Origin of the sequence: Guptibacillus hwajinpoensis (assembly GCF_020524165.1) — a bacterium.
Lineage (GTDB): Bacteria > Bacillota > Bacilli > Bacillales > Guptibacillaceae > Guptibacillus > Guptibacillus hwajinpoensis_D.
In genome coordinates this window covers 172,122-402,022 of record NZ_JAIVKU010000005.1, presented here as the reverse complement: position 1 = coordinate 402,022, position 229,901 = coordinate 172,122, and the positions used below count along the sequence as shown (strand labels likewise).

253 protein-coding genes, 1 other RNA gene and 1 riboswitch (1 of these 255 only partly in view) are annotated in these 229,901 nt (G+C 40.5%); of the genes, 167 read left to right on the top strand and 87 right to left on the bottom strand.

Annotation, left to right across the window (positions count from 1 at the left end):
- Nucleotides 1-152, top strand: partial view of a hypothetical protein gene (locus tag LC090_RS15100; protein ID WP_226658857.1) — the 3' portion only. 121 nt of this gene lie to the left of the window's left edge; the window shows 152 of its 273 coding nt (coding positions 122-273); its start codon lies beyond the left edge, outside the window; the stop codon is at nt 150-152.
- 40 nt (nt 153-192) lie between these two features.
- Here LC090_RS15100 and LC090_RS15095 read toward each other — a convergent pair whose 3' ends face one another.
- From LC090_RS15095 to LC090_RS15080, 4 genes are all read right to left on the bottom strand, one after another.
- Entirely contained in the window at nt 193-816 is a 624-nt protein-coding gene (locus LC090_RS15095; RefSeq protein WP_226658856.1) for a sterol desaturase family protein, read from the bottom strand.
- A gap of 1 nt (nt 817) precedes the next feature.
- Nucleotides 818-1,504 (bottom strand): GntR family transcriptional regulator, encoded by a 687-nt coding sequence (locus LC090_RS15090; protein ID WP_226658855.1) that lies wholly within the window; start codon nt 1,502-1,504, stop codon nt 818-820.
- Nucleotides 1,505-1,773: 269 nt separating this feature from the next.
- Nucleotides 1,774-2,052 (bottom strand): DUF5344 family protein, encoded by a 279-nt coding sequence (locus tag LC090_RS15085; protein WP_226658854.1) that lies wholly within the window; start codon nt 2,050-2,052, stop codon nt 1,774-1,776.
- Complete coding sequence (locus LC090_RS15080; RefSeq protein ID WP_226658853.1) at nt 2,049-2,417, bottom strand: YwqH-like family protein; 369 nt, start codon at nt 2,415-2,417, stop codon at nt 2,049-2,051. Before LC090_RS15080 ends, LC090_RS15085 begins: the two co-directional genes overlap by 4 nt.
- 421 nt (nt 2,418-2,838) lie before the next feature.
- Between LC090_RS15080 and LC090_RS15075 the strand changes: the two genes are divergently transcribed.
- Complete coding sequence (locus tag LC090_RS15075; protein WP_226658852.1) at nt 2,839-3,108, top strand: hypothetical protein; 270 nt, start codon at nt 2,839-2,841, stop codon at nt 3,106-3,108.
- A gap of 60 nt (nt 3,109-3,168) precedes the next feature.
- Here LC090_RS15075 and LC090_RS15070 read toward each other — a convergent pair whose 3' ends face one another.
- Nucleotides 3,169-4,140, bottom strand: coding sequence for a hypothetical protein (locus LC090_RS15070; protein WP_226658851.1), 972 nt, complete (start codon nt 4,138-4,140; stop codon nt 3,169-3,171).
- Between the two features lie 390 nt (nt 4,141-4,530).
- Here LC090_RS15070 and LC090_RS15065 point away from each other — a divergent pair, with 390 nt between their 5' ends.
- The 5 genes from LC090_RS15065 to LC090_RS15045 all read left to right on the top strand — a co-directional run bounded on the left by LC090_RS15065 (nt 4,531) and on the right by LC090_RS15045 (nt 8,278).
- Complete coding sequence (locus tag LC090_RS15065) at nt 4,531-5,055, top strand: competence protein ComK (protein WP_226658850.1); 525 nt, start codon at nt 4,531-4,533, stop codon at nt 5,053-5,055.
- Nucleotides 5,056-5,140: 85 nt separating this feature from the next.
- Complete coding sequence (locus tag LC090_RS15060; protein WP_226658849.1) at nt 5,141-6,208, top strand: hypothetical protein; 1,068 nt, start codon at nt 5,141-5,143, stop codon at nt 6,206-6,208.
- A 352-nt stretch (nt 6,209-6,560) separates the two neighbouring features.
- A complete protein-coding gene (locus LC090_RS15055; protein WP_226658848.1) occupies nt 6,561-7,391 on the top strand; it encodes a DUF2785 domain-containing protein in 831 nt (276 codons plus the stop codon).
- A 61-nt stretch (nt 7,392-7,452) separates the two neighbouring features.
- Nucleotides 7,453-7,971, top strand: coding sequence for a GNAT family N-acetyltransferase (locus LC090_RS15050; protein ID WP_226658847.1), 519 nt, complete (start codon nt 7,453-7,455; stop codon nt 7,969-7,971).
- A gap of 19 nt (nt 7,972-7,990) precedes the next feature.
- The gene (locus tag LC090_RS15045; protein WP_226658846.1) at nt 7,991-8,278 is read left to right on the top strand and encodes a hypothetical protein; all 288 of its coding nucleotides are present in this window, start codon (nt 7,991-7,993) and stop codon (nt 8,276-8,278) included.
- Nucleotides 8,279-8,321: 43 nt separating this feature from the next.
- Here the strand turns inward: LC090_RS15045 and LC090_RS15040 are convergent, their stop codons facing one another.
- The 5 genes from LC090_RS15040 to LC090_RS15020 form a co-directional block, all read right to left on the bottom strand.
- Nucleotides 8,322-8,864, bottom strand: coding sequence for a hypothetical protein (locus LC090_RS15040; RefSeq protein WP_226658845.1), 543 nt, complete (start codon nt 8,862-8,864; stop codon nt 8,322-8,324).
- A gap of 712 nt (nt 8,865-9,576) precedes the next feature.
- Nucleotides 9,577-9,927 carry a hypothetical protein gene (locus LC090_RS15035; RefSeq protein ID WP_226658844.1) on the bottom strand — a complete coding sequence of 117 codons (351 nt, stop codon included), beginning with the start codon at nt 9,925-9,927 and terminating at the stop codon, nt 9,577-9,579.
- Nucleotides 9,928-10,053: 126 nt separating this feature from the next.
- Complete coding sequence (locus tag LC090_RS15030; protein WP_226658843.1) at nt 10,054-10,917, bottom strand: LysR family transcriptional regulator; 864 nt, start codon at nt 10,915-10,917, stop codon at nt 10,054-10,056.
- Between the two features lie 35 nt (nt 10,918-10,952).
- Nucleotides 10,953-11,234 (bottom strand): putative quinol monooxygenase, encoded by a 282-nt coding sequence (locus tag LC090_RS15025; protein ID WP_226658842.1) that lies wholly within the window; start codon nt 11,232-11,234, stop codon nt 10,953-10,955.
- 67 nt (nt 11,235-11,301) lie between these two features.
- Entirely contained in the window at nt 11,302-11,970 is a 669-nt protein-coding gene (locus LC090_RS15020; RefSeq protein WP_226658841.1) for a type 1 glutamine amidotransferase domain-containing protein, read from the bottom strand.
- 274 nt (nt 11,971-12,244) lie between these two features.
- On the opposite strand from LC090_RS15020, the gene LC090_RS15015 reads away from it, so the two are divergent.
- Complete coding sequence (locus LC090_RS15015; RefSeq protein ID WP_226658840.1) at nt 12,245-12,427, top strand: hypothetical protein; 183 nt, start codon at nt 12,245-12,247, stop codon at nt 12,425-12,427.
- 151 nt (nt 12,428-12,578) lie between these two features.
- Nucleotides 12,579-13,100: a GNAT family N-acetyltransferase gene (locus tag LC090_RS15010; RefSeq protein WP_226658839.1), complete on the top strand. Its 522-nt coding sequence runs from the start codon at nt 12,579-12,581 to the stop codon at nt 13,098-13,100.
- Nucleotides 13,101-13,204: 104 nt separating this feature from the next.
- On the opposite strand, the gene LC090_RS15005 is transcribed toward LC090_RS15010, so the two are convergent.
- The 3 genes from LC090_RS15005 to LC090_RS14995 form a co-directional block, all read right to left on the bottom strand.
- A complete protein-coding gene (locus LC090_RS15005; protein WP_226658838.1) occupies nt 13,205-13,555 on the bottom strand; it encodes a hypothetical protein in 351 nt (116 codons plus the stop codon).
- A gap of 89 nt (nt 13,556-13,644) precedes the next feature.
- On the bottom strand, nt 13,645-13,941 hold the full coding sequence (locus LC090_RS15000; RefSeq protein ID WP_226658837.1) for a DMT family transporter: 297 nt from the start codon (nt 13,939-13,941) through the stop codon (nt 13,645-13,647).
- Nucleotides 13,938-14,288, bottom strand: coding sequence for a DMT family transporter (locus tag LC090_RS14995; RefSeq protein ID WP_226658836.1), 351 nt, complete (start codon nt 14,286-14,288; stop codon nt 13,938-13,940). Before LC090_RS14995 ends, LC090_RS15000 begins: the two co-directional genes overlap by 4 nt.
- Nucleotides 14,289-14,429: 141 nt before the next feature.
- On the opposite strand from LC090_RS14995, the gene LC090_RS14990 reads away from it, so the two are divergent.
- A complete protein-coding gene (locus tag LC090_RS14990; RefSeq protein ID WP_226658835.1) occupies nt 14,430-15,260 on the top strand; it encodes a LysR family transcriptional regulator in 831 nt (276 codons plus the stop codon).
- Here the strand turns inward: LC090_RS14990 and LC090_RS14985 are convergent.
- A complete protein-coding gene (locus LC090_RS14985) occupies nt 15,257-17,422 on the bottom strand; it encodes a PAS domain-containing protein (RefSeq protein WP_226658834.1) in 2,166 nt (721 codons plus the stop codon). The two genes, LC090_RS14990 and LC090_RS14985, sit on opposite strands and share 4 nt — an antisense overlap.
- 173 nt (nt 17,423-17,595) lie before the next feature.
- Between LC090_RS14985 and LC090_RS14980 the strand changes: the two genes are divergently transcribed.
- From LC090_RS14980 to LC090_RS14965, 4 genes are all read left to right on the top strand, one after another.
- Nucleotides 17,596-17,958, top strand: coding sequence for a PadR family transcriptional regulator (locus LC090_RS14980; RefSeq protein ID WP_226658833.1), 363 nt, complete (start codon nt 17,596-17,598; stop codon nt 17,956-17,958).
- A complete protein-coding gene (locus tag LC090_RS14975; RefSeq protein ID WP_226658832.1) occupies nt 17,945-18,526 on the top strand; it encodes an HAAS signaling domain-containing protein in 582 nt (193 codons plus the stop codon). The genes LC090_RS14980 and LC090_RS14975 overlap by 14 nt, the downstream gene beginning before the upstream one ends.
- A 43-nt stretch (nt 18,527-18,569) precedes the next feature.
- Nucleotides 18,570-18,896 (top strand): hypothetical protein, encoded by a 327-nt coding sequence (locus LC090_RS14970; protein ID WP_226658831.1) that lies wholly within the window; start codon nt 18,570-18,572, stop codon nt 18,894-18,896.
- A 351-nt stretch (nt 18,897-19,247) separates the two neighbouring features.
- Nucleotides 19,248-20,579 carry a GntP family permease gene (locus LC090_RS14965; RefSeq protein WP_226658830.1) on the top strand — a complete coding sequence of 444 codons (1,332 nt, stop codon included), beginning with the start codon at nt 19,248-19,250 and terminating at the stop codon, nt 20,577-20,579.
- 46 nt (nt 20,580-20,625) lie between these two features.
- On the opposite strand, the gene LC090_RS14960 is transcribed toward LC090_RS14965, so the two are convergent.
- On the bottom strand, nt 20,626-21,537 hold the full coding sequence (locus LC090_RS14960) for a cation diffusion facilitator family transporter (RefSeq protein WP_226658829.1): 912 nt from the start codon (nt 21,535-21,537) through the stop codon (nt 20,626-20,628).
- Nucleotides 21,538-21,767: 230 nt separating this feature from the next.
- Between LC090_RS14960 and LC090_RS14955 the strand changes: the two genes are divergently transcribed.
- On the top strand, nt 21,768-22,256 hold the full coding sequence (locus LC090_RS14955) for a CBO0543 family protein (protein ID WP_226658828.1): 489 nt from the start codon (nt 21,768-21,770) through the stop codon (nt 22,254-22,256).
- A gap of 127 nt (nt 22,257-22,383) precedes the next feature.
- Entirely contained in the window at nt 22,384-23,031 is a 648-nt protein-coding gene (locus tag LC090_RS14950; protein WP_226658827.1) for a pentapeptide repeat-containing protein, read from the top strand.
- A 42-nt stretch (nt 23,032-23,073) separates the two neighbouring features.
- Here the strand turns inward: LC090_RS14950 and LC090_RS14945 are convergent, their stop codons facing one another.
- Together LC090_RS14945 and LC090_RS14940 are read right to left on the bottom strand one after the other, a co-directional pair.
- Nucleotides 23,074-24,657, bottom strand: coding sequence for an MFS transporter (locus tag LC090_RS14945; protein WP_226658826.1), 1,584 nt, complete (start codon nt 24,655-24,657; stop codon nt 23,074-23,076).
- Nucleotides 24,638-25,201: a PadR family transcriptional regulator gene (locus LC090_RS14940; RefSeq protein WP_226658825.1), complete on the bottom strand. Its 564-nt coding sequence runs from the start codon at nt 25,199-25,201 to the stop codon at nt 24,638-24,640. The genes LC090_RS14945 and LC090_RS14940 overlap by 20 nt, the downstream gene beginning before the upstream one ends.
- Nucleotides 25,202-25,475: 274 nt before the next feature.
- On the opposite strand from LC090_RS14940, the gene LC090_RS14935 reads away from it, so the two are divergent.
- The 8 genes from LC090_RS14935 to LC090_RS14900 all read left to right on the top strand — a co-directional run bounded on the left by LC090_RS14935 (nt 25,476) and on the right by LC090_RS14900 (nt 29,691).
- Nucleotides 25,476-25,946: a GNAT family N-acetyltransferase gene (locus tag LC090_RS14935; RefSeq protein ID WP_226658824.1), complete on the top strand. Its 471-nt coding sequence runs from the start codon at nt 25,476-25,478 to the stop codon at nt 25,944-25,946.
- Nucleotides 25,947-26,316: 370 nt separating this feature from the next.
- On the top strand, nt 26,317-26,514 hold the full coding sequence (locus LC090_RS14930) for a DUF2197 domain-containing protein (protein WP_226658823.1): 198 nt from the start codon (nt 26,317-26,319) through the stop codon (nt 26,512-26,514).
- Nucleotides 26,515-26,534: 20 nt separating this feature from the next.
- Nucleotides 26,535-26,993: a hypothetical protein gene (locus LC090_RS14925; RefSeq protein WP_226658822.1), complete on the top strand. Its 459-nt coding sequence runs from the start codon at nt 26,535-26,537 to the stop codon at nt 26,991-26,993.
- The gene (locus LC090_RS14920) at nt 26,994-27,599 is read left to right on the top strand and encodes a nucleotidyltransferase family protein (RefSeq protein WP_226658821.1); all 606 of its coding nucleotides are present in this window, start codon (nt 26,994-26,996) and stop codon (nt 27,597-27,599) included. It begins immediately after the preceding gene.
- Nucleotides 27,596-27,784, top strand: a complete 189-nt coding sequence (locus LC090_RS14915; RefSeq protein WP_226658820.1) for a hypothetical protein — start codon at nt 27,596-27,598, stop codon at nt 27,782-27,784. The genes LC090_RS14920 and LC090_RS14915 overlap by 4 nt, the downstream gene beginning before the upstream one ends.
- Before the next feature lie 311 nt (nt 27,785-28,095).
- Nucleotides 28,096-28,566, top strand: a complete 471-nt coding sequence (locus LC090_RS14910) for an AAA family ATPase (RefSeq protein WP_226659380.1) — start codon at nt 28,096-28,098, stop codon at nt 28,564-28,566.
- 25 nt (nt 28,567-28,591) lie between these two features.
- The gene (locus tag LC090_RS14905) at nt 28,592-29,083 is read left to right on the top strand and encodes an NUDIX hydrolase (RefSeq protein WP_226658819.1); all 492 of its coding nucleotides are present in this window, start codon (nt 28,592-28,594) and stop codon (nt 29,081-29,083) included.
- Entirely contained in the window at nt 29,080-29,691 is a 612-nt protein-coding gene (locus tag LC090_RS14900) for a hypothetical protein (protein ID WP_226658818.1), read from the top strand. Before LC090_RS14905 ends, LC090_RS14900 begins: the two co-directional genes overlap by 4 nt.
- 218 nt (nt 29,692-29,909) lie before the next feature.
- Here the strand turns inward: LC090_RS14900 and mprF are convergent, their stop codons facing one another.
- Together mprF and LC090_RS14890 are read right to left on the bottom strand one after the other, a co-directional pair.
- Nucleotides 29,910-32,432 carry a bifunctional lysylphosphatidylglycerol flippase/synthetase MprF gene (gene mprF / locus LC090_RS14895; RefSeq protein WP_226658817.1) on the bottom strand — a complete coding sequence of 841 codons (2,523 nt, stop codon included), beginning with the start codon at nt 32,430-32,432 and terminating at the stop codon, nt 29,910-29,912.
- 177 nt (nt 32,433-32,609) lie between these two features.
- Nucleotides 32,610-35,672: an efflux RND transporter permease subunit gene (locus LC090_RS14890; RefSeq protein WP_226658816.1), complete on the bottom strand. Its 3,063-nt coding sequence runs from the start codon at nt 35,670-35,672 to the stop codon at nt 32,610-32,612.
- A gap of 293 nt (nt 35,673-35,965) precedes the next feature.
- Between LC090_RS14890 and LC090_RS14885 the strand changes: the two genes are divergently transcribed.
- The 5 genes from LC090_RS14885 (at nt 35,966) to LC090_RS14865 (ending at nt 41,741) form a co-directional block, all read left to right on the top strand.
- Nucleotides 35,966-36,853 (top strand): TetR/AcrR family transcriptional regulator, encoded by an 888-nt coding sequence (locus tag LC090_RS14885; RefSeq protein ID WP_226658815.1) that lies wholly within the window; start codon nt 35,966-35,968, stop codon nt 36,851-36,853.
- Nucleotides 36,854-36,921: 68 nt separating this feature from the next.
- Nucleotides 36,922-37,212 (top strand): hypothetical protein, encoded by a 291-nt coding sequence (locus tag LC090_RS14880; RefSeq protein ID WP_226658814.1) that lies wholly within the window; start codon nt 36,922-36,924, stop codon nt 37,210-37,212.
- A 328-nt stretch (nt 37,213-37,540) separates the two neighbouring features.
- Complete coding sequence (locus LC090_RS14875) at nt 37,541-37,891, top strand: hypothetical protein (RefSeq protein WP_226658813.1); 351 nt, start codon at nt 37,541-37,543, stop codon at nt 37,889-37,891.
- A gap of 290 nt (nt 37,892-38,181) precedes the next feature.
- A complete protein-coding gene (locus LC090_RS14870; RefSeq protein WP_226659379.1) occupies nt 38,182-40,575 on the top strand; it encodes an immune inhibitor A domain-containing protein in 2,394 nt (797 codons plus the stop codon).
- Between the two features lie 164 nt (nt 40,576-40,739).
- Nucleotides 40,740-41,741 carry an aldo/keto reductase gene (locus LC090_RS14865; RefSeq protein ID WP_226658812.1) on the top strand — a complete coding sequence of 334 codons (1,002 nt, stop codon included), beginning with the start codon at nt 40,740-40,742 and terminating at the stop codon, nt 41,739-41,741.
- Between the two features lie 97 nt (nt 41,742-41,838).
- On the opposite strand, the gene LC090_RS14860 is transcribed toward LC090_RS14865, so the two are convergent.
- Complete coding sequence (locus LC090_RS14860; RefSeq protein WP_226658811.1) at nt 41,839-42,744, bottom strand: TetR/AcrR family transcriptional regulator; 906 nt, start codon at nt 42,742-42,744, stop codon at nt 41,839-41,841.
- Between the two features lie 204 nt (nt 42,745-42,948).
- Between LC090_RS14860 and LC090_RS14855 the strand changes: the two genes are divergently transcribed.
- The gene (locus tag LC090_RS14855; protein ID WP_226658810.1) at nt 42,949-44,460 is read left to right on the top strand and encodes a DHA2 family efflux MFS transporter permease subunit; all 1,512 of its coding nucleotides are present in this window, start codon (nt 42,949-42,951) and stop codon (nt 44,458-44,460) included.
- A gap of 57 nt (nt 44,461-44,517) precedes the next feature.
- Here the strand turns inward: LC090_RS14855 and LC090_RS14850 are convergent, their stop codons facing one another.
- The 3 genes from LC090_RS14850 to LC090_RS14840 are packed head-to-tail and all read right to left on the bottom strand — an operon-like array spanning nt 44,518 to nt 48,173.
- Nucleotides 44,518-45,660, bottom strand: coding sequence for a Ger(x)C family spore germination protein (locus LC090_RS14850; protein WP_226658809.1), 1,143 nt, complete (start codon nt 45,658-45,660; stop codon nt 44,518-44,520).
- A complete protein-coding gene (locus tag LC090_RS14845) occupies nt 45,657-46,745 on the bottom strand; it encodes a GerAB/ArcD/ProY family transporter (protein WP_226658808.1) in 1,089 nt (362 codons plus the stop codon). Before LC090_RS14845 ends, LC090_RS14850 begins: the two co-directional genes overlap by 4 nt.
- Nucleotides 46,746-48,173 carry a spore germination protein gene (locus LC090_RS14840; RefSeq protein ID WP_226658807.1) on the bottom strand — a complete coding sequence of 476 codons (1,428 nt, stop codon included), beginning with the start codon at nt 48,171-48,173 and terminating at the stop codon, nt 46,746-46,748.
- Between the two features lie 173 nt (nt 48,174-48,346).
- Between LC090_RS14840 and LC090_RS14835 the strand changes: the two genes are divergently transcribed.
- The 3 genes from LC090_RS14835 (at nt 48,347) to LC090_RS14825 (ending at nt 50,824) form a co-directional block, all read left to right on the top strand.
- On the top strand, nt 48,347-49,600 hold the full coding sequence (locus LC090_RS14835) for an NAD(P)/FAD-dependent oxidoreductase (RefSeq protein WP_226658806.1): 1,254 nt from the start codon (nt 48,347-48,349) through the stop codon (nt 49,598-49,600).
- Between the two features lie 43 nt (nt 49,601-49,643).
- Nucleotides 49,644-49,961: a Rieske 2Fe-2S domain-containing protein gene (locus LC090_RS14830; protein WP_226658805.1), complete on the top strand. Its 318-nt coding sequence runs from the start codon at nt 49,644-49,646 to the stop codon at nt 49,959-49,961.
- A 71-nt stretch (nt 49,962-50,032) separates the two neighbouring features.
- Nucleotides 50,033-50,824, top strand: coding sequence for a uroporphyrinogen-III synthase (locus tag LC090_RS14825; RefSeq protein WP_226658804.1), 792 nt, complete (start codon nt 50,033-50,035; stop codon nt 50,822-50,824).
- A gap of 53 nt (nt 50,825-50,877) precedes the next feature.
- Here the strand turns inward: LC090_RS14825 and LC090_RS14820 are convergent, their stop codons facing one another.
- The 3 genes from LC090_RS14820 to LC090_RS14810 form a co-directional block, all read right to left on the bottom strand.
- Nucleotides 50,878-51,183, bottom strand: coding sequence for a DUF3243 domain-containing protein (locus LC090_RS14820; protein WP_226658803.1), 306 nt, complete (start codon nt 51,181-51,183; stop codon nt 50,878-50,880).
- A gap of 41 nt (nt 51,184-51,224) precedes the next feature.
- Nucleotides 51,225-51,410 carry a YjzC family protein gene (locus tag LC090_RS14815; RefSeq protein ID WP_159781926.1) on the bottom strand — a complete coding sequence of 62 codons (186 nt, stop codon included), beginning with the start codon at nt 51,408-51,410 and terminating at the stop codon, nt 51,225-51,227.
- A 238-nt stretch (nt 51,411-51,648) separates the two neighbouring features.
- Complete coding sequence (locus tag LC090_RS14810; RefSeq protein ID WP_226658802.1) at nt 51,649-51,990, bottom strand: DUF192 domain-containing protein; 342 nt, start codon at nt 51,988-51,990, stop codon at nt 51,649-51,651.
- 325 nt (nt 51,991-52,315) lie between these two features.
- Here LC090_RS14810 and LC090_RS14805 point away from each other — a divergent pair, with 325 nt between their 5' ends.
- The 14 genes from LC090_RS14805 (at nt 52,316) to LC090_RS14740 (ending at nt 65,951) form a co-directional block, all read left to right on the top strand.
- Nucleotides 52,316-52,480 carry a Flp family type IVb pilin gene (locus tag LC090_RS14805; RefSeq protein ID WP_226658801.1) on the top strand — a complete coding sequence of 55 codons (165 nt, stop codon included), beginning with the start codon at nt 52,316-52,318 and terminating at the stop codon, nt 52,478-52,480.
- A 70-nt stretch (nt 52,481-52,550) separates the two neighbouring features.
- Nucleotides 52,551-53,051: an A24 family peptidase gene (locus tag LC090_RS14800; RefSeq protein ID WP_226658800.1), complete on the top strand. Its 501-nt coding sequence runs from the start codon at nt 52,551-52,553 to the stop codon at nt 53,049-53,051.
- The gene (locus tag LC090_RS14795; RefSeq protein WP_226658799.1) at nt 53,048-53,422 is read left to right on the top strand and encodes a TadE/TadG family type IV pilus assembly protein; all 375 of its coding nucleotides are present in this window, start codon (nt 53,048-53,050) and stop codon (nt 53,420-53,422) included. Before LC090_RS14800 ends, LC090_RS14795 begins: the two co-directional genes overlap by 4 nt.
- Nucleotides 53,419-54,318 (top strand): pilus assembly protein TadG-related protein, encoded by a 900-nt coding sequence (locus LC090_RS14790; protein WP_226658798.1) that lies wholly within the window; start codon nt 53,419-53,421, stop codon nt 54,316-54,318. Before LC090_RS14795 ends, LC090_RS14790 begins: the two co-directional genes overlap by 4 nt.
- Before the next feature lie 25 nt (nt 54,319-54,343).
- A complete protein-coding gene (locus LC090_RS14785; RefSeq protein WP_226658797.1) occupies nt 54,344-54,907 on the top strand; it encodes an RcpC/CpaB family pilus assembly protein in 564 nt (187 codons plus the stop codon).
- The gene (locus LC090_RS14780) at nt 54,904-56,082 is read left to right on the top strand and encodes an AAA family ATPase (RefSeq protein WP_226658796.1); all 1,179 of its coding nucleotides are present in this window, start codon (nt 54,904-54,906) and stop codon (nt 56,080-56,082) included. Before LC090_RS14785 ends, LC090_RS14780 begins: the two co-directional genes overlap by 4 nt.
- Before the next feature lie 13 nt (nt 56,083-56,095).
- Nucleotides 56,096-57,427: a CpaF family protein gene (locus LC090_RS14775; protein ID WP_226658795.1), complete on the top strand. Its 1,332-nt coding sequence runs from the start codon at nt 56,096-56,098 to the stop codon at nt 57,425-57,427.
- Between the two features lies 1 nt (nt 57,428).
- Nucleotides 57,429-58,388, top strand: coding sequence for a type II secretion system F family protein (locus tag LC090_RS14770; RefSeq protein ID WP_226658794.1), 960 nt, complete (start codon nt 57,429-57,431; stop codon nt 58,386-58,388).
- A gap of 3 nt (nt 58,389-58,391) precedes the next feature.
- Nucleotides 58,392-59,318, top strand: a complete 927-nt coding sequence (locus tag LC090_RS14765; RefSeq protein ID WP_226658793.1) for a type II secretion system F family protein — start codon at nt 58,392-58,394, stop codon at nt 59,316-59,318.
- Between the two features lie 127 nt (nt 59,319-59,445).
- Nucleotides 59,446-60,309 (top strand): MBL fold metallo-hydrolase, encoded by an 864-nt coding sequence (locus LC090_RS14760; protein ID WP_226658792.1) that lies wholly within the window; start codon nt 59,446-59,448, stop codon nt 60,307-60,309.
- The gene (locus LC090_RS14755) at nt 60,306-60,671 is read left to right on the top strand and encodes a hypothetical protein (protein ID WP_226658791.1); all 366 of its coding nucleotides are present in this window, start codon (nt 60,306-60,308) and stop codon (nt 60,669-60,671) included. The genes LC090_RS14760 and LC090_RS14755 overlap by 4 nt, the downstream gene beginning before the upstream one ends.
- Nucleotides 60,672-60,819: 148 nt before the next feature.
- Nucleotides 60,820-60,931, top strand: a riboswitch (SAM riboswitch).
- Between the two features lie 170 nt (nt 60,932-61,101).
- Nucleotides 61,102-62,919 carry an assimilatory sulfite reductase (NADPH) flavoprotein subunit gene (locus tag LC090_RS14750; protein WP_226658790.1) on the top strand — a complete coding sequence of 606 codons (1,818 nt, stop codon included), beginning with the start codon at nt 61,102-61,104 and terminating at the stop codon, nt 62,917-62,919.
- 22 nt (nt 62,920-62,941) lie between these two features.
- Nucleotides 62,942-64,651, top strand: a complete 1,710-nt coding sequence (cysI, locus tag LC090_RS14745) for an assimilatory sulfite reductase (NADPH) hemoprotein subunit (protein ID WP_226658789.1) — start codon at nt 62,942-62,944, stop codon at nt 64,649-64,651.
- 85 nt (nt 64,652-64,736) lie between these two features.
- Nucleotides 64,737-65,951 (top strand): threonine synthase, encoded by a 1,215-nt coding sequence (locus LC090_RS14740; RefSeq protein WP_226658788.1) that lies wholly within the window; start codon nt 64,737-64,739, stop codon nt 65,949-65,951.
- A 45-nt stretch (nt 65,952-65,996) separates the two neighbouring features.
- On the opposite strand, the gene LC090_RS14735 is transcribed toward LC090_RS14740, so the two are convergent.
- Both LC090_RS14735 and LC090_RS14730 read right to left on the bottom strand, forming a co-directional pair.
- Nucleotides 65,997-66,554 (bottom strand): MEDS domain-containing protein, encoded by a 558-nt coding sequence (locus tag LC090_RS14735; protein WP_226658787.1) that lies wholly within the window; start codon nt 66,552-66,554, stop codon nt 65,997-65,999.
- Nucleotides 66,555-66,759: 205 nt separating this feature from the next.
- A complete protein-coding gene (locus LC090_RS14730) occupies nt 66,760-67,239 on the bottom strand; it encodes a site-2 protease family protein (protein ID WP_226658786.1) in 480 nt (159 codons plus the stop codon).
- Between the two features lie 236 nt (nt 67,240-67,475).
- Between LC090_RS14730 and LC090_RS14725 the strand changes: the two genes are divergently transcribed.
- A complete protein-coding gene (locus LC090_RS14725; RefSeq protein WP_226658785.1) occupies nt 67,476-67,907 on the top strand; it encodes a DUF1801 domain-containing protein in 432 nt (143 codons plus the stop codon).
- A 90-nt stretch (nt 67,908-67,997) separates the two neighbouring features.
- Here LC090_RS14725 and LC090_RS14720 read toward each other — a convergent pair whose 3' ends face one another.
- Complete coding sequence (locus LC090_RS14720) at nt 67,998-69,242, bottom strand: hypothetical protein (protein WP_226658784.1); 1,245 nt, start codon at nt 69,240-69,242, stop codon at nt 67,998-68,000.
- A 557-nt stretch (nt 69,243-69,799) separates the two neighbouring features.
- Between LC090_RS14720 and LC090_RS14715 the strand changes: the two genes are divergently transcribed.
- Nucleotides 69,800-70,033, top strand: coding sequence for a group-specific protein (locus LC090_RS14715; protein ID WP_226658783.1), 234 nt, complete (start codon nt 69,800-69,802; stop codon nt 70,031-70,033).
- A gap of 61 nt (nt 70,034-70,094) precedes the next feature.
- Here the strand turns inward: LC090_RS14715 and LC090_RS14710 are convergent, their stop codons facing one another.
- Nucleotides 70,095-70,538, bottom strand: a complete 444-nt coding sequence (locus LC090_RS14710) for a DUF2231 domain-containing protein (RefSeq protein ID WP_226658782.1) — start codon at nt 70,536-70,538, stop codon at nt 70,095-70,097.
- A 107-nt stretch (nt 70,539-70,645) separates the two neighbouring features.
- Here LC090_RS14710 and LC090_RS14705 point away from each other — a divergent pair, with 107 nt between their 5' ends.
- From LC090_RS14705 to LC090_RS14695, 3 genes are all read left to right on the top strand, one after another.
- On the top strand, nt 70,646-71,839 hold the full coding sequence (locus tag LC090_RS14705) for an alanyl-tRNA editing protein (RefSeq protein WP_226658781.1): 1,194 nt from the start codon (nt 70,646-70,648) through the stop codon (nt 71,837-71,839).
- 171 nt (nt 71,840-72,010) lie between these two features.
- Nucleotides 72,011-72,355 (top strand): PadR family transcriptional regulator, encoded by a 345-nt coding sequence (locus LC090_RS14700; protein WP_226658780.1) that lies wholly within the window; start codon nt 72,011-72,013, stop codon nt 72,353-72,355.
- Nucleotides 72,339-73,085: a DUF1129 family protein gene (locus LC090_RS14695; RefSeq protein ID WP_226658779.1), complete on the top strand. Its 747-nt coding sequence runs from the start codon at nt 72,339-72,341 to the stop codon at nt 73,083-73,085. Before LC090_RS14700 ends, LC090_RS14695 begins: the two co-directional genes overlap by 17 nt.
- Before the next feature lie 17 nt (nt 73,086-73,102).
- Here LC090_RS14695 and LC090_RS14690 read toward each other — a convergent pair whose 3' ends face one another.
- Nucleotides 73,103-74,080: a DMT family transporter gene (locus LC090_RS14690; protein ID WP_226658778.1), complete on the bottom strand. Its 978-nt coding sequence runs from the start codon at nt 74,078-74,080 to the stop codon at nt 73,103-73,105.
- Nucleotides 74,081-74,186: 106 nt separating this feature from the next.
- Between LC090_RS14690 and LC090_RS22200 the strand changes: the two genes are divergently transcribed.
- The gene (locus LC090_RS22200; RefSeq protein ID WP_226658777.1) at nt 74,187-74,777 is read left to right on the top strand and encodes a helix-turn-helix domain-containing protein; all 591 of its coding nucleotides are present in this window, start codon (nt 74,187-74,189) and stop codon (nt 74,775-74,777) included.
- A 34-nt stretch (nt 74,778-74,811) separates the two neighbouring features.
- Here the strand turns inward: LC090_RS22200 and LC090_RS14680 are convergent, their stop codons facing one another.
- Entirely contained in the window at nt 74,812-76,263 is a 1,452-nt protein-coding gene (locus LC090_RS14680; protein ID WP_226658776.1) for a SulP family inorganic anion transporter, read from the bottom strand.
- Nucleotides 76,264-76,619: 356 nt separating this feature from the next.
- Between LC090_RS14680 and LC090_RS14675 the strand changes: the two genes are divergently transcribed.
- Complete coding sequence (locus LC090_RS14675) at nt 76,620-76,817, top strand: helix-turn-helix domain-containing protein (protein WP_098442909.1); 198 nt, start codon at nt 76,620-76,622, stop codon at nt 76,815-76,817.
- Nucleotides 76,818-76,878: 61 nt separating this feature from the next.
- Here LC090_RS14675 and LC090_RS14670 read toward each other — a convergent pair whose 3' ends face one another.
- The gene (locus LC090_RS14670; protein WP_226658775.1) at nt 76,879-78,219 is read right to left on the bottom strand and encodes a sugar porter family MFS transporter; all 1,341 of its coding nucleotides are present in this window, start codon (nt 78,217-78,219) and stop codon (nt 76,879-76,881) included.
- Between the two features lie 191 nt (nt 78,220-78,410).
- Here LC090_RS14670 and LC090_RS22195 point away from each other — a divergent pair, with 191 nt between their 5' ends.
- The 3 genes from LC090_RS22195 (at nt 78,411) to LC090_RS14655 (ending at nt 80,834) form a co-directional block, all read left to right on the top strand.
- Complete coding sequence (locus LC090_RS22195) at nt 78,411-79,031, top strand: TetR/AcrR family transcriptional regulator (protein ID WP_226658774.1); 621 nt, start codon at nt 78,411-78,413, stop codon at nt 79,029-79,031.
- 44 nt (nt 79,032-79,075) lie between these two features.
- Nucleotides 79,076-80,515: an MDR family MFS transporter gene (locus LC090_RS14660; RefSeq protein WP_226658773.1), complete on the top strand. Its 1,440-nt coding sequence runs from the start codon at nt 79,076-79,078 to the stop codon at nt 80,513-80,515.
- Nucleotides 80,516-80,669: 154 nt separating this feature from the next.
- Nucleotides 80,670-80,834, top strand: a complete 165-nt coding sequence (locus LC090_RS14655) for a hypothetical protein (protein WP_226658772.1) — start codon at nt 80,670-80,672, stop codon at nt 80,832-80,834.
- Nucleotides 80,835-80,864: 30 nt separating this feature from the next.
- Here LC090_RS14655 and LC090_RS14650 read toward each other — a convergent pair whose 3' ends face one another.
- Nucleotides 80,865-81,608, bottom strand: coding sequence for a MerR family transcriptional regulator (locus LC090_RS14650; RefSeq protein WP_226658771.1), 744 nt, complete (start codon nt 81,606-81,608; stop codon nt 80,865-80,867).
- A gap of 203 nt (nt 81,609-81,811) precedes the next feature.
- Between LC090_RS14650 and LC090_RS14645 the strand changes: the two genes are divergently transcribed.
- The 4 genes from LC090_RS14645 to LC090_RS14630 all read left to right on the top strand — a co-directional run bounded on the left by LC090_RS14645 (nt 81,812) and on the right by LC090_RS14630 (nt 84,910).
- Complete coding sequence (locus LC090_RS14645; RefSeq protein WP_226658770.1) at nt 81,812-82,717, top strand: alpha/beta fold hydrolase; 906 nt, start codon at nt 81,812-81,814, stop codon at nt 82,715-82,717.
- A 25-nt stretch (nt 82,718-82,742) separates the two neighbouring features.
- Nucleotides 82,743-83,303, top strand: a complete 561-nt coding sequence (locus LC090_RS14640; protein ID WP_226658769.1) for a maltose acetyltransferase domain-containing protein — start codon at nt 82,743-82,745, stop codon at nt 83,301-83,303.
- 155 nt (nt 83,304-83,458) lie between these two features.
- Entirely contained in the window at nt 83,459-84,580 is a 1,122-nt protein-coding gene (locus LC090_RS14635) for a histidine kinase N-terminal domain-containing protein (protein WP_226658768.1), read from the top strand.
- Nucleotides 84,581-84,688: 108 nt separating this feature from the next.
- Complete coding sequence (locus tag LC090_RS14630; protein ID WP_226658767.1) at nt 84,689-84,910, top strand: hypothetical protein; 222 nt, start codon at nt 84,689-84,691, stop codon at nt 84,908-84,910.
- Between the two features lie 198 nt (nt 84,911-85,108).
- Here LC090_RS14630 and LC090_RS14625 read toward each other — a convergent pair whose 3' ends face one another.
- The gene (locus LC090_RS14625; RefSeq protein ID WP_226658766.1) at nt 85,109-85,285 is read right to left on the bottom strand and encodes a hypothetical protein; all 177 of its coding nucleotides are present in this window, start codon (nt 85,283-85,285) and stop codon (nt 85,109-85,111) included.
- Between the two features lie 309 nt (nt 85,286-85,594).
- Between LC090_RS14625 and LC090_RS14620 the strand changes: the two genes are divergently transcribed.
- From LC090_RS14620 to asnB, 4 genes are all read left to right on the top strand, one after another.
- Nucleotides 85,595-86,104: a DinB family protein gene (locus tag LC090_RS14620; RefSeq protein WP_226658765.1), complete on the top strand. Its 510-nt coding sequence runs from the start codon at nt 85,595-85,597 to the stop codon at nt 86,102-86,104.
- Nucleotides 86,105-86,223: 119 nt separating this feature from the next.
- Nucleotides 86,224-86,823, top strand: a complete 600-nt coding sequence (locus LC090_RS14615; RefSeq protein WP_226659378.1) for a peroxiredoxin — start codon at nt 86,224-86,226, stop codon at nt 86,821-86,823.
- A 273-nt stretch (nt 86,824-87,096) separates the two neighbouring features.
- Complete coding sequence (locus LC090_RS14610) at nt 87,097-87,492, top strand: class I SAM-dependent methyltransferase (protein WP_226658764.1); 396 nt, start codon at nt 87,097-87,099, stop codon at nt 87,490-87,492.
- 368 nt (nt 87,493-87,860) lie between these two features.
- The gene (gene asnB / locus LC090_RS14605; RefSeq protein WP_226658763.1) at nt 87,861-89,768 is read left to right on the top strand and encodes an asparagine synthase (glutamine-hydrolyzing); all 1,908 of its coding nucleotides are present in this window, start codon (nt 87,861-87,863) and stop codon (nt 89,766-89,768) included.
- Nucleotides 89,769-89,816: 48 nt separating this feature from the next.
- Here the strand turns inward: asnB and LC090_RS14600 are convergent, their stop codons facing one another.
- Nucleotides 89,817-91,202 (bottom strand): DUF2254 domain-containing protein, encoded by a 1,386-nt coding sequence (locus tag LC090_RS14600; protein ID WP_226658762.1) that lies wholly within the window; start codon nt 91,200-91,202, stop codon nt 89,817-89,819.
- Between the two features lie 205 nt (nt 91,203-91,407).
- Between LC090_RS14600 and LC090_RS14595 the strand changes: the two genes are divergently transcribed.
- From LC090_RS14595 to ssrS, 5 genes are all read left to right on the top strand, one after another.
- A complete protein-coding gene (locus tag LC090_RS14595) occupies nt 91,408-91,872 on the top strand; it encodes a CBO0543 family protein (protein ID WP_226658761.1) in 465 nt (154 codons plus the stop codon).
- A gap of 80 nt (nt 91,873-91,952) precedes the next feature.
- Complete coding sequence (locus LC090_RS14590) at nt 91,953-92,273, top strand: DUF3889 domain-containing protein (protein WP_226658760.1); 321 nt, start codon at nt 91,953-91,955, stop codon at nt 92,271-92,273.
- A gap of 133 nt (nt 92,274-92,406) precedes the next feature.
- Entirely contained in the window at nt 92,407-92,706 is a 300-nt protein-coding gene (locus LC090_RS14585; protein ID WP_226658759.1) for a hypothetical protein, read from the top strand.
- Between the two features lie 141 nt (nt 92,707-92,847).
- Nucleotides 92,848-93,762 (top strand): AEC family transporter, encoded by a 915-nt coding sequence (locus LC090_RS14580; RefSeq protein ID WP_226658758.1) that lies wholly within the window; start codon nt 92,848-92,850, stop codon nt 93,760-93,762.
- Nucleotides 93,763-93,874: 112 nt separating this feature from the next.
- A non-coding RNA gene (gene ssrS, locus LC090_RS14575) (6S RNA) lies at nt 93,875-94,058 on the top strand.
- A 151-nt stretch (nt 94,059-94,209) separates the two neighbouring features.
- Here the strand turns inward: ssrS and splB are convergent.
- Together splB and LC090_RS14565 are read right to left on the bottom strand one after the other, a co-directional pair.
- Nucleotides 94,210-95,238, bottom strand: a complete 1,029-nt coding sequence (splB, locus tag LC090_RS14570) for a spore photoproduct lyase (protein ID WP_226658757.1) — start codon at nt 95,236-95,238, stop codon at nt 94,210-94,212.
- 11 nt (nt 95,239-95,249) lie between these two features.
- Nucleotides 95,250-95,510, bottom strand: coding sequence for a transcriptional regulator SplA domain-containing protein (locus LC090_RS14565; protein WP_226658756.1), 261 nt, complete (start codon nt 95,508-95,510; stop codon nt 95,250-95,252).
- Between the two features lie 147 nt (nt 95,511-95,657).
- On the opposite strand from LC090_RS14565, the gene LC090_RS14560 reads away from it, so the two are divergent.
- The 7 genes from LC090_RS14560 to LC090_RS14530 all read left to right on the top strand — a co-directional run bounded on the left by LC090_RS14560 (nt 95,658) and on the right by LC090_RS14530 (nt 101,183).
- Nucleotides 95,658-95,858, top strand: coding sequence for a hypothetical protein (locus tag LC090_RS14560; RefSeq protein ID WP_226658755.1), 201 nt, complete (start codon nt 95,658-95,660; stop codon nt 95,856-95,858).
- Between the two features lie 223 nt (nt 95,859-96,081).
- Nucleotides 96,082-96,573 (top strand): CBO0543 family protein, encoded by a 492-nt coding sequence (locus LC090_RS14555; protein WP_226658754.1) that lies wholly within the window; start codon nt 96,082-96,084, stop codon nt 96,571-96,573.
- A 441-nt stretch (nt 96,574-97,014) separates the two neighbouring features.
- The gene (locus tag LC090_RS14550) at nt 97,015-97,578 is read left to right on the top strand and encodes an HD domain-containing protein (protein WP_226658753.1); all 564 of its coding nucleotides are present in this window, start codon (nt 97,015-97,017) and stop codon (nt 97,576-97,578) included.
- A 24-nt stretch (nt 97,579-97,602) separates the two neighbouring features.
- Nucleotides 97,603-98,151 carry a histidine phosphatase family protein gene (locus LC090_RS14545; RefSeq protein ID WP_226658752.1) on the top strand — a complete coding sequence of 183 codons (549 nt, stop codon included), beginning with the start codon at nt 97,603-97,605 and terminating at the stop codon, nt 98,149-98,151.
- 502 nt (nt 98,152-98,653) lie between these two features.
- Nucleotides 98,654-98,899 carry a biotin/lipoyl-binding protein gene (locus LC090_RS14540; protein ID WP_226658751.1) on the top strand — a complete coding sequence of 82 codons (246 nt, stop codon included), beginning with the start codon at nt 98,654-98,656 and terminating at the stop codon, nt 98,897-98,899.
- 219 nt (nt 98,900-99,118) lie between these two features.
- Nucleotides 99,119-100,309, top strand: coding sequence for a dicarboxylate/amino acid:cation symporter (locus tag LC090_RS14535; RefSeq protein WP_226658750.1), 1,191 nt, complete (start codon nt 99,119-99,121; stop codon nt 100,307-100,309).
- Between the two features lie 121 nt (nt 100,310-100,430).
- Nucleotides 100,431-101,183: a class I SAM-dependent methyltransferase gene (locus LC090_RS14530; protein WP_226658749.1), complete on the top strand. Its 753-nt coding sequence runs from the start codon at nt 100,431-100,433 to the stop codon at nt 101,181-101,183.
- A 451-nt stretch (nt 101,184-101,634) separates the two neighbouring features.
- Here the strand turns inward: LC090_RS14530 and LC090_RS14525 are convergent, their stop codons facing one another.
- Complete coding sequence (locus LC090_RS14525; protein ID WP_226658748.1) at nt 101,635-102,330, bottom strand: bacteriorhodopsin; 696 nt, start codon at nt 102,328-102,330, stop codon at nt 101,635-101,637.
- Between the two features lie 144 nt (nt 102,331-102,474).
- Here LC090_RS14525 and LC090_RS14520 point away from each other — a divergent pair, with 144 nt between their 5' ends.
- Entirely contained in the window at nt 102,475-103,101 is a 627-nt protein-coding gene (locus tag LC090_RS14520) for a 3'-5' exonuclease (protein ID WP_226658747.1), read from the top strand.
- A 29-nt stretch (nt 103,102-103,130) separates the two neighbouring features.
- Here the strand turns inward: LC090_RS14520 and LC090_RS14515 are convergent, their stop codons facing one another.
- Both LC090_RS14515 and LC090_RS14510 read right to left on the bottom strand, forming a co-directional pair.
- Nucleotides 103,131-103,760, bottom strand: coding sequence for a redox-sensing transcriptional repressor Rex (locus tag LC090_RS14515; protein ID WP_226658746.1), 630 nt, complete (start codon nt 103,758-103,760; stop codon nt 103,131-103,133).
- Nucleotides 103,761-103,944: 184 nt separating this feature from the next.
- Nucleotides 103,945-104,607, bottom strand: a complete 663-nt coding sequence (locus LC090_RS14510; protein WP_226658745.1) for a peroxiredoxin — start codon at nt 104,605-104,607, stop codon at nt 103,945-103,947.
- Nucleotides 104,608-104,777: 170 nt separating this feature from the next.
- Here LC090_RS14510 and LC090_RS14505 point away from each other — a divergent pair, with 170 nt between their 5' ends.
- From LC090_RS14505 to LC090_RS14495, 3 genes are all read left to right on the top strand, one after another.
- A complete protein-coding gene (locus LC090_RS14505; RefSeq protein WP_226658744.1) occupies nt 104,778-105,626 on the top strand; it encodes an MBL fold metallo-hydrolase in 849 nt (282 codons plus the stop codon).
- A gap of 66 nt (nt 105,627-105,692) precedes the next feature.
- Entirely contained in the window at nt 105,693-105,947 is a 255-nt protein-coding gene (locus LC090_RS14500; protein WP_226658743.1) for a hypothetical protein, read from the top strand.
- Between the two features lie 179 nt (nt 105,948-106,126).
- The gene (locus LC090_RS14495; protein WP_226658742.1) at nt 106,127-106,336 is read left to right on the top strand and encodes a hypothetical protein; all 210 of its coding nucleotides are present in this window, start codon (nt 106,127-106,129) and stop codon (nt 106,334-106,336) included.
- A gap of 74 nt (nt 106,337-106,410) precedes the next feature.
- On the opposite strand, the gene thiM is transcribed toward LC090_RS14495, so the two are convergent.
- The 7 genes from thiM to LC090_RS14460 all read right to left on the bottom strand — a co-directional run bounded on the left by thiM (nt 106,411) and on the right by LC090_RS14460 (nt 114,078).
- Nucleotides 106,411-107,211, bottom strand: coding sequence for a hydroxyethylthiazole kinase (gene thiM, locus LC090_RS14490; RefSeq protein ID WP_425590663.1), 801 nt, complete (start codon nt 107,209-107,211; stop codon nt 106,411-106,413).
- A 127-nt stretch (nt 107,212-107,338) separates the two neighbouring features.
- Nucleotides 107,339-107,581, bottom strand: coding sequence for a hypothetical protein (locus tag LC090_RS14485; RefSeq protein WP_226658740.1), 243 nt, complete (start codon nt 107,579-107,581; stop codon nt 107,339-107,341).
- Nucleotides 107,582-107,583: 2 nt separating this feature from the next.
- On the bottom strand, nt 107,584-109,218 hold the full coding sequence (locus LC090_RS14480; RefSeq protein ID WP_226658739.1) for an ABC1 kinase family protein: 1,635 nt from the start codon (nt 109,216-109,218) through the stop codon (nt 107,584-107,586).
- A gap of 141 nt (nt 109,219-109,359) precedes the next feature.
- Nucleotides 109,360-111,720 (bottom strand): FdhF/YdeP family oxidoreductase, encoded by a 2,361-nt coding sequence (locus tag LC090_RS14475; RefSeq protein ID WP_226658738.1) that lies wholly within the window; start codon nt 111,718-111,720, stop codon nt 109,360-109,362.
- Nucleotides 111,721-111,847: 127 nt separating this feature from the next.
- On the bottom strand, nt 111,848-112,210 hold the full coding sequence (locus LC090_RS14470) for a DUF2294 domain-containing protein (protein ID WP_226658737.1): 363 nt from the start codon (nt 112,208-112,210) through the stop codon (nt 111,848-111,850).
- A 71-nt stretch (nt 112,211-112,281) separates the two neighbouring features.
- Nucleotides 112,282-113,538 (bottom strand): L-lactate MFS transporter, encoded by a 1,257-nt coding sequence (locus LC090_RS14465; RefSeq protein WP_226658736.1) that lies wholly within the window; start codon nt 113,536-113,538, stop codon nt 112,282-112,284.
- Between the two features lie 318 nt (nt 113,539-113,856).
- Entirely contained in the window at nt 113,857-114,078 is a 222-nt protein-coding gene (locus LC090_RS14460) for a hypothetical protein (protein ID WP_226658735.1), read from the bottom strand.
- 214 nt (nt 114,079-114,292) lie between these two features.
- Here LC090_RS14460 and LC090_RS14455 point away from each other — a divergent pair, with 214 nt between their 5' ends.
- The 4 genes from LC090_RS14455 to LC090_RS14440 all read left to right on the top strand — a co-directional run bounded on the left by LC090_RS14455 (nt 114,293) and on the right by LC090_RS14440 (nt 118,148).
- A complete protein-coding gene (locus LC090_RS14455) occupies nt 114,293-115,180 on the top strand; it encodes a diacylglycerol/lipid kinase family protein (protein ID WP_226658734.1) in 888 nt (295 codons plus the stop codon).
- Between the two features lie 114 nt (nt 115,181-115,294).
- Nucleotides 115,295-116,242 (top strand): nucleoside hydrolase, encoded by a 948-nt coding sequence (locus tag LC090_RS14450; protein ID WP_226658733.1) that lies wholly within the window; start codon nt 115,295-115,297, stop codon nt 116,240-116,242.
- Between the two features lie 189 nt (nt 116,243-116,431).
- Nucleotides 116,432-117,040, top strand: a complete 609-nt coding sequence (locus LC090_RS14445; RefSeq protein ID WP_226658732.1) for a hypothetical protein — start codon at nt 116,432-116,434, stop codon at nt 117,038-117,040.
- Nucleotides 117,041-117,047: 7 nt separating this feature from the next.
- Nucleotides 117,048-118,148: an AI-2E family transporter gene (locus LC090_RS14440; protein WP_226658731.1), complete on the top strand. Its 1,101-nt coding sequence runs from the start codon at nt 117,048-117,050 to the stop codon at nt 118,146-118,148.
- Nucleotides 118,149-118,198: 50 nt separating this feature from the next.
- Here LC090_RS14440 and LC090_RS14435 read toward each other — a convergent pair whose 3' ends face one another.
- Nucleotides 118,199-118,999, bottom strand: a complete 801-nt coding sequence (locus LC090_RS14435) for a peptidoglycan-binding protein (protein ID WP_425590662.1) — start codon at nt 118,997-118,999, stop codon at nt 118,199-118,201.
- Between the two features lie 217 nt (nt 119,000-119,216).
- Here LC090_RS14435 and LC090_RS14430 point away from each other — a divergent pair, with 217 nt between their 5' ends.
- From LC090_RS14430 to LC090_RS14415, 4 genes are all read left to right on the top strand, one after another.
- Nucleotides 119,217-119,480 (top strand): hypothetical protein, encoded by a 264-nt coding sequence (locus tag LC090_RS14430; RefSeq protein ID WP_226658730.1) that lies wholly within the window; start codon nt 119,217-119,219, stop codon nt 119,478-119,480.
- 110 nt (nt 119,481-119,590) lie between these two features.
- Entirely contained in the window at nt 119,591-120,253 is a 663-nt protein-coding gene (locus LC090_RS14425) for a type 1 glutamine amidotransferase domain-containing protein (protein ID WP_226658729.1), read from the top strand.
- A gap of 159 nt (nt 120,254-120,412) precedes the next feature.
- The gene (locus tag LC090_RS14420) at nt 120,413-120,691 is read left to right on the top strand and encodes a hypothetical protein (RefSeq protein ID WP_226658728.1); all 279 of its coding nucleotides are present in this window, start codon (nt 120,413-120,415) and stop codon (nt 120,689-120,691) included.
- A gap of 81 nt (nt 120,692-120,772) precedes the next feature.
- Nucleotides 120,773-121,642 carry an aldo/keto reductase gene (locus LC090_RS14415; RefSeq protein ID WP_226658727.1) on the top strand — a complete coding sequence of 290 codons (870 nt, stop codon included), beginning with the start codon at nt 120,773-120,775 and terminating at the stop codon, nt 121,640-121,642.
- A 34-nt stretch (nt 121,643-121,676) separates the two neighbouring features.
- Here LC090_RS14415 and LC090_RS14410 read toward each other — a convergent pair whose 3' ends face one another.
- Nucleotides 121,677-122,177 carry a cupin domain-containing protein gene (locus tag LC090_RS14410; RefSeq protein ID WP_226658726.1) on the bottom strand — a complete coding sequence of 167 codons (501 nt, stop codon included), beginning with the start codon at nt 122,175-122,177 and terminating at the stop codon, nt 121,677-121,679.
- Between the two features lie 233 nt (nt 122,178-122,410).
- Here LC090_RS14410 and LC090_RS14405 point away from each other — a divergent pair, with 233 nt between their 5' ends.
- The 7 genes from LC090_RS14405 (at nt 122,411) to LC090_RS14375 (ending at nt 129,882) form a co-directional block, all read left to right on the top strand.
- Complete coding sequence (locus tag LC090_RS14405) at nt 122,411-122,908, top strand: PTS sugar transporter subunit IIA (RefSeq protein ID WP_226658725.1); 498 nt, start codon at nt 122,411-122,413, stop codon at nt 122,906-122,908.
- A 74-nt stretch (nt 122,909-122,982) separates the two neighbouring features.
- Nucleotides 122,983-124,386, top strand: a complete 1,404-nt coding sequence (gene treP / locus LC090_RS14400; protein WP_226658724.1) for a PTS system trehalose-specific EIIBC component — start codon at nt 122,983-122,985, stop codon at nt 124,384-124,386.
- 91 nt (nt 124,387-124,477) lie between these two features.
- A complete protein-coding gene (treC, locus tag LC090_RS14395) occupies nt 124,478-126,166 on the top strand; it encodes an alpha,alpha-phosphotrehalase (protein ID WP_226658723.1) in 1,689 nt (562 codons plus the stop codon).
- Between the two features lie 4 nt (nt 126,167-126,170).
- Nucleotides 126,171-126,890, top strand: a complete 720-nt coding sequence (treR, locus tag LC090_RS14390; RefSeq protein ID WP_226658722.1) for a trehalose operon repressor — start codon at nt 126,171-126,173, stop codon at nt 126,888-126,890.
- A gap of 116 nt (nt 126,891-127,006) precedes the next feature.
- A complete protein-coding gene (locus LC090_RS14385; protein ID WP_226658721.1) occupies nt 127,007-127,495 on the top strand; it encodes a GNAT family N-acetyltransferase in 489 nt (162 codons plus the stop codon).
- Nucleotides 127,496-127,565: 70 nt separating this feature from the next.
- On the top strand, nt 127,566-128,657 hold the full coding sequence (locus LC090_RS14380; RefSeq protein ID WP_226658720.1) for an NAD(P)H-dependent flavin oxidoreductase: 1,092 nt from the start codon (nt 127,566-127,568) through the stop codon (nt 128,655-128,657).
- A gap of 223 nt (nt 128,658-128,880) precedes the next feature.
- Nucleotides 128,881-129,882, top strand: a complete 1,002-nt coding sequence (locus LC090_RS14375; RefSeq protein ID WP_226658719.1) for a zinc-dependent alcohol dehydrogenase family protein — start codon at nt 128,881-128,883, stop codon at nt 129,880-129,882.
- A gap of 79 nt (nt 129,883-129,961) precedes the next feature.
- Here the strand turns inward: LC090_RS14375 and LC090_RS14370 are convergent, their stop codons facing one another.
- Nucleotides 129,962-130,822 carry a glycine betaine ABC transporter substrate-binding protein gene (locus LC090_RS14370; protein ID WP_226658718.1) on the bottom strand — a complete coding sequence of 287 codons (861 nt, stop codon included), beginning with the start codon at nt 130,820-130,822 and terminating at the stop codon, nt 129,962-129,964.
- Between the two features lie 130 nt (nt 130,823-130,952).
- Here LC090_RS14370 and LC090_RS14365 point away from each other — a divergent pair, with 130 nt between their 5' ends.
- The gene (locus tag LC090_RS14365; protein WP_226658717.1) at nt 130,953-131,147 is read left to right on the top strand and encodes a hypothetical protein; all 195 of its coding nucleotides are present in this window, start codon (nt 130,953-130,955) and stop codon (nt 131,145-131,147) included.
- A 36-nt stretch (nt 131,148-131,183) separates the two neighbouring features.
- On the opposite strand, the gene LC090_RS14360 is transcribed toward LC090_RS14365, so the two are convergent.
- Entirely contained in the window at nt 131,184-131,822 is a 639-nt protein-coding gene (locus LC090_RS14360) for a LysE family translocator (RefSeq protein ID WP_226658716.1), read from the bottom strand.
- A 258-nt stretch (nt 131,823-132,080) separates the two neighbouring features.
- Here LC090_RS14360 and LC090_RS14355 point away from each other — a divergent pair, with 258 nt between their 5' ends.
- The 14 genes from LC090_RS14355 (at nt 132,081) to LC090_RS14290 (ending at nt 147,929) form a co-directional block, all read left to right on the top strand.
- Nucleotides 132,081-135,305: a DEAD/DEAH box helicase gene (locus tag LC090_RS14355; RefSeq protein ID WP_226658715.1), complete on the top strand. Its 3,225-nt coding sequence runs from the start codon at nt 132,081-132,083 to the stop codon at nt 135,303-135,305.
- Between the two features lie 70 nt (nt 135,306-135,375).
- Nucleotides 135,376-135,663, top strand: a complete 288-nt coding sequence (locus tag LC090_RS14350) for an HNH endonuclease (RefSeq protein WP_226658714.1) — start codon at nt 135,376-135,378, stop codon at nt 135,661-135,663.
- A gap of 193 nt (nt 135,664-135,856) precedes the next feature.
- On the top strand, nt 135,857-137,428 hold the full coding sequence (locus LC090_RS14345; protein WP_226658713.1) for a glycine betaine uptake BCCT transporter: 1,572 nt from the start codon (nt 135,857-135,859) through the stop codon (nt 137,426-137,428).
- Nucleotides 137,429-137,545: 117 nt separating this feature from the next.
- Nucleotides 137,546-138,367: an STAS domain-containing protein gene (locus LC090_RS14340; protein WP_226658712.1), complete on the top strand. Its 822-nt coding sequence runs from the start codon at nt 137,546-137,548 to the stop codon at nt 138,365-138,367.
- 178 nt (nt 138,368-138,545) lie between these two features.
- Nucleotides 138,546-139,259 carry an NAD-dependent deacylase gene (locus LC090_RS14335; RefSeq protein ID WP_226658711.1) on the top strand — a complete coding sequence of 238 codons (714 nt, stop codon included), beginning with the start codon at nt 138,546-138,548 and terminating at the stop codon, nt 139,257-139,259.
- A 106-nt stretch (nt 139,260-139,365) separates the two neighbouring features.
- Nucleotides 139,366-139,833 (top strand): GNAT family N-acetyltransferase, encoded by a 468-nt coding sequence (locus LC090_RS14330; RefSeq protein WP_226658710.1) that lies wholly within the window; start codon nt 139,366-139,368, stop codon nt 139,831-139,833.
- A 20-nt stretch (nt 139,834-139,853) separates the two neighbouring features.
- A complete protein-coding gene (locus LC090_RS14325) occupies nt 139,854-140,453 on the top strand; it encodes a TIGR00730 family Rossman fold protein (protein WP_226658709.1) in 600 nt (199 codons plus the stop codon).
- A gap of 149 nt (nt 140,454-140,602) precedes the next feature.
- Nucleotides 140,603-142,162, top strand: a complete 1,560-nt coding sequence (locus tag LC090_RS14320) for a fatty acid--CoA ligase (RefSeq protein ID WP_226658708.1) — start codon at nt 140,603-140,605, stop codon at nt 142,160-142,162.
- A 177-nt stretch (nt 142,163-142,339) separates the two neighbouring features.
- Nucleotides 142,340-143,584, top strand: coding sequence for a DHH family phosphoesterase (locus LC090_RS14315; protein ID WP_226658707.1), 1,245 nt, complete (start codon nt 142,340-142,342; stop codon nt 143,582-143,584).
- 220 nt (nt 143,585-143,804) lie between these two features.
- Complete coding sequence (locus tag LC090_RS14310) at nt 143,805-144,008, top strand: hypothetical protein (protein WP_226658706.1); 204 nt, start codon at nt 143,805-143,807, stop codon at nt 144,006-144,008.
- A 242-nt stretch (nt 144,009-144,250) separates the two neighbouring features.
- Nucleotides 144,251-144,931, top strand: a complete 681-nt coding sequence (locus LC090_RS14305; RefSeq protein WP_226658705.1) for a Yip1 family protein — start codon at nt 144,251-144,253, stop codon at nt 144,929-144,931.
- A 3-nt stretch (nt 144,932-144,934) separates the two neighbouring features.
- Nucleotides 144,935-146,056: an efflux RND transporter periplasmic adaptor subunit gene (locus LC090_RS14300; RefSeq protein WP_226658704.1), complete on the top strand. Its 1,122-nt coding sequence runs from the start codon at nt 144,935-144,937 to the stop codon at nt 146,054-146,056.
- Complete coding sequence (locus tag LC090_RS14295) at nt 146,053-146,745, top strand: ABC transporter ATP-binding protein (RefSeq protein ID WP_226658703.1); 693 nt, start codon at nt 146,053-146,055, stop codon at nt 146,743-146,745. Before LC090_RS14300 ends, LC090_RS14295 begins: the two co-directional genes overlap by 4 nt.
- Nucleotides 146,742-147,929: an ABC transporter permease gene (locus LC090_RS14290; RefSeq protein ID WP_226658702.1), complete on the top strand. Its 1,188-nt coding sequence runs from the start codon at nt 146,742-146,744 to the stop codon at nt 147,927-147,929. Before LC090_RS14295 ends, LC090_RS14290 begins: the two co-directional genes overlap by 4 nt.
- A gap of 38 nt (nt 147,930-147,967) precedes the next feature.
- Here LC090_RS14290 and recQ read toward each other — a convergent pair whose 3' ends face one another.
- The gene (recQ, locus tag LC090_RS14285) at nt 147,968-150,073 is read right to left on the bottom strand and encodes a DNA helicase RecQ (protein ID WP_226658701.1); all 2,106 of its coding nucleotides are present in this window, start codon (nt 150,071-150,073) and stop codon (nt 147,968-147,970) included.
- A 216-nt stretch (nt 150,074-150,289) separates the two neighbouring features.
- Here recQ and LC090_RS14280 point away from each other — a divergent pair, with 216 nt between their 5' ends.
- The 3 genes from LC090_RS14280 (at nt 150,290) to LC090_RS22190 (ending at nt 151,562) form a co-directional block, all read left to right on the top strand.
- Nucleotides 150,290-150,988, top strand: coding sequence for a DUF421 domain-containing protein (locus tag LC090_RS14280; RefSeq protein WP_226658700.1), 699 nt, complete (start codon nt 150,290-150,292; stop codon nt 150,986-150,988).
- Between the two features lie 17 nt (nt 150,989-151,005).
- Nucleotides 151,006-151,185, top strand: coding sequence for a Fur-regulated basic protein FbpA (gene fbpA, locus LC090_RS14275; protein WP_226658699.1), 180 nt, complete (start codon nt 151,006-151,008; stop codon nt 151,183-151,185).
- A 95-nt stretch (nt 151,186-151,280) separates the two neighbouring features.
- Nucleotides 151,281-151,562 (top strand): Spo0E family sporulation regulatory protein-aspartic acid phosphatase, encoded by a 282-nt coding sequence (locus tag LC090_RS22190; RefSeq protein WP_226658698.1) that lies wholly within the window; start codon nt 151,281-151,283, stop codon nt 151,560-151,562.
- Here the strand turns inward: LC090_RS22190 and LC090_RS14265 are convergent.
- A complete protein-coding gene (locus LC090_RS14265) occupies nt 151,515-151,682 on the bottom strand; it encodes a hypothetical protein (RefSeq protein ID WP_226659411.1) in 168 nt (55 codons plus the stop codon). The two genes, LC090_RS22190 and LC090_RS14265, sit on opposite strands and share 48 nt — an antisense overlap.
- Nucleotides 151,683-152,020: 338 nt before the next feature.
- Between LC090_RS14265 and LC090_RS14260 the strand changes: the two genes are divergently transcribed.
- A complete protein-coding gene (locus tag LC090_RS14260; RefSeq protein ID WP_048310190.1) occupies nt 152,021-152,263 on the top strand; it encodes a type B 50S ribosomal protein L31 in 243 nt (80 codons plus the stop codon).
- A gap of 93 nt (nt 152,264-152,356) precedes the next feature.
- Here the strand turns inward: LC090_RS14260 and LC090_RS14255 are convergent, their stop codons facing one another.
- Nucleotides 152,357-152,848: a sigma factor gene (locus tag LC090_RS14255; protein WP_226658697.1), complete on the bottom strand. Its 492-nt coding sequence runs from the start codon at nt 152,846-152,848 to the stop codon at nt 152,357-152,359.
- A gap of 425 nt (nt 152,849-153,273) precedes the next feature.
- Nucleotides 153,274-154,158, bottom strand: a complete 885-nt coding sequence (locus LC090_RS14250) for a TetR/AcrR family transcriptional regulator (protein ID WP_226658696.1) — start codon at nt 154,156-154,158, stop codon at nt 153,274-153,276.
- Nucleotides 154,159-154,380: 222 nt separating this feature from the next.
- On the opposite strand from LC090_RS14250, the gene LC090_RS14245 reads away from it, so the two are divergent.
- Entirely contained in the window at nt 154,381-157,542 is a 3,162-nt protein-coding gene (locus LC090_RS14245; RefSeq protein ID WP_226658695.1) for an efflux RND transporter permease subunit, read from the top strand.
- 190 nt (nt 157,543-157,732) lie between these two features.
- Nucleotides 157,733-158,575 (top strand): STAS domain-containing protein, encoded by an 843-nt coding sequence (locus tag LC090_RS14240; RefSeq protein ID WP_226658694.1) that lies wholly within the window; start codon nt 157,733-157,735, stop codon nt 158,573-158,575.
- A gap of 39 nt (nt 158,576-158,614) precedes the next feature.
- Here LC090_RS14240 and LC090_RS14235 read toward each other — a convergent pair whose 3' ends face one another.
- Both LC090_RS14235 and LC090_RS14230 read right to left on the bottom strand, forming a co-directional pair.
- The gene (locus tag LC090_RS14235; RefSeq protein WP_226658693.1) at nt 158,615-158,950 is read right to left on the bottom strand and encodes a hypothetical protein; all 336 of its coding nucleotides are present in this window, start codon (nt 158,948-158,950) and stop codon (nt 158,615-158,617) included.
- 248 nt (nt 158,951-159,198) lie between these two features.
- Entirely contained in the window at nt 159,199-159,876 is a 678-nt protein-coding gene (locus LC090_RS14230; protein ID WP_425590661.1) for a haloacid dehalogenase type II, read from the bottom strand.
- 244 nt (nt 159,877-160,120) lie between these two features.
- Here LC090_RS14230 and lepB point away from each other — a divergent pair, with 244 nt between their 5' ends.
- Together lepB and LC090_RS14220 are read left to right on the top strand one after the other, a co-directional pair.
- The gene (lepB, locus tag LC090_RS14225; RefSeq protein ID WP_226658691.1) at nt 160,121-160,675 is read left to right on the top strand and encodes a signal peptidase I; all 555 of its coding nucleotides are present in this window, start codon (nt 160,121-160,123) and stop codon (nt 160,673-160,675) included.
- A 305-nt stretch (nt 160,676-160,980) separates the two neighbouring features.
- The gene (locus LC090_RS14220; RefSeq protein WP_226658690.1) at nt 160,981-161,769 is read left to right on the top strand and encodes a CAP domain-containing protein; all 789 of its coding nucleotides are present in this window, start codon (nt 160,981-160,983) and stop codon (nt 161,767-161,769) included.
- 71 nt (nt 161,770-161,840) lie between these two features.
- Here the strand turns inward: LC090_RS14220 and LC090_RS14215 are convergent, their stop codons facing one another.
- From LC090_RS14215 to LC090_RS14200, 4 genes are all read right to left on the bottom strand, one after another.
- A complete protein-coding gene (locus LC090_RS14215) occupies nt 161,841-162,512 on the bottom strand; it encodes a DNA alkylation repair protein (protein ID WP_226658689.1) in 672 nt (223 codons plus the stop codon).
- Nucleotides 162,513-162,810: 298 nt separating this feature from the next.
- Nucleotides 162,811-163,656, bottom strand: coding sequence for an STAS domain-containing protein (locus LC090_RS22185; RefSeq protein ID WP_226658688.1), 846 nt, complete (start codon nt 163,654-163,656; stop codon nt 162,811-162,813).
- A gap of 172 nt (nt 163,657-163,828) precedes the next feature.
- Nucleotides 163,829-164,857, bottom strand: a complete 1,029-nt coding sequence (locus LC090_RS14205; RefSeq protein WP_226658687.1) for an SEC-C metal-binding domain-containing protein — start codon at nt 164,855-164,857, stop codon at nt 163,829-163,831.
- A 145-nt stretch (nt 164,858-165,002) separates the two neighbouring features.
- Entirely contained in the window at nt 165,003-166,664 is a 1,662-nt protein-coding gene (locus LC090_RS14200; protein WP_226658686.1) for a PAS domain-containing sensor histidine kinase, read from the bottom strand.
- Nucleotides 166,665-166,919: 255 nt separating this feature from the next.
- Here LC090_RS14200 and LC090_RS14195 point away from each other — a divergent pair, with 255 nt between their 5' ends.
- Nucleotides 166,920-167,954 (top strand): LCP family protein, encoded by a 1,035-nt coding sequence (locus LC090_RS14195; RefSeq protein ID WP_305076852.1) that lies wholly within the window; start codon nt 166,920-166,922, stop codon nt 167,952-167,954.
- 123 nt (nt 167,955-168,077) lie between these two features.
- Nucleotides 168,078-168,926 (top strand): YihY/virulence factor BrkB family protein, encoded by an 849-nt coding sequence (locus tag LC090_RS14190; RefSeq protein WP_226658685.1) that lies wholly within the window; start codon nt 168,078-168,080, stop codon nt 168,924-168,926.
- Here the strand turns inward: LC090_RS14190 and LC090_RS14185 are convergent.
- The 5 genes from LC090_RS14185 to LC090_RS14165 all read right to left on the bottom strand — a co-directional run bounded on the left by LC090_RS14185 (nt 168,923) and on the right by LC090_RS14165 (nt 172,550).
- Complete coding sequence (locus LC090_RS14185) at nt 168,923-169,720, bottom strand: two-component system sensor histidine kinase NtrB (RefSeq protein ID WP_226658684.1); 798 nt, start codon at nt 169,718-169,720, stop codon at nt 168,923-168,925. The two genes, LC090_RS14190 and LC090_RS14185, sit on opposite strands and share 4 nt — an antisense overlap.
- 163 nt (nt 169,721-169,883) lie before the next feature.
- Nucleotides 169,884-170,090 carry a heavy-metal-associated domain-containing protein gene (locus LC090_RS14180; RefSeq protein ID WP_226658683.1) on the bottom strand — a complete coding sequence of 69 codons (207 nt, stop codon included), beginning with the start codon at nt 170,088-170,090 and terminating at the stop codon, nt 169,884-169,886.
- A gap of 63 nt (nt 170,091-170,153) precedes the next feature.
- Entirely contained in the window at nt 170,154-170,273 is a 120-nt protein-coding gene (locus LC090_RS14175) for a DUF6254 family protein (RefSeq protein ID WP_224879153.1), read from the bottom strand.
- A gap of 59 nt (nt 170,274-170,332) precedes the next feature.
- Entirely contained in the window at nt 170,333-171,175 is an 843-nt protein-coding gene (locus LC090_RS14170) for a polysaccharide deacetylase family protein (protein WP_226658682.1), read from the bottom strand.
- 100 nt (nt 171,176-171,275) lie between these two features.
- Nucleotides 171,276-172,550, bottom strand: coding sequence for an NCS2 family permease (locus tag LC090_RS14165; protein WP_226658681.1), 1,275 nt, complete (start codon nt 172,548-172,550; stop codon nt 171,276-171,278).
- 186 nt (nt 172,551-172,736) lie between these two features.
- Between LC090_RS14165 and LC090_RS14160 the strand changes: the two genes are divergently transcribed.
- Nucleotides 172,737-174,011, top strand: a complete 1,275-nt coding sequence (locus LC090_RS14160; RefSeq protein WP_226658680.1) for a purine/pyrimidine permease — start codon at nt 172,737-172,739, stop codon at nt 174,009-174,011.
- 83 nt (nt 174,012-174,094) lie between these two features.
- Nucleotides 174,095-174,529, top strand: a complete 435-nt coding sequence (locus tag LC090_RS14155; protein WP_226658679.1) for a universal stress protein — start codon at nt 174,095-174,097, stop codon at nt 174,527-174,529.
- A 37-nt stretch (nt 174,530-174,566) separates the two neighbouring features.
- Here LC090_RS14155 and rpiA read toward each other — a convergent pair whose 3' ends face one another.
- A complete protein-coding gene (rpiA, locus tag LC090_RS14150; RefSeq protein WP_226658678.1) occupies nt 174,567-175,232 on the bottom strand; it encodes a ribose-5-phosphate isomerase RpiA in 666 nt (221 codons plus the stop codon).
- 347 nt (nt 175,233-175,579) lie between these two features.
- Between rpiA and gndA the strand changes: the two genes are divergently transcribed.
- Nucleotides 175,580-176,992 (top strand): NADP-dependent phosphogluconate dehydrogenase, encoded by a 1,413-nt coding sequence (gndA, locus tag LC090_RS14145; protein WP_226658677.1) that lies wholly within the window; start codon nt 175,580-175,582, stop codon nt 176,990-176,992.
- A 44-nt stretch (nt 176,993-177,036) separates the two neighbouring features.
- Here gndA and LC090_RS14140 read toward each other — a convergent pair whose 3' ends face one another.
- The 3 genes from LC090_RS14140 to zwf all read right to left on the bottom strand — a co-directional run bounded on the left by LC090_RS14140 (nt 177,037) and on the right by zwf (nt 179,922).
- Nucleotides 177,037-177,615, bottom strand: a complete 579-nt coding sequence (locus LC090_RS14140) for a hypothetical protein (RefSeq protein WP_226658676.1) — start codon at nt 177,613-177,615, stop codon at nt 177,037-177,039.
- An 83-nt stretch (nt 177,616-177,698) separates the two neighbouring features.
- On the bottom strand, nt 177,699-178,322 hold the full coding sequence (locus LC090_RS14135; protein ID WP_226658675.1) for a cyclase family protein: 624 nt from the start codon (nt 178,320-178,322) through the stop codon (nt 177,699-177,701).
- A 106-nt stretch (nt 178,323-178,428) separates the two neighbouring features.
- A complete protein-coding gene (gene zwf / locus LC090_RS14130; RefSeq protein WP_226658674.1) occupies nt 178,429-179,922 on the bottom strand; it encodes a glucose-6-phosphate dehydrogenase in 1,494 nt (497 codons plus the stop codon).
- Between the two features lie 397 nt (nt 179,923-180,319).
- Here zwf and LC090_RS14125 point away from each other — a divergent pair, with 397 nt between their 5' ends.
- From LC090_RS14125 to deoD, 3 genes are all read left to right on the top strand, one after another.
- Entirely contained in the window at nt 180,320-180,934 is a 615-nt protein-coding gene (locus LC090_RS14125) for a hypothetical protein (RefSeq protein WP_226658673.1), read from the top strand.
- Between the two features lie 121 nt (nt 180,935-181,055).
- The gene (locus LC090_RS14120) at nt 181,056-181,586 is read left to right on the top strand and encodes a DUF420 domain-containing protein (RefSeq protein ID WP_226658672.1); all 531 of its coding nucleotides are present in this window, start codon (nt 181,056-181,058) and stop codon (nt 181,584-181,586) included.
- 166 nt (nt 181,587-181,752) lie between these two features.
- The gene (deoD, locus tag LC090_RS14115; protein WP_226658671.1) at nt 181,753-182,463 is read left to right on the top strand and encodes a purine-nucleoside phosphorylase; all 711 of its coding nucleotides are present in this window, start codon (nt 181,753-181,755) and stop codon (nt 182,461-182,463) included.
- Between the two features lie 273 nt (nt 182,464-182,736).
- Here the strand turns inward: deoD and LC090_RS14110 are convergent, their stop codons facing one another.
- Nucleotides 182,737-183,354: an NAD(P)-dependent oxidoreductase gene (locus LC090_RS14110; RefSeq protein ID WP_226658670.1), complete on the bottom strand. Its 618-nt coding sequence runs from the start codon at nt 183,352-183,354 to the stop codon at nt 182,737-182,739.
- Between the two features lie 239 nt (nt 183,355-183,593).
- Here LC090_RS14110 and LC090_RS14105 point away from each other — a divergent pair, with 239 nt between their 5' ends.
- Nucleotides 183,594-184,790 (top strand): M20 family metallopeptidase, encoded by a 1,197-nt coding sequence (locus tag LC090_RS14105; RefSeq protein WP_226658669.1) that lies wholly within the window; start codon nt 183,594-183,596, stop codon nt 184,788-184,790.
- A gap of 19 nt (nt 184,791-184,809) precedes the next feature.
- Nucleotides 184,810-186,651, top strand: coding sequence for a helix-turn-helix domain-containing protein (locus LC090_RS14100; protein WP_226658668.1), 1,842 nt, complete (start codon nt 184,810-184,812; stop codon nt 186,649-186,651).
- Between the two features lies 1 nt (nt 186,652).
- Here the strand turns inward: LC090_RS14100 and LC090_RS14095 are convergent, their stop codons facing one another.
- Nucleotides 186,653-186,937 carry a hypothetical protein gene (locus LC090_RS14095; protein ID WP_226658667.1) on the bottom strand — a complete coding sequence of 95 codons (285 nt, stop codon included), beginning with the start codon at nt 186,935-186,937 and terminating at the stop codon, nt 186,653-186,655.
- Between the two features lie 229 nt (nt 186,938-187,166).
- On the opposite strand from LC090_RS14095, the gene LC090_RS14090 reads away from it, so the two are divergent.
- A complete protein-coding gene (locus tag LC090_RS14090) occupies nt 187,167-188,957 on the top strand; it encodes an ATP-binding protein (RefSeq protein WP_226658666.1) in 1,791 nt (596 codons plus the stop codon).
- A gap of 47 nt (nt 188,958-189,004) precedes the next feature.
- Here the strand turns inward: LC090_RS14090 and LC090_RS14085 are convergent, their stop codons facing one another.
- Both LC090_RS14085 and LC090_RS14080 read right to left on the bottom strand, forming a co-directional pair.
- Nucleotides 189,005-189,238: a helix-turn-helix domain-containing protein gene (locus LC090_RS14085; RefSeq protein WP_226658665.1), complete on the bottom strand. Its 234-nt coding sequence runs from the start codon at nt 189,236-189,238 to the stop codon at nt 189,005-189,007.
- Nucleotides 189,213-189,701: a universal stress protein gene (locus tag LC090_RS14080; RefSeq protein WP_226658664.1), complete on the bottom strand. Its 489-nt coding sequence runs from the start codon at nt 189,699-189,701 to the stop codon at nt 189,213-189,215. Before LC090_RS14080 ends, LC090_RS14085 begins: the two co-directional genes overlap by 26 nt.
- Before the next feature lie 398 nt (nt 189,702-190,099).
- Between LC090_RS14080 and LC090_RS14075 the strand changes: the two genes are divergently transcribed.
- The 10 genes from LC090_RS14075 (at nt 190,100) to aceA (ending at nt 200,304) form a co-directional block, all read left to right on the top strand.
- On the top strand, nt 190,100-191,029 hold the full coding sequence (locus LC090_RS14075; RefSeq protein WP_226659375.1) for a metal ABC transporter solute-binding protein, Zn/Mn family: 930 nt from the start codon (nt 190,100-190,102) through the stop codon (nt 191,027-191,029).
- Between the two features lie 19 nt (nt 191,030-191,048).
- Nucleotides 191,049-191,804, top strand: coding sequence for a metal ABC transporter ATP-binding protein (locus LC090_RS14070; protein ID WP_226658663.1), 756 nt, complete (start codon nt 191,049-191,051; stop codon nt 191,802-191,804).
- A gap of 12 nt (nt 191,805-191,816) precedes the next feature.
- On the top strand, nt 191,817-193,181 hold the full coding sequence (locus LC090_RS14065; protein ID WP_226658662.1) for an iron chelate uptake ABC transporter family permease subunit: 1,365 nt from the start codon (nt 191,817-191,819) through the stop codon (nt 193,179-193,181).
- Complete coding sequence (locus LC090_RS14060) at nt 193,178-194,062, top strand: metal ABC transporter permease (RefSeq protein ID WP_226658661.1); 885 nt, start codon at nt 193,178-193,180, stop codon at nt 194,060-194,062. The genes LC090_RS14065 and LC090_RS14060 overlap by 4 nt, the downstream gene beginning before the upstream one ends.
- A gap of 286 nt (nt 194,063-194,348) precedes the next feature.
- Nucleotides 194,349-195,188, top strand: coding sequence for a DUF1206 domain-containing protein (locus LC090_RS14055; protein WP_226658660.1), 840 nt, complete (start codon nt 194,349-194,351; stop codon nt 195,186-195,188).
- Between the two features lie 21 nt (nt 195,189-195,209).
- The gene (locus LC090_RS14050) at nt 195,210-195,539 is read left to right on the top strand and encodes a thioredoxin family protein (protein ID WP_226658659.1); all 330 of its coding nucleotides are present in this window, start codon (nt 195,210-195,212) and stop codon (nt 195,537-195,539) included.
- A 107-nt stretch (nt 195,540-195,646) separates the two neighbouring features.
- Complete coding sequence (locus LC090_RS14045; protein WP_226658658.1) at nt 195,647-197,035, top strand: M48 family metallopeptidase; 1,389 nt, start codon at nt 195,647-195,649, stop codon at nt 197,033-197,035.
- Nucleotides 197,036-197,087: 52 nt separating this feature from the next.
- Complete coding sequence (locus tag LC090_RS14040) at nt 197,088-197,585, top strand: DinB family protein (RefSeq protein ID WP_226658657.1); 498 nt, start codon at nt 197,088-197,090, stop codon at nt 197,583-197,585.
- A 361-nt stretch (nt 197,586-197,946) separates the two neighbouring features.
- Nucleotides 197,947-198,993 carry a hypothetical protein gene (locus LC090_RS22180; protein ID WP_226658656.1) on the top strand — a complete coding sequence of 349 codons (1,047 nt, stop codon included), beginning with the start codon at nt 197,947-197,949 and terminating at the stop codon, nt 198,991-198,993.
- A 30-nt stretch (nt 198,994-199,023) separates the two neighbouring features.
- Nucleotides 199,024-200,304, top strand: a complete 1,281-nt coding sequence (gene aceA / locus LC090_RS14030; RefSeq protein WP_226658655.1) for an isocitrate lyase — start codon at nt 199,024-199,026, stop codon at nt 200,302-200,304.
- A 257-nt stretch (nt 200,305-200,561) separates the two neighbouring features.
- On the opposite strand, the gene LC090_RS14025 is transcribed toward aceA, so the two are convergent.
- From LC090_RS14025 to LC090_RS14015, 3 genes are all read right to left on the bottom strand, one after another.
- The gene (locus LC090_RS14025; protein ID WP_226658654.1) at nt 200,562-200,714 is read right to left on the bottom strand and encodes a hypothetical protein; all 153 of its coding nucleotides are present in this window, start codon (nt 200,712-200,714) and stop codon (nt 200,562-200,564) included.
- A gap of 205 nt (nt 200,715-200,919) precedes the next feature.
- Nucleotides 200,920-201,069, bottom strand: a complete 150-nt coding sequence (locus LC090_RS14020; protein ID WP_226658653.1) for a hypothetical protein — start codon at nt 201,067-201,069, stop codon at nt 200,920-200,922.
- 235 nt (nt 201,070-201,304) lie between these two features.
- Nucleotides 201,305-201,778, bottom strand: a complete 474-nt coding sequence (locus tag LC090_RS14015) for a glycine/sarcosine/betaine reductase selenoprotein B family protein (RefSeq protein WP_226658652.1) — start codon at nt 201,776-201,778, stop codon at nt 201,305-201,307.
- A gap of 45 nt (nt 201,779-201,823) precedes the next feature.
- On the opposite strand from LC090_RS14015, the gene LC090_RS14010 reads away from it, so the two are divergent.
- Both LC090_RS14010 and LC090_RS14005 read left to right on the top strand, forming a co-directional pair.
- On the top strand, nt 201,824-202,156 hold the full coding sequence (locus tag LC090_RS14010; RefSeq protein WP_226658651.1) for a hypothetical protein: 333 nt from the start codon (nt 201,824-201,826) through the stop codon (nt 202,154-202,156).
- Between the two features lie 109 nt (nt 202,157-202,265).
- Nucleotides 202,266-202,589 (top strand): hypothetical protein, encoded by a 324-nt coding sequence (locus LC090_RS14005; RefSeq protein ID WP_226658650.1) that lies wholly within the window; start codon nt 202,266-202,268, stop codon nt 202,587-202,589.
- Nucleotides 202,590-202,638: 49 nt separating this feature from the next.
- Here the strand turns inward: LC090_RS14005 and LC090_RS14000 are convergent, their stop codons facing one another.
- Complete coding sequence (locus LC090_RS14000; RefSeq protein ID WP_226658649.1) at nt 202,639-203,472, bottom strand: superoxide dismutase; 834 nt, start codon at nt 203,470-203,472, stop codon at nt 202,639-202,641.
- 144 nt (nt 203,473-203,616) lie between these two features.
- Here LC090_RS14000 and LC090_RS13995 point away from each other — a divergent pair, with 144 nt between their 5' ends.
- Together LC090_RS13995 and adhP are read left to right on the top strand one after the other, a co-directional pair.
- Entirely contained in the window at nt 203,617-206,337 is a 2,721-nt protein-coding gene (locus LC090_RS13995; RefSeq protein WP_226658648.1) for a transglycosylase domain-containing protein, read from the top strand.
- Nucleotides 206,338-206,433: 96 nt separating this feature from the next.
- Nucleotides 206,434-207,447 (top strand): alcohol dehydrogenase AdhP, encoded by a 1,014-nt coding sequence (gene adhP / locus LC090_RS13990; protein WP_226658647.1) that lies wholly within the window; start codon nt 206,434-206,436, stop codon nt 207,445-207,447.
- 24 nt (nt 207,448-207,471) lie between these two features.
- On the opposite strand, the gene LC090_RS13985 is transcribed toward adhP, so the two are convergent.
- From LC090_RS13985 to LC090_RS13960, 6 genes are all read right to left on the bottom strand, one after another.
- Nucleotides 207,472-207,684, bottom strand: a complete 213-nt coding sequence (locus LC090_RS13985; protein WP_224595231.1) for a spore germination protein GerPB — start codon at nt 207,682-207,684, stop codon at nt 207,472-207,474.
- A gap of 14 nt (nt 207,685-207,698) precedes the next feature.
- Nucleotides 207,699-207,914: a spore germination protein gene (locus LC090_RS13980; RefSeq protein WP_224595229.1), complete on the bottom strand. Its 216-nt coding sequence runs from the start codon at nt 207,912-207,914 to the stop codon at nt 207,699-207,701.
- Between the two features lie 59 nt (nt 207,915-207,973).
- Nucleotides 207,974-208,363 carry a spore germination protein GerPE gene (locus tag LC090_RS13975; protein ID WP_226658646.1) on the bottom strand — a complete coding sequence of 130 codons (390 nt, stop codon included), beginning with the start codon at nt 208,361-208,363 and terminating at the stop codon, nt 207,974-207,976.
- A 12-nt stretch (nt 208,364-208,375) separates the two neighbouring features.
- Entirely contained in the window at nt 208,376-208,555 is a 180-nt protein-coding gene (locus LC090_RS13970) for a spore gernimation protein GerPD (RefSeq protein WP_226658645.1), read from the bottom strand.
- Entirely contained in the window at nt 208,552-209,160 is a 609-nt protein-coding gene (gene gerPC, locus LC090_RS13965) for a spore germination protein GerPC (RefSeq protein ID WP_226658644.1), read from the bottom strand. Before gerPC ends, LC090_RS13970 begins: the two co-directional genes overlap by 4 nt.
- Nucleotides 209,161-209,240: 80 nt before the next feature.
- Nucleotides 209,241-209,462 (bottom strand): spore germination protein, encoded by a 222-nt coding sequence (locus LC090_RS13960; protein ID WP_160920091.1) that lies wholly within the window; start codon nt 209,460-209,462, stop codon nt 209,241-209,243.
- 163 nt (nt 209,463-209,625) lie between these two features.
- On the opposite strand from LC090_RS13960, the gene LC090_RS13955 reads away from it, so the two are divergent.
- The 18 genes from LC090_RS13955 (at nt 209,626) to LC090_RS13870 (ending at nt 223,511) form a co-directional block, all read left to right on the top strand.
- Nucleotides 209,626-210,294 (top strand): DUF4397 domain-containing protein, encoded by a 669-nt coding sequence (locus LC090_RS13955; RefSeq protein ID WP_226658643.1) that lies wholly within the window; start codon nt 209,626-209,628, stop codon nt 210,292-210,294.
- Nucleotides 210,295-210,360: 66 nt separating this feature from the next.
- The gene (locus tag LC090_RS13950; RefSeq protein ID WP_226658642.1) at nt 210,361-210,600 is read left to right on the top strand and encodes a hypothetical protein; all 240 of its coding nucleotides are present in this window, start codon (nt 210,361-210,363) and stop codon (nt 210,598-210,600) included.
- 49 nt (nt 210,601-210,649) lie between these two features.
- On the top strand, nt 210,650-210,862 hold the full coding sequence (locus LC090_RS13945; RefSeq protein WP_226658641.1) for a DUF2188 domain-containing protein: 213 nt from the start codon (nt 210,650-210,652) through the stop codon (nt 210,860-210,862).
- Nucleotides 210,863-210,947: 85 nt separating this feature from the next.
- Nucleotides 210,948-211,430 carry a ribonuclease H-like YkuK family protein gene (locus LC090_RS13940; RefSeq protein ID WP_226658640.1) on the top strand — a complete coding sequence of 161 codons (483 nt, stop codon included), beginning with the start codon at nt 210,948-210,950 and terminating at the stop codon, nt 211,428-211,430.
- Nucleotides 211,431-211,547: 117 nt separating this feature from the next.
- The gene (locus tag LC090_RS13935; RefSeq protein WP_226658639.1) at nt 211,548-212,369 is read left to right on the top strand and encodes a DUF6612 family protein; all 822 of its coding nucleotides are present in this window, start codon (nt 211,548-211,550) and stop codon (nt 212,367-212,369) included.
- Between the two features lie 131 nt (nt 212,370-212,500).
- Complete coding sequence (gene moaA / locus LC090_RS13930) at nt 212,501-213,520, top strand: GTP 3',8-cyclase MoaA (RefSeq protein ID WP_226658638.1); 1,020 nt, start codon at nt 212,501-212,503, stop codon at nt 213,518-213,520.
- Between the two features lie 2 nt (nt 213,521-213,522).
- Nucleotides 213,523-214,317: a formate dehydrogenase accessory sulfurtransferase FdhD gene (gene fdhD, locus LC090_RS13925; protein WP_226658637.1), complete on the top strand. Its 795-nt coding sequence runs from the start codon at nt 213,523-213,525 to the stop codon at nt 214,315-214,317.
- Between the two features lie 85 nt (nt 214,318-214,402).
- Complete coding sequence (locus tag LC090_RS13920) at nt 214,403-214,675, top strand: hypothetical protein (protein WP_226658636.1); 273 nt, start codon at nt 214,403-214,405, stop codon at nt 214,673-214,675.
- A 133-nt stretch (nt 214,676-214,808) separates the two neighbouring features.
- A complete protein-coding gene (locus LC090_RS13915; protein ID WP_226658635.1) occupies nt 214,809-216,650 on the top strand; it encodes an LTA synthase family protein in 1,842 nt (613 codons plus the stop codon).
- A 70-nt stretch (nt 216,651-216,720) separates the two neighbouring features.
- On the top strand, nt 216,721-216,975 hold the full coding sequence (locus LC090_RS13910) for a hypothetical protein (protein ID WP_226658634.1): 255 nt from the start codon (nt 216,721-216,723) through the stop codon (nt 216,973-216,975).
- A 155-nt stretch (nt 216,976-217,130) separates the two neighbouring features.
- Nucleotides 217,131-217,997 carry a transporter substrate-binding domain-containing protein gene (locus tag LC090_RS13905; RefSeq protein WP_226658633.1) on the top strand — a complete coding sequence of 289 codons (867 nt, stop codon included), beginning with the start codon at nt 217,131-217,133 and terminating at the stop codon, nt 217,995-217,997.
- A 16-nt stretch (nt 217,998-218,013) separates the two neighbouring features.
- Nucleotides 218,014-218,691 (top strand): amino acid ABC transporter permease, encoded by a 678-nt coding sequence (locus LC090_RS13900; protein WP_226658632.1) that lies wholly within the window; start codon nt 218,014-218,016, stop codon nt 218,689-218,691.
- A 209-nt stretch (nt 218,692-218,900) separates the two neighbouring features.
- Nucleotides 218,901-219,620 carry a SurA N-terminal domain-containing protein gene (locus LC090_RS13895; protein ID WP_226658631.1) on the top strand — a complete coding sequence of 240 codons (720 nt, stop codon included), beginning with the start codon at nt 218,901-218,903 and terminating at the stop codon, nt 219,618-219,620.
- An 87-nt stretch (nt 219,621-219,707) separates the two neighbouring features.
- Nucleotides 219,708-220,343: an HD domain-containing protein gene (locus LC090_RS13890; RefSeq protein ID WP_226658630.1), complete on the top strand. Its 636-nt coding sequence runs from the start codon at nt 219,708-219,710 to the stop codon at nt 220,341-220,343.
- A complete protein-coding gene (locus LC090_RS13885; protein ID WP_226658629.1) occupies nt 220,343-220,828 on the top strand; it encodes a GNAT family N-acetyltransferase in 486 nt (161 codons plus the stop codon). The genes LC090_RS13890 and LC090_RS13885 overlap by 1 nt, the downstream gene beginning before the upstream one ends.
- A gap of 250 nt (nt 220,829-221,078) precedes the next feature.
- On the top strand, nt 221,079-221,234 hold the full coding sequence (locus LC090_RS13880; RefSeq protein ID WP_226658628.1) for an aspartyl-phosphate phosphatase Spo0E family protein: 156 nt from the start codon (nt 221,079-221,081) through the stop codon (nt 221,232-221,234).
- Between the two features lie 52 nt (nt 221,235-221,286).
- A complete protein-coding gene (locus LC090_RS13875) occupies nt 221,287-221,526 on the top strand; it encodes a hypothetical protein (RefSeq protein WP_226658627.1) in 240 nt (79 codons plus the stop codon).
- 122 nt (nt 221,527-221,648) lie between these two features.
- Nucleotides 221,649-223,511 (top strand): PAS domain S-box protein, encoded by a 1,863-nt coding sequence (locus LC090_RS13870; RefSeq protein WP_226658626.1) that lies wholly within the window; start codon nt 221,649-221,651, stop codon nt 223,509-223,511.
- A gap of 334 nt (nt 223,512-223,845) precedes the next feature.
- Here LC090_RS13870 and LC090_RS13865 read toward each other — a convergent pair whose 3' ends face one another.
- On the bottom strand, nt 223,846-224,607 hold the full coding sequence (locus LC090_RS13865) for a DUF3891 family protein (protein WP_226658625.1): 762 nt from the start codon (nt 224,605-224,607) through the stop codon (nt 223,846-223,848).
- A gap of 216 nt (nt 224,608-224,823) precedes the next feature.
- Entirely contained in the window at nt 224,824-225,270 is a 447-nt protein-coding gene (locus tag LC090_RS13860; protein WP_226658624.1) for a protease complex subunit PrcB family protein, read from the bottom strand.
- A gap of 167 nt (nt 225,271-225,437) precedes the next feature.
- On the opposite strand from LC090_RS13860, the gene LC090_RS13855 reads away from it, so the two are divergent.
- The 5 genes from LC090_RS13855 to LC090_RS13835 all read left to right on the top strand — a co-directional run bounded on the left by LC090_RS13855 (nt 225,438) and on the right by LC090_RS13835 (nt 229,338).
- Entirely contained in the window at nt 225,438-225,656 is a 219-nt protein-coding gene (locus LC090_RS13855) for a hypothetical protein (protein WP_226658623.1), read from the top strand.
- 225 nt (nt 225,657-225,881) lie between these two features.
- Nucleotides 225,882-226,403: a hypothetical protein gene (locus tag LC090_RS13850; RefSeq protein ID WP_226658622.1), complete on the top strand. Its 522-nt coding sequence runs from the start codon at nt 225,882-225,884 to the stop codon at nt 226,401-226,403.
- 119 nt (nt 226,404-226,522) lie between these two features.
- Nucleotides 226,523-227,926, top strand: a complete 1,404-nt coding sequence (locus tag LC090_RS13845) for a hypothetical protein (RefSeq protein WP_226658621.1) — start codon at nt 226,523-226,525, stop codon at nt 227,924-227,926.
- A gap of 228 nt (nt 227,927-228,154) precedes the next feature.
- Nucleotides 228,155-228,610, top strand: a complete 456-nt coding sequence (locus tag LC090_RS13840; protein WP_226658620.1) for a pyridoxamine 5'-phosphate oxidase family protein — start codon at nt 228,155-228,157, stop codon at nt 228,608-228,610.
- A gap of 101 nt (nt 228,611-228,711) precedes the next feature.
- A complete protein-coding gene (locus LC090_RS13835) occupies nt 228,712-229,338 on the top strand; it encodes a TVP38/TMEM64 family protein (protein ID WP_226658619.1) in 627 nt (208 codons plus the stop codon).
- The last annotated feature ends 563 nt before the right edge of the window (nt 229,339-229,901 follow it).

Here is a 229,901-nt window from a genome sequence, read left to right as displayed (position 1 = left end):
TTGAGCAGGAATTAATTCGAGCGGAGCAAGTTGCGAGAGAGTGCCAACGGAAGCTTCAGCAAACATCGGCAGGTAATCTTGAGGGAGAGCAGATTCTCCAGCAGATCACGCATGACATACATACGTGCGGTCAGACGTTGCGACAGCGATAGCTCCATAAAAAAAGCTGACTTGAGGTCAGCTTTTTTGAACTTATGTGGATTTATATTTCCGCTGTTCCAAATCCTTGGCGGTTTGACTCATCTCCACATCCTTTTCCTTTTTTAACGTGCCAAATAGTGCATCGACGAAAGGCGTGGAGACCCCGTACCAATAGTTTTCATTCTTATAATGATGCAGAATATGCGTTTTTTTAAGCCACTGCCCAAACCTTGTTTTCGGTTTAAAAGGACGATGAGCGATATAGTGCTTCCATTCATACAAGAAGAACATGGCAAGAAGCCCTGTACTAAAAGCAAGTGTGAAAAGAAGTGATCCGGAAAGCCAGTAGAAAATTAGACATAGTAGAAACAGATTCGGAAAACTATACCAAATCGGCAGGAATAAAAGCTTTAAATCATTTGGCACTTTATGATGGTCATAATGCAACCGTTTAATGAGCTTCAGAAGATAAGGGTTCTTAGGTGTTTTAATGTGAAATAAAAAGCGGTGGGTAAGGTATTCACTAAACATGTAAGTTACAATTCCGATGAGAATAAAGAGTAGGACAAAGGGAGATAGCGTCATCGTCAGTAAAAAGCCAAGAACGATAAGAAACACACCAAACATGAGTAAGATATCCAGATGAAAGAAGAAGTCACGATACAATTCTTTCACACTACACGCCCCCGTTTATTTTCATTTTCCAAAGTTCTAAACTAGTCACCATCATCTGTTTCGTTAGCGTTTCAGCATGGTTGAGATCTCCATTTAACGTTGCTTCGAGGAACTGTTCATAGTACGTCTTTGATGCTTTCCGATGAGAGGGTTCTAGAAAGTATTTCTCAGCCATTTTGCCATAGATGTCCTCGAAACTATTCAAGATGAGAAGAAAGACCGGATTCGGGGAGAGCTCGGCAATGCGTTTCTGTAGCTTCCAATCAAACTCAGCATATGATTTCGGATCGTCTGTTAGGTCTTGGAGTGGGATAAAAAGTGCAATCATTTGAAGTCTGTGATGAAGAAGCGCATCTCGGACGTAAGCGGGTGTTAACGTAATCCGAAGCTCAAGCATGTAAACAATGAATTCATCGGGAATGTCCTCGTGGTGCTGAAGAATATTCACGATGGTCATGAGATTACCATGCTTCCAATAATCATTTACAATCGCTGGTGCTCCTTTACGAATCGTAATCCACCCGTCTCTCTCCAGGCGCTGTAGTGCTTCACGAATAGTAGGTCTGCCGACTTGATAGTGAGTAGCGAGTTCTCGTTCAGGGGGAAGCGGGTCATTTGTGCGCCATTCTTTTTCTAAAATAGAACGAATCAGCTGTTTTGTGATTTTTTCGGAGGAGCGTTCTACCATTATAAGAAATCACCTCAGTTCTGGTAATACCAGAGTAGTTACTGGTATTACCATTATAATATAAGGTGAGTGGAAAGTGCGTGATTTTGTTTGAATATTCTTTCTTTTTATTCCGGTAAACTCCAATTAAAAAGCCCAACGAAGAAATCCTTCGATGAGCTAAGAGAGAAGAAGCAAGTATAGATAGGGAAATATTCTCCTCGCTATATTTCGAAGTAAGAGCAGCACATATCTGCTCTACTCCTTGGTGAAGCGTTATTATAGCGTTCCTAACGTATTTGAATTGAAGACGAGAGCTGTTTGTCCGCATACTCCAATTGCTGTACCGATTCTCGTACGGTCTGGTTGTTCAAGGTAAGAATTTCTTTATAGGCGTTTCCGACTTCCGTTAGCATATAATTTATCTCATTTAATCGATTTACGACATCCAGCGTATTTCCTTCTCCGGTGTTCTTTGGTAGCACTGCGTTAAAAGAGCTCAGGCTTTTTTCGATTTGGCTGATTGATTGTTCAACTTCACTAAACTTTACGTGCATTTCGTTACTCACTTCACATTTCTCCTTTCTCTCGCTTCCTCTTCTAACCGATGGATTTCCTGAGTTATATTAAATTCAAGCGTCTGGATTTCACGACGTAGGTGATCTGCTTTATTTTCTATTGTATTGAGTGCAGAATTGACTTGGTTAATGGATAGATCCTGATAAGACGCCTTCATATCTTCGCGAATATTTTGGAATGAGTTTGCTAATTCGCCAGCCCAAGTAGTAGGCGTTAGCTCGGGTTGATCAACAAGCTGTTTATTTTGAATGAATTCACTTTGTAAGCCATCTAGTTTCACTAAGCTAGATTGAAGGCGGACGAGCTGAGCTCGCTTTTCAGCTATTTCTGATTGCAAATAGGATAAATAGGACATTTGCGCTATCCCCTTTGTGATATTTATAATGAAAATCATACTCAAGCAGTAGTATATGGTACCAAATGGAAGAGGTCTGGTAAATAGGTTGTTCTACCTGTTCGTGAGACTGACGTACGGGGTATTTATACCTATACCCGGCTTTTTATTGATTTTAACCATATTATTGAAAAAATGGTAATGTGATTGAATGAGGAATTTCTTAATCTAATAGAATCTACGAGTTTTCCACTAGAAAGGTTTCATTCTATTAAACGTTAAATGATTATAATAGTCTCTAACCGGGAACGGAGTAGATGAGCGCGGTAACCCTTTTTTAAACGAATGTTCATACTTTTGCCATAACAAAAACGAGAGTGGCGCTGTTATAATTAGGATAGAAGTCATGAATCAGTTCACCTAGAAAAGGAAAGAAGGAAAAATGATGAGCACAGAATCTGAATCTAAACTATTGTTTTCATTGAGCATTGTGCAGTTTATCCTATCTGCGTTAATATTGTTACTTCCAGTTATGTATCTGATTACTCCTGAAGAGGAGAATTTACTACTATACGGCATTATGGGATTTGGCGTAATTAATCTACTTGCTGGTATTTCAAACCGGATCAAAGGTCAGCAGCGTTCTGGCATGTTTTATTCCATTTCGGGCGTCGTGCTGTTTGCGATTGGTATTAGTTTACTATTCTTTTAATCGTTACTCATAAAAAACAGACCTATTCTCATGTGAGAGTAGGTCTGTTTTGTGTTTCGGTTATATTTCCTCACTGAGTGTATAATTCACGCGTGCCATTAGATTGAGTGTTTCTTTGCGTACTTGAAAGTAGAGCTGTTCAAATTCTGCTCGATTTGTTTTCGGGTTTTCGAACTGACCGAGTTGTCCCCACATTCCTTGAACAGCTTGCATGTTTTCAAAAAGTTGAAGGTCCATTGCTGTCTGAGGTGCTGGAGGGAGAAGCGTTGGTGAACCCAGACTTTCTAATTCCTCTAAAAGGATCGGAAGGGCACCATGATCATAGGCCTGATTTTGGACGATATAATCGAGATCATTGAGCGTTGGAGCGATAAGATACGTTATCTTTGTAATGCCTCTTTCTAAATTCGTTGCTTCTTCGTAAGAACGGTAACTTAATTCTTGTCCCTGTAGTTGTGCCGGAGTAGCGCTCAGAATTAACTGGTAGGCTTCATTAATCTGATTCTGATCCGTAAGCTCGTAAGCTTCCTCTTCGACGATTCCGATAAACGCATCACCATAATTCGTGATGTTACGCATGTTTTCATTCTCCCCACTTACAATGGTTCGAATTGGTTTCTCATCTAACGCGAAGTAAATGCGTCCATCCTCATCCATGTATTCATCGACAATTTCCTTTTGAGTGTGCTCATACTTGATATTTCCATCTTCACCATAAGGTGTTTCAATCGAGACAGTAGGAATTCTAAGAAGTTCTTTTTCCGTATCTGTTAGGTTGTTATCCTGGGAGGTTGAATCAGTGGTAGGGATTTCCGAGTTGGTTTCGGGTGTTTCGCTAGCGTTGACAGGCTGCTCTTCTACACTGTCTTTCTTCGTTTCATTTGGCTTTTCTTTATTGGTGTTTGTGTTGCTAGCAATAGTAGTATTTTCTGAGCTAGCAGCTTCTGTGCCGACGTTATGGCTGGCATTTTGATTGCTGCTACATGCTGCTAATAAACCGCAGGCTAGTAGGATCAGTAGGTGTTTTTTCATTCTCCTAACCTCACATTCTATTTTATTGTATTTTCCTTTTATACCCATAAAAGACAATGCTAAACAAGTGGATATGGAGGGAGTAGTTGATTCGACAGGAAGTTACATAAAGCGGGTGGTGACAGGCACTAATGGGTCTTATCTACTAAAAAAAGTATTTGAATATTTCGGAACATTCATTATAATCAAGATTAAGGGTGGAAATATTTAGAAGATATTTGAGGCTGTGTTAACGAGAGGTGGTGATGAAGAAAGTGAATTGCATACATAAAAGCCCCAGAATGTTTCGTCGTGGTGGACGCATTCTGGGGCAGTTGTTGGCGTGCAAACCAACAATATCCTTAGTATACCTTGTAATCGAGCGCAGGGGAACCGAAATGGAGAACACGAATGAATCTCATACCCGGAAGCGGGATGGAAGGGAAAGCGGTCATGGTTAATAATGAAATGATGATTATGAACGACTATGAAATAAGTAAAATGACTCGTGCGATTGTGGTGGCGAAGGAAATGGATTATAGTTCTAGGATTTATGACCGAACGGGTACTTATTTATCGAAGACGACACCAGTAGACTTAATTCGCCAGGCGTGCCTTGAGGCTGGCGTTACGTATGAAGGTCGAAGAAAAGCGGTGATCTATCATTTAAAGTATGAACAGCAAACGCCAATCATCATTTCTACGTGGAATGGAATTTCGGTTTTTCCAACAGAGTCACCTGAGAGCATCGATTGCTGCTGGGTATTTTACCAGCATGTGAGGGATACGTATGCGATAACGAAAAATACGACAAAGATTTTGTTTCAAGATGGCTTTGAGTTAATCGTGCCGGTTTCGAAAGGGAGACTACAAAAACAAATGGAGCGCACGGGGCGCTGGGTTAGTCATTATTCGAATAATCCGGTTTATTGCTGAGAGTGTTAAGGGGTCAGGCACGTGCCTGACCCCTTATTCTGTTAAACTATAGAAAATCAGGTTTTAAATGGAAGGTGGAGGGCGGATGGCAAAATCTATCGTTTCTGATAATGAAGCTTTAGCATATTTAAGAATGACTACTCCAAAGGAAAATCGTATTTCAATCTTTTTTATGGTTTTATTTTTTGTAGATATCATGGGGTTCTTTCCTTATTTGGTCGGCCCATTCTCTCAACCATTCTTTCTAGCTGCTCTTTTTCCTGCCATTGCCATTACCTTTTGGATGCTAGCTTATGTTCTGGCCCCCTATAAACTAGCAGGTTCCTACAATCTTTTACTAGGGTGTCTATCCATTGTAAGTAACTATTTGTATTGGCTAGGCATTGAAAAATTTATTTATGTGAATTTAGGTGCTAAAGGGAATTCTCCCTTTTGGATTGGATTGTTTCTTTTCATTCTTCTTATCGTTTTCTTCTATTTTTTCACACGTTATTACGTGAAGAAAGGTAAATATAAGGCTATGCGAGCAGATCGGCAGCACTTAAGTGGATTTGAAATTATCTTATCCGCAGCTATTATTATTGCTATGCCTCAGCTCTTGAATTCCATGAGTTTTTTACAAGTACAAAATGCTTATCTCCTTATCGTTCTATTAGGTTTGATGTCTTTTTTTACTATATCCTTGATCGGAAGTTTCCATAAATACCAATTCCTCAAAAACAACGAGGACCTCGTTCGGAAGGCTTTCCCTAACAATCAGGTAATGAAGAAAGGAAGATACAGTGTTGCTGTTATAAAAGAAGGTTCTTTAACTTTTGAAGAGATGAAGATTTTAACAGAAGAACTAGGAGAATTCTCAAATGTATCTTCATTTAAAAAGGATACTTCGCTTAAATTAGATCAAAATGTTTTAAATAACGACATAAATAGTAAGCCTTTTATTCTTGTTGTCATGAAGGTGGAGCAGGACAAAATTGATGAAGAAATAAAGAAAATGCTGAGAACGAAGCGCTGGAAGTACTTTTTTAAAGGAGTACCTGAGGAGGAATATGAGAAAGTAGAGGAGCGCGTTCTTTATGATCCAAAAAATGCGGTCTTTCAGTCAGGGGACTTATCGGAAGTGAGAGGGTTTTTACAAAGCAGGATGACGTAGTGGTCAAAAACGATGCTGTCCCTATTTTTTTAGAAGGATTGTCGGAAGCCTTACGAGAAGTAGATTTTGACAGGGGATGAGGGTAAGTGGGAGATGCCGCTTTCTGGATCAAAACCGTTGGTGGTATGTTGTCTCTCGTTGCATGGGCTGGTACTATGCGTCTTTAGGAAAACGAATGGCGAAGGAAGAAAAAAAAGAAGGACAAGACCTAACGTATGAGATCAATCCGTTTACGGGTTCACAAAATGTTGCCGGTAGGGAAAAGCAACGTAAATAAACAAACTTGTCATACGTTGAACAAGCTGCGTAGTGACGCGGTTTTTTCTTTTCAATCGGGAAGGGTGGCGATTCATTGAACTTAAAGCTGGAATTAGAACAATTGAACTTAAACAATCCTTCTGTTCATTTGGATGATTTAATAGAAGAAATGGTTTCTCACATTGGAAGTACAGATCCAATTTTACGAGATGAACTCATTTATACAACCTTTGGAAAGCTAGTAATGGCTAATCTTTTATCAGAAAGTCAGCTTACCATGCTGTTATCGACTTGCCTCGATGAAAAGCATTTGTTTTATCATATTGGTGAAAAAGGAACAGACACGGTGTTTACACGTTCTTTCTCCGTACTTGCTATTGCCCTTCTTTTAGAAAACGATCGGGAAAGGCGTTTTCTAAAGGACGAGCAAGTAAACAACACCATAAAAGCTTGTTTTCGTTATGTAAGGGAGGAGAAAGATACACGTGGATTTGTTGAAGCAAAGGGGTGGGCCCACAGTATTGCGCATGGTGCTGACGCACTGACTGAAGCCGTGAAACATCCGATATTTCGTATGGAGAGCTTAGCGAAATGTCTGGAAGTGTTAGAAGCTTGTCTTTTTAAAGAGGCTACTTATGTTGATGATGAGGATGAACGTCTTTTGTTTGTGGTGGAGGCGCTTTTAGAAAAGGGGATGGAGGAGAAGCGGTTGAGCCAATGGCTACAGGGACTAAATCAAAGCCTGGAATCCCTTTTTAAAGAGAAAGGTTATTGTGTGGAAAGCTTTCATAAGAAGAGAAACGTGCTTGGTTTTTTAAAAAGCTGTTATTTTCGGTTGCTCATTAAGAATGAGTGTCCAGAAGCGAGAGGTGTAATTGAAGAGATTGTTGAACGCTGGACGAGAAAGATTTATTTAGGAGAATGAGCTTTTAGTACTGGTTGATTACAAAAAAAATCTTAGTAAAGAGAATGGCGGAACAGAAGCAATGGAACTATATTTGAAGAAACTATCAAAAACGGACGGAATGGAAGTCTATGAATTGTTGCAGGAAATTGACGGTAATGACAATGGGTTTCGCAACGAGGTTTCTTCGTTTAACTTTCAAGAGTTTAAATATTGGTTGGAAAGGAACGAGAATTTTTCGAAAGGAAGAGAACTTGACCATTGGATGGTGCCGCAGACGACATTCTGGTTATATAGACGCGACCAGCCAATAGGCTACGGAAGAATCCGGCATGCTTTAAATGAAAACCTGTCTAAAAATAGTGGTCACATTGGATATGCACTAGGGAAACCCTATCGAGGAAAAGGGTATGGTCACACTTTCTTACGGTTGCTTCTTCAGGAATGTTTGGAAATGAGCATTCATCCTATTCAAATTGGAGTGGGTATCGAAAATATCCGTTCAAATCAATTAGTCGTAGCTAACGGTGGAACGCTTATATCTGTTACGAAAAATAAAAAAATCTATCGAATTTTTAGGGAAGATGGTGCTTTTCACTAGGAAGAAAGGAGTCATTTGCATGCCGAAATCCTTACCAGGAAAGCTCTCACTGGCAATTCTAAGTATAGGTCTTTTGCAAGTGGTGTTTTTTGTGGGGATGGTTTCTAACAGTAAGGGTCTTGGAGCAATCGTGAATTTTATTCGATTTGCTCCATTTACCGCTTTGTTCGGAATTGTGTTTGGGGTTGTTGGATGGATGAGAGAGAAAAAAGGTCATCGATTCATCTCGATTATTTCAATCATTATGGCTGCACTGTTTCTGTCAGTATGTATTTATTTCTTTTTTATCTGGACCTTTGGTGGGTGAATGCATAGTATGTTCAGCACGTTTATATAGAGGGGCTACTGCTCTAAAGCGACGAAGTAATCGTACGTTCTTTCTTCTCCACCTTTCTCCTTGTTACCTCATCCCAAATAAAGAAGAGGGCAGAGCAGATGCTTGCACCAAGAAATAAGCCCTGGGCAATGAAGAAGGTTGCGAAGCCGAATCCGAGATGAATGAAAGCAGAGAGGACGACACGAAAACGGTTCGTTTTCTCTGAAAGATAGTCTGCTAAAATTGAAACAGGGAGTCCAATGACTAGATTTCCGAGCAGGCTATAAAGGAAGACAACGGTAAAAGAAATGAATGTAATAAATGAGAAGGCTTCTACGCCTATCATGGGAAGCGAAGAGAATAGTAACCCAATTGAAAATGTGATCGAGGTAAGCAAAGCGACTCGGACTTTTCTCATCTTATGAATAAGAACTTTTTTTCGAAAAACAGGAAATAAGAAGGCGATGGCTAGTAATGATAGAAGCACTTTAACAATGGTAGGTGTCTCAGATAGAAAGATGAGAGCGATGAGCATGAGAATGGATAAGACAAGAACAAAGCTATTTCCTTTAAACATAAGATCCCTCGTTTCTTTTAAGGAGCAATCATTGTTTTCATTTATTTTTATATTTCTTTTTTCTTCAATTTTAAGCTCTTCTCTAGTGTCATATGAGGTAAAGTCATTTTAACACATTTATCCAATTATTGGCGTTTAGAACCAGGGATGTAGATGCTCTTTTGTACTTTGCTAGGTTTACTCCGAGCCATCCTCCTCATCCATTTTCCACGAATAATCTGACCTCCCCATGTAATAAAGAAAACCAGCCGATGATAGGATCGTTAAAATCGCAATGAACAGCCCCATTTTATAAGCCTCCTTCTTTTATTCGCCCTACAAAGAAATCTTTCACACGTTAAGGTTAACAGGTGACGATCTTCCGGTTCTGAATCCATTAGGGGGAACAGCAAGAATAAGAGTTAATCCGAATAATACGGATATTCGTTTTAATTTCATAAGTAACGCTTCTACTAGTAGGTGCTACGGTTGTGCTGTAAAAAAGTTTCGGAGTCTCTACCATTTGGAAACGTAAATTAGGGTGAACGCTTTGGAAAAGGAAAATGCGAGAGGATCATATCGACAATTCTTGTGTTCGAGATATAGTTATTAGTGGAATCATATCCGTAAAAAGATAAGTGGTTGTTTTCTTATAAATGGAAAAAAACAGCGATGATTCTTGCTCATCGCTGATTGATATGTTCTCTCTTATAATAGTGTTTCATTTCACTTTTTAGGCTAATTCCCGCTCGTAAACCACTTCTTTTGTTTCAATATCAATGGCGTCTACTTTCATTTTGAGCACCTGGTTATCATCATTTTTTTTCGCGCCCCATAGACGAATGTAGTTCTCTGTTTTATGATCTAGGAAGTTCACTTGAACAGTCCTTACTTCGCCGATTTCCACTTCTTTATCCTCAATCCAGCATTCTTGGAATACCATCGTTTCTCTTGGTTGACTTAACAGATAGTCCTGCATGATTTTTTCATACTCCGGAAAATTGAGTTCTCCGTTTTCGAGACAGATCTCATTAAAATCATTGAAATCCGTAATGTGATAGCTTGCTTTTGATTCGTTATTCATTGTATTTCCTCCTACAGGTCAAGTTTGATAAAGTTCTCTTTCCCTAAATGAGTTTGTTAAAAACAACACTTTTTTCCTAAAGGAGAGTTAAGCGTAATAAAAAACGTCATCCGAGCGATGACGTTTTTACCAGTGTTGTAGGATTTCCTTTATCATCGGATCTCCTTTTTGGTCGATCCGAAATGCCGCATATAGGGTATTATCAACCGAAAGATGAGGGAAGAGCACTTCCGTTTTTCCTTCCTTTACGGATTGTTCAATCAAATAGGTAGGCAAAATGCTTACTCCTACGCCGAGCTCAATGGCTTTTAAGATCGACTGCAAATTCGGGATAATATGATGCGCCTGGATATCTGGCCGTTTTTTCAAATGCTCGCGCCAATAGCGCCGAATGATGGGGAGATCCAGACCGTAACTTAACCATCTCTGCTCCTTTAACCATCTTTCGATTTCGTCTAATGAGGAAGCTTGTTGTCCAGTTCCTTTTTGAGTGGTTAACACAAACGTTTCTTCCTCAAGCTTCACATACTCAATGCCGGTGATCGTTTGCTTTTTTGGTGTGAAAATGAGGTCGACTTCTTCTTGAATGAGATCTTCTACCAACGTTGAGGCCGTGCCGAACTGAGTAATCAACCGTACATTCACATGTTGAATCTTTTGGAGTAAGCGACCTGTAAAATACTCAATTGGGCTACCGATTTTTAGAACAGGAGATAAGGAATCCTTTAAAGCGGTGTGTCTGATCTCCTGAGTCGCACTTTCTAAGTTCTCGATAAGGGGAACAAGCTTTGTATATAGCTCTTTTCCTTTATCGGTTGGAAGCATTTTTCTAGGGGCACGGGTAAACAATGGTTCTCCCACTTCTGCTTCTAAAGCCGATAGATGCTGACTCATCGCCGGTTGAGTGAGGAACCTTGCTTTAGCAGCTGCGGAAACGGACCCATGTTTATAAATGCTAATGAAACTGCGGTACCATTCGAAATCAATCATTGTTCAACATCCTTTAATGAGGAAAAGCGATTTTCCTAAACTTTCTCCAGCTTATATACTTCTCTTGATTCTATCAGATCTTGTGTGGCATCGCGATAAGCCTGGTAATGAGGGGAAGTGATGTGAGCTTCCAGGGCATCTTTGTCTTCCCACATTTCATAAAAAACAAATACGGAATCGTCTTCTAGTGAGCGATGAAGCGTGTACGCCACACATCCGTTTTCTTGTTGAGAGGGCACAATTACTTTTGTTAATTCTTGATAGAGTTCTTTTTCCTTTCCTGCTTTTGCTTTTAAAATCGCATTAATGGTGATCATGCCTTACTCCTTTCCATGTGAAAACCTGCAAGCCGGTAAACGGACTTGCAGGCTCCAATTCTTTTGCTTATTTTTCTAGTTGAGCGATGAGTTCTTTCGCAACGCTGATGGTTGATTGAGGGTTTTGACCGGTAACGAGCTTACCGGAAACTTGAACGTGATCTGACCAGTTATCGGCACCAACAAAGTTTGCACCAAGTTCACGTAAACGTGTTTCAAGTAGGAAAGGCATGTACTGATCAAGTGTTGTTGCGCGCTCTTCTTCATCAGTGAAGCTCGTAACGGTTTGGCCTTTTACGATTGGTGTGCCATCAGAAAGTGTTACGCCGACAAGTCCAGCTGGTCCGTGGCAGACAGCTGCAACGAGTTTGTCTGCTTCATACATGTCGCGCACGACTTCGTGAAGCTTCACGTTATCAGGAAGGTCGAACATTGTTCCGTGACCACCAGGCATGAAGATCGCATCAAATATTGTGAGGTCTTTTACATCATCCAACTTCACTGTGTCTTCAAGGTGTTTTGCCGTATCCAAAATTTCCTGAGGCGTATCTCCGCCTTCAAGGCTGCGATCATCAACTGGCGCTTTTCCACCTTTTGGACTTGCGACTGTGATGTCATAGCCTTTCTTTGCGAATTCGACATACGCTTCACCGAATTCAGAAAGCCATAATCCTGTATCTAGCTCATTGTTCATTTTATCAGCCGTAGTGACGACCATTAGAATATGTTTACTCATAATGAATTCCTCCTAAGAATGTGTTGTTGTCTTACGAGTCTTATTGTAGAACGAGGAAAGGTATAATACAAATTAGTAAATATGGGTTTATGCATAAATATATTTATGGATATAGGTGGAAGGGGTTGAGGTGATGAAAGGGAACGGGTTTCATGGACTAGCCTGATTTAGACGGTTTTTGTAAACTGCACTGTCCTTTTGAAATTGGTAATTGTATGAATAGTTGAAACTTTCTGGGAGATAAAAACGTATAAGGTAAAAAGGGGGCATGAACATGGAAGCATTTTTAGTCATTTTTCTAGTAATCTTATTTATTGCTCTTGGATCAGCCCATTCAAAATCTCCGAATCGGCGATCTGGCGGTGGAACGGACCATTCAAGCTATTATAGCGGAGGGCACCATAGTTCAGATTGTGGTGGCGGAGATGGTGGCAGCTGTGGTGGCGGAGGAGAATAACTGGTGTTTTTAAGTTGGACAGTAGGTTAACTAAAGGAAGATATAGCTTCATCCAAAAAAAGAAAACAGAACTATTGGAGAGGAAGTGGTAGAATGGAGAGAGATTATTTTTAACTACATAAGAGGCTTGCTATGTTGAAAGGAGCACCACGTGAAAACAGAGATCGTCAAGTTAACGAAACCAACTGCTCAATTTGTGGAAGTCCTGAATCGTTGGGAAAATGATCGGGAATTGATACCGCTTATTCGTCCAAATAAAAGTCAGGAAGAATTAGATCAACGCGCGGCGATCACCCTTGATAGTGTGAGAGCTCGTCTGGAATATCAGCAGATTTTCCAGATTTTTATGAATCACGAAATGGTCGGTGAAATGAATTATATGGTAGATCCGCCGCATCTCTTTAAACAAGAACCAGGAACGGCGTGGATTGGTATTACGATCGGTGAACCGGAAGGCAGAGGAAAGGGAATTGGCTTTGAAGCCATTCAATATTTAGAAGAGCAGATCTATCAGCAGGGCTTTAGCCGCATTGAACTCGGTGTGTTTGAATTTAATACGAAAGCCTATAAGCTTTATCAAAAGCTTGGCTATGAAGAGATTGCGAGATTGGAAGATTTCACGTACTGGCAAGGTAGAATGTGGTCGGATATTCGGATGGAAAAATACTTATAGATCAAATAAAAAGGGATGTTTAACCGAAAAACGGTTGAGCAGCCCTTTTCTTTTTTAGGGAAGAAGCGAAAGGGAGCTTGAAAGCCGATACATTTGCTCTTTTTCTAGTGAGAGAAAGCAGCTTCGTGATCCTGATCTGGTGGATAATAGCCCAGAGTTTGCACGATTTTATTCTCTTTTAGAAAGTGTACTTTGTAAGAAGGAAGAGCAAGGTCGACATTCTCAGTACTCTCAACATCTGCTTTGATGAGAGCGTGATGGACTTGATCGATTTTTTTCTTAGAGCTGATTTCGTTTATGATTTTACCTTTCCTTTCATATTGGTCAGGGGAGGGGGATAAATCATTTACTTGGATGACGCTGATCTGCGTGACTTGATCATCGTATTGAAACTGTTCATTTTGACAGCTGAAGAGAAGTAATAAAAGGGGGACTAAGGAGAGGCCTTTGCGCATGTGGGACACCTCACTTGTTTAGTGGTAAGAAGATTATAGCATAGTAGCAGGGGGGTCAGGTACGTGCCTGACCCCGTCCTACCTAGGACCTATAAAAGAACAACGCCAATCATGATTAGCGCGATAGAGATAACCTTCCTTCTCGTTGCTTTTTCATTAAATAAGAGGAGACCAGCAAGCGTCGTGCCGGCAATGGAGCCACCAGACCAGATGGCGTAGGCAAGGCCGATTTCGATCGATTGGACAGATAAAGTGAGAAAGTAGATACATAGACCGAAAAGAAAGAAGGCGGTTATGCCTGGTATTTTCTTTGTAAAACCAGCTGAACGTTTAACAGAGATACTTCCTATAATGGAAAACGCTAGAGCAAAGATAAGGTAAATCATAAAACACTCTCTCCTTTTTTCTTATAACGAGACTTTGTATTTAAACCAACGATTCCAACCACAATAAGAGCAATGGCTAGCAGTTTTGTAAACGAAGTGGACTCGTGAAAGAGGAGAATGCCAGCAACGGTAATGATCACCGTACCGCCTCCAGACCAGAGTGCGTTTATGATTCCTAGTTCATGATCTTTTGTGAGAAAAATATAAAAGACAAGTGCAATGGCATAACTTAAGATTACGATAAGGGTTGGAATCCAATTGCTAAACCCATCGGTGTATTTCATGAACGTCGCTCCGATCACCTCAAACACAATGGCGATTCCAAGCCATAAATAAACTTTTTTCATCGTATGCCTCCTATTCTTGCTGATTTCTATATCGTTAGCATAACGCGTCAGAAAGGTAGAGAGGTAATATAAAAAAATGATCAATCTATAACTTCAGGTTATACTATAAATAGAAAGAAAGGATGGAGGAGGTTAGATCGCATGCTTCAACCATTAACATACTTTATTAAAATAGCAGACGAACGAAGCTTTACCCGTGCCGCAAAAGCACTCTTTGTTTCACAGCCTGCGCTAAGTAAACAAATGAAGAAACTTGAAGAAGAGCTTGGTTTTTCCTTGTTTAATCGATCTGTTAGGGGGGTCGAATTAACAATGAAGGGTAAAGCATTTTACGAAGATGTGAAGCCTCTTTTTTCGAAAATCAATCAAACGGTTGATCGCTATAAGAAATATGATGAGATACGCTTGGGGTCAACGCCTATCTTGAGTACATATTTTTTGCCTGGCTTTTATAAACAGCTTCACTACTCGAATGTACACGTGACGGCTATTCGTGAAGATAGCCTTGATCTAGTGCCGTTGTTAACATCACATGAAATTGACGCCGCGCTTGTCCAAAATACCCCTATGATCGATGGGATGTATTCAACTTTTTTGTTATCGGAACCATTTGTTGCTGCGGTTCCTGTCTCGCTTTCACTAGCGAATAAGCATGAATTAACTTTAGAAGAGTGCTTTCGTTATACACAAATACTCCCTCCCACCGGCTATCTTTCTGAGCAAGTAAGAGGGATATTGGCGGAGCGTATGGTTGAGAGTGAAGTGTTAGAAACTCATTATCTCGGTATGGGAGGACTTGTTTCACTTGGAATTGGCATTGCTTATCTTCCAAAAATGATGGCGGATACGATTGAACAAAAGGGAGTAACCTTTCTTCCGTTAAAAGGAGAGCCGTTACAAAGAGAGATATACCTCCATGCGAATCGCCCTGATCTTCTTCGTTTATTATCAGAATTCTTTACCCGAGACTAACGTTCAAGAGGTAATGTGATTGTCACTAGGGTTCCAGCGCCAACCGTGCTATCAAAGTGAATGGTGCCATGATGTTCGTGAATAATTTTATAACAAACCACAAGTCCAAGGCCGGTTCCTGTATCTTTATTTGAGAAAAAAGGTTCCCCGAGTCGTTCCAATCGTTCTTTCGGAATGCCAACCCCTTTGTCTGCAATCTCGATAAAGAGATGAGTATCAGAGTTGCACGTTGTGATTGAAAGAGGTCCACCGTCAGGCATCGCTTCAATCCCGTTTTTGATGACGTTCATAAGCACCTGTGTGATCTGGTTTTTTTCACAGTGCATCATGAGTGAAGGGGTATGAAAAGCGGTTCTAACATCGATTTTGTTTAGTAAAAGCTCTGGGTTCATAAGTGAAACAACATTTCGCGTTAAGGTCATAATGTCGATTTTTTGATAGGTGACAGCCTGTGGTCTTGCAAGGGATAAAAATTCATTAATAATTGATTCGATGCGATTCATTTCAGAGAGCATGAGCTCAAGAATTTCATCGTTAATCCGGTCTTTGTAGAGCTGAATGAACCCTTTTACAGAGGTTAATGGATTTCGTACTTCGTGTGCAACGGCTGCTGCGAGCTGGCCGATTGCTGAAAGTTTTTCTGAACGAAGAAGCAGTTCTTCCGTTTTTTTGCGATCGCGTATATCTCTTGTGATAGCCGACATGGCGGTAACATTTCCTTCATGATCTTTAATAGGAGAGTAGGTTACGCTAACATCGATCGACGTGCCATCTTTTTTGACTCTCACTGTTTCAAAATCCACTACGCCCTCGCCGTTAATAACGGCTTTGATAATTCGATTAGCTTCTTCTTTGTTTTGATTCGGATAGATTTCGTGTAAATGAGAAATCATGTCTTCCTCTGTGTAGCCATAAAGCTGTTTAAAAGCGGGGTTCACTTGAATGATTTCTTTATCCAGATTGCTGACGGAAATCGCATCGGCATTGTTAGTGAAAATTGATTCGATGAGCTCCTGTGTCTCAATGAGTTCACGTTCGACTTCTCGTCGCTCTGATATATCCCTCCCAATGGCTATGAGGTATTTCCGATCGCCATTCCCATGAAACGTGGGTGCTTTAATGATTTCGAATGTCCCTATTTCACCGCTTGCGAGTTCAAGCTCATATTCGTAGGCTACTTTGGTTTTCTCTTTCCAGGCTATACTGTCTGTTTTGGCATTGTTTTTTAGTAGATGGTGAGCATCAATACTCCTACAATCTAATTCTTCGCACGTTTTCCCTTTGTACTTTCCTTCTTCAACCCCGAAGATGCGTTTTGCGTAAGCATTCATTTCAAGGATTCTTCCGTTCTCATCCTTAAAAATAATAAATTCAGGAATAGAGTCAATGAGCGAACGCAATTGCTCGGCTTGATCAATGGCATCCAGTTGAGCGCTTTTGAATTCAGTCATGTCTTTAACAATTTTATAAGCGCCACGAAATTGTCCGTTCGTACGAATCGGAATCGTCTTAATGAGGAGATGAATCGTTTTCCCATACTTGTCGCAGGCTTCAATTTCGTATGGACGCTGGTCACCATGGAGCGCTAACTCAAAATGTCTTCCGATCGTCTGAATCGTCTGTTCGTCAACGGTTTGGTTTGGGGCGTGACGAAGTTCATCAAGAGAATAACCAAGCATATGATGAAGTGAACGATTGATAAGTTTGAGATGCAAGCGTTCATCGATAAAAGCAATACCGTCTGGATTTTCGTCAATTAACGAGTGAATTTGCTGCTGAAGCTCTTCTGACTCTTTGTCTACAGGAGGTTCGATAGGATCCTGCCTGCCTTCTTTATAAATGGCTTCCTTATCTTCAACAATGAGGAAGGTCAAAAGGTCGTCGTTAATAGGGGAGAGGCGAACCATTTCCTTTGTTGCAGGAAGCGGTATGGAGATAAACTCCCCGGGATTCGCTGTGAACGCTTTATTCAGGTAGGGGGTTAGTTCATTCTCTTTTATCCTTAAAATGCTTTCGTAGGACTGAATCAATTCCATCAGTTCATAAGATGAAAATCTTGATATTGCGTATTCATTACGATGGACAATGCCGCCATGCCGATTAACGACGAAGAGGGGCAAGGGAATCGCATCGTAATGAGCAAAAAAGGAAGCTGTCATCATAAAAGTACCCTCCAGATCTCCTATACTATTTGTCTATTATAACAAACGAAAAGGGCTGGGGGTCAGGTACGTACCTGACCCCCAGCCCTTTTTGCAAATAATGAAAAATCCACATTGTTGTTTCACACATAATACTGTATGATACATAGTATATATAGTATATGACATACAGTATGAAGGTTGGTGAAGTTGTGACGCTGTTAAATTCATTGGTAACTGAGCTTAGAAGAGGTACGTTAACCCTTGCGGTCCTCAGTCAGCTAAGGCTGCCTCAATATGGTTATTCTCTCGTACAATCACTTGAGAAATCGGGGATTTCCATTGAACAGAGCACGCTATATCCCCTTCTACGCAGGTTAGAAAAGCAAGAGCTTGTGACGAGCAGTTGGGATACAACAGAAAGTAGACCACGAAAGTATTATGTTTTAAGCGAGTATGGCCTTGATATCTTTCAACAGCTGAAAGCGGAGTGGGAGAAAACGTCTAGCGAATTAGGTTCTTTATTGAAAGGGGAGGAAGAGCGTGAATCTGATTGAGGTGTATATTGGGGAGGTAACGAGACGGCTTCCTGAATCCAATCGAGAAGATATCGCACTTGAGTTAAGATCATCGATTGGGGATATGCTTCCAGAAAATCCATCTGAAGAGGATGTGAAAAGTGTACTTAATGAGCTTGGCAGTCCGGTGCAGATGGCGAACGGCTTCCGAGATTGGCCGATGTACTTAATTGGGCCACAGTATTTTGAGCACTACGTTAAGTTGTTGAAAATTGTCTTGCCGATCGCCTTGACCGTAACCTTTATCTTGTTTATGACGGCTAATGTGATTGATTACAATGGAACAGAAACAATCGGAGCCGTCTTCTTTTATTTACTAGGGGATGCGATTAGCGGTTTATGGAACACCTTCATCCAAACGCTATTCTGGATTACGCTTGTTTTTGTCGTCCTAGAGCGAACCGATTTGAAGATGACGGACATTTTTTCTACGTGGTCAGCAGATGAATTAACGAAAATGACGGCGCCGCCGAAGAAAAAGAAAGTTTCCAAATTCGAGCTGTTCAGCGATCATCTTTGCGGCTGTGTGGGCAACGCTTTACTATAACGCTGAGCATTTGCTTGGCATCATAAGAAATGGAAAAATAGATGTGCCCTTTTTTAACAATGATGTGCTTCTTTCTTATTGGCCGCTTGTGAGTCTAGCTCTTCTAACAGCAGTGTTACTTGCCCTATACAAAATCATTGTCGGCTATTGGACGAAGCGATTAGCCATTGCAAACGCGGTTCATCATGTTTTTGCAACCGCCGTGATTGTCATCATGCTATTGAATGATCGGCTCATTCATGACGATTTCACGAAGTTATTATCCCTTTCAGAAACATTTCAGAACGCTTTATTAGCTGCGATTGGACTCTTTTTTGTCATTAGTGCGGGGATCGATATTGGTAAAGGGTTTTGGAAAGCGAAGTTGTAATAGAGGAAGAGAAGGCTGCTACAATGGCAGTCTTTTTACTTTGTTTAGGGAAATATTTGTGAAAAAATTGAAAATGATCCTTGGTTTGGAAAAGAGAAATTGACTGAAAAAAATAAATTTTAAAAGTATCTCAGATTATATGATTCTTTTTTTCATGATATAAATCCCTTTATATCAAGGGTTTTGATGGTATAGCGGTTTGTTAGAATGATAGGAAGACTACTCTTCGGAAAAATTTTTTAAACGTTTTCATTGATTTATGAAAAAATAATTCCTATAATAAAGAAAGTTGGAAGGGTTTTCAGTTATTCAAAGAAAATATCCTTTATTTCAGAAGAGGTGGGAGTTACCATGGAAATTTATCTTTTAGCAATAACACTCATATCCATTGCGATTGTCATTGTAGGAGTTTCTGTCTTTCAGTGGCATGCGTTTATTGGCTTAACCGTAGCGGCCTTATTCCTGGCAGTAATGTCAGGCATGGAATGGGTCGACATTATAGGATCATACGAAGCAGGTGTTGGTGGCGTACTCGGTCACTTAGTTGGTATTCTGGCACTAGGAACTATTCTCGGAAAACTGTTATCTGAATCCGGTGCAGGATTACAGATTGCGAATTTCTTTATTCGCGTTTTTGGAGAGAAGAAGCTGCCATGGGCGATGTTCTTCTCAGGATTTATTATCGGTATTCCGGTATTCTTTGAAGTTGGTATCTTAATTTTATTACCATTGGTTATTTCGATTCAAAAGGCAACGAAGAAAAACATTCTATTGATTGCACTACCAGCTGTCGCAGGATTGTCGATTGTGCACGGATTGATTCCTCCACATCCAGGAGCAGTTGCCGCAATTGGGATTTATGAAGCAGATCTTGGTAAGGTTCTTTTATACTCCCTCATAATAGCGCTTCCAGCCGGTATTCTCGGCGGTCCGGTATTTGCGAAATGGATTAACAAACGCGTTGTGCCTGTAGGGGAGCCTGATTTAATCAAAGTCGAAGATCAGCAGGATCCTTCAACACTACCAGGAACAGGGATTTCATTCACAACGATCATTATGCCAGTTTTCCTACTTGTTCTAGGAACATTCGCTCCATTTCTACCATTACCAGGTAGCGCGGAAGGCATTTTAGAATTTATCGGTAGCCCACTTGTGGCGCTATTACTATCTTGTTTCTTTGCTTTCTATTTCCTTGGATTCCGTCAGGGACTCGATAAAAAGCAAATTAAGAAGTACGTAGAAGAATGTATTCTACCTGTTGGATCAATCATCTTGATCATTGGTGCAGGTGGCGGATTTAAGCAAATTCTAATCGATAGTGGAATTGGTACGATTATCGGAAATCTTTCACAAGATCTCTCTTTATCACCGCTCGTTCTAGCGTTTATGATCGCAGGTTTGATTCGAATTGCAACAGGATCAGCGACAGTTGCTCTAACAACTGCGGCTGGAATCGTGTCACCGATCATCGCAACGATGTCAGGTGTAAACCTTGAATTGCTTGTTATCGTGACAGGCGCAGGTTCATTGATGTTCTCACATGTAAACGATGCTGGGTTCTGGATGGTTAAAGAATATCTAGGCTTAACGGTTAAGGAAACGTTCAAAACGTGGACTGTGCTAGAAACAGTACTTTCCTTTGCAGCGTTTGGTGGAGCGTTAATTCTGAATATGTTTGTATAGAAAACGAAGGAAAGGGGTCAGGCACGTGCCTGACCCCTTTCTTTTTTTAATTGCAGTTCTTTTCTTGATGCTTGATCTCGGAGGTGTCACATTCCATTTGGATTGTTGTATGGGTAAGATCAAATTGTTCTTGTAGCTTTTTACCAATCAGTTGAAGCAGCTGATCGCGATCGCAAGTTTGACGGACAACAATGTGACAAGTGAATGATGGGAAATCAGAAGTGATATTCCATATGTGAACGTCATGAATGGATTGCACGCCATCTATTTCAACAATCGTAGACTTTACTTCTTCAAGGTTAATGTTTGAGGGTGTTCCTTCCATTAACACGTGAAAAGAGTCTTTTGTAACACGAATACCACTAACAAGTACAAGAACGGCAACAATCGCACTTGCAATTGGATCGGCGTAATTCCAGCCAGCAAACATGATGAGTAAGGCTGCAATAATGGCACCGATTGAACCGAGTAAATCTCCTAAAACGTGAAGAAAAGCACTACGTAAATTAAGGTTTTCTGACGTATCGCCTTTCATCAAAATCCATGCAACTAGAATGTTAACGAGTAATCCAATCGCAGCGATGATCAGCATGCCTGTACTTGCTACTTCTGGTGGATCAATAAAACGCTGAATAGATTCCCATAAGATGTAGAAAGAGATAGCGATTAGTGCGATACCATTTAAAAAGGCTGCCAGTATTTCAAAGCGTTTGTAGCCATAAGTCTTCTCCTGATCGGATGCTTTCTCGCCAAGCTTAAATGCAAGTAAGCTCATTCCGAGTGCTACCGTGTCGCTAAGCATATGTCCCGCATCGGATAAAAGCGCGAGACTATTCGTAACAAAGCCCCCTATTACTTCAAGGACCATAAAAGAAGCGATAAGTAGGAAGCTAATAAAGAGAGCCTTTTTATTCGCTGAATGATGATGGCCGTGGTCGTGAGAATGCTTGTCTGCCAAGGTAATTCCTCCAGTCAGTGTAACAGATGCTATATGATTATGTGTTCATGTATTGATTGTACCACTTTTTATGGTTCTTTAAACGGGGTCAGGCTCGAGCCTGACCCCGTTTAAAGACAACTGTCTTTTTCAAGAGGACGCTTGCGCTGTTTTACTACCTCTTCGTTGAACATATAGGTATGACATGCCTATTTTCGGAAACAGTAAAAGGATGGAGGTGGATAGAATCCATGTCAAAGGATCGAGGACTACTTTATTTCTTTTGGTTGATCACTGCTGTACTGCTCGTTCGGTTTGTTCCGAAGGACAAAATAAGACATGCGATTTTGGTGATGTTTTTCAAACAATTTATCACCTGGTTCCTAGGATTGTGGGTGGTTGAGAAAGGATTAATCAAGTATCCTGTAAGATTTATGAGAAAATCGAATAAAAGCAGCTTTACATTTGAGTATTTCATCTATCCGTCCTTTTGTGCCATTTTCAATTTAAATTATCCAGAAAAAAGACATAAACTTATTCAATTTTTTTACTATCTTTTTCATGTTGGAATAATAACAGGTGGAGAGGTGCTCGCGGAACGGTATACGAATCTGATTAAATATGTCAAATGGAAATGGTATTATAGTTTCGTTTCATTAGGGATAACAAATTTCACTTCAAGACTGTTCTATAAGTGGTTTTATAAAAACGAATTTGAGAATAGCGAAGCAGATCGATAAGTGTTTGGGAACGAGCTTACCGGTCGCTTCGATTGTACACACTTTCCTCCTTAATAACAGTCTACAAATACCTTTCAATCTTATGGTATGGTTCTGATGATGAAAGAACAAAGTGAAGGGTGTTTGGATGAGTCATAAAGTAAAAGTGGAACTGCCTAAAATTCCAACAATATTAGAAGAAGGAAGTTTTCGAGCGATTTTTAATGATGAAGATTTCACATTAATGAACTGTGAGATCACTGGAGAAGCGATCGAAGATATTGAACTTGACCGTGCCATTGTTTCAAAAGTGGTTTTTCGAAATGTGACGTTTACAAATACAACGCTACCTCGTATTGATCTCACTGATGTGATCTTTGAGAATTGTAACCTTTCTAACGTTAATTTTAATGAAGGCATTATTCATCGAGTGAAATTCCAGGATTGCAAGCTTATGGGGACGGATTTTACTGAAGCGAATCTGGGGCATGTTACTTTTGATAATGGCTTGGCTCATTTCAGTAGTTTTGTAGATGCTCGTTTGAAGCAGGTTCGGTTTAATGGGACTTCGTTACAAAATGCCAACTATCACGGAAGTGAGTTTACCAAAACGGTTTTCGCTTTATGTGATTTAAATGATGCGAACTTTGTGCAAACTCGCTTGAAGGGTGTGGATATTAGTACGTGTACCTTTGAACGCCTTCACGTTGATTTTGATACGCTTGAAGGATGTGAAGTTTCACCAAATCAGGCGATTGGGTTTGCTAAACTGTTAGGATTAAAGGTAGTGGAATAAAACCAGGAGGGTCCGGTATGTGCCGGAACCCTCCTGTTTTTATTATGCTTTGTCATTAAGAAAATCACTTTTGCGAATAAGAAGCCAACTTAAAATCGCTCCAATTGCTAAAATAACTCCTGCAGCAATAAAGACCTGATCAAGACTATTCACAAATGCAGTCTTTGCGATGCTTTGAATCTCAGAAAATCCTGGCATGTTTTGATATTGCTCAGAACCGGCGCCCTGGAGACCCTGACTCCCGGCTATTGGACCTGCTGCAGAAACGCCATCAATGATCTCCTGCCTGGCGTTCTCAGGAATACTTTTTAGGCCACCAATTTTAGTTTGAATCGCATCCACGTATTGGTTGGAGAGGATTGCTCCAAGAAAAGCAGTCCCAAAGGCAATTCCAATTTGTCTTGAGACGTTGTTCACACCAGATGCCATTCCGACAATTCGGTTTGGTACGGTATCGACGGCTGTCGTGGAAATGGGTGGATTGACAAGGCCATTCCCGATTCCTGCTAGTAAGAAAGCTGCAATTAATGCTGTCCAGGTGCTTTGCTCGCTCGATACAACCGTCATCATGAAGACGGCGACAGAAAGGATCGCTAGTGCTCCGCTAATGATTGGTTTTGTACCAATCTTATTGGATAAAATTCCGGAGACGGGTCCGAGTATTAAAGCAAAGCCACTAATTGTAATAAATCGGATGCCCGTTTCGAGAGCCGTGTAGCCAAAATAGTTTTGGAGAAGCAATGTTAAATAGAAAAACAAGGCATACACGCCTGCGCTAAGACAAAATGCAGCAATACACGCACCTGAATAGCTTAAATTCTTGAAGATCCTTGGATTAACCATTGGAGAATTCAATCTTAACTCTACAAGAATAAAAACAATAAAGCTGACGAGTGATCCACCAAGTAATGCTAGTATACGTGGTGATGTCCAATCAAGATTTGGCTGGTTTACCTCGATAAGTCCAAATACCAAACAAAAGACAGCGGTGGTAATGAGGAGTACGCCCCATAAGTCAATAGATTTAGAAGCCTGGTTGTCTTTCGATTCCTTGATAAAGAAGTAGGCCATCCCGAGAGCCATTAATCCGATTGGAAGGTTAATGTAGAAGATCGATTCCCAGTTGATTTTTTCAACCAGAATACCACCAACGAGCGGTCCAATCGCTGTTGCGAGTCCACTTACACTCCCCCAAACACCGAAAGCGATCCCTCGTTCTTTTCCTGTAAACGTTGTAGAAATGATTGCCATCGAAAGGGACATCATGGCGGATGCGCCTAACCCTTGAACACCACGAAAAATGTTTAGTGACATAATATCTGGTGCAAGAGCACAAAGGAGGGAGCCAATGCTAAAGACGACTAGTCCAAGCATAAAAAATAACTTTCTTCCGTAAATGTCACCTAATCTGGCGACGGTAATGAGTGCCACAGCGAAAACAAGGGTGTATGCGTTTAGGACCCATTCTAGTTCACTAAAATCTGACTGAAACTCTTCCTGGATTGTGGGTAGAGCAACGTTCACGATCGTGACGTCGAGTAAGGCCATGAACAGTCCGAAACAAACAGCTGCAAGAGCGAACCATCTTTTCGGATCTGGATTTTGGTTATGTAATGTCTGATTCATGATGGAGATCCTCCTTGATATCGTGTAATGCATTGTGAACCCAGTTCAATTCAGCTTCAAGTTTCCCTCTTCGACGCTGAAGTACGCGTTCAATACTTTGTTTTTCTTCCTTAGAAATGGAGGCATTATCCGTAATAATTGTATCGTTATCATCGAGGTGTCTAAGAAGAAAATAAAGATAGCCTTCAAACTGTTCGAGGATAACGTGCTGTGCTTCCTTTTTGATATGGTGAAAATTACTCAACTTAATATCAAAGATATCCTCTGTTGTCTGATCGTAAGGAGTGGATTCTTCCATAAGGTGATGGAAGCGTACACGGCCCTTTTCAGTCAAGCTAATGATTTTTTTGGGACGTCCGCGACCGCCTTCTTCATCAATGGTTTGTTTGACATAACCTTCATCCGTCATTCGTTGGATGAGTGGATAAAGCACGCCCCAGCTTAATTTTCGGTTAGGACCAATCACTTTATCCAATACATATTGAAGGAGGTAGCCATGTGTGGGTTTGTCCATTAGCTCACCAAGTATAAATAGTTCGTACATTTCTTGACCGCTCTCCTTTTGTTTTGATTTTTATATCTTGAAGATATAAAACCTGACTGCCTTATCATATAGTTGGTAACTGGAATAGTCAATTGATGCGATGCTCCATTTAGACAAGTTGGAGAGCGGGTAGGTACGTACCGGACCCCCCTGCGTAAAGAAGTGATTGAGGAATAAGGGGAAATTTGAAATAATTGTGAGTAGAGTGAAAGTGAGTACATACAGTACAAGATACAATTTCAGACTTACACACAAGATCGGATTGGAGGGTTTTATGAACATTCGTTACGTGAAGCAGTCAGACTACTATTCTCTCTCACCCCTTATTAATGAATGGTGGGACGGGAGACAGATGAGAGACATGCTCCCGAAGTTGTTTTTTGATCATTTTTCGAATACAAGCTTTGTGGCAGAGGAGGATGGGAAGATTATCGGCTTTCTAATTGGATTTCTTTCACAATCCCATCTTCAGGAAGGGTATATCCATTTTGTTGGGGTCCATCCCTTACATCGAGGTCACCATGTGGGACGTCAACTATATGAATCATTTTTTCAAACGATGAAATTGTATGGACGAAGCCTGGTGCGCTGCGTGACCTCTCCTGTTAATAAGGATTCCATTGCGTATCACATTCGAATGGGATTTGAAATTGAAGGTGGGAACCGAGTTGTGAATGGCATTGCCGTTCACTCAAATTATGACGGCCCGGGACAAGAGCGGGTTTTGTTTGTGAAGCGCATCTAAATGTCCGCTTCATGATCACGACAGATGATGTATACGAAATCAAAGCAAGCTTACAGATATTCTAAAGCGTTACGCCTAATAAGAACCACACGAATCGCGCTGATCAAGTGCGATTTTTTTATTTTGAAACGTTTTAAGCTCTGGTTCGTAAGTTCTAATATAACCCTAGTTTATTTAGGGCACAGAGCGGAGGTGAGGAAGTTGGAGGAAGGCTTCTTTTTACTCTTGATCGTCATAACTACCATCATTATTATTCGGAGAAAGAAGAGTTAATTTATCGTCTTAAAAGTGAAGCGATTACGCAGAAGGTATTTATTCCCTTTTATTGAAATGTATAGTGATACGTCATGAAATGAAATGGGGAATAAGGATGCTTGAGAAAAATTGTTTTTTCTGTAAGAAGAAGTTTCAGGTGAAACCGTCTGATCCGCAGTTTCGAAAGCTAAAGCGAAATCCAGAATCGAGCTACGTTTGTCTGACATGCAATCAGTCCATGCAGCGAGAAGCTCAGCAAAGCACTGGAATCCATCCTGACCAAATTGACCAGTATGATAAATTTTTACGTTAAAAGGCTGGAGGAGCTGAAGCATGTTGAGAACTTGGTTGAAAATTGTGCCGCTTCTCTTCGTTATTTTAACTGGCTGCAGTGATCAGGAAGAGGCGGGAGCTAAGCCGGTTGTTCAGAATGAATCTGAATTAGCGGTTAGTGACACTTTTACATCAGGATCTTATACCATGATCGGAGAAAAAGGAAAACTTGGCTTTATTGGCGGTGCGGCAACATTCAAAGCAGGAGAGTCAAACAAGTACATGTGGCATTTCTGGGGAGAAGAGAGTGAACTGGACGGGCCGTTTAAAGTAATCGGTCACAATCAGGAGACAAATGAAGAAGTCGTTGCTTTTGAAACAAAGGAATTAGCAGGGCCGAATAATGGAGCGGATGCTCATACCCCTTCCTCCATGCAACTCCTTTCAGAGGGAACATGGGAGCTGGATGCTTATGTGGACGGTGAATTATTTGGAACGGTCGTGGTGGAGGTAGAGTAAGTGGCACAATCATTGAAAAGCAAAGACATTCATGAACAAATTGAAGCACTAGAGCGCATTCTAGCACTGAATCCTGCGATACCACATGCGCTCGAAGTGTTACATAAGGAATTTGACCACGCTTATCTTGGAGCAGGATGCATTGTCCAAACGGTCTGGAATGATCAAACGAATCGTCCGATCGAATATGGCATTCATGATTTAGATATCGTGTATTACGATGAGATGGATCTAAGTGATGAGAAGGAAATCGCAATTGAAAAGCGACTGCAGGGGTTGCTTTCTGATACACCTTTTAAAATTGATGCCAAAAATGAAGCGCGTGTTCATCTCTGGTACGAGGAGAAGTTTGGAAAGCGGATTGAACCTTATCCTTCACTCGAAGCCGCGATTAACAGCTGGCCAACAACAGCAACAGCAATCGGTGTGAAAATCGACCAAAAAGGTGCCCTTAAAGTCTATGCGCCATATGGTTTGCATGATTTGTTTGGGTTAATCGTGCGTCCAAACAAGCTATTGATTTCACGAGATGTATATGAAGCGAAAGTAGCAAAATGGTTAGCGCACTGGCCAGAGCTTGAGGTTATTCCATGGGAGGAGAGATGATGAAACTAACAAGAAAACGCTATCCATATGTCGTGTTCTTCGCCGGCGCACTCATTCTCCTTTGTATGCTCGATTTTTTTCAGAAAGGTGAACTTCAACTTACAGACAATCTTCTATACTCCGTGATTCTCGTTATTGTACATAAATTCTTTTCTTGGTGCTGGGATTCAAAAGTTTATCAGTGAACAAAGTTTGGAGGCAGGAATGCAGGCGAAAACGTTTTTATACATACTTGGCTCGGTAATCCTCGGCTCGTAGTTACTTCATTTTTTAGCGATCTATCTTATTGATTCTGATAGAAAGATTTATACGATCAAAAAAATAGTCGAGGGCGTTGTGTTTATTGTGCTCTTTACCTCAGTCTATTTTGGTGGTGTGAAGCTGTATGATAAATTCATAGATAGTAGGAACTCATAAAAGGAGAGTGAAGAACATCGGAGCAACCCGATTCAGCTTGTCTCAATTTGATTTACATAAGTTATTACCAAAAAGCCCGATAATAGCCCCTTATGTGCTTGGTATAGATGGGTTAAGCCGTTCTGGGAAAACGACCTTTGTCTCAAAACTTGAACATTTTTTTGAGTCATCAGGGTATCGTACAGCTATTTATCATTTAGACGATTACGTTGAACCTCGAAATCGGCGGTACAACACGGGGCATGAAGAGTGGGTGGAATATTACTTTTTGCAGTGGGATCTCGAGAAGGTAAAGAAAGAGCTTTTGGATCAAAAGAGTGATGCTGAGATCATTGTGATCGAAGGCGTCTTCCTGCAAAGAAGCGAGTGGCGAGAGGCGTTTGATCAGGTGGTCTACCTAGATTGTGCACAAGAAGTGCGGTTTCAGCGAGAATCGGCAGCGACTCAGCAAAACGTAAAGAAATTTGAAGACCGTTATTGGAAGGCAGAAAGGTATTACTTGGAGCGGGTTCGACCAGTGAAGATGGCGGATTATGTGATTGAGACGTAACTCTGTAGATGGGTGGGAAGTGTGAATGACAGTTACCTATGTTCATTGGGGACAAGATAAAGTAAAACTGCATTGGAATGGTGAAACCCCATTACCTCCTAACAGCGTGGTTACAAGCGTTCATGGATTTTGCTTTTATCAGTATAAGCTTCTTTTAGTCGATTTAAAAAAGAGAGGGTGGGACTTTCCAGGCGGACATTTAGAAACTGGAGAATCACCAGCCGCTTGTTTGGCACGGGAAGTCATGGAAGAAGGATATGTAAAAGGCGACAGTCAATTCATAGGTTCGTTAACGGTAGATCACAGAGAAAATCAAAACGATCGTGCTTATCCTGAAGTAGGCTATCAACTATTTTATCACATGAAAATTAATGAGGTACTCCCCTTTAAAGCGAGACATGAATCAGCAGATCGTAGGTTTGTTGATCCTGCACATATGAAGATGTACTACAAAGGTTGGAATGAGGTCTATCAGGCGATTCTAGTCGCAGCTCTTAAATTGGAGGAGAAGAAGTGAGGAAAAGATGGATCCTTTCAGTTGCCATGGCGACCCTTTTGCTAGCAGGCTGCGCGAATCAAAATCAAGCGGCTGAAATAGAAGCTAGCCCTGAGTCCGATTATGTGAAAACATTTGAGGAGCTCTCTTTAGGAAGATTATTTGATTTTCAATTCGAACTGAAACAAGCCGATAAGAGAGGGGTTAAGCTTTGGGTCGAGCATTATCAAAATGGAAAGAAAGAAGATGTTCCAGCGGTAGATTTAATTTATGGTGAAGATCCAAACAATGAAACAGCTGAAGGCCATTTGGGATTTGGGATAATTACACCAACTAATAAAGAACCTTTGTATTTTTTGTATGCTCCGGGTGTGAGTTTAGAGCCGCAAAACCAGAGCGGGGTCCCCATGCTTGAAAGTTCTATGGCAACCTGGGACTATGCGTTTAAAGATAAAAAAGTTGACTTATCATTAAATGAAGAAAAAGTACTAGCCGTCTATCGGAGTACAACATCAGACGAGATGGGGCAGTTTGATTTGAATAATCCTGACGATGTAGAGAAAATGATTCAAGAAGACAGTGAAGTGTTACTATTAAAGATCCTTATCACTGAAAAGAAAGAAGAGTAGCAGGAAATGCTAGCTTCAAAGGGCGTTTATTGGCCAAATTCTCAGGATATTGGCCAAAAACGAAATATATTAGCCAAAATCAACATATATTGGCCAAATTTCATTTTTATTGGCCAAAACGTAAAGCTGCCGGATTCCCAGCAGCTTTTTTATACTACAGTCCACGTGAGAAGGACAGTTGTGTGTAAAGGGGGTCAGGTTCGAACCTGACCCCCTTACTACCGCCCCTTCTTACTAATCAACCGCGACACCTGCGCCATCGTAAAAGGTAGCGAGGATTTCTTTCGATAGGCGAGGTATTTGCGTTCCCAGGTGTGGGCATATTTTCCTTTGAACTTTCGGAGACCCTGAAAGTGGTAGAAAATATGGCCATGTAGAAAGATTTGAGCCGCAATTCGTTCACTTAGGAAAGAGAATTTGGATTGACCGACATTCGCGAGTGGCGCCATGCCAAGGTTAAAAGATTGATAGCCTTCTGCTTTTGCCCATTCAAATAATGAAAGAAACATGACGTCCATTGTGCCAGAGGGGGAGTGGTTGATGAAGCGCATTAAATCGACAGAAACGGTTTTGTTCCGGTCGTAGACTGGCATAAGACTAGTAAAGGCAATAATCTCATCTTTGTTTCGCATGATCGCGATCTCCGATTTATTCAAATAATCCACGTCAAAGAATCCTAAAGAGAACCCCTTTTCATTCCTCCCATGCAACCATTCATCTGACACCTCTTTTAACTTATTCAACAGCGCATCACTGTGAGGTGGTGAAGCCATTTCAAACAAATAATGTTCACGTTCAAACTTGTTCTTCACTGCGCGCAACGCCTTCATCTTTTTACCGGATAAAGTGAACTTTTCCAAATTGACGAATGCTTCTTCACCAAGCTTAAAAAAGCCAAACCCTTTTTCGTGTAATAGAGGAAGCATGTCATTGCTTACTTCATAAAAGACTGGCGTAAAGCCTTGAATATCTGCCAGCTGTTGAAATTCATCGATCGTATCTGAAAAATCGCTTTCCTCTCCAACGGGATCCCCGAGAACGACGAGTTTATCCGATGATTTCTGAAAGCAAAGAAAGACCGTGCGTTTGGAATTCCAAAAGAGCGCTTTATCATGAAGAAATACCAAATGAGTAAGGGTATTACCATGATACGTATTTAAATGCTCCAAAATGGTGGGAGCGTGTTCTTGATTTGTATTTCGGATCGGTTCTTTTGGTTTAATCACAGCATTTCCGATCACAAAAACGAGTAGCGCGATGATTAAGCCGATCAGTGCACTATAAAATAAGGTGTGGTAATCGGTAATGAGATAGGGCAAGACCTGCGGTGGAATCGTGTTTGTGGAAATCGGCAAACTTAAGTATCCGATCAGCACATACATCGATGTAATCACTAAAATGACAAATCCATCAATCAGGGTTTTGCTCCATGTTAGGACATAGCTTTCGCGATAAAACCGCGTTCTTGAAAGGTAAAGAATCAAGGCAACTACGATTAGAAAGATCGCTTCCTCATAATCGATTCCTTTTGAAAAGGTAAAGGCTGCTGCAGAGAAAAGTACCACAATCGTCAGGTAGTAAGCTCGTTTTACTTTGTATTCAATTCCTCGTGATAACCCTAGTAAAGCAAAGCCAGCTCCAACAGATAGTTGGTGGGAGAGATTAACGAAAAATGGAATCGAGTGCATTTCTTCTAAAATTTTTAGTCGATCAATAATTCCAGGTAAAGCCGCGGATAGGAGTAAGGTTACTCCCGAGAGGAAAACCAGCAATGTGATTAAGGTGTGACTGAGCCTTTGCATCAATGCGAGCGGGAGGTTATCCCAGTTGGCATTCCACTTTTCCCAATAGTCTCTTATGAATAGAATCATAGCTAGTAAAAATGGGAAAAAGAAGTATCCGATTCGAAACAAGATAAGTAGAAAAAATACTTTTTCGTTTTGTAAACCAATTAGCTGACTGCCCCAAATGAAGGTAAGATCGAATGAACCGATTCCACCAGGTATCATACTAACGACACCAACGCATGAAGCGATCACAAAAAGGGGGAGAAGCTCATGGAATGAAATGTTTAAGTTAAGGATTGTTGAGACAAGCCAGATTGCTAGAAACGCAGAAGTCCACTCAAAAAATGATACGGCTATGAGCTGGAGCCTGGTTTTGGTGGCAAACGATTGACCTCTGTTGCTCCACATTAAAGAAAAAATGAGGAACGGTAAATAAAGAGCAACCGCGATCACTACTATATAAAGCAATGGAATTTCCATTAATATAGAACTACCTCTGTAAACGATCAGTGTCACCATGGTAAGAAGAGAAAGCCCCGTTATATAGAAATAGGTCATGTTTCCAATGCGATGCGATAGTTGACGATGGTCGTCCTCTTTTGTTTGGTAAAAATACTTGCGAAGCATGCTGCTAATTATGCCGCCAGATCCAATAGCGTTTGAAAAAGCATTGACGATAAATGACTGCTTCAATCGTTGCTTGATCGGAAAGGTTTTTCGTAATGATTTCAAAATTAGCGTGTCATATAAAAACATTGGACTAACCGCTGCCATTGTGATGAGTAAGACAAGTAGAAATTCCCCTGTGCTAAACTGATTCACTTCAGTTAAAAGAAGTTTTGTATTAATGTTTGATAGAAATGACGTAATTTCGATTGCTGAGAGTATAAAGACTGTAGCTGGTAAAAAGATTTTTAAATAGTGAAGTACATTTTTGTGAATCATTGGTTTCATGGATCACTCCTTTCATATGATTTTACAATATTCTTCGCAAGATCATGCGATAAAATTGAAAAAAGATAAATGAATGGCTTCTTGTATGATAGGGTGTGGTGATGAAACGTTTATGAGTGAAATGAAATCATGCCATAAAAAAGCGTTCAGAGAACTTCTTCTCTGAACGCTTTTGATTTACATTTCTTCCTGCGCTTTCTTTTTCCCTCTAAAACGATAGAAAACAAGGTAAAGCATTGGCACCATAATCAGCGTTAAGACAGCTGAGAAGAGGATACCGGAAATGATCGTGACAGCGAGTGGTGTAAAGAGCGCATCGCCACTTACGGCTACTGGAATTAAGGCAACGATTGATGTGATGGCTGTTAGAATAATTGGGCGTAATCTTACACGACCGGATTCAATAACCGCTTCTTTCACATCCATGCCTTTCTTCAGTGCCTGCTCAATAAATTCAATGAGCACGACTGAGTTTCGTACAACAATACCTGTGAGTGATACCATCCCCATCACACCAAGGAAACTGATTGGTGTTTGTGTGACGAATAGACCAAGGATCGCACCTGCAATCGCGAGGTATACTGCAACGAGTACAAGGAACGGTAGCGATAGTGAATTAAATTGTAGCGCGATTAACAGATACACTAAGAACAGGACAATAATGAAGAGAACGGTAATTTCCGCGAAGAAATCATTTTGTGCTTCATTTTCACCGCCGAGTGTAATGCTGTAATCAGCGTCATCAAGCTGGTCACGCTGATCTTCCACAATCTCCGTAACATTTTCTTTGTAATTTTCCTCATCTTTCGGAAATGCACGAAGTGTAATCGAGCGTTCTCCATCAATGTGAGGGATTTTTTGAATTTGTTCACTTTCTTCTGTTGTCACAAGCTCATCTAACGAAATCAGTTCAGGTGGTCCGCCATTAGATGCTGCAGGAACTTCAAGACTTGAAAGATCAACTTCATCTTCGTTTCCTTCAAGCACGATGTTCATGTCGCGTTTTACGACACCATTATCAAATGATTTTAGTGGAATACCTGCCGTTGCAAGGCGGATTTGCTGACTAATTTGATTGACAGTAACCCCATTTTCTTCAAGTGCATCACGATCTGGAATGTATTCAACAGAAGGTTCAAAATCACCAACATCATCAACGACAAGGTCTGTTTCAAGTCCTTCGATTTCTTTTGTCAAGTTATCTCGTAGTTCGATTAACTGATCAATTTCCGGACCTGAGACGGTGACGGTCACTGGTGCTCCTGCTGGAGGTCCCTGTTGGATTGTTTCCATAAAGATTTCCGCATCCGGGTATTCGTTTCTTAATTTATCGGTCCAATCGTCAATTAACCCTTGCGTAGTCTGGTTCTCGCGATCAACGCGAGCAACGATTTGCCCCGTATTTTCTCCGGTACTTGTTAGTGAACTATTAAATAGTCCTGGCGTACCTGTTCCAGTAAAGACGCTTGTTTCATAAACGCCATCATCGGTTTTTAATCTGTCTTCTATTTCTTGAAGTGTATCGTGCGTTTCTTCTATTGGCGTTCCAATTGGCAATGTCACATCCACCGTCACTTCTTCCTTATCTGCTGCTGGGAAGAATTCAAACGGTGTTAAGACAACTAATCCAAAAATGGCGGTCGTTAAGACGAGTCCAAGAATGGAAACAAGGATTGGTTTTTTTGAAAAGTTCTTAAGTAGCTTGTCAGCATACACATCAGCAAGCTTATTTAGCGGCTTACCAAGAAGTCCTGGGGCATCTGACATCGGCTTCTTCGATCGTTTGCTTAAGAAGTAGCGTAAAATCGGGACAAAGATGAGCGCTACAAGCGTTGATGCAATGATTGTCGTTATGAGAACCGTAGGTAATGCGCGAATAAAGGCACCGTTTCCGCCGGATAGGAAAATGAGCGGCAGAAACGTAAAGACAATCGCAAGAGAAGAGGTGACGATCGATACCCAGATCTCTTTAACGCCATTGACAGCTCCCATCATGCCTTTGTCGCCAAGTTTGTATCTACGCTGAATGTTGTCGTTAATAACAATAGAGTCATCCACGATAATTCCGAGTGCGATGATTAACCCGATGACGGAAATCTGGTTAAGGTCCACATCTGCGAAAGGTAGTGGAATAAAGCCCATTAGGACGGAAATTGGAACCGCTAGTGCAACAACAAGGGCACCAGATCCAGAAAGGCCAAGGGACGTGGCCACAATAACGGCTAGAACCGAAATGGCTAGTGATAAGAACAAGCCATCGAAAATATCGGTTACGATTGAGGCTTGTGAATAGTAAGGCTCGAGTTCCACGTTAGAAGGGAGTCCCTCTGAGAGCTCATCTATCTTGTCACTCACACGCTCGTCCACGGTTGGGATATCTTCTCCTGATTTTACATAAGCCGTGAAGGAAACGGATGGTTTGCCTTCAAATGTAATGATATCTTTCAGTTCTTTCGGTTGAACTTCGACTGTTGCGATGTCTTTTAAATAAACGGCATCGCCTTCAGGATTTTTCCCAACAAGGATCTCTTCCATCTCGTCAAGAGAATCATAGTTTTCAACAGAAAGCTGAACCACTTCATCGTCCATTTCCTGTTTTCCTAGCGGAGTTGGGTAGTATTCATTGTTAATGGCGCTTTGAACGTCGGTTACGTTCAGACCAGAATCTTTTAAGTCATCCTGCTTTAGTTCAATTAAAATTTGTTCTTCAGGTAATCCTTTGATTGTTACACCTGAAACACCTGATAATTCTTCAACTTCATCACTCCAGCGGTTTAATTCTTCCTGAAGAGATAAGAGGTCCTCGCGGTTATCGCTTGTAAGATGATAGGAAACAATCGGCATTTTAGCTGTTGATTCGTTCACATCTGGCTCGAAGGCCTCATCTGGGAAAGAAGTAGAGGCATCGGAAACTGCCTGGCGAACATCACCAAATACTTCTTTTTTGCTTTCACCTTCTGCGACTTCAACCACAATGTTGGAAAAGCCCGCTGCAGAAGACGAGGTAACTTCAGCAATTCCATCAATCGAACTGAGTGATGTCTCGATTGGATTCGTGATTGATCGTTCAACGGTATCCACCGTGGCACCAGGATAAACGGTGCTTATTGTTCCGATATTCACAGTTGTTTCTGGAATCTCACGTTGTGGAAGTTGAATAAAAGTAAACACTCCAACAATGACAAATAGTAGAATAAAGATCATGAAAAGCTTGGAGCGTTGTAAAATCCATTTCAGCATAGAAGAGCCTCCTCTGTTTGGTTTCGACTGGTCGGTCATTCTGATGTCATTTATACCCTATATTTGTTGAAGTATAAAGTTTGAATGTGCTTGACTCAATAGTCATTTTTACGGAGTTCCGTCAAGTTGTCAAGAAATGAGTGTGCGAATCAAAGTCATTCTAAAAAAATGTGTGACGAAATATTGTCAAGCACGTGATTTGGAAATGCTAGTTCATGACTTGACACACTGTGACTATCATTTTACTAATGATGTAGTGTATTCTGTTGAAAGAAGACATCGAGGTGAACGTTATGGATAAACGAAAAGCAATATTAGAAGCGGCTGTTGAGCTAATCGCAGAAAAAGGCTACACGCATACATCGATGCAGCAAATTGCAGATAGCGTTGGTGTGTCGAAAGGCTCGCTTTACACATTTTTTCCTTCAAAAGAAGATCTAATCATTTCAATCTATGAGCATTATCAACAACTCGTATTTGAACGAGCCTTTGTCGTAGGGCTAGATGGAAATCTTCCACCGTACGAGCGATTTGCAAAACAGTTTCAAGTCCAATTTGAGGGAATTTTAGAATATAAATCTTATATGAAAATGCATATGCGCGGGGAATCTGCCCAGAGTAGCGAAAAGCTAGAAGGAATGGGACACCGTATGAGAGGGCGATTATTTAGTTGGCTAGAGCGGAATTTAATCGATTTATATGGGGAAGAGATCGCACCTTATAAATGGGATTTAATGTGGATGACACAATCGATTTACACCTCTTATACCGGCTTGATGGTGACTTCTGAAAATGAACTTGCGCCTGACAAATTAGGTAAACATCTTGTGAGGCAAATTGATATTCTAGCAAAAGATTTCCTCGTTGGAAAAAGCACCCCGCTATTGGATGATGTGATGATGCGTCCATTTTCTGTTGGGATGGATCGCGAAGGTGCATTTACCTCATTTGAAAAAAGAGAAAATGCATGGAAAAGTCTCTACGAAAGCATTCATCAACACAAGCAGTCCCATTACTTTCTAGAAGTGACGGACCGCATTTCCGAAGAATCACGTAAGTCAAACCCGGATGAACTTGTGATGCGGGGTCTCTTTCAGTTGTTGAAATCGGAAGAAGAGATAAGCGAGCGAGCCCAATTATTGGAAGAGCAGTTGCTTCCTGAGACGGGTTCGGAACATTAGAATGGATGATCTCCAGAGATTTCGGGTAAATAATGGCTATTCGGCATCATCAAAAGGAGAGAGACATAATGATGAAACAACCTACATCTATGAATGGTAGCAGTACCTTTATTTCGATTGTTTCTATTGCGGCAGGCTGCCTGGCGGCCATTATTGCAGGGAGCTTCCTCTCAGGAGCCATTGAATTAGTAACAATTAAAATCTTCCCAATCCTTTTCCCGATCCTTATTTGTGCAGTTGGTATCTTTCTCGGTGTGGCGGCTTATCGCTTATCAAGAAGAAAATTGGCTGTAGCAGGTATTGTCGTAAATGCGCTTGTCCTGTTGCTACCAATTACGTTTATTGTGGTTGAGTGGTAAAAGTTAATGAAAAAACTAGCATAAATGTGAATAAAGTAAATCGTAATTGCGAACCCGTCAAATTTTAATTTTGATGGGTTTTCATATTTAACTGGAGATTTAAGGTTTAACAGACTAGACGTTTTGGCAATACACCGATCGTGAACAATTGGAAGGATATGGCGGAGTGAACGTGTTTCCGGTAGTGAAAGTGAATTTGAGCTTTATGGAAAATGATTGAGGGGTCAGGCACGTGCCTGACCCCTAGCGACTTTTGTACTACTGTAACTTTTCCAAAAGTCGTCTCGTCTATTAAGAAAATGGTGTAAAAATGGAGGGGAAAGACTCAATGAAACTTGAGAAGCTTTTGTTCATTCTATTGGTCACCTTATTACTAGGCGGATGTGGAAATAGCGAAGAAAAGGTCGACTCATCAACAAAGAATAAGGAGCAAGAAACGTCTGAGGCAGATCTTAGTCGTCAGGTAGAAATGATAGCAAATGATGAGAAGATTATTGAAATGCTAAAAGAATCTGGTGATATTCCAGAGAATGCTAGTCCAACAGAGATTCAAGAAGCGTTAGAGGACTATCTAAAGAAGAAAAAGAATGATGTAAAAGCTAAACAGAAATCTAGCGAGAAATATATCGATGAGTTAAAAAAACAAATTGAAAAAGATCTTCAAAACGACAACAAATAATATTTTTGAATAATAAATACACGTGATAGGCTCAGAGGAAATCTCTGAGTCTAATTTATGTGGGTTTAACGTATTGAAGCGTTATTGTAAGAAAATGACGAATATAATGATTTGAGGTCCTTTTGTCCTAGTTCAATTGGTTGATGTTTGTCGGTTTACTAGGAAAATTAGTTTATTTTTAAGGAAAATGCCGGATATTGTGACTTTCGGATCATTCAAATTTTTCAGATAATGAATTATAGTGAGATCATTGTAAAGTTATTGTAAAAAACATATTTAGGGGGAATGAGATTTTGAAGGGGAAAAACGTATTGTCGATGGCAATGATTGCAGCGTTAACGCTAAGTGCATTTTCGACGCCAACTAGCGCAGCAGTTAAAGCCGAAACGACTCCAGTAAAGCAGGAAGTGAAGCAGGAATCTGTACATAAGGAGGGACCGTTTGATCTCGCGATTGCTAATGAAGAAAAATTAATTGAGATGCTGAAAGAATCGGGAGAAATCTCAAAAAATGCTTCAGCAGAAGAAGCGGAAGAAGCATTAAACAGCTTTCTGAAAAAGAAATCAGAATCGCTTAAAGAAAAGGATTCTAGCGGAGAATTAGAAGATGAAAAGCTTGAAATTGAGGCTGATGTTAAAGAGAAACTGAAAAATGGCAATAAGGATAAAGCCAAGGGGAACTATAGTAACGGAGGTAAAAATCTTGCACCCGTTGTCGAAGAAGATTACCATGGCGATGTTCGTTCAGATAACGTCCTGGTCCTTTTGGTAGAATTTCCTGATTTCCCGCATAACAGCATTCAGCCTGATGAATCTGATATGTATTATGAAGACTACGTGAAAGAACACTATCAAAATATGATTTTTGGTGAAGATGGATACAAAGGTCCAAATGGTGAGGATCTTATTTCTATGAAGCAATTCTACGAAGAGCAATCTGATGGCGCATATACAGTAAATGGTGAGGTTGCTGGATGGTACATGGCTTCGAAAAATGCAGCTGAATACGGCGGGAATTATCCTACTGAAGAGGATAGTGACGTGAATGCACGTGGGCTTGTTAAGGAAGCTCTAACGGCAGCGGCTTCAGATCCAACTGTGAATCTTGCAGACTATGATCAGGAAGATCGCTATGATCTTGATGGTGACGGAGACTTGCGCGAGCCAGATGGTTTGGTTGACCACTTGATGGTGGTTCACTCTGCTGTTGGAGAAGAAGCAGGCGGTGGACAACTTGGATCTGACGCAATTTGGTCTCACCGTTGGAACCTTGGGGGAATTTTCCCGATTGAAGGGTCTCCAGAACCGGAAGTAGATTACTGGGGTACTGGATCCATGTATGCCTATGACTATACAATTGAACCTGCCGACGGCGCAGCCGGAGTTTTTGCACATGAATACGGTCATGATTTAGGACTTCCTGATGAATATGATACGCAGTACTCTGGTGCTGGAGAAGCTGTTTCTTACTGGTCTATTATGGCAAGTGGAAGCTGGGCTGGGGCACTACCTGGAACAGAACCAACCGGTTTTAGTGCCTGGTCGAAGGAATTCCTTCAAGCAGCACATGGCGGCAACTGGTTAAAGTACGATGAAATTGATTTGGAAGACATTGATAAAAAAGGATTAGAAGTGTATCTGGATCAAGCCAATACAAAAGGGACAAATCTTGATGCCCTTCGCATTAACCTTCCAGATAAAGAAACGGAAATCAATAAGCCATTTAGCGGTGAATTCGAGTACTTTAGCGGAAGCGATAATGATTTAGACAACTCCGCTGTTATGGATGTTGATCTTTCAAATGCTACATCAGCAGAATTAACGTTCAAAACATGGTATGACATTGAAGAAGATTGGGATTATGGTTCCATTCAGGTAAGTGAAGACGGTGAGAATTGGAGTACAATTCCTGGTAACATTACGACACAAACGAACCCACATGATAGTAACCCGGGGGATGGGATCACAGGTAAATCAGATGGTTGGATCGACGCTTCATTTGATTTAAGCGCATATGCTGGTAAGGACGTTCAGGTGAAATTCAATTACTGGACAGATGGTGCTGCAATTAATCCAGGCTTCTATGTAGATGATATTCGCGTTACAGCTGATGGCAACGAGCTTCTCTTTGACGATGCCGAAGGTGAGCCAAAGGTTGAGTTGGATGGTTTCACAAAGGATAATGGCGTAAAAGTATCCGAACACTACTACCTTCTTGAATGGAGAAACCATCAAGGTGTCGATGAAGGATTAGATCACATTCGTCGTGGTGCTAGCTTGATGTCTTATGATCCTGGCTTAGTTGTTTGGTATGCGGATAATAAGTACTCTGATAACTGGACAGGGATTCATCCTGGTGAAGGTTACCTTGGTGTGGTTGATGCGGACCAACATGAGTTGTTCTGGAGCGATGGCACTGTAGCCCAAACGCGTTATCAAATTCATGATGCAGCCTTCAGTCTTCGTAAAGACGAGAAGATGTTCATTGACTACAGTGAGCTTCTTGGTCGCACAATGACAGATAAGAAAAATCAATTTGTGAAAGAATTCAATGATAACAAGAGTTACTTGAATGAAGCCATCCCTGATGCAGGACGTAATGTGCCTCAATATGGCTTGAAATTTAAAGTAACAGGTGAAGCAACGGACCGTTCAGTTGGACGTGTGTTGATTACAAAAAAATAAGAAATGAGGGAACGCTTAGAGATAAGCGTTCTTTTTTTGTTAAAAAGTAAAGTGTATGGGGGTCAGGTACGGACCTGACCCCCTCCAAGAACATCCCTAAGTTTTAACCTAAAAGACAAGGGTATACAAATGAATGTGAAACGATTAACAACGAGGTGAGTGAGATGGAAAAACGAAAAATCAGTAATACAGATATAGAAACATCCGTGATCGGGCTTGGTACCTGGGCAATTGGCGGAGATATGTGGGGCGGAACGGATGAGCAACAATCAATTGCTACGATCCATGCTGCTCTTGATAAAGGCATTACGCTAATTGATACAGCACCGGGGTATGGTTTTGGTAGATCGGAAGAAATCATTGGGAAAGCTCTTCAGCAATATAATGGAAAGCGTGAAGATGTTGTTCTCGCAACAAAAGTTGGACTTAACTGGAAGAATGGACAAGTGTACCGTGATGCTTCTAAAGAACGCATCTTTAAGGAGATTGAAGATTCACTGGAGCGTCTTCAGACAGATTACATCGATATTTATCAAGTACACTGGCCAGATCCAACCGTTCCAATTCAGGAAACAGCTGAAGCACTTAACGAACTTTTCGAGCAAGGTAAAATCAGAGCCATCGGCGTCAGTAATTTCTCAACAGAACAAATGAACACGTTCCGTGAATACGCGCCATTACACGTTGTTCAACCCCCTTATAATTTGTTCGAGCGAGATATTGAAGAAGATATTTTACCTTACGTCGAGAAACATCAAATCCATACGCTTCTATATGGCAGTCTCTGTCGCGGTCTTCTATCTGGAAAAATGTCTGTAGACAAAGAATTCGAAGGTGATGATTTACGAAATAATGATCCGAAATTCCAGGAGCCTCGCTTTAGTCAGTATTTAAAAGCAGTAGAGGAGCTTGATGAATTAGCAAAAAACAAATTTAATAAAAACGTTCTGCATCTTGCACTCCGATTTAATATTGATCAGCCGGGAGCCGGAACAGCTCTATGGGGCGGTAGACGTCCTGACCAGATGGATCCTGTTGATCAAATCTCTGATTTTAAAATTGATGAAGAAACACAGCGAGAAATTGACCATATTCTTGAGCGAAATATTCATGACCCAGTGGGTCCGGAATTTATGGCACCGCCAGATCGTACAGAAATTGAGTAGTGAAAAAGCCGCCCTGAAAAACAGGGCGGCTTTTTGTATGAAGAACAGGAAACATGAAATTCACTTCTGTTTTGAAACGGGCATTTTAGTGAAATTCTTATTTATTTGATTGTTCACACGCTTCAGCTACTCTTACAAAATAATCTTTCACTAATTGATCAAGTTTTGCTACGGTTTTCTGATCAAGCGTCTGATCATTCCTCAATGAACAAAGAACGCTTTCAATCAGAAATTCTCTTGACTTCTTGGAATGGAGAAATTCATCCTGAATAAAGTCTAAAAGTTCAATTGATTTCATCTGATTTTCGTCCAGGCTGTTCTTCAGGGTTGCGATAATGTGATACAGCTTTTCTTTGAAAACTTCATTGGGTTTAGAAGCATCTGGTAGCCATGTGCTCATCTGCTCTGGTTTGTTCAATTGTTCGCCCGCATTAGCTGCGTCATTCAAGAGCGTTACAATGCGATGAACGCTATAGTGGACAACTGGAGAGATGTCGACGCTTGAACCATTCGCAATGGAATAATACTTCACGTTATGGTGGAGAATGCCAAGAAACATAATGGCTCCATCGAGTAGATATGGTCGTTTATCCTCACCAAACAACTCCAGAAAGCGATTAAATACCCACTGAATCATTCTCTTCTGTCCTTCTTTAAGGAATTGCTTCAAATCCTCATCATTTGAAACAAAGACTTCTTCAAAAAGGGTAATCAGTTTATTTTTCTTATTCGTATTCATTTGCAGCTCAATTTGTTTAATAAAGATAGTGAGATCAGCGCGATCCTGACCAATCAGTAATTCATCTCGGCTAGTTTCCATTGAGCCATAAAGTGCTTTGAAAAGAGCAATTAATAACTCGTTTTTTGATGAGAAGTAATTATAGAACGTACCTTTTGAAATGCCGCTATATTCTAAAATATCTTGAATGGATGTCGCCTGAAAGCCTCTTTCAATAAAAAGCTGATGTGCCATCCTAATAACATGCTGTTTGCGATCGTTCATCCCTATCACCTTTTATTTCAATTTATTTAAACGCAAATTGTACTGTCGGTATAAAACAGATCATACCTTAATTTTATCATTGAAACAAATCCTTTTAAATTGGGAAGAAATAATGATTGCAAAAATTGAACTGCTGGTATATGATATGAGAGATTTGAACCGATGGTATAAATAATTGAACTAAAGGTATATGGGGGTATAATGATGAGTCAATCCGTTAAAGAGACGCCTCGTCCACAGTATGGTATTCTTGCCATTTTGATCGTTGGTGCGTTTATTGCGTTTCTTAATAATACATTGCTTAATATTGCACTGCCGTCGATTATGGCGGATTTACAAATTGAAACGGCCACGGTTCAGTGGCTTACAACAGGTTTTATGCTAGTGAACGGGATTATGATCCCAGCAACAGCGTTTCTTATTGAGAAATATTCCGTACGTCGTCTATTTCTTGTGGCGATCGGACTATTTACAATTGGTACAGTCATCGCAGGGATGGCAGAGATTTTCCCGGTTCTATTAGGAGGGCGAATGCTGCAAGCTTCAGGTTCAGCAATCATGATGCCGCTCTTGATGAATGTGATGCTCATTAGCTTTCCGATTGAGAAAAGAGGAGCGGCAATGGGGGTTTTCGGACTCATTCTTATGGCAGCTCCAGCGATTGGTCCAACGTTATCCGGTTGGATTATCGAACACTATGATTGGCGCATGCTTTTCCACTTCGTTACGCCTATTGCGATTACAATCTTCTTACTCGGGTTTTTCTTACTAAAGGATAAGAAAGAAAAAGTTAATATTCGACTTGATTTGTTTTCTCTTGTTTTATCAAGTGCAGGATTTGGTGGCATTCTATATGGCTTTAGTTCTGCAGGAAATAAAGGATGGGATAGTCCACAAGTCTATTTAACGATCGCGATTGGTGTGATCTCACTCACCACCTTTATTATTCGACAGTCGAAGCAAGAGCGTCCGATGTTAAACTTTACGATATTTAAATACCCAATGTTCGCTCTTTCGTCGTCCATTACGATGGTTGTGAACATGGCGATGTTTTCAGGGATGCTATTACTACCAATCTACGTACAAACGATTCGCGGTATTTCACCGCTCGATGCCGGCTTGATGATGCTGCCAGGTGCACTCGTTATGGCCTTCATGTCACCGATTACGGGGCGTTTGTTTGATAAAATTGGTGGGCGTATCCTAGCTACAACTGGTCTTGCGATTACAGTAGTCACGACTTACCTGTTCAGTACATTGTCGATGGATACAACGTATAACTACATTATGATTCTTCATGCTGTGCGCATGTTTGGGATGTCGATGGTCATGATGCCCGTTTCCACAAATGGGTTAAATCAACTGCCTGCTCGTTTCTATCCTCATGGAACAGCCATGAACAATACTTTAAACCAGGTGGCAGGGGCGATCGGGACAGCGCTGCTTGTAACCATTATGTCAAACCGAACAGAATCTACTGCAGCTAATCTTGCGAAGGAAGCAGCGGCAGGTGGAGTAGATCCGGCTACGCTTCAACAGCAAATCGCCATGCAGGCTATGCTCGAAGGGATTAACTTTGCCTTCTTTATTGCTACCTTTATCGCGGGTCTTGCCTTTGTGCTTGCCTTCTTCATTAAACGCGCTGGTCGTGAAGAAGAAGTGAAGAAGCCGATTGTCCCCGAGTCAAAGCCTGTTGATCTTGTAACAAATGCATAGAATCATGAAAAAGGATGAAGCCATCGTGCTTCATCCTTTTTATCATCTTTTTTCACACTAATTGATGTCCTGTGTACCATAGCCTGTTAAAGTGAAATCGACATCAATTGTTACGGGCAATTGAGCAAAAATACGTTCCCAATCCTGATGATTGTTTTGCCAATAGGCGGGTTCCTTAATGCTGGTCCACATACCTAATTCCAGGTAATCGAGCTTTTGTTCCTGGGCGATAGAGATAACGTGCTCAATCTCTTCTTTGACGACCTTTTCGCCCTGTTCTTTTAGCTGATCTTCCCATCCTTCTTGAAAGACGTCTCGCTTAATTTCCCAATCCTCTGCAAGTCTCAGAGAGCTTTTGACTTTTAGCTGAACGGAAAGTTGTCCACCTTTTATCACTGGCTCGATGGTTGTGTTGGCTTTCATAATCTCAAGCACTGCTTGATCTTCTGGAGAATTTTTCTCTTTAATGGCTACTAATCCACCGCTCACTTCATTCGTAATCCATTTTAATCCTCCAATTTCTTGAGGTGTCAGCCAACCGGCGATTTGCTCTGTTTTATTCGAAATGATACCACCACCAAGCAAGCGAAGACGTCCTTTATTGATCCCAACTTCGGGAATGATGAAGCTAGACCCTTCCGTAATTTTTTTGGACACTTCTCCAAACTTTAACGTATCTTGTATATACAAACTGCGGTCATGGTTTTGTGTGAGCTCTTTCAATTGAACCGCTGGAAACATTTCTTTCGTTGGTTCAACTGCAAGAATATCCGAAGAAGATTCCTTCGTGATAAAAACCGCCACGGTTCTCCTGAATTCATGATCTCGAAGAAAGAAGCTAATTAATTGCTTAAGCGGCTCTTCTTTTAGAAGCTTTTCAGATAAAACAATGGATTTTAAATGAGTATAATTTGGTGGACGATCCGTCTCAAGTGAATTTTCTCGAATGATTTGAAAAAAGTTGCTCCCGGTTAATGTAAGGTTTTGATAAGGTATGCCTCCTGACCTTCCGATCTGTGTTCCTTCTATATTGTTTGGAACAACGTATTGATTGGTCATGGAAAAAATATCTTCATCCGATTCATTGTAATCGAGTCCAATTCCCATGATCATCCCCAGATCTTCTATTTCATTACTGTCCCAGCATGAAGTAAGGAAAAGAAGTTGAAGAGAGATGAAAACGAGCAAGCCTTTCTTCATTTCATTGCCCCCTTTTTGAACGAAAAGAGGAATAACAAGAGTGGAATGGCGATTAAAGATGCGTAAGATAAATAGTTTAAATAGGTTCCATATGAAAAAAGCTCTGTAATGCCTGAAGGTAGCAGAGAAAGTATCAGAATAACCAAACCGATGATTGCATTTATTAAAAATGTTTTTTTACAGTTAACAGTTTTGCAAAAGCCAAGCATTGCAGAATAATAATAAGCGGTAAGGGTGGTGAAAATGGTGATAATCCATCCAAATAAAAAGAGAAGCTCAAATCTTTCGAAGAAAAACCCCTGAAATTCGATCGCTTTCGCCATTTCGATCGTAGGGAACGTGATCACCTTCAACTCTTCAATACTGAGAACTCCAATATTTAGGATGAAGAACAGAACATAAATAAAGCATACACTCCCAATACTTATTCCTAGAATAGAGGCAACTGGTTTCCAACGAGTAAGACGATGTTCTCCAGATAGAACCATTAAGAGCTCATATCCTACGAATGAAAAAAAGGTTGAGTTGACTCCTTTTAATAAGTCGATTCCATCCATATAGAGGATCGGTCGCAAATGAGTAGGTTCAATGTTTTTTATGCTAAGTAAGGTTAAGAGCAGAAACATGAACAAAATTATTGGGAAATACAGTTGGAAGAAAAGCAGGATATTAGGTAGTCCGCTTGAAACAAGGTACATACAAGAGAGTACAAGAACTAGCAAGACAACGATTTTGGGTGTTTTATCAAGTAAGTAATAATTTACAATTTCGGCCATGGTTCGAATGACATAGGCAGAAATTGCAATCGTATAGCAAACGAAAACCAGATTGAAGAGCTTTCCAAACCATTTTCCTACTAATTCTGGCGCAATATCAAAAACGGTTTTTAACGGGTATTTCTTCATTAACATAAAGATTAAAAGCGCATTGATGAAGGCGACGATCCCCCCTAGAATCACACTAATCCACATATTAGGCTGTCCAACAACCGAAGCTGTTTCACGTGGTAGCGTGACGATTCCCACACCAATAATAGTTGAAATAAAAAAGATAATGATGGGAAGAGAGTGCTGGTTGTTTTGCAATTAAATCCCCGTCCTTTTTCCCACACGGTAATAGAGCCGTATAATGGAGTCTTTCCATCGTTTAAAATGAATGGGTGCAAATGGTTCCATATAAGGGCTCGAGAAGCTTCTCAGTTTAATGAGATGGGTAGTTACAATAAAGATGGCGATTAGCAATCCGTATACTCCAAGCATTGCTGCAAAAAACAAGAAAAAAAATCGAATTGTTCTGAGCGCAAGGCTAAGTTGGTAATTCGGTATTGCAAAGGAACAGATGGCTGTAAATGAGATCACCATGACCATCATGGGACTCACAATACCTGAACTTACGGCTGTTTCTCCGATTACGATCGCCCCCACAATGCTAACAGTGGAACCAATTGGTTTAGGAAGACGCACGCCAGCTTCGCGAAGAATTTCGATTGTTAGCTCCATGATAAATGCCTCAATAACCGAAGGAAACGGAACGCCCTCTCTCGTTTTTGACAAAGATACGGCGAGACTTGTAGGAATCAGGCCATGGTGAAAGGAGATAAGTGAAATATATGCGGCTGGTAAAAGGACAGAAATTAGTGCTGTAAAATAGCTCAACATTCTAAGGAGCGATGCTGGAATCCATTTGAAGTAATAGTCGTCAGGCGCTTGAAGAAGCATATTGAGCGTTGTGGGGGCAACTAAAACCGTCGGCGAACCATCTGTCATAATCGCAACGCGCCCCTCAAGTAGTGCATTGGCCACTTTCGTTGGATGCTGAGTCGAAGTCAGTTCAGGAAAAACAGAAAGAGGATTAAGTTCAATCAGCTGCTCAAGCACCCCTGCATCCGTGATATAATCTACCTCAATTTTCGTGATTCGATTTCTGACTTCGTTAATTAACGTCTCACTCGCTTTTCCCTTTAAGTAAGTGATTGAAATGGATGTAACAACATCTTTTCCAACAAGATACTGTTCAAACAAAAGATCGCTCGTTTTTAAGTGAGTACGCAATAATGCTTTATTGTCTTGAATGCATTCGATAAAACCATCTCGTGGCCCACTGATTGTTGGCTCATTTACCGGTTCATCCGGTGATCTCTTAACAGAATAAGTTGTTTTTACAGAATAGACGTGGTCATCGGTCGTTTCCCGTACAATAAGCACCGTACATCCATCCATCAGATGTCTTGAAATGGTGCTGTGATCTTCAATGTTAGTTACAGATGCCATCGGGATCAGGTCAGGGATATCCGTTGGGCTAATCTTTGTGTCGTCCTTTGAGATCGTTAGTAGCGGACTTAGGATGGTTTTTTGAATGACCATGCGATCTGAAATGTCATCAAGATACAAAAGGATAAGAGTGAGACCATCGAGTTGAATTGTTTTATGCTTCAGGTCTTCACTGTTATGAAACTCTAACTTAATTTGTTCTTCTACTAATGAAGAAGACCGTACGAATCGCTTTCTTTTCATAGCACCATCACTCCGAAAATAATCTCTCCTTATCTTTCACTAAAATCAATAAACTATCCTTTTTGTACCTGTCCTGTTAAAACCCTGTTAGGATATATGACCAATTTGTTATTTTCAATTTTCAAACATGGTACGATTTTGCATATTGTACAGTCCAGAAAGAAGGGGATCGCTTGAAAAAACGCCTTGTCGTAATTGGAAACGGGCTTGCTGGTATTCAGTTTCTTGAACGCTTGCTTTTGATGAAGCCCTCTAGTTTTGAAGTAACCATCATTGGAAAGGAGCCAGCTTATAAAAGGTATTTACTCTCTCGTATTCTTCAAAAAGACGTTACGCTTGAAAAGGCAGATGTTGAGGATGGAAATTGGTATAAACAGCGTGGGATACGGCTTATTGAAAATGAAACTGTCATTTCGATTGACCCGCTCGGTCGCTATGTGAAAACAGAAAGAGGACGTAAACTTGCCTACGACATCTTAGTCTTTGCGACGGGAGCTCATCCGCATGTCCTTCCAGTAAAAGGGGCAGGAAAAAGTGGCGTCATGACGTTTCGCTCAATGAATGATTGCAAAGCTTTAATGGAGGCACCCAAACAGTATCGCAAAGCTGCCGTGATTGGGGCAGGCATTCTTGGGCTAGAAACTGCGATGGGTCTTGTTCAACGAGGAATGGAGACGACAGTTGTTCATCATCAACCAAATGTAATGAATCGACAGCTCGATCGTCTTGCCTCTGAAATGTTACAAGAAGATCTAGAAAAGTTAGGCATTCAATTTGCCCTACGCAAACGCACAAAAGAAATTTTAGGTGAAGCTTGTGCCGAAGGGCTCTCCTTTTCAGATGGGACTTCCCTTGAGGCAGATTTCGTTGTTATGGCTGTAGGCGTTAAGCCGAATGTTGAGCTTGCTAAAAAAAGTGGGGTAGATGTGCACCGCGGTATTCTTGTAAATGATTATTTGCAAACGAGTGATCCACATATTTATGCGATAGGAGAGTGCGCTGAGCATCGTGATGTCACGTATGGAGTAATCGATCCCATTATTGATCAAGCCGAACATCTAGCGAGAACGATTGTTGGCCGTCCGGAGCAATACCATGGTTCTATCGCTTCAACGACTCTAAATATTTCGAGAATCAGCTTGTTCTCGATTGGACAGGTGCTTGAAACGGAAGATACGAGAACGTACCAATGGATTGATCCGATTCGTCACATTTACAAAAAGATTGTCACCTTACACGGTCATGTCATCGGGGCGATTCTTTACGGAGACACTTCAGAAGCTGTAAAGTTGGCCAAACTCGTTAACCGTTTAGCACCTGTTTCCGAAATTCCTTCAAATCAACTTTTTCCTGAAGAAAGAAAGAGGAAAAACAAATTAACGCTTGTTCCCAAAAGTGATCAAGCTTCAAAAACAGCGCAAAGCTAGTTCGAAGGGGATCACGAAAAAAGGCTTTAGGAGGGCGGATGAAATGCCAGTTCAAGCTGTCAAAATCAATGTGGGGAGAACCCGTGATCACGTTCCTGGTTTTGGCCGTGCGATTGATTTACTCCAGCTATCAATCGCCATTTTTTGTTTGCCAGATGGCACGTTTCGAGCTCTTCATAACCGTTGTCCAAAGGGCGGGGCAATTGTTCATGGAGAATTGAGTGAGCGTTTTATTACGTGCCTCGATCATCAATGTTGCATTGATCTCATGACAGGGAGGCTCCAATCGAATTTGAACAGCAAGGTCGAAACGTTTCCTGTGGAGGTCGAGGATGGCTTTATTTACGTCACCCTAGAATAAAGTTTAGTTGAACAAATGAACACGGTGCTGTACCCTCTATTTAAGATGTGGCTTAAGGAGATGGTAGAGGCATGGGACTTAAAGGAAAAAGGATTGCTGTAACTGGGGGGCGTAAAGGAGAAGAAATTCGAACCCTTATTGAAAAGCAGGGTGGAACAGCGTTTATTCGCCCAGCTCAGGGAACGGTTTTTACGAATGAAGCACATGTGGTTCAATCGATACAAGAAATCATTGAAACCCCTCCGCAATTGTTGATTTTTACGACTGGTATGGGGGAAAAGAGAATGGCTGAACTTGCGGAAGCAAACGGTCTAGGAGAGCCTTATGAACAACTGATTAGAAGCGTTCCAATTGCCGTTCGAGGAACGAAAACCCTCCAGCATTTTAAGCAAAAAGGCATTACCCCAGCAATAGTTGCCGATCGTGGGACGATGAATCAACTCGAGCATTCGCTCACGATCGAGAATCAGTCCATTGCTCTCCAAATGCATGGAGAAAATGTTCCAACGTTTATCGAAACGCTTGAGCGAGCGAACAATGTTGTTCGAACGATTTATCCATACGAGCATACACCGCCAGAAGAAGAGGTGCTCGAACGATTAATTGAGGAGATGGAAAGTGGGATTCTTGATGTGGTGGCATTTACGAGCGCCATCCAAGTACGGTATTTTTTTGAATATAGTGATAGGGTACGAAAGAAAAGCAGTATTTTAGAAATGTTTAATGAAGAAATTCTTCCAGTAGCGGTGGGAGAAGTAACGGAAGAACATTTGAAAGAACAGGGAGTGAATCGAGTATTAACGCCAGCCACACCACGTATGGGTGCGATGGTGATGGAGATCGCTAACTATTATCGAGCATAAAGATCCAATATAAAGCCGTCTTCCACTTATGGATGACGGCTTTTCGTTTGGCTTTAATTTGTTTGATTTGCAAGCTTTACGAGGACGTGAGCCATATGTTGACGCTCTTCTTCGTTCGCTGCGTTCCATAGCTCATTTAATACTTTCTCTTCGCGGTTACGCGGCTCTTCATGCTTCGCAAGATAGTCGGCAACGCGCTTAGCACCTTTCGAAAGACCTTCTTCGCCAAGACCAAGTTTCTCACCTTTGTGAACCTGATCTCCAAGATAATCTTTAAATGAATTGAAATTGTTCATGATGTCATCTTTCTTATCCTCACTCATATGGGCAACGGCTTGTTTAGGATCTTTCTCTGCCATGTTCGTTCATCTCCCTTCAGTTCGTTCACACGTTCTCTGTATTACGCCTTTTTCCAGTATGCCGATTCTTTGCTTGATCGAAGAGGAGGAAAGGTTTCTCCGCTTTGAAGGCTAATGTGTTTCTCATCTTCTGTTGGGTTACTGGACTTATTTCCGTTAGTTAAACCATCGAACTCATACTTGCCATTTTCCGGAGCCTTTTCACCTGTTTTGTAACGATCTGCCATTTCACTCATCTCCTTTGTTTGTTAAGTACATTGGGTATGTAACCGGAAACAGCAGACATTAAACCCATTAATTGGTTTGTTGGCATATTGTAATGTGCTGATATGGTTTTGTGATGTTTAGAGGGGAGAGTTACGCAGGTTTTCATATATCCTGTTTTTAACAAAGCGAAGTACTAAACCATAGAAATGTAAAAGCGTTAGTGTCCCTTTTTATGGAAAACTGACGCTTTTTGTTGCATTAGAGAGTAAGGAAGTCCTCTTCTTTAACCCCATACCGTTCAATCGCTCCTGCGGGCAATTCGAGAGTTGAATATGCACCTTTAACGGGAAGGACAAACCTCCAAGGCTTAAGGTTGTGTACGACTTTAATGACTTCGTTCTGTTTGCTTAGAAAGACAACATCGATCGAAAAGAACATAAAACACATATGGATGGAGTTACACGGAGTAATCAGAAGGGCTTCCTCGTGAAGGGGTCGTTTCCGGAACATTAGTCCTTTTAGTCGTTCAAGAAAGGTATCTGCTTTTACAATCGCAATCGGAAGTGTTCGATATAGAGTGCTTTTGTTTTTTGTGATCATGACGATTCTCCTAATGAATGACGTTTCTTATACTATAAATCAAGCGATTTTTAATCTCAATAGTGAATATAGACCTAAATAATTTGTAAAAAAAAGAAAAAAGGACTTTACAAATTCGCTATAACGAATTATTATAAAGTTAAGGTTGTTCTATAAAAAGAACAAATCGATTTAAAGCGAACACTATACTGAACAAACCGTGTTAGTCATAGTGTTTGAAAGGAGCTGGAGCAAACATCTCAGTACCATTAAAGAACAGCTGATGACACGGTAGTTATGATTTCTTTCATACATTTTAAAAAAACAATATCCTAAGGGGGAAAAAATGATGTTGAAAAAAATGGAGCAGTTTGTAAGAGAAGAAGAAGGACAAGGTATGGCGGAGTATGGATTGATTTTGGCGGGGGTAGCGGTTGTGGCAGCAGCGATATTTGTAACGCTTGGTGGAAAGATTAACTCTCTAATCCAATCAGTTATAGATAAATTATAAAACAAGAAGAATTAAACCCTGGCCCCACTTACCCAAGTGGGGCCAAATTTAAAAACAAAGAGGGACTGCGATGGTATACAGTATCCTGGGGATCGTGCTACTTATTTCATTTATAACGGACGTGCGCAATCGACGCATTTTAAATATCGTTACGTTTCCTGCGATGGGAATTGGCTTACTTTATTACACGATGACGCTCGGCTTGAAAGGGTTTCTATTTAGCGGAGCTGGACTTCTTGTTGGTTTCGCGCTTCTTCTCATTCCGTATTTGTTAGGGGGAATGGGTGCTGGTGATGTGAAGTTGCTTGCATCAGTTGGGGCGTTAACGGGCACTTCTTTCGTTCTTCATTCATTTTTTTATACGGCTCTTATCGGTGGCATGATCGGTCTTTTTCTTATTTTAAAAAGAATGTCGTTATGGAAGTATGTAAAGTCACCAACTTATGCGTTGTATGCCCTTATGAATATGAAGGGGCTTCCAAGTAACAAAGAGAGCAAGCTCACCTATCCTTATGGTGTTGCGATTACGTTTGGAACGATCTGCGCTGCTTTTTTAGGAGGGGTGGTATGAGATCAGAAAAAGGACAATCAATCGTTGAGTTTGCGCTTGTCCTCCCTATCCTTGTCATGCTGTTGTTCGGCATTATTGATTTCGGACGTATTTTTCACACTTACCTGGCGATTGACCATGCAAGCCGAGAAGCTGCGAGAACAGCGAGCATTGGAGAAAATGATGCCGCTATTGTTTCAACGGCAGTTGCAAGTGCCTCAAGCATTCACCTAACTGCTGGTCAGGTTGCGGTCTCACCAGGCGGAACAAAAGCTTCTGGAAGCGACGTGACCGTTACCATTACGTACCCGATCCACTTTCTCACGCCGGTCGTTTCAAATTTAACAGGACCGATTACGCTATCCAGTTCAACTGTCATGAGGATGGAATGATGAAGAACTTACGAGCTCTATTAATGAATGAAAAAGGCAACGTAGCCGTCATGCTAGCGCTTAGTTTAACTGTCCTGCTTGGAGTAACAGCGATGGTGGTCGATGTTGGAAGACTTTATCATGAAAAAAGAATTCTTCAAAATGCGATGGATGCAGCAGCGCTTTCCGGGGCTCAGGGGTTAGTAACGAGTGAGGTAAGTGCTGCTTCGATTGCAAAAGACCTTGCGAGCAAAAATTCGTTCCCCGTTTCCAATAGCGATCTCACCATCACAAATAAGTCGATCAAAGTATCAAGAGAATCGACAGTTCCGATGACCTTTGCCCGTGTGTTTGGGATCCAGGAAGCTTCGGTTCAAGCAGCGGCAAAAGCTGAAATTGGCTTATTAAAATCAGCTAAGCGCGTCACGCCGATCGCGATTGAGTATACCGCGATTCCAAATGAAACAGAGCTAAAGTGTGAGAATACCGGCAATCATCATGGGAACTGCGGCTACCTTGATATCGATAGTAACGGAGCGAGCGGACTAGCTGACAAGATTATCAATGGGACAGAAATTGAAGTAGGTACGTCTGTCCAAACTGAGCCAGGACAAAAGTGGGGACCTGTTGAGGGGGCCATTGAAACGCTAATAAGTAAAGATGCAGGAAAATCAAAATGTCAGCAAGCATTGACTGCGGATTATTCGTGCGCACGCGTCATCGTTATCCCGCTTATTGATTCATGGGATGGCGCAAATGGTAAATCATCCGTCAAAGTCGTTGGGTTATCCGCTTACTGGATTGATCGGTTAGATGAACCAAAACGGATTGTAGGGGAATTTAAAGATATCGTGACGAGTGGGGAAATTGGCAGTACAGGACCAGGAAACTTATACGGTGTCACGCTGGTGGAATAGGTAGATGAGAAGTGAGGGATGAGGAATGAAAACAAAGCGAATTTGGATGTGGTCCGTTATTTTTGGAGCATTCGCAACAGTGATTGTATATGTCGCGCTCTTTACAAATTTAACAACGGATGCCGAAACGGAGGTTAAGAAAGTAGAAGCCCCCGAGGTAGCAGCAGAGACAGCCGTTCCGAAACGAGAGATACCAAATTCAATCGTTGAGGTAACCGAAGGAAAACGCGCTCTTTCGATCGATGTTGAATTAGCACCTGGCGTTTCAGGATATATTGAACCGAACTCATTTGTCGATGTGATCGCTTATGAAACGATGATTGATGAAGAAGAGAAAGAATTCAAGTCAGCCGTTATGATGTTGCAAAAGGTGAAGGTGTTAAGTTCAGGGAAATCATCTGATAGCACGGAAGAAGCGCTCCATTATGAAACGGTTACGCTTGAAGTCACACCAGAGGAAGGTGTCAGTTTAAGTCTAGCGGCTAAGGATAAAGATGGGTTTTACCTGATGCTAAGAAATAGTGAAGACGATGGAACGGTGAAAGAAGGATTGAAAGAAACACGTCAGGTTTATAAGGAGACGGAATGATGACGGACTTATACTGGTATTTTTATTCAGATACGAATGCCCAAGCGGGCGAATTGGAAGAGCTTCTAATAAAGAAAAATTACAAGTTAAAAAGTTTTCAACTATTAGAAGATCTCTTTCACCAGCTTGAGTGTTCACCTTATGCGATTCTTTTTCTGAAAGCCAACACGTCTTACAACGTGTATGATCTTTGTCAGGAAATATCGATGAAGTTCCCTTCCATTTATCCAATTATCCTCGTTCCTGAAAATATGGAAAACACGAAAAAAGCGATGCGTGTTGGTGCATCAAATCTCCTTACTTATTCTGCTGATACAGATGAAATAAATGATGTCATCCTCCAGGCGCAAACTTATATGAGGCAAAGAGCTAGTAAGGGAGATGGTGCACCGCAGTTGCAAAAACAAAATAGTCGCGTTATCGCAGTCTGTGGTTCAAAAGGAGGGGTGGGTAAAACATCACTCGCGGTCAATCTCGCCAATGCCTTTATAAAAGGTGGAAAAAGCGTTGTGATTCTGGATGCGAATTTTCAATTTGGCGATGTCGCGATGTATTTAGACGTAAAGCCGAATCGCACGATTTATGAGTGGGTGAAAGAAGCGGTTGAACGAGGTCGATATGGGATTGAAAGCTATGTTTCTCACCACTCGAGCGGAATCGCTATTCTCCCACCGCCTCCTCGACCGGAGTTTTTTGAGATTATGACGGAAGAACACGTGGCGCTGGCGGTAGCTGAACTGCGTAAAAGCTATGACGTGATTCTGATTGATACGCCAGCGTCTCTTTCAGAAATTCATCTTAAAAGTCTTGATCTTGCCGATGACCTTCTTTTGGTTACAACAAGTGATCTCCCTGTGTTAAGAAACACGAAGCTTTACGTTGATATGCTTGAATCTCTCCATTTCACTGACAAGGTTCATGTGCTTTTAAATAGGGATTCAAAGCATCGTGCGATTGAAGTGAAGCGGTTGGAAGGGATTCTCCAAAATCCTGTTTTTGCTACGATACCGGATGTGGGCAAGCAAATGACAACAGCAATCAATGAAGGACATCCATTTGTGTTAAAAAATGGGCGTCATTCTTTTTCAAAAAGTATGCTTCATTTATCCCATCTGATCTTGCCACTGACAGAAGAAGCAGAGAAAAAAACAAAACGATTTGCACTGAGTCGATGAAGGAGGAGTTCCATTGTCGCTTTTTAAACGATACGTCGAAGAAGAGGCATTGCAAGTGGAAGAACAGAGGGAAGCACCAATCGTTAAGTCAGTGGAGTACAAGCAGTTAGAAACAAAACTACAAACGGCTTTATTAGAAGAACTTAAAAAGCACCAATTTCAAAGAGAAGAAGAGTCGCTGAAAATTCGAGAGTGGGGAAAAGATTTTCTAGATAAGGAAGCAGAGCGGCTAACGTTTGAAGAAAAAAAACAGATGCTTGAATCGGTTGAGTATGAACTACTTGGATATGGTCCCATAACGCCTCTTCTCGATGATGATACGGTTTCTGAAGTAATGGTAAACGGAGCGCAGGCCATCTATTACGAGCAGTACGGAAAATTGAAAAGAAGTCACCTTTCTTTTCAAGATGATGAACATTTAAGTCGTGTGATCGAACGCATTGTTGCCCCACTTGGAAGAAGAATCGATGAGAGTTCCCCAATGGTGGACGCGCGTCTGCCGGATGGTTCGCGTGTGAATGCTGTCATCCCTCCGCTGTCATTAAAGGGACCCTCCCTTACCATACGGAAATTCTCAAGCATTCCTCTTCAAATGAACGATCTCGTTCATTACCAGACAGTAAGTGAAGAGATGGCCGAGTTTCTAGAAATCTGTGTCAAAGCGAGGTTAAATATTTTTATTAGCGGAGGAACAGGATCGGGGAAAACGTCATCGCTTAATGTTCTCTCTTCCTTTATTCCTAATGATGAACGGATTGTTACGATAGAAGATGCGGCTGAATTAAATTTATCTCAGGAGCATGTCGTTTCGCTAGAATCACGCCCGGCGAATATCGAAGGAAAGGGTGAGATTACGATACGTGAACTCGTTCGTAATGCACTTCGGATGCGACCGGATCGTATTGTTGTGGGAGAGGTGCGCGGAGCTGAAGCGCTCGATATGCTTCAAGCAATGAATACGGGGCATGATGGGAGTCTTAGTACAGGTCACGCGAACTCACCGAGAGACATGCTTTCTCGTCTGGAAACGATGGTCCTAATGGCGGGGTTTGACTTACCACTACGAGCGATTCGAGAGCAAATCGCGAATGCGCTTGATTTGATCGTTCAGCAGGCGAGAATGAAGGATGGATCAAGGAAGATTACAAGAATTACGGAAGTACTGGGGATGGAAGAGAATATTATCGTACTCCAAGATTTGTTTGTTTACAAAGAAACTGGGCGTGACATCGATGGGAAAGTAGAAGGGTATTTTGAAACGACGGGTGTTCGGCCACATCTTTCAGAGCAGCTTGAACAAAATGGCTACACGATTCCATCATCCTGGTTTAAAGAGGTGTGGTAAGATGAACGATCCACTCATGATCTTCCTACTTTTTGTTAGCTTTACGGTATTTTTCTATTTTTTAGCCAAAAGATTGATACGCAAAAAACATACGAACAAACGAATCAAGGAGTTTATTCCACATGCGACCACCGTTTCAGAAGTAGAAGAAAAGCAAAAGAAACAAACGCTGCAGCAAATGATTGGTTCGTTTGCTAAAGCATTTGCTGGTATGCGCTTTAGTCAAAAAACGCAGGGGTACCTCGTTCAATCGGGAAGTTTATTAAAACCAGAGGAGTTTTTTGTGATTCGACTCCTAAGTGCACTAACGTGTACGGGATTGGTATACGGAATGGGTGTACCGTGGTATGGCCTTTTCCCGACGGTGCTCATCGGGTTTATGATTCCATCCATTTATATGAAAACGAAAGCTCAAAAGCGGATTAAACTTCTGTCCTATCAACTTGTGGAAGCACTTGGCACTATGTCGAATTCGATGAGAGCTGGATTTAGCTTTGTGCAAACAATGCAACTAATTGGAAAAGAAATGCCTGATCCACTCGGACCCGAATTTGATCGTGCTGTTCGCGAAATTGGAATGGGGGTACCGATGGAGGATGTGTTTCAAAGTTTGTTAGAACGCTTACCGAATAAAGAGCTTGAAGTCGTCGTACAGGCCATTCTCGCACAGCGAAAGAGCGGTGGGAATCTTGCGCAGCTGATGGATACGATGGAAGATACGATTCGCGGAAGAATCCGGATCCTTGAAGAGCTTAAAACGCTAACCGCTCAAGGGAAGCTTTCTTCATGGATTATTACGGCACTTCCAGTCTTTATGGGAATCTATCTTTATTTCGTAAGTCCTGACTATCTTGAGCCAATGCTTACGAACCCGTTAGGATTGTTTCTATTGGGCGCTGGAGTGATTTCACTTTTCATTGGTTGGTTTTTTATTCAAAGAATTGTACGGATTGAGGTGTAGCAGATGATTTCCGTTTTATTTATGATTTGTGCCTTCATCTTTTTTATTTTCTTAAGCGCAGCCGTTCTTAAAACCGTTTTTCGAAAAGAACTTGCCCTCGAAATGAGGGTGGAACATTATTTTGGACAGAATGAAACCCTCGAGCGTAAAACAAAAAATAGAGTAAGCGGATTAGCACACCCGCTGTTTCGCAAATATTGGGGGATAGGGATTGAGCAGGTGAACAAAACATTTGCAAGAAAGAATCAAATGAGGTTGACGATTCTTCTCCATGAAGCTGGATTTGGAAGACGATCCGCAGTTGAATTCCGTTTAATTCAACTTCTTCTCAGCATTGGTGGAGGTTTTGTTACTTTCTTGCTGATTACACCTGTTACAGATGGGAATGCCTCAACAAGCTTTCTTTTAGCTCTCGGGATCGCTTTCTTATTTTATCGCTATCCGTTGTTTTATTTAGCTAAGAAAAAGACACAGCGAGTGAAATTCATCAATAAAGAAATGTCGGATTTTTTTGATATGGTAAGCCTGCTACTTGAAGCGGGTGTCGGTCTTGAAGGAGCAATCGCAAACGTATGTGCACGCAAACCTGGACCGCTTGCAGATGAGTTCACTCAAGCATTGGATGAAATGAAGCGTGGGAAAGCAAGACGAGAAGCCTTTTACAGTTTGAAAAAACGAGTTCCGTCTGATCATTTTCAAAGTGTGATGATGTCGGTTATTCAAGCAGATCATCTTGGGATCGGAATGTCAAAAGTCATTAAAAACATTACGACCCGCATCCGCGAGCAAAGACGTGAGCTCGCTCGAGAGCAAGCGATGAAAGCACCTGTCAAAATGCTGATTCCGATGGTGGTCTTCGTTTTTCCACCACTATTTATTATTATTATTGGACCGATGGTGGTGAAAATAATCGTAGATGGATTTGGTTAATGCGAATGGATTGGAAAGACACTTCTCGCGTTGGAGTGTCTTTTTTTGAATTGGAAAATAGTTCGTGGAGACCTCGACTCGTCTATAAGTGGTAAGATGAAGAAAAGAAACTTTTGGAGGTACCATCATGCAACAAATGAAACAAATTGGTGATCGCTTTTATTATCAAACGCCGGTTTCCGAAACAGACCGACCGATTCTTGGTATGGTTATTGGAGAGCGTAAGTCATTGATGATTGACGCGGGAAACTCAGAAGCACATGCGCATGACTTTTTAGAAGAGCTTTTAAAGCGTGGGGTTAGAAGACCTGACATCGTCGCGCTCACACACTGGCATTGGGATCATATTTTTGGCTTATCGGCTCTTCGAGAAATGGTATCCATTTCTTCCCTAAAAACAAAACATGCAATGGCTAAACTGCTTTCATTATCGTGGTCTGATGAAGCTCTTGATCACCGTGTGAAAGAAGGAACGGAAATTGAATTTTGTGCAACCGCCATCAAAAAGGAATTCGTGGATCATCGTGATATTACGATTACTCTTCCGGATCTAACCTTTGAGGACAAGCTGGAAATTGATCTTGGTGGCGTAACGTGTATCCTCCAGCATGTTGGAGGCGACCATGCGGCTGATTCAGTCGTTGTTTACATCAAAGAAGAAAAAATTCTATTTTTAGGTGACTGCTTCTATCCAGATATTTTCTCCAGGAAAACCAACTATACGGTCACCACGACAAATCGACTGCTTGATGATCTCGAAAGATTTGACGCGAAATGGGTCATTTTATCACACGGGGAAGCCATCCCAATGGAAGAGTTTAGGAAAGAAGTAAAGCTTTTGCGAACGGTTTCTTCCATTACAGTAGCGTGTAGTGGGGATGAGCAAGAAATGCAACGTTCTTTCAAGGAGATCGTTGGCAGAGAATTGAACGAAGAAGAACGTGAAGTGATTCAAGAGTTTGCAAACGGGTATAGCTTGTCATCGATATGAAAGATTTCAACTCGCTTACGTATAAAGAAATCACGATCCGATATGCAGTACTGACGATTTTGCTAGCTACAACAATCTTTATAGTACCTTACAACCTACCGCTTTTGGTTTATCTTATTTGCATGGGGATTGCGATCACTTTTGTTGATGTAAACCTTGTGAAATGGCTCCGAGGTATGTCGAGAAGAATTTCCTCCAAAGGAGATATCACACGAACCGGTACAATTTCTTTTGTGGCTATTCTATTACTAGTAGTCCCTCTACATGACTCGCTCGTGATCAGGGTGGGATTAATCTTCCTTTTCCTTATTGTAAATGTGATTGAATTCATTAAACTTAAAAAGAAGCATCAATTATCGTAAAATAGGCCTAAATCATTTGACTCATTTTTCTTACATATCGCTTTTAAGTTAATGGAATGGTGATAATTTTCTAATAATACATTGACATTTCATGAAACAAAAGATAATATTTGAAACAATCATTGTTATTTAAACTTTATAGCAACATTTCTTATCAAGAGAGGTGGAGGGACTGGCCCTTTGAAGCCTCGGCAACCGATGAGTTGAATTGTCATCTCATACTGTGCCAAATCCAGCAGGTGTATCCTGAAAGATAAGAAGAATGGCTTCGCACTTACAAACCTTTCTTCTTATGGACAGAGAAGAAAGTTTTTTTTATGTGTTCATCTTACAGGAAAGGGGCATGCCCACGACTTCATTTTGTTTTAAATCCGGGTAAACAACTTGTATTACATTGAATTAAATAATGACATAGGTGAGGTGGAATGTATTGCAGTTTCAGGTTGTGAATAGTCCTTTTGATCAGGAACAAACCGAGCTTTTAAATCGTCTTTTACCAACACTTAGTGAGACCCAGAAAATATGGTTAAGTGGCTATCTTTCTGTACCGGGAGTGGCAGAGGCAGCCGCCTCGACTGAAGCGGTCGTTTCTTCTACTGAAGAAGCATTCACAGAAAATGAACCGAAAACACGTGAGATCACCATTCTCTATGGCTCTCATACGGGGAATTCTCAGGCGCTTGCCGAATCTTTTTTTGAGAGGCTAGAGAGTGAAAAGTATCACGTGACACTTTCATCGCTGGATGATTTTAAACCAAAGTCGCTTAAAAAGGTAGAAGATCTATTATTCATTACGAGTACGCATGGAGATGGGGATCCTCCGGATAATGCGCTCAGCTTTTATGATTTTATTCAGAGTAAGCGAGCACCTGAGTTAAACGGATTAAGATTTTCTGTCCTATCACTTGGGGATAGCTCTTATGAATTCTTCTGCCAAACAGGAAAAGATTTCGACAGACGTTTTGAAGAATTAGGGGCTACTAGAATTTATCCTCGTGTCGACTGTGACTTGGATTTCGAAGAACCTGCGGAAGAATGGTTTGAAGGTGTTATGCATGTCCTTTCTGATGCACCGTCCAAAGGTGAATCGTCTCCTTCTAAGAAATCTAGTGAAACGAGTCTTACGTATTCAAGGACAAATCCGTTTAAAGCAGAAATACTAGAGAATATCAATTTGAACGGACGGGGCTCTAATAAAGAAACGCGACACCTCGAACTTGATCTTGAAGGTTCAAATCTCGTATACGAGCCAGGTGACAGTCTGGGAATTTATCCTGAGAATGATACGAATCTCGTTCTGCAACTTATTGAAGAAATGAACTGGGACCCAAATAGCAAGGTAACCGTCAACAAGCAGGGAGACGTGCAGTCTCTACAGGAAGCTTTAACGAAAACATATGAGGTGACAAGTTTAACAAAGCCATTGCTTAAGAAGATTGCTGAGCTTACAAAGAGCACGGAGCTTCTCCGCATGGTTGAAGCGGAAGGGGAAGAGCTTAAAACATACATTTATGGAAGAGATCTCATTGATTTAGTAAGAGATTACGGTCCATGGGAAATCGCTGCAGCTGAATTTGTGAAGGTGCTACGTAAAATTCCCGTTCGTCTGTACTCGATCGCAAGCAGTCCGAAAGCGAGCGAAGATGAAGTGCACCTGACCATTGGGGCACTTAGGTACGATGCACACGGGCGAGCAAGGACCGGCGTTTGCTCCGGACAGTGTGCAGAGCGCTCACAACCGGGCGATACACTTCCAGTCTTTGTCCAACGGAATGAGAACTTTAGACTTCCTGACAATCCTGACACGCCGGTAATCATGATTGGAGCAGGCACGGGTGTTGCCCCTTATCGTGCTTTCTTACAAGAACGAGAAGAAATTGGCGCAAGTGGCGATACGTGGCTGTTCTTTGGTGAACAGCATTTTGTCACCGACTTTCTTTACCAAGTTGAATGGCAAAAATGGTTAAAAGGTGGTGTGCTTACCCGAATGGACGTAGCTTTTTCACGTGATGCTGAGGAGAAAGTGTATGTGCAGCATCGGATGCGAGAGCGAAGCAAAGAGATCTTTGAGTGGTTGGAAAAAGGCGCCCACGTCTATGTGTGTGGTGATGAAAAGTATATGGCAAAAGATGTTCATATCGCCCTCGTTAACATTCTTGAACAGCAAGGCGGTTTAAGTGAGTCTGAAGCCGAGGCGTATCTTGCTGATCTACGTAACGCGAAACGCTACCAGCGAGATGTGTACTAAGCGTGATGGAAGGAGTTTGATTATGTCAAAAAAGACGGTAACGCAAGATGGAAAACCGAGTGAAATGGAAAAAATTAAAGACGAAAGCCATTATTTACGTGGTTCACTTGTCGAAAGCTTTGCCGACCCCATTACCGCATCTATCCCAGACGCGGATACAAAGCTATTAAAGTTTCATGGTAGCTACATGCAGGATGATCGCGATATTCGCCAGGAGCGAAAACAGCAAAAGCTTGAGCCGGCGTATCAGTTTATGGTTCGCGTCCGCTTGCCAGGTGGCGTAGCGACGCCAGAACAGTGGCTTGTGATGGATGATCTTGCCAATCAATATGGAAATGGAACGCTAAAGCTAACGACCCGCCAAACGTTCCAGATGCACGGTATTTTAAAATGGAATATGAAAAAAAGCATTCAGGCGATGGATTCTGTTCTTATGGATTCTCTTGCGGCATGCGGTGACGTGAATCGAAATGTGATGTGTAATGCCAATCCGTATCAGTCTGATATTCACGCAGAAGTGCATCGCTGGGCAAAAAGATTAAGTGATGACCTCTTACCAAGAACACGAGCGTATCATGAAATCTGGCTGGATGAAGAAAAGGTGCTCGATCGAAAAGAAGAAGAGATTGAGCCAATGTATGGTCCTCACTATTTGCCAAGAAAGTTTAAGATTGGTGTTGCCGTCCCGCCATCAAATGATGTGGACATCTTCTCGCAGGATCTTGGTTTTATCGCCATTCTTGAAGATGGCAAGCTCCAAGGATTTAATGTTGCTGTAGGCGGTGGCATGGGGATGACGCATGGAGATACAAGTACGTATCCACAGCTGTCGCGAATCATTGGCTTTTGTCCACCTGAACAGATCGTTGACGTTGCGGAAAAAATTATTACGATACAGCGTGACTATGGAAATCGATCAGAACGAAAAAATGCTCGCTTTAAATATACGATTGATCGAAGAGGACTTGATTGGGTTCGGAACGAATTGCATAGTAGACTCGGTTATGAACTAGAAGAGTCCCGCTCCTACCATTTCGATCATAACGGCGACCGTTATGGTTGGGTTAAAGGCGATGGGAAATGGCATTTAACGCTTTTTATCCAGAATGGACGTATTGTCGATACAGAAGATTATCAGATTATGACAGGGTTACGTGAGATTGCAAAGGTTCATCACGGTGATTTTAGACTAACACCCAACCAGAATCTAATCATTGCGAACGTATCAGAAGAAAAGAAGGCGGAGATTGATGAACTTGTCGCATCATATGGTCTGACAGATGGGAAACAAAATTCAGCGCTGCGCCGTAACTCGATGGCCTGCGTGGCGTTCCCAACTTGTGGACTCGCCATGGCTGAAGCAGAGCGGTATCTTCCATCGCTGATTGATAAAATTGAAGAGATTGTGGATGAAGCAGGTCTAAGAGAAGAAGAAATCGTCATACGTATGTCTGGCTGTCCGAATAGCTGCTCACGTCCAACGCTTGGGGAGATTGCCTTTATTGGAAAAGCACCTGGCAAATACAACATGTACATGGGTGCAGGATTTGTGGGGGATCGTTTAAGCAAGCTCTATAAAGAAAATATTGGCGAAGAAGAAATCCTTGCTTCCCTCAAACCGATTCTAGTTAACTATGCAAAAGAAAAAGAGGAAAATGAGCATTTCGGTGATTATGTGATCCGAGCCGGATATGTTGAAGAAGTGCGCTCTGGACTTGATTTTCATAGTTAACGCTTCTAACAAAAGGAAACCCAAAGGTCACAAAAGAGTGGACTTTGGGTTTCACTATTTTTCTAAAAAAAGCGGAGGTGCTTGAATGACGTACAGTATGGTTTCTCATTTAACTTGTCCAAAGTGCAAAGAAACATATGATGCCGATTCGATTCAACAGCTTTGTGTTTGTGGGTCGCCACTACTCGTTGACTATAAGCTTGATGAAGTGAAGAAGCATGTCACAAAGGACATGATCGCAGAACGAGAGCAGTCACTATGGCGGTATCATGAGTTGCTTCCTGTTAAAGGAGTAGTGAATAAAGTAAGCTTTGAAGAAGGTATGACGCCACTATTGTCACTACCGGCTCTCGGTAGGATGATGGGAATTCCGAATTTGTACATAAAAGATGAAGGTATGGTGCCAACTGGTTCATTTAAAGCAAGAGGAGCGGCGGTTGGGGTATCGAAAGCCAAAGAGTTAGGTGTTCAGAACCTGGCCATGCCGACAAATGGCAATGCAGGGGCTGCCTGGTCGCTTTATGCGGCAAAGGCAGGAATTCAGGCTCATATTGTTATGCCGGAAGATGCTCCGGAAATTACACGGAAAGAAGTAAGCATTTCAGGGGCTCAACTTTATCTCGTGAATGGGTTAATTAGTGACGCTGGTAAAATTGTAGCTGATCTTGTGAAGGAGGAAGGGTTTTATGACGCTTCAACGCTAAAAGAACCTTATCGTATTGAAGGAAAGAAGACGATGGGGTATGAAATAGCGGAGCAGTTAAATTGGACGGTACCTGACGTCATTCTTTATCCAACTGGCGGAGGCGTAGGCTTGATTGGGATCTATAAAGCACTTCTTGAACTTCAAATGCTTGGCTGGATCCCAGAGGAGAAGCTTCCGAGATTGGTTGCGGTGCAATCCGAAGGGTGTGCCCCAATTGTGAAAGCGTTTGATGAAGGGAGAACGGAATCGGACTTCTGGGAGAATTCAACGACGCATGCGTTTGGAATCAATGTACCAAAAGCGATTGGTGATTTCCTTGTACTGGATGCGATTTATCAAACAAATGGTTGTGCGATGGCTGTTTCTGAAGAAGAGATTCGCACATTTCAGCGTAAGGTTGCTATGCTAGAAGGGCAGTTTGTTTGTCCAGAGGGAGCAGCTACTTTTGCAGCAGCCAAAAAGCTAAAGGACCGTGACTGGATTAAAGAAGATGACGAGGTCATCTGTTTGAATACGGGGCTAGGAATCAAATATCCAGATGCGTTTGACGTAGAGGTGAAAACGATGGAGCCGTTTGAACGCATTCGTTTATAACATAGGGTGCACCACCCTTAAACGAAAGAAGGGTGGTGCACGTTGTTAGCCTAGATATTGTTTTGAAGAAGTAAATTGATCATCCATTAAGACGTAAGGGTGAGTTTCCATTAAGATATTGATGAGATAATCGGGCATTCTATCCCCATTGTAGGCGCAAATGAGAGGAAATGAGAGGTCGTTTACAGCATCATCAACTATTTTTTCAAAGTCCTCAATTAAGTGAAGTGGCTCTTCCATGGAGGCCCATTCAACGTGTGCCCATGAGCGAAAGGAAAGCTTGTTCTCGACAAAAGGAGCTACCATCTTTTTGAAATATTCGTGGATGGCAGGAGGATGATAGCTTCCGCTCGAAAAGTAGAAGTCGAAGCTGTTGATGTGGTGAACATAGTCCAATTCTTGTTCTGTAAGCTTGTTTTGTAATTCTTTGAGGATCATTGGATACAGGCGGTCATTTTCAATGAGAATAGTGTACTGTTCGTTCGCTACACCTTGTTCAATAAAATTACAAACCTGTTCAATGTAACTTTTTACCCCATGATAAGCGTAAAGCACATGAACACTCTTTTTCTCTACAAACAGCTGGTTCATTTTGCTTTTCAAGTGATCACTCCCCGGACTTCGTTTGTTTTTAGTTTACTACAACTGCTGAGGGATTAACATAAGGTAGGTAGTTTTGCTTCCAATCGACTATATTTGGAAATATTAGTTAGTGAACATGAAGGATCATAAAGAGTCTAAAGGGAAATGACTCCTTCATTCGTTAAAAGCGAGTTTCTATTTATCATCAGAAACTCGCTTTTCTTATTTAATCAATCGGGTCAACGGACTTACCGTAGCGAAGGACATCAAATACGGCCATGCCATCACTTGGTCGCCCGTCATCATTACGAAAGGGCAAGAGAGAGAAGAAAATGAAATAGATAGAGAAGTACGTAAATTGATAGAAAAAGAGCGTGACAGGAATCGTATTAGATGTGATTAAATAATTAATGATAAAAATGACAATCAAGTTAAATAAGCTTCCTCCTAAATAAATCATAACGTGTGCCCATGTTTTGTTGTATGTTAACTCTTCGTACTGACACCACCCTTCCATGAAATACTTTCTCCTCACTTCCAAGGGACCTATATGAAACAGGATGCGACCTGTACCGATACAAAATTTCACTTTTCCTCCAAATAGTCTTGCAATGAGTACGTGTCCGGCTTCATGGACGAGCGTTACGATTGGTAGGATGACAAAGAAATTCACTAAAAACATTGGAATATCATTTAACGTAAACATGATCTTACCTCCAAAAGGTGTTTGGTATTCTTTGAAGTAGGAGGTTCCCGATTGAGAGGATTCCTAACGTTTTTTCAGTAAGTAACATGAAACGGTAATAAACGAAATCATCACGATACATTTATGAATTTTTGTGGTGAAAAGCAAAAAAGAGTTAAATTTTTATGAAATAGAAAGGAAATCTAGGAGGAAACGAGTAAATGTAAATTAAGAGAGATCATAAAAGGAGGATTCTTATGTACGAATTAAAAACGAAAGAAACAGACAACAGCGTCATTGATTATATTGAAAGCGTGGAGCATCCGAAAAAAAAGGAAGATGCTTATCGCTTGTTAGATTTATTTACAGAAACAACGGGATATCAAGCAAAAATGTGGGGACCAAGTATGATTGGGTTCGGCTCGTATCATTATAAATACGCAACAGGACATGAGGGAGATGCGCCACTCGTTGGATTTTCTCCACGAAAGGCGAAGATTAGTTTGTATCTCGCACAGGGTGAACCACAACGAGAAAAAGCACTTGCACGATTGGGGAAGCATAAGACAGGAAAGGCATGCGTTTACGTAAACAAGGTAGATGATATTAATTTGGATGTCTTGAGAGAATTAATCGGGCAGTCGGTTGATTATTTGAAAGAGTTATATCCTGAGCAGCCTTTAAGATAAATGAAACTGTTACTGGTGAAAAGTTCTCGGCAACAATGAAAGCGGACAGACTTTAATAAGCCTGACCGCTTTCATAAAATGAGTTTAGAATCATTGAACGGTCATCGTTTGAAGCTCAACAGCTTTAATTGCTCCTTCTTTCGAATCAGATACAAAGGAGAGTTTATTTTCTCCTGCATAATAAACATGGAGGTATTCTGAATCTAATTCGTTAAACACGACCTCGTCAGGCTCTCCGAATTGACAAACGACTTCAGCATAAGGAACAGCTGGGCCTTCGGAAAGCGCATTGTATCTTAGGTCACTTACTTTTTCATCGGCTGTTAAGTAAGCATAACTGTCATCATAAAAACCAGGTGTTCCTTCATATAGGGCTTCATCATACGTCATGGATGGCTTTAATTTCTTTAATGCTTCTTCTGACATGCCAAGAAAGATTGACGCATCTTTTAAGTGGCCCTGTTCGGCAAACTGTAAAAGTTCAGAATGAAAAGGAGCCTTTTCGCAAGAAGCGGTATCGTTTGTGGCTGTAGGTTTTTCGTCTGAAAGAACATATTCCCCATTAAAACCGACAGCTGCATCATGGTAATTTAGACAAGAATCCTCAATAAACGAAATGGCACCATCCGATAGGACGAACGTTCCTGAACATGCGGGATCTTCTGGATCCTGGAACGTTGCTTCATTTCCTTCTATTGTTGCAGTGCCTGTTAGTTCACCGACCTGATCACCGTTACTAACATCAAAAGCAAATTCAAAGGATTCCATTGTCACGTTTGTAATAGTAAGGTTGCCCTCATCAAAGGTTGGGTCAATATAAAGTGCCTCTTGCCAGTTAGCTTCTTCCCCTGTCGTTTTTTCTTCAGTTGAGGTAGAGGAAACTCCGATTTTTGTGTAAACTCCTGTAAAAGAAACAGGGTTTTCATTTAAGCTCTCACAAGCTTCGCTGGTGTCGATTGCTAAACGATCTTCTTTCCAGCCAAAAGACACTTTGCATTTCGTGTTTTCAGCATGGGTAAAAGTTGCTGTTTCTCCGTTAACCTGAGCGATCCCTGATAATTCACCTACATTTTGACCATCGTACGCCTGTAGCATAAACGTGAAGGAATCCGCTTGTGGATCCGTGATATCAAGCCCCCCAAGTATTTCACCATCTTTTTCCCATTTGTACGTTCCTTCTTCAAAAAGAACTTCTTGAGCAGCCTCTTCTGACGACTTGTCCACTGCTTCTTTTTCGGCTTCTACTTGTTCCGAGGAGTCTGAGGTCGTGAGGAAATTGCAAGCGGAGACGGTAAGTAGCAAGGTAAATAAAAACACCATACGGAGCGTTTTCATACGATTCCTCCCTATTGAAGTAAGGTAATGTCATCATTATACATAAGGTTCTCTGAAAGAAAGGAATATTGGTGTCGAGAAGGAAAAAAATCTCTTGTCTAGTTTAAGCGAATATTCTTGTAAACTAGTTGTCCATTTCCGGGGAAATCATTGGAAGAAGTCGAACCCCTATTTAAAATGGGTTACAGGGGGAAGATTGTGTTGAAAACCGGCTGTATCATCCTATGAAAGAAACGGTTGTGAGTGTAAGTCAGGGATGAAATAAATAATGAACAGTTTAGAGACAAACGGACTTCAAAATCTAGTTTCAATACATAGTGATTGCTATGAAATATGATAAGCTAGTAAGACAATGGTGGAAAAGGAGTTGAGTAACTCTGGATTTTATTTCGAATAATGTCATATGGCTAGGCATTGGATGTCTTGTCATAGCTTTGTTACTTGCGAAGTTTACAAAAAAGAAGTGAGATGTTGAGCAGTTATAGAATGAAGGGACAGACCATTAACTGTCCCTCGTAGTTCATTAGAAACATGAAATGAAGAGGAGTGAACACAACATGGGAAAATGTACAATCGATCACTCGTATGGAGATGTGATGACAAAACTTGAGAATCAGTCACCTTATATGCCGGAAAAAGTTGTGCAAGAAATGCACCGATTTTTACAGCAAACGATTAAGCAAGAAACGCTAAATGAACTGTTTCATCTCCTGAAGAAGTATGATTTGGCCTCGGAGGAAGAACGAGAAAAGCGAAATGCCGACCTTCAAAATTTAGTGCTTTCAAACTAAAGTGGAATCACGAGCTTTTGGTAACGACATCTGTTTGCTTTTTTAAGACTTCTTCTCTTTATTAGTTGATCTCTTCGATGGAGGGATTCGTCTCATGATCATAAACGATTTTTCCACCGTAATGACCAGTTAACGTCAATGTGATGATGCCGCTTAAACAGAGAATCAGAACAATTGGCTTTATCAGTTTAAATGGCATGATTAAGTTAAGAAGTTTCAACGCGGTAATGGTTCCAAAAATAATCAACGTTATAAGGGCGTACGTTTCGTGAGTATGAATAATGGATTCAACCTGCCTCCCCCAATGATCAAAGGCATATCCTTCTGCAGAGTCACCCGTTACGTATGAAATGACGGCAAAGACAAACCCTGTTGAGAGAAGGAATAACGCTATTTTTTCAAAATAGTCCTCTTTCCAGAAAGTTAAATATTGTGCAACCACCCCAATGAACAACAGTGCAATCGGAAAATGAACAAGTATAGGGTGTAAAGGTGATGATAACATGGCTTGAGCTCCTTTCCATCTCTTGTATCACTAGCGATTATAGATAAGAAATCTGAAATTAGTCTGAAAAAATGCACGGTAAAATTTATAGAGAAAGAAGTTTTTTTATGACCACTAAATTATTTTATGAAGATCCATACATAACAAACTTTACTGCTTATAGATGGGAACAATTTACGGATGAAGCCAACCGCTATTACATTGTTCTCGATCAAACGGCTTTTTATCCAACTGGTGGAGGACAGCCATATGATACTGGGACACTTAATGGTGTACAAGTTCTGGAAGTAGAAGAAGTAGAGGGAGAAATTCGTCACTACGTAGATGGGCCACTTCCTAATCAAGATGCCGTACAAGGTCAACTTAACTGGAAAAGGCGTTTGGATCACATGCAGCAGCATGCTGGACAGCACATTCTTTCGGCGGCTTTTGAAGATCAGCTTGGATACAGTACGGTAAGCTTTCATCTTGGTCAGGAAGTTTGCACGATTGATTTAGCGGTCGACAACGTAAGTGGAGAAGATATTCATCGTGCAGAGGCATTTGCCAATGATGTTATCCTACAGAATCTGCCGATTGAAACGAAGTGGGTAAACGAGGAAGAGCTAACGAAGTATACGCTTCGTAAGCAGCTTGCCGTCTCCCAAGATATTCGACTTGTGATCATTCCAGGTGTTGACTATAGCGGCTGTGGAGGCACGCACCCTTCATCGACAGGTCAAGTGAATGCTATTTCTGTTTTAAAAGTTGAAAAGCAGAAAAAGCAAACGCGCGTTTATTTTGTATGTGGTCATCGTGTAACGGATGAACTGCGTTCAAAGCAATCGGTCGTGCTAGGATTAACGAATGTACTTAATGTTCCGGAATCTAAGCTCGTGGAAGCAGCCGAACGAGTGATTCTCCAATCAAAAGAATATGAAAAAGCGATTGAGGATTTAAATGAAAAACTCCTTTCTTTTAAAGCAAAAGATTTACTACATGAGGCGAGTTCAATTCAGGATCTAAAAGTCGTTCAAATGATTTCAAACGAATTTAAAATGAAAGATCTTCAAAAGCTGGCGAGAATGGTTCTAAAAGAAGATCCAGAGGCTGTTGTCTTTTTTGTGAGTGAAAGTGATCATAAGCTTCAAATCGTTTGCGGTAGAGGAGAGGCAGACCTTGATATGAATCTCGCTTTAAAAGGCGTGCTTCCACTGATTAATGGTAAAGGTGGAGGGAAAAAAGACTTTGCGCAGGGTGGAGGAGAACCGATTCGTTCAGCAGAGGAAGTATTGATGGAACTTGTGAAAACGGTACGGTAAAGGCGCTGAGAAATCAGCGTTTTTTATTTTGGTAAAAAAATGAAAATAACCCTTGCCATACAAGAGAGTGTTGTTTATACTGTAACCATACCTTGTTTTACAAGATAGTTTAACCATTTCCATAACTCTTGTATAACAAGTGTTATGGGATTAAAGGAAAAGGTGAAGGACATGCAAACGACGCAAATGTTAAAAGGCATTATCGATGGGTGTATTTTATCCATTATTCAGGAGGGGGAAGTCTACGGATATGAGCTTGCTTCAAAATTAGATGCGTATGGTTTTGAATCGTTTAGTGAAGGAACGATTTACCCCATTCTAATTCGTCTACAGAAAGATAATTTAATTCAATCTACCTTAAAGAAATCCACAGCTGGTCCAAAACGAAAGTATTATTCCTTAACGGAAAGAGGAGAAGAAGAATTAGCCGATTTTCAAAAGCGGTGGAATCATTTGAGTACAACCGTCAATCAAATTTTAAACAAGGGGGGGTCAGTAGATGAGGAAAGAAAATGAGAAATTTATTCAAGAGATGCGCGTTTACCTTATGACGAAAGGTGTGGATGAAGACGAGATTGATAGCTTTCTAATGGAAGCAGAAGACCATCTTAATGAAGGGGAGAAAGAAGGAAAGACGGCAGCTGATATTTTTGGGAAGTCCCCAAAAGCTTATGCAAAAGAGCTTATCGCTTCAATGGGTCAATCGCACCAGGACAACCGAAAATTTATTGCCCGACTAATCGCTGGCGTATTTGGAATCTTTTTAGTGTCCCAGTTCATCGATGGAAATAACGCATTCTCGATAATTGAACTCATTGGTTATCCAATCTCAACGATCATCTGGTTGATCGCATTAATCAGTGCGCTGCGGCTTAGTTCGTTTCACAGCGGAGTGAGACGTTTTTTGATTGTCTATGGAATTACGATGATTCCGATGCTTTTTACAGTAGGTGTAACGGTTCTTCATATGGAGTACGGAACAGACGTATTATTTCTTAGTCAACCAGTTGTTATTACAGTAGGAGGCATCATTATTCTAGGGTTAATTGCGAACTTTACTTCCCTTATAGGAATCTTATCAAGCATGGTGTTAATGGCCATTCTTTTTGGAAGCCAGCTGCTTATTCATCTGTTTCATTTGGAAGGTTTCGGATGGGAGATCGGCGCCTATGCGGTTAGTGTTGTTGGACTCCTTGTGATGATGAGCTTTCAGAAGCAAGTACCGAAAACAGTGATAAAAGGATAAATCAAGTGACTCTATTGTTAAAAGGACTTTTGTTTTGTTACCTCAGCTGTTAATCGATTCATCCTTTTTACACGGAAGCTATGCAAAATAATGCCGGCGATAATGAGCATAATTCCGACCCAGGCAATCGTATTTGGAAGCGGACTTGAAAGAAGCATCCCTTCTCCAGCAATAACAAACAACACTTGTGTCGACTGAGTGGCTTCAACGGAAGCGAGTTTCGCTTGCTGAAGTCTTACACGATCGGTGGCGATAAAAAATAACGTTGTCGCGATTACTCCTGAACTGATGGCAACGATAAAGGTTTGAATCAGCTGGCCGGATGATGGAAGTCCTGCCGTTGGAATCGCAAAAAGACTTAAGATGATCCAAAATGGTAGGCTTGATAGCGTCATGCCGAATACACGCTGAAATGTATCAAGGCGTCCCTCGCAAAGCTCCATCATTTTTCGGTTCCCGAGAGGATAGGCAAACGATGCAATGAGGACGGGAAGAATGCCGATAAAGATTTCATCTAATGAAAGATCGTTTGCTTTTTGCCACTGAATCAGTACAACACCAGCAAGGATAATAGTAGAAATTAGAAGCGCTCTCGTTTGAATGCGATGGCGTTTTTTTATGATTCCCTCACTCGTATGAATGGTTGTGAAAAAGAGTGGGGCAACAAGAATGCCACCGACGATCGTAATTTGCCATGTGCCAGCCACTAGCCAGCCTGCTCCATAAGCTGCTGCGTAGGTTAAAGGGGCATAAAACAATACGAAACCAACAAAACTCCACGTGAACCATTGGAGAGGGTGCTTCCTGATTTCGCGAAGAACTTGTTTTAAATTACCCCTAACGAGTACAATGATAAGAAGAAAAGGAATCATAAATAGAAAGCGAAGGGAAGCGCTCCACATCCAGCTCCCGCCTGCTAATTCCATTGATCGATTTAGTATAAAAGTAATGGCAAAAAACACAGAGGCGAGAATGCCAAGAGCGATCTCTTTCATCCGTAACACGTCCTTTTATTATATTATAGTATACTTTGTATATATTATAATATACTAAATGATTTGGTAAAGAAGTACAAGAAAAATTAGTGGAGAGGATTATTTCGTGAGCAATCAAAAAAGCAACGAGGCAGAAAAACTTGCTCAGCAAGTTGGCGCAACGTTAAGAGGTATAAGAAAAGAGCGAGAGATGAGTTTGCAGGAGCTTGCTGAGGTAACAGACGTTAGTAAACTGACTTTAGGGAAGATTGAAAGAGGAGAAGCGAATCCTTCTTTAACCGTTATATGGAAAATAGCAAATGGCCTTTCCATTCCGATTTCAAGTCTACTTGCAGAAAAAGAAGAAGTGGTCATTTCGAGAAAGAACGAAGGAAATAAAGTATTGAGCTCAAATGAAGATTTGACACTTGAGCCGATGTTTACGAACAGCGGCTATGGTTCTCTTGAAACGCACCGTGCTTTTCTTAAACCAGGTGGTACCTATTATACGGAGGCGCACCAGGATGATGTGATTGAATATGTAACCGTGATGGAAGGGGAGGCGACCGTTCAAGTTATGGAACAGAGGTACGAATTAAATACGTATGATTCCATTAAGTTTAAAGCAGATCAGCGACATGGTTATTTAAATCCACATCAGGAGCCTGCCGTGCTTCATTTCGTCATGATTTATCCGAATGCGAAACAACGACCATAGAAAAAAGCCACAGAAGTGGCTTTTTTTCATGTCTTTATTTATTATAGACAGCTAAACGATCAATGAGCTGTGAACTTTCCTGGTTAACACCAGTTACTTTCACATCGATTTCGTTTTGCCTGAATTTCATAATCACTTTATCGACGGCACCAACACCTGAGTCGTCCCAGACATGAGCATCTGATAAGTCGATTTCAACTGTTTTAATGCCTTCTTCTTTGTAATCAAAGCTATTTACAAAGTCAGTAACTGATGCGAAGAAAAGTTGGCCGTGAATATGATAGATCTTTTTCTCAGTGATTTTGTCAATTTTTTCTTCCACGCGTACTTTAGAGATCTTAGCAGCAAAGAATAGAGCGCTTAGAATGACACCGGCAAGAACACCTTTTGATAAATCATGGGTAGTGACAACGGTAATAACCGTTACAATCATGACAGCTGCGTCAGAACGCGGCATTTTATGAAGGTTTTTAATCGATGCCCAATCAAAAGTCCCGATTGACACCATAATCATAACGCCGACTAGGGCTGCCATTGGTATTTTGGCGAGCAGGTCATTTAACAACAGAATAAGAATCATTAAGAAAACACCAGCGACGAATGTTGATAGCCGTCCGCGTCCGCCTGATTTTACGTTAATAACCGATTGTCCAATCATCGCACAACCAGCCATTCCTCCGAAAAATCCGGCGACAACGTTTGCCATTCCCTGTCCTTTTGCTTCTTTGTTCTTATTGCTGTCTGTATCTGTTAAATCATCCACGATTTGAGCTGTTAAGAACGTTTCAAGTAAACCAACAATAGCTAGAGCCATTGAGTAAGGAAAGATGATCGCGAGCGTTTCAAAGTTCAATGGAATACTTGGTAGTAAAAACATTGGTAGTGCTTGGGTTAATTCTCCCATATCACCTACAGTTCGGACGCCGCTTCCTGTTGTAATCGCAATAATGGTAATCACGACGATTGCGATAAGCGGTGACGGAATCGCTTTGGTAAATCGAGGGACAATATAAATAATGGCAAGTGCGCCTGCTACCATGGCGTACATTGGCCATGATTCACCAGAAAAGTGTGGCAGTTGCGCCGTGAAAATCAGAATGGCTAGTGAATTAACAAAACCAATCATAACAGAGCGCGGAACAAACTTCATAAAGCGAGCTAGTTTAAATACACCTAAGAAGAATTGAATCACACCGGTTAGGATTGTAGCAGCTAGTAGATATTCTAAACCGTGATCTGCGACAAGCGTCACCATAAGTAACGCCATCGCTCCTGTTGCAGCAGAAATCATACCTGGTCTACCACCGACAAAAGAAATCACGACGGCAATACAAAAGCTTGCATAAAGTCCAACCATTGGATCAACGCCAGCGATAATGGAAAATGCAATAGCTTCAGGAATTAAGGCAAGTCCAACTACGATGCCGGCTAGGGTATCGTTTTTAACATTGCCAAACCAATCTTGTTTAATAGAAGATAAGTTCAATGTTGCACCTCTTTCTAAGTCTAGTATTGTGATGACTCCTAACTCTCATAGAAGTCGGGTCCGTTTACAACATGATGAAGTTTAGCACAGAATCTATGAAAATGGAAATAGGTATGTAAGCGAAAATCATCGTTACTTTTCTTTTGAATTCTCTTATATACGGACATTTACGACTATATTTGATTTTGATAATTTACTAGTAGCTTCATAAAATCAAGTGATTACTCCTGTTTTTAATCTAAATGAACCTTATTTGATATAACCTGTTATAATGAGTTATCGTATTAGTGGAGATTTGGTCCATAATCGCAAGAACTTTGTTAGAATAGGGTGATAGATTGATAAGGAGCGATAACATGAGTCAGGATAATGAGCACCATGATATTATGACGATCTCTCAAGTGGCGAAGTATTTTCAAATTAGTGAGATGACCACATATAAATTGGTTCAGGATGGCAAAATCCCGGCTTTCAAAATTGGCAGTCATTGGCGTATCCAAAAGTCGGATCTAACTGAATTAATTAAGAAACTAAAAAATGGAGAGCGGATTTAACAGAGACGGCAAACATACAGAAAGCCCGATGATATGGAAATCATCGGGCTTTCTCTTTTGTTTAAGCAGAGGCTTCTCCTCTAAGCTCATTTTCGATGTCTTCAAGACTTTTTCCTTTTGTCTCTGGTACGAATTTCATAACAAATAAGAAAGCAAATACGCCGATAACAGCAAAGATGACAAATACCCAAGCTGTTCCGAAAGCGCCAAGTAAAACAGGGAAGAATAATGAAACAACCAGGTTGGATGCTGAGAGCAGAAGTGTCGTAAATCCTGTTGCGGCACCACGCGCTTTATTTGGAAAAAGTTCCGGTAGCATGACCCAAACAACTGGCCCCCACGTGGCTGAGAAAAAGACGATAAAGAGACCGAGAAAGACAACTGTTAGCCAGGCAATTGTCGTCGTGAGTTCTGCTGTAAAGAGAATGGTTGCTAGAACGGCTAAGCTTAACGACATTCCGACATTTCCAAGCAGTAGTAACTTTTTTCGTCCAAGTTTATCAATCGTAGCGATTGCAACTAACGTCATTAAGACGTTGACGATCCCGATTCCAAGTGTTCCAAGAATGGAAGCCGAGTCGCCAAGACCAGCTTTCGTAAAAATGGTCGGTGCATAGTAGATGACCGCATTAATGCCGATGAGCTGTTGAAAAATTGCGATTCCACTCCCGACGAGAAGCATGGGACGAATCCATTTCGATTTCAGCACATCCCACGTGCTTTCTTCCACTTCTTCAATCTTTTTCATTTGCTTCATTTCTTCATCAATTTCATTTTCCTTACGGGTTAAAGACATGACCTTTCGTGCTTCTTCTTCACGATTTCGTTTAATGAGCCAACGAGGACTTTCTGGCATAAAGAGAACGCCAATCATTAAGACAAGGGCAGGCACGGAAGCGAGACCAAGCATCCAGCGCCATCCTTCAATAGGAGCGAACGCATAGTTAATGAGATAGGCAAGGACAATCCCAATCGTTATCATTAATTGATTGAGCGAGGCAAGAGCACCTCTTGACCTTGTTGGTGCCATCTCTGATAAGTAAACCGGGACAATGGCAGTGGATCCCCCGACCGCGAGACCTAGGATAACGCGTCCAATAATTAAAATAACTGCATTTGGTGAAAAAGCTAATACAAGCGAGCCGATTAAGTAAATAAGAGCAATTGCAAACACAACCCGTCTTCGTCCAAACCGGTCTGACACATACCCACTCATGCCAGCCCCGACAATCGCTCCACCTAAGAGTGAACTAACGACAACACCTTGTAGAAAATCAGATAATGGGATGTCCTGCTCAATAAACAATAATGCGCCGGATATGACACCGGTATCATATCCGTACAATAACCCTCCAAGAGCTCCGAAGAAAAAAATCCAACCTTTGCTTATGTTTCTTTTCATAGAAGTACCCACCTTTTATATAACTTCATTACTCCAAATATTTTCCACTCTTTCTTCTAGCGCAAACATGAGATGGTGGGAAAGGTATGTTTTAAAAGGAGAGTTTTTTTCTTGACTTATGACACCGTGTCACATATAGTAAGCATGGTGATATGACACGGTGTCATAATATTCTTGGTAGGTGATTTAGAGTGCCAAAAGCAACGTTCTTTAATTTAAAAGAAGAAAAGCGACAAATACTAATTGATGCAGCGAAACAGGAATTTTCAAGAGTTTCTCTTTATGAAGCATCAATATCCAATATCCTAAAAACGGCTGGCATTCCGCGCGGGAGTTTTTATCAGTACTTTGACGATAAAGAGGATGCGTTTTTTTATTTATTAAATGAGCACGCCCAGGAGCGTCACGAGTGTTTAATTTCAAACTTAAAAAAGTTTGATGGAAATTTGTTTAAAGCGATTAGTGAAATTTTTAAATCAACGCTTGAGCATTCGGAGGATAAAGGGCAAAGAGACTTTATACGAAACGTCTTACTTAACATGAATTACAAAATTGAAAACACGTTTTCGCAATATTTATCAGAAGACGTTGCCAATGAGCGCTATGATGACATTTATGATCTTGTTAATGCCGAACAGCTTAACGTAGCAAACAGAAAAGAAATGTTTCATGTGATGCAAATTCTGACCGCCGTTACTTTTCATAACTTGATTCACAGCGTTTCAAACAACTTATCCATTTCAGATGCCATGAAGAAATATGAAACGGAACTTGGACTGCTTCAATCAGGCCTTTTGCGATCGTCTTCATAATGAACATCTAAAGAACAGACAAACAGTGAGAAAGAAGGGAGAACATGAACGACAATAATCAATCAGCAGAAGGTATTGGCTCAATTAACAAAGTGCCGCTTTTGATCGTGCTACTATCAGGGGCTTTTGCAGCCATTTTAAACCAGACGCTACTAGCAACAGCCTTGCCTCATATCATGGTCGATCTTGATTTAGAGGCAAGCACAGCTCAATGGTTGACATCCATTTTTATGCTTGTGAACGGTGTGATGATTCCAATAACGGCTTTTCTAATTGGGAAATTCACAACGAGAACGCTTTTTTTAACAGCGATCGGGTTATTTGCAGTGGGAACGGCTATTTGTGCGGTAGCACCAAATTTCCCTCTGCTTATGGTAGGGCGGATTATTCAAGCTTCAGGAGCGGGGATCATTATTCCACTTATGCAAACGATCCTCTTTCTCATCTTCCCAGTTGAAAAACGGGGAGCAGCAATGGGGATGTTTGGTCTCGTCATTTCATTTGCACCTGCCATTGGACCAACGTTATCAGGTTGGCTTGTTGAACAATACCCGTGGAGAAGCTTGTTCTATGTCATTCTTCCGATTGTGATCATTGATTTTATCATTGCTTACTTCATTTTGAAGAATGTAACAGAGCAAACGAATCCAAAGCTTGATCTTTTATCCATTTTGCTTTCCTCATTAGGATTTGGTGGTTTATTATATGGTTTTAGTAGTGCAGGTACAAATGGATGGGCAAGCGAACAAGTCGTGATCTCAATGAGTATTGGGGCAGTGACGCTATGCTGGTTCATTTTACGACAGTTAAAACTGAAACAGCCTGTCCTTCAGTTTAGAGTGTTTCAATATAAGCTTTTCACGTTAACAACTGTTTTAGGTATGGTTGTGTTTATTGCGATGATCGGCGCTGCAACGGTACTCCCACTACTGATGCAAAATATGCTCGGGTTCACCGCGTTTGAATCAGGTTTAATGCTTCTGCCAGGGGCTCTTATTATGGGCTTTATGAACCCAATTACCGGACGGATTTTTGATAAGTTTGGTGCAAAATGGCTTGCCATTATTGGGCTAATTATCGTGACGGTAACAACATTTATGTTTACGAACTTGACCCCTCAAACGACGTTCGCCTATCTTGCGATTGTGAACGCGGTAAGAATGTTTGGGGTTGCCATGGTAATGATGCCCGTGACAACTGCTGGTCTTAATCAGCTTCCGGCTCACCTTATTCCGCATGGTACAGCGATGAATAATACAATGCGTCAGGTGTCTGGTGCAGTTGGGACGGCGCTTCTCGTCACCGTTATGTCACAGGCAGCACAGCCATCTCGTGGAGTAGAAGGCCTTGTCCACGGTGTCAATGTATCCTTTATTGTGGCAGGCATTTCCGCCATTGTTGGGCTCGTGATGGCCTTCTTTATTAAACAACCGAAAGCGGATCAAGAATCGGCTAAGCAAACGAAAGTTGCGGCTGATAATTAATGCAGTTTATCTCATGTTTAAAATAACATGAGAAAGAATCAATTGGCTGAAAACTCTTCCTATAATAAATAGGAAGAGTTTTTTTATGGAGATAGTTGAAACGATCATCAAGCTCATTCGTATAGACAGATAATCATTAAAAAGGAGCGGTTTCATGAAAAAATCAACGAATGAAAGTAAAATGGGAGTAGGGATGGGTATTGGAATTGCAATAGGAGCAGGTATAGGAGTTGCACTTGATAATATCCCCGTTGGAATTGGTGTTGGCATTGCGCTTGGAGTCGCTTATGGTGCTAGTAAAGATCGAAAAAAGGAATAGCTCAACCTCAAAATAGGTTGAGCTATAGTATTATTTGTTTCGATCTGCATACACGTTCATTGCGTCTCGCATAAAGAGCGCAAGGCCTTCACCATATTGGTCTATATTTTTCGTGAATCGCTGATCTTCAATATACATTTGACCAAGAGCTCGAAAGGCTTCAAGCGTATAATGATAGCCAACATGGTTGTTTAGAATTTCATACCATTCATGAATCGCATTCTGTGCTTTCTCTGATGCTGGGGAACCTTGTCTTATAGCTGCGAGTTTTTGATAAATCCTATGAAATGACTGACTAAGCGCATCTTTTTCATTGTTGCTTAAGCTGTTTAATTTTTGAGTGGAGCGATTGACGGCCTCTTCTCCATACTTTTCCCGGGCTTCTTGTTCATATTGGTTTTGCGAAAAGTCTAATCCGTTAAATTTTTCTTTGTCTGTCATGTCGCGTTCTCCTTTCATATGTTGGATTGTATGATCGATCGTGGCGATAATCGTTTCTAATCGTTTTTTCTTTTGATGCAACCTTTTTTTCTGAAAGTGCAGGGCTTCAAGGTGATCAAAATCAGGACGATCCATGATGGTTTTTATTTTCTTTAGTGGAAAATCTAGAGCCCTAAAAAATAAAATTTGCTGTAGCTTTTCTAGATCATCTTCTGTATAAACACGATAGCCGTTGTCTGTCGTTCCTGGTGACAAAAGACCAATCTGGTCATAGTAATGAAGTGTTCGAACACTTATGCCCGTTATTGTTGCTACTTCTTTTACGTGTTTCATACCAAAAGTTCCTCCTTTCCATTTTTACTTTAGAGGGTGACGTAACGTAAGAGTCAATAGGTATTCGCTCTATTTTGTTTAAAAGGTTATTTTTGTTATCCCCTTCATCTAAATAGAAAATGTTATTATTTAGGAAACTGGTAGTGTGTTCCATTGAAAATTCTTATTTCCTTTCACGATATGACAATGATTAGGAGGAGCATATGCAGGAAAAAGCAATGGTTTTAAGTGATGGTAGAAAACTTGGCTATTGGGAATATGGCGATCAGACAGGGACTCCGATTATGCTGTTTCATGGAACACCTGGATCACGCATCTGGTTTTTAGAAGACGATGAACTGGCCAAAGCAAGAGGCATTTACTTAATTTCAACGGACCGACCGGGATACGGCCTTTCGACTTTTCAAAAAAACAGAACGATCCTCGACTGGGCTGTTGATGTTGAGGAGCTTGCAACGCACCTTGGTTTAACACGATTTTCTGTACTTGGCGTATCAGGGGGAGGGCCATTTGCAGCTGCATGCGCCTTTGCACTGCCTGAGCGGATTCACCGTACGGCTCTCGTCTCTTCAGCCACGCCATTTCGTAATGGGAAAGCGCCAAAAGAAATGGCGAAAGAAAATCGAATGGCCTTCTTTCTAACAAAATATTTTCCTTGGTTGATTAGGAAAGCGAATCTTGCGCAAAAGAAATTGTTAGAAAGAAAACCTGCGAAATACAAGTCTTCCATGCTCACTGGGAATCATCGCCATCTCTCAGAATGGGACCGCGAATTGCTAAAGGAAGAAACTCTCATAGACACGAGCTATTATCATGCAATGGAAGCTTATCGGCAAGGAGTAGAAGGAGTCATGTATGAAACACAGCTCTTATCGAAGGAGTGGGGATTTGAATTAAAAGATATTCGAAGCCCACTTAAAATTTGGCATGGAGAAAAAGATACGCTTTCACCGGTAAACGAAGTACGGAAATTGGTAAAGCATCTACCAGCAATTGAAATCACAGTTGTTCCGGAAGGAGGTCACTTTTTAACTGAAAAAGAAGTTCTCTGGGAAGATATGCTAAGCTATTTAAAAGATCACAAAGTAAAAGATGTGGTGTTTACGTAAACGCTTAAAGGTTGGAGATGGTTAAATGAAAACAGAAAAAGAAAAAATGGTTAGTGGGGAGCTTTATCGTCCTGAGGATCGTCAGCTTGTGCAGGATCGCCTTCATGCCCGCCAAATTACACGATTGTATAATCAAACAATAGAGACGGATTTAGAAGAAAGAACGAGGTTGTTGAAAGCGTTCTTTGGTTCAACTAAACAGAACGTCTACATTGAACCTACGTTTAAATGTGATTACGGTTACAATATTCATGTAGGAGAAAACTTTTTTGCGAATTTCGACTGTGTGTTTCTAGATATTTGCGAGATTCGCTTTGGAGATAACTGTATGTTAGCGCCGGGTGTACATATTTATGCAGCTACACATCCGCTAGATCCAACCGAACGCAATTCAGGGCGTGAGTATGGAAAGCCTGTTTTGATTGGAGACAACGTCTGGATTGGGGGAGGGGCTATTATTAACCCAGGTGTTACGATCGGAAACAATGCCGTGATTGCTTCAGGAGCTGTTGTTGTCAAAGATGTGCCGCCGAATGTAGTGGTTGGTGGGAATCCTGCAAGAGTGCTTAAGCATATTGAAAGCTAACAAGACAGAACATTGAAATAATACCTGATTCATTTGACCCATGTGAAGTTCGACATGATGTCCGTTAAATCGTCTGAAAAAACTATAAAAGAGGTTCTTTTTACTGTTATACTTGTGACAGATGACCAATTAATGCGGAAAGGGGTGAATGGGCAGTGGCTGTACGAGAGCAACTACTAGACTACCTTGATCACAATCTAGAAAGCTACCTTAGAACGTGGAAAGAAAAAATTCGAATCTCGGATACAGATGTTCATCGGGATAAAGTAGAGGCAAACGGCATTCTAATGTACCGGCTGGTGCAGAAAAACATTGAAAAGCCAATTAGTGAAGAAAAAATTATCTCACTCGCTCATAAAGTTGCGATCGAGCGAGCAGAAGCAAACGTGAATATTGGCGATTTTATTTATAATGTAAATGCCGGGCGAAGCGTTCTTATGAAGCATGTGACGTATTCGAATGTCCACGTGAATGATTTGCAAACGATATTGGATGCTATTAATGAATTATTTGACCAATTTTCTTATCATGCTGTAACGGAATATACGAAGCTAAAAGAAAATGAACTTCAGGAGAAAATTTCATTTATTGATGAAACGCATCAAGAAAAGCTTTCCATTTTGGGGCAGATGTCTTCTAGTTTCGTACACGAATTTCGAAATCCCCTTACTGCGATCATGGGTTTTGTGAAGTTATTACAAAAAGAGTACCCGTCTCTAAATTATCTCGATGTTATTGACCACGAACTTCAGCAGTTAAATTTCCGTATTTCTCAGTTTCTTCATGTCTCAAAGAAGGAGATTGATAGCGGTCACGAGGAGTGGCTAGACGTCAATGACATTTTTGAGTCTATTCTCGACTTTATCTACCCGAGTATTGTAGATATTGATGTAGAAATCCAAAACGATTTTCCAGAAGGAATCTCCATTTTTGGGCAGCAGGATAAGCTTCGGCAAGTTTTTCTGAATATCTTAATGAATTCGTTAGATGCATTGAAAGCGGAAGGTTATCCAAGATGTATTCACCTATACGGTGAGAGGGTAAACGGCACAGTTGATATTCATATTAAGAACAATGGTCCTAAAATTCCAACAGAAACCCTGGACAGAATTTTTGAACCATTCTATACAACGAAAGAACTTGGTACAGGGATTGGTTTATATGTTTGTCAGAAGATTATTCAGAATCATAATGGGGCCATTAGTTGCAAATCGGACGAAACGGAAACAACGTTTACGATCCGCTTACCTTATGTAGAAAAGAATACGCAAGAATAAACGCTGTGATTGGCGTTTTGAGGGTAGATCCCTTTATACTGTGGATAAGATCCTTTAGTAGGAGAGTACTTCGTATAAGGTTTGCTACATATATGGGAGTGACAAGTATTGATTACAAAGAATGCAGGGAAATTAAGCAAGGCTTACTTTAAATCTTATATGCAACTCGTTATGAGTGCACGAGCTTTTTCGTTAGACGAGGCAAAATCGTTTGCGTTTGATGAGCTTTTCCAATCTGATGAAATGAAAAACGGTAAGGAAACGTATCAGAAATTCACTCAAGCCTATACAGAACTTTTGGAAGAAGAAAAGACACGAGATGAATCATGAAAGGATAGTAAGAGACTCGGAGCAGTCTCTTTTTTCGTTGTTTTGGCTCAAAAGGAGGAGCTAACGTGTTTGGTTGGGAGTAGCCCGATTGGTTTCCGTGGCTTGCTGAAGTAGTTGGTTGTATTATTATTGATACTCAGTGAGTGGTGGATTCAAAGATAGAAAACAGGCCAGGAATGAAATCCTGACCCGTTTTTATTAAAGCATTTTATATTCTTCGTGTCTTACAACGATTCGTTTTTCTTCGTCTTCAGAGTATTCTTCCCATTCAGCTACGATCGTATTGTTTAATAAGCTAATAACTTTAGCTTTTCGATTATCGATTTCAACGACACTACCGATTTCAGGGAGAATGATTTCCTGTTCTTCCTCCATGCAAATCCCTCTTTTCCATTTAAACTGATTTATATAATAACATAATTCATTTCTAATGCCTAACAATCTGAAGAAATTGGTTCTCCTTTTTGCTCAGAAAGCCAGATAAGCTCGTTATTGATTCAATCGGAAGAGAAGAGGGAGGTTTTTCTACTCATATTGGTAGGTTGTCTATCATATACTGAATCATAGCCTATTCTCTCCCCCCTCCTTGTGAGGGGTATTTTTGTGTGTAGGAATTGTTAAAGAAAACAGGCATTTTCTCTCTTTTTTGTTGTTGGAATGAGATGTAAAATAGGGAGGGAGAAAATGAATACATATTCAGGAGGTTATGAAATGTTTCGATCACTTGAAGATTTTGTTCCAACATGGGAACGGGAAACAGCACAAACAACTAAGTTATTGAGTCACTTAACAGATGAGTCTCTTTCACAACAGGTTGCGCCAAATCATTTTACGCTTGAGAAATTAGGCATCCACTTATCGCAGGCAATTACGTATATGATGAGCAGTGCTGGACTTGATTTAGCTCCATTAGAAGAGCGTGAGTCATACAACGCCAAGGAAATTGCGGCATTGTACAAGCAGACTGCTGAGGGTTTTGTTCGGGTGCTACAAGAGCAATGGAGTGATGAGAAATTATTAGAAACGACAACGTTCTTTGGTAGTGAAACGACTTATGGCAGTATCCTACTTCTATTGCTTCAGCATCAGACGCATCATCGAGGCCAAATGACGGTTTTGATGCGTCAGGCAGGTTTAACGGTCCCTGGAATGGTAGGGCCATCCCGTGAAGAATGGGCAGCAATGAAAGGATAAGGATCGAGTTATAAAGAGGCTTTCTCATTTTAGAGAAAAGCCTCTTTTGTTTAGACGTAAGAAAAAAGACAATAAACCCACTTTCTTCACATATACTGCCTGTGAAAAGAGGTGGAAATGTGGAGAGTGAGAGGCAAAATCATCTTCCAAACTGTGCACAAACGAACGATCCGGCCCCTTTATTTCGAGCTGAAGCTTATGACCCCATCAATAAGAAAATAAAGGAAATAAGTCTTGAGGATTATAAGGGAAAATGGGTTATTCTCTTTTTCTATTCAAGTGATTTTACATTTGTTTGACCAACAGAACTTGCAGCGGTCGCTGCTATTCATCCTGAGCTTCAGGCAATGAACACCGTCGTATTGGGAATTAGTACCGATAGCGTGTATGCCCATAAAGTATTTACAGAGGTTTCGCCTGCCGCATCTAAAGTGAATTATCCTCTTGTTAGTGATCGAAATCATCGAATCAGCCGGGACTACCGTGTCTTAAATGAAGAGGCAGGTGCGACGTATCGAGGAACGGTGATTGTTAATCCAGAAGGCGTAATTGTTTCAAAAATGATGTATCCTGTTGAAGTTGGAAGAAATGCATTTGAAATTCTACGATTAATGCAGGCGCTACAATACAATCAAAAAACAGGAGAAGCCGTACCGGCAGATTGGGTCCCAGGTCAACCGGGTATCCCGCGTCGGTCAAGGTATATTGGAAGAGTATGAGCGGAGCCATTTCAGGCTCTTTTTCTATGGAACGAATAACGGTTGTGATCCGTTACATGTCATTATGAAGAAATGGTGCCTTCTGATTGCATGTTAGAAGTTGGGAAAGAAAGGGAAGATTACACGTATCGATCTCATACGAAATAGTCCTTTAAATGTGCTAGTTCTTCAGAAAACAACCGTTGGCAATGGCGTCATAAGCTGTTAGCTACAGCTAGCGGAGATAGTTTAGAACTATCTGAAGGGAGGGCATAAACTTTCCAATCTATCAAAATGTTACATCACTATGCAAGAGAGGCTGCAAAAGAAACCACCTATCCATGTGCAGTTCTGCTTAAGGATGTGGAGAAACTTGATTTTGAAGGAAACAAGTTAGATACTGTCGTCCCAATGTTATCTATGTGTTCTTATTCACACCCAGATTTTGTTCTAGAACAAATGGCGAAATGGTGTAAACCAGGTGGGCAGGTTTTGTTGTTAGAACATGGCGTAAGCACAAAACCCATCATCGCTAAAATACAGAAAAAACTAGATCCGCTCTTATCAGAGAGGATTGGCTGTCATGTTGATCGAGATATGTTGGAAATGGTGAAGCACTCAAGTATACACATCACCAAGATTGAGAGTCACTTCTTTGGAATGTTTCATCTCGTTTTTGCAAAGGTGTAAGCGGCGCCGAAGTGGAAACGAGTCGAGATTATAGCTAATTATGTCGAAAGATGACTTGTTTTAGGAAGCGGTTACGCTAACTTCTGTATTGTGATTTAATAGAAGAGGTGACGTTCAAAAACGGTTTCATCTCGAACCTTAGAGCGTCTTCTTATTTAAACTTTCAATGGTAATGAAATAGTTTTCTGCTCCTTACTCGCTGGAAAATGAAACCTTTCACGTGATTAAAACGTTTAATAAAGTGAATGTTTTAAATAGAGGTTAGGGCAAATAAAACAAATAATGACCTTTTGTAACATAAAGGTTACTTTTTATTACAAAAATGTTACAATTGGTTTATTAATCTAAAAGAAAGTGTGGCTAGGATTATGTGTGGTTTTGTTGGCGTATTACGTACAGAACCAGGAAAAACGGATCATCATGATCATGCTGATTTTGTAAAAAGAAATCAAATTATTACGCATAGAGGCCCGGATGATGAGGGCTATTATACAGATGAATCAATTTCTCTTGGTTTTAGAAGACTAAGCATTATCGACCTTGAAAGTGGACACCAGCCTTATCACTATGAAGATAAGCGCTACTGGATGGTTTTTAATGGGGAAGTTTATAACTATGTAGAACTTCGTGAACAGTTGAAGAAAGAAGGTTTTTCATTTCAAACGGAGTCAGATACCGAAGTGGTGCTCACTCTTTTTGTTCATAAGGGTGAAAAAGCTTTCTCTGAACTAAGAGGGATGTTCTCGATCCTCATTTGGGACAAGCAGGAGAAGAAACTAGTTGGCGCTCGTGATCCTTTTGGGATTAAACCACTCTATTATAGGCAAACAGATGAAGACATCATTTTTGCTTCTGAGAAAAAAAGCATTACGATGATTGACCAGTTCGAAGCCGTGAATCCAGCAGCTCTGCAGCATTACTTAAGTTTTCAATATGTGCCAGAACCACTAACGATGACAGAGGGAATAAAGAAACTTGAACCTGGTCATTATTTTGTAAAAAAACAACATGAACCGATGATATTAAAACGTTATTTTCATGCCACATTTAGCCCTACAACAGCTGAACGAAATTGGGTGAAGGATATTCAAAATGTCCTTTACGATTCCGTTAATATGCATATGCGAAGCGATGTGCCAGTTGGTTCTTTCTTATCCGGTGGAATTGACTCATCTATTATCGTTTCCATGGCCAAGAAATTCAATCCGCAAATCAAAACATTTTCTGTTGGATTTGAACGAGAAGGCTATTCTGAGGTTGATGTCGCGAAGGAAACGGCAGATAAGCTTGAAGTTCCAAACTATTCGTACATGATTTCAGCAAAGGAGTACGTTCAAAAACTTCCAAAAATTATGTGGCATATGGATGATCCTCTAGCAGATCCAGCATGTGTTCCGCTTTATTTTGTTGCTCGCGAAGCGCGCAAACATGTGACGGTCGTGTTATCAGGAGAAGGGGCGGATGAGCTTTTTGGTGGGTACAACATTTACCGAGAACCCGATGCACTTCGTTTGTTTCAGCCAATTCCTGGTGTGATGAAGAAAATGGTCAATCGTGTAGCGAACGTACTACCTGAAGGGATGAGAGGAAAGAGTTTTCTTGAACGTGGCTCAACTCCTCTTTCAGAACGCTATATTGGAAATGCGAAGATGTTTGAAGAGATGGAAAAGGAAAAGCTCCTTACCACTTACTATCAGAATGAGCATTATCAAAAAATCACAAAGCCTTTTTATCAAAATGTGAAGCGTGACAACCCGGTTAATCAGATGCAATACATCGATATTCAAACATGGTTAAGAGGAGATATTCTTCTAAAAGCGGATAAGATGACAATGGCAAATGCTCTTGAACTACGTGTTCCATTCTTAGATAAAGAAGTGTTCCGCGTCGCTCGGGAAATCCCTGTTCGTGAAAAAATAGCAGACGGAACGACAAAATCCATACTACGGAAAGCTGCTCGTGGGATTGTACCGGATCATGTTCTCGATCGGAAGAAACTTGGTTTTCCAGTGCCAATTCGTCATTGGTTAAGAAATGAATTATATGAATGGGCAAAGCAATTGATTCATGTGAGTGAAACCGATTATTTAATCGATAAAACAGTTGTGGTGAAGCTTCTACAGGCGCACAAAGCTGAAAAAGGAGATTACTCCCGAAAAATATGGACCGTGCTTATCTTTATGCTATGGCACCAGATTTTTGTAGAAGGCGTTTATTCGTTTGAAGAGCTTCAAAAAGAAGATGAAATTGTAAGCAAAGTAGCGACATATCGATAGTCAAAAAAGGTGACCTGTCATGGGTCACCTTTTTTAAAGTCTTTATATTTAGGAGTGCTTTTTTTCAATTTCAATAAGGCGTTTCTCAATAGGTTCATAATCATCTTGATGACCTGTGAAGACGGCAAGATCATAAAGCCGGCTTAATAAGTAGTCACGGTCGAGGTGGTAGATAAACTCCTTTGGAATATGATCCATTGAATTTTTAGCGAAATCCCAAACAACATCCAGTTTGTCTTTGCTAATGGACTGGGCAACCATGCTCAGGGCGGCAATGATTTCAGTAATAATTGGGTAGTTATCCCCTGCATAATGTCTTAAATAACCAAACCCCCGATATAGATAATAGCTAAATTCTTCTGCGTCCATGACAACTCTTACTTGTTTTTCATGATCGGCAAGATAAGGGGTGAAGGTAATGTCTCGCTCTACTTCAAGAAGAAGATCGGCCATTTGATGGATAACCGTAATCGCTGTTTGAGGATCATCATTCCCTAACGACTTGACACCAATTTCAGAGAGTTTGGTCATCCCCATCTTTAAATCTTGAATTTCTGTTTCTTTATACCCCAGTTCAATGTGCTGGCAGTACTTCTCAACGTTCACGCGTTCAGCACCAGCTCCCCAGTAAGAAAAGTAGCGATTCCCTTTTAAGACGTAATCTCCCACTTTATTATGAAGTTTAATAATGATTTGATCTTTTTTTGCTTCATCAATCATCGCTTTAAAATCAATAAGCTGAATGTATCCTGAGTCGGGAGCGGTAATCAATGTTTCGGTTTCTCGTTCTTTTTCCATTAGATCGCCAGGATCTTCGCAACGAAATTGTTCAAGATCATTACGGAGCGTTTCTCTTACAATGGAAATGGATTCTTCCTTCATATTTGTAGTAATGTTATGTACCTGCATCCAACTTGTTGCGTGGTTGATAAAGAAGATAAACGTCACGACCGTTATAAATGCAAGGAATACTGTCATCCCAGGAATGGCCACGAAATATTCGTCTTCTTTGCTTGTGATAAATAAAAAAATGACAAGGACGTAAACAAAGCTACCGTGAAAAATACCGATAAAGTGCTGAGTGGTTCGATCAGCAACGAAATTAAGGAGCATTCTTGGAGAGAATTGTCCGCTAAATGTCGTTAAAACAACGAGCAACGAGTTTAGCGTAAAGGCACTTAGCGTTAAAATCCCACCGATGAGAGCACTAACGAGTAGTCTGGTCGGTTGCGCTGTCGTTCGGATCATGTTTGGCGTGTACTGAGAAAGTTCGAGAACTAAATCCAAATATAAGCTAGCCGCAACAAAAACAAAGGCGCCTAAAATATATAAGCCTGGCATATACCAGAGCGTTGCCTGAAGTTCATGTTTTCGAATACGCTTTGACATCTCAAAATACTTCCGCAGCTGCCATGGTAACAGTTTCTTGGTCATGACTGGAAACTCCCTTCAAATTCAATGGTGAACACTTTAGAATTCCCCTAAGAATGTGTCATTAAACCGAGAAGGAAAAAAACAAATCGATGTTTCGTGTGAAAGAAGGCATATTTCTCTTCAATGTGCTTACATGCTCATGCATAGGTTTCTAAGTGCAAGGAGATAATTGAAGGATAGAGGAAGACAACGAAGGTGATAAACAATGATGGTTGAAAAAACAATGCTCTGGCTATTAGCTCTAATAGGGGTGGGGTTGTTTGTATTCAGTATGCGAAAGCCACCAATAAAAGAGTGGCTTCTCTTTTTTTTACTTACAAGTTATTTTTCTTCTATTATTGGAGTCATTGTGGTAGAAGAAGGAATGCTTACCTATCCTGTGAATTTATTTAATCGCCATTTTGATTCTAGTCTTACATATGAGTATGTGCTTTTTCCGGTGTTAGGCGTGTATTATTATCAGTCGACTTTTCGTTCAGGGTGGATCGGTTATGTTCTGAAGGCTGTCATTTACTCTGGAATTATCACAATCACCGAATTCTTTCTCGAAAAATATACCGACTTAATTCACTATGAGAGCTGGACCTGGTACTATACCTTTTTGAGCACACTGTTATTGTTGCTTATCATAAGAATCATCGTCAATTTTATACCTGGTAGGGATCAATAGACGTAACGTTGTCATGATGCATGTTTTTTATAAAAGGAATGAATACTATCTTCAGAGTACTCAGAATGGAGGTAGTCGAATTGCTAAGAAAAATGATGCTTTTATTTAGTGTATTGGTTATGTTCCTGTTGCCATCTTATGTTCATGGTGAAGCTCCATCCTATGCTAAATGGGGGAAAATCGCTATTGAACAAACGACGAAAAAATACCCAGATCAACAGGTCACGGACTACAGGTATGATGGAAAAGTTTTTATCTCTGATGTAAGAGAGCAGTATGATTTCGATTTTACGTTAAAACAGAACGGTCAGTCACGAAAAATTCGAGTGTACGTGCTTGTTAACCCTCAAAGTGATGAGTTAATCGATGTAAAGTATGATGAAATTGAAGAATTTCAATGAATCAGGTAATGAAAAGCCAGTCATCAAGACTGGCTTTTTGCTATGGACGCTGTAAAAAAGGATTTTAGCGTGTTAAATCGAATAATAGTATCTATAGATAGAGAGCGATTTTAGCCTATAAGGAGAGGAAACCATGAACATTATTAAACGTAAGGTCGATGTAGAAGCGTTGTTGAAAGCTTTTGATCAGCTTGCCGAATTTGATCATCTGGGTCAAAAACATTATTTTGTTTTTGAGGATACTGAAAAAGATGGTCAATGTACTGTTATGAAATATCCGAACGCCTCCTTTTCTATCCATTGTAAAGGCGCTTCTTATTGTGATAGCGATGAAGTGTTTTTAGAATTAGATGAACTGATCGATCTTCTATGGAAACGGCGAAAAGCAGTGAATGCCGTGCTTCGAGATACGCTGAAGGAAAAAGTCTCTTGAAGTCTGAAAGAGAGCCCGTGTATGGTGTTTATTCCGTATGAAGCGATTCCGTGTGTCATTGAGCAAGAGTACTGAAGAGTTTCTGACATTCGTGTAAACTGTAAAGGGGAACAGAATGCAGTTATGAATTGAGGGGCTCTTGTGTTAGGTGTATTTATTGAAATTATTGTACCCGTGTTTATTCTAATTGGAATTGGTGTGTTGCTTCATCGCATTTTTCAATTTGATTTATACACGCTTGCGAAAGTGAACATTTATTTCATCGTGCCAGGATTTATTTTCTTAAAGCTTTATGAAACGACTTTTTCTTTGTCTTTGTTTTTATCCGTGTTGACGTTCTTTAGTATTTTGATTGTGGTTCTATACGTGGTATCCAAATTCATAAGTCGGTTATTTGGTTACAGTAGAAGCGTGAGGGCTTCGTTTACAAACAGTATTTTATTCTATAATTCTGGAAACTATGGCGTACCTGTGAATGATCTCGTGTTTAAGCATGATCCCTTTGCTATGTCGATTCAAGTCATTATCTTAACGTTCCAGAACATCCTTACGTTTTCGTGGGGAATTTTTTCATTAAAAACAGTCGAGGGAAGCAAATTAAGTGCGTTACTTGGTTATTTTAAGATGCCAGTATTGTATGCGATGCTGCTTGGGATTGGGTTTAACCTTCTAGACGTTTCGGTTCCTGAATTCATACTTACTCCGGCAGATTACATTGCTGACTCAATGATTGCGATTGCATTATTAACGCTTGGAGCTCAGGTTGCTCAGCTTCGATTATCGAAAAATTTATCTGTGGTGTACGTAAGTCTGATTATTCGTCTTTTACTTGGCCCTGCGATTGCACTTGGCCTTATTTACGTATTAGGAATTGATGGAGTGACAGCTCAGGCATTGTTCATTTCATCTGCGATGCCAACAGCCGTAAATAGTGCGATCATCGCACAAGAATATGAAAATGAGCCAGAGCTTTCTGCACAAATTGTTCTTGCCTCCACGGTGTTAAGTATGATTACGGTTACCGCAGTCATTTCGTTTGGTCGGTGGTTATTTTAAGAGAAGATGTTCTAGGAGAGGTAGAATGGACATGCGAAGGATAATGGAACTGGAAATCGGAACCATTGATTTTATACGATGGAAGGTGTAGAGTATAAGCATAAGCAATACCCATTTCCTGCAACGCACGTTAACAACGGTTGTCTCAAACCGATGCTAGTTTTCCGGGAACTCTACATCCAGTTGCTGATAACAAGCCGGCCTACTGAGCGGGACGTTAAAGGTAGCTGTGCGGGTACCCACCTGCTTTTACGCGGGCTTTGAGACACTTATAGTGACGACGAAGCGGGTTTGGGTTTAAACTTGCTTATATTCTTGTTACATAGAATGATGAACGTACATAGATGAAAGGCATGGAAGCGATTTGCTTCCATGCCTTTTTTTAGTGTACCCATCTTTTGTTCGACGCCGTTCGAGTTAAATCGGGCGGTGCCAGGCACTGTTTCCTTAAGTAAAGTACTCTAATTTCGCATCGGGGAAGAACTTGTCAATATACCCTCCCAGCGTGTCTTTCATATCTTGCTGCTGGTCTTTTTGGTAAACATATTTTCCAATGCCGTATTTCCCCCATTTGTACATGCGATCTTCTTCTTCCATTTCAAGCTTTGTCATCGGGTAGTTTTTTTGAATCACGCGCTTCGCTGGTTTTGTAAATCGATGCTGAATGAGTTCAAATGTTAAGTCTTTCGTTGCGCTTTTTGGAAGCTTAGCTTCTAGTTTCTCAAACAAAGTAAGATAACCTTCTTTCCAATCATCATATAGGTAGATCGGGGCAACGATGAAGCCGAGTGGATAACCAGCTTCTGCGACTTTCGCTGCTGCTTCGATTCGCTCATCAAGGCGCGAGGTTCCTGGTTCTAGAAACTTAATGACATAGTCAGCATTCATACTAAAACGAAAACGGGTTCGCCCCTGATGATCGGCATCAAGCAGATGATCAACGTGTGCGAACTTTGTTACAAAGCGAAGGCGGCCATGATCTGATTTGCCAAAGTATTCGATCGCTCGCTTTAGTGTATGCGTTAAATGATCAATACCGACGATATCTGATGTACAGGATGCCTCAAACCGAGTAGGTTCTGGTGCTCTCTCCTGCATATACTTTTCGGCCGCTTCGAAAATGTCATCTGTATTCACATACGTACGAATGTATGGCTTACTCCCCATTGTGGTTTGGAGATAGCAATAATGACAGTGACCCATGCAACCAGTGGCAAACGGAATCGCATATTCAGCAGACGGTTTTGATGTATCAAATTTTAGCGTTTTTCTTACACCGACAACCAAAGTCGATTTTGCGACGCGATATTGCTGGAAGTGGTTATCACCTGGTAGATTTCGAACCTGATTGTGTGAGGTCGTTTCTCTAATCTCAATGTCCATTTTTGAGAATTTGTCATGAAGCTCTCGACCTAATGGATACTCTAAGGCACGTGGTTCCATATAGACGAGTTGAGGCACAAATGGCTTAACCAACAAAATTCCTCCTATTCAATTGATCCGAAATATGTGGCATATGCTTGTTCGGCTTCTGCTTCTGAGTGGTAAATGGCAATGTCCGAATCGAGTGGGTAGTAGGTTTCATACAAGAAAAGAGCAAGCTTTCCAGGCTGCTCTGGATCGTTCACAATGGCTGCTTCTTGAATATTCGCTACATTATAAGTGTGAGGATTTCGATACATCACATACACGACATCACCTGCTTGATATCTCTGTCCAGAATCATAGTTTGAATCATGTAAATCCATTTCATCACTCCTTTACGTTCCTCTTCCTCATTGTTCCACAAGACGTTGAATTCCTTTCTGGTAAATAACGCCTATTTCAGTCATAAAGCATTGGGATCGTGCATACGATGTTCTGTTGACTTAAATATGAGGGAGGTGTGTGAAGGCATGTTGAAATGGATAAAGAATTTGTTGCCTTCACAAAGTGTGACTGATCAGATATTCGCTCGCTTTAAGGGGTACAGAAAATGGAGAGGGGGAGCTTGGTATAAAGTTTCTGATCGGGTTGCGCCTAAGAAAAGCATGTGGATGAGAGAAGTGAAGGACCCAACGGCATATTATGTGTGGACTCGTGAAATTTACGATTAGATCAATCCTTCAAAGGCGCTGTTCTCACTCGGCGCCTTTTGAACGATTGATCGACATACTTTGACATAACTCGGGTGGTGACAGGCACTGTTCATGAATAATGTCATTCGAACAACATATACTATTTTGTATAATTATGTAAAAAGACAAGGCGCGGGCGGAATACTTTTGAAAGATGGACGTGCTTTTAGAAGCAAACAATGCTAGCAAATAGGAGAATACAATGAATATTGTTCTTGCCACTGCACTGATCATAGCTGTTTTTTTGAAAAGCGATTGGAAAAATTGGGAACATTATTATCCCGAAATGCTGTATATTGCATTAGCTGCATCGGTTTACGAACTTATTGGGTATAAAGCATTTCATCTGTGGGAATTTAAAGAAACAGCTTTGCTAAGCAAATTCAATGTTCATTTACTTCATAACCTCGTGGTTAATCCAATCGTTGTTTTACTCTACTTGTCGAATTATCCAATACAGGGAAAGAAACTTCTCTATAATCTAAAATGGATCTTGGGGTTTTGGACTGTAGAATGGTTTGCTTCAATCTTACATGTGATTTCGTATCATAACGGATGGAATCTTGTATGGTCACTCCTATTTATTATGGTGATGTTTCCGATGGTTCGACTCCATCACACCAATAAAAGCCTTGCACTTCCTTTATCGGTTGTTATCTCCATCATGCTGTTGCTACTGTTTGGATATATTTAAAGAAAAGATAAGAAACAGAAATGTTTGTTTGACGTATCTACATAGAAAGATGACTTAATGTATGAAAGGAAAAGGCAGCGTTTGGTACCGAATGGTAGCAAACGCTGCCTTTTCCTATGAATGGATAACATCTATACTAAAGGGAATATCAGTAAAAAAGTGCAGTGATAAAATCAATTTGTATTATTTGAATCCATCTTTACTGTGGTAATTGAGATATTGGTCTTTCAAATCATTCAAGCTCTTCTTCCATTGCTGCAATGGTGGATCAGAAGAACGCTTCGTTTAAATGAAGGGGAATTTCTTTAGTCTATTATGGAAAAACAACGGGAGTTGGGACGAAAACAGGTTCTCATACATATAAAGTACAATGAGCGCAACTTTTGTAAGATAAGCGACAGCATGAAGGTTCAATGTTATGGAAAGAGGAGGACTTACAGAATGAACGCTTTTCAAATGATCACCTTTATTAAAGAACTTGAACGTTTAAAAGAGACAACCCGGACGGCATACATGAGAAGCGGCAGGCGAGAGAGTGTGGCAGAACATTCTTGGCGTTTGGCGATGTTTGCTTTTGCCTTAAGTAATGAATTTCCTGAGCTCGATCGCTATCGTGTTCTGTCTATGTGTCTTGTGCACGACCTTGGTGAAGCGTATGATGGCGATGTCTCTGCCACCATTCCAGTGAATCAAAAAGAAAAGATCAAAAAAGAGGAAGAGGCTGTACAGCGCCTTACTTCAGAACTTGGAGAGAGAGAAAGAGCCTCTATTCTTTCTCTTTGTCAGGAGTATAATCGTGGAAAAACGAAAGAAGCCCTATTTGTAAAAGCACTTGATAAAATGGAAACGATCATCCAACATACACAAGGCACAAACCCACCAGGATTTGATTATGAGTTTAACCTTACTTATGGGAAAGAGTACGCAGAATTTGATGAATTAGTAAAATTAATACGCAAGGAAATTGACAAAGAAACGCTTAAAAAAATGAATGAAGATGCTTAACGGCCAACATGAAGGAGAATGCCAGTGAAAATTATACTTATTCGACATGGGAAATCGGCATGCGATTTCTCAAAACGGTTAACTAGTCAGGATTATCGTGAATGGGTGAAAAAATACGAGGAGGAAGGGATCTGTGATTTAGCACCTGAAGATGTACAATTCGCCTTAAGTGAGGCCCCTCTTGTAGTGACTAGTCATTTAAAACGTGCCATTGAATCCGCAAAATCAGCGGATGTGATCCAAAGTGATCCCCTCTACCGTGAACTGGATCTTCCTTACTTCCACGTGAGCTTGCTTAAGCTCAACCCTCGAATATGGACAGTCTTTTATCGTTCCCTATGGTTAAGTGGTTTTTCGAAACAGTCCGAAACACAAAAGCAAGCGAAGAAACGAGCAACATTGGCGGCGCAACAATTAGAGGATCATGCGATCACACATGGTACGGTTGTTCTAGTAGGACACGGCTTCTTTAACCGCTATATTGGGCGTTCTTTAAAAAAACTAGGCTGGCTGGTAGAAGACGATAAAGGATCTGCAAACTGGACAATCCATACGTATATAAAAAATAGATAGGTACGTATTTTTTTATAAAAAAATAATCGAGTGGATTTACTTTGTCCTTTATTATGGTGAAATATTTTTAGGTTTGGAGGTAGAAGTAACGTGGAAAGCTGAAGGCGTTGAAGAGAACGTTAATCATACCGAATGAATGGAATCATGGTCAGTTGATGAGAGCGGTTACGTCATTTTCATCTTCAGTCAAGTAAAGTGTCTTCCAAAGAAAGCATCGCTGAAACGCAACTTCATTTTACTTAACCTGTTTCTAGCTACCATCCTGTTGGATAGTCGAACAATGTTATCGCAGCAAAGCATAAACAAAGAAGCTTTAGAGCCTTGAACGGATTGCTTAAAATTCAAGGGGTTGTCAAAAATAAAAAAGCAGGTAAAATGGACGCAAGGTTCAAGAAATCATCTGTTTAGCATCATAGAAATACAGGCTAAACATATCATGGAAGTATAGAGAACATACTGTTCCATCAAGGAACCATTACATGCTGGAAAGGGGAAAGAAATCATGAATCGTTCAGTGGTCTGTCCATGTGAGGGTGTTATTGAAAAGATCTTTGTCAATCATGCCTCTCGAGTTTATGAGTGGGAGCCTATGTTTGTCATTCGAAACGGACAGGGCAATATCGAGAAAATTACGCTAGGAGTAAGCGGAGAAATTTCTGAACTTCATGTGAAAGAGAATGATCGTGTAACAGGCGGACACATTCTTGCATCAATGAAAGAAGATGATTTTGTAACAGGAAGCGACTAATGATCGGTCCTTGCCGAACACATTTTAAATAGGATTGAAACGAGCTGGCGCAAGCATGTTACGGGCTACCGTAATGCTTGTGCTTTTTTGAACTTGTCCCTATTAACAAAAGTTTCTTTTCAGTTTCTAACGAATTTGTCTTGCAGGATCACCCGTTTTTTAGTAAAGTACACATATATTACACCCCAGATGGACAAATGTTTTTGTATGGAGGACACTATGAAGAAGATTGGACTATTACCACGTATTCTTATTGCCATTGCTCTTGGTATCGTTATCGGAGCTTTTCTCCCAGACTGGATCGTGCGTATTTTTGCGACTTTCAACGGGATTTTTGGAAACTTCCTCGGGTTTGCGATTCCATTAATTATTATCGGATTTATTGCACCAGGAATAGGTGAGATCGGAAAAGGCGCAGGAAAGTTGATCGGAATTACCACATCGGTTGCGTATCTTTCTACGTTTATTGCTGGTTTGCTCGCATTCTTTGCGGCAAGAAATCTTTATCCATTCTTTCTTGAAACGGGTGGAGCTGCATCCGAAATGGCAAATCCGGAAGAGTCATTGTTAAAACCGTTTTTTGAAGTTGAGATTCCGCCAATTATGGGTGTGATGACAGCACTCGTTCTGGCGTTCACGCTTGGTCTTGGTATGGCGGCGATGAAGGGAAACATGTTAAAAGGCGTTATGGGTGAGTTTCGCACAATTGTTGAGAAAGTGATTCGTTACGTCATTATTCCATTACTACCGCTTCATATTCTTGGTATATTTGCGAACATGACAAGTGCTGGACAAGTTCAAACGATCTTAAGCGTCTTTGCCAAAGTATTCGTCATGATCATCCTTCTTCACGTGACAATGCTGTTGATTCAATATAGCGTCACTGGTGCTGCTACTTCACGGAATCCGTTTAAGCTTCTAAAAGGGATGATGCCAGCCTACTTTACAGCTCTTGGTACGCAGTCTTCTGCGTCTACGATTCCTGTAACGTTAAGACAAACGAAAAGGAACGGCGTGCGTGAAAAAATCGCTGATTTTAGCGTACCTCTTCTCGCAACCATTCACCTTTCTGGAAGTACGATTACAATTGTGTCTTGTGCGATGGCGGTGATGATGCTAAATGGACAAGATCCAACATTTGCAACAATTATTCCATTTATCCTGATGCTAGGCGTCACGATGATTGCGGCACCTGGCGTACCGGGTGGCGCTGTAATGGCAGCTATTGGGTTACTAGAATCAATGCTAGGATTTGATTCTACAATGATCTCTCTTATGATCGCATTGTATCTCGCCCAGGATAGCTTCGGTACAGCTTGCAACGTAACAGGTGATGGAGCCCTATCAGGCCTCGTTGACCGATTAACGAGAGAGAAAACATCAATCAAAAGGACAGTGAAAGCTGGATAGAGGTTTCGAATGGGACAGGCACTTGCCTGTCCTTTTTTATACGCCTGCCTTTTACTTCTTCAGTTAAAAAGGATATCGCTCTCATGCTCCCGAATGGTATGGAGTTGAGGAGGAGAGAGTGATGAAGAAAACAATTTTAAATCAAAACAAACAGAGCTGGGATAAAGTGGCGCATCATTTCAATGGCATTGATGCGCTTCCTGCTTATGGTCCTTATGCACAAACAGAAGACGAACTTCAACTTTTTAATGAAGTGGAAAATGCGAAAGTACTTGAAATCGGCTATGGTAGTGGCCATTCGCTTCGCTATATGGCTGATAGGGGAGCTTCTGAACTTTGGGGAGTGGATTTGTCGGAAGAACAAAGAAGAACCGCTGAAAATACGCTATCTGGTTTATCCGCTAGCTTATTTTGTGCGCCAATGGAACAAGAGATCCATTTACCGAAAAACTATTTTGATCACGTTTTTTCGATCTATGCGATTGGCTGGACGACAGATTTAAGAAGGACGTTTGAACTGATTTATTCTTACTTAAAAAAGGGAGGAAGTTTTATTTTTAGCTGGGATCATCCTCTTTATGTGCATTTGAAAAGTGAGAATGGGGAGATCAAGCTAAATGGCTCTTACCAGAAGGAAGGTCTCCATACGTTTGAAGATTTTAAAGGGGAAGGCGTATCGATGACGATTCACAAGGGGAAAATGGCAACGTATATCAATGAATTAATTCAGGCTGGTTTTACCATTAAGGAAATGATTGAAAGTGACGTACCCGAGCGGTATCAAGAAGAAGAGTCCGCGATTTCTGATCGCTACTATTCCCTTTATAAAGCGAGGAAATTTCCAACAACAATGATCATTAAAGCAGTAAAATAGTGACTCAGACACAGAGTTTTAAGAAAGGTCAGCTTTACTTGGAAGAAAATGGAACTTCGCTAAGGTCAATTCGTAACCCTTAATGAGAGTCTCTTATGAAGGGTGTGAATTGGTTTGGTAGTGAAATTTCTCGCTTGTCCTGTTTTTAGAAAAGCAATTAAATGGTCTATGATTGATTCTTTGTTTGTTGCGAGTCTATTACTAGTGGCAATGATCTGGTTACCCGCTTATTTTAGACCTTATCAGGAGAATGCTAGTCGGACTGTTGGAAAGTTTCATAGAGGTTACCCAGGTGAAATTGAGGTACATAAGGGTGGGTCGAGGCACCCGTTTTTTGTCGGAACGTTGATCTTTTGTGCAGTAGGGCTGCTCACTGTCTTTGGATACTATTTTCATATCTCATATAGAATGTCATAGCGAAAAAGAGTGAGAGAGGGTTGTACCTTCTCTTTCACTCTTTTTTCAGTTCCCCCAATTTCCGAAGCCCGTGAAGATCCAGCATCCCAAAACCAACTTTTGAGAATATCGGGAGGATAATAAATGCGAGCGTATCAATGATGCCTTTCGTTAGTCCAACACCAGAAGCCCCAAAGAACCATGCTGTCGGATAGAGAACCCAGAACGAAGTCAAATAAAGTGCCATTCGTTTATAATGCTTTGCCAGTTGGGCATTTGACGCATCCGCCATGCTTTTAAGCGGCCTCCATACAATCACTAATAGTATCACAAGGGCGACAAGACCTAGAAGGTACCAGATGTATTTGGTGGACGCTGGTGAAAAATCAGCGATAAGTCCTGTTACGATCATGAAAACATCCGCTGCAATCAACGAAGCGATCAGCGTGTAATTGATTTTACTTTGATAGAACATCGCGGTTAGAGCGAGCGACAATAGTAGAAGAGGGGTGGAGACAACCCAATCTATATATCTGGCAAAATAAATCGTTTTATCCGGCTTTTCTAACAATCCCTGGCCTAATGCAATCGATAAATAAGCAACACCTGACCATCCTGTAATAAGGATTGCAACAACATACTCATACATGGGGACACCTTTAGGTTTTCGACTGAGGAGATAAAAATAGATGGCACTGGAGATCATCACGATAAAATAAAAAATGTGTAACGCTGTTTCGATTGAATTCATGCTTTTATCTCTCCTTCTTATCGTGTTACTCAGTATTGGCATTGGGGAAGGATTTATACAACTTACAGCGGATGAATCAAATAGCTAGACGAATCAAACGGAACCTTTTAAGATGAAGATACTGAATGATAAAGGAGCTTCGATATGAATTTTGTCGCCTTAGATTTTGAAACTGCTAACTCAACCAGAGGAAGTGTCTGTTCCATTGGCCTTGTGGAATATGAAGATGGTCAACTCATTCGAGAATATTATCGGTTGGTCAAACCGAAACAAAATTTCTTTTCAGGCATTAACGTGAGCATTCATGGGATTACTAAAGAAGATGTAGCGGATGCTCCGGAGTTTGATGTTCTTTGGATAGAGGAAATTAGAGAGCTAGTGGAAGGGAAATTTCTAATTGCTCATAATGCGCAGTTTGATATGAGCGTTCTCCGAGCTGTTCTTGATCAGTATGACCTTCCATATCCGATGCTGGCTTATAATTGTACGGTGAATCTATCAAAAAAGACGTGGACACTACCTAAATACAAATTAAATGTAGTTTCCGATTATCTTGGCATCCAACTCGATCATCACCATGCGTTAGATGATGCAAGAGCGTCTGCCCTAATTTTTCTAAAAATAGCCGAAGCGTTAAATACCAATGATGTAAAAGAAGTAATTGAGAGAACTGGTACAGCGAATGGCGTTCTCTTTGATAGCGGTTATGAACCTGCAAAATTGAATAAGAAGAATACAAAGAAAACCCCTGCACCAAAAATTCGTTCATGAATTTTGGTGAGGGGTTTTTGTTTATCACCTTAAAAGAAATGAATGAGAAAAGAGAGGGTGTCTAGCTCTCTTGCTAAATCAATTTGTTGAAGGTGAATGTTCCCTGGAAGCGTAAGATAGGCAGAAGAAAAGTTCATAATGCCGAGAATACCGGTTTCAGATAGTTTCTCAGAAATCATCTGCGCTGATGCGGCAGGGATAGCCAGAATCGCTACGGTTACACTAGCAGTTAATCGATCATTCATTTCATCAATATGATAAACTGGGACACCAGCAATGGTTTTACCAACCACTTTTGGATTATTATCAAAAGCCATTTTAATTTTGGGAGACGATTTTCGTAGGTGATTGTAGTGAAGAAGCGCAGTTCCCAGTCGTCCAGCGCCAATCAAAGCCGCTTCTGGCTCAGTATTCTCGTTTACAATCAGGTGAAGATGATTGACAAGTTTTTTGACTTCATACCCTGCCCCTTTGCGTCCTGGAGCTTTTATCTTAGAGAAATCTCTTCTCACAAGATCAGATTTATAATTAAGCGCGTTTCCAATCTCTACAGAGGAAATCGATTTTTGACCAGATTTCTTCACGCTTTTCAAATAAGAAAGGTAGAGTGGGAGCCGCTTTATGGTTGCATTTGGAAGCTTATTCTCTTCCTTTTTCATACTATTACCTCCGTCGTACTAATCCGCTTTCTACTCTATTATAATCTTAATCTAGCAAAGTGCAATTTGGAAAATAATCCAAAAGAACTAGTGAGGGATTATTTGTCTCTCTTTTCCCGACGCTGAGGCATTCATACTTTGCTAACAGAAAAAGAACCGGTCAATTGGCCGGTTCTTTAAGCGGTTATTGATTGAGTTCTTGTTTACATAAATACCAGTCAATACATTCAAGGCCATCTTCGTTCTCGCGTTTTTTCATATCTTCTTGTGTTTTAGGAGGGGAAACGAGAACTTTATCCCCTGGTTCCCAATTGGCAGGGGTCGGCGCGCCATGTTCATCTGTTGTTTTAAGTGCCTTAACTAACCGCATAATTTCATTCATATTGCGTCCTGTCGTAAGAGGATAGTAGATAACAGCCCGAACAACCTGCTTATCATCAACAACGAAGACGGCACGGCTCGTTTCCGTTTGACTTTCTTCTGGCATAATCATGCCGTAGCGAGTGGCTACTTTTCGATCAAGGTCAGCGATCACTGGAAATTCAATTTCGGTATCAAAGTTTTTCTCAATATTACGAACCCATGCTAGATGGGAGGACACGCTATCAACACTAAGACCGATTAGCTCAACATCGAGTTTGCGTAATTCAGGGTAAATCTCTTGAAATGCGACAAATTCCGTTGTGCACACCGGGGTGAAGTCAGCTGGATGGGAAAACAAAACAAACCATTTTCCTTTGTAATCATTGAGAGAAAGCTGTCCGTGTGTTGTATTGGCGGTAAAGTCAGGGGCCGGTGAACCGATCCGAGGTAGCTGATAAGCTGTTTCAGTTTGTTGCTCTGACATAATCAAACATCCTCCTTCTATTTTCATCTACGGTGGGTTTTCCCTCCTATTTTCTAACTAAACAGTCTTTTTTGTGACGAATTTTTTAAAAAGTTCCTTTTTCAAGAGAAAGAAAATGATAGAATGAAGCGGAGGAAAAGAATACCAAATAAGGAGAGAGGAGAAGGAGAATGAAAATTGAATTTCTTGGTACCGGTGGAGCCATGGCGATTCCACGCCCGCTCTGTCAATGTGCTATTTGCCTAGAAGCGAGAAAGAAAGGCGTTCCTTACAGCCGATCAGGTCCTAGCGTATTTGTTCATGGACCTAACGTCCTCATTGATACGCCTGAAGATAGCTATATGCAATTAAACCGATCAAAAATATCGACGATTGATGGTGTATTCTACTCCCATTGGCATCCCGATCATGTCATGGGGAGACGGGTGCTAGAATCAATGAATGCGGATTGGGTGAACCATCCCGCACAAGGAACAACAACGGACGTTTATTTGCCAGAGCAAGTGGCCAGTGACTTTCAAACAAGATTAGGTACGGGCGAGCATCTCGCTTTCTTTGAAAGTCAAGATTACATAGCGCTTCACAACTTGAAAGATGGAGAAAAAGTAACCATTAATGACGTGACCATTACACCTTTTCGTTTATCAGAGGACTATGTCTATGCTTTTTTGTTTGAAGGGAACGGTAAACGGGTTTTGATTGCTCCTGATGAACTTTATGGTTGGGATCCGCCAAAGCTTGGCGAATTAGATGTGGCGATCTTGCCGACTGGCATCTGTGAATTTCATCCGTTAACAGGAGAAAGACAGATAAGCGCCGATCATCCTGTTTTAAAAGAAGAAGCGACTTTTCGTCAAACACTGACAATTATTGAAAAGCTGCACGTAAAAAAAGTGTATTTAACACATCTTGAAGAACCTGATCAATTGAGCTATGACGATCTTAAAAAAGTGGAAGACACGCTTCCACAGGATAAAAAGATTTCGTTTGCGTTTGATACGTTAATGATTAGTCTATAGGAAGACCCGGTTTAAAAAGAGCTACTTTAGGGAAACATTTTTTTAGAATAGAAACGAGGTGAGCGAGTGGAACTGTCATTTGGATTAATCCTTAATATTGTAATCGCGATTTATTTATTTGTAGACGCGAAGAAACGTGATAAAAGCTCTTTTTTCTGGGCGATTCTCGGTTTGATTTTTGGACCAATCGTTCTTGGGATCTACTTTATTCAAACTGGTAGAAAAGGCATTGGTTGGCTAATCATTATCCTTGCTGTTATCTGGTTTATTATTGCCATTGTGTTAGGTATTTTGGCGGGGATCATTGGTCTCTTATTTTAAGATGAAACCTGAAGCGCGCATGCTTCAGGTTTTCCTATGTGTTTAGAAATGTCTAGAATGTGGAAGAGTGGGAGAGACATAAATAAATGATATGAGCGCTTGAGATGAATGTGTTAAACAGCATCATGGAAGAGTTGCTGCTAACATTCATAGATAAGTAATGTCTCAAGGGGGAAGCGATGGATGAGGAAGCAAAAGTGATAGAGTGGATCACTTCCGAAATCGAAGTAGAGTCATGCACCATGCAAGATTATCCGGTATACCAATCGGGTAAACGAATCATCGATCGAAGCGGGGATTACCTTATTGTCTACTTTCATCCGTTGCTTGAGAAAGTTGTTTATACATTTAAAGGGACTGAGGATATTTATTTTATAGCTCGTGGTTAAGCAATGTTGAATAAGGTAAACCGGATAGATATAAGAAAGTGGAGCGCAATTTTAGTTGCGCTCCACTTTCAAGTTTATGGTACAAGATGGATATTAGCGTCAATATCTTCAGATGATATGAGAGAAAGCTGATTTAAAAGGGCAATTTGAAAGTCTCCCGGTCGATTTTCGATATGATCTGCCGCTTTTTCACTTGCGACACCATAAAAAGCAAGCGCACCATAAGCAGCAAGCATTGGATTTTCCTCAATAGCTGCAAATGCGCCAAGAAGAGAGGAGAGGAGACAGCCAGTGCCAGTTACCCTGGTTAAGATTGGATGGCCATTGCCAAGCTTAAGAGTTGCTTCGCCATTAGAAATAACATCGATTGCTCCGGTAACGATCACCGTACAGCCGAACATCTTTGCTGCTTTTTTTGAAAGGATTTCGGTATTTCCTTCTCCTTCCGTCGCATCCACACCTTTGATTGTCCACTGTTTTCCAGCAATATTTGCAATTTCCGCTGCGTTTCCTCGTAGATATTGCACGTCCACTTCTTTAAGAAGACGCCTAGCTGTTGACGTTCGATAAGGAGTAGCACCAGCTCCAACAGGGTCCAGAATAACGGGGATGTGCATTTCATTTGCTGCTTTTCCAGCAATAATCATCGCGTCTACCAGGTCCTTCGTTAATGTACCAATATTTAAAACAAGCGCGCCAGAAATTTTTACCATATCAGCCACTTCTTCTTTTGCATAAGCCATGACGGGACTTGCACCTGCAGCGAGTAAGCCGTTCGCTGTAAAGTTCGTAACGACGGTATTCGTTATATTATGAACGAGAGGGGATGCCTCTCTAACCTTTGTAATAAGGGCAGCAGCCTGTGATTTTTCCACGATCAACATCCTTTCATACTTGTCATTTCATTCATTAGGACTATTTTCTTGTTTTTTCATTGTATCAATAAGGTGTTCGCGTGAAAATAAAAAATCACTAAGAAATGAAAGGGAGACTTCTTCCTTTTTACGGTCTTGAATACCGATTCCAAAAACGTAACACCCATGAAAAAGGAAAAGGCAGTCGGTAGCCGGCTTTCTCAAGTTGTTTTAAAAGGTTAATAAACGCACCACCTACTCGGCGTTGTTTTTTTAATTCTTCTTCGTTTTCTTTTACTGTAATGCGATATCCATTATGAAGGCCTTCTATTTTGACCTCTTTTCTACCTAGCTTTTCAGTTGTCTCCTTCATTACCTTTGAATTTTCCATCGTTATTTCTCCTTTTTGTTCCATAGTCGTTTTTCCATTGCACCAAAGAAAAGGATGATGATGAAAGAAATGCCTCCAGTTATGCTAGTAGGGAGAAAGAGGGATGGCATGTCAAATGCCAGGCTTACAATGAACCCAATGAAACTAAAGCAAAATAGAATAAACGCATAATGTTTATTCCATAGCATGCTTTTGGATTGAACTTCACGTTGTGTTAAGCGTTCTTTCCACTGTCGATGGTCATGAAATTCATCTGAAAGTCGATCGAGCGGATTCTTAATTGAAGAAATTCTAGCATATAGCTGTTTCAGAAGCTTTTTGGGGTCATAGCGATAATCAGCCGATTCTTCGCGATTGATCCATTCTTGAACGATGGGCTTGCCTTCTTCAATTAAATCAATTTCAGGATCCAACGTATAGAGAATACCAACAATGGTTGAAATGGCTCGTCCGAGAAAAGCAAATTCACTCGGTAATTGAATGGGCTGCTTATTTACGAGCGTTTGAACTTCTTTTAATACTTGCTCGGCTGTATCTTCATCCATCATCGTAAGATCCTGTTCAATGAATAAGGTAACGAGCGTTTGAATGGCTTTCTCGATTTGTCTTTTATCTGAGTTAGGAAGAAGGAAGCGCAATTCGTCAAGAGCCTCTGTGACATCACTGTACTGACTAAGCACAATTCCTGTGATAAGCTTTCGAATGGACAGAGCATCTCTGGCTTCAATGTGTCCAACCATCCCAAAATCGATGAAAACGATGGTGCCGTCTTCTTGGATAAGAAGATTACCAGAATGAGGATCGGCGTGAAATTGCCCTTCTTGAAGAAGCTGCTCAAGATATCCTTTTAACAATTTACGGGCAAGTCCTTTCCGATCAAGGGCCTTCTCCTCAATATAAGAAAGGTTCGTGATGCGAGCGCCTTCCATCCATTCCATAACGAGCACCTTTTTCGTTGACCATTCTGCCACATAATGCGGTACTCGGTATCCAGGACTATCGCTGTATCGCTCCTTAAAGTGCAGACCATTTTTCAGTTCTTTCTTAAAATCAAGTTCATCTTCAATCACATGACGAACTTCCTCATATAACCTGCTTAAATCAAGCTGCTTGCCGTATGCCGTAAACTTATCCATGAGCCAGAACACGATACGAAGGGCTTGAAAGTCAGCCCGAATAATCTTGCGAATGTTTGGTCGACGTATTTTGATTGCCACATCTTCTCCAGATTTTAATGTTGCTCGGTATACTTGCCCAATGGAGGCAGAGGCAATCGGACGATCCGATAGATTGTCGATGACATCTTTATAATCAGCTGACCATTCTTCTTCAAGAATTTGTTTCGCTTTTCCCCATGGGAAAGAAGGGACGCGATCTACAAGATCTTCAATTTCTTCCAGAAAAACTTTTGGAAGAATGTCAGCCCTCGTTGCAAGAAATTGCCCAAGCTTAACGAGTAATCCCTCAAGGCGAATCGCTTTCTCTTTGTATTCTCTCGCTTGTTTTTTTAGTAGCTTTTGCCACCGTTCCTGGTCCCAGGAATGTTTGCTTTTTCTACGGAAATGTTCTAGTTGAAGAAAGAACTTAACGGACATCCAAACAATTACACTAATCCGGTACAGCGATTGATATTTCATAGAAGACTCCTACTCCTGAATAAGTTGTTTAGTGTTTAACATAGCCTATTTCCACCTCTTAGAAACAATTTTCTTGGATGAAGAGCACATCAAAAACCCCCTATCTCAACTTGCGAGAGGGGGTTTGTATAATAGCATCCGTCAGACTGGTGCATTCACTTCCAGGTCTTCAATTTCTTTCTCCTGGTATTGCACATCTTTTCTAGCGTTAAAGCGATCTGCTTTTTCAACGGTTACCGTAATGTTGTAATCGGGGATACCAGCGTATTTTTCATACCGACCTCTAGGCAAGAGGAAATTTCCTTCAGGAAAATGCACTTCTAGATTGCCGCTTGCAATATCTACAAATTTGGCTCTTCCTTGAAAAACACCAAATCCATTGTAAACGACAATTCCTTCACCTTCTGTGATGCTTAGTCTGTTTGCATCTTCGGCATTTATCAGAACGTCGTATCGCTCTGCTTTGTTAAAAGGATCAGTTTCTTTATAAACCATCGAATTAAATTGCTTTCCACGCCTTGAGGTGACGATAAACTGCCCTTCCTTTTTGCCAAGGTCAGGAATCTCCACTGGAATGAGATTTCCTCTTCCATCTGGTGTTGGACAGATACCCCCTTCACACAACCAGGCACCGCCCCATTGGAAGACGTCCCCTTTCTTTGATAAGTGTTGAACGCCGTCATAGTCACGGTTGGCAATGGCGATTTCATTTCGTATTTCCTGTCCAGATTTAAAATCAACGAAGTGAGCTGTCTCTGGCTTGATTCGCTTGGCCAGATCGATATAGATTTTCCATTCCGAACGCGCTTCTTCCACCTGATTTTGATTGCCTTCAATTTCTGGAGAAAAGTAAACCATTCGTTCAGTGGACGTGGAAGTACCCCCACCTTCTTGTTCATATCTTGTTCGAGCAGGAAGTACGATCACTGCTTCTTTTGCATCAACAAGTGTAGAGGTATTGAGAATAATGTCCTGGTGGACGCGTATTTCTAACTCAGACAGGGCTTTTTCTACAAAATCAGGGTCAGGCATCGTTTCAAGGAAGTTTCCTCCTGATAAGTAGTAAAGTTTAATCTTTCTCTCGTGATCTTCTGGAAGGACGATGTTTTCTAAGGTCACCCCAACAATATCACCCTGCCATTTTGGTAGCTCGAATCCCCATACTTGTTCCATGCGACGAATGTTATTGGGGTCAAATCCTCCTCCAGGTAAAACAAAGGGATCGGCTCCCATTTCTCCAGATCCCTGCACAGAAGAATGTCCACGGAAGGGCATTAAGCCACTATTTTTCTTACCGAGAAATCCACGTAGTAGAGCGAGGTTCGCTACTTGAGAGATGTTATCTGTCGCAAAGGAGTGCATCGTTAAACCAAGCGCCCATGCAAAAACAGCGCTCTTACTTCTTGCAAGTAAACGAGAGAGTTCGATAATCCGTTCTTTCGTTATACCAGAAGAGCGAACGATTTGCTCCCAAGATTGAAGCTGAACATTTGCTTTTAATTCTTCATATCCGTTCACATGCTTTTGGACGAAAGGATGATTAATGGCAGACCCATGTTCTTTGTCTTCCATTTCAAACCAGTGCTTCATAATCCCGTGCATAAAGGCAATATCTCCACCGACATTTACCTGATAAAAGTCGTCCGCTAATTTGGTTCCAAACAGCGCCGATTCTCCGTTGGAAGGAATCCAATATTTATCCATGGCTGGCTCTTTGTATGGATTGACCATAATGATTTTCGTGCCTCTTTTTTTCGCTTCAAGCATGTATTTTGTGGAGACCGGAGAACTATTAGATGCGACACTACCCCAGAACATTAAGACATCCGTCCCAAACCAATCCTGGTAATTCACTGTGGACGCGCCGACACCGATTGAACGTTTTAAAGCCGTTTTACTCGGTGAGTGACAAATACGTGACGCATTGTCAATATGGTTTGTGCCTAGAAATCGAGCTACTTTAGCTGCAACGTAATAGGACTCATTTGTAATCCCTCTTGATGTTAAATAAAAAGCGTACTGTTTTGGATCAAGCTTTTTCATCTTATTGGCAATGAGATCCATTGCATCGTCCCAAGTCAGACGAGAAAAACGATTTTCACCTTTACGACGAATTAACGGATAAGGGATGCGTCCTAATTTCCGAAGCTCGGTACTGCTGTATTGACGAAGTTCGTTAATGTCAGAATGCAAAACATCCTCATTGATTGCAGGCATTGTGTTGAGTCTTAAAACATTGAGTCTTGTTGTACAGACGTGTGGTCCTTTTAAGGTTTGGTCATATAACCCTGAAACCCCTAATGCACATCCATCGCATACGCCCTGTGTTAAAATTCGGGTGGCGTATCCTATGTTGTCCCGGTTTTCCCATGCGATTTTGGCAGTATCCCGAAAATGCTGGGGTTTCACTTTACCTAATCCAAAGGGAATTGGACTTACCCAGTGTTTTGGCTGTGGTTTCTTTGTTGCTTTTATTGGCCCTTGATGTTTTGTGTCACCCATGTGGTTCACTCCTCTAATTATTGTTTTACAAAATAAAAACCACCGTTTGCCCGTCGCATGTAACGGAAAAACGGTGGTTGAGTCTTTAGCAGGGTCGCTACCAAGTGCCTAACCTTTTTGGTTCTTATTAAGAAATCTTCATTTTTTCTTCAATGTTTTCATCAAATACAAAGATTGACATTCCGAAATCACGGTCAATATCAATATCGACGAAAAGGTCGAGAAATTTACTTCCAAGAAACTCTTCCATCTGTAAGGGAGGGTTGTTCCGATACATTTCTTTCACCATTTCAGTTCTTGCAGCACGAAGCATTTGCTTGCCGTCATCTGCACTAGCAATGAATTTTTCAACTGGTGAAAGGTTTCCTTCCATCTCGCAAATCGCCCAGTTCTTACAAAAGGTAGTTGTAATTTTACTAGGTCCTTTGCCCATATGTTTCTTCCGAAAAGAACGAACAAGATTGCTGAATTCTGCTTCATACTTTGTCATACTGTCCTACCTTCTTATCGAGTTGGTCTTAGACATTCATTATTACATGATCCTACATACTCAAACAATTTTTACATATTTACTGTTGCAGGCACTTCATTTTCTTTCCGGAGCCTACGAATATCTTTACGAATGACAATCGAAATGATCAGAGCTACAACAAACATGGCAGCAAAAAAAGTTAAACTAGCAGCGTAACTTCCAGTCGTATCTTTCATCCAAGCAGCAAACATTGGGCCGACAAGGCCTGCCGCTGCCCAGGCTGTAAGAATGTACCCGTGAATCGCACCAAGTTGTTTTGTGCCAAACATGTCACCGATATAAGCTGGAATAGAAGCGAATCCTCCACCGTAACATGTGTACACGATCGCAAGCATGATTTGAAATAGGATCGCGGTCGTCGTATGAGGAAGTAGAGCAAATAGAGCAATTTGCAGAACAAAGAACGTGGTATACGTGTTTGGACGCCCGATGTAATCGGAAACCGATGCCCATCCGATTCGGCCAAGACCATTAAAGATCCCAAGGACACCTACGAGTGCAGCCGCCTCCGTTGTTGTTAATCCGATACTTTCCTGTGCAAGTGGTTTTGCAGCAGAAAGAATCGCAATTCCGCATGTAACATTTATAAAAAGCATGAGCCATAAGTAATAAAATCGTGATGTTTTAATCGCTTCATTCGCAGTTAGCTGAGACAGATCTCCTGATTTTTTCGATTGCTTTTGTTTTTCTTTAAATCCTTTAGGGGCCCAGCCTTCAGGAGGTTTCTCTAAATACAAAGAAGAAGCGACCATAAGGATAAAGTAACTTGCACCGAGTATGTAAAAGGTATTAGCGGTTCCAACTGATTTAATCAACGTATCCATCACGGGACTTGCGATCGCTGCTGCAAATCCGAAGCCCATTATGGCAAGGCCAGTCGCAAGGCCACGTCGGTCAGGAAACCACTTAACTAGCGTTGAAACAGGAGCAATATAACCAACGCCAAGTCCAATTCCTCCAAGCGCTCCATAGAAAATGTAGAGAAGGGGAAGAGAGCCCATATTGACAGCGAACCCAGAACCGAAAATACCAATTCCAAAAAAGCTAGCTGCAAGAAGACCTGCTTTCCTTGGGCCGTATTTTTCTACAAAATGACCGAGAAATGCTGCTGAAAGTCCTAAAAATAAAATGGCGAGACTAAATGTAAATTGAACTTGTTTGGCGGACCACCCAAATTCGTTAATAAGGGGATCGGTAAAATTACTCCAAGCATAAACAGATCCGATTGAAATATGAATTCCGACTGCAGATGCTGCGATAAGCCACCTGTTCTTAACCTTTTTCATCCACTTCATCTCCTTTAGTTCGTTAACAAGCTAACTGATAAAACAAAATAAAAAACTGTCGATCGACCAAATAAGAGAGTGTTTACTCTCCTGTAGGTGATTGACAGTTAGCCGTTAGCAGGCACGCTACTAGACATAACCAACAGTTAATCGCTTTCACTTTCGCGAGCGTTGTCCCATTTTAAACCGATAACAGGGTCGCTGTCTCGTATCTATAAATGTTACAACATGATGAACTTTTATAAATAATAGCATAAAAAATGAAAATCGATCAATAAAAGATTCTAGCTTGTTGGCATTTTACTAGGAACGAGTGGATTATTTTGAACGGATGTTTAACCATCTTTGGATGAAAAAGGCAAGCGCAGCAGAGGTCGCCATAACAATAATCGTTACGAAAAACGAATTTTCTGCAGTTGTATAATTGCCCATCACGCTGTAAGTCGATTGTTCATGAAAAACGGCGAGAAAGATTCCTGAAAGTAGCTGTAAACAAAAAAATAATACTAGAAAGCTACTAATGAAAGAGAGATAGTTCATCGTCTTTGTTCCTTTCTATGATCAGTAGAGCTTATTTATAGTCGTAGTATAAGACTTCGCATTTTTCGTTCATTACTAGGGGAGAGAAGATAAATGATTATATGATTTACATAACGGAAGGCATGATGGGTCCAGGAACTGTTTCACCTTCCTGAATGAGGGGAATGGTAGAAGCAGACATTATTTATCATTTCTGTTTAGGGAGGACACAATCGTGAAACGTGCTATGCTCATTATAAACCCATCTTCTGGTAAAGAAAAAGCGTTAAACTACGAAGAAGAAGCTGTAAACATTTTACAACAAAACCATGTAGACGTGACAGTTAAATATACCGAAAAGGAAGGAGACGCTATCCGGTTTGCTAAAGCCGCATGCGAGAATCATTTTAACACGCTTGTCGCGATGGGAGGAGATGGAACAATTAATGAGGCCATTAACGGATTAGCCAGTGAGTCAGAACGTCCTGATTTTGGTTTTATCCCGTTAGGAACGGTTAATGATTTTGCTCGTGCGCTAGGGATCCCGATGCAACCGAAAAAGGCGCTAAAAGTACTAGCACAGCAGCATACTAAACCGGTTGATATTGGTCGGATTAATGATCAGTATTTTATGAATGTGCTAGCTGTGGGTGCTATTGCAGAAGCAGTGTATGATGTAACGCCTGAACAAAAATCCAAATTTGGTCCCCTCGCCTATCTAATTGAAGGTGGAAGAGCGCTAAAAGACAAAACACCTTTTGACTTGAAGGTGACGTATGATGGGAAACAATGGGAAGGTGAAGCATACATCATGCTGATTGCTTTAACAAATTCGGTCGGAGGGATTCAGTCGTTTGCTCAGCATGCAGAAGTCAATGATGGTTATTTTCACATTTTTATTTTAAGAGAATTTTCTCTTCCAAAAGTATTTAAAATTATTCCAGATCTTTTTAGTGGGAACTTACAAGATAATGCTCAAGTGGAGTACTTTCCTGCTTCCAAAATCAGAGTCGAATCTCATCAGGAACTGGTCGTGAATATTGATGGAGATGAGGGTGTGCAGCTCCCATTTGAAGCAGAAGTGAAGCACAATGAATTACATATTTTTGTCCCTGAAGAGTAGAGTTCATGTGTTTTTTAAAAGGGGGGAGGGCCGGATTCCCCGAACAGCCTTACTTCTGATTCCTATCCTCAATGAATATGCTAATGGTGATAAGCATTGGAATGAGGTGGGAATGTGGGTCAAAAAGTATTGTTTTTTGGAGACGTTGGCATTGATGATACGATTGCTCTATTGTTTGCTTATTTTTCAAAAGAAATAGAAGTGATTGGCATTGTAGCGTGCTACGGCAATGTATCGAAAAAGCAAACAACAAGAAATGTCCGCTACTTGCTTAAAGAAATTGGTCGAACTGACATTCCGGTAATGGGTGGTGCAGAAAAACCGATGACGGGTGAGGTGCCAACTTACTACCCAAACGTTCACGGTCCAGAAGGATTAGGTCCGATTACTCCTCCACCAAATGAAGCTGAGCCATTAGAAAATTTTTTCGATGTCATCTCTCTCATTGAAGAATATGGCGAAGATCTAGTTATCGTTAACGTGGGCAGAATGACTTCTCTTGCAACGCTGTTTCTTCTCTATCCTGATACGATGAAAATGATTAAATGTTTCTATATTATGGGTGGTGCATTTAATGTGCCAGGGAACGTTACTCCCAGTGCAGAAGCGAATTTCTATGCCGATCCAGTTGCTGCCAATATCGTTATGAAGTATGCAAGAAATGTTTTCTTATTTCCTCTAAACGTGACCCAGCAGGCTATTGTAACACCCGGAATGGTGAACTACATTGAGGCAAAAAGTAAGCCGCCTTTTCTAAAGCCGCTCTTGGATTACTATTACGAGGAATTTTATAAAAAGATGGTTCCGGATATCGAAGGTAGTCCAGTTCACGATGCGCTCACCTTAATGAGTGTAGAAAAAAACAGCATATGCACTTTCTACCGCACTCCAGTCGCAGTAGAAATTACTGGAGAAGCGCGAGGTCTTAGCATTGGTGATTTTAGAAAATCCTTCGAACAGGAAAAATTTGATAATAGGCCGACACACCGCGTGGCGATTGAAATGAATTATTTTAGGTTTTATAAACTATTTATGGAAACGATGACGGGAGATACTTTTTAGTGAAATGAAACTTTCTCCTATCGCTTTTCGTAAGGAGAGTAACATCGATGATAGAGACAAGATGACAAGAGTAGATTCCTTTCGCCACATTGCTTGAGTTTAGAGGTTCGTTCCCCACACAACATCTGTTGCGAATAGATTAACAGCAAAAAGCGTAACAAATGTAAGAAGTGAAGAGGGTGCTTGAGCTTGAACGACATTGGAAGAGTAATAACAGAGATCAGAATGGAAGGGACAAGTGTTCTTCAGAAACCAGATGAATTCATGCTCATCGGTAGAGGAAGAAGTGCGGTCGTTTTTAAAATCCCGGGTGAGCAAAAAGTCCTTAAAGTTTTTTATCCTGATTTTGTTCATCTTGCAAGACTAGAAGCCTCGATTTATCAAGAACTATCCAATAATGATTACTATCCTTCCTTCTATGAAGGAGGAGAGGGGTATGTTGTATTAGAATATCTAGAAGGATTGACCTTTTATGAGTGTTTAATTCAAGGGATCGTGATTACAGAGGAAATGATTGAGAAAGTTGATCAGGCTCTGAACTACGCTCGTATGAAAGGTCTAAATCCATCAGATACGCATCTTCAGAACGTTATGCTTTTATCGAATGGTGGAGTTCGCGTTATTGATGTCGTTCGGTTTCGTCAAACCAGGATATGCACCCATTGGGAAGATCTAAAGGTCGCCTATGATCATTTTTATTCAACTCGTTTCTTTCCTAAAAAATATCCAGTGTGGTTTATAGAGATGATCATTCGGCTTTATCGTAAAGGCTTGATTCGATTGAAAAAAAGGAAGTGATGACTCAGTGCAACAATCGCGCTTATTTCGGTTTTTTATTTGGCTTCTTCTCATTTTTACAGTAATCTGGGTTGGCAGTAAAATTGAATTTATCTTTCGTCCCCTTGTCATCCTTGTGACAACATTAGCCTTTCCAATTATAGCGGCAGGTGTGTTCTATTACATTTTACGTCCTGTCATTGCTATTCTAGAAAAATGGAAGATACCAAGACCCCTCGGTATTCTTCTCGTCTATCTTGCACTTGCGGGTGGTGTAACGGGACTTGTTATCAGTATTGGACCTGTGCTTGTAGAGCAATTTAATAGTCTTGTCGAGGGTGCTCCTACGCTTGTGAATGATTTGCAAAATGCGATTACCGATTGGCAGAAGAATCCGTACATAGCTCGAATTCTTCAAAGTGAAATGATTGACATACAAGGATTTACAGATCGAATTTCTGGGTCTATTGGAGAAATTAGCTCTTCTTTTGGAAACTATATCTTTTCATTTCTTAACATTGTAACGAATGTTCTTGTTGGAATTGTTTTACTTCCATTTATTTTGTTCTTTATGCTGAAAGATGGAAAGAAATTGATGCCATCATTACTGCGCATTGTTCCAAAGGCGCATCGGAAAGAAGGGGCAAAAATCCTTGAGGACATGGATGATGCGTTAAGTGGTTTTATTCAAGGTCAGCTAATCGTGAGTGTTTTTATTGGAACATTTGTTTATATCTGGTATGTGATTATTGATCTGGATTATGCTTTGATCCTGGCGCTTATTGCTCTTTTTCTTAACGTCGTACCGTTTATTGGGCCAATTATTGGGACAGCACCAGGTGTCATTGTCGGACTAATTGAATCACCGCTTACAGCTCTTTGGGTTGTCCTTGGTGTGATTGTTATTCAACAAATTGAAAGTAATTTAGTCTCACCGCTTGTAATGGGACGTAAGCTGGATATTCATCCACTGACGATCATTTTATTATTATTAGTGGCGAGTAGTCTTGCAGGTTTCCTTGGTCTTATTCTTGCAATTCCAACGTACGCCGTGCTAAAAGTGATCTTTACTCATACGTATCGGTTAATTAAGCTGCAGCAGCGGGGCAAGCATTCAACGAATGAATAACAAGAATAACAAAAAGACAGGTTCTCTAATTAGAGAACCTGTCTTTATTATTATTCAATGACGCGTAGGGTTACATCTTTACGACCCCAGTTAAGAGCGTCTTGTTGACCGGGAATAAAAACATCAATTCGATTGTGATCGATGTCACCACCGATGTCAGCTGCAATGGCAGTGCCGTATCCTTCCACCTCAACAATAGAACCTAGAGGGATTTGATTTGGATCCACAGCAATCACTTTGGCGTCAGGGTATTTATCTAGATCAATCCCCATTTTCGTAACCCCAGAACAACCTGTGCAGTCGGCTGTATAAGCAGTACTTTCAACGGTTATTTCTTTCCCCGCAGCAGAACCAGGGGACGCGATTTGATTTAACGCTCTTCGCGTAGCTGGTCCTGCAATACCATCTGCCGTTAGCCCTTTGTTACGCTGAAACTGCTCGACAGTAGCGACTGTTCCTGAACCGTAGATTCCATCAACTTGACTTTCATAGCCAGCTTTCTGAAGCTGACTTTGTATATGTATGACCTGCTTTCCAATATCCCCTCTTCTAAGTACTTGAATCGCTTGGACGGTTTCTGGACCGGCAAGACCATCGACTTTCAAATTTCGATTTTCTTGAAATGCTGTCACAGCATGTTCAGTAATAGGGCCATAATAACCTGTTGCAGAATGGTAGGGAAACATTCCTTTCGTCATTAAATAATCTTGAAGTTCTTGAACATCTTCTCCAGAATTTCCTTCTTGCATCGTGCGATCTCCTAATGCCGCTGAAGCAAAGGAAGGTGTAGCTACAAAAATAGCGCTTACGATTAGGAGCACTACCATGCTTCTCATTTTTTGAATCATCATTTCTCCTCCTTAAATGATTTTACATTACAAGTGAAACCATTCGGTTAGAAGAAAAGATATTCGACGTTTTTTTATTAAGATACGACGAAATGAGTATAAAACAACCACATAATGGAAAGGAGGGTTGCGAGGATTGAACGTTGACTCTTTGTCTCAAGAAACGGAAAATAGAAGAGGATGGAAAAGAACGGTTTGAAGGAAAGGGGAAACTCGCCTCGTGAAAGAGCTTAATCGAAAATGGGTACACCTTATAAATATTATTCTCGGAGTGATTATCGTTCCGTATTCAATTCTTGAATTCGTTGCTGTCCTTAAGTTAGCTGACAACAACCAATTCCTATTCGTTCCAATTGGACTATTTGCACTTTGGCTAATTCTCTATCTTGTCCAGTTAAAAAAGATGAAAACCCTCATTGTCATGAGCGCTGTTTTTCTAAATGTGTTCTACTTATTTTTTGTTATCCCACAATTGCTATATTAGAAAACTTTCTGGATCTTCAATAGGATGAATACTTTTATGAAAAACGGGTATTGTACTAAAGTGGTCATAGTGATCAAAAAGTACTTAGAAGATAAAGGAGAGGAATTCAAATGACTAAAGTATTAATGGTCGTAACAAATCATACAGAAATCGATTCAGAACACAAAACAGGTTTATGGCTTGAAGAGTTCGCTGTCCCTTACAACATCTTCAAGGAAAAAGGATATGATATTAAAGTAACTTCGATCCAGGGTGGCGAAGTTGAACTTGATCCAAATAGTATTCCAGAGGAAGATCCGAAGGAATGGGAAGATGCTCAAAACCAGCTTAAGAATACAACAAAAGTAACAAAAGAAGATGCGAATAACTTTGATGTCGTATTCTTACCAGGTGGTCATGGTACGATGTTTGACTTCCCAAATAGTGAAGTTCTTCAGCATATTCTTCAGGAACAAGCTGAATCAAATAAAATTATCGGCTCTGTTTGCCACGGTCCGGCTGGACTCGTGAATGTAACGTATAAAGACGGCACTCCTCTTGTAAAAGGGAAGAAAGTAAGTGCATTTACTGATTCAGAGGAACGAGAAATGGGTCTTGTTGAGCAAATGCCTTTCTTGCTTGAATCAAAGCTACGCGAAAAAGGAGCAAACTTTGAGCTAGCAGATAACTGGTCCGTTTTCTCTGTTCGTGACGGTAATTTGATTACAGGACAAAACCCTCAGTCAAGTGAAAGTGCTGCAAACAAAATTATTGAAGCAATCGAAGGAAAATAAGAGAAAATCTCTTCTCGTTTTAGCGCGAAATGCTATGTACGAGTTATGATTAAAAAGGAGCGGGCCAGTACTGGTTCGCTCCTTTTCTACGTTTGATCTATTTACTAAAGAGGAACAGAGCAAGCATATGTAGAATGAAAGAAGATGAGGATGATCAGTTTGAAATTTATTTTATCTCACCCATTTATTAAGGTGACGCGAAAAATAGAACGAAACGAGCAGAAAACGCTAGAGCAGGAACATGACTTAGAATTATATGAAGATCGCATTATCGTTGGTCAAGATCATTTTCCCATTCAAGATGTGTTCGATATGTCTTATCGTTTTCAATCAACACTTTATGGTTTCTTGTACCTTCATACGAATCGTGGGGTTGTTACCTTTATCATAAAGAAGGATCCAACTCTCTTTATTAATGAATACCGAAAGCTTGTATAAGGTATAGGTAGCAAATTGAAAAAATAAATTAACTATAGCTTTATGTTTTAATGCAATTAAATAGAGAGAAGGAGGTAGGTTATGATGGGGATCGAAAAGAGAGTGGTGCTTTCCAATGGCGTTAAGATGCCTTATTTGGGCTACGGAGTTTTTAAGATGAGCCAGGAAGAAGTAATAAAGGGTGTTAATGTTGCTTTGGAAACAGGTTATCGAGGGATTGATACAGCTTCTTATTATCAAAATGAAGAAGCTGTTGGAATGGCGATAAAGAATTCGGGTGTTTCGAGAGAGGAAATCTTTCTCACTTCTAAAGTTTGGAATGATGAACAGGGATATAACGCTACCTTAGCTGCATTCGAGCGGTCACTTGAGCGCCTTGGTACTGATTATCTCGATCTTTACTTAGTTCATTGGCCCGTACCGCACTTATTTCTTGAAACCTGGCAGGCTTTAGAAAAACTTTATCATGAAGGGAAAGTTTGCGCGATTGGTGTTAGTAACTTTGAGACTCATCATCTTGAAGCTATTTCTCGTATTTCTACCGTGACGCCAGTCGTTAATCAGATTGAACTTCATCCGGAACTCATTCAAGGCGAATTGCGTGATTATTGCCGTTCAAAAGGAATACGAACCCAAGCCTGGTCTCCACTAAAGCGAGGAAAGGTGCTAGAACATTCCGTTATTCAGGCCATTAGCGATCGTTATGGGAAAACCCCTGCGCAGGTTGTCATTAGATGGTGCTTACAACATGATCTACTCCTAAATGTTAAATCATCAAATGAAGAACGAATTAAAGAAAATGCTGACGTGTTTGATTTTCAATTAACGGAGGAAGAGATGACATCCATTGATTCCCTCCATGCGGATAGCCGTATTGCCCATCATCCCGATAATGTGGCTTTTTATGAGAGAACGGTCCCTGGTTTTAAGAAATCAGAATCTACGACTTAAAAAGACGCCTCTGGCGTCTTTTGTTTTGGAAAAATTACCGCTTTTTCCATGATTGTATTAAGGGACCATCCACTCCGTATACCGGATCTGTTTCTGGTATTGGTACATGTTGAATGTTCTCAAGAACAGTGGGGCGCTCATCACGTTTCCCTGTTTTAAGATCGTGTTGACGTCCATTTGGGTAGGCGCCAACAACGAGAAATTCGGAGGAAGCTTGTTCTCTTTTATGACCAACTCCAGCAGGAATGACAACCACGTCCCCTTCCTTCACATGAATCGTTTCTCCTTTTTCACCCCCGAACGTGATCGAAGCTTCCCCTTTTGCAATACCAAGTACTTCGTGTGTGTTGCTGTGGTAGTGGTGATATGGAAAGACGCCATTTTCCCATGCGTTTGTCCAGTTGTTCTTCTTAAAGAGATCCATAGCATCTTGATTTTTTAACACACCACGATAAAGGGTAAGCGGATAAAAAACGTTATTCGGAATCTTTCCGTCATCATCAAAGTACAACGTTTTAACCATTTCTTTGTCCATGTCATCATCACTCCTTCTTTCTTATGTATACGTTTTTAAGCAAATTGAAACATGAGCGTTTAGGAAATGGGGTGAAGGGAATTTACCTACCGAATTAACCTTCCCCCTTAGGTTAAAAAGATGAGCGTTGGAGTTGACTAACTTGTCTATACAAGATACACTACAAAGTGTAAGTTGAACTTGTCTATACAAGATATGAAATAAATGAAAGCGGTTGAAGGGAGAAGATATCAATGTTGAAAAAACTATTTGGTAAAAAAGAAAAACCTTCAGAAGAGGTTATTTATGCTCCGTTAAATGGTAAGGTTGTTGAACTTGAAACGGTACCAGATCCAACGTTTTCACAGAAGATGATGGGAGACGGCGTAGCGATTGAACCGACAGATGGCAAAGTTGTCTCACCAGTAAACGGAAAGGTTATTCAATTTTTCCACACGAAGCATGCGGTTGGAATTGAATCTGAATCTGGCCTGGAAATTTTAATCCATGTTGGGCTTGAAACAGTTGGCATGGGCGGCGAAGGTTTTGAAGGTCACGTGAAAGAAGGCGACAAAGTAAAAGTTGGCGACCCACTCATTACTGTTGATCTAGACCTTGTGAAAGAAAAAGCGGCAAGCACGATTACGCCTGTCATCATTACAAACGCTGATGCTCTAGAAAATGTCGAGAAGAAATATTCAGCAGGTGCTTCAAATGAAACAGAAATTATGACAACGAAAGTGAAAGTTTAAGAATTCCCTTAGAGAGTACCGCTGCTCATCGTGCTCTCTAAGTAACTAACTGTTTTTCTAAGGGGGAAGAAAACATGGCGATTAATCGAGAGTCCGTTGAGCATATACTTGAAGCCATTGGTGGAAAAGAAAATATTTCAACTGCAACACATTGTGTGACTCGTCTCCGTCTTGTTTTACATGATGAAGATAAAGTAGATACAAAAGCGCTAGAAGAGAATGAACTTGTAAAAGGATCTTTTTCAGCGAATGGTCAGTTCCAGGTTGTGATTGGACAGGGAACCGTTGATAAGGTATTTAAGATTTTTGCGGAGTTGGCAGAAATTGAAAGCGCGTCCAAACAGGATGTAAAGGATGCGGCAGCAAGCAAACAAAACATCCTTCAGCGCGGAGTGAAGACACTAGCCGACATTTTTATTCCGATTTTGCCTGCAATCGTAACAGCTGGCTTGCTTCTTGGGATTAATAATATTCTCACAGCACCAGATATTTTCTTTAGTGATCCGCTTGTTGAAGTGTATCCGCAATGGGCGGATTTGGCGAGTATTATTAACCTGATTGCCAATACAGCTTTCGTCTTTCTACCAGGTTTGATTGGTTGGTCAGCAGCCAAGCAATTTGGGGGAAGTCCATTACTCGGTATTGTGCTTGGTCTCATTCTCGTCCATCCTGACTTACTAAATGCGTGGGCCTATGGAGAGGCAGAGGATATTCCAACATGGAACTTATTTGGTCTTGAAATTGAAAAAATCGGTTATCAAGGTCAAGTATTACCCGTATTAGTATCAGCTTATATCTTAGCGAAAATTGAAACGTTTTTAAATAAGCGAATACCAGATTCGATTCAAATGCTAATTGTAGCTCCTGTTGCGTTACTTGTTACTGGTTTCCTAGCGTTTACGCTTATAGGTCCCGTAACCTTCTGGATTGCGAATCTCTTAACGGATGGCTTTATTGGCTTGTTTGATTTTGCGCCAGCCATTGGTGGACTGGTTTACGGTGCACTGTATGCACCGCTCGTTATTACAGGAATGCACCATACGTTCCTTGCCGTTGACTTACAGTTAATTGGTAGTACGGGCAGCACGTTCTTATGGCCAATGCTTGCCCTATCGAATATTGCGCAGGGTGCAGCTGCACTTGCCATGATGTTGATTACACGTAATGAAAAAACAAAAGGTCTTGCAGGAACGTCAGCCGTATCCGCTTTCCTTGGCGTAACAGAGCCTGCGTTATTCGGGGTAAACTTACGCTTTAAATTTCCTTTCTTCGCAGCGATTATTGGATCAGCCGTTGCGGGTCTTGTTATTACCGTAAGTGGTGTTGAAGCAACATCAATTGGTGTTGGTGGTATACCAGGATTCCTTTCCATTTTTAAAGAATACTGGGGTGCTTTCTTTACAGGTATGGCTATTGTACTTGTTGTACCATTTGTTTTAACATTCTTATATGGAAAAGTGAGAAAAGTAAGCGAGTAAAGAAAAGGAGCGATATCATCAGGTGCGTAGTAGCTCCGATGGTATCGCCTTTGTTTTTGAATATTTAATCTAAAATTAGGAGTTGAATCAGATGCAACCATGGTGGAAGAAATCCGTTGTTTATCAAATTTATCCGAAAAGCTTTAATGATACGACGGGTAGTGGAACTGGAGATATTCAGGGGATTATAGAAAAGCTTGATTACTTAAAAGAGCTAGGTGTAGATGTTGTTTGGTTAACGCCGATCTATGATTCTCCTCAAAATGATAATGGGTACGACATACGTGATTATTTTAGTATTTATGAAGAGTATGGCACAATGGAAGACTTTGATCGACTACTAAAAGAAGCTCATGCAAGAGATATAAAGATTATTATGGACATTGTCGTAAACCACACATCAACAGAACACGAGTGGTTCGTAGAGTCTCGCAAATCTAAGGATAATCCTTATCGTGATTATTACATTTGGAAAGACGGCGTTGATGGAGCGGAACCGACAAACTGGCAGTCAAAGTTTGGCGGCAATGCTTGGCAGTTCGATAAGGAAACGGGTCAATATTATTTACATCTCTTTGATGTCACGCAGGCTGATCTGAATTGGGAAAATGAGAAAGTACGTGATGAAGTGTATGATATGATGACTTACTGGTTTGAAAAAGGGGTAGATGGTTTCAGACTGGACGTCATTAACTTGATCTCAAAAAACCAGAACTTCCCGAATGATGACGGCTCCGTAGCGCCTGGAGATGGTCGCAAGTTCTATACGGATGGTCCACGCGCACATGAATTTATGAATGAAATGAATCGCAACGTCTTTATGAAATATAACAGCATGACGGTTGGCGAGATGTCGTCTACTACGATTGAAGACTGCATCAACTATTCTAATCCTGAACGTAACGAACTGAGCATGACATTCAATTTCCATCATTTAAAAGTCGATTATCCTAATGGAGAAAAGTGGTCTGTCGCTGATTTTGATTTCTTGAAGCTTAAAGAGATTCTTTCTACCTGGCAAACTGAAATGATCAAAGGCGGCGGGTGGAATGCTCTATTTTGGTGTAACCATGATCAGCCCAGAATTGTTTCACGCTATGGAAATGACGGAGAGTACAGACGAGAATCAGCTAAAATGCTTGCTACGACGATGCACCTGATGCAGGGTACTCCTTATATTTACCAGGGCGAAGAAATTGGAATGACAAATCCGAAGTTTGATACAATCTCTTCTTATCGTGATGTAGAGTCATTGAATATTTTCTCGATTTTAAAAGAGGAAAAAGGATATAATGAGGAAGAAGTTCTTGAGATTTTACGCCATAAATCAAGAGACAACTCAAGAACACCAGTGCAATGGACATCTGAACCTAATGCCGGTTTCACAACAGGGGAACCGTGGATTCCCGTAGCAAAAAACTATGAAACGATTAACGTAGAAGATACACTGAAAGAAAGAAATTCCGTTTTCGAACATTATCAACAGCTGATTTCGCTTAGAAAAAACGTGGATCTCATTACCTATGGAGACTTTGAACTCCTTTTAGCAGAAGATCCTCAACTGTTTGCATATTTACGTAATGGGGAAAATGAAAAGCTACTTGTCATTAATCATTTCTATGAAACGGAAGCATCGTTTGAACTGCCCGCTCATGTAGACGTAAAAGGGTATAACGCAAAGGTATTGATTTCAAACTATGAAGATTCACCTTCATCCTTTGAGAAAATGACGTTGCGACCATATGAGTCGGTTGCTTATCATCTAACTAAGGCAAGGTGAGGATATGAAGCAAACGAAGTATCAACAAATCTACAACGATTTATCTGAACGTATTCTAGAAGGTACGTATCAACCGAATAGCAAATTGCCTTCTGAACATGAGCTAGCTGAAGCATATGGTACTTCTCGAGAAACCATTCGTAAAGCACTAAACCTCCTTTCCCAAAACGGGATGATTCAAAAGATTAAAGCGAGAGGATCGGTTGTTCTGGATCTTGATCGCTATGAGTTTCCAATATCTGGACTCGTCAGCTTCAAAGAAATCTCACAAAAAATGAACCGCACATCGCGAACAATTGTCCATCATCTTGAAAAAAGGTTGCCTGATCAATGGATCCGTGAGCAGCTTGACCTGGAGGAAGGGGCAGAAGTTTGGCACGTTATTCGTGCGCGTGAGATTGATGGTGAAAAAATCATCTTAGATCGCGACTTTTTTACCGCTAAATGGGTTCCGGAGCTGACACAAACCATTTGTGAAAATTCCATTTACGATTATTTAGAAAATGATCTTGGACTTTCCGTTAGCTATGCTAAAAAAGAAATTATTGTAGAAGAAGCCGATGAAGAAGATCATCGATATCTGGACTTACATGAGTACAAGCATGTCGTAGTGGTTCGGAATTATGTTTATTTAAATGATACAACCTTGATTGAATATACTGAATCACGTCATCGTCTTGATAAGTTTCGATTTGTCGATTTTGCAAGACGTGAAAAGCAATAGAGGGAGCGCTCCATACGGGGCGCTTTTTTTTGTGAACATTTTCTCTATAGGAAGGAAATGTTTATGTGAGCACGAATGGAGAAAAGTGTTGAAAACCGTGGAAAGGAGTTACAAGTTTGAAAAAAATCAAGGATCCTGTATCGCTAACGAAAGTAGCTTCTCATCATATCGAATCTTTAAGGGAATTTACGTTACATAAACAGCAGCTCGCTTTTACTTCATTACCGGTTCCTGCTTATGAAAAATGCTTGCTCGATCATAAAAGGTTTCCCGTAGCCATATTGGAAGGAGACCTACCGGTTGGTTTTTTTGTCCTCGATCAAGGGACAGATGTTTTAGCTTATTCTCAAAGTTCTCATGCGGTCTTATTAAGAGCATTTTCGATCAATCTTCCACACCAAGGTCGAGGCATCGCGAAAGCTTCCCTACAACAATTAAAACCATTTATGAACACCCACCTGCCTCATTGTCGAGAAGTGGTCCTGGGTGTAAACCAAAATAACCCTACTGCGAAGAAAGTCTATCTTGGCGCTGGGTTTAGAGATACTGGCAAGGAAAAGATTGGACGATCCGGTCCAATGGCGATTTTAAAAGTTCTCATTTAATTGCGTTTCGCATTCATCATGCTAGTGATTTCAAATTTGATAAAAAGTGTAAACGAAGGAGAGGAACAACGTGTGGTATGATACGCCAATTACATCGATGTTAACGATAACGTATCCTATTATTCAAGCTGGTATGGCAGGGGGGGTCACGACACCTCAGCTAGTGGCTTCTGTCTCAAATGCAGGAGGACTGGGAAGTTTAGGGGCTGGATATATGACCCCTGTCCAAATGCAGAAGGCGATACTTGACATTAAGATGCTCACAACGAAACCTTTTGCGGTTAATCTATTTGTTCCAGAGGACGATCCATCTTCAGAAGAAAGTATTGCAAATGTGCAATTCAAGCTTCAACACTTTGAGACTGAACTCAATATTTCTAGCCAAGAACAGAAGAGAAAATCGTTTATAGAAACTCAAAAGGATTATCAAGATAAGCTTCAGATACTCATTGATGAAGACGTTCCGGTATGCAGTTTTACATTCGGTGTCCCTTCTAAAGAGGATGTAAGTCGATTAAAAACAGCTGAAGTAATCGTGATGGGAACGGCTACGACGGTTGAAGAAGCGAGGATTAATGAAGAGAGTGGACTCGATATGGTTGTGATGCAGGGAATGGAAGCAGGTGGTCACCGAGGGACGTTTCAAGCTGACTTTGAGGAATCACTCATAGGAATCGCTTCGCTCATTCCTCAAACTGTTGATGCCGTTAACATTCCTGTCATTGCAGCAGGCGGAATAATGGACGGAAGAGGGCTTCTAAGTATGCTCGCTCTCGGTGCGGACGCTGTTCAAATGGGCACAGCGTTTGTAACGTGTCAGGAAAGTGGCGCTCACCCACTTCATCAACATGCCATTTTAACAAGTAAAGAAGATCAGACAGTGGTAACGCCAGTATTTAGTGGCAAGCCCGCACGTGGAATAAAGAATGACTTTATTACCAAAATGGCGGGTCTAGAGTCTTTACCAGGATACCCGACGCTAAATACGTTAACAAAAGAAATTCGGAAACAAGCTGCGATCCAGAAACGTCCTGAGTGGATGTCGCTTTGGTCGGGCCAAAGTTCTCGTCTTAGTACAACGAAATCAGCAAGGGAAATTATCCATGATAGCGTAAAACAAGTTAACGGTCTCCTAGGAAGGTTCTCCACGCCTAGCCATTAAAACGATCAGGCCCCTCTCACAATGTGAGAAGGGCCCTTTCAATGACTTGCATTGGTACGGCCGGTCATCTGACAGCATCTTTTGTTATGAAAAGATAATGACCGGCTGTATCATGAAGTGTGGTCATAAATTGGTCAGACAATACCTGTTTGTTTAGAAAGTTAACAGGGAAATGTAGAAAGAACAATACGATGTATTGAGAAATGAAGGAGGACGTATAACTATGAAAGCAGTTGTCATAAAGGAATTCGGGAATCCTTCCAAATTCCAAGTAGAAGAACTTTCTGCAAGAGATTTAAAGCCAGGAGAAATAAAGATTAATGTAAAGGCAACAAGTGTAAATCCCGTTGATACAAAAGTTCGTTCAGGTCAAGCTGAGGCGTTTGCTCCAGCCTTTCCAGCGGTTCTCCATGGAGATGTTGCGGGAGTTGTAGAAGAAGTATCCGAAGGAAGCCCTTTTCAAAAGGGAGATGAAGTGTATGCGTGTGCTGGTGGTGTAAAGGGTGTTGACGGAGCCCTACGTGAGCAAATGATTGTCGATCAAAAGCTTGTAGCTAGAAAGCCTGAACGATTATCAATGTCAGAAGCGGCAGCCCTGCCGCTCGTCTCAATCACCGCATGGGAAGCCCTTGTTGATCGTATGAACGTAAGACCTGGCCAGAAAGTGCTCATTCATGGTGCCACTGGAGGCGTCGGTCATATTGCCATTCAGCTAGCAAAATCATTAGGAGCCATCGTTTACACGACGGCGTCCACTTCGATGAAAATGAACATTGGTAAAGAGTTGGGTGCGGATTATGCGATTAACTATAAAGAAACGTCCGTAGAAGACTATGTCAACCAGTATACAGACGGTAAAGGGTTTGATGCTGTATTCGATACTGTCGGCGGTGATAATATGGAGAAGTCGTTCCATGCAGTAAAGAACGGAGGCCAAGTTGCTTGTATCGTTGGAAGTGGAGAACACGATATGACGCCTCTTTACGTGAAAAGCGCCACGTATCACGGTGTGTTAATGCTCGTTCCTATGCTAACGAATGAAGGAAGAGAGCACCATGGTGATATCTTAACAAACGTTGCTCGAATGGTGGATCACAACGTGTTAAAACCGGTTTTAGATGAAGAAAGCTTTACGTTTTCTACCATTGCTGATGCGCATACTCGCCTTGAATCTGGAAAGACGATTGGAAAAGTCGTTGCAGTAAATGATCTTTCACAATCATAGGGAGAATCACAAAAAGGAACCCTTTCCACATTTGGAGGGTTCCTTTCCTTCTAGATAAAGAATTCGAAGATGAGTCGTTCTATTCCGTCCATTCTGAGACGAGTTCTTCGTTCTCTTCCACCCAATGCTGAGCACCTTTTTCAGCATCATCAGCATCTTTGATCGTAGCCATTAAACTACCAAGAGAATCATCGTCCATCTTCCAATTGTTCATCCATTCAACAATTTCAGGGTGCTCGTCACTGAAATCTGTTCTTGTCATGAAGAAGATATCATCTGCTTCACCGTAAACCTTCTTCGGGTCTTCAAGATACTTGAGGTCATATTCTGCAAAAGCCCAGTGAGGATTCCAGAGTGTGACAACAATTGGCTCCTCGTCTTCATAGGCTTTCTTCAATTCACTCATCATTGCAGGGCCTGAGCTGTCAACAAGGTCATACGATAAATTGTATTCCTTAAGCGCTGTTCGACTCATTTCCATTAAGCTTGCACCAGGGTCGATCCCGACAATTTCTTCTAAGCCAAGCTCATCTTTTTTGTCATTTAGTTCATCAATGCTTGAAATATCCATATAAGATGGAACCACTAACCCAAGACCGGTTCCTTCGTACCAGGCATCGTGCAAAACAACATCCTCTTTGTATTCTTCATATAATGGCTTATCCGTTGTTGGTAACCAAACTTCAGCGGCTACATCAAGGTCACCTTGAGAAACTCCGGCCCATACTGGTGATTTTTCCATTGATTTTAGCTCAATATCATACCCTTTTTCTTCTAATATGACTTTCCACATATTTGATACAGCAATGTTCTCAGCCCAGTTGTTTAGACCAAACGTCACTGTCCCTTTCGATTCGTCAGCACCATTTTCTTCGGATCCACTGCAGGCAGCTAAAATGGATAGTGCTGCGATGATCATTAGTAAGATTCCTCTCCTCATAGATACTCTCCTCTTTCTCTATTTATTGTGCAATTTTGCACATGTTTTTTATCATAACAAATATGTCACAGTTTTGCAGGTTTATTACAAAATCAGGACAGTGTATGATTAGAGGTGAGGAGGGATGGGGATGATTACGATTGCAACAACGCTTATTATTATTTTTCTTGTTATTATCTTAATTGGTACATTATTGGTTGCGGGAAAGAGTGATCCAGGGTATGGGAAGAAGGCAAAAAATACGACCGTCACCATATCAGCCATTTATCTTTGTGTAACCGTTCTAGCGGTAGCAGGAATTGCGGCTTATGTTTATTTCAGCTAAGAGAAGAAACTTCCAATAGGGCTGGAGAAACCAGCCCTATTTTGAAGCCACAAAAATCATTTCAGCTGCAAGGTAGCCAAATCGTAATCCGAAGAATAATAACACGACACTTGCGGTTACACTAATCGCGCGCAGCGTACGTGGTTTCATTAATGACTTCCCAAAATGGACGGTCATACAGAGGTTAATATTCCAGAGACCGATTCCAATAAAGACGAGAGCGGATAAAAAGAAAGCCTGCCATTTGTCAGGTTGCTGAAGTGATACACTTAATACAGAGCCATAGATCCCTAGCCAAAATAAGAGGTTCATTGGATTAAAAGCAGCAATCATAAAACCAGTTAGATAAGAATGAAAGAGTCCAGCTCCTTCTTTGTCGTTTTCTTCATCTAAACTCACTCGTGATAAAAAGCCTTGAATGCCAGAAACCGTTAAAATGATGGCACCTAGAATCATGAGGGAAATTTGAACTGCGGTTAACTTTACAAACGTTGCAATCCCAAAATACATTAAGTACATAAGAATTAGATCTGCGCTCATCCCTCCAGCCCCAACGAGAAGTGATGACCAAAATCCTTTATGTATGCCCCTCTTCATAATTTCGATATTAATCGGTCCAAGTGGCGCCGCTATTGATAAGCCTAGAACGATGTGAGTAAGTGCAATCTCTAACATGCTCGGCATTCTCCTTTAGTCATAGCCCTTGTAGGAAGATGACTCATTTTAGAAAAAGTGGCTGATAACCGATATTCTTTCTTACTTAAATACATGTCCAAACCTTTTAAATTAGAAGTGCAATTTTGAATTTGTTCGAAAATATGCTATTATGCTTTTTTGGGTCGCTCAATATTTTGAAGAAGATGTGGAAAATTGTATAATGAAGGTTACTACTACCATTGGAATTGATGTGATGTGGATATGAAGCATTTTTCGATGTTTACTAAAAGTGAAATAAAAGAACGTTTTCCTGTCAGCTTCTATCAAAGGGGGCTAACGTATTATCAGAACGGACGCGTTTCTGAACTTACATATGATCAAGAAGATCAATCCTACCGAGCTTATGTAAACGGCAGTTCAGACTATGGCGTGTTAATTGAGCTACTTGGTGATAATTGGTTTGGATCTTGTGAATGTCAGGCATTTGAGACCTATGGGACATGCAAGCACCTTGCCGCTGTTCTCATTGCGATTAGTGAAGAGGGTCCACCAGAAAAAGAAAGCGAGAAATCATCGCAGGTAACTCAATCACCACGAAGTTATCTTGAAACGAATCAGCTTATCCAGGTGTTAAGCGATTATCAACCGGAACCGGGTCGCTCCAATGCGAGAGCTGATGAGCTAAAGGTTGAATTCACCTTAAAAGCAAGCTCATATCCTACATTACGTAAATCACAGGGTGATTCACCATGGACGCTCGAGCTTAAAGTAGGGGTTAATCGGTTGTATGTTGTGAAAGATATCCGTTCCTTTCTCGATGCAGTCCTTGAAGAGCAGTCGTACTGGTTTACGAAAAAGTTCAGTTATGAGCCTGACGAACATACGTTTCATGAAGCTGATGAGCCTCTTATGCAAATTCTCCTTGCAATTAGACGGAACGAAAAGGTTTACTTGGATCTGCCTGACAATTGGGGGCGGTTTACTGAAAACCGGGAATTGATTTTACCTCCATTAACGGCAAATGAATTTCTTACTGAGTTTGTCAAACAGAATCGCTTATTACGGTTTGAGTACAATCGAACGCTTTATGAAGAAATTGCACTTGTCGATGGTGGCCTGCCTTTTTCATTTGAAATTGATGAGATGGACAATGAGTATGTTATTCAGTTAAATGGTTTTCAAAGCGCAGCCTACTTCCCTACATATGGCTGGTTATTTCATGAGGAAAAGCTTTACAAGCTCTCCAAAAAGCAGCAGTCCTTATTAAGAGACCTATCAGCTTTTCGAAACGCGGCTAGAAAGAGTGAACTTTCGATTTCTTCTGCACAAATCGAGCCTTTTCTGTCTCAAGTCGTTCCTGGATTAAAGAAACTTGGAAATGTCGTTATTTCTGAGCAAATCAATGATAAAATTATCAATCCAGATCTACAGGCAAAAGTTTATGTAAATGCAGAAGGAGACCGATTACTAGTCACGGTAGAGTACGAATACGGTGATGATGTGATTAATCCATTTAAAGATACGAATCGGATTGTCAATGAGAAAGGGATTGTTCTTAGAGACAGTGAAAAAGAACAAGCGATTATGTCCTTGATTGAACAGGCTTCTTTGAAATTTAACGGTAAAGAACTTTACGTTGAAGATGAAGCGCTCATTTTCGATTTTCTTTATTGGACAATTCCTGAGCTAAATGACCTTGCGGCTGTTTTTCTGACTGAATCCGCTCGGGCCTGGTTGTTGGATGAATCATCTGCCCCTGTAACGTCCGTTGACATGGACAATAGTGGCAATTGGCTTGACGTTAGCTTTGACATGAAAGGGCTCAACGAGGAAGAAATTTCAAATATTCTCAAAGCGGTCATTGAAAAAGACCGCTATTATCGCCTTTCAAATGGTACCTTTGTTTCAATGGAAAATGAAGATTTTCAACATGTGAGTCAATTATTCGACGACCTAAATATTAAACAAAATGATATCGATCGAGGAGAGCTACACCTTCCTCTCTATCGTGGATTGCAGCTTGATGAAAGAATGGGTGGAGGGAAGCATGGATCACGTTACAGTAAAGCTTTCCGAGACCTCGTTTCAAGATTGAAACATCCAGAGGATCTGCAATTTGATCTTCCGTCTGGTTTAGAAGCAGATTTGCGTTCTTACCAGATGACGGGTTTTCAATGGTTAAAAGCCTTGGCCCATTATCACCTTGGAGGCATTCTTGCAGATGACATGGGGCTAGGGAAGACGTTGCAGAGTATTGCGTATCTCCTTTCCGAGAAACAAGATAATCCTGAGGCAACTGCACTTGTTGTTGCCCCAGCTTCGCTTATTTACAACTGGAAGAAAGAATTTGAAAAATTTGCGCCTAATCTTACGATTGAAGTAAATACGGGTACGCCTACAGAACGAAAAGAGCTTCTTAGTCAGGGACTTCAGCCGGATGTATGGATTACTTCCTATCCAACGCTTCGCCAGGACATTGATCATTACGAAACGATTCAGTTTGATTCCGTTATTCTCGACGAAGCACAGGCAATCAAAAATCCGGCAACTAAAACGTCACAGGCAATAAGAATGCTTCGTGCTAAGAAACGTTTCGCCTTAAGCGGAACGCCAATCGAAAATTCACTCGATGAACTCTGGGCGCTATTCCATTCAATAATGCCAGGTTTCTTCCCTGATCAAGCGACGTTTCGAAATTTACCTCATGAGCGGATCTCAAGAATGGTTAAACCGTTTATTTTAAGACGGGTGAAGAAAGATGTTCTAAAAGAACTTCCTGACAAAATTGAAACAGTTCAAGTATCCGAGTTAACGAAACAGCAGAAAGAGCTGTATATCGGGTATTTGCATCGCATTCAACAAGAAACGAAAGAAAGTCTTGCTGGAGACGGTTTTCAAAAGAACCGTATGAAAATTCTAGCTGGTCTTACGCGTCTTCGCCAGCTGTGTTGTCATCCGTCTCTTTTTGTCGAAAACTACCAGGGGCAATCTGGAAAGCTTGAGCAGCTCTTGGATATTGTGACAACATCCATTGATAATGAAAAACGACTGCTTATTTTCTCGCAGTTTTCTAGCATGTTGAAAATCATTCATCAAAAGCTCGCTGATCTTGGTTACTCCGTATTCTATTTAGATGGGCAAACCCCATCGAAAGATCGTGTTGAAATGACAGAACGGTTCAATGGGGGAGAGAATGAAATCTTTCTAATCTCATTAAAAGCGGGCGGCACAGGCTTGAACTTAACGGGCGCGGATACCGTCATCCTATATGATCTCTGGTGGAATCCTGCTGTGGAAGAGCAAGCAGCAGGGCGAGCACATCGAATTGGACAGAAAAAGGTCGTTCAAGTGATGAGGTTGATTACCCAGGGAACGATTGAAGAAAAAATTTATGAACTTCAACAAAAGAAAAAAGAACTCATTGAGAAGGTCATTCAGCCTGGTGAGACGATGATTTCCAGTTTATCTGAAGAGGAAATTAAAGATATTCTAAGCATTTAATAGGGATGCCTTCACCTGGCCGTATAGTGTATAAGGAAATAACAAACACTAGCTATTGGAGGATATAAGAATGGATGTATGTGAATTATGTGGAAGAAGTGGCGTCACGTGTACCATTCATCATTTGACCCCAAAGGAAGAGGGCGGTGCGCATAAACCAACTGCATCTCTTTGCATTCCGTGTCACAAGCAAATCCATGCTTTATATACGAACCAGGAATTAGCGATTAGACTTGATTCCATTTCAAAGCTGAAGCAGGATGACCAAATCCGTCGCTATTTGAAGTGGATCAGAAAACAACCTGCATCAAAGAGTGTAAAAATGAAAAAATCAAATAATCGAAAGCAAAAAAAATAAATTTTCGGTTTATTATTTTCTCATAAACCCTTGAGATCAGCAGGTTTTACCAACTAATTGAGACAAGCAGTTATTTAGTACTAGAAATTACGCGTTTCGACATTTTCTCTGGTGGTATAAATAGGTAGAGGTAAGATTGTACTAAATTATACGGTAGGGGAAACAGAAATTATTTTAAGTTGAGGTGAAGTGTATGAGGGAAAAAGTATCCTCCGTTTTTTGGAGCACGCTGGTTATTAGTTTAATTATGGTTATCTGGGGGGCAATTTCTCCAGATACATTAGGATCGATGGCAGGAAATGCACAGTCATTTATTTCGAACAAGTTAGGGTGGTATTACCTTATCCTTGTTACGCTGTTAGTTATTTTTTGTATCTTTATTATTTTCACCCCGTATGGAAAAATCAAGCTAGGAAAGCCTGATGAAAAACCAGAATTCACAAGATTAAGCTGGTTTGCCATGCTATTTAGTGCTGGAATGGGGATTGGACTGGTGTTCTGGGGAACAGCTGAGCCGATGTCTCACTATGCGGTCAATGCACCGACTGCAGAAACAGGAACACCCGCTGCTATTAAAGAAGCAATGCAGTATTCATATTTTCATTGGGGTATTCATGCATGGGCGATTTATGCAATTGTCGCGCTCGTACTTGCATACTTTAAATTCAGACATGACCGTCCCGGTTTGATTAGTGCAACATTGTATCCTATCTTTGGTGAGCGAGTAAACGGTCTCTTAGGTAAAGTGATTGATGTTCTTGCCGTCTTTGCTACGATTGTTGGTGTTGCTACGACGCTAGGATTTGGAGCTGTTCAAATCAACGGTGGTCTCTCTTATTTAACCGACATACCAAATAGCTTTAGTTCACAACTGATTATTATCGGTGTTGTTACCGTATTGTTTATGATCTCAGCCTGGTCAGGAATTGGGAAAGGGATCAAATACTTAAGTAATGCAAACCTAGGACTTGCAGGTGTTCTTTTCCTAGCGGTCTTTATCCTAGGTCCAACGATTTACATCTTAAACATGTTTACTGATACAATCGGTGCTTATATTACAAACTTTATGGCAATGAGTTTCCGAATTGCGCCACTGAATCCTGAAAACAGAGAATGGATTAACAACTGGACGATTTTCTACTGGGCATGGTGGATTTCATGGTCACCATTCGTAGGAATCTTCATTGCACGTGTTTCACGTGGAAGAACCATTCGTGAGTTTCTTGTAGGGGTACTTCTTGTTCCTTCAATCGTTGGTTTCTTATGGTTTTCAACGTTTGGTGTCTCAGCTATCAATCTTCAGCAGCAAGGGATTGCTGATATTGCTTCTCTTGCAACAGAGGAATCGCTGTTTGGCACATTGCAAAATTACCCACTGGGTACCGTGTTATCAATTGTAGCGATTACGCTCATAGGTACTTTCTTTATTACATCAGCTGACTCAGCAACGTTTGTACTTGGTATGCAAACCACTTACGGTTCATTAAATCCAGGTTCCAATGTTAAGCTAACTTGGGGGATTATCCAATCTTCCATGGCGGCTGTTCTTCTTTACACTGGTGGCCTACAGGCGTTACAGAACGTTCTCATTTTAGCAGCCTTACCGTTTTCGGTCATAATGATTCTCATGACCGTCTCGTTCTACAAGGCGCTTAAGAAAGAAAAGTATCTAGTAGCGAAAGATCCAAAGCCAAGGAAAGAAAAACGAAAAGAAAAGAAATCAGGCGCTGAAAATGCCGATCATACGGCTCCTGCAACTAAATAGTTAGGAAAAGACGATGAGATCTCTCATCGTCTTTTTTTGATTCGTTAAATCTTTACAATTAGGAAAACTCAGGATAAAATAATTGAGGTTATTCATAAAACTAAGTGGGGTTGAACGATGAGCGTTACATGGCAAGTTAGTGAACGTATTATGGAGCAAAAAGAGCACATTGCGATGCAAATTACGAAGGAACAAAATAAAAAATATCCTACTCTGCTCAAAGATAAAACAGAGCAACTTTTTCCTTTACGTGTTGAATTAGTGACAATCTATGCTAAGGCACTTGCACTTGAGGAAGAAGAAGCAGAAAAAAGTATTGAAGCGTGGGGGTTAGAAACAGGTAGGATGTGTGCTCGCCTGGAAACAACTCTTGATTCGATGCTAGGGGAAGTCCCTCACTATCGGTCCTACATAGGCGAGGTTTTAAAAGAAGTGGCGATGGAGCAGCAAATGGGTGTGGAGGACTTTTACGTACTGATTTCTAAGCTTGATCATGTAATGAACCTTGTGGTTTATTATTTTAGCGTTCCATTCGTTGAGTTTCAAACCAACTTGCTAGAGCAATCACGTAACGAAATTCTTGAATTATCTGCGCCAGTCGTTCCGATCATGGATGGCGTCGCGGTATTGCCTTTGATTGGGATGATTGATACGTATAGAGCGAAAATAATTATGGAAGAGTCGCTAAATCAAAGTGTTCACCTTCGTCTGAATTACTTTGTTCTAGACCTATCCGGTGTCCCGATTGTGGATACGTATGTCATTCAACAGCTCTTTCAAATTATTGAAGCGCTGAGACTCGTTGGAGTTGAAGCTCGAGTGAGTGGCATCAAACCAGAAATTGCGCTTTCGGTTGTAAAACTGGATACCAATTTCAACAAGGTAAACACATATTCAACGTTGAAACAAGCTCTTGCTGATTTAGTTATTCAATGTTAAGTAGAAAGGCTCATGTATTGATTACGCTTTTTACAAACAAATCATTAACAAATCCTTCAATTTTGTAAACAAATAAGTCATTTGATTAACTTTAGTTAACAAATATCCCGACCTTGGGTTTAGAAAAGCTATTATATGTGAATGGTTAACTATTGGATAAATGAAAGCTGGTGATTCGATGCTTACAGAATTGTTTAAGAAGTCCAGACATACTGTCGTTCTTACAGGTGCAGGAATGAGTACAGAAAGCGGTTTGCCTGACTTTCGATCTGCGCTTGATGGCATGTGGAACGAGGTGGACCCACTCCAGCTTGCAAGCAGAGACGCAATGCAGTACGAACGAAATATGTTTGTACGTTTTTATAAACAGCGTATTAAGAAGTTGAATGAGACTTCTCCGCACCAGGGTTATTATCATCTCGCTGAATGGGAACGAAACGGTAAGGTTGGTTCGATTCTTACACAGAATGTTGATGGGTTTCATCAGTTAGCGGGAAGTCAAAATGTTGCAGAAATGCACGGATCGTTAAGAACGATGTACTGTGATGATTGTGGAGAGAAAGCTTCAAGTGATGCGTATTTAAATGATGATCTCATCTGTAAATGCGGCGGATTTAATCGTCCCGGGGTTGTCCTTTTTGGTGAACCTTTGCCGCTGAATGCAATCCATCAGGCAAAGATTGAAGCAAAAAAAGCGGATCTCTTTATTGTTCTCGGCTCTTCTCTTCAAGTCGCACCAGCTAATGTTTTTCCTATGGAGGCGAAACGAAACGGAGCCAAGCTGGTCATCGTTAATGAGGAAGAAACAGGTTATGACAGAGTAGCGGATCTTGTCATTCATGATAAGATTGGAAAAGTACTAAATGATTTAGCAGAAGCAAAAGCATTCTAAGTGCGAATGAAAATACCGACACGAGTCGGTATTTTTTTGGTTGCCATCCCTCTATTTTTCTAACTGCAGAAATAGTAAGATAATAGGAGGGAGGAGCTGGAAAACTTTGATTAAACTTGAACTTATGAGTGAAATGGATTATAAGGAATTTCTAGACACATCAATTCAAACCTATGCGACAGAAAAAGTAGCTGCTGGAAACTGGAAAGCGGGGGAAGCATTGGAGAAATCAACACAAGAGTTCCATCGTTTGCTACCTGAGGGTAGGGATACGGAAAACCATTTCCTCTATAAAATTGTAGTTAAGGCGACGGAAGAGAAGATAGGAAGCCTGTGGGTCAAAACGGACAGTAAGCAAAAGGAAGCTTTCATTTATGAGTTTAAAGTTAATGACGATAAACAAGGAAAAGGTTATGGAACAGAAGCGATAAATGTTCTAGAAAGACTTTTGACGAAACAAGGAATAACTGGACTGTCCCTACATGTTTTTGCTCATAATAAACAAGCGATTCGGCTTTATGAACGTCTTGGCTTTGAAACGACTAACATCAACATGAAGAAAGCATTATTGTAGGCAATAGAGAGGAGGATGGAATGATGAATGACCTCAAAAAAATAACCGTTTTTTGTGGCTCAAGTAACAACGTTGATCAGAACTATTTTCAAGCAGTAGAAGAATTGGGAGGGGTTCTTGCAGAAAACAACATTGAAGTCATTTACGGAGGCGGAAATGTTGGGTTAATGGGTGCCCTAGCCAGAACAGTGCTGAAAAAAGGCGGTCGAGTAACTGGGATTATTCCAAGAAAAATCTATGATAATGTCAGTCATATCGAGTTAACCGATCTTATCATTGTGGAAACCATGCATGAAAGGAAAGCTAAAATGTATGAGTCAGGCGATGCTTTCCTTGCTCTTCCAGGTGGGATTGGCACGCTTGAAGAGTTAACAGAAATTTTCACGTGGTATCAACTAGAGTATCACAATAAACCAATTGGTCTTTTAAATACGAATGGCTATTATGGTCCTTTTTATCAAATGCTTGAACATATGGTTAAGGAAGGTTTTCTACATCAACGCTATATGGAGCCATTGCTTACAGAAGAAGATCCTAAGAAATTAGTGGAAAACATTCGTTCACACACAGTTCCGTTAATGAATAAATGGAAGCAGGATGACATTGGCGATCGTATTTAAATACCGGATATTCCGGTATTTTTTTATGTATCAACCTAAGATAATGGAATTTATTTATTAAATATTCTGATAAAGAAGGGTTTCTACTTATGCGAATGGAACTATACATACGCTCACTAAAACATTGTTAAGAAAATGGAGGGGTTAATATGTATAGTACAATCGGTTCTCTATTTCTTCAAACGGTGAAAAAGTATGGAAAAGAAGAAGCCCTTGTCGATGTGGATCGGGGCACTAGGTGGACTTATCACGAATGGAACATCGAGGTAAATCGGCTTTCCAATGCCCTTCTAGATGCCGGAGTAAAAAAAGGAGATCGTGTATCTACATTTTTATTTAATACGATTGAACTGGCAACATTATTTTTTTCCTGCGCAAAAATAGGCGCTGTCTTAAATCCAATAAATTTTCGCTTGAAATCAAATGAGATCGCTTACATTATTGAGGATGCAAAACCGAGTGTTTTCGTATTTGAGCATGCTCTTGAACCAATCGTCGCAGAAATTCAAGCGCGTTATCCAGATGTCTCATTCTGGTCAACTGAGGAGAGCGTACCAGCGTATGCTGATAGCTACAAGAAACATGTTCGACTTTCACATAGTGGCGAACCGTCGTGTGAAGTGGACGAAAATGATACGTATGCCATTATGTACACAAGTGGTACAACAGGACGACCAAAAGGAGTCATGCATCGTCATCGAAATATGCTTGAGCAAAGTATTCTCTGTGGGGCTTCTCTCAATTTAAAACAAGCGGATCGAGGACTCGTTGCAGCTCCAATGTTTCATTGTGCTGAACTGCACTGCAACTTTTTACCAAGGGTTCATTTTGGCGCTACTAATGTCATCATTCATCACTTTGAACCTAAAAAAGTGCTTCAGGTGATTGAAAGTGAAAAAATATCCGTTTTCTTCGCAGCTCCTACGATGTGGAATATGATATTACAGGAAGAGTATGCAACGTTTGATCGAAGCAGCTTAAGAGTGGGATTATATGGTGCTGCCCCAATGGCCCCGTCACTCGTTGTTGCTGTGAAAGAAAAGCTCGGGATTAATCTTATTCAGGCGTATGGCATGACTGAAATGGGACCAGCAGTGACCTTTCTTGATGAGCATGAGCAGTTAACCAAAGTCGGATCTGCAGGAAGAGCCGCCCTAAATCATGAGGTGAGAATCGTTAGACCGAATGAGCACGGGCCGTCTGAGCCAGACGATGAGCTACCTGCTGGTGAAGTTGGTGAGATCATTGTAAAAGGACCATGTATGATGATCGGCTATTACAATCGTCCAGAAGCAACGAAGGACGCTATGTATAAGGGGTGGTACCATTCAGGAGACCTTGGTTATATGGATGAAGATGGATATGTCTATATCTCTGATCGTGTCGATGATATGATCATTTCAGGAGGAGAAAACGTCTATCCAAGAGAAGTGGAAGATGTACTACATGGGCACGAGGGAGTACTTGACGTCGCGGTGCTCGGGGAGCCTGATGAAAAGTGGGGAGAAATTGTTACTGCCATTATTGTAAGAAAACAGCCATCGCTCACAGAAGCTGATTTAGATCACTACTGTAAAGAAAGTCCGAATCTTGCTGACTATAAACGACCGCGAAAATATTTGTTCGTAGAAGAGCTACCGCGTAATGCAAGTGGTAAAATTCAAAAGTTTCGACTACGTGAACAATTTCAGGTTAATTCGAAATCATAAGACTCCAATAAGCACGCACGTGCAGTGTTGACCTATTGGACATGATAGGGGACTGACATGTATAATTGAAAAATTGCAAGATAGAAGCGGGCATATGCTCGCTTTTTTTCTGTCGTATGAGTTTTCATGAATTGCAAATTGGCGTACATACTACTAGGGAATAGGAGGAATGAAAGAATGATAAAATTATTTACTGACAGCGATCTTGATGGAACGGCCTGTGCGCTCATAGCTGAACTGGCCTTCGATAAAGAGGTAGATGTTACCCATTGTACATATCGTAACTTAGATGACCGGGTGGAAGGGTTTCTACAACAAAAGAGTGGGGATCCCATTTTTATTACCGACTTATCAGTCAATCAGCACGTCGAAAAGCTTTTAGATGAACGGTTTCGGGCAGGGTCTCATATTCAAATGATTGATCATCATGCTACCGCCATGCATTTTAATGAGTATAAATGGGGGTATGTTGATCCAGGAGAAGATCAAAAAACGTGTGCCGCTACTCTTTTTTATAATTATCTATTAGAAAAAGAAAAGATCGAGCGTTTGGAAAGTCTTGAAGAATTTCTTGAGCTTGTTCGAAAGTATGATACATGGGAATGGGAAGAAGAAAACGAAGTAGATGCGAAACGCTTAAACGATTTGTTCTCCATCATGGGAAGAGAAACCTTTAAAGCGGAAATGATCAGGCGTTTAACGCGTGAGCCTGATTCCTTTAGGTTTAATGATTCAGAGGAAATGATTCTTGATCTTGAAGAACGTAAGATTGAACGGTACATTCATCAGAAAAACCGTCAGCTTGTGCAAATGTTTGTCGATGAATATTGTATTGGTCTTGTACATGCAGAGTCCTATCATTCAGAACTTGGAAATGAGTTAAATAAGCGAAATCCGCATCTTGATTTCATTACGATCATGAACCCGGGCAGCAGACGCTTAGGTTTTCGGACGATACATGACGGTGCAGATGTATCAGAATTTGCCTCTCGTTATGGTGGTGGTGGCCACCCTAAAGCTGCAGGTTGTGAACTAAATGATGACACGTTCCAAATTTTTGTTGAGCCTTCCTTTAAGCTTAAACCAATTCGAAAAGATCCTGAACGGAATAAGCTGAATGAGCGTAACAGTGAAAGTGGGTCTTTCTACGAAAATCATGATGGCAAAATCATCTATATTCGCCCTGGGCGAGAAGGTAAGTGGGAAGTGATGTGTCGTGGTCTTGTAGAAGATATCGTATTTGATCAGTTTGAAGATGCAGAGCGTTATATAAAACGATCCTACCATGCATGGCTTCGTTCGGATAAAGATGTAGTGGAAGATTTTGTTCGCGTTCTCCCACTCACCAAAGAGCAAATTATGGATAGATACCACATGATGATAAAAACGATGCTTTATCAAGAAGAAGACGCACTAATCTAGGGTTCTTGTTTTTAAGTGAAATTCATGTCAGTTCCATTTGGTTAATACATCAGTTATGGAGCAAGAATGAATCCGTAAGCGGCAGCGTAAGAAAAATAGTGGTTGTTGTGTAAATAAATACTGTTTCTAATTTCTTTCTCCGGGGTATAGGTATATACATGCCCATGGCACTCAACCTTAGCGTTGCGAGCATGCATTATGGGTGTGAAAGGAGAAAACAGTGAAGCGAATCGTGTTTAACAATCGCTACTCGCAAGTCCTTTACCAGACACAGAAAGCCAGGGCACGATGCATAAAGTTAGAGAAAAGACCGTACATCAGGACGATCGCGACGGCTACTGGATTCTCAGAGGAAGAGATCTTAGAATCTCTCGAATTTGGTGATGTCGACTACATCATGAAGCTGCGTTTGCACTATAGCTAGACGCAACGTTATGCGTTGTAGCGCCATTAGGGCATGCCAACTCTTTTCTGAACCAAGTTCAAAAAGAGAGCAGCTATTCATCAATATAATTGGAGGCTGATTATTTTAAAAAATAATCGGCTTTTTTTGATGGACATAAAGTAACTTGCATCAAAAAAATTAACTTTTTTTCAAAAACATGGAACCTTCTTTTAACGAGAGTCGTAGAAACAGGTGACATTATTTGAAAGGTTGTGTACATAGTGAACGAAACGTTTGAAGAAACAGGTAAAACAGAAAAACCTTCGGTATTTGGGATGATATGGAGTCCAGGAGAACAGTTTGCCACCATACGCTCCAATCCGAAAGTATGGGTACCCCTTATTATCGTAACATTGCTCTCATTAATTGGAGGCTGGCTAATGGTGATCGGTCCAGGCTTTGAAGAACAATTTACTACAACGGAGTTAGAAGGGGAAAATATAGACGGGATTATCTTATTTTCAAAGATTTCAACCGTTGTTTTTTCTGCGCTCGGTCCGATTTTTGGCATTCTCTTCTCAAGCTTTATTTTTTGGTTAATCAATAAAGCGACAAGCTCTGAAGCTACATTTAAGCAATTTTTCTCTATGAATACCTATATTAGTTTTATTAGTGCAATTGGCTTAGTGTTAAATGGTCTTCTTCTTGCGCTACTAGGTGGATCACCGAGTGAGCTTTATACAAGTCTTGGTGCGCTAGTTGGTTCAGAGGGATCCGTTGGTGCTTTTCTTAATGGAATTGAAATCTTTGGAATCTGGACGATTGTCTTAACAGGAATTGGACTTCGAATAACAGCTAAGTGGCCAAAGGGGCTTGCATGGACGATCGCCATTATCTTCCTTGTCTTTACAGTTGGTGCTGCAGCGGTTGGTGGTATGATGAGTACCATGTCAGGGATGTAACGAATGAAAAAGAAAGTATGGATCATCATTGCAGTAAGTATCATCATTGTTCTCATAGTAGGTGCAAATATTTATCGTACGTATGCTGATCGAACGGCTACTGTCGGAACAGAAACGGCGAAAGTGAAAGAAATGAAGTCAACGATCATGACCCCTGGAACGTTGGCCATGGCAGATGAAAGTACCCTTTATCAGGATGCGAGTAAAGGCGTGCTGAAAGAGATTCTTGTTAAAGAAGGAGATACCGTTAAAAAAGGAGATCCGGTTGTTAGATATGAGAACAAGGATTTAGATATGGAGAAAGAACAAAATGAGATCAACATCGAATCGCTTTATCTGCGAATCAACTCGCTTGATAAACAAGAAAAGCGTCTTAAGGAAAAACAAAGTGATTTAGCTGATGATGTTGGAGATGAAGAAGCAGAAGAAACGATGGAAGCTGAAATCGATCAGGTCAAGATGGATAAGCGGATGGCGAATCTTGATTTACGTCAGGCATTACTTCAGCGAGATCGTTTAAAACAGAAGATTAGTGAACTTGAGGTAACAAGTGACATTAGCGGTATTGTTCTAGAAGTAAATGATGCAAGTATACCGGAGTCAACCCAAATGGAGAAGCCTCTCTTACGAATTGGAAGTATGAAAAATCTGATCGTAGAAGGCACGCTTTCGGAATACGATACGTTAAACATCGAAGCTGGTCAAAGGGTAACGATTACAACAGATGTACTCCCTAATGAAGAGTGGGAAGCAGAAATTATGGAAGTAGGTTATTTACCACAAGCGTCTTCAACTGAAGCGAATACGTCTGCTGTGCAATATCCCGTTTCTGTTAAATTTAATGATCCAGAGGATGTGGATTTAAAGCCTGGCTTTCAAATGATACTTGAAATTGAAACAGATTCACACGAAGCTTTAACGGTACCTTTAGAAGCGGTGCAACAAGATGGGGATGAATCTTTTGTATTTGTTGTAGAAGATGGGAAGGCAGTGAAACGTCAAATTGAAACAGGTACTTCCACGACAAAACGGATTGAAGTAACAAAAGGATTATCTGAGAAAGCTCAAGTTGTGGTGGAAGCTCCTGATCATCTAAAGGATAAGATGGAAGTGACCGTGGAATGATCCAACTTGAGGATATAACAAAAAGCTATTCACTAGGCAAGGAAGCAGTAAACGTGCTGAGAGGAATAAGTCTTGAAATCAAAAGTGGAGAATTTGTCGCTATCATGGGGCCATCAGGGTCGGGGAAATCAACTTTGATGAATATCATTGGCTGCCTAGATCGCCCGACAACGGGTTCTTACTATTTAAATGAAGAAGATGTCTCACAACATAAAGATCAAGAGTTAGCAAAAGTACGAAATCAATCCATTGGTTTTGTGTTTCAACAGTTTCAATTGCTGCCAAGGCTAACCGCGCTTAAAAATGTTGAGCTTCCTATGGTTTACGCAGGTGCTTCTAAAAAAGAGCGGGAAGAACGCGCACGCGATGCTCTAGCAAAAGTTGGCTTGCAGGATCGAGTAGCACACCTTCCAAATGAGCTTTCTGGTGGTCAAAAGCAACGAGTCGCGATTGCGAGGGCACTTGTGAATGACCCATCGCTGATCCTTGCTGATGAGCCCACAGGCGCTCTCGATACTGAGACAAGTGTTGCCATAATGGATTTATTTGTCCAGCTTAATCAAGAGGGAACAACAATTGTTGTGGTGACGCATGAACCAGAAGTGGCTGAATACGCCAATCGAGTGATATACGTAAGAGATGGCTTACTTGGCCAGAACCCTTTGGAGAAAGGGGGACAAACGCAGTGAGTCTTTGGGAGAATATTAAAATGGCTCTCATGTCAGTGAGGGCACATAAGATGCGATCGATTTTAACGATGCTCGGAATTATCATTGGTGTCGCTGCCGTTATTGTCGTTGTGGCGATCGGCCAAGGTGGAGAAGCGATGCTGAAATCCCAAATTGCAGGAGATGGAAATTCAATTGAAGTCTTTTACCAGCCTTCAGAGGAGGAAATGCAGCAGGGGAAATGGGAGGAGAATCCATTTACCCAAGAAGACATTCGACAGTTAGAAGGAATCGAAAAGGTATCAAATGTTGTCGCCTCTTCCTCGGAATTTTCAACTGCCAGGCTACGTGATGAAGAAGCAGAAACGTCTATTACTGGCATTAATGAAGCGTATTTGGATGTGAATCAACTTAAAGTGGAAGAAGGTCGCTCTTTTACGAGTGCAGATTTTCTTGGTGGTCGTAGGGTAGCGGTTGTCAGTGCAGCGATGCAGGAAGAGTTATTTGAAGGGGAATCACCGATTGGGGAAATTATTCGTATTGGTGTTCAGCCTGTAGAAGTGATCGGTGTACTAGAAAAGCCCACTGGTCTTTTTGCATTCGGTTCTGTGGAAGCCTATATACCGTGGACGTCGATGCGCAATATGCTTGGAACAAGTAATTATAGTCAGGTAACGCTTCAGGTCCAAAATGCGGATGACATTCAACCGATTGGAGACCGTGCAACGACAGTATTAAATCAGTTGCATGATACCGAAGACTCCTACCAGGTGATTAATATGGAGGAAATCGCTCAGGGAATAGGTCAAGTGACAACGATTATGACTACCATTATTGGTAGTATTGCCGGTATTTCACTTCTTGTCGGAGGCATTGGTGTCATGAATATTATGCTTGTCTCTGTCACCGAGCGAACACGTGAAATAGGAATTCGAAAGTCATTAGGAGCGACGAGACAGCAAATACTTCTTCAGTTTCTCGTTGAATCGATCATCCTTACCCTAATTGGTGGGATCATCGGTATCGTGCTTGGAGCAGGGACAGCGTATCTTGTGTCGTTCTTTGCGGACTGGCCATCCTTGATTTCGTGGCAGGTTGTTCTTGGAGCCGTTCTATTTTCAATGCTTATTGGGATCGCCTTTGGTCTCTTGCCTGCGAATAAAGCTTCAAGACTCGACCCGATCGATTCTCTTCGTTATGAATAACAAAAAGAAAGAGGATGTGCTCATCCTCTTTTTTGACGTTACTTTTTTGAAGTGAGACGATTTTTCGTTAAAGCTACTTTTATTTGAAAGTAAGTGAATGTTTCAGGAAGAGCTTCTTTTATTGGTTTTAATTTATCAAATCCAACTGATTCAGCTTTTTCTAAAATCACATTTTCTGTTTCCTGATCAAGCAGTCGAGTTGTGTCTTGAAATAAACCTTCTTCCAAAGCTTTTAGCAAGTGACTTTCTACTGTAGTAGGGCTTAATGATCGAGCAGCAGCAATGTTTAAAATGTCTTTGCCTTCTTCAAATAATTTAAGTGAAGCTCTATGACTTGCATCTTCAGAAGAAGCTGGCGTTGATTTAGCGGAAAGCAAAAGCTCTAAAAAGGCTTCGCCGTATTTATCATACTTCATCTCTCCAACACCTTTAATTTGCAGCATTTCTTCACGAGAGGACGGCATGTTTGCACTCATTTCTCGTAATGTACTGTCGGCAAACACAACGTATGGGGGAACGTTGTCTCGATCAGCAATCTGCTTTCGTAAGGTTCTTAGCTGTGTGAAGAGCTGATCATCTTCCTCGATTGAAACAGGCTTGCGAGCAACTTTCTTGAAGATCGTTTCTTGTCCTTTTAATACAGGTAGCGTTTTTTCTTGAAGAATTAATGTTGGGTATTTGCTTTCTGTTAAAAGGAGGTACTGTTCTGCTGTTAGAAAGTCAATCATATCAACAATTTCCTGCTGTGTAAGGTGCTTCAATAAACCAAACGTCGAAACGCTGTTTAGGCTGAGCTCATTTATTCGCTTAGACTTTGATCCTTTTAGGATTTGGGCGATCATTGTTTTGCCAAAGCGTTCGTTCACTCGTTTAATGGTAGAAAATATCATTTGTGCTTCACGTGTAATTTCAACAGCTTCTCGATCATCAATACAATTGCTACATTTCCCACATTGGTAGCCTGGTCGTTCATCACCAAAATAGTGAAGAATCGTTCCTTGAAGGCATTTTTCAGTATGACAATAATCAACCATGGCTTTTAATTTTGAGAGATCAGCTGATTTTCTTTCTGGCTCATGTTGGTTTTGCTCAATTAAAAACTTTTGGACGTGAATATCGCCAGGTGAGAAGAGAACAAAACAATCACTTTCTTCTCCGTCACGACCGGCACGGCCAGCTTCTTGATAATAAGATTCCATATTTTTTGGAAGGTTATGATGAATGACAAATCGAACGTTGGACTTATCAATGCCCATTCCAAAAGCATTCGTAGCAACCATCACTGAAATATTATCGAACAAAAACTCCTCCTGAGCAATTTTACGCTCATGCTCTGTCATCCCCGCATGATACTTGCCTACTTTAATCCCTTGTTTTAGAAGTGAATTGTATAGGTGGTCCGCTTCTTTGCGGGTTGCCGTGTAGATAATTCCAGATTCCGTTACGTTTTGACTAAGATATTTGTCGATAAACGTTTTTTTCTTTTCTCCCTTAATAACTGAGAAATGTAAGTTTTCTCGTGCAAAACCAGAGATAAACGTTTGTTCTGGAACGATATTTAGCAGTCGCTGAATATCTTGAATAACTTCAGGTGTCGCTGTAGCCGTTAAAGCAACAACAGGCGGCTGATCTTCAAAGTGATGGAGCATTTGGCTAATTTTCATATAGCTAGGTCTAAAATCATGTCCCCACTGAGAAATACAGTGTGCCTCATCGACTGCAATGAGAGAAATGGTCGTTCGCTGCAATAAACGCTGAAAAGTAGGTGCTTCCAGACGTTCCGGAGCAACATAGAGTAACGTTAATTCTCCATTTTCAGCTTCCATCATTCGCTCTCTTATCTCGGTTTCTGTCAGTGAGCTGTTAATGTATGCGGCATCGATTCCGTAACTCGCAAGCGCGTCAACCTGATCTTTCATCAATGAAATAAGTGGAGAGATGACAATCGTTAGTCCCTCTGATATAAGAGCTGGGATCTGATAGCAGATCGATTTACCACCGCCAGTAGGCATAATCCCTAGCGTATTATGGTGAGATAGAACACTCGAAATAATCTCTTCCTGTCCACCTCGAAATTCATCATATCCAAAATGCTGTTTCAACTGTTCTTTTGCTTTTAAAAGCATCATATCTTCCTTTCTCATTCGCCAGTTCCTTTGTTTTTTCATCTTACCGTATCTATTGAACTGTGTATAGATAACATCATCCGGTGTAAAGTCTAACTCCTACATATCCTAATTTGGAAAGCACATTGTAAAATGCTACCCTGGAAAGTCGTGTATAAAGGTTCAATTCAGGACAAACTACTACAATATGGAAAAAAGAAGTGGTTTTACGTCAAAAAAAAGGGGAATAGACATATGATGGACTGGATAGAAGTTATTCTAAGATCACTGTTCATACTTATTGGACTTTTTATCATTACAAAGCTACTTGGTAAAAAACAGTTATCAAAGCTATCTTACTTCGAATATATTGTAGGTATTATTATCGGTGATATTGCAGGCAGTTTATCGATGGATGTTGGAGTTAGTTTGCTTCACGGAGTCACAAGTATTTTGATCTGGACACTCATTTCTATCTTCTTAAGCTATATTTCCCTGAAAAATAAAAAGGTGAGGGATTTTGTAGAGGGGAAGGCGAGAGTATTTATCAAAGATGGAAAGATACTTGAAGAGAACTTGAAGAAGGAACGATTTACAACAGATGAACTGCTAGAGATGCTGCGAAAAAAGAGCGTCTTTTCGGCCAATGAAGTCGAATTTGCACTTCTTGAATCAGATGGAGAGCTCAGTATTTTATTAAAACGCGATTATCGAACGGTCAAACCGTCTGAACTTTGGCTTCATCTACCTGCTGATAAAGAACCGAAAACGGTCATTATGGATGGCGAAATCATAAAAGAAGTATTAACTGAAATCGGCCATAGTGAGGCCTGGCTTAGAAAAATGTTATCTGAAAAAAGTGTCACTGTAGAAGATGTTTTTCTAGCACAGCTCCATTCAGATGGTAAGTTAACGCTTGATTATTATGAAGATGGCATGTTGGAAGTTGAGTAGAACCATGGAGGAAAATCATGAAAAAGGAATTTTCATATCGATCGAAGGATGAACTAATTGTTCTTCTTTTGGATCGAGGTATATACAAAGTGAAGCATAAGCAACTATATGAATGTTCACAAACAGAATTGTTTTATTACTATCTTTCGATTACGAGGGAATCCTTGCAACAAGTAAAATCAAAAGTTAGTTCCTAACAGCTTCTTCAAGGAAGCTGTTATTTTTTAATTAAATGGACTTATATTAAGGGACTGTTCGAATACTGTAAAGAACACATTAAGAGAGATAATAAATGATTTTGTCTAGTTTTGACGAAAGCCTTCACAAGGCAGCAGATAATTTGGATAATAGAGCTTGTACTTATAAGAGGAGGGGGTGGCGAGCCTTGTTATATGTGAAACAGGATGCAAAAGAAGAATTGCTCCATTGGATTAAGCGTAAGCAAGAGGAAATGATCGAGATTGGCACTGCAAAAGGCATATCACATAAAGAAACATTACAGTGTAGTCAAGAATTAGATGATTTGCTAACTTCTTATCAACGTTTGACCTCCGTCAACCAATTGAGAAGTTAACGTCTGAATCGAGTGGAAAAGGGCTTCTTTGACGACTGGTGGGTAATCGTTTTGGAATTCAGAAATACAATCACGAATTTGTTGAATTAGTAGGATCTCCTCATGACTCGCATCTTTCATCTCAACATCCTCCTCAAGAATCGATTTGTACACCAATCATGACAAATCAGACGCGTTTTCGTCAATGCTTTTTCTTAAAATTCGTTCGAATGATATCGGAAATTTCTCTATTTTCTGTAAAATAAGGACTTATTACCTAATGGGCGTGTGTGACATACATATGTAATCAATAAATTCTTAAAAAAACTTTCATACAATGTTTGAACAAATGGCATAAAAATTATATACTAGAAAGGACGGGTTTTGGTGCCCATAGATTTAAGGGTCCAAACCTCTGTTTATTTCTATACCATTCATTTAACGTAAATGATGATTTGATTGATAAAGGAGGTCTAGCAATGAAGGAAGGAATCCATCCAAAATACCAGCAAGTTGTATTTTTAGACGTTAGTACTGGTTTTAAGTTTCTAACTGGTTCTACTATGGGATCTAATGAAACTATTGAGTGGGAAGACGGTAGCGAATATCCGCTAATTAAAGTTGATATTAGTTCTGAATCTCACCCATTCTATACTGGTCAGCAGCGCTTTAACGATGCTGGTGGTCGTGTTGAAAAGTTCAAAAAGAAATACAACCGCTAATAAAAGTAGAAAACACTCCCACGGAGTGTTTTCTTTTTTTTACCTCAAATGAGAGGTTACAGGATTTTATGGCTTAGATCTAATCGCCTTCCGCTATGTTGACAGGGAAGTAGCACCTTGTTTTCGTAATTTAACTAGGGCGCTCTTTCTCCACGATTTTACAGCTTCTACACTAACCCCTTCAGCAGCAGCCACACTTTTTAAAGAATGACCTTTAAGGAGTACTTGATCAACCCATTTTCTTTGGTTAATGGTAAGGGAAGTTAAATGAAAGGTATGCGGGTCATTCGGATGAGGAGCGCAGAAAACCTCTTCATGTTCACTCCAATCAGCATTTAAAGAAAGTTTTTTAGCAGTGCGGATTTCTTTTCTCCTTTCATCAAGTAGCTTTCCGCGTATTTTTAAATAGGCATAGGCAGAGAAGCTTCCTTTGTCATCGCGATAATTCATTACACATTCCCAAAGCGCAATCAACGCCGCCTGTTCGTATAAGGGATAGTTTGTTGTAAGGTTTAATTTGTGAATTTGACTTTTAATAAGTGGGGTATACTGATCTACAATTCTTTCAAAAGAAGCATCTTGCACAAAAACTACTCTCCCAAGTGAGGGTGCACCCACCTCTATTCCGTCGGTAAGATCACAATACGTTAATCGTTAACCTATGTCATATACGTGAATTTATTGTTAAACGATCATAAAGTGAGTCATACTTCTCGTTTCTCCTAAGGAGATTTTAAGTCTGATAAGGTTAAACGCTTCATTACTCTCCGTATGGACCGTTTCTTCACTTGTTTATACCTAAGAGGAGTTCGTATACACCCGATTCGTTGAAAATATGTAAACAAAAAAACGATCTTATGTTAGATCGTTTTTGAGGGAGAGGACTTATGCTTTTCGATAGCAAAGCTGTGCGTTAATTCCTTTTAATTGAAGCTCGCGTACAATGCGTCTCAATTCTTCTTTGGTCAGGAGCGGCTCTTTCACAATCTTCCACCTCCACTAATTTCTAATTACTGATTCAGGTTTAGCGAGTTCACTAGGGCATTCTTATATGAGTTAAGTTCTGAGAATCCTTCAAATTGATGTAGCATTCCTTTGAAGATAAAGCGTCTTGGGTTCGGTTCGTTAATTTCTTTTAATAGAAAATCAACCGTTTCAAGCAATTCTTTTCTTTTGTTCTCTTCTAATCCCATCTGTTTAATGGTCGAAGCCATATTCGTTAAGATAAAGGATGGTGACTGCTTTTGACATCCTTCCGATTGACTACTTTTTTCAAAGATGGCAGAAGCTTGTTTCATGGTTAGAAAAGGCTCAGTATTATTTTCGAACATACCATACACCAAGTCATTTAACCGTTTTAAAATGAAGCGAGGAAGCTCTTCTAAATCAAAATCTGCATTCTGCAGAACAATAAGTTTGATGTAAGAAGAGAACATGCCATCAAGCAGCAAGACGCAATCTGGTAGAATAGGCGTGACCCGCTCACCATATAAATCCTGGATACTGCTTGCGAGCGTTTCAAGCGACTCCATTCTAATCTTCAAAATCAGTTCATCTATTTCTTTGTTCATCGAAATAGCCTGTTCCCTGAATTGCATAATAATAAACTCTTTATGTTGCACGATTTCTCTAGCTTGCACATACAGTAGCTTTTCAAGACGTTCTTCAGGGGTGAAAGACTCCAGTTTAGCATCGGATAGTTTCTTTTTTAACATCTCATAATAGTAAGAAAAGATGGAATATAGCACATCATCTTTCGATTGGAAATGAAGATAAACGGCTCCTTTAGAAATTCCACTTTCATTTGCAATTTCCTGTATCGATGTTGAATGGAATCCTTTATGTGCAAAGAGCTGCATCGCTGATTCAATAATTAGTTTCTTTTTTTCGTTCATTATACACCTCTGTTCGTCAGCAAAGAACTGACCGGCTTTTACTGACCGACTGGTCATGGCCATTATATCACGTTCAAAGTTTTTTTCCTAATGCTTCATTTGCTCAGCGGTAGTGTCTATATATTAAACAATATAGCTTGAATTATATCGTTTTATTCAGTATAGTGATCTTGTGATGACCAGTCAGTCATAAAAGCGTAGAGAAAAAGGAGTGGAAGTTGCTTGAGAAAGCTGATTCAATTTTCGTTAAATAATAAGTTTGCAGTTTGGCTGCTAACGATTATTATCACAGTTGCTGGATTATACTCAGGTTTTAATATGAAAATGGAAACAATTCCAAATATTAACACCCCGTTAGTATCAGTGACAACTGTTTATCCAGGGGCTACACCTGAAGAAGTGTCGGATAAAGTCTCAGAGCCGATCGAAAATAAAGTAGAAAGTCTTCCAGGGGTAAATGTAGTAAGTTCTTCTTCATTTGAAAATGCCTCGAATGTTCAAATTGAATATAATTTTAGTAAAAACATGGATGAGGCTGAGGACGAAGTGCGTGAAACTCTACAGTCACTTTCATTGCCTGATGAAGTGCAGGACCCGGATGTATCTCGATTAAGTTTTAATGCATTCCCTGTCATGTCGCTAAGTGTATCTGAAGATAACAGTTCACTTACTGAATTAACTCAGCGTGTTGAAGAAAAAGTTTTGCCTGCCATTGAAGGTGTCGAAGGGGTCTCATCTGTTTCGATTGCCGGTCAAGAAGTAGAAGAAATTTCTTTTTCGTTTAAAGAAGATAAGATGAAAGAGTATGGCCTAGATGAAGAGACAGTTAAAAACTTGATTAAAGGTTCTTCTGTCAATATCCCTCTAGGTTTATATAACTTTGAAGACAATCAAAAGGCTGTCGTTGTGGATGGCAATGTTTCTTCATTAGAAGATTTAAAAGAGCTCGAGATCCCAGCGGTCCCAGCTCAGCAAAGTCAAGTACCGTCTAATGATCCAGCACAAGCCCCATCACCTACTACAGGAGGCGGGCAACCACAAGCTCCATCAGCTACTACAGGAGCTAACGGATCTCAACCTCAAGTGCCAACGGTTCAGCTTCAGGAAATCGCAGACATTAAATTAGTTGGTGAAGCAGAATCAATCTCCCGTACAAATGGGAAAGAATCAATCGGGATCCAAGTTACGAAAAGCGCCGATGCGAATACAGTAGATGTTGTTAATGGCGTAAAAGATCAAATTGCATCGCTTGAGGATGCAAATAGTGATTTGAGTATTGTGACCATTTTTGATCAAGGGGAGCCGATTGAGGAATCAGTCAGTACCATGCTGAACAAAGCCATTATTGGTGCTATATTTGCAGTGCTGATTATCTTATTATTCTTGCGTAACATTCGCTCAACCTTGATCTCTGTCATTTCTATACCTTTAAGTTTATTAATTGCTCTATTGGTGTTAAACCAGTTAGACATTACTTTAAATATTATGACCTTAGGGGCGATGACGGTTGCCATTGGTCGTGTGGTTGATGACTCGATTGTGGTTATCGAGAATATTTATCGACGAATGGCCATTAAGGGCGAACAATTAAAAGGAAAAGAACTCATTACGGAAGCGACAAAAGAAATGTTCCTTCCAATCATGTCTTCCACAATTGTAACAATCGCGGTCTTTTTACCGCTTGGTCTTGTTCAAGGACCTGTAGGCGAGCTATTCCTACCTTTTGCCCTAACGATTGTATTTGCGCTTCTAGCTTCTTTACTTGTTGCGATTACAATTGTGCCAGCGATGGCTCATTCGCTGTTTAAAAAAGGTTTAGTGAAAAAAGGAAAAGAAACAGAGCATAAGGAAGAAGGCAATGGCCGTCTTGCTCACCGCTATAAAAAGATATTAAACTGGGCGTTAAACCATAAGATCATCACCTTTGGAGCAAGCATTCTTCTTTTAGTCGGCAGTTTATTCCTTGCACCAATTGTAGGTGTAAGCTTCCTACCTTCTGATCAAGAGAAGATGATTGTTGCCACGTATAATCCAGAGCCGGGTGAAACGACTGAAAATATAAATGATCTCGCGCTAGAGGCGGAAGGTTATTTTCTCGATAAAGAAGATGTAGAAACGATTCAGTATTCAGTTGGTGGAGAAAATCCGATGAACCCTGGAGCTAGTAATCAAGTTCTTTTCTTTGTTAGCTATGATGAAGAGACAGAAGAATTTGAGGATGAGCGTAAATCCGTTCTTGAAGATTTAAAACAGCTGAGTGAAAAAGGGGAATGGGGCTACCAGGATATCTCAGCTTCTGGTGGAAGCAATCAGATTACCTTAGTCGTTAATGAAGATAATATGGAGGATCTAGGTCCTGTTGTAAAAGACGTTACTTCTGTGCTAGAGAAAGAAGATAACCTCTCGAACATTAGTTCAAGTATTTCGGAATCCTATGATCAGTATACAATTGTAGCGAATGATGAAAAGCTAAGCGAATTTGGATTAACAGCTGGCCAAATTGGAATGGAGCTTCGTAATACTGGAGAAGCGCCAGTACTGACAACTGTTGAAAAAGATGGAGAAGAATTGAATGTCGTTCTCCAGGTCAATGAAAAGACTTTCAAAGACAAAAGTGATTTAGAAGAGACGACCATCCAATCACCGCTTGGTATGGAAGTACCACTTAGTGATCTGACGACAATTGAAGAAGGACAATCGTCGAATACAATTACACGCCGTGATGGTAAAGTTTATGCGAATGTAACGGCTGAAGTACTTGATGACAATATTGGTCAGGTATCAAGCGATGTTCAAGAAGCCATTGATGAGATGGATTTACCTGACTCTTCCGAAGTCACTCTTGGTGGTGTAACACAAGATATAAACGAATCCTTCACTCAGCTCGGACTAGCCATGCTAGCAGCGATAGCCATTGTATACCTGGTACTAGTGATTACATTTGGCGGCGGTCTTGCACCACTTGCGATTTTGTTCTCGCTTCCGTTTACCGTTATTGGTGGACTTGTGGGACTTCTAATTGCTGGTGAAACGATTAGCATCTCTTCACTAATTGGGATGCTCATGTTAATTGGTATCGTTGTAACGAATGCAATTGTATTGATTGATCGCGTCATTCATAAAGAAAAAGAAGGGTTAACAACAAGGGAAGCCTTGATCGAAGCTGCTGGAACGCGTCTTCGTCCAATCTTAATGACAGCTCTTGCCACAATTGGGGCTCTAGCGCCACTTGCATTTGGCTTAGAAGGTGGAGCGCTTATTTCAAAAGGTCTCGGTGTAACCGTTATTGGAGGACTAACAAGCTCAACTCTTCTAACGCTTATCATTGTTCCCGTCGTGTATGAATTCTTCATGAAGTTTAGAAGGAAACCAAAAAGCGAATAGAGAATAGAAACGGAGGCCTCTTATTCAAGGAGCCTCCGTTTTGTTACTTTCTAAGCGGGTTGCGTTGTACGCTTTTGAATGATTCAGTGGTTTCACGTGATCAGTTGTATTTATAACCATGGAATAGGTGTACAATCTTCCATTTTCGGGAAACAATAAATTATCATTAATCAATAGGAGAGACATAACAATGGATAAAGTTGAAACGATGTATGTCGAATACTTTCATGACCGGCTTGAAGAAATTGGAGAAAAGTGGACAAACAGACTTCAACTTCTTGTGGACGAAAAAGAAGCGACAGATACAGCTATTCTTAAAGTCCCAGAATTAAAAAACGAAATCAAATTGTTTTGCTCTGACTTTGTTAAGCAAATGATCTTTCAAGAATCAAATAACCGAGATGTACAAGAATGGGCGGGGCGAATTGTTGGGATTTTCTCGAGCCATACGTTTTCCTTGCAGCAATCGGTAGCCAGCCTAACAAATTTGAGACAAATCCTTTGGGATGTGATGGTAGAATTCAGCACGGAGCATGAACATTTAATTGAAGCAAGTCGATTAGCAGGATGGGGCAGTTACATGAATAAATCCTTTGATTTACTGCTTCATAAAGTCACAGTCTATACCAATCAACTAAACGAAGAGCAAATTGCTTCTCAGCAAACCAAAATTACCGAGTTAAGTGTTCCAATTATTCTAATTGCCAAAGATATAGGCGTGTTGCCTCTTATTGGAACAATTGACACATATCGCGCATCACTTATTCAACGAAAAGGCATTGAACGGAGCTCGGAACTTCAGCTATCTTACCTTGTCATCGATCTATCGGGAGTTCCCATTATGGATACGATGGTCGCTAACGAAATTTTTCAACTCATTAAAATGCTAGAACTTTCAGGCGTGGAATCCATCTTGACGGGTATTCGTCCTGAGATAGCTCAAACAGCCGTCCAGCTAGGGATTGATTTTACTAACGTGACTACTTACGCTCATCTTCATCAAGCGCTAGGAGTCGTTTTGCCCCATTCTTAAGAGACAGAAAAAGCCTCATAGGAATGATCCTTTGAGGCTTTAAGCTAGGCAATTTAGGTGATTTTGAAGACAGCTATAATTTCCGTGTTTAAGAAGGAAGAGAGCTAAGATGTATTTGCTGTGTTGTTTAAGGATTCCAATGTTAAAGAAAAATTGCTTTGAAAGGTCTCGATAAGGTAGTTTTTTTGACTTAAATGCTTTTGCCACAAGTGATTCGGTTGCTGCTAGTTTCCAGGCGGCTTCTTTACACAAATTCCGAATGTTGTTCTCGCTTGGCATTTTTGCAGGAAGCTTTTGAAGCGAGATACGAAAGACGCGAAGCTGTTCCTGATAGCGAATGATTTCATCCTGAAGTAAATAATCGACCTTTATCATAATTCGAATACCCGGCTACTTTCTATTATTTTTTGGTTAACGAACACTGTAATGTGTTGATTATACGACTAAGGTGCGTACTGGTCAATGGGCCTATTTTGGTAAAAAAAGAGATAATTCATAGGTATATAGTATAGTTCTTTAACAAGAACAATAGAGCTTACACGGTAGATCAGAAAATTTAGCCTCAGCAAACAAAAACCTGAACATCTGTTCAGGTTTTTGTTTGCTTATTTGCTTAAGCAAAGTTAGGTAACCCAATCCGTAATGTCGCTTAAGTCAGCATAGATCGTATCTGGGGGGAGCTGGAGCTGTTCAACTGGAGTTTGATTCCTATTAATCCAGGCCGTATGGAAGCCGAAATTCTTTGCCCCTGAGATATCCCACCCATTAGAAGACATAAAGAGAATGTTTTCTCGCTTTAACTCAAGAAATGTAAGGGCATGCGTATAGGAAGCAGGAGTCGGTTTAAACTGTTTTATGTCATCTGCACTGATTACATAATCCAGGTACTCGGCAAGCGGTGATTGTTTTACTAAAGGATCAAGCATATCGTGAGATCCATTTGAGAAGATAGCAAGAGTCACTCCTTCTTCCTTTAGCTTTTTTAACACTTTAGGAACCTCTTCATAAACGGTAAGGTGCTGATAGGCTTCGAGAAGGGAATCTTCGTTCTCTTGCGTCAGTTCGGCACCGGCTTCTTCAACTGCATAGCGAAGGGCATCACGCGTCACTTCTGAAAATGGTCGATAGTTTCCCATCATTTGTCGTAAGTAGCTATACTCAAGCTGTTTCTTTCGCCACGTTTGGCTTATTTGGTTACCCTTATTCGGATACAGCTCTTCGCATTTTTCAATAACTGAAAAAACGTCAAATAACGTTCCGTATGCATCAAATACAAAAGCTTTCACTTGGTTCATATGCATCCTCCTTTTATCCATCCCTTTTCATACCCTCATTAACACGATGTAAAACCTCGTTAAAAACCATTCCTTAAGCGTAGCTCGGTTTCCATCACAACCTGTTTAATTGGAAGAGGAGAAAGACTTCGTTGAAAGGTTCTCTTCATTATTTAGTGAAAAATAGTTCAATTTACAGTGGCATATGAATGGAATATTGTAGGAAAATTATGCTAGACTTATCATAGAAATTTCGTTTGTGGAGGGACATATGAAAAGTGATGGAGAATCAAACTGGTTAAAAGAGTGGGGGACGCCCCTTTTATTCGCTGTTATTCTGGCTTTTGTGGTGAAAATGTTCGTGATGGCACCTTACATTGTGGAAGGGGCTTCCATGGATCCGACCTTACATGACGGTGACCGTCTCCTTGTTAATAAATTTATTTCTTACGTTCAGGAAGAACCTGAGCGAGGAGACATCATTATTATTAAGGATGAGGATGCAGAAAAGCATTATGTTAAACGCGTGATTGGTTTACCAGGAGATATCGTTGAAATGAAACAAGATAAGCTCTATGTGAATGATACCGAGCTAAAGGAACCCTATCTTGAGGCTAATCGAGATGATGCGCAAAGCATGGGGATGAGGTTAACAGAAGATTTTGGACCTGTTGAAGTACCTAACGGTCAGCTGTTTGTTATGGGGGATAATCGGTTAAGAAGCATGGATAGTCGTAACGGTCTTGGAAAGATAGAGCTTAAAGAAGTTGTAGGAAAAGCCGAAGTGGTTTGGTATCCATTTAAAGATGTGAGATCTACAAAGTGAGTGAAGGGGAAGAGCAGCGTGCTCTTCCTCTTTTTGTTACGATTCTGAAATACTTGAAACAAAACGTTAATGGTTCGGTGTTACCTAATATGTGGAAATGTTACCATTCTGAAAATATTGAATGAGCTAGTGAAATAGTGCTAAATCCTTGATAAATAAGGCTCTATGAATGAGAAAAGTCCAATTAATGATAAATCATTCCTGGCATGGATTTCCGGTATAGGAAGTTATTATGGTCTTTTAGACTAGCAATCTTGTGATATTCTCATGGTGTAAGAAATTTCACCAATCAGGGAGGAATCACATTGAAAAAGTCAATTATCCTAGGTGTCACAGCGGCAACGGCCCTGCTGGCAGCAAATCCAACATCAAGTTCTGCAAGCACTCAGCCTGCAAACGTAGAAGTAAAGGCTCAAACATTCCAGGTCAACAATATGGATGAGTTACAATCCATTCTTGACCGTTTTGAAAAACAATATAATGTTTCAATCAATGATTCTATTAATCTAGATCAGCTTCTTCAACAAAAAGAAATGAAGAAGCAAGCACCGGAGGAACAAGCGCCTGCAGAGCAGAAAGCAGAAGCTCCTGAAAAGGCAGAAGCACCTGCAGAGCAGAAAGCAGAAGCTCCTCAAAAAGCAGAAGAGGCGGCTCCTTCACCACAACAATCAAAAGAGCAAGCAGATCCAACTAAAGAAACAAAAGCAGACACAGGACTTTCAGAATTCGAACAGCAAGTTGTAAACCTGACAAATGAAGAACGTGCAAAAGCTGGACTACCTGCTCTTGAAGTAGATACAGAACTTAGTAAAGTGGCACAGGCAAAGTCGGAAGATATGAGAGACAATAACTACTTTGCACACAATAGCCCAACTTACGGATCACCTTTTGATATGATGAATCAATTTGGCGTAGACTATCAATCTGCTGGCGAGAACATCGCAAAAGGCCAACAAACGCCTGAAGAAGTTGTCAATGCATGGATGAACAGTGAAGGTCACCGTAAAAATATTATGAACGGTAGCTTTACTCACATTGGTGTTGGGTATGTAGAAGAAGGCAACATCTGGACGCAACAATTTATTGGTAAATAGTCATGATAGGTAGAGCCCATCCTTAAAGGATGGGCTCATTTATTTGGTGAAAAGTTAGTCTGTTTTGAAAGTTATGATTCTATCTTCTTGAGAATCTTACTTGCTTCCCGCTTGCTAAGGGGTGCTAAAGGATGTTCCTCGATAAAATTCTTTACCGTAGTTGGCTCCGTTTTTGAGTACTCTCTAAGAGCCCAACCGATTGCTTTTTGGATGAAAAACTCTTTTGATTCAGAATGGAACAGAATGGACCGTTTCAAGAGCGGCCAGTCCGTCTTTTCCTTATAGGAGAGTTGAAAAAGAATCGCGCTGCGGTTTAACCACATATTTTCGCTAGTCATCCACTTCTCTGAAATCGAGTCAATTTGATCAGGGTGTTGTCTAAAATAGTTCCCTGCACTGTGTACCGCCAGGCTATCGACGGTGTCCCACCAGGATTTAGTAACAATCAGCTGTTCAATAAGATCAATTGAATCTTTAGGAAACTCTTTCACACGCCCGAGCAAATCAAGCGCCGCATTTTGGTATTCACGTTCTGGCAGTAACCATAGCTGTTGAACGACTAACTGAGTGGTTTTGAAAGCAGGAGCACGATCTTGTTCTAAAGCTATTTTTACAGCCTTTCTTCTTTCAGGGGTTTTAACTCCAAGAAAGGGGAATTGATTTCGCATGTATTTTTCCATCTTTTTTGCTTGTTCTTTGTTTTGAAATGGTTTCAGCTCTTCTTGTATTCTTTTTGAAAGCATGATCCCTCTCCTTTCTATATTAAGATCTCTTCGCTGAAGGATACCTTAACTCCTGCCGAGATAAAGAGACAGAATAGAAAAAGCAGCGGCGATTGCCGCTGCTTTTTCAAACTAAAATAAGGAGGTTTCCCGGGGGAGGGAAGGGATGCATTATTTTAAAATACGTTGGATTCCAGAAAGCTTTCCGGGTTGAGGAGAAAGCTTTTCTGGATTAAGTTCAGTATAGCAGGCTTCATTTGAAAAATGAGCATTATGGGATGTTTTTGATAAGAATGACAGAAATGTGAACGAAATAAAATTACGTTGTAGGATTTGAAAGAACCGCAAGATCTGTTAAAGCATTATGAAGACTCGATTTAATTGTTAACTTATGGAGATCAATTCCTAATTGTACAGCTGAAATTGAAATGGAAGGGCTAATTCCCGTAAGAGTTACTTGTACGCCCATGAGACTGAGTGCTTCTGTAATATCAAACAAATGTTTTGCCACCATTGTATCCATTGTGACAACCCCTGATAAGTCAATGATCATATGATTTAATTGCAATTTGCGCGTTTGTTCCAACGTTTTCTCCATGATGAGCGTTGCCCGATACGTATCAATATTCCCAACAAGCGGAAGAATAGCCAGGTTTTTAATAATTGGAATGATCGGGGTAGACAGTTCTTCCAGCGTCGAGTCATATTTCGTTTTAAGCTGTTGGTTACTTGTAATATAAGTGCTTCCATAACTATATACAAACTGATCTAGGAGAGGATCAATTTTTCCTGGTAACTTAATGACCTCGCGTGGCTTCATGTTAAGTTCTTCGACGATCGGTTCAATTGCCTCCCAAATCGCCTCGCGAATAAGTGGTACCGTAACGATAAGGGAGACGATCATTTCATTTTCATCTTGAACCAGTTCACCTGATTCTTCGCCAAATTCTTCAATGGCACCCATTGCATTTATTGTGTTTTGCTGTAAGCTTTTACCGATCAGCTTAATTAAATATGTTGTATTTGACAGGGATAATTTAGACTCATTTGAAAAATTAGCTTCATCAAGGTCATGGCGTTGTCTTTCATATGTACTTTGTGCAATCTCTGAAGCTTGTGCAAGAATGTAAGTCCCTACTTTTTGAGTGGATGTCTCAGTAGTCACTATATTTCCTCCCTTAAAGGTGGATCCATAAACGAATCGTGTTAACGGAATAGGTTGAACAGTTAACACGATGCGATAATAGAGCCTTTTTCTCAATATGTTCATCATACCATTAAAGTAAAAAGATGGTTGATTAAAACCATCTTTTTACTTGTTATTGTGACTGTTTGTTCTAATTCATCACTGGAATAAATCGTTCATGAAATGCTTTGTACTTGCTTGAAATACTAGAAGGTGATGTTCCGTACTTTTTAGCAAGAGCGCTTTGGCTGACTGAAGAATCAAAGACTTTAGAGGCGAGATACTCAAGAGAAGCGGCAAAAATAGCAGGTTTTCTAACAGATGGTTGTTCTTCCTGAGTGTACTTCTTCCAGAAATGAAGAATTTCTTGAACCTGCTCTTTTGAGAATGCATCACTAATATTCTCTGTAAAAAGAGTAGCAACTTCAGCATCTTCTTTTCTAGACCAAATCATGTCAATGGAGTCATCTGCTTCTTCTGCTCCATTACCATGCTTTACAATTTCGCTAAGGATTTCTGGGAAGTCGCTTTGCATCATGGAACGAACGTTGTTAGAAACGTTCTCTGTTGCCAATTTGTTTGCTACCAATTGCATGGCATCAGGGGCAATCTTAAGTAGCTCGATAAATGGCATTGCACCGTTTTTCACTGGGAGAAGAATGCCTGCTAAGCTTTCTCCTTTTGATAGAATGACTTCTTCATGTAAAAGAATGCTAATTGGTTGATTAGAGTTAAGCTCTTTCACAACTGCGGTGTTCCCTGATACTTCTTCAACCGTATAAATGGACATATAAGCATCACGCCACTCGTTAACCGTTTCTTTTACTTTCTCAGTGGAGAAGGTATGAGAATATAACTGAATATACTGTTTTACGATGGTCTTGTTCCATTGATTAACGGCTTGATGGAAAATCGCCCATGGGAAAATACCGTGCATGTAGGCTTCTTCAAGATTTTTGGGAATATCATAACGCTTAAATAAATCGTTTGCTAAAGAAACCATTTTTTGATCATGTTGGCTCATCGCATATTCAACAAGCTGAGCCTGGACAGTGTAAAGTTCCTGTGTGTATAACTGTTCTTCTAATTGATCCTGTGCACTTTCAGATGTCATACAGCATTTTTTATATTTTTTGCCGCTGCCGCAAGGACAGGGATCGTTTCGTTTCGTTTTTTGCAATGTTGCTTCCTCCTTCAGGTCAAACTTATTCAACAATAAGAGACGAATGATATTTTAGCATACAAAGGGATGGAAGCACAAAAAATAGATAAAAAGACCTATAATTGAGATTCGTATACTCCAAAGCACATACATACTAAGTAAGCTAAAATGATGACGTTGGGGAGCTGTTTTTTTGAAAATAGAGAGTGACAGTTGTTCCGGTTCCAACTTCGCTTTTAAAATCGATGCTTCCATTATGATTTTCAATAATTTTAAAACTAGATAAGAGCCCGAGACCGGTACCTTCTTCTTTCGTCGTATAGAACGGTTCGCCGAGCGTTTTCAACTTGTGTTCAGGAATGCCGACACCTTCATCCGTTATCGTTACCTCAATCAAATCTTCTGTTGTAAGGGTCCTTAAGCTAACGCTTCCCCCTTCTGGCATGGATTCAATCGCATTTTTGATTAAGTTAATAAACACTTGTTTGAGCTGATTTTCCTCCCCATACAAGGTGTCATCTTTCTCAGTAAAGTTTTGTGAAAAAGTAATATTGTATAAATTTGCCTGCGTGCTTAATAACTGTAGAACATAGGAAATTAGCTTATTTAAACTAAAAAAAGTAAAGTGAGATGCTTGTGGTTTAGCTAACACGAGTAAATCTTTAATGATTGCATCCATTCGATCAATTTCTGAAAGCATAATGGATAGGTACGGCGTTTTTTCTGCGAAGGGTTTATCGTCGTTTAGAAGCTGGATAAATCCTTTAACAGAAGTGAGTGGATTTCGTATTTCATGAGCGACGCTTGCCGCTAACTGGCCAACTGCCGATAGCTTTTCTGTTTTTAGCAGAGCTTCTTCGGTTTTCTTTTTATCTGTAATATCCATGAAAGCAGCCATGATGCCATCAATTTCCCCATTTTCATCTTGAATTGGGGCAGTCGAGAGGGCTGCGTAAACAATTGATCCATCTTTTCTCATGCGTTGTACTTCTTTATTGACAATATGACCATGTGCGATAATTTCAGGTATCGTAATATCTTTTTCACCTTGAGGTACAATAGGGCTTTTCTTACCAATGACTTCATGGCTTTTCCAACCAAATATTTTTTCGGCAGCCGGGTTCCATAAACGAATATTTGCATCTAGATCAAGAGCGAGAGTCGCAATAGGGGAGGCGCTAATGATGGCTTGAATGAGTTGCTTCGCTTCCCATAATCCTTTTACCGCTTGTTTTCGTTCGGTAATGTCTCGCGTTTGAATGATCGTCATCACTTTATGATCAAAACGAATAGGGATAAGAGTTGATTCTACATCCATGATGTCGTTATTCGAGCGTAATAATTGGTATTCAATCGTTTCTGGATATTCATTGTGATTAGTATGAATGTTGTGCAGTATTTCCTTGATTTTTCTTTGGTCATCTGGATTTACGACGAGAGAATCACGATGCTGATAGAGGTCATTAAGAGAATCAACACCTGCCATTTTTAAACCAGTTTGATTCGTATAAGTGATCTCTCCATCTCGTAACAAACAGATAGCATATGGAGAAGACTCAACGAGACGACGATAACGCTCTTCGCTTTCTAAGAGTTGCTTTTCCATTTGTTTGTTCTTTAGTAGAAGATGGTTTAATAGAAAATAAAGAAATAAACTTGTTAAAAGAATGAAAAACCAACCTTTATAAAGACCGATCTGTTTATTTGTTATAAAATCAAAAGAAAAGCGATAAAGAATGGTATCTGAAAGTAAAATCCACAGTGATCCAAATAGAAAATAGCTACCAATAATAATCCACGGAATTGATTTTGTTTTTATATGCAAGAGAGTTTGTCCTTTCTCTAGATCTTCATTTTGTATTTTACCGATCTCGTAGGTAAATGACAAAGTGCATGTAGATTGGAAAAATATTTAGGTAGAAAGTAATAAGAAAGAATGGTACATTTATAGCTAGGGTGAACGTAAATTGACGAATTTACCCATTTTTTGGTGAATGACTGACAGTCGATCATCATCAAGGTGATACGAATGATCTGTAAATAACGAATGTTGATTTATATTGAAGGAGATAAAATTTCTATGAATGAAGAACAAATGGAGCCTCGAAGTCGATATAAACCTAAGAAAAAACGACGTGGATTGCGAATCACGCTTTTGCTATTATTATTGATTATAGTCGGTATTGGTGGTTATGGAGGGTATCTTTATTATAAAGTATCTAGCGTTTCTGACCAATCATTAATGCAACCAAATCGAGGCGAACAGTCCGATCTTAGAAACAATGCAGTCGATATAGGGAAAGATCACTTTTCAGTGTTACTACTTGGAGTTGACGATGAAGAAAATACATCGAATGGACGCAGTGACTCAATGATGGTTGCAACGTTTAATCAAGATGATAAATCAATGAAGCTTCTCAGTATCCCACGTGACTCTTACGTTCAAATTCCTGGAAGAGGAATGGACAAAATTACTCATGCTCATGCGTTTGGCGGCATTGATTTAACGATTGATACAGTGGAAGGCTTGCTCGGGATTCCGATTGATGAAGTAGTCCGAGTAAACTTTGATGCGTTTAAAACAGTTATTGATGAGCTTGGCGGAATTGATGTTACCATTGAATCCCAACTTATTGCTGATCAACTATACAAAGAATCGAAAGGTAAAATTGATTTAGAGGTTGGCGAGCAAACGCTAAATGGTAAAGAAGCACTTGCGTTTGCAAGAACACGTAAAGCGGATTCTGACTTGAAACGTGGACAGCGCCAGATGGAAGTGATTACAGCTGCGATCGATAAGGTAAGCTCTCTTTCCTCTATACCAAAATACGGTGATCTTGTAGATCGTATCGGAGAGAACTTAACAATGAGTTTTACGTTTAATGAAGCTCTTGGACTCTATCCGTTTATTTCTAAGATTGATTCAATCGAAAAACTTCAGCTAACAGGAACCGACTTTCAACCAGCTGGAACTTATTACTTTAAGCTTGATGATCAGTCATTAGCTTCTGCTAAAACAGAGCTTCGATCTCATCTTAATCTTGAAGATCAAATGGATGATCCAAATGGAAATATGAACGCTTTAGATGAAGAGCAGGGTGAAACAACACCTTAAACTGAGAGAGATTAATCTAAAAAAGAGCAGACACCGCGTCTGCTCTTTTTTTGTACGGTAGTATGATTACACCGGAACAATATGGGGAAAGGGATTGAAGAATGTTAGAAAGGGGTTAACGAAATGGCGGGATTAACGTTTGTCAAAAAACTTGGGAAAGAAATAGGTGAGGATCGCGTTACGAGTCTTGCAGCTGAATTGGCCTATTATTTTATGTTATCGATCTTTCCATTACTTATACTTATCCTCTCAATCCTTCCTTACCTGTCCATTGACAAACAGGAAGCGGTGAGTTTTCTAACGAAATATGCTCCCGGAGAGACAGGGAGCATCCTTCAGGATAATGTTCTCTCCATTATTAGTGAGCCTCAGGGCGGGTTGTTAACGTTAGGAATACTCGGTACAATCTGGTCAGCTTCAAACGGCATGATGGCATTAATGAGAGCATTAAATCTTGCGTATGATGTAGAAGAAACGAGATCGTTTATTAAAGCGCGACTTCTCTCCATCGTTCTCACGATTGGACTCGTACTTGTCTTTATTGTCACGCTAGTATTACCTGTTTTTGGAGACGTGATCATTGATGCCATAACATCGGCTCTGAACCTGCCGAGCTCGACGGAATTTCTTTTTCGTATTCTTCGCTGGGTCATTGCTGTTGCGATTATGGCATGCATCCTGGCTGCGCTATATCGCTTTGCACCAAATAAACATTTTCCTTTTAAGGAAGTCATTATCGGAGCACTCATAGCAACGGTAGGCTGGCAGGTAATATCCCTTGCGTTTGCTTTCTACGTAAGCAATTTCGGTAATTACTCTGCTACTTATGGCAGTCTAGGGGGCGTCATTATTCTGATGCTATGGTTTTATTTAACCGGTATTATTCTGCTCGTTGGCGGAGAGGTGAATGCGCTTCTTCATAAAACTAAGCGAAATGCAAAGGTAAGTGAACAGGATCAAATTGGTTTTTAGCTCGAGTGAAGCAAAGGCAGTTGAATAGAGATCGTTGTTCCTAACGAAGGAGAACTTTTCACTTTCACCGTGCCATTATGATTTTGAATAATTTGTTTGGTAAGGAATAGGCCGAGTCCTGTTCCTTTTTCTTTTGTAGTATAAAAAGGATTAAAAACGCTAGCTTGTGTAGAAGAGTCCATTCCATTCCCATTGTCTCGTATGTTGATTGTAACAAAATGAAATTGCTGACGAACTGATAGTGAAATGTGTCCATTTTTTCGGTTCGTCATACGGATAGCTTCAATACTATTTTTCATTACATTTAAAAAAACCTGCTTTAGCTGTCCTGGATTGATCATAACCTCAATCGGCAGCTTAAACTTCTGGAGATTGGCGGTTAGTTCGCATTTACTTAACTTCGCTTCGCTCTGGAAAAGTAGAAGAATATCTTCAAGAAATGGGATGAGGTCAATACGTTCTGTTGTATGTTTTGTTGGTCGAGCGAGCTGAAGAAACTCCTCCACTAGATTGGTTGTTCGTTGAACTTCTGCTAATAATAAATCAGCAATATCACTTTTCTGTAGCTTATCAAGGTCAGGTTTTATTAGTTGAATAAAACCTTTCATAATCGTAAGAGGATTTTTAATCTCATGGGCCACACCTGCTACAAGTGTACGCACGTTGCTTAATGATTGATTTTCATAAGCCAACGATTCCAATTGGTGGATCAAGTGGTTGTGTTCTACCGTTGGCGGATCGTGGAGAGGAACCAGAGGGTGAAGTTCATTCGTATTTGCGTTAGGCTGCTCCAAGTCTGTTACCCCTTTCGTTAACTATTCCTTAACGGATAGTTATAGGTTAACACCCACCCATTGCGAAAATTGAAAATTTGTCGGAAATAATTGGACTTTTTTTGAAAAACGCTGTTTCATTTTGACATAAAAAAGAGCCTGCACAGAGCAGGATCTTTTTGCGTTAAGCAGGTTGATAACCTGCTTCTTCAATTGTTTGCATAATCATCGATTGGTCAACGGCTTCTTCATCAAATAAAATGGTGACTGTTTCTTCTTTAAGGTCGGCTAACGCCCGTTCAACGCCGTTTAGAGAGAGAAGGGAGGATTCGATTTTCTGAATACAGTTTTCGCCCTTCATTCCTGCGACAGATACCGTGAATTCATTCATAAAGTTAAACTCCTTTCATTTTCTAGCAATCATTACCCGAATTAAGAGGAGTTTAATCGGTGTTTATGGTTTATTCGGTGTTTCGTTGGAAAGTTGTTCTAGCGACTTGATCTTACCGTGTGGATTTTGCGCTTCTTTCCGTTTGCGGAATTGTCTTTCACGTTGTCCTTTCGATTGACTCATGTAGGTTCACCCCTTCTTTTAGTGTTCACTAATAAGATGGCCAGGAGAACCATTTGTAATCACTGCAAATGTTGGGAGTGAAGTTGAACAAAAGTGTACCCCTTTTTCTGTAAATCCGGTATCGCTCTTTTTACTCCTTCTGCCGTCCCGCTAGTCGGTTGATTCATATGAAGAAGGGCAATGTCGCCTGGTTGTGCTTGCAACAGAGCAGCGTTTACCTGTTGGGCGGTATACGTTGCGCCGGCATCTCCAAGGATTGTGTAATTCACAATTTGAACACCAAGATCTTGAGCGATTTGAACGGCAACGTCATCATAATAAGCTGTTCCTGAACGGAAAAGTGTCGGTGTCTCACCAGTTAGTTTTTCAATTTTCTTTTGATTTTCTTTCATCTCTTCAATCACTTCTTTAACCGATGCTGTCCCTGAAATGCCCCAGGCTGACTCCCCGTTCACAGAAAGAGGCTTGTGATGCGTGCCGTGATTTTCAATTTGAAAAAGCGGGTCACGAGCAAGTTCTTGGAATAGGGCGGTGTTTTGATCAATCCATCTGCTGTTAATAAAAAGGGTGGAAGGTAGCTTGTTTTCTTTTAAAAATGCGATCAATTCCTCATCAACACCATTTCCATGAGATCCACCACAAGCATCGAATGTTAAGGCGATTTCTTTTTTTGATGAACGAAAATGAGTGTAAACACCTGCTACATTTTCACCAAATTCAGTTGGCGTTTGGTTTTCGTATTTTGCAATTAGCTGTTCCTTGGCATTTTCAACAAGAAAAGAAGGGACAGGTCTTCTCGCATTCGTTTCATCAAGAAAAGAGAGGTTACCTGCTTGTTGCACCTGACATCCCATTAGAACGAAGAATATAAGTATACAACCAGTTTGTTTTACAGTTGTCATGTTTATCACCAGAACTTAGCATATCATAGAAAAGATAGGATGAAATGGAAAAAACCTCCTTGAATGAAGATCAAGGAGGTTCGCAGATCTTTCTTACCCTCTAGATGGTGTGTAAGAAAAAGTTTATAAAAAACAGACTTGCGATAATATACATCGGAACAGGAACTTCTTTTCCTTTCCCTAAAGCGATTTTTAGAAATGGGTATGCAATAAAGCCAAATGCTATGCCGTCCACAATGCTATAGGTGAGCGGGATCATGACGATAATTAAAAAGGCAGGAAATCCTTCAGAAAAATCCTGGAGAGAAATGTTTTGAATCGATGTAATCATTAGACCGCCAATAATAATCAATACTGGTGCAATCGCCGAGTCCGGTATGATTTTGAAAATAGGGATAAAGAATAGCGATGTTAAGAACAATAACCCTGTTGTAATGGCTGTAAGTCCTGTTCGGCCACCAGCCGAAATTCCTGAGGCACTTTCGACAGTCGAAACGGTTGGACTCGTACCGAAAAGACCAGACGATATAGCTGAAATCGCGTTTGCTTGATAAGACTTCGTAAATTTGCGCTGATCTGGTAGTAGCCCGGTTAACAAACCCATATTCTCAAAGACAAGGATCATCGCCATCGAGAACGTTGCGATCCAGAATGGTAACATCAATATGTCATCGAAAGACATGGCAGCAAATACCGATCCGTAGGATGAGAATGAAAAGCTATTTTGTTGACCTGTCTCAATTAGTCCGAGCGACCAGGCGAGTGCAGTCCCAGCTAACATGCTGATAAGGAAGTGGCCTTTCACATTTCGAATGAAAAGAATGGCAGCTAATCCTAGCGTAACGAGAGTTGCAACCACATGAGCGGAGCCAAGGTTTCCAAGTGCTACAAATGTGGAATCGCTGGAAACGACGATACCGCCTTTCTGTAGACCGATGAATGTTAGGAATAAACCAATTCCGACGGTAATCGCTTCTTTTAATGAACGCGGGATTGCTTTTGAAAGAACACCGGAGAGCGGTGTAAAAGCTGTTATCGCAAATAATATCCCTGCAACAAAGACGGAAGCGAGAGCCACCTCCCAGCTTAATCCCATTGATTCAACCATTGTATAAGTAAAGAACGCATTGACACCCATCCCCGGAACGAGGATAATCGGTGCATTTGCGTAAAATCCAATTAACAGGCAGCCGACCACTGACGTCAGGACTGTTGCAATCATTCCTGCTTCGAAAGGAATTCCTGCATCAGCAAGGATTGACGCGTTAACCGCTGCAATATAAACTATCGTAAAAAATGATGTAATGCCGGCAAGAATTTCTTTCTTCAGTGAAGTATCGTGAGCCTGAAAATCAAAATTAATTTTCGTTTTCACTTTATTCCCTTCTTACTTGTGTTTCCCTCTCCCACCCGTGTATTTGAAAAATCAAATCACCAATAAAACAGTATATCAGAGCAAGGGAGGTTTTTATAGTGGAAAAATACGTAATGACCTCCTTGTTTCGCTTTGATAAGATGAAGGTGTGTACATAATTCGTTTTGATGAAAGAAGGCTTTTACAATGCGTAATACGTTATCTGCCCTTCAATGGGCCATCTTTATGATTGCTGGATCGATCGTGGCGCCAGTTGCGATTGCCAGCTTGTTCCATCTAGATCCTGCGATGGCAGCAGGGTTTGTTCAGAGAACAATGTTTGTGCTGGGGGTTGCAGGAATCTTACAGGCAACGATCGGTCACCGATTACCGATTAATGAAGGGCCGGCTGGATTATGGTGGGGGGTCTTTGTTCTTTATGCCGGGTTAAGCTCGACACTATTTGGATCTGAAATAGAGACACTTCAAGCGCTCGAACTTGCGATGATTGCAAGCGGGATCGTCTTTATCTTACTTAGCGCATTCGGTTTAGTGGAGAAGCTATCACGTCTTTTTACCCCGGTTGTCACAGGAATTTATCTTCTTCTTCTTGTCGCTCAGTTAAGTGGATCATTTCTTAACGGCATGATGGGAGTCGGCTATCTAAAAGAGGGGATTGACCTTCGTATTGCAGGACTATCTCTTCTGCTTGTATTTGTTTCCATATGGTTTTCGAGATCGATGCCTGCAATGGTTCAGCAGTATAGTATCCTCATTATCCTAATTTTCGGTTGGATTTTATTCGCTGTTCTTGGATTAGCGAAGCCAGTCGTTCTTCCAGACGGAGGATTGATACAATTGCCAGAGGTATTCGCGTTTGGGTATCCAGCCTGGGATTCTGGCATGATTATAACGGCGTTGCTTGTGACGCTTCTTCTTCTTACAAATATGATCGCAAGCATTCGCGTTGTCGAAGAAGTATTAAATAAGCTATCAAATAGAAAGCCTATGGGGCGATACAGACAGGCAGGATTCATTTCTGGGATCAATCAATTACTAGGAGGCGTCTTTTCAGCGGTGGGGAGTGTTCCGATCTCTGGTGCTGCAGGTTTTATTTTAACGACAGGACTTAAACGAAAGCTTCCGTTTATTCTAGGAAGTGGATTCATCATCGTCATTAGCTTATTCCCAGTGTTAATGGCATTTTTTGCAGCGTTACCTGAACCTGTTGGCTATGCTGTTATTTTTATCGTTTTTGTAAACATGGTCGGAATTGCCTTTAACGAGTTTAGAAAAGATGAATCTGAGGGAAAACCATTTATAATAGGCATTTCCTTTATGGTTGGGATCGGCACGATGTTTATCCCTCCGGAAGCTTTTCAGCAAGCCCCGCCAATTGCCGCTTCGATTTTAAATAACGGTCTTATACTTGGTTCGATTACAGCGATTCTGACAGAACAAATCCTTTACAAAAAGCATTGAAACGCCTTTTCGTGATGAAAGTCACAGGACTTGGTTCAATATCGTGCTAGTATGAAAGCAGATCAAGGGAGGAGAATGTAGAGATGAAAAAATATAATAAAATCCTTGTCGCGTTTGATGGATCTGACTTAAGTGTAAAGGCATTAAACGAAGCGATTGCCATGGCTAAAGAAAATGAAGCCATTGAAATTGATGTTGTTACCGCTTTAAACCCAACAGCACAGATTAGCTCAGCTGTTGTTTACGCCAGTATTTTGAATGAACTTAGAAAAGAAGCCGTTGATATGCTAAAAGGCATCAGTGAAAAACTCGACGTTCAGCTACCGAATCATAAAGTGAAAACAATGGTACTTGAAGGGAACCCTGGAAACGAAATTGTAAAATACGCGGATGAACATAATCGTGATCTCATTATTATGGGAAGCAGAGGACTAAATGGCTTACGTGAATGGTTTCTTGGAAGCGTTAGTCATGCTGTACTTCAAAGGTCGCATTGCCCAGTTCTAATCGTGAAATAATGAAGGTGCGCCCGGCTTTTATGGCCGGGCGCTATTTCTATTTTTCAACATATGTAATCGTATTTTCTTGTCCAATAATCGCTTTTGCCGCATAGCCAATAAACAGCCCGTTCTCCACAACTCCCGGAAGTTGATTTAAGCGATCATGGAGTGTGGATGGATAGTCAATTTCACTAAACGAACAATCTACAATATAATTGCCATTGTCTGTTAGAAAAAGTACGTCATTCTCTTTACGAAGTGATACGTCACAACCCAGTTTTTTTATCGCATTCACTGTTTTTGCATAACCAAAAGGAGTAATTTCCACGGGTAGAGGAAAAGTTCCTAGCTTGTTGACATATTTACTGGAATCAGCAACGACAATCATATGTGTTGAATGATAAGCAATAATTTTTTCCCGAAGTAAGGCGCCACCTCCTCCTTTAATAAGAGTTAGATCCTCTGTCAGCTCATCTGCCCCATCAATCGTAAGGTCAATGGAAGAAACGTCTTCTAGTGATGCGAGTGGAATGCCATGTTCTTGAGCGAGCTTTTCTGTGTTTTTAGAAGTGGCAACACCTGTAATTTTCATCCCTTCTTTCACCATCCTGGCAATTTCAAGAATTGTCCAATAGACCGTACTCCCAGTTCCAAGTCCAACCGTCATACCATCTTGAACATAGGATGCTGCTTTTTGGCCAGCTAGTTGTTTTTCGTTCATGGTACCTTCACTCCTTTACTTTCTTTATTATCTTATTAAGTATAATCGTTATAAGGCGTGTTTCCCAATGATGACTATTGAAAGCGCCTTCTTTGTTGTAAAGGTGGGATATTGAATGAACTTGACTTGAAAGAACATTGACAAAAACGAGTGATTAACGGCTTTTTCTTAGTTGCTAATCTTTGCACGGTTTCGCGGAAAGACGTATAATGCATACTGTCAGGCTGTTCGCGTGACTAGCTTAATGGCAGGTGCACATACTAGAGAAAGCGTATGAGTATCTTGAAATCATTAAGTTCGCGTCAGTGGGTTCACGAAAATTAGGAAAAAGAGCTGGAGGGAATAAGATGTCAAAACAACAAATTGGTGTAATTGGATTAGCCGTCATGGGGAAGAACCTCGCGATGAACATCGAAAGTCGCGGCTATTCCGTTTCCGTGTATAACCGCTCGGAAGAAAAAACAAAAGAAATGATGTCTGAAGTTGAAGGGCGAAACTTTCAGGATACATACAGCATTGAAGAGTTCGTTCAATCACTTGAAACACCTAGAAAAATTTTGCTAATGGTCAAAGCAGGTATGCCTACAGATGCAACGATTGATCAGCTGCTTCCACATCTTGATAAAGATGATATTATCATTGACGGCGGGAATGCGTTCTTTAAAGATACGCAAAAGCGTAGTGAAGACTTGAAAGAAAAAGGCATTCGCTTTATTGGTACAGGCGTATCTGGCGGTGAAGAAGGTGCATTGAACGGTCCTTCGATCATGCCTGGTGGCCAACCGGATGCATTTAGTGAAGTTGAAGATATCTTTAAAGCAATTGCTGCAAACGTTGATGGCGATCCTTGTACAACTTACATCGGTCCAGACGGCGCTGGTCACTATGTGAAAATGGTGCATAACGGCATTGAATACGGCGATATGCAATTAATTGGCGAAGCGTACTACATGATGAAGAACGTGCTGGGTCTTTCGACTGATGAGCTTCACGAAGTCTTTAAAGAATGGAATAAAGGTGAGCTTGATAGCTACCTAATCGAAATCACAGCAGATATCTTTACGAAGAAAGATCCTGAAACAGGAAAAGCTCTTGTTGATGTGATTCTTGATACAGCTGGGCAAAAAGGTACTGGTAAATGGACAAGTCAAAGTGCACTTGATCTTGGTGTACCCCTTTCCATCATTACCGAATCCGTTTTCTCACGCTTCATTTCTGCAATGAAAGAAGAGCGCGTGAAAGCAAGCAAGCTTCTTTCTGGACCAAACGTACCAGCGTTTGATGGTAATAAAGAAGAGCTAATTGAAAAGATTCGTAAAGCCCTTTATATGAGTAAGATTTGTTCGTACGCACAAGGATTTGCTCAAATGCGCTACGCTTCTGATGAGTATGACTGGGATCTGGACTACGGCTCAATCGCGATGATCTTCCGCGGTGGTTGCATTATCCGTGCTGGCTTCCTGCAAAATATTAAAGAAGCATACGACCGTGAGCCTAGCTTAACAAACCTTCTTCTCGATCCTTACTTCAAAGAGATCGTTGAATCTTACCAAAGCGCTGCTCGTGATATCGTATCACTTGCTGTACAGCGCGGAATTCCAGTTCCTGGCCTTGCAAGTGCGATTGCTTATTATGATAGCTACCGTAGCGAAACATTGCCAGCAAACCTTCTTCAAGCGCAGAGAGACTACTTCGGTGCTCATACGTACCAACGTATTGACCGCGAAGGCGTGTTTCACACAGAATGGCTTGAAGACTAAGAGCTAAACAAAACCGCTAATCACTTCCTTTAATTGGGGAGGGATTAGCGGTTTTTTACTTTATACACAATTTTTCTGCAGGTTAGAATGGACTGCAAAAGAACACCAATCATGATAAGGACAAAACTAGCATAAATGCATGCCCATTTGATGGAGGTGAAGAACGGTGCAGCCCAGGAGATGACTGGGACTTTACTAGGATAAAAGACCATTACAGCGGATGTTGATAGATTCTCTAAGTAATCAAATAAAACACCGAAAGAGGGGAGTAAGTTTAAGAGTAGCGATTTTTCACTAATAATAGATCGATAGAGAACAGTAATGGAAGTGGTTAAAAAGAACCAGTATACGAGTGGCCAGATGACATCAAAACTAAAGCGCTCTTTAATATAATAACTTCTTCCACTTTCACCATATTGCTCTGCAATGCGATAGAGCGTTTCTGGGGTATAGAAGAAAGAGCCATCCGGAGAATCCCTCGTTTGAGTGACTTCATAAGATCTGTCTGATACTTCGGGAAGAATAAATACGAGAAAGAGGGCGAAAATGACCACGGAGAGAAACCAAATACTTGGAGTTAATCGAGAACTTAACTTTCTTGAAAGATCAGGTAGGAACTTCATGACAACCTCCATATTTTTGGTGTGGGTATAACAGTTATAAAATATAGTAAGAAAGCCAGGGACTGCCCCTGGCTTGTAAAATCTTATGCCTCTTTTAATCCTTCAAACAATAAAACGCGTGCAGGTGATGCATCTGTTCCTTGTAGTTTAAGAGGAGCGGCTACCATAAAGTATTCTCCCGCTTCGATATCCTTCAGGCGTAAGCCCTCCATGATAATGACATCCTTCTCGAATAACGAGCGGTGTGTTGGATGTTCTGGCTGGCTGCGCTCAATGCCAAGACCATCTACGCCGACACCACGGATGTTTCGTTCAGCGAGGTATCGTGCCGCATCTTCACCGACGAACACGAAGTCGAAATTAAATTCTTCCTCGAAAGAGTTTTGGGATTTAAAAAGGATGAAGTCGCCTTCTTGAATGTCTTCCGCGGCAATATCTTTATCAGAGATTGCACCTTTAACATTCGTTACATCAATGACTTTCGCTTTGCCTACTAAATCTTCCTGGTTGATCGACTCAAATGTTGCGCCATCGTTCATCATATGAAGAGGGGCATCAACGTGAGTACCAGTATGTACATCGAGAGATAGACGAGACTCCGTTACGTGTCCGTTCGTTGTTGTGTTGATTTCAGGCTGCTTTTCTTCTTTGTTTTTATAAACCGCCATACCATTAAAGATAGGTGCACTAACGTCGTACATTTTCATAAATGAGCACTTCCTTTCAAGTAGTAGTGTATATGATAAAGAAAGATACGTGAAGCACGTATCTTTCTTTTGTCATTTTTAATTGCAATAAACGCTCGTCTTCACTTTACTCTTTAGGTAATGGCCACCAGTGCAGGTTGTCTTTCTCTAGAAGTTCATCTGCAGCTTTTGGTCCCATTGAACCAGCCGGGTAGTTCGGGAAGTCTTTTTCTTTCTCATTTGCCCACGTAACTGAAATTGGGTCAATGAACTGCCATGAGAGAGCAACTTCATCCCAACGAGCAAAGTTTGTTGCATCTCCACGCATGACGTCGTGTAGAAGACGTTCATAAGCTTCTGGGGAGTTCATATTGTTTTCCTGGTTGTTGTTGAAATTCAACTGAATTGGCGTTGTTTTACGCATATCTCCAGTATCTTTTGCATTCAAGTGAAGAGTAATGCCTTCTTCAGGTTGAATGTGGATAACAAGAATATTCGGTCCCAGTTTACCACTTTCATTTTTATAAAGATTCATTGGTAAGTCTTTAAATTCAATCAAAATTTTAGTGGATTTGTTCGTCATGCGTTTCCCAGTACGAATATAGAATGGCACGCCTGCCCAGCGGAAATTATCAATCATCAGTTTCGCCGCAACAAATGTCTCCGTATTCGATTCTTTGTCAACGTTGTCTTCCTCGCGATACCCTGGAAGCGTTTCGCCATCGACTTCGCCTTGTTTATATTGACCGCGAACGAAGTAGTCGTTTACTTCTTCCGGTTTAACCGCTCTAAGCGCGCGAAGTACTTTCACCTTCTCACCGCGAATTTCTTCTGTTGAGAGGCTAACAGGCGGTTCCATTGCAAGAAGTGAAACCATTTGAAGCACATGGTTTTGAACCATATCACGAAGGGCACCGGATTTTTCATAGTATCCTCCACGTGTCTCAACACCGACCGTTTCACTAGAAGTGATCTGGATATTGGATATGTGTCGACTGTTCCATAGTGGTTCAAACATCGAATTGGCGAAACGAATCGCTTCGATATTCTGCACCATTTCTTTTCCTAAGTAGTGATCAATACGATAAACTTCATCTTCAGAGAAGACTTGACGAATTTCATCATTCAGCTTTTGAGCTGATGGGAAATTGTGGCCAAAAGGTTTTTCAATAACAAGACGGTTAAAGCCTTCTCCATTTGTTAAACCTTCAGAATCTAGATTTAGTGCAATTGTTCCAAAGAATTCTGGCGCCATGGCCATGTAAAAAATACGATTTCCTGGAATATTAAATTTCTCATCAAGCGATTGTGTTAATTCATTTAATTCCTGGTAAGATTCTTTCTTCGTTACATCAAATGGTTGGTAGAAGAAGTGACTGCTAAATTCCTCATGCTTGTCATCTTTATCCATGCATGCCGTATGTACAACAGAATCATGAACATTTGCACGGAATTCTTCATTCGTAAGCTGTCTTCTTGCTACTCCTACTACAGCGAAATCCTCAGCAAGTACACCTTTGCAATAGAGGTTATACAGTGATGGGAATAGCTTGCGTTTGGCAAGATCTCCTGTCGCACCGAATATAACGATAACAGAAGCCTGTTTTGATGGTTGATTCATCTTTGTGACCTCACTTTTTCATTATTGCTGTTCCAGAGGGAACGTATGGAAGGAACAGTGAATTCCCTACTTCATCAGTAAAGATAATACTCATCAAATGCTGATCAGATGATATCGATCCCGTAACAGAACTTGTTACCGGGTTCCCAAGTAAAAATTTTATAGCTTTTTCGCGTTAAAATCAAATTGTGTGATTGCAGAGAAACCAGTATGTTACCGATTGAAATGAATACTCAAATCCTGTAAGCGATACCATGATGATTACCTTGGGGAAAGAGGTGGTCAGGACTTTTATAAGGGAAAGATTCATCTTTTTCCTGAGAAATAGAATGGTTGGTTTTAATTGTGGCGAATATAAGTAGAAAGGGAATGAGAGTGAACTGGGAGGATGAGTAAGATGATTCGAGCACTGATAATCTTCTTCCTATTTTTTAGCATCATGATCGGCTGTGCCATTGAGAAACCCCAGGATCCTGGAGTAGTCGAGGCAGATCGTCCGGTCTCTGTTCAAAGCATCGCTATGAAAAAAGCGTATTTTGTGTTAAATGCGTTGAAAGAAAAAGAGATGGAAGAAATCTCTCGCTCTGTTCATCCACAAAAAGGAGTGTTGTTTTCTCCTTATGGAACGGTCGATAAGAAACGCGCGCAGGTATTGATGCCTGCTCAAGTGAAAGAGTTATTCCAAGTGAAAAATCAAAAGCAGCTTGAATGGGGAACGGAACCGGGCAAAGGAGAACCAATTCGCCTTACCCCCAATGCTTATTTTGATCAATATGTGTATGATGCAGAATTTAGTGAGACTGAGCTTGTGACATATGATGGGACATATCAAAAAACAAATAGCATTCAGAACATTAAGGAAACCTTTCCGAATAGTCATTACGTCGAGTTTTATGTACCTGGATCGGAAGAATTTGAAGGAAGGAACTGGAAAAGTCTTAAGCTGGTCTTTTCCGAACATCATCATGATTTTTATTTAGTGGGCATTGTCCATGATCAATGGATGCCTTAATGTGAACAAAACGTGTCACTGAATGGAATTTTACGTGTGAGATGTGTCACATAGGTTGCTCATTTCAACAAACTTTCTTATCCTTAATAAGTAGATTAATGAGATAAGGAGAAGGACTCTTATGAATGATGTAAAACAACGAAATTATACACCATGGATTGTCGGGCTTTCCATTGCAGTCAATGTGCTTGTGGTCATCCTTTTTTTTCTACCAGAATATAGCGGAGATGTAGGATTCGATATTACGCTTCTGCCGTTGCTTAACGCGGTGTTTAATAGCTTTACTTTTGTATTTTTAGTAGCTGCTCTCATCTTTATTAAGCAGAAAAATATTAAATTGCACAAGCGATTTATCTTCGCGGCCTTTACAACGACAGCGCTGTTTTTAGTATCTTATGTCACGTATCATGGATTGTCTGAATCCACTTCTTTCGGTGGTGAAGGCCTGATTCGGCCCATCTATTTCTTTATTTTAATAACACATATTATTCTTGCAGCAGCGATTGTTCCCCTTGCTTTAATTACGGTAACTCGTGGACTTAACATGCGAGTAGAGAAGCACAGGAAGATTGCAAGGTGGACAATGCCACTATGGTTATATGTGAGTATTACGGGCGTCGTCGTTTACCTCATGATATCTCCGTACTACTGATGAAGCATCAAAAAAACAGGCAAATGCCTGTTTTTTTTGTATAGAAAAAGAACTGCATGGTGCAGCACGGTAGGGGAGAGACTAACATTGTGCGAATGAATGTAGCATATCCTTTCATCTTATGCTACTTTTGATAGTGAACGTATTTATTCAAGGAGGTACAACAATGAGTGTCCATATTGGTGCAAAACAGGGAGAGATTGCAGAAACAATTTTACTACCAGGAGATCCGCTTCGTGCAAAATATATTGCTGAAACATTCCTAGAAGATGTTGTTTGCTATAACGAAGTCAGAGGGATGCTTGGGTATACGGGTACATATAAAGGTGAACGAATTTCTGTGCAGGGAACAGGAATGGGTGTACCTTCCATTTCAATTTACGTAAATGAGCTTATTCAAAGCTATGGTGTAAAGAACTTAATTCGAGTTGGCACATGTGGCGCGTTGAAGAAAGAAGTGAAAGTAAGAGACGTTATTCTTGCGATGAGTGCCACTTCTGATTCTGGTGTCAACCGTCTTCAATTTAATGGCATGGACTTTGCTCCAACAGCTGATTTTAACCTTCTAAAAAATGCTTATGATGCTGCAGCTGAAAAGGAAATGAGTGTTCATGTAGGGAATGTGTTTACAAGTGATTCCTTCTATCGTGATAACCCAGAAATATTCCAACAGCTTGCTGACTATCAAGTGCTAGGTGTTGAAATGGAAACTTCCGCTCTTTATACGATCGCAGCAAAATATGGCGTGAATGCACTGACCGTACTGACCGTTAGTGATCATATTGTAACGGGCGAAGAAACGACTTCAGAAGAGCGTCAAACAACATTTAAAGAAATGATGATTATTGCGCTTGAAGCAGCTTTAAAACAGAAATAAGTTAAAGAGAAGACGAGCATATTGCTCGTCTTCTTTTTTTATTAGAATGTTACGATGAGAGATTTAATTTCAGAAGATACAGGGGAAATAAGCCGAAATTCATTGGTTAAATTGTTGCTAAGAACATTCAACAAAAAACAGATGGCGTTAGTAAGGAATTAAAAGAAAATCTAACGGATCGTCCTGGTTTAGGTGAATGTATGCGACAGTCACTCACTTATGAAGAATGGTCTTCGTTCAAGTTGACGTGACATTTAAACGTACAGCCAGTAGCTAGTAAGCGATTCCGACCCTTTTGGCAAGATGGTTCTTTTCAATGAGCTCTTGATAGACAAAGTTAGCGGTGTCTCCGGTTGAGATTTCTCGTCCATTTTCAGGCAGGTAATCTTCTTCAATTCGATATTGACCTTGTGCCTCACCTTCTGGTAAATAAGTTGGGCATATAATTGTCCAGTCTAGCCCACTTTGATTGAGCATCTCATAAACAGCGAGATGCTCTTCTGCTGCTCGCGTCGTTTTCCGTTTAGATTCGGATGATTGGAAGCGATATACGGAAGGTTCCATACGACTGTTTAGTATGCCAGCGGTTCCAACCGTAAGGATGCGCTTGATCCCATTTTTTTTCATAGTCTTTATTAAGAGCGGAGTGCTATCAGATAAAGTGGTTGTTTTATCTGTCCCGAGTGCACTGACAATCACGTCAATTCCCTCGCTTGCCTTCATAAGATCCGTTTCTTTTAACACATTTCCTTCAACAATCTTTACCCCTTCTTTCGTCTTAAGCCTTTCCTGTGATCTCACAAGAACAGTTACGTTATGGTGATCGGCGAGAGCATGTGTTAATACTTTGCTACCTACCCGGCCAGTAGCTCCTAAAATCAAAACATTCATTCTATATCCTCCTCATTCGTATCTTCCTCTTATTTTAGAAAATGAAAGGATTCATTGCAAATAAGGCGATTACGTTGCAAGAGTAGTAGTAATGAGTCGTTTGATGCATTTCAAGATATTTCACAATAGATTTGCAAGAAACACTTATAAAGTTCAGAATTTTTGTTAAAATACTCGTAACGTATCTAGCATAAACGAAATCATTCTTGCTTTAGATAGAGGAGAGGGGAAGATCTTACATGAGAAAAGCGCTTTTTGAGAGATTAGAAGAGTTATACCCACAAATGGTTGAACTGAGAAGAGAGCTTCATCAGCATCCTGAGCTTTCTTTCCACGAAGTTCACACGCCGAAACGAATCGAAGCGTTTTATAAACAGCTTGGTATTCCTATTCGAACGGAAGTAGGTGGAAGAGGTGTAGTGGCGGTACTTGAAGGAGGCTTGCCGGGTAAAACAGTAGGCCTACGAGCGGATTTTGACGCTTTACCGATAAATGATGAAAAATCTGTTTCTTATAAATCGACTGTTCCTGGTGTGATGCATGCGTGTGGACATGACGGACATACATCAACACTACTCCACCTTGCGAAAGCATTGAATGAAGAGCGTCACCAGTTAGCGGGAAGCATTGTTTTTATCCATCAATTCGCAGAAGAAATCACACCAGGTGGAGCAAAACCGATGATTGAAGATGGATGCCTTGATGGGGTAGATGCCATATTTGGAACCCATCTTTGGTCTGGCTTCCCTACAGGAACGGTTGCATATAAAACGGGACGTATAATGGCAGCAGCAGATTCATTTGAAATTGTCGTTAAAGGAAGAGGCGGACATGGGGGAATTCCGCATGAAGCAGTTGATGCGATTGTTATAGCGAGTCAATTAGTTAGTCAGCTACAGCAAATCGTAAGTCGATTTATCAACCCTGGTCATACAGCTGTATTATCAATTGGCTCTTTTCATGCAGGTTCTGCATTTAACGTCATTTCAGAAACGGCGACGCTAAAAGGAACTGTTCGTACCTTTGATCAAGAGGTGAGAGAAAAGATCGTCACGTTAATGGAACGGATGATTAAAGGGACATGTGACAGTAGCGGGGCTGATTACTCGTTTACTTATGATCGTGGGTATCCTCCAGTGGTAAATCATGAAGCAGAAACGGTCTTGTTAAAGGAAGCGGCCGAAAGAGTAGCGGACGTGAAAGATGTTACAGAAACAGAGGCATTGATGGTTGGAGAAGATGTCGCTTATTATCTTGAAGAGGTACCCGGAACCTTCTTTTTAACAGGGGCAGGAAATGAAGAGCTAGGGGCAACCTATCCTCACCACCATCCCAAGTTTGATATCGATGAAAAGGCGATGTTGATTGCTGCAAAAACGCTTGGTGAAGCAACACTATCTTACTTAGAGCAAGAAGCAGAAGAGGTTAAGCGTTAAAAAAAGGAGGAGGAAACGCATGGCGAGAGGGTTGCTTGAAAATGAAGCAGAACTAAGTATAAGACAACTACATGTATTGATGCAAGTGTCCAGGATCTTTAACTCATCACTTGATTTTTATGCGGTTATTCAATCCGTTATTGAAGAAGCCGTCTCAGTCATCGATGCTGCAGATGGGGGCGTGCTATTTTTATATGATGATGAACGAAAAAGATTAAAAGTAGCTGGATCGACTGGATTCCGAAAGAAAACGGTAAATGAGGTATTGCTTAAATCTGGAGAATCCATGACAGGACTAGCATTTCAAAGGAAAGAAACCTTGCATTTTAGAACAAATCTTGAAGTAGAAGAAGCGATGAAAACGATGACACCTCAAAATGCAACGCTCTACCATCAGTCGGCTGATGACTTACCAATGAGCACCATATGCATTCCAATTATGAAAGAAGATAGTTGTACAGGGGTAATCGTGTTAGATCGGTTTAATCAAGAAAAGTCTTTCAAAGAAGACGATATACGATTAGTAGAAGCGATCTCATCTCAGGCTGCAATTGCCATTATGAATGCGGAACTGTATCGAAACAAAGAAGCTTCCTTGCAAAAATTAAAGCAATTTAACCAAACAATGATCAACCAAAATGAACGTTTATCAAAATCAGTAGAAACTCATCATGCTTTATCGGATATTGGGATGAATGAAGGATCTTTTCAAGAAATTTGTTCTTATCTGACGAAATCAATTGGTAAAACCGTTGTGATTTTTGATCCATTTGGTGAAGTGACTGCTTCGAGTCACAAGGAATGGCCTTCAAACAGCAATTTGCAAACGATGATTATCAAGCATTTAAATACGATTCAGTATAAAAAACATGAAGTGGAAGTCGATCATGCGAAGGAAGATTTTTTGTTATTTCCACTTGGTAGACTTTCTTTTCCGCTTGGTTACCTGGCGATCATTTCGGAATCGCTTCCGCTTACAAGGTTTGAACACTCCGCTGTTTTCCATGCATGTACGGTGGCAGGTCTTCAATTAATGAAACAAGAAGCAGAACATAAAGAACAGCAGCGGTTAACTGGAGAGCTTCTCATTCATCTCCTTTCCACACATGAGGAGGAAGCTGACTTAAACTTTTTTGCCGATCGTCTTCGTACTGATTGGGAGGATTATTTTACTGTTGCCGTTCTCGATGTTCCGCCATGTGAACAAGGACATGAAGAGTGGATGCGGAGTTGTATTCATGCATCTATTCGTCACCTACTTCATAAAAACGATACAAAATTGCTCGTTACGGAGTGGGGAAGGCAGATTGTGATCCTGTTTCATGAGGATCGTTTTGGCGGAATTGAGTCCTGTGTAGGATCGATTAACCGTTTTATTCAAGATTTTAAAGAATTAACGGCAAGGATTACCTCTGAAAAAATGTGTAGAATCGGAATTGGTAAACCAGTCAAAGGGATCCTTACGGTGGATCAATCATTTGAGGAAGCAAAAAAAACCATTAAGTTTCTAGAACGGTTTACGTTCGCAGGGCATTCATCGTGGTATGGAGAAATTGGAGCCCTTCGCCTCCTCTTAAATAACAATGAGGATGATCTTGCGAATTATGCACTTGAGTATCTCTCTCCCTTACTTGCTTACGAAAAGCGACGCAAAGGAGAGCTTTTTCAAACATTGTTTGTTTACTTATCAACCGGACAGGATTTAAAAAACGCTTCTGAACAGCTCCATGTTCATGTGAATACGATGAATTATCGGATCCAGCGCATTCAAGAAATCTTATCCATTAATTTTAACGAACCATCCGATCTTATGAATATACAAGTAGCTTGTACGATTTACCGCTATTTGTTTGAAGCGTAAATTATTCATCATCCGGCTGGAGATAAGGACGAAGTTTTCGAACATATCTTCGAATATCAAATAAAAGTTTTGCTTGTAACTTTTTATTTTCTTCAAAAGTTTGGATATGGGCGATGGAAGGGAAGGAACCATGCTCATTGAATTGAACTGGAATTCGCCCTGTTTTTTCTAACTCTCCATTTTCTCGATTGATGACTTCAACTTCAACGGAAGCTTCAAATGTATCTGGGATGTGATGGTCTTCGAGTCGTTTCACATGTTGGACTTTAAATAATATTTGAGCCATTGCAAATCCTCCTTCCCATACCTTTACCCATTCTTACAAAAAAATAGCCGTATAAACGAGTGAGAACAGCCGATCGATTCAGGCTGTTTTTACTTGTTGAAAGCGATTTAATAAAAACAACTTATGTGCAAATGTGGAAGGATTTTGAAAGTTTTTGTCTAATTGGTAATTAGCATACATGAAATCAAATGAGTAGAATGTCGATATCTAAAATGGAGTGGAGTAAATAATGGAAAGTCTCACCTATGAGTTTCATTTTTTTCTTATTGTCATTTCGATTTTAATGGTCGTGAGCTATACTTATGTGGCATTCGACTTTCATGAAAAAGCATGCACAATGACACTAACTTATCGAAAACTCTGGGTGTTTGGAAGCTCGCTTGCGATGGGTACTGGCATCTGGATTTTGCAATATCTCGTATTATTAGGACTATCTATAGCGGATGCTTCTTTTTATGCACCATGGTTTGTAGGTATGTCTTTAGTTGTTCCAGTGATAGGATCTCTCTTAGGCTTTATAATGCTCTCATCTAAGTGGCAACTAAAGCAAATTGTAGGAGCAAGCGTATCGATTGCCTTATCACTATTGCTTTTGCAAATCGTCAGTGCACATTATTTATTAGGGGTTACTTATCAAATAGAAGACTGGTGGAGAATCATTCTCCCTTTGTTAATGGCTTTTTTCTCAACTGTTAGTAGCTTATGGGTCGTTTATGGCACTTTCAATGAAAAGAATAACTACTGGGGGAAAGTGTTAGGCGCCATTATCTTTGGACTTGGAACGCTTGCAGTTCATTATTTTACAATGATTACTTCTTCTGTAGATACTAGATTTCAAGTAGAGAGCTATAGTGAAAATTCCCTTTTACAATATGTTGCTTTAACTGGTATTTTTATTATTTCTGTACTAATTTTAATTCGTATGGTCCGAAATCAAAAGCTTGAAAGTCAAGAGGCCATGCTTCGAGAAAGCGAAAGAAAGTATCACTCTCTTGTTGAAAATAGTCCTGACGGCATTATGCTTTTAGATGTAAATGGCCGTATTTTAAATATCAATCCCTCTTTAGAACGAATGAGTGGGTATACGGTAAAAGATGTTCGTGACAAATCGAGTCTACATTTTCTGGAAAAACGATACTACGAGCAAACATCGAATTGTTTTGAGAGGACAAAAAAAGGCGTTCCACAAAAATGCGAATCAGCTATTGTTCATCGTAACGGCCATTCTATTCAGGTGAAATTGATCTCTATTCCTCATATCATCGATGATTTGATGCAGGGTATTATTGTCATCGTGGAAGATATTACAGAATTAAAGGAAACAGAAGCACTACTAAGACGCTCTGAAAAATTAACTGCTGTCGGTGAGCTTGCTGCGGGAGTGGCCCATGAAATACGCAATCCCCTGACTTCATTAAAAGGATTCGCAAACCTTGTTTATAACGCTTCTTATGATGAGAAATCAAAAGAGTTTCTGCAAATTATGCTTTCAGAAATTGATCGGATTAATTTTATCGTTAGTGAATTTATGCTCCTTGCAAGGCCACAGGAGAAAGAGTTTACAAAGAGTGATCTGGTTTCTCTACTTAGACATGTCATATCCTTGTTGAAATCTCAGGCAATACTAAAAAACATTGAGATACGTCCTCAATATGATTATGAAGAATTTCCTATCCTTGGTGAAGAAAATCAATTAAAACAAGTGTTTGTTAACATCTTAAAGAATGCCATTGAAGCGGCTGACGGTGGTGTGATCTTTGTAAAAGTAACTAGAAATGATAAAGGTGATGCCCTCATCATTATCCGAGATCAGGGAGTGGGAATCCCTGAACATCAGTTGCCAAGAATAGGGGAACCTTTCTATACATTAAAGGAAAATGGTACGGGTCTTGGGCTTATGGTAAGCTTTAGTATTATTGAAAATCATAATGGGAAAATGAATTTAGCAAGTGTGGAGGGTGAGGGAACAACGGTCGAAGTTTCATTACCGATCTATGAAAGGGAATTAGTGGAGACATAAGAAAAAGCGCTGTTATGACAGCGCTTTTTCTTATGGTTTTATTTATACTAGATTCCTGAGTCTGCTTTTTTTAACGCATCAATCGTATCTTTTTCAAGAAATTCAGAAGCTGGTATATCGAGAGCGGTGGAGATCTTTAACAATGTTTGGACATCGGGTTGATAACGATTTTCCTCAATTTTTTGCATAAGGCCTGAACCAATCCGAACTTTTACAGCCAATTCCTGAATGGTCATATTTGCTTCGAGCCGATGTTTACGTATTTTGTCTGCTATGTTCATTTTGTGGCCCCTCCTTACCTAAAACTTTTATGCCTCGTACCACCATCACATCACAAGTAGCATTTCGTGTAATGTGCTCAGAAACACTGCCCATAAGCAATCTCTCAACACGGTTCATGCCAGTTGCCCCACATACAATTAAGTCTATGTTGTTTTGCGGAGCAATTGTTTTGGCGATTTTCACTTTCGGTGATCCATATTCAATTACAGTTTTAACATTTGTGACTCCAGCAATCATAGCCTTTTCTTCGTATTCTTTTAATAACCGTTTTCCGAAATCCTCAGCTCGTTCAGTAGCAATATCATAAAGTTCAAATGTGGAAAAATTTCTCGTATCAATTACGTGTGCAATGATTAGGGATGCCTGATCTTGAATAGAAAGTTCAACCGCTCGTGAAAAAGCGACCTCAGCAGATTCAGAACCATCAACAGCAACAAGTATGTTTGTGTGTTTAACACTCATTTGCAATCCCTCCAATGTAAATTCTTTTTCTTTCTATTTTCATTGTAGATGGTTTAGCTGTAAAAAACTGTGATGTTTCTCACACCCCTAGTGAAAACTTCTATTTTTTCATTAGTAAGAAGAAACGAATGTTGACAAATGTGCGCGCATGCGATAGTTTTGCAATAAGGAAACAATTGTGCAATGGGGCATGAGGTCGGTTCATAAAGTTCTTTACACATATTTTTTTGTTCTAAAGTTGCATTAAGGAAAGAAATATTCATAAAGTGAAGAATAGAGCTTTAAAGCAACTATTTTTCACAAGAGAGAATTGGAAAAGCACCTCAACAGTAGTAAGCCCATAGGTTAGCTTAAAGCTTTTGTATCGGAATAAATGAATGAAGGAGAGATTAATGAAAATGAAGAAATGGTTTGGGTTTTTAGTTGGAGCATCCCTGTTCTTACTAATTTTAACAGGGTGTAACAGCACCGAAGCGAACAAAGAAAGTGACGGCAAGATTAAAATTACGACAACCATTGGTCAAATCGGTGATATTGCAAAAAATATAGGAAAAGAACATGTTTCAGTTGAGTCTTTAATGGGCCCTGGAATTGATCCTCATTTATATAAAGCTTCTCAGGGAGACATTAATAAACTATCGAAGGCAGATATCATTTTATATAATGGCCTTCATCTAGAAGGAAAAATGGGAGATATCTTTGCAAAAATGAAAGAAGATAAACCGACTTATCCCGTCGCAGAAGCCATCCCTAAAGATAGGTTACTTGTCGATCAGTCCAATGCAGCAGCTGTCGATCCGCACGTATGGTTTGATATTGAACTTTGGCAATATGCCGTAATGGAAGTTCGCGAAGCCTTAATTGAGTATGATCCTGATCATAAAGCAGATTATGAGGAAAATGCAGAAACCTATTTAAATAAATTAAAGCAATTAAAAGAAGAAGCTCAGGAAAAAATGAATGAAATACCAGAAGAGAGTCGGGTCCTTGTAACAGCTCATGATGCATTCCAATATTTTGGTCAGGCGTATGGGATGGAAGTTAAGGGTCTACAGGGGTTAAGTACTGATTCAGAGTATGGCCTAAGAGATGTGCAGAATCTCGTAAATGTTCTCGCTGATCGAAATATAAAAGCGGTCTTTATTGAAAGCAGCATTTCAGAACGATCAATCAATGCTGTAGTAGAAGGAGCAAAAGAAAAAGGTCATGATGTGAAAATTGGTGGAGAACTTTATTCAGATGCTATGGGAGAAAAAGGATCACCTGAAGGAACGTATATAGGAATGTATCGCCATAACATTGAAACGATAGCTCAGGCTTTGAAATAGAAGAGAGGGGAATATGAAAATGAATCCAATACAAGTTTCAAATTTAACGGTGGCCTATGATCGTAAACCGGTTCTTCAAGAAGTAACATTTCAAATGCCTGAAGGAAAGTTAATTGGTGTCGTAGGTCCGAACGGTGCGGGAAAATCAACGCTTATTAAAGCTATTTTAGGATTGATTCCGACGGCATCCGGGTCTGTAGAGATCTATGGTAAAGCTTATCGTACCCAACGAAAGTTAGTCGGGTATGTCCCACAGCGAGGGTCGGTCGACTGGGATTTTCCGACCAATGCTCTTGATGTCGTCTTAATGGGAAGATATGGGCATATTGGATGGTTTCGTCGACCTGGAAAGAAGGATACGGCTATTGCCATGCAAGCCCTAGATAAAGTAGGAATGAAAGAATATGCCGGTCGGCAGATTAGCCAACTGTCAGGGGGGCAACAGCAAAGAGTTTTTCTCGCAAGAGCTCTTGCTCAAGATGCAACGGTTTACTTCATGGATGAACCATTTGTAGGGGTGGATGCTGCAACGGAGAAAGCAATCATTTCGTTATTAAATGAGTTAAAAGCACAGGGGAAAACAGTCCTTGTTGTGCACCATGATTTACAGACGGTCAAAGAGTATTTTGATTGGACACTTCTCTTAAATAAGCGAAAAATTGCGCTTGGACCAACAGAAGAAGTGTTTACAGTCGATCACTTACAAAAAACATATGGAGGTCGTCTAGCCTTTCTTGATACTCAGGTTAGTCCTTCCTATGTGGTGCAGCCTTAGGGGGGACCAGGTATGTTTTATGAATTACTTTCAACATTACAAGATGCCAACACGCAGTGGGTCCTTTTAGGCACAATTCTTCTCGGGATTGCAAGTGGTGTTCTTGGAAGTTTTGCGCTTTTACGAAAGCAAAGTTTGATAGGTGATGCGATGGCACATGCTGCCCTTCCTGGCATTTGTCTAGCCTTCTTACTCTATGGAACCAAATCGATTGGGTGGTTTTTGGTTGGCGCAGCGTTATCTGGTTTGCTGGCAACCTATTTTATTCAGGTCATTATTAACCATTCTCGCATCAAGGAAGATACGGCGATTGGGCTTGTTCTATCAGTTTTTTTCGGGTTTGGTATTGTTTTACTAACAAAGATTGCACAAACTGAAAATGGAAATCAAAGTGGGCTAGATGACTTTATTTTTGGTCAGGCAGCGTCACTTGTAGGAAATGATGTTCGCGTCATTTCTGCCATAGCTATCGTGCTCCTGCTTGTTACTTGGTTATTGTTTAAGGAATTAAAGTTGTTTACTTTTGATCGTCAATTCGCAAAAGGGATTGGGTTACCGACGGGACTTCTAAATGGACTGTTAATGACCTTAATCGTGAGTGCTGTTGTGATTGGACTTCAAGCAGTTGGGGTTATTTTAATGGCAGCCATGCTGATCACTCCTGCCATTTCGGCAAGATATTGGACGGATCGACTTGATCGCATGGTCATCGTCGCTGGGACGATCGGAGCATTGTCAGGTATGCTCGGAACGATATTAAGTTCGATGGCAAATCGACTTCCAACGGGGCCAGTCATTGTTCTTGCAGCAACCGTCATCTTTTTAATCTCACTTATCTTTGCTCCACATCGAGGTTTAGTATCAAAAGGATTAAAGCTCTATCGAATACGTAAAATCGTTGCGAGAGAAACCGTCCTTCAAACGCTGTACGATCTTTCCGAAGAAGTAAGCATAACGAACAAAAAAATTCGTTTCTCAAAGGAAGCTCTTCTCTCTCGAAGAAAAATGACGGTTCGGAAGCTTGATTCCAATCTAAAACGACTTCAAAAAGAAGGTTATGTTCATCATATAAAAGACATGTGGTCCTTAACAGAGTCTGGCGGATCTAAAGCTTATGAGATTGTATTCAATAATCGCTTATTTGAGATATATACCATGTATGAAATGAAATTCGCTTCTCTTCAATTCGCTGCGAATGATGTTTGGGACTATAGAAATATTGATTCATCCACTCTTAAGGAGCTTGAACAACTGATGGCTATTCATGAGCGGACACCAAAGCTTGCGCCCAAATATTTTGGTAAGGGAGAAACGTTTCGCAAGGAAAATTCATCTCAAAGTGCGAAAAAACGCAAGAAAGAGGTGAAGTCACTATGAGTTATGGAGCATGGATTATGCTTACGGGATCGCTTGTAGGTGTATCATGTGGCATCATTGGGTGTTTTCTAATATTAAGAAAAATGGCGATGCTTGCTGATGCCATTAGCCATACCGTTTTGCTTGGCATCGTGCTTGCTTACCTTGTTAGTCATTCATTAGAAGGCATTTATATGCTAATTGGTGCAGGGATTATCGGATTGTTGACTGCTTTTCTAGTGCAGGTGCTCCATTCTAGTGGGGTACAGTCCGATGCAGCAATCGGCGTTGTTTTCACTTCTTTATTTGCATTTGGTGTAATCCTGTTGTCAGCTTTTGCTGGTAAAGTCCACCTTGATGTTAATCATGCTTTAATGGGAGAAATTACATTTATTCCATGGAATACCTTGACGATTGGTGGAGTGGATCTAGGTCCATCAGCCGTTTGGATGCTTGGAATTGTGCTGATTATTAATCTGATTTTGATCTTTCTTTTTTATAAAGAGATTAAGATCAGTTCATTTGATCCAGCGATGGCTACAGCTATTGGAATTCCCGTCATGTTCATTCACTATTTGTTAATGTCGATGGTTTCCATTACGACGGTTGCTTCTTTTGATAGCGTTGGAGCGATCCTTGTCGTTGCCATGTTAATTGTACCAGGAGCTACTGCCTATCTATTGACAGATAAGTTGCTCGTGATGCTTTTGATTAGTGCAGTGATTGGTGTCCTTTCAGCAATAGGGGGTTATTATGCTGCACTTGTATGGAATATTTCTATCTCGGGATCAATGGCCTCGATTGCAGGACTGATTTTCGCCACAGCATTTATTCTATCGCCGCGACACGGCTTATTGTCAAAGCTACTTGCAAGGAAAAGCATTATTTCTGAGCGAACTTAACTGTTTAACGCGATGAATCAGAAAAGAAATGATTCGAAACTATATGAAAATTTGGTGATCTATAGTATAGTAAAGAAACGCGATAGCTTGTGCCCACAAGTCTATCTCCTCAATTAGCAGCCCTGTAAGCGAATGCTGGATTCGCTTACAGGGCTATTTTTTTATAGCTAAGATAAATATCCCTAATAATGGATAGAGAAAATCATACCCTTTTAGATTGAAAGTAATGATAACTGGGAATAGAGAGAGAGGATAAATGATTCGAGTATACGGAAGGGGAATTGAGATGGAAACAGGTACAGCAGCAAAACACAAAGCAAAACAGGCATCAAACGATGTAAAACCCTGGATTAGAGGGCTAGCAAGAATGGGGTACGCAGCAAAAGGTGTGGTGTATTTAATTATTGGAATTCTAGCATTTCAGGCAGCGCTTGGTCCTGGAGGAAAAACCACAGATTCAAAAGGGGCATTCGTAACAATTGCTGGAAAACCTTTTGGAGAAGCTCTTTTATGGGTACTTATTGTAGGATTAATCGGTTACTCTGTATGGAAAGGGCTCCAAGCGATTAAGGATCCCGATAATTATGGAAACGATACGAAAGGTATTTTAATTCGCATTGGATTTTTTGGCGCTGGCATTATTCATTTATTCCTTGCTTATAACGCTGTTTCAATTATTACACGAGCCGGAAGTTCATCTTCAGGCGGGAAACAATCGATGTCTGCTAAACTATTAGAACAGCCTTTTGGTCAGTGGATTATTGGATTTATCGGTTTAGGTTTTATTGGATTTGGCATTTATCAGGTAATTAGAGGATATAAGAAATCTTTCATGAAACAGCTAAAACAATATGAAATGCATAATCAGGAAGAATGGTGGGGCAAGCGTGCTGGCCAAATTGGTCTTGCGGCTCGTGGTATTGTCTTTATAATGATGGGTGTTTTCTTTATCCAGACTGCGATTTCAGCTAATCCTGATAAAACAAAAGGACTTGATGGTGCACTTGCAGAATTAGCAAAACAGCCATACGGTGCGATATTGCTTGGTTTAGTAGCCATTGGATTTATTGCTTACGGCATTTTTATGTTTGTTAAAGGAAAGAATAGACGAATGAATCTTTCTTAATCACGATCATAGAGTTAGAAGGTGAGCAAGCTGAAACAAATTACCCTTGATGAGGCGAAAGAAGGAATCGAAAAGAATCGCCTTTACTTTCTGTACTTATACGGAACGAACTGCTCGGTGTGTCATGCACTGTTGCCTCAGGTAGAAGAAGTACTGAAGGATTTCCCACAAATAAAGCGAGAAAAGCTCAACGTTCATGAAATTCCAGCAGCGGCTGGTGCGTTTTCTGTGTTTACAATTCCCGTCCTGCTTCTTTATGTGAATGGAAAGGAAAGCATAAGAGAAGCACGGTTTGTAAATATAGAATCGTTCCGTTCTTCGCTGAATCGTATTGTTTCGATATTGGACTGAAAAACACTCTTATAGAGTGTTTTTTTGTTGGAAAAGCATATACACTCTAATGGAAAATTCAGTATACTGAACATATCTCTTTAAGAAAGGAATTATGTGACAGTAGAATGAATGATTCGAAACAATTAACTTCAAACTCTGAAACATCTCTTTTTGTTATCTTACTCGTTTTTAGCATCATGGCTTATCTTTTTCTGCTGTTTTCTGTCATTGGGGTTGTGATTATCCTGGTTCTCTGGTTTATTTCTTTCATGAGTAATGGGCTGTTTCTTGGACAAATTCGAAGCAACGGTGTGAAGATATCAGATAGCCAGTATCCTTTCATTCATCAAACGGTACAAGAGTTATGTAGGGAGATGGACATTCTAAAAGCTCCTAATGTTTATGTGATTGAATCTGCTGGGATCTTAAATGCATTTGCGACACGATTATTAGGAAGAAATTTCGTCGTGCTTTATTCTGATATTTTTGAGCTGATTGAAGAAGAAGCGGAAGAAGAGGTCACGTTTATTCTTGCTCATGAACTAGCACACATTAAACGCAATCATATCATGAAACAACTTCTTCTTTTGCCAGGAAATCTTGTGCCGTTTCTAGGTTCTGCTTATTCAAGGGCATGTGAATTTACATGTGATCGAATGGGAGCTCACTATATTAAGAGCGGTGAGCGTGCAGGAAATGCCTTAATGATTCTCGCTGTAGGAAAGCGTTTGTATCAAAGTGTTAACAAGGATGTCTATATCGAGCAGCTCCAAACAGAGAAAAGTTTTTTTGTATGGCTAAGTGAGCTGCTTTCTACTCATCCCCCTCTACCAAAACGCATCGCAGCAGTTGAGACTTTTATGACGATGCGTGAAAAGACGTATTTTCCCGCTCCTCGTAAGAAAATACTCATTCTTTCACTTGTTGCTTTTCTATTCATAGTAGGTGGCGTTGGATCAGCCGTCGTTGCTTCGATCATGATTCCGTCGCTAGCTTCTGTGAGTGAAGAGGAAAGGACATTTACTGATGGTGAAGTTACTGGGGTAACCCCATTGATGGAGGCCATTATGTCACAAGATGAAGAAGAATTCGAATCACACATTTCAGCAGGTAATTTGGAGGCTATTGATTCGGATGGTTGGAATGCGCTACATTATGCGGCACAGTATCCGGAGAAGGAGCAGATGCTTGAGTCGTTACTGGATCTCGGGATGGAGCCTAATGCCGTAGATTTATATGGAATCAGCCCTTTAATGATCACCAGTCGAAATGGTGATGTTACTAAAGTTGAACTTCTTCTTGAAGCTGGCGCAGATCCGAATCTTATGGATCAAGATGGTTGGACATCGCTCATATATACAGCTTATATGGAGCCGGAGAATCGTGAAGAAATTTATGAGATACTCCTTTCTGGCGGAGCGGATCCTTATCATGTAGATGAATCAGGTTATTCAGCTATGGACTATGCCGCAGATGCAGGCAACGATGAAGATATTAGGCTTCTTTCAGAATAGTGCATTGAAGAGGAAAGCCCACTTAATAAATGATACGAAAGGCGGTATTGAAATGAATGATTCTCAACTGTTAAAGCAATTTACGTTTTGGCGTTACCGTACGATTCAAGCTTTAGAGGCAACGACTGAAGAGCAAGCCGATCGTCTTCCTGAAGGTTTTACAAATACAGTTCGATGGAATTTGGGTCATATTCTGGTAACGGCCGAGTTTGCTTTAAGTCGTTTTACTGAAATACAAAATAATCTCCCAGTTTCTTACACTACACTATTCAAAGCTGGTACGAGGCCGGACGAATGGACGGAAACTCCGCCATTACTTAGTGAAATAAAGCACCACTTACTAGAACAGAATACTCGGATGAACGAATTGGATGGTAAATTAAACGATCCACTACAGAGTGAATTTTCAATCGGGTCTTATTTGAAACTCGAAACCATTGGAGAGCTTCTGTTATTTTTAATGAACCACGAAAATCTTCATCTTGGAACAATTAGTGGAATCAAACGAGCCCAGGGAATGAAAGAACTCTGGAAAAAAGAAACTGTATGATAACAGAGTAAAACGCGTGTATAGCACGCGTTTTTTTGTTTGGACACAAATAAAGTTCGAAAAAGAACTTGCTAAAGGCAGTACTTTGTCATAATCACAAGTTTTTAAAATTTTCTAAAAAAAGGTTGAACACTTTTGAAAAGTTGTTATATAATACTAACAAATAAAACAAATTGTATTATAACAGATGGAGGGAATTAAAAATGGATTGTTACACTTGTTATGGAAATGGCGAGCTTGAATGTCCACATTGTCATGGGAAAGAAAGAAAGAGTGAAGGCTGTCACCACTGCGAAGGAGAAGGGTGCATTGGTTGTCATCGCTGTAACAGTAGCGGAAGACTTGAATAGGAGGGGAAGCTGTGCTTGATGAAGTGATTGAAAGCGCTAACGTTCATAGAAGTAGCTTACTGACACAGGAGGCGATGGTGTTTTTAGAGAAGCTCCATCGTCGCTTTCATCAAGATCTGCAACAGTTAGACGAACAGCAACATCGAACATTCGTCGAAAGTAAGCAGCTGACGGAAACTCAGCAGATAAGGAATGCGAATTGGGAAGTTAAGCCTGTTCGAAAAGATCTTCAAGATCGACGCGTCATTCTCAAAAGTTCAGCCACTAATATAGAAACAGTATTGGACTCCCGGCAACCTGGGACCAATCTTTTCATAGCTGATTATTCCTATGAGTCGTTGTCTCTTAATGATCGTTTGAACGCACAGGAACTTGTGAAGAAGTTTATTCATCAGAATTTTTTCCACACCGTTCCGAAACCAATGGCCGTCATGATTACCCCTTCTGACTGGAGAAGAAATGACGATCTAAATGGTTTATGTCTATCAGCTAGCCTTGTGGATTTTGGTCTTTATATCTTTCATCATACCGAAACATTAGTAAGGAATGGTTCAGCTCCATATCTTTGCTTAAAAGGGCTGGCGACTTATGAAGAAGCACGATGGTGGAATACATTGATTTCTTATTTAGAAAGAGAACAGAATTTAAAAGAAGGAACCATTAAAGCGAGTATCTCCATTACAGGGGAAAACGTTCATCACTTAGAAGAAATACTTTATGAGTTGCGTGATCATTGTGCTGGGATTCATTTAGTAGCAGAAGATGGCAGGGGGATAACGGACGTCGCAAGGTACGTAATCAGTATCGGTCACAAGCGAAAAACACACGTGATACGAGAAGGTCTTGCTAGTGAAAGAAACACAAATGCAGATCTTTTTGAACAGGGAACGCGTGAAGCCGTAGAAGGGTTTGATGGTATATGCGTGACAGATCCCGATCTGCTTAAGATGATGGAGGGAATCTGGAATCACTATATGCCTGAACCAAATCAAATCTGGAAGAAGCGCCAGGAGTACTTAAATTTATTAAATGGTTCAAATCAAACCACGGTTGTATAAAAATTTAACTAAATCTAGGGGGAAATGATAATGACAAAGCTAACGGCGGCATCAATTCAAGAAAACTGGAAGCAAGAGCGTTTTAAAGGAATCGAACGTCCATATTCACCTGAGGATGTGCTGAAGTTACAGGGTTCTATTCAAATTGAGTACACCCTTGCAAAAAGAGGGGCAGAACGCTTATGGAAGCTTGTTAATGAAGAGGATTTCGTTAATGCGTTAGGCGCTTTAACTGGTAACCAGGCTGTTCAACAGGTGAAAGCTGGCTTAAAAGCCATATACTTAAGCGGTTGGCAAGTAGCCGCAGATGCAAATGTTTCAGGGCAAATGTATCCGGATCAAAGCTTATATCCGGTGAATAGCGTTCCGCAAGTTGTAAAGCGAATTAATCAAGCTCTCCAACGCGCAGATCAAATTGAACATTCAGAGGGAATTCATGATCGTGATTGGTTTGTACCTATTGTTGCCGATGCAGAAGCTGGATTTGGCGGAGCGTTAAACGTGTTTGAACTTATGAAGTCAATGATTGAAGCTGGTGCAGCGGCAGTCCATTTTGAGGATCAGCTATCTTCTGAGAAGAAATGTGGTCACCTCGGAGGGAAGGTTCTTCTTCCTACGCAACAGGCTGTCAAAAATTTAATTTCAGCACGTTTAGCTGCAGATGTAATGGGCGTGCCGACGTTAATTATTGCAAGGACGGATGCTAACGCAGCGAACTTAATTACAAGTGATGTCGATCAATATGATGGTGAATTTCTAACAGGAGAACGTACTCCTGAAGGGTTTTTCTACACGAAACCAGGACTTGATCAGGCGATTGCAAGAGGTCTTGCTTACGCACCATATGCCGACCTTATTTGGTGTGAAACATCTGAACCAAATTTAGAAGAAGCTCAAAAATTCGCAAATGCGATTCATGAGCGCTTCCCTGGTAAACTACTCGCTTATAACTGTTCCCCTTCATTTAACTGGAAGAAGAAGCTTGATGATGAAACGATTGCTAAATTCCAGCGTGAATTAGGAAAAATGGGCTACAAGTTCCAATTTGTCACACTTGCTGGATTCCATGCTCTAAACCATAGCATGTTCGAGCTTGCAAGAGATTACAAGGACCATGGTATGGCGGCGTACTCAAGACTTCAACAAGCTGAATTTGCGAGCGAAGCAGATGGCTATTCTGCTACAAGACATCAGCGTGAAGTTGGAACAGGTTACTTTGATGCTGTATCACAAGTGATTACAGGTGGAACTTCCTCCACTACTGCTTTAAAAGGCTCCACTGAAGAAGAACAGTTCACTTCATCGAAATAAAAGAAAAACCGGCTGAATTTCAGCCGGTTTTTGTATGCAATTCGGTATTACATTGGAAATGGGTGAGAAAAGGTACTAGCTAATCGGATTATGTGAGGAAAATATACATATTTCCGCGATCTTTCAAATTATTCAGCGAAAAGTAATCATAATTCTGCGATTTATCGAATATATCCGCAAAAATAGGATTAATTCCGCGAAATTGGTTTTTAGATCAATTCCAACGCTTGTCGACCCTAGACGCCCGCTTCCGCTTTTCATGTCCAGCTACGACTCGCAGAAACTGCGATATTTCGCTCTTTCACCAGAACACAAAGAACGTGTTCTCGTTCAAAAGCTCCAATATCTCCGTTTCTAACCGCTCGTCTTCGCTTTTCATGTCTAGCTGCAGCGCCCAGACACTCGGTCACTTTACCTTTTCATCCGAACACAAAGACCGTGTTCAAATGAAAAGGCTCCAGTGCCTGCCGTGTCTAATCGGGCGCTTCCGCTTTTCATTGATCCAGCTGCAGCGGGCAGGGTCTCGATCGCTTCACCCTATCAAATGAACACAAAGACCGTGTTCTTTTGATAGGCCTCCAGCTCTTGTCGACCCTAGACGCCCGCTTCCGCTTTTCATGTCCAGCTACGACTCGCAGAAACTGCGATATTTCGCTCTTTCACCAGAACACAAAGACCGTGTTCTCGTTCAAAAGCTCCAATATCTCCGTTTCTAACCGCTCGTCTTCGCTTTTCATTATTTAAACTTAATTCCCGATTCTTCAACCATTCCACCTTCGTTAGCTTCGACGAGGACGTCGAGAGCTTTGTTTAGGACTTGTTTGTGTTGGTTATTGTTGTTAGGTTGTCCTACGGCGCTGCCGAATGGGAAGCGGTTGTAGAGAGAGCGTGGAACGTTAACGTATTCGCTGATTTCTTTAGACATGGTTAATGTAATGGTTGGAATACCGTTTTCTTCAAGTACGCGTGCGACCAGACCGGCCGACTGTTGACAGACTGGTCAGGAAGGCACCAACAAAGCGAAGTCTACGTTTTCTTTAAGTAATTTTTGGGCCACTTCTTGAGCTGTTACGTTTTTTAACGGATGCGGTGTTGGGATATATCCCATAAAGCTATAGTGCGTTTCGGCAAGTTCACCAATGCGACCTTCATCTCGGAGTTCTTTCATCACGTCAAGTGGGAAGAGTACGTTCGCATCTTGCCTTGCATTTGTTTGATCATAGTGTTCATGAGAAATGGAAAGGTCTTTTAAGGCAGTTGAAACTGGAATTTCCCGATAAGATGGATCCCCAAGACCAAAATTGTCATTAAAGGGTGTTTGGCCTTTTACATAAAAGCCTCCTGTTGAAATAACGGCACCTTTTGCGTTACTTAAGTCTTTTTTAAATGGGGTAAAAGGGCTCGTTTCATTCTTTTCGTATCGAAATGAAGGAACCCAATTTTGTTGAACGGCTTGTTCGACTTTTTCTATCATATTATCCTCCTTCTTGCATGATTTATGATACCTTTTTGTTTTAGCATGTATGCAAAAAAAACAAAAGTAAAAGGTCCTGAACAGCATAAACGTCATCCTTTTGAAATAGGATGGATAGTAAATGAGCAAGGAGGGACAGGCCGCTATGATAAAGAGAAGAAACGCCTTAATCAAATGATCATTCGCTTCTTCACTTTCTTAATTGGTTTTGGTCTCTCCGTTGCTGGCGGTGTTACGTTAATTCTTGAACTTAATTTAATTATTATTGGACATAGCTTCCTTGAATATTTTGCTTATATTTCTAAAACACCAGAACTTTATTTATTTGTATCAGGGGTTGCTGTGGTTTGGGTTAGTGTTTATTGGCCCAGGTTATAGCCCTTAAGAATTCGTATTTCTCCGCTAATGCCCCTTCCCGAATAGGAAACTTCTCATACCTTATACTGTAGGCAACTATCATGATAGCCAACAGGAAAGGGAGGAGACCATGGACAATTTTTTCCCTTCACAGGGGAATTTCTATCATTATCCAGAAACAAGAATGAATCATGAAATGAGGCAATATGTTTATCAGCGGCCATATCCCTTTATTGGTGGATTTGCAGGTGGGCTTGCAGGAGGACTTGCAGGAGGGTTGTTAGGTGCAGCTTTTCTAATTCCAGGATTATACGGCGGATACGGATATCCTCCTCCACGACCAGGATACGGATATCCAGGTCCTGGTTATGGCGGTTATCCTGGTCCTGGCTATGGGTACCCTGGAAATCCTGGAGGACGACCACCTTATGGATATGGACCATACCGCGCATAAACGTAATAAAAAGCAAAGGGAGACCTTTGCTTTTTCCTTTGTTATTTTGTTAGAACGGTTTCCATTTTAATTGACTAGCTTTTGCAAAACGTTTGTTTACTTCATTCCAATTCACAACATTCCACCAGTTTTCGATGTAGTTCTTCCGTTTATTTTCATACTGCAAATAATATGCGTGCTCCCATACGTCAATCACAAGTAGGGGGACAACATCCCATTGGCTCAAGTTCTGGTGCTTTTCCGCTTGTAGTATTTCAAGTCTTCTGGAGACGGGAGACCAAACTAAGATAGCCCAACCTGAACCTTCCACTTTATCCGCAGCATTCGTAAATTGTTGCTTAAATTTATCAAATGACCCAAAACTATTTTGAATCTCAGCTAAAAGTTCACTATCCGGTTTTCCGCCTTTCGGACTCATAATCCGCCAAAATAGCGTGTGAAGATAGTGACCAGCTCCGTTGAAAGCTAATTCACGCTCCCAATGTTTAATAAGTCCATAGTCATTGTTCTGTCTAGCTTTCTGTAAAGCAAGTTCAGCTTTATTCAAGCCGTCTACATAACTTTGATGGTGAATATCGTGATGTAGCTTCATAATTCTTTCACTAATAGCTGGTTCTAGTGCATTGTAATTGTATGGCAAGGGGGGTAAGGTATGCTCTCCTATCGGGACGGAGTTTTTTTGTAAGCTTCGCCATTCCGTATACAAGTGGTGAGCAACTTCATAATGCTCCTTTTCTTGTTCATCTTCTAATGGATGAGTAGAATGTTGCCTTTTATTTAACCACTCTTCGATTCGAAAAAGCAGGGAGGAATTTATAGAATCGTTTCTAGCTAAGACGCGATCTCTAAAAAGATATCCCCATTCAAGCAGTTTATCTGACACTTCCTTCATCCCCTCCTATTTTAACTAGACGTTAATACTATATGAGGAATGGTAATAAATTGTTTCAATCTCTTAATAAATGTTTTTAATATGAAACATTTGGGTAACCCCTCTCTATGGAGTCTTACGTTAAGGGGGAGAATAATGGGGAAAAATATGAAGCAAGAAGCATATACAGGAAAGAAGGAAGGTCGTAAGAAAAAGAAGCATTTTGTCCGGAACGTTTTATTAACTGCGGCTTTTTTAATGGTGTTTGTACTTACTTTTGGGGGGTACCAAACGTATGCTTACATAAATGAAGCTCCGACGCTTGAAGGGAAAAAACTAAGTTTACCGCAATCATCTACTTTATTTGATGCAGAGGGAAATAAAATAACGGATATTGTCGGAAAAGAACATCGGAAGGTTGTTTCATTTGATCAAATACCTGAACATGTAGTGAATGCTTTTATCGCTGTTGAAGATGTAAGGTACTGGGAACATAATGGTGTTGACCTTAAACGAATCGGTGGAGCGGTGGTCGCTAATATTCAAGACGGCTTTGGGGCAGAAGGAGCAAGTACAATTACCCAGCAAGTCGTTAAGAATATGCTTCTTGAGCCAGAGAAAACCGTAAAGCGAAAAGTTCAGGAAGCTTATCTTGCGATGGAATTAGAAAAACAATATTCAAAAGAAGAAATTTTAGAAATGTATTTAAATAAGATTTATTTTGGACAGGGAGCATATGGCGTTGCAACGGCGGCTGAGACGTATTTTAATAAATCGTTGGACGAGTTAACGACAGCTGAAGCTGCATTATTAGCAGGTCTTCCACAACGTCCTTCAGGATATGATCCATATAAGCACCCGGAAGTTGCCAATGATCGTCGAGCAATCGTTTTAAGCTTGATGGAGCAACATGGGTTTATCTCTGAAAAAGAACGTAAAGAAGCGGCAGCTGTCGCCATTCAAGATTCAATCGTTGAAAGAAAAAGTCATTCTACAACGAACGATGCTTTTATTGATCAAGTGATTGATGACCTTGAGAAAGCAGGTATCCCTGAAGATGCTCTTTATTCAGGAGGATTGGAAATTTATACAACGCTAGACTCTCAAGCACAGACGGTAGTCGACGAGGCGCTCACAACAAATGAGGTAGTTGAATATCCAGATGAAAAATTTAGAGCAGGTATCTCTCTTATTGATACTCAATCAGGGGCGATTCGGGCAATTGGTGGCAATCGACAAACTGGGGAAGACGATGTTCAAAAAGGATTCAATTATGCCACTCAGTTGCAACGTTCACCAGGATCAACAATTAAACCAATCCTTGATTATGCTCCGGGTATTGAAAAGTTAAAATGGTCGACAAATCAACAGTTTATCGATGAAGAGCTTGAACTAAATGGTAAAGAATTTAGTAACTGGAATGACGAGTTTCAAGGTAGCGTTTCGATTCGAGAAGCTCTTCAATGGTCTTACAATATTCCAGCTATTAAAGCCTTTATGGAAGTAGGAGGAGAAGAAGCGCAAGGCTTTGCTGAGAAACTAGGAATTTCAATTGAAGAAACATATCCTGCCTACGCGATCGGTGGTTTTGCAAAAGGTATCTCCCCATTACAGCTTTCTGGAGCTTATGCAGCATTTGGTTCTGGAGGCACGTTTCATGAACCTTATAGTGTAGAAAAAGTGGTCTATCCAAATGGTAAGGAACTTCAGCTTTCGTCCAAACCAGTAAAAGCAATGAGTGAAGGAACAGCTTATATGATTACAGACATGCTACGTACGGTCGTTAAAGAAGGAACTGGCATGCAGGCAGCGATTAAAGGTCTAGATGTAGCTGGAAAGACTGGTACAACTAGTCTTGAGGAAGGCATTAATGGAGATGGTGTATCGGATGCATGGTTCTCTGGGTACACAACGAATTATACTGCAGCCGTGTGGACCGGATATGATAAAACAACTCAGGATTCTTACATTCACAAAGAAGATGATGACATTGCAAAATTGTTGTTCCGTCATGTGATGAGTCAAGTATCTAAAGATAAAGAAACACCTGCTTTTAAACAGCCAGATTCAGTTGAAGAAATCAAAATTGATAAAACAACTGGACTACGTGCTAATAAAGCAACCCCTTCTTCCAGTATCATTAAAGAACTGTATTTTAAAGGAGAAGAACCCAAAAAAGCGCCATTGCCTAAAAAGAAAGAAACATCAAAGGATCCAGTAGAAAAGGAAAGTAAGTCGAAGTCTACAGATAAAAAAGTTCAGGAAGAGAAAAAGACGAAGGTAGAAGAAACCCCTAAGAAAAAGACAGAGGATACCGTTAAGGAAAAAGCAAAGAAAGAGCCTGAGAATAAGCCAGAAAAGCCAGAAGAAAAACAAAAACCTAAGGAAGAGAAAGATTCGAACAAACCTAAAGAACAAAAAGAACCATCTGAACCATCAACTGAACCTGAGGAAAATCCAACATCTGATGATCCTACGGATGCTGAGAGTGAGAATACTGACGGAAGTGAGACAACACCAGAAACGAATAATGATGATTCAGGTAATGAAGGGTCAAGTAATGAAGGTTCAGGTAATGGAGCTACGAATGAAGAAGAATCTGGCACCGAAGAAGATGGGTCAAGTTCAGACACCACAGACCAGTCAGATGATACAGAAGCAAGTGGAAATGAAGACAACGCAACGAATGAAGCTTCTTCTAATACAGAAGAGGAATCTAACGGCAGCAGTGATAATGGACAGGTGTCAGGATCTGAGGAAAATACAGAAACAAGTGAGTCAAGTTCAAACACGTCTACTGAAGAACAAACAAATTCTTCACAGACAACCGAGGACGCTGCAGTGAACAAAACAAAGGAACAAAAGTCAGAAGAATAATCATAACTTGTGACAAATGTAACAGTCAAAACAAAAAGCCTCCATTATGATGAAGAAGGAAACGAAATTTCATTCATCAAATGGAGGTTTTTACCTATGAAAGCAGCCGTTGTACATGCCTTTAAAGAACCGCTATCAGTAAAGAATGTGGACAAACCTGTCATTGGACATGGAGAAATATTAGTACGCATCAAAGCGTGTGGTGTGTGTCACACGGATTTACATGCTGCCCATGGTGATTGGCCAGTTAAACCAAAACTTCCGCTGATTCCCGGTCATGAAGGGGCTGGTGTTATTGAGGAAGTGGGAGAAGGAGTTACACATTTTAAGGTAGGAGACCGTGTTGGTGTCCCCTGGCTATACTCGGCATGTGGACATTGTGAGTATTGTTTAACAGGACGTGAAACGCTTTGTAAAGAGCAGCAAAATGCAGGCTACTCCGTTGATGGCGGCTACGCGCAATATTGTAAAGCAGACGCTGATTACGCCGTGAAAATTCCAGATAACTTAAGTTTTGAAGAAGTGGCACCGATCTTTTGTGCTGGCGTCACAACATACAAAGCACTAAAAGTAACGGAGGCAAAACCCGGGCAATGGGTAGCCGTTTATGGAATAGGTGGTTTAGGGCATGTTGCGATTCAATACGCGAAAGCGATGGGGCTTCATGTCGTAGCCGTTGATACCCATAATGAAAAGTTAACGTTAGCGAAAGACCTAGGCGCAGATCTTACAGTTAATCCGTTAGAAGAAAACTCAGCAGCATTTATTCATAGAGAAATTGGCGGTGCCCACGCGACGGTATGTACAGCCGTTTCTAAACCCGCATTTAACGAAGCATATGCTGCAGTCCGTCGAGGTGGAACCGTGGTAGCTGTCGGATTACCACCAGAAGAAATGCCAATTCCTATTTTTGATACGGTGTTAAATGGGGTAAAAGTGATTGGTTCAATAGTGGGTACGCGTAAAGATTTAATGGAAGCTCTGCAATTTGCAGCTGAAGGAAAAGTGAAAACAATCATTGAGACGCGTCCTCTCGAAGAGATTAATCAAATTTTTGAAGAACTCGAAAATGGAGACATTAACGGAAGAGTTGTCCTTACTTTTGAATAAAAAAACCGCCATATGGCGGTTTTTTTACGTTGGAGGAGCAAGTGGCACATATGGTGTTTCCTCAGAAACTTGTGCTGATGAAAGCTCAGGAGCAGGTTCTGTATATCCACCTGTGTTGTAGAGGTTTGAGAGTGGTTTAATGATACCAGCACTGCCAATTTGGAGAACAGATGAATTCGAAATTCCATCGACCCTGAGCTGGTGAATGACGATGTTTTGGTTCACAAAGAAATTCACGAATACTCAGCTCCCTAATTGTTAGCGGTGATGTTTTCATCCGCCACATCTGGATCAAGGGAATTCGTTAAGCTGAATCCGTTGTTCACAATATGGAAATCCCCTGTATTAAATCCTCCCGAACCAGTATATGTTTTCGATGTTGATTTTGGTGTGGTGTTAAAACTATCACCAAAGTTCACCACGCCACCTGCGCTATTAATTTTAACTGGTCCTACGATTGAAGGCATATATGAACACCCTTTGATTCGTTATATCGTAGTGTATGTGCTCGTAAGCCAATGCGTTCTTAATCTTCATCGTCATTAGGGTCAGAGAAATATTCACGATTATGCTTCACTCGAGCTTCTGATCGAATGAATTTTGTAGAACCTACGTGTAGCACGGATGAAGCAGCGATACCTGTGACGTGTATACTCCCAACCTTAATGATGGGATGCTCGTGAATGGTTGTTTGTCTGACATCTTCAGTTAGAAGAGGGAGTGGAAGTGGCTGTGAGTAAATTGGGAATTGGGACAGATCTTCCACTTCATTGCTATCAAAAATAGGTTGTTCTCTTTGTAACGCATAAATTTTTGTTTCTGGTGTAATTTGATTACTGTCGCCAATTTGTACAGTTCCACTACTGTCTAGAGAAGTAACATAAATCCAGTTTACTAGTGATGATCGGCTATACATCGAATCAATTCCTTACGATGTTGATAAAGGTACAAATGGTCTCGAGATGATTAAAGATTCAGGTGGTGTATCAAAAATGGAGGAACAAACGATTGATTCTGTGTCACCTACAAGAAACACAGATGAGCTTGCGACAGCTGTAATCTCGATGTGACCGACTGATAGTCCCCGGTTAATAACGGTGTAATTCAATTTAAATCAGTCCTTCCTGGTAAGTTTTTTAGAAAAGCTTCCATTCCATTTGAAATATCTCGTGTGATTTTTGCAGAAACATCCTTTACCAGTTGCTCAACATCTCCATCTGGTGTGCGTGTCACTTGTTGATTAACATAATAATTAATTCTTTGATCAAGCTGCTTTTGAATATCATTCAAGATAAAATGGCGATAAGGGTCATCAAGCGGATAGTTGAATTTCTTTTCTAATTCACCAAGCTTCTGTAAGGCTCCGTTTTGCATATATGATTGAACATTTTGCTGAATGGATTGAACCGCTTCAGGCGGGACATTTGAAGGATTCATGCCGTTGCCCCCATTAACGGTAAAATCATTGAGCATATCAGATCCTCCATTAGGTGTAAGACCAATGTTTAAAGTGCCATCGAGTCTTTCGATTTTTAACTGATCAAACTTGTATTCAATCTTTTCAATGTTCGTTTTAGGCGATTTTGATAACTCATTGCAGTTGTCTCTTAACTCATCAATCATATCTTCAAGCATTTTGATACGATTGTTTTGTTGTTCAATGCTTTGTTGCATCCGTTGCAAAATCGCGTAGAAATTATCGTTTGGATACATTGACCATCAACTCCCGTATCAAAATGTTGGTCTCACCTTATTTAATTGTATGTTGTGAACATAATTAGGTGAATGCCCTCTTAAATATTCGCAACAACATTTTGATCCGCAACATCGCTATCGTTCACACTTGTGACGCTATAAGAACTGCTCACGTTCAACCCATCTCCGGTATTGAAGGAGCCTCCACCTGCAAATGTCCGTATGGCACTTGTTGGAGATACAATAAAGACATCGCCGACGTGGAAAACGCCACTACTTCCGATCGTGTTTACTTTTATAGCTCCGACGATTGCCGGCATGATTTCACATCCTTACAAACAGATTTCATTACTACTGTATGCGAAAAAAAAGTGTTCGTTCGAAAAGAAGAGATATGATGAACCTCTCTTTAATTCATGAATATTAATTCCCTTTCAGTAAAAAATAGGCAAGTCAACAAACAAATAGGAAGGGATGTATTTTATGAAATGGTTATGGAGTTTTATCATGGTGGTAGCACTTTGCGTCGCAATCTCCCCACAAAGCTTAGCAGCAGAAAAGGATAACAATGCACATGTTCGAGTGATTCATGCTTCACCTGATGCACCAGCAGTTGATATTTATGTCGATGGTCAACCGGCCTTTAAGAATGCAGCTTTCAAAGATGTGACAGACTATGCGATGGTTGCACCTGGGGAAAAGACCATCCAAGTCTTTGCTTCATCAGCTAACGGAGAAGGGAAGCCGGTTCTTGAACAAAAACTATCGGTTAAAGCTGGGAAAAATTATTCAGTACTGGCGATCGGTAAGCTCGAGAATCTTGCACTTAAAGTGTTAGAAGATCAGAAAGGATCAGGTGAAAAAGCTGGTTTAAGAGCGGTCCACGCCTCTCCAAATGCACCTGCTGTTGATATAGGAGTAAAGGATGGCGATGCCCTAATTAAAAATCTAGCTTTTACTCAAAACTCGGAGTACCAAATGATTGATCCAGGAACGTACAATTTAGAAATTCGAGCAGCTGGTACGGATAATGCTGTGCTAGACCTTCCTAATTTACCAGTTGAAGCAGGAGTAAACTATACAGCGATTGCACTAGGATTACTAGATGGAGACCCTGCACTAAACGTTATTCTTGTAAAAGATGGGAAATAATAATAAAGCCGCAGCTTAGCTGCGGTTTTATTAATTAAAAAATATAGTAAAGGAGTAATTCAAAAAATGCATACGAAACAAACGGTACGCTATATCTGTGAGCGTTATATGAGCGGCAATTGTTACTACTATAAACAAGAGCTCATTACGCATGATTCCTGGCAAAATCCAGCTTCTATTAAGTGGTCAACTAAACGACCCATAACAAGTAGAACATTTCTATCGAAAGAGAAAGAAGGATATAAGACAATCACAATTGTTCATCAAAAAAAGCCTGCTGAAATACTGCCATTTTCAAGAGCGTAGGTTTATCTACGCATAAAGAATGGTATGTGGTAGTTGAGGAGGTAATCAGATGAAAACAAAAACCACTTATCACGTTCAAAATGGATCAACGGGTTCTTGGGAAATAAGGAAAGATAGCGCGGTGCGCGCAACGAAAACGTTCGATACGAAGGAAGACGCTTACCAGTTTGGAAGGCAACTCTGTGATGAAAACAGACCTTCAGAGCTAGTTGTTCATCAACAAAATGGGCAGATTGCAGATCGAAGTTTATATAACGAGTAGAGATTTCTGTTCGAGTCGTACATATTTTCTAGCTTATGAATAAACATAGTACTAACTACTATCCTGATGAAAGAAGGGAATATTCATGGATTTTATAAGTCCAACAGCTGGAAAAGTAACGATCGAACAGGTCACACAGTTGATTGAAAACTATACGAAGGAAGATCCTAAAGGAACCTATCGTATCGTTATTGGAACCGATTCGCAGACAAGCCGGAAAGCCACTCAGTTTGTCACGGCCCTCATTATTCACCGTGTCGGAAAAGGAGCACGAATTTTTTATCGGAAAGTAAAACAAAAGCCGATTCATGAGCTCAGGCATCGTATTTACAAAGAGACTGAAATGAGTCTTGAGCTCATGGAATCGTTAAAAAATGAAGGGTTTGCAGCTCTACTAGAAACATGGCCAATTGAAATTCATCTTGACGTAGGTAAACAAGGTGAGACGCGGAAAATCATCCAGGAAGTAGTTGGATGGGTAACTTCCGTAGGGTATATTGCGCGGATTAAGCCTGATTCATATGGAGCAAGCAGCGTAGCAGATCGTTATACTAAGTCTATTAGTTAATCTAAACTGGCGATGACGCCGGTTTTTTTGTTTTAACTGGAATGAATGGATAATTATTGAAACCTCTTCCTCATCTGATCGTATAACTAGTAGATGAAAAAATAGGAGGAGAGGCAAATGAAGGTTAGAATGATTGGAATCGTTAGTGCGCTCATGCTTATCTTGACGGCATGCAGTGGTACAACAGAATCGGGTGGGGAAGTAAAGGTAGAGGAAGGCATTGATGCGAAAGAAGTGTTTGAGAAATCCATTGCTGCCCAGGAAGATATTCAATATTTCCACATGAATGCAGATATGACGCAAACTCTTGGGTCTGGTGAAGAAGAGGTGGAAATAAAAAGCGTCATTGAGTCAGACATGGTCATGGACCCAATGGCATTCCATCAGATGATTGAGATGACGGCGAATGGGGAGAGTATGCAAGCAGAACAATATTTTACGGAAGAAGGCTTTTTTATGAAGCAGGGAGAGCAGTGGATGAAGCTTCCTGATGAGATGACGGATGAAATGCTTACTCTCCAAGAAACACAGGGTGATCCTGCAGAGCAAATGGAAATGTTGTTAGAATATGTCGATGAATTTACGTTAACAGAAGAAGATGGAACTTATGTCATGTCACTTAAAGCATCCGGTGAAAAATTTCAGGGTTTAATGGAAAAAACCGCGGAAGAAATGGGTTCACAAAATCAAATGATGCAAGAAGCCATGGATCAAATGAAAGTAAATGAAGTGTCATACACTTATACGGTTAATAAGGACAGCTATCTTCCTGTTCAATTGCAAATGAAGATGGATAGTGACATGAGCATGGAAGGTGAAACGGTATCAACTATGATGGAATTAGATTCCACTTATGATCAGTATAATGAAATTGAAGAAGTGAAAGTGCCGGCAGAAGTGGTGGAACAGGCCCAGGAAATGCCAGGGATGAGTGAGTGATTTATGTGAGTGCTGCGTAAAGCAGCACTTTTTTTATGTGCATGAGTTTGAAGAAGTGCGTTATTACTGGAAAAAAGTGCACGGAAGCGTTACGATTAGCACATTAGGATTGTATAAAAGGAGCGAAGATAATGCCAACAGAAAATCTCGTATATGATCAACTGAAACGACCGCTAAGGGATCTTCGCATATCAGTTACAGACCGTTGTAATTTCCGCTGTCGCTATTGTATGCCAGAAGAAACGTTCGGTCCAAATTATGAATTTCTTCCAAAAACAAGTCTTTTGCAATTTGAAGAAATGACAAGGCTTGCTCGTTTATTTGTGGAAATGGGAGTGGAAAAAATTCGTCTCACCGGAGGCGAGCCACTTTTAAGAAGAGATCTTGATGTTTTGATAGCCATGTTATCCGATATTAACGGGTTAAAGGATATCGCCCTTACAACAAATGCTTCACTATTAAAAAAACAAGCCATTAAGCTGAAAAAAGCGGGTTTGACCCGGGTGAATGTCAGCTTAGATGCCATTCATGATGAAATATTTGGCAAGATGAATGGAAGAGGTACAAAGATTAAGCCTGTCCTTGAAGGAATTCAAGCTGCTGCAGATGCCGGGCTTCAAGTGAAAATCAATATGGTCGTGCAAAAGGGCGTTAACGATCATGAAATTGTTCCTATGGCATCTTACTTTAGAAATAGTGGCCATATCGTTCGTTTCATTGAGTACATGGATGTAGGCAATTCAAACGGCTGGAAGTTTGATCATGTGATGAGCAAAAAGGAGATAATTGACCAATTATCAGAGGTATATGATCTAGAACCAGTGGATGCATCTTATTTTGGAGAGGTGGCGTCGCGCTATCAGTATCTCGATGGAGCTGGTGAGATTGGCGTTATTTCCTCTGTTAGCGATTCGTTTTGTTCAAGTTGCACAAGAGCACGCCTTTCTGCAGATGGTGCGCTTTACACATGTTTATTTGCTTCAAAAGGAACAAGTCTTCGTAACCCATTACGAAATGGTGCAACAGATGAAGAGCTAAGGAGCATGTTAGCAAATTTATGGAATGGGCGGGATGACCGCTATTCAGACGAGCGAACGGAAGAAAGTGTTTTAACGCGAGAAAAGATTGAAATGTCCTTTATAGGTGGGTAACGATGGAGAATGAATCAAAACATCTAACAGATCGAATGGTTTTGAGCTATCAAGCAGGCGAATGGGTTGAACAAGAAGATCAAATTGCTCTCGAAAAGCCATTAACCATTCGGATTAACCATACAGAATTCGCAACACTCGTGTGTACACCAGACCATTTAGAAGACATGGTAACTGGGTTTTTAGCTTCGGAAGGAGTCATTCGATCTTCTCGCGACATTGAGGAAATGCTCTTTAATGAAAGTCAGGGAATTGTAAACGTAAAAGCAAGCGTTCACGTTCCTCTAACATCCGAAACATATACAAAACGAGTAATTGGATCATGTTGTGGAAAGAGTAGACACTTTTACCTGCAAAGTGATTCCAAAACGGCTAGAACCATTATGAAGGCACCAAATCTAACGGCAGACGAATGTCTGGAAAATATGACAGCACTTCAAAATCAATCCACCACTTTTAAAACAACTGGTGGTGTTCACAATGCCGCTATCTTTAAAGACGGCGTACTTTTAGCTTCACGAACGGATATTGGGAGGCACAATGCCCTTGATAAATTATATGGTTATGCGCTTCGCCATCAGCTTAAATCGTCAGATCTTAGCGTCGCATTTAGCGGTAGAATCTCATCCGAAGTTGTCATAAAACTATCCAAGATGGGGATTGGCGTTCTACTTTCGAAATCTGCGCCTACTGAGCTAGCCATTCAATTAGCTGATGATTTAAACATCACAACAGTTGGCTTTATTCGTCACGGAAGATTCAATGTGTATACGAAGCCAGAACGTATCAAACGCTAAACACCTCAACAGTTTGAGGTGTTTTTTTTGTTAAAGTCGTTCATACTACTGAACAAACAGGCGTTTAGAGAAAGGCGGATCAAGTATGGCTTGGACAATAGCTGTGATTTTTTGGATTGCTGGTGTTGCGTTTGTAGGGAGTCCCCGGTATTTGTTTCATCGCCTTGAGGCTGTAAAGTCAAATACGGCTGGACGAGCAAGAGCCTCGGAAGCTTCTAACAAAGATGAAAGTATTTTTTTCTTTATTGAAACAAAAGCTCTTGACTCTATTCCTTGGTGGATCGTGACGATAACATGTGTGATGATTGGGCTCTTCCTAATTGCATTTGGTGTCATTGCTCTTGTTTTTTCTTACTGAATTTGAAACTTTCTCGTTCTTCTATTCGTCTTTAATGGAGAGAGGAAACTGGGATCGGTTTGGCTAACCTCTTTTAGTGGTAAAGAAAGAGAAAGCTCGTTAGAGATAGGGAGATATGAGGGGTGCATAATTCATGGATGTAGAGAGAAAAGAAGAGAAGGCAGTGTGGCGTTTTTACTTTTTGTTGGTAGCGTTACTCGCCCTAAAAACTTACCTTGTTTATCGTTTTGAATTTACTTTTTCGTTAAATGGTATAGGGGAAGAGTTATTCCTCATGATTAATTCAATCGGATCAATCGCATTACTGCTAGGTATCGGTCTTTTTAGGAAGCAGTCAAAACCAGGCCTGATGCTAGCAGTTTATTTTATTTTGTCTGCACTTCTTTATTGCAATATTTTATATTATCGTTTTTACATAGATTTTGTAACAGTACCTGTTCTTTTTCAGTTTGGAAATGTAGGAGGACTTGGACAAAGTACAGTCGAGTTATTGAACTTATATGATCCATTCATTGTTTTTGATTCGATCGTTTTATTCTGGCTGTTAAAGCGGAAAGGACTACATAAAGTAGCCCTTTCTAAGAAACTTAAAAAAAGAACGGCTGTCAGTAGCGTGGGCGTACTCCTCTGTACAGCGGTTTTGGCACTGATCATGCATCCTCTTTTATTTGAAAAGTCTTATGACCGAGAACTTTTTGTGAAATCGCTCGGAGCTTATACGTATCATATCTATGACATAGGATTTAATTCTTTTACATCAATTAATAGCGCATTTGCTGATGATACGGAGCTATCTGAAATCGAATCGTATGTAGAAGAAAAGAAAGTTGAACCATCCCCTTATGAGGGAATGGCAAAGGGTAAGAATCTTATTATTATTTCGCTTGAATCGACACAGGCTTTTATGCTTAATGAGAGTATTGATGGCGAAGAGGCAACTCCTTTTTTAAATAAGTTAAAAGAAGATAGTTTTTTCTTTCCGAATTTTTATCATCAGACAGCACAGGGTAAAACTTCCGACGCGGAGTTTATGATTGATAATAGTTTATACCCACTTTCTGGTGGTTCTGTTTTTGTAAGAAAGCCGCAGAACGAATTTTTCTCACTTCCCGAGGCATTAAATCAAGAAGGGTATACAACAACATCATTTCACGGCAATGATCGTGAGTTTTGGAACCGTGCCGAGATGTATGAGACGCTCGGTTATGATCGCTTTTATTCTAAAAAAGATTTTGATGTGAGTGATAAAAATTCCATTAATTATGGGTTGAAGGACATTCCATTTTTTAAACAGTCCATTCCCTACTTAAAAGAGTTGGATCAGCCTTATTCGGCGAAATTCTTAACACTCACAAACCATTTTCCGTATTTATTAGAGGAAGAAGACACGATGATTTCCATACCAGAAACAGAAGAAGAAGTTGTGAATCGCTATTTTGCAACTGTCCGTTACGAGGATGAAGCCATTAAAACCTTTTTTGAAGAAATGAAAGCCGCTGGTTTATATGAAGACTCCATTTTTGTTCTATATGGTGATCATTATGGCCTATCTGAAACGTACGATACCGCCCTCGGAAATTATCTTGGTGAAGAAATTGGGCCAGTTGAACACGTTAATCTCCAAAAAGTTCCGCTTATCATTCATATACCTGGAGAAGATGGAAAAGTCATTAATACGGTTGGTGGACAAGTGGATTTAAAACCAACCATTTTAGAACTTTTAGGTGTTAAAGAGAGTACAAGTTTAAATTTCGGCACGAGTCTCTTCTCGAAAAAACGTAAAGACCTTGTTATCTTTCGTGATGGAAGCTTTGTCACAAAGAATCTGATCTATGCGAAAAATACGTGTTATAACAAGGAGACAGGCTCAAAAACGAATCGGAACAAATGCGGCCGTTATTTTGGTGATGTTCAAGATGAACTCGACTTTTCAGATCAGGTAATTTATGGTGATTTATTGCGATTTATTAACTAGTTATGTTGTTCTTTCTGATCCATTCATGGTACGCTTTTCATGGATAAATCTTGCAAAGGGATGAGAATAGATGGACTTAGAGAGATTGCAAATATTAACTGAAGTTGTGAGAGAATACAAAACGGCGATTCATATGGATCAGAAAAAAGACGAAGTCGGAAGAGAAGTGCTTGATATTGTGATGAATTCACAGGATCTTGTGTTATATGGCCATGTAAAGAGAGCGAGGGAAGTTGATAAATTTCCCGAAGAAGCCATTAAGCACCTTGATCAGGCAACCTCATACCTTCATGAAAAAATAGACGAACAGTTAAAACACTCCTAGCAGTAGGAGTGTTTTCTTTTCTCTTACAATATTTCTGCGGTTGAACGAAAAATAGGAATAGTTTGCATTTTAAAGAGTGTGATGTAACAGTTGCAATACATTGTCATATAGTGATAAGCTTTTGCTGTTTACTAGATTAAAGGAGAGTGAAATGAATGACGAATTTAATAAAACGACTGGCTCCTGTTCTTCTAATGGGACTGGTTGTTTTTGTTATAAGCGCTTGTTCGAATGGAAACGAATCGAACGAAGCCAATAGTGAGAAGGAAAAAGAGGCAACGACTTGGGAGAAAATACAGGATGAAGGGAAGCTTGTTGTTGCAACCTCAGGAACGCTTTACCCTACTTCCTATTATGAAGAAGGTTCCGATGAAGTAACGGGATATGAAGTAGAAGTTGTGAGAGAAATGGCAAAGCGGCTAGATCTTGACGTTGAATTTGAAGAAATGGGCTTTGACGGCATGTTAACGAGCATTAATTCCGATAAAGTGGACCTTGCTGCTAATGATATTACTTCAACAGAAGAAAGAAAAGAAAAATTCACTTTCTCAGAACCTGTTAAGTATTCTTATGGCACAGCGATTGTAAGAAAAGACGACCTTTCTGGTATTGAATCTCTTGATGATCTTGAAGGAAAAATTGCGGCTGGTGCTTCTACCACAGTTTACATGAAGGTTGCCCGGGAGCATGGGGCTGAAGAGAAGATTTATGATAATGCAACGAACGAACAGTATTTGCGCGATGTATCGAATGGAAGAACGGATATTATCTTAAATGATTATTATCTCCAAACGCTAGCTCTTGCTGCTTTTCCAGACTTAAATATTACGATTCATCCTGATATTGAGTACTACCCAAATAATCAGCACATTGTGATGAAAAAGGGTAGTGGAGAACTAGAAACAAAAGTAAATGAAACGTTGAAAGAAATGAAAGAAGATGGCACGATGAAAGAACTATCTGAGAAGTTCTTCAATGGAGCGGATGTATCTGTTAAGCCAGATCTTGATATTGAAGAATAAGTGGGAGTTGTAACAAGTGGGGGAAATACACTGGGAGTATTTATTTGATGCGGGTCTTGCGTTAAAGTCATTTCCCTATGTGATTCAAGGCCTTGGATTAACATTGTTAATTGCTTTTGTTGGAATGTTTATTGGTATGGTTATGGGATTATTTCTCGCTCTTGGTAGAATGTCCAAATGGAAAGCGCTCAGATGGCCAGCGCGCCTTTATATTTCCTTTATGAGAGGAACGCCAATTCTTGTTTTTCTATATATTCTTTATTTTGGTTTGCCGGTTGTAGGGATTCAATTCTCGGCGTTAACGTGTGCGTTAATTGGGTTTAGCTTAAATAGCGCCGCTTATATTGCAGAAATTCAGCGCTCGGCTCTGTCATCAGTTGAAAAAGGCCAATGGGAAGCTTCGACCGCTCTTGGCATGACTTATTGGACAACGATGAGAGAAGTGGTTCTGCCACAAGCAACACGAATCGCAATACCACCGCTTTCGAACGTCATGCTCGACCTAATCAAAGCATCTTCTTTAGCAGCAGTGATTACCGTTCCAGAACTGCTCCATCATGCGAAGATTGTTGGAGGTAGAGAGTTTGATTTTATGACAATGTATATTCTCGTCGCTCTTATTTATTGGGGAGTATGCGTTTGTGTCTCCTTTTTCCAGGAGCGACTAGAAAAAAGATATCATTATTTACATTAACCCTGGAGTTCTTTCCAGGGTTTTTTCTTTTATTACTGAATTGGGGGCATAGGTTTTCTTTGCATTGAAGGAACCTTCATCAAATCGGGAACCGTCATAAAAAAACAAAAATATCCCATATTCTTCATGAAGTTTTTTTAAGAATGTTATACTATGTACAATAAGCAACATAGACGATTCGTCATATTTGAAGGGAGTTCATCTATTGCATGAGAAAATATCTTAGTTTATTACTAATTGTTGGGGTTCTATTACTTGCTGCTTGTAGTAATAATAATGAGGCAACGAACGAAGAAGCTGCTTCTGAAGATTCAGCAACTATGGAAACGCAAAAAGAACTAGAAGCGATGAAGGTGGAAGAAGACAAAGTCGTCGCAACTGTTAATGATAAGGAGATTAAAGGAAAAGATTATAATTCGATGCTCGTGCAAACTCAGCTTCGCTATACAATGAGTGGGGAAGACCCATCAGATTCTGAAGTAGCGAAATCGATTGAGCAAGAGGTGATGGATAATTTAATCGGACAGGAACTTTTACTTCAAAAAGCGAAGGAAGAAGGTTTCAAAGCATCCGATAAGGAAGTGGAAACAGAGCTTGAGCAAATTAAAGCTCAGTTTGATGGAGAAGATGAGCTTAAGAAGGCGCTAGAAGGCCAGGGGATGACGCTTGAACAACTCGAAAGCCAGTACGCGGACATTGTAGTTGTCGATAAATTTGTAAAAGAAAAAATCGGCACTCCTGATGTATCCGAAAAAGAAGTACAGGCATTTTATGACGAGCAATTCTCGAAAGATGCTGAAAATCCACCTTCATTTGATGAAATGAAGGATCGAATTAAAGATTATTTAGTAGAAAAGAAAACGCAGGAAAAGGTTCAGGAAATGAAAGCTGAACTGATGAAAAAAGCCGAAGTAAAAGAGAACTTATAGGTCAGCACCGAGCTGGCCTTTTTCTATGGTAAACGAGCATACAAAACAAGTAAATTTCACGAGGAAAAGGCAAGGAGAGAGAATAGAATGAATCAGGTTGTCAACGAAATACAGTCTTATGTTAAGCAAAAGTTAGAAAGGGAAGGAAGCGGGCATGATTGGTATCACATCGAACGAGTCGTAAAGCAAGCTCGTCGAATAGCAAAAGAAGAAAAGGCAAATCTCTTTATTTGTGAAGTTGCCGCTCTTGTTCATGATCTTGCTGATGATAAAGTCGCTTCATCCGAAAAGGCAGGTTTGGAAGAAGTAGAGCAGTTGCTTTTACCTTTACATAAAGCAGACCGAGATCACATACTGGAAATCATTACAACTATGTCCTTTAAGGGAGGAAACCGTCCGCCAGTTCGAACACTTGAAGCAAAAGTTGTGCAAGATGCTGATCGCCTGGATGCTATAGGAGCTATTGGAATTGCCCGTACGTTTGTCTATGCCGGTTCCAAAGGCGATTTAATCTATGATCCATCGATTCAGCCGCGAAAGCACATGTCATCAAGCGCTTATCGTCATGACCAGTCAACGGCGATTAATCATTTTTATGAAAAGCTATTGAAGTTGAAAGATTTAATGAATACGAGAACAGGATTAGAGATTGCTGAAGAGCGCCATGCCTTTTTGGCATCATTTCTAACTCAATTCCATGGAGAGTGGGAGGGGTCTAAGTAATGGTCATTCAGCCAATGACAGAAGAAGTAGCAAGAAGAATTCAAACGTGGCAATATGAGGAGCCCTATTCATTGTATAGTCTAGAAGGAGATCCGGACGTATTCTCTGAGCTCATGAATGGCTCCTATGCTTTTGTTACAGAAAATGAAGAGTTAATCGGCTATTTTTGTTTTGGAAAATCAGCTCGGGTTCCTGCAGGTCATAATGTGAATGCTTATGCAGATCCTATGCTTGACTTAGGGTTGGGACTCCATCCAAAGTATACAGGGAAAGGAATGGGACTACGCTTTGTTCAGGCAGGTTTGGATTATGCATACAAAACGTATGATCAAAAGAACGTCCGTCTATCGGTAGCTTCCTTTAATAAACGAGCAATAAAAGTGTATGAACGAGCTGGATTTTCCTATGTACGATCTTTTATCAGGACAACTACAAATGGTTCGACAACTTTTGAAATTATGGTAAAAAGGTATGAAATTGAATAGAAAGGGATGAATAAGACGTACGGCTGATTAAACAATGCAAAAGCGGGAATAAGAGAAGTATACAAGCAAGAAAGAACAGGAGGAAGGTTTCATATTCAGAGCCAGGCAACTAAATCGGATCGGATTCAGTGGTATAACTTGTCTTATTCATACTATTTCTGACAGACTGTAGGAAGTTTAGTCGAATGCGTTTTGATTCCTCTGAGATTTGGGCATAATGATAATGTATTGCCGTGAGGAGGAATGATGCATGTATGATGCAATTGAAAAAAAGCGGAAAGAAATGTTCGATATGGCGGGACGTTACGGCTTTGCATCAGAGAGAACTATTCGCTGTAGTCAGGAATTGGACCGATTATTGAATGCATTAATGCAGACGAAACAACATAATGAAGAAATATTGTGAAACTTAATTCTAATCTTTTCTTCCTGTGGGGTAAAATAAAGGAGGAAACCGTATGAAGTTTGATCTTAGAGCAATTCTCACAAAAGAGTTGTTTGATTGGATAGAAGAGCATCCTAAACGCAATCAATTGATTGAATCAATCCAGGGAGAAATCTTCCAATCCGTCGTCCATTTCCGTGAGTGGAATGACTCTGACTATAATGGGAACGATGACTGGATTCTGTATGCGCTTCGAAATGAAGAAGCGTGGCAAGATGAAGTGGGTCCGATCGATCAGTGCGAAAGCCGTTAGGAATGCGGCTTTTTTTTTGTGGGAATTTAGAACTTAATGTAGATAGAAGCAGGAATCATTTGCTTTGAAAGAGAAAAACTACATACTATGGAATTTATCCTGTGTACGTGGGGGGACTTTTAGTGAAACATTCACAAGATGTTCTTATAGATAAACAACAGCTTCAAGAACTTCACATAAATTATCAAACGTACAAATCTCTATTTGCTCACTATCCAGGTATGATGTATCTTCTAGATCATAACGGGTTGATTCAAAATATTAATCATTATGGTGATCGATTGTCACGTCATCACAATGTTAAAATTAATAAAAAGCATTACACAAATTTTATTTTATCTTCCGAACATGATGAAGTGAATCACTTTTTTTATGAAACGCTTAAAGGAAAAGTGACACATTTTAAAACGGTTTTCCTTACCCCAGATCAAGAACCTTTCGACGTTGAATTAATCAATATCCCTGTTTACATTGATCATGAAGTGAGCGGTGTATTTACGCTTGTTCGAGATATTACAGAAGAAAGGGCAGCTGCGATTGCTCTTAGAGAAAGTCAGGAAAAGTATCGACTGATTGCTGAGCATACGTCAGAATTAATAAGACTGGTAAAAGTGGAGAGTGGTGTCATTACCTATGCTTCTCCGTCCCATGAGGCCATTCTTGGATTTCCAACTGAAACGTACACTGGCCAATCGTTTTATGAAGACATTCATCCGGATGACCAGGATACAGGCGTTCATTTGCTACATAGCACGAAAGATGAGCCAGCTGTTGCGGAATTTCGAAGGAGGCATCGTAATGGCAGCTGGATTACGCTAGAAGACAGAGCCACATCTATTCCATACGGAATTAGTGGAGAGCGAATGATCGTTGTCGTTTCAAGAGATATTACCGAGAAGAAGCGAGCAGAACGTGAGCTTCAACGCACGTTAAAGCAGTTAAAAGATTTAAAATATGCGCTTGATGAGAGTGCTCTTGTTTCTGTCACGGATGATTCTGGTATCATTTCATCTGTAAATGATAAATTTTGTGAGATTACAGAGTACACAGAAGACGAACTCCTCGGTCAATCGCACATGATTTTAGATTCGGGGTATCATCCACAGTCGTTTTTTGATGAAATGGATATGCAAATTCAATCCGGTGCAGTATGGAAAGGTGAAATCAACAACAAAACGAAAAATGGAAACGATTTTTGGGTGGATACAACGATTGTGCCATTCATTGGAGATAACGGACTGCCATATCAATATGTTTACATTCGAAAAGATATTACAGACCGCAAGCGCGCAGAAGAATTATTGAGAACATCCGATAAATTATCGGTTATTGGTGAGCTTGCTGCTGGCGTGGCTCATGAGATTCGCAATCCGTTAACTTCTCTTAAAGGCTTTACACAAATTTTGAAATCCCGCCTGGATAGCGACAGTGACCAGGAGTTTATTAGCATTATGCTAGATGAATTAGATCGTATTAACATGATTGTGAATGAATTTATGGTCCTTGCACGACCTCAGGCACTAACTCATGAAAAAGCGAATCTACAAGATTTGATTCAAAATGTTCTTACCCTAATTGAAACGCAGGCAACGTTGAATAATGTTCAAATTGTGACGAGAGTCATTGAAAACATTCCTGACATTTCTTGTAATGAAAATCAGATCAAACAGGTTCTGATTAACGTTCTTAAAAATTCGATTGAAGCGATGCCAGAAGGCGGAGAAATTATTCTTTCCCTTTTTCCGATTCAGGATGAAGTCATTATTGAAGTAAGAGATAATGGGGAAGGCATTCCTGATCACCGGCTAAGCCATTTAGGTGAGCCTTTTTACACAACGAAAAAAAAGGGGAATGGTCTTGGATTGATGATTTGTCGAAGAATTGTCCAAAATCATCAGGGCACCTTATTAATCGATAGCAAAGACGGAGAAGGCACCGTTGTAACGATAAAACTCCCCCATCTGCTTTCCAATGAATTGCGCTGATCTAGCGCTTTTTTTCTTTTAGAAACGCTTTACTTTAATTAAGTAAGCGCTTACAATTATGGAAAGGAACCGTTAGACTAATCAAATAAGGGACGTGTTGAGAATGAGAAGCGAGACGAGTTATCGTATGCTTGCCTTTGAAAAATTCAACGCTGAAAAGAATTGGTCAGAAAACAATCGCCTATTTAATTATTCGCTTGCGGGCCTAGGGACTTTATTTTGTATTTTTTCGATGTTATTTTAACGTATTATACGACAATGTGGATTTCTCCAAAAAAGAACTTTCTTTAAAAGAAAGTTCTTTTTTGAGGAGCCTTATCGTTTGAAAGGTAGCTTAGCTATGACTAAAGTAAAAACTTCGAAGCTCAAATGGAGTTATTTGATATGCTTTAGCAATTCCCTCTGAGAAGACTAACTCTTTCGGAACCCGCTTCAGTTGAACGTGAAAAGGATGCTTTTCCTTAAATAATGGGTAGGAGATATAAATGATTTTCTCAGATTGCCAATGAGTTAGGATGGGATTCTCTTTGGTTTGAAAGTAGAAGGATTGCGGAAACCCTCTTTTAAACCATGAAACCTCATCCTCTTTTGACACTCCGGGTTCTTGAAAGCAGGCATATAAGGACAAGTCATCACAAAATTGTAGTAATTGATAATGAAATGTAAGAAGTGATTCAGAAAGATCAAAGCTTTCACTAAGGTGATTTTGTCTTCTGGTCTCTTCTTTATAGAATGCTTTAGCGAGGTCAGAGTTAGCGCCGTTAAAGAACGATTGATAATGTTTGCTACAAAGAAAACCGCCATAAGTTGTTTTTTTACTAACTTCGTCTATTCCTTTCTTATAAAAAGTTAACTTAGGAGCGAGCGGGAAATCTAGAAAGGAATAAGGAGTCTTAAGACGATCATTCCAAAACGGTACGTCATCAAGCGGAACCCACCCACAGTCATGATAGCGAATCGCATGCAAAACATCTTCACGATAAAGCGAGTCTGGCCAATAGTCTTCGCGTAATGCTGATGCAAAAAGCCCCGACAAAAGCGCATGATCATGCTGAGTAATCATGACAAAACATCCTTTTTCCTCATAAACAATCATCAAATCAATCCTTTCAAGAAAAGCTTATTTGACCGCTTACCCTCGACAAGCGGTGGAAGCTCTCAAAATGAACACGGTGTTTATGTTCAGATTGAGAGGTGAAGCGATCGAGAGGGTGGTCAAAGAAGCTAGCCAAATCAAAAGCTTATTTGACCGCTTACCCTCGACAAGCGGTGGAAGCGCTATCACGCGAACTGTAACAAAAAAGCGATTCCGTTAAGGAGCGCTTTTTTGAATTTCTTTAAAATTAACACGGGCATTTGTCATATCTACTTTCGCTATGACAATTGGTTTTGTAATCGCTTGTGTCACCATGTCATCTTTTTTTGGATCGGTATAATAATAGGAGACAACAAGTTCCTCATCGATTTTTTCAATACTTTCAATATGAACTGAATATCCACCCGTTGGCATCTCGCCACGAGTAATAATAATATAAAGATCCTCATCAGAGGGCACCGTAAAGGTCGATTTTTCTAACCATTTTTGTTGAACAGTTGCTTGAATATCTTTTGGCGCGTTTTGCATCTCCACAGTTTCAAAAGCGATTTTTTCTTTCATTTTCTCGCCCCCACTTGACTCGTTTTCTGACTCTGAGGCGTTATTTCCACAGCCTGCCAAAATCATAAAGACAACTGATAATAGTAAAAGTATTGAACGCAACTTCCTACCCCTTTCTGCTCGTAAACCTTCCTACTAGGAAGATGATTATCTCAAGTTTAGCGAATTTCAATAAGCTTGGAAAGAGTAGGGCGATTAAACGATTACAAATTCGATACATAGGGTAATGACTAATTGAGAGTAAATGGCGTAACGAAAGGAGAATCGAGATGCAAAAAGAAATTTTAAGCTTTTTAAAAAACGTTGAAGAACCAGTAACAACAAGAGAGATTATGGAATACTTATCGGGCAAGGGGTATAACCCTGATGAAGAAGAGCTCGTTCGAGTGATAAAGGATATGCCAAAAGGCGTAGTGAAGGAAGAATATGACGCATCAGTTATTGATCCGTCCCCATCCGTTGTGTATAAAGCAGGACCGAACGCTTAACGCTTTATTTTCGAAAGCGATCAACGAAATACAATCCGAAAATGAGTAGAAATACGATGCCGACTCCATAGAGTATATCGATGATAACTTCCATCTTAAGACATCCTTTCAAAGTGTTTAGTGTAAGTGTACCAAATGTTTCTCTTCCCTACAGATTTTTTTGTTATGTTCGGATAGGGAAATGATATAATAGGGGCATTGAGTGAAGCATGGAAGGATGTCGTCATGAAGAATTGGAAGTTGGATCGCTCTAAGTTGATCATCCTATTTTTTATAGCCTTTATTATTGTAGGCGCTGTCAACGTACTGTTTAGCGATCGCAAAATGAATACGAGTGAATACTTACTTAGTGAGAATCAGCGTGACGTTGTTTCGCGTTCCGAAACGCAGCCGAAAGTTCCTGTAGGCGCGCTTGTCAATAGTAAGCTTGCTGAAAATGGTACAATCACTCTCACAGCTAAAATTAAATATGAAGGGGAAGAAGAGACGGAAATAGAGGTAGTCGAGAATAGTATGTTAGATTACCAGATTACAGAACAAGAGACAGACGAAATTGTCATCCCTTATGCGTCTTCAGATCCTACCGTTCAAGAAAAGGTATCTAAAGATGAGATTATCGAAGGAAAGTCATTAAAGACTGACTCCCTTGATTCAGGTGCTTACCAAATTGAAGTGAAGGTTCCCATCATAATGAACAACAAGGAAGAGAGTTTCTTATTTCGCATACCTGTTGAGATTACCCCATAAAGAATGCTAAAAAAACTCCCAATTAGGGAGTTTTTTTAGCATCGCTGCTTTAGTACCGGGTTAAACATAAAGAAAGAAACTGATAGAATAGAAGTATATGACGCAAATGGGAGGTTTTTGTGAAGAAGCTGAATCTCTATAAAATTATTGGAATTTTCGTATCATTCGCATTGTTTCTTATCATCTTTAATCAATTCCAAAATGGAGAACCGAATTTTAAAGTGAATGATTCAATGTTTGACGTGTATGAATCAGTTAGTGCCTGGGAAAAGTCTATGAGTAATAGAATCCCACAGCTACAGTTAGCTAAGGAGATAGGAGCACTGAAAAATAACCAACACCGCATCCCGCTTCTCGCTGCTGGCCGGGACCTTGTGATTCATGATGTGATGGTTGTTCATTATGGGGCGGTTTATGTTACCTACTCCTTCTCCATGAAGGAAAAGGATGAACCGTATAATTTACCAACGCTGCAAATTGGCTCATTACGTTTTAAAGGAAACACAGATCAATCGTATTTGGTGAATCAACAACAAATCTCTAGCGAGTCAGGTGGAAAGCCATCGGTGATTGAGCATCGTCTTTACCGCGCGGACATCCTTTACCCGAATCGTGAGGAAGTTGAATTTATTGAAGAATTTGATCAATTTCCAGATGCTAAATCAGTTATCCTTGAAAATCTTGTTGTACAGGTTAACGATGAGAAGGTGAAGCTCGATAATCAAGAACTCGATTTGAGTAGTGATTACTCAAAACATATTTATGCTGAAGCGGATTTGAATCAGCGTGTACATACAGAAGAAGGAAATTTTATTTTCACTCGTTTAGAAGCTGGCCTCAATTCAAATAAGTTGTACATCGAAGGCATGAATAACCCACGTACTCGAGTTGTGATGAAAAATGCGACCGAAGAAGATTTTTATTCGTTTGAACGTACTTTATTGAAAGACGATCGAGGAACTTATGTAGCACTTGAACCGTTTCGTTCGTTACAAGAGAAATTTTCTTACAAAGTAAATGAAGTTATTTTCAATAAAGATGGTGTCATTCGGAAGGAGATTACGAATACGGATTGGGGAGAGATGAAAAAGAATAAAAAGATTCGTCTAGGAGAATACAGTGGGCTAACGTATTCCATTCATACTGAAGATAAGGGCGTCGGTCACCAGCTTGTCATTTCAATTGATGCAAAGAAAGGGGATCCACCTCAATTGTTGAATCAGTTTTACATAGAAAGTAAACAGGCTTATAAAGATCGTTTAAGTTCTATACCAGAAGAGGAGCGAGCGTTTTTTGAAGAACAAAAGCCTGTTTTATTAGGGGTACAAGATAAAAATAAAAACGATGTTCTGATCTATCAAACGACTGTTGGAGATGTACCAAAAGAGTTTCGGGTTGATTTTGATTATGAACATTTTTCTTCAGGAGTGCCTGCAGTTATCACCTTATCAAACTTGCCACATTTCGAATCAGTAGATGTTGATTTAAAAGGATCTCTTGAACGAAGAGAAAAAAATAAATAGCAAATTCAAATTTGTAGTTTGGTTTTTATTGAATCGGGAATATTCTTTATCAAACCCCCTAAGTAGTTTGAAAGTGATTTTCCCCCTGTTAACCGTACTCACGTGAGTACGGTTTTTTTTGATTCAATACATGAAAATGAGATGAAAGGGTGAAGCGTTTCCATTATGCGGAATTCGTGGTAACCTTTTAGGAGATACTCGATTATAGAAAGTGAAAGGATGAGGCATTTGGCGAAGAAAGGGATTTTGACGGAGCTTAATGAGGATCTTGTATCCTTTTTTGAAGGGGAAAAGCTTGTCATGCTTTCAACAATTGACCATGAAAGCAAGACTCCAAACGTATCTGCCATATCATGGGTGAAATGCTTGGATAAGAGCAACATTCGTTTTTCAGTTACATCCAACTCACGTACGATTCAAAATGTAAGAGAGAATGCGAATGTTGTATTAACAATCATTGGATTGGAAACCGTGTATTCCATTCACGGAAATGCCTCCATCCTTGAAGAAGCCATGAAAGGTGTTTCATTAAAGCTTGCGAAAATAAATGTGAATATTGACCAAGTGATGGAAACGATGTTTTGGGGAGCGAAAATTACGGCAGAACCCCAATATGAGAAAACATATAACCAAAAGAAAGCAGAAGAATTGGATAGAGAAGTGTATGAGGCGTTATTGAAATAGCGTCAGACTTTCTTATCGCAATTTTTTGTGATTTAATGAAAGAATAAGCATCTTGTGCTGTCGCTCTGACGTATGCACCAGGAAACGAGGTTGATTCCCATATGGAGTGGGAAATGATTAAAGACTTTTTAAACGAAGAAACAATCAAACAATGGCTGGGGCAATATCGGGCGCTTGGACCACTGCCAGGAATTCTGCTTCCTATGCTTGAAGCGGTGATTCCAATCTTGCCGCTGTTTCTATTCGTAGCAGGGAATGCGGCAGCGTATGGATTTTGGTATGGTTCTTTGCTTTCATGGCTCGGTGCATCTCTTGGTGCTCTGATTGTTTTTATGGTGGTCAGGCGGCTTGCAAGGCAGCGCTTTATGCGAGTTGTAACAAAACACGCAAAAATCGAAAAAACACTACGATGGATCGAGCGACATGGATTTGGAATGGTGTTTCTCCTTCTATGCTTTCCATTTACACCCTCAGCTTTAATTAATGTGGTGGCAGGTCTCTCCAATATGAGTATTCGTAGCTTTGTCCTAGCTGTTTTACTTGGGAAAATGGTGATGATCTTAATCGTTTCTTTTATAGGGCATGATGTATTTGCGTTAATTCATCAACCCCTGCAGATGATTCTTATTCTTGTTGCGATCGTCCTTCTTTGGGGGGCGGGTAAATTGATTGAAGTGAAACTAAATCAGCGTCCTCGGAAGCATCGTACTGAGGATCAGGCTAGATAAAAGGAAAGCCATGCCGAAACCGGCATGGCTTTTGTGTGTAGACTGTGAAAGAGATATGTTCAAGAAGGTTGATATCTTCGTTTCTAAACGCTCGACTTCGCTTTTCTTTAAATCCAGCTGCGACTCGCAGAAACTGCGATATTTCACTCTTTCACCAGAACACAAAGGGCGTGTTCTCGTTCAAGAGTTCCAATATCTCCGTTTCTAAACGCTCGTCTCCGCTTTTTTTGATCCAGCTATAGTGGGCAGACACTCGGTCACTTCACCTTTTCATCCGAACACAAAAAGCGTGTTCAAATGAAAAGGTTCCAGTGCCTGCCGTGTCTAACCGCCCACTTTCGCTTTTAATGTCCAGCTGCAGTGGGCAGGGTCTCGATCGCTTCACCTTTTCAAATGAACACAAAGACCGTGTTCTTTTGATAAGGCTCCAGCGCTTGTCGACCCTAACCGCCCACTTTCGCTTTTCTTTAAATCCAGCTGCGACTCGCAGAAACTGCGATATTTCACTCTTTCACCAGAACACAAAGGGCGTGTTCTCGTTCAAGAGTTCCAATATCTCCGTT

Excerpts from the sequence above, each read along its gene's own strand:
- LC090_RS14550 (WP_226658753.1), top strand. The coding sequence starts at position 97,015 with ATGAACGCTTTTCAAATGATCACCTTTATTAAAGAACTTGAACGTTTA.
- LC090_RS14240 (WP_226658694.1), top strand. The coding sequence starts at position 157,733 with ATGGATAAAGTTGAAACGATGTATGTCGAATACTTTCATGACCGGCTT.
- LC090_RS14415 (WP_226658727.1), top strand. The coding sequence starts at position 120,773 with ATGATGGGGATCGAAAAGAGAGTGGTGCTTTCCAATGGCGTTAAGATG.
- LC090_RS14830 (WP_226658805.1), top strand. The coding sequence starts at position 49,644 with ATGCCAGTTCAAGCTGTCAAAATCAATGTGGGGAGAACCCGTGATCAC.
- LC090_RS14930 (WP_226658823.1), top strand. The coding sequence starts at position 26,317 with ATGCTTGAGAAAAATTGTTTTTTCTGTAAGAAGAAGTTTCAGGTGAAA.
- LC090_RS14065 (WP_226658662.1), top strand. The coding sequence starts at position 191,817 with ATGTTTTATGAATTACTTTCAACATTACAAGATGCCAACACGCAGTGG.
- LC090_RS14645 (WP_226658770.1), top strand. The coding sequence starts at position 81,812 with ATGCAGGAAAAAGCAATGGTTTTAAGTGATGGTAGAAAACTTGGCTAT.
- LC090_RS14335 (WP_226658711.1), top strand. The coding sequence starts at position 138,546 with ATGCTTACAGAATTGTTTAAGAAGTCCAGACATACTGTCGTTCTTACA.
- LC090_RS14855 (WP_226658810.1), top strand. The coding sequence starts at position 42,949 with ATGAGTCAATCCGTTAAAGAGACGCCTCGTCCACAGTATGGTATTCTT.
- LC090_RS15060 (WP_226658849.1), top strand. The coding sequence starts at position 5,141 with ATGGCAAAATCTATCGTTTCTGATAATGAAGCTTTAGCATATTTAAGA.
- LC090_RS13910 (WP_226658634.1), top strand. The coding sequence starts at position 216,721 with ATGGACTTAGAGAGATTGCAAATATTAACTGAAGTTGTGAGAGAATAC.
- LC090_RS14350 (WP_226658714.1), top strand. The coding sequence starts at position 135,376 with ATGGATGTATGTGAATTATGTGGAAGAAGTGGCGTCACGTGTACCATT.
- LC090_RS15070 (WP_226658851.1), bottom strand. The coding sequence starts at position 4,140 with ATGAAAAAACACCTACTGATCCTACTAGCCTGCGGTTTATTAGCAGCA.
- fdhD (WP_226658637.1), top strand. The coding sequence starts at position 213,523 with ATGGAGAATGAATCAAAACATCTAACAGATCGAATGGTTTTGAGCTAT.
- deoD (WP_226658671.1), top strand. The coding sequence starts at position 181,753 with ATGAGTGTCCATATTGGTGCAAAACAGGGAGAGATTGCAGAAACAATT.
- LC090_RS14465 (WP_226658736.1), bottom strand. The coding sequence starts at position 113,538 with ATGAAAAAGGTTAAGAACAGGTGGCTTATCGCAGCATCTGCAGTCGGA.
- LC090_RS14825 (WP_226658804.1), top strand. The coding sequence starts at position 50,033 with ATGGGACTTAAAGGAAAAAGGATTGCTGTAACTGGGGGGCGTAAAGGA.
- LC090_RS14010 (WP_226658651.1), top strand. The coding sequence starts at position 201,824 with ATGTATGCAAAAAAAACAAAAGTAAAAGGTCCTGAACAGCATAAACGT.
- LC090_RS14890 (WP_226658816.1), bottom strand. The coding sequence starts at position 35,672 with ATGCTGAAATGGATTTTACAACGCTCCAAGCTTTTCATGATCTTTATT.
- LC090_RS14540 (WP_226658751.1), top strand. The coding sequence starts at position 98,654 with ATGAATCGTTCAGTGGTCTGTCCATGTGAGGGTGTTATTGAAAAGATC.
- LC090_RS14515 (WP_226658746.1), bottom strand. The coding sequence starts at position 103,760 with ATGAAAAAGGAAGAGAATAAGCTTCCAAATGCAACCATAAAGCGGCTC.
- LC090_RS14585 (WP_226658759.1), top strand. The coding sequence starts at position 92,407 with ATGAACATTATTAAACGTAAGGTCGATGTAGAAGCGTTGTTGAAAGCT.
- LC090_RS14650 (WP_226658771.1), bottom strand. The coding sequence starts at position 81,608 with ATGAAACACGTAAAAGAAGTAGCAACAATAACGGGCATAAGTGTTCGA.
- LC090_RS14995 (WP_226658836.1), bottom strand. The coding sequence starts at position 14,288 with ATGAAAAAAGTTTATTTATGGCTTGGAATCGCCATTGTGTTTGAGGTG.
- LC090_RS14075 (WP_226659375.1), top strand. The coding sequence starts at position 190,100 with ATGAAGAAATGGTTTGGGTTTTTAGTTGGAGCATCCCTGTTCTTACTA.
- LC090_RS14990 (WP_226658835.1), top strand. The coding sequence starts at position 14,430 with ATGCTTCAACCATTAACATACTTTATTAAAATAGCAGACGAACGAAGC.
- LC090_RS14765 (WP_226658793.1), top strand. The coding sequence starts at position 58,392 with ATGATTTCCGTTTTATTTATGATTTGTGCCTTCATCTTTTTTATTTTC.
- LC090_RS15040 (WP_226658845.1), bottom strand. The coding sequence starts at position 8,864 with ATGTTTAAAGGAAATAGCTTTGTTCTTGTCTTATCCATTCTCATGCTC.
- LC090_RS14495 (WP_226658742.1), top strand. The coding sequence starts at position 106,127 with ATGGATGAGGAAGCAAAAGTGATAGAGTGGATCACTTCCGAAATCGAA.
- LC090_RS14015 (WP_226658652.1), bottom strand. The coding sequence starts at position 201,778 with ATGATAGAAAAAGTCGAACAAGCCGTTCAACAAAATTGGGTTCCTTCA.
- LC090_RS14720 (WP_226658784.1), bottom strand. The coding sequence starts at position 69,242 with ATGAAAACGCTCCGTATGGTGTTTTTATTTACCTTGCTACTTACCGTC.
- LC090_RS14160 (WP_226658680.1), top strand. The coding sequence starts at position 172,737 with ATGCGTAATACGTTATCTGCCCTTCAATGGGCCATCTTTATGATTGCT.
- LC090_RS13980 (WP_224595229.1), bottom strand. The coding sequence starts at position 207,914 with ATGCCTTCAATCGTAGGACCAGTTAAAATTAATAGCGCAGGTGGCGTG.
- LC090_RS14250 (WP_226658696.1), bottom strand. The coding sequence starts at position 154,158 with ATGAACGAAAAAAAGAAACTAATTATTGAATCAGCGATGCAGCTCTTT.
- zwf (WP_226658674.1), bottom strand. The coding sequence starts at position 179,922 with ATGAATCAACCATCAAAACAGGCTTCTGTTATCGTTATATTCGGTGCG.
- LC090_RS14375 (WP_226658719.1), top strand. The coding sequence starts at position 128,881 with ATGAAAGCAGTTGTCATAAAGGAATTCGGGAATCCTTCCAAATTCCAA.
- LC090_RS14660 (WP_226658773.1), top strand. The coding sequence starts at position 79,076 with ATGAACGACAATAATCAATCAGCAGAAGGTATTGGCTCAATTAACAAA.
- LC090_RS13955 (WP_226658643.1), top strand. The coding sequence starts at position 209,626 with ATGAAATGGTTATGGAGTTTTATCATGGTGGTAGCACTTTGCGTCGCA.
- LC090_RS14510 (WP_226658745.1), bottom strand. The coding sequence starts at position 104,607 with ATGTCAGAGCAACAAACTGAAACAGCTTATCAGCTACCTCGGATCGGT.
- LC090_RS14405 (WP_226658725.1), top strand. The coding sequence starts at position 122,411 with ATGTTGAAAAAACTATTTGGTAAAAAAGAAAAACCTTCAGAAGAGGTT.
- LC090_RS14140 (WP_226658676.1), bottom strand. The coding sequence starts at position 177,615 with ATGAAGTTCCTACCTGATCTTTCAAGAAAGTTAAGTTCTCGATTAACT.
- LC090_RS14905 (WP_226658819.1), top strand. The coding sequence starts at position 28,592 with ATGACAGTTACCTATGTTCATTGGGGACAAGATAAAGTAAAACTGCAT.
- LC090_RS14195 (WP_305076852.1), top strand. The coding sequence starts at position 166,920 with ATGAATGAAGAACAAATGGAGCCTCGAAGTCGATATAAACCTAAGAAA.
- LC090_RS14780 (WP_226658796.1), top strand. The coding sequence starts at position 54,904 with ATGATGACGGACTTATACTGGTATTTTTATTCAGATACGAATGCCCAA.
- LC090_RS14885 (WP_226658815.1), top strand. The coding sequence starts at position 35,966 with ATGGATAAACGAAAAGCAATATTAGAAGCGGCTGTTGAGCTAATCGCA.
- LC090_RS14690 (WP_226658778.1), bottom strand. The coding sequence starts at position 74,080 with ATGAAAGAGATCGCTCTTGGCATTCTCGCCTCTGTGTTTTTTGCCATT.
- LC090_RS14095 (WP_226658667.1), bottom strand. The coding sequence starts at position 186,937 with ATGGCTCAAATATTATTTAAAGTCCAACATGTGAAACGACTCGAAGAC.
- LC090_RS14125 (WP_226658673.1), top strand. The coding sequence starts at position 180,320 with ATGATTCGAGCACTGATAATCTTCTTCCTATTTTTTAGCATCATGATC.
- LC090_RS14935 (WP_226658824.1), top strand. The coding sequence starts at position 25,476 with ATGAACATTCGTTACGTGAAGCAGTCAGACTACTATTCTCTCTCACCC.
- LC090_RS15020 (WP_226658841.1), bottom strand. The coding sequence starts at position 11,970 with ATGAGTAAACATATTCTAATGGTCGTCACTACGGCTGATAAAATGAAC.
- LC090_RS14360 (WP_226658716.1), bottom strand. The coding sequence starts at position 131,822 with ATGTTAGAGATTGCACTTACTCACATCGTTCTAGGCTTATCAATAGCG.
- LC090_RS15000 (WP_226658837.1), bottom strand. The coding sequence starts at position 13,941 with ATGATTTACCTTATCTTTGCTCTAGCGTTTTCCATTATAGGAAGTATC.
- LC090_RS15035 (WP_226658844.1), bottom strand. The coding sequence starts at position 9,927 with ATGAATAACGAATCAAAAGCAAGCTATCACATTACGGATTTCAATGAT.
- LC090_RS14280 (WP_226658700.1), top strand. The coding sequence starts at position 150,290 with ATGATGGACTGGATAGAAGTTATTCTAAGATCACTGTTCATACTTATT.
- LC090_RS14230 (WP_425590661.1), bottom strand. The coding sequence starts at position 159,876 with ATGCATATGAACCAAGTGAAAGCTTTTGTATTTGATGCATACGGAACG.
- lepB (WP_226658691.1), top strand. The coding sequence starts at position 160,121 with ATGAAAAGTGATGGAGAATCAAACTGGTTAAAAGAGTGGGGGACGCCC.
- LC090_RS13905 (WP_226658633.1), top strand. The coding sequence starts at position 217,131 with ATGACGAATTTAATAAAACGACTGGCTCCTGTTCTTCTAATGGGACTG.
- LC090_RS14100 (WP_226658668.1), top strand. The coding sequence starts at position 184,810 with ATGGCGAGAGGGTTGCTTGAAAATGAAGCAGAACTAAGTATAAGACAA.
- LC090_RS14730 (WP_226658786.1), bottom strand. The coding sequence starts at position 67,239 with ATGTTTACGTTAAATGATATTCCAATGTTTTTAGTGAATTTCTTTGTC.
- LC090_RS14710 (WP_226658782.1), bottom strand. The coding sequence starts at position 70,538 with ATGTTATCATCACCTTTACACCCTATACTTGTTCATTTTCCGATTGCA.
- LC090_RS14470 (WP_226658737.1), bottom strand. The coding sequence starts at position 112,210 with ATGACAAAGTATGAAGCAGAATTCAGCAATCTTGTTCGTTCTTTTCGG.
- LC090_RS14675 (WP_098442909.1), top strand. The coding sequence starts at position 76,620 with ATGAGTCAGGATAATGAGCACCATGATATTATGACGATCTCTCAAGTG.
- LC090_RS14795 (WP_226658799.1), top strand. The coding sequence starts at position 53,048 with ATGAGATCAGAAAAAGGACAATCAATCGTTGAGTTTGCGCTTGTCCTC.
- LC090_RS14925 (WP_226658822.1), top strand. The coding sequence starts at position 26,535 with ATGTTGAGAACTTGGTTGAAAATTGTGCCGCTTCTCTTCGTTATTTTA.
- LC090_RS14760 (WP_226658792.1), top strand. The coding sequence starts at position 59,446 with ATGCAACAAATGAAACAAATTGGTGATCGCTTTTATTATCAAACGCCG.
- mprF (WP_226658817.1), bottom strand. The coding sequence starts at position 32,432 with ATGAAACCAATGATTCACAAAAATGTACTTCACTATTTAAAAATCTTT.
- LC090_RS13890 (WP_226658630.1), top strand. The coding sequence starts at position 219,708 with ATGAATCAGGTTGTCAACGAAATACAGTCTTATGTTAAGCAAAAGTTA.
- LC090_RS14110 (WP_226658670.1), bottom strand. The coding sequence starts at position 183,354 with ATGAATGTTTTGATTTTAGGAGCTACTGGCCGGGTAGGTAGCAAAGTA.
- LC090_RS14620 (WP_226658765.1), top strand. The coding sequence starts at position 85,595 with ATGAATACATATTCAGGAGGTTATGAAATGTTTCGATCACTTGAAGAT.
- LC090_RS13975 (WP_226658646.1), bottom strand. The coding sequence starts at position 208,363 with ATGTATAGCCGATCATCACTAGTAAACTGGATTTATGTTACTTCTCTA.
- LC090_RS14300 (WP_226658704.1), top strand. The coding sequence starts at position 144,935 with ATGAAAAAGAAAGTATGGATCATCATTGCAGTAAGTATCATCATTGTT.
- LC090_RS14785 (WP_226658797.1), top strand. The coding sequence starts at position 54,344 with ATGAAAACAAAGCGAATTTGGATGTGGTCCGTTATTTTTGGAGCATTC.
- LC090_RS14860 (WP_226658811.1), bottom strand. The coding sequence starts at position 42,744 with ATGAACGATCGCAAACAGCATGTTATTAGGATGGCACATCAGCTTTTT.
- LC090_RS14600 (WP_226658762.1), bottom strand. The coding sequence starts at position 91,202 with ATGACCAAGAAACTGTTACCATGGCAGCTGCGGAAGTATTTTGAGATG.
- LC090_RS15075 (WP_226658852.1), top strand. The coding sequence starts at position 2,839 with ATGATGAGCACAGAATCTGAATCTAAACTATTGTTTTCATTGAGCATT.
- treR (WP_226658722.1), top strand. The coding sequence starts at position 126,171 with ATGAAGCAAACGAAGTATCAACAAATCTACAACGATTTATCTGAACGT.
- LC090_RS15015 (WP_226658840.1), top strand. The coding sequence starts at position 12,245 with ATGGAAGCATTTTTAGTCATTTTTCTAGTAATCTTATTTATTGCTCTT.
- LC090_RS14355 (WP_226658715.1), top strand. The coding sequence starts at position 132,081 with ATGTTTACTAAAAGTGAAATAAAAGAACGTTTTCCTGTCAGCTTCTAT.
- LC090_RS14875 (WP_226658813.1), top strand. The coding sequence starts at position 37,541 with ATGAAACTTGAGAAGCTTTTGTTCATTCTATTGGTCACCTTATTACTA.
- LC090_RS14560 (WP_226658755.1), top strand. The coding sequence starts at position 95,658 with ATGTTGAAATGGATAAAGAATTTGTTGCCTTCACAAAGTGTGACTGAT.
- LC090_RS13950 (WP_226658642.1), top strand. The coding sequence starts at position 210,361 with ATGCATACGAAACAAACGGTACGCTATATCTGTGAGCGTTATATGAGC.
- LC090_RS14320 (WP_226658708.1), top strand. The coding sequence starts at position 140,603 with ATGTATAGTACAATCGGTTCTCTATTTCTTCAAACGGTGAAAAAGTAT.
- LC090_RS14820 (WP_226658803.1), bottom strand. The coding sequence starts at position 51,183 with ATGGCAGAGAAAGATCCTAAACAAGCCGTTGCCCATATGAGTGAGGAT.
- LC090_RS14370 (WP_226658718.1), bottom strand. The coding sequence starts at position 130,822 with ATGAGGAGAGGAATCTTACTAATGATCATCGCAGCACTATCCATTTTA.
- LC090_RS14980 (WP_226658833.1), top strand. The coding sequence starts at position 17,596 with ATGAAGGTTGGTGAAGTTGTGACGCTGTTAAATTCATTGGTAACTGAG.
- LC090_RS14525 (WP_226658748.1), bottom strand. The coding sequence starts at position 102,330 with ATGAATTCAATCGAAACAGCGTTACACATTTTTTATTTTATCGTGATG.
- LC090_RS13885 (WP_226658629.1), top strand. The coding sequence starts at position 220,343 with ATGGTCATTCAGCCAATGACAGAAGAAGTAGCAAGAAGAATTCAAACG.
- LC090_RS14880 (WP_226658814.1), top strand. The coding sequence starts at position 36,922 with ATGATGAAACAACCTACATCTATGAATGGTAGCAGTACCTTTATTTCG.
- LC090_RS14555 (WP_226658754.1), top strand. The coding sequence starts at position 96,082 with ATGAATATTGTTCTTGCCACTGCACTGATCATAGCTGTTTTTTTGAAA.
- LC090_RS14625 (WP_226658766.1), bottom strand. The coding sequence starts at position 85,285 with ATGGAGGAAGAACAGGAAATCATTCTCCCTGAAATCGGTAGTGTCGTT.
- LC090_RS14260 (WP_048310190.1), top strand. The coding sequence starts at position 152,021 with ATGAAGGAAGGAATCCATCCAAAATACCAGCAAGTTGTATTTTTAGAC.
- LC090_RS14725 (WP_226658785.1), top strand. The coding sequence starts at position 67,476 with ATGTACGAATTAAAAACGAAAGAAACAGACAACAGCGTCATTGATTAT.
- LC090_RS14985 (WP_226658834.1), bottom strand. The coding sequence starts at position 17,422 with ATGATGACAGCTTCCTTTTTTGCTCATTACGATGCGATTCCCTTGCCC.
- LC090_RS14520 (WP_226658747.1), top strand. The coding sequence starts at position 102,475 with ATGAATTTTGTCGCCTTAGATTTTGAAACTGCTAACTCAACCAGAGGA.
- LC090_RS14105 (WP_226658669.1), top strand. The coding sequence starts at position 183,594 with ATGAGAAAAGCGCTTTTTGAGAGATTAGAAGAGTTATACCCACAAATG.
- LC090_RS14170 (WP_226658682.1), bottom strand. The coding sequence starts at position 171,175 with ATGACAACTGTAAAACAAACTGGTTGTATACTTATATTCTTCGTTCTA.
- gndA (WP_226658677.1), top strand. The coding sequence starts at position 175,580 with ATGTCAAAACAACAAATTGGTGTAATTGGATTAGCCGTCATGGGGAAG.
- LC090_RS14530 (WP_226658749.1), top strand. The coding sequence starts at position 100,431 with ATGAAGAAAACAATTTTAAATCAAAACAAACAGAGCTGGGATAAAGTG.
- LC090_RS14135 (WP_226658675.1), bottom strand. The coding sequence starts at position 178,322 with ATGAAAATGTACGACGTTAGTGCACCTATCTTTAATGGTATGGCGGTT.
- LC090_RS14700 (WP_226658780.1), top strand. The coding sequence starts at position 72,011 with ATGCAAACGACGCAAATGTTAAAAGGCATTATCGATGGGTGTATTTTA.
- LC090_RS14740 (WP_226658788.1), top strand. The coding sequence starts at position 64,737 with ATGACGTACAGTATGGTTTCTCATTTAACTTGTCCAAAGTGCAAAGAA.
- LC090_RS14790 (WP_226658798.1), top strand. The coding sequence starts at position 53,419 with ATGATGAAGAACTTACGAGCTCTATTAATGAATGAAAAAGGCAACGTA.
- recQ (WP_226658701.1), bottom strand. The coding sequence starts at position 150,073 with ATGAGAAAGGAAGATATGATGCTTTTAAAAGCAAAAGAACAGTTGAAA.
- LC090_RS13865 (WP_226658625.1), bottom strand. The coding sequence starts at position 224,607 with ATGATTGTTTATGAGGAAAAAGGATGTTTTGTCATGATTACTCAGCAT.
- LC090_RS13995 (WP_226658648.1), top strand. The coding sequence starts at position 203,617 with ATGGGGAAAAATATGAAGCAAGAAGCATATACAGGAAAGAAGGAAGGT.
- LC090_RS13835 (WP_226658619.1), top strand. The coding sequence starts at position 228,712 with ATGGAGTGGGAAATGATTAAAGACTTTTTAAACGAAGAAACAATCAAA.
- LC090_RS14090 (WP_226658666.1), top strand. The coding sequence starts at position 187,167 with ATGGAAAGTCTCACCTATGAGTTTCATTTTTTTCTTATTGTCATTTCG.
- LC090_RS14805 (WP_226658801.1), top strand. The coding sequence starts at position 52,316 with ATGATGTTGAAAAAAATGGAGCAGTTTGTAAGAGAAGAAGAAGGACAA.
- LC090_RS14810 (WP_226658802.1), bottom strand. The coding sequence starts at position 51,990 with ATGATCACAAAAAACAAAAGCACTCTATATCGAACACTTCCGATTGCG.
- LC090_RS14040 (WP_226658657.1), top strand. The coding sequence starts at position 197,088 with ATGAATGATTCTCAACTGTTAAAGCAATTTACGTTTTGGCGTTACCGT.
- LC090_RS14595 (WP_226658761.1), top strand. The coding sequence starts at position 91,408 with ATGATGGTTGAAAAAACAATGCTCTGGCTATTAGCTCTAATAGGGGTG.
- LC090_RS14295 (WP_226658703.1), top strand. The coding sequence starts at position 146,053 with ATGATCCAACTTGAGGATATAACAAAAAGCTATTCACTAGGCAAGGAA.
- LC090_RS13960 (WP_160920091.1), bottom strand. The coding sequence starts at position 209,462 with ATGCCGGCAATCGTCGGAGCTATAAAAGTAAACACGATCGGAAGTAGT.
- LC090_RS14435 (WP_425590662.1), bottom strand. The coding sequence starts at position 118,999 with ATGATGATTCAAAAAATGAGAAGCATGGTAGTGCTCCTAATCGTAAGC.
- LC090_RS14085 (WP_226658665.1), bottom strand. The coding sequence starts at position 189,238 with ATGAACATAGCAGACAAAATACGTAAACATCGGCTCGAAGCAAATATG.
- LC090_RS14950 (WP_226658827.1), top strand. The coding sequence starts at position 22,384 with ATGAGTCATAAAGTAAAAGTGGAACTGCCTAAAATTCCAACAATATTA.
- LC090_RS15025 (WP_226658842.1), bottom strand. The coding sequence starts at position 11,234 with ATGATCACCATTAATGCGATTTTAAAAGCAAAAGCAGGAAAGGAAAAA.
- LC090_RS14410 (WP_226658726.1), bottom strand. The coding sequence starts at position 122,177 with ATGGACAAAGAAATGGTTAAAACGTTGTACTTTGATGATGACGGAAAG.
- LC090_RS14315 (WP_226658707.1), top strand. The coding sequence starts at position 142,340 with ATGATAAAATTATTTACTGACAGCGATCTTGATGGAACGGCCTGTGCG.
- LC090_RS14215 (WP_226658689.1), bottom strand. The coding sequence starts at position 162,512 with ATGCTTTCAAAAAGAATACAAGAAGAGCTGAAACCATTTCAAAACAAA.
- gerPC (WP_226658644.1), bottom strand. The coding sequence starts at position 209,160 with ATGTATCCAAACGATAATTTCTACGCGATTTTGCAACGGATGCAACAA.
- LC090_RS14045 (WP_226658658.1), top strand. The coding sequence starts at position 195,647 with ATGAATGATTCGAAACAATTAACTTCAAACTCTGAAACATCTCTTTTT.
- LC090_RS14655 (WP_226658772.1), top strand. The coding sequence starts at position 80,670 with ATGAAAAAATCAACGAATGAAAGTAAAATGGGAGTAGGGATGGGTATT.
- LC090_RS14365 (WP_226658717.1), top strand. The coding sequence starts at position 130,953 with ATGATTACGATTGCAACAACGCTTATTATTATTTTTCTTGTTATTATC.
- LC090_RS14120 (WP_226658672.1), top strand. The coding sequence starts at position 181,056 with ATGAATGATGTAAAACAACGAAATTATACACCATGGATTGTCGGGCTT.
- LC090_RS14180 (WP_226658683.1), bottom strand. The coding sequence starts at position 170,090 with ATGAATGAATTCACGGTATCTGTCGCAGGAATGAAGGGCGAAAACTGT.
- cysI (WP_226658789.1), top strand. The coding sequence starts at position 62,942 with ATGTCAAAAAAGACGGTAACGCAAGATGGAAAACCGAGTGAAATGGAA.
- LC090_RS14815 (WP_159781926.1), bottom strand. The coding sequence starts at position 51,410 with ATGGCAGATCGTTACAAAACAGGTGAAAAGGCTCCGGAAAATGGCAAG.
- LC090_RS13850 (WP_226658622.1), top strand. The coding sequence starts at position 225,882 with ATGAAGAATTGGAAGTTGGATCGCTCTAAGTTGATCATCCTATTTTTT.
- LC090_RS14190 (WP_226658685.1), top strand. The coding sequence starts at position 168,078 with ATGGCGGGATTAACGTTTGTCAAAAAACTTGGGAAAGAAATAGGTGAG.
- LC090_RS14865 (WP_226658812.1), top strand. The coding sequence starts at position 40,740 with ATGGAAAAACGAAAAATCAGTAATACAGATATAGAAACATCCGTGATC.
- LC090_RS13945 (WP_226658641.1), top strand. The coding sequence starts at position 210,650 with ATGAAAACAAAAACCACTTATCACGTTCAAAATGGATCAACGGGTTCT.
- LC090_RS14715 (WP_226658783.1), top strand. The coding sequence starts at position 69,800 with ATGGGAAAATGTACAATCGATCACTCGTATGGAGATGTGATGACAAAA.
- LC090_RS14840 (WP_226658807.1), bottom strand. The coding sequence starts at position 48,173 with ATGAAAAGAAAGCGATTCGTACGGTCTTCTTCATTAGTAGAAGAACAA.
- LC090_RS14770 (WP_226658794.1), top strand. The coding sequence starts at position 57,429 with ATGAACGATCCACTCATGATCTTCCTACTTTTTGTTAGCTTTACGGTA.
- LC090_RS14340 (WP_226658712.1), top strand. The coding sequence starts at position 137,546 with ATGAGCGTTACATGGCAAGTTAGTGAACGTATTATGGAGCAAAAAGAG.
- moaA (WP_226658638.1), top strand. The coding sequence starts at position 212,501 with ATGCCAACAGAAAATCTCGTATATGATCAACTGAAACGACCGCTAAGG.
- treP (WP_226658724.1), top strand. The coding sequence starts at position 122,983 with ATGGCGATTAATCGAGAGTCCGTTGAGCATATACTTGAAGCCATTGGT.
- LC090_RS15065 (WP_226658850.1), top strand. The coding sequence starts at position 4,531 with ATGAATCTCATACCCGGAAGCGGGATGGAAGGGAAAGCGGTCATGGTT.
- LC090_RS14155 (WP_226658679.1), top strand. The coding sequence starts at position 174,095 with ATGAAAAAATATAATAAAATCCTTGTCGCGTTTGATGGATCTGACTTA.
- treC (WP_226658723.1), top strand. The coding sequence starts at position 124,478 with ATGCAACCATGGTGGAAGAAATCCGTTGTTTATCAAATTTATCCGAAA.
- LC090_RS14940 (WP_226658825.1), bottom strand. The coding sequence starts at position 25,201 with ATGTACGAACTATTTATACTTGGTGAGCTAATGGACAAACCCACACAT.
- fbpA (WP_226658699.1), top strand. The coding sequence starts at position 151,006 with ATGAAAAAGGAATTTTCATATCGATCGAAGGATGAACTAATTGTTCTT.
- LC090_RS15090 (WP_226658855.1), bottom strand. The coding sequence starts at position 1,504 with ATGGTAGAACGCTCCTCCGAAAAAATCACAAAACAGCTGATTCGTTCT.
- LC090_RS14800 (WP_226658800.1), top strand. The coding sequence starts at position 52,551 with ATGGTATACAGTATCCTGGGGATCGTGCTACTTATTTCATTTATAACG.
- LC090_RS13940 (WP_226658640.1), top strand. The coding sequence starts at position 210,948 with ATGGATTTTATAAGTCCAACAGCTGGAAAAGTAACGATCGAACAGGTC.
- LC090_RS14080 (WP_226658664.1), bottom strand. The coding sequence starts at position 189,701 with ATGAGTGTTAAACACACAAACATACTTGTTGCTGTTGATGGTTCTGAA.
- LC090_RS14055 (WP_226658660.1), top strand. The coding sequence starts at position 194,349 with ATGGAAACAGGTACAGCAGCAAAACACAAAGCAAAACAGGCATCAAAC.
- LC090_RS15005 (WP_226658838.1), bottom strand. The coding sequence starts at position 13,555 with ATGCGCAAAGGCCTCTCCTTAGTCCCCCTTTTATTACTTCTCTTCAGC.
- LC090_RS14535 (WP_226658750.1), top strand. The coding sequence starts at position 99,119 with ATGAAGAAGATTGGACTATTACCACGTATTCTTATTGCCATTGCTCTT.
- LC090_RS13875 (WP_226658627.1), top strand. The coding sequence starts at position 221,287 with ATGAAGTTTGATCTTAGAGCAATTCTCACAAAAGAGTTGTTTGATTGG.
- LC090_RS14955 (WP_226658828.1), top strand. The coding sequence starts at position 21,768 with ATGTCAAAGGATCGAGGACTACTTTATTTCTTTTGGTTGATCACTGCT.
- LC090_RS15080 (WP_226658853.1), bottom strand. The coding sequence starts at position 2,417 with ATGTCCTATTTATCCTATTTGCAATCAGAAATAGCTGAAAAGCGAGCT.
- LC090_RS22190 (WP_226658698.1), top strand. The coding sequence starts at position 151,281 with ATGATTTTGTCTAGTTTTGACGAAAGCCTTCACAAGGCAGCAGATAAT.
- LC090_RS15050 (WP_226658847.1), top strand. The coding sequence starts at position 7,453 with ATGGAACTATATTTGAAGAAACTATCAAAAACGGACGGAATGGAAGTC.
- LC090_RS14265 (WP_226659411.1), bottom strand. The coding sequence starts at position 151,682 with ATGAAAGATGCGAGTCATGAGGAGATCCTACTAATTCAACAAATTCGT.
- LC090_RS13935 (WP_226658639.1), top strand. The coding sequence starts at position 211,548 with ATGAAGGTTAGAATGATTGGAATCGTTAGTGCGCTCATGCTTATCTTG.
- aceA (WP_226658655.1), top strand. The coding sequence starts at position 199,024 with ATGACAAAGCTAACGGCGGCATCAATTCAAGAAAACTGGAAGCAAGAG.
- LC090_RS14755 (WP_226658791.1), top strand. The coding sequence starts at position 60,306 with ATGAAAGATTTCAACTCGCTTACGTATAAAGAAATCACGATCCGATAT.
- LC090_RS14670 (WP_226658775.1), bottom strand. The coding sequence starts at position 78,219 with ATGAAAAGAAACATAAGCAAAGGTTGGATTTTTTTCTTCGGAGCTCTT.
- asnB (WP_226658763.1), top strand. The coding sequence starts at position 87,861 with ATGTGTGGTTTTGTTGGCGTATTACGTACAGAACCAGGAAAAACGGAT.
- LC090_RS15030 (WP_226658843.1), bottom strand. The coding sequence starts at position 10,917 with ATGATTGATTTCGAATGGTACCGCAGTTTCATTAGCATTTATAAACAT.
- LC090_RS15045 (WP_226658846.1), top strand. The coding sequence starts at position 7,991 with ATGCCGAAATCCTTACCAGGAAAGCTCTCACTGGCAATTCTAAGTATA.
- LC090_RS14475 (WP_226658738.1), bottom strand. The coding sequence starts at position 111,720 with ATGGGTGACACAAAACATCAAGGGCCAATAAAAGCAACAAAGAAACCA.
- LC090_RS14705 (WP_226658781.1), top strand. The coding sequence starts at position 70,646 with ATGACCACTAAATTATTTTATGAAGATCCATACATAACAAACTTTACT.
- adhP (WP_226658647.1), top strand. The coding sequence starts at position 206,434 with ATGAAAGCAGCCGTTGTACATGCCTTTAAAGAACCGCTATCAGTAAAG.
- LC090_RS13895 (WP_226658631.1), top strand. The coding sequence starts at position 218,901 with ATGAGAAAATATCTTAGTTTATTACTAATTGTTGGGGTTCTATTACTT.
- LC090_RS13915 (WP_226658635.1), top strand. The coding sequence starts at position 214,809 with ATGGATGTAGAGAGAAAAGAAGAGAAGGCAGTGTGGCGTTTTTACTTT.
- LC090_RS14345 (WP_226658713.1), top strand. The coding sequence starts at position 135,857 with ATGAGGGAAAAAGTATCCTCCGTTTTTTGGAGCACGCTGGTTATTAGT.
- LC090_RS14005 (WP_226658650.1), top strand. The coding sequence starts at position 202,266 with ATGGACAATTTTTTCCCTTCACAGGGGAATTTCTATCATTATCCAGAA.
- LC090_RS13855 (WP_226658623.1), top strand. The coding sequence starts at position 225,438 with ATGCAAAAAGAAATTTTAAGCTTTTTAAAAAACGTTGAAGAACCAGTA.
- LC090_RS14640 (WP_226658769.1), top strand. The coding sequence starts at position 82,743 with ATGAAAACAGAAAAAGAAAAAATGGTTAGTGGGGAGCTTTATCGTCCT.
- LC090_RS14485 (WP_226658740.1), bottom strand. The coding sequence starts at position 107,581 with ATGGAAAATTCAAAGGTAATGAAGGAGACAACTGAAAAGCTAGGTAGA.
- LC090_RS14565 (WP_226658756.1), bottom strand. The coding sequence starts at position 95,510 with ATGGATTTACATGATTCAAACTATGATTCTGGACAGAGATATCAAGCA.
- LC090_RS14915 (WP_226658820.1), top strand. The coding sequence starts at position 27,596 with ATGATGAAACTAACAAGAAAACGCTATCCATATGTCGTGTTCTTCGCC.
- LC090_RS14325 (WP_226658709.1), top strand. The coding sequence starts at position 139,854 with ATGATGAATGACCTCAAAAAAATAACCGTTTTTTGTGGCTCAAGTAAC.
- rpiA (WP_226658678.1), bottom strand. The coding sequence starts at position 175,232 with ATGAACGAAAAACAACTAGCTGGCCAAAAAGCAGCATCCTATGTTCAA.
- LC090_RS13880 (WP_226658628.1), top strand. The coding sequence starts at position 221,079 with ATGTATGATGCAATTGAAAAAAAGCGGAAAGAAATGTTCGATATGGCG.
- LC090_RS14235 (WP_226658693.1), bottom strand. The coding sequence starts at position 158,950 with ATGATAAAGGTCGATTATTTACTTCAGGATGAAATCATTCGCTATCAG.
- LC090_RS14965 (WP_226658830.1), top strand. The coding sequence starts at position 19,248 with ATGGAAATTTATCTTTTAGCAATAACACTCATATCCATTGCGATTGTC.
- LC090_RS14945 (WP_226658826.1), bottom strand. The coding sequence starts at position 24,657 with ATGAATCAGACATTACATAACCAAAATCCAGATCCGAAAAGATGGTTC.
- LC090_RS14460 (WP_226658735.1), bottom strand. The coding sequence starts at position 114,078 with ATGAACTATCTCTCTTTCATTAGTAGCTTTCTAGTATTATTTTTTTGT.
- LC090_RS14480 (WP_226658739.1), bottom strand. The coding sequence starts at position 109,218 with ATGAAATATCAATCGCTGTACCGGATTAGTGTAATTGTTTGGATGTCC.
- LC090_RS14070 (WP_226658663.1), top strand. The coding sequence starts at position 191,049 with ATGAATCCAATACAAGTTTCAAATTTAACGGTGGCCTATGATCGTAAA.
- LC090_RS14505 (WP_226658744.1), top strand. The coding sequence starts at position 104,778 with ATGAAAATTGAATTTCTTGGTACCGGTGGAGCCATGGCGATTCCACGC.
- LC090_RS13920 (WP_226658636.1), top strand. The coding sequence starts at position 214,403 with ATGGCTTGGACAATAGCTGTGATTTTTTGGATTGCTGGTGTTGCGTTT.
- LC090_RS14610 (WP_226658764.1), top strand. The coding sequence starts at position 87,097 with ATGTTACATCACTATGCAAGAGAGGCTGCAAAAGAAACCACCTATCCA.
- LC090_RS14695 (WP_226658779.1), top strand. The coding sequence starts at position 72,339 with ATGAGGAAAGAAAATGAGAAATTTATTCAAGAGATGCGCGTTTACCTT.
- LC090_RS14060 (WP_226658661.1), top strand. The coding sequence starts at position 193,178 with ATGAGTTATGGAGCATGGATTATGCTTACGGGATCGCTTGTAGGTGTA.
- LC090_RS14175 (WP_224879153.1), bottom strand. The coding sequence starts at position 170,273 with ATGAGTCAATCGAAAGGACAACGTGAAAGACAATTCCGCAAACGGAAA.
- LC090_RS14850 (WP_226658809.1), bottom strand. The coding sequence starts at position 45,660 with ATGAAGAAAGGCTTGCTCGTTTTCATCTCTCTTCAACTTCTTTTCCTT.
- LC090_RS14425 (WP_226658729.1), top strand. The coding sequence starts at position 119,591 with ATGACTAAAGTATTAATGGTCGTAACAAATCATACAGAAATCGATTCA.